This is a genomic window from Brevibacillus humidisoli (assembly GCF_020923435.1).
GTDB lineage: Bacteria > Bacillota > Bacilli > Brevibacillales > Brevibacillaceae > Brevibacillus_E > Brevibacillus_E humidisoli.
In genome coordinates this window covers 2241601-2472286 of record NZ_CP087263.1, presented here as the reverse complement: position 1 = coordinate 2472286, position 230686 = coordinate 2241601, and the positions used below count along the sequence as shown (strand labels likewise).

Sequence of the window (230686 nt, the reverse complement as noted above, 5' to 3'; positions counted from 1 at the left end):
GGGCTGATCCAGCCCAAGAAACAAGCGGTGGAAACACGACGCAGGATGGCGGCACTTCACAACCTGCCGAATCGGCCGCATCGACACAAGACACGCTGATTGTCGGACGGGGTGGAGACTCTTCCGCACTCGATATGTCGATCGTTACAGATGGCGAGTCGAGCAAAATCGGACAGCAGATTTATGAGACCCTGCTTGATTACAAGGAAGGAACGACGGAGGTCGTCCCAGCTCTGGCAGAAACTTATGAAGTGTCCGACGATGGTTTGACCTATACGTTCAAACTGCGTCAAGGCGTGAAGTTCCACGATGGAACCGATTTTAATGCCGAAGCCGTCGTGTTTAACTTCATGCGCTGGCATGATCCCAACAGCGAGTACAAATTTGAAGGGGACTCCTTTGATTACTACAACAGCATGTTTGGACCGCCGGACAACCGCGTGATCAAGGAAGTAAAAGCGGTTGATGAGCATACGGTGCAGTTTGTGCTCAACAAGCCACAGGCGCCGTTCTTGCAAAATGTGGCGATGCCTTTCTTCGGAATTGCCAGCCCGACCGCGATCAAGGAAAAGAAGGAGAAATTTAAAGAAGAGCCGGTGGGTACCGGACCGTTCATGTTCCAAGAGTGGAAACGGAACGATTCGATCACGCTGGTGAAAAACCCGAACTACTGGCAGGAAGGACTGCCTAAGCTGGAAAAAATCATCGTTCGTTCCATCCCGGACAACTCGGCCCGACTGACTGCACTGCAGGCAGGCGAGATTGACCTGATGGAAGGTCTCAATCCGGACGATCTCACCATCGTCGAGAACAACCCGGATTTGCAGAAGTTCACCCGTCCTTCGTTTAACGTCGGGTACGTCGGATTTAATCTCAAGAAGAAGCCATTTGACAACAAGTTGGTACGTCAAGCGTTGAACCATGCGGTCAACAAGGAAGCGCTGATCCAGGCCTTCTACGCAGGTCAGGCGATCCCAGCCGTCAACCCGATGCCGCCGGTACTGCTGGGTTACAACGACGAAATCCAGGATTATCCGTACGACCTGGAAAAGGCAAAAGAGCTGCTGGCGCAGGCAGGATATCCAAACGGATTTGAAGAGGAATTTGTCTTCTATGCGATGCCGGTTCCCCGCCCCTACATGCCGAACGGCCAGAAAGTGGCGGAAGCGCTGCAGGCAGAGTTCGCCAAGATCGGCGTGAAGACGAGAATCGAATCTCCGGAATGGGCGGTCTACCTGGACGATACGCAAAAAGGAGAGAAAGACCACATCTTCATGCTCGGCTGGCAGGGTGACAACGGCGATCCGGACAACTTCCTGTACACGCTGCTGGACAAAGATACGATTGGCAGCAACAACTACTCGTTCTACGCCAATGACGAGCTGCACGAGATTCTCTCCGCCGCTCAGGCTGAAACCAATCAAGACAAGCGTGCCGAACTGTACAAACAGGCGCAAGTGATCATCAAGGAAGATGCTCCTTGGATTCCGCTGGTTCACTCCACGCCGCTGCTGGCTGGAAAGGCCAATCTGAAGGGATACGTGCCGTCTCCGACGGGATCTGAGTCGTATGCGAACGTTTACTTTGAGTAATAGGACTGACGAAAAGGGTAGTAGGTTTCTACCTACTCCCTTTTCTCATTCAATCGAAAGCAGGTGATCACAACATGGCAGCGTACGCGATCAGGAGACTGTTGATGCTTATTCCGGTGCTGCTGGGGATGAGTATCATCGTGTTTTCGATCATTCACGCCATCCCAGGCGATCCGGCAGAAGTGATCCTCGGCGAGAAGGCGAGCGAAGAATCCAAGCAGGCTCTGCGGCTTGAGCTGGGGCTGGACAAACCGTGGCTTGAGCAGTACGGCATTTACATGCAAAACTTGTTGTCGGGCGATTTGGGCAATTCGATCCGGACTAGGGCACCGATCGTAGAAGAAATGCTTCCTTATTTGGCAGCGACGCTGGAGTTGACCGTGGTCAGCATGCTGATTGCCGTTTTTGTCGGGGTGAATGCCGGGATTCTGAGCGCCTGGAGACAGAATTCGTGGTTTGACTATATGAGCATGCTGATCGCGCTGATTGGCGTCTCCATGCCAATCTTTTGGCTTGGTTTGATGGAGCAGTGGGTGTTTGCTCTGGAACTGAAGTGGCTCCCATCCAGTGGACGGATGAATGTACGGGACCCCGTTGAAGCAGTTACGCACTTGTACATCATCGATTCGATGCTGGCAGGTCGCTGGGATCAGCTGTGGACGGTGATCAAGCACTTGATCCTCCCCGGCATCGCACTGGGGACGATTCCGATGGCGATTATTGCACGGATGACTCGTTCCAGCATGCTGGAAGTGATGCGTTCCGATTACATTCGGACCGCGCGCGCGAAAGGGTTGGCCCAGTTTTTTGTGGTGTACAAGCATGCACTGAAAAATGCCTTGATTCCGGTTGTCACAGTGATTGGTCTACAGACCGGCCAACTGCTCGGCGGTGCAGTGCTGACGGAGACGATTTTCGCCTGGCCTGGCATTGGACGTTACATTTTCGATGCGATCAGTTTTCGCGATTATCCGGTGATTCAATCTGGAATTCTAGTGATTGCGTTTATTTTTGTCATCATCAATCTGCTGGTTGACCTGCTCTACGCCAAGCTGGATCCGCGCATCAAATATCGATAAGGGGTGATTGAATTGGCACAACTGACCGCTGACGTAAAGCCCAACCAGCAACAGAAGTTGCGTGAACCGATTTCCTCCCCTTGGCGGGATGCGTGGCGCAGCTTGAGAAAAAACAGGCTGGCCATGGTCGGATTGTTTCTGATTCTCTTTTTTATCCTGCTTGCTGTGTTTGCTCCGCTGCTGACCAGTTACGGCTACAATGACCAGGAGTTGATGAACCGGCTCCAACCCCCTTCGGCAGAACATTGGTTTGGAACCGACGATCTAGGCCGGGACTTGTTTACCCGGGTGATCTATGGTGCACAAATCTCCTTGTGGGTAGGGTTTTTCGCGGTAGTCGGCTCGATCATCGTTGGTTCTCTATTGGGGATTCTTGCCGGTTATTATGGAAAATGGGTGGACATGCTGATTTCTCGTTTGTTTGATATCATGCTGGCTTTCCCTGCGATCTTATTGGCGATCGCCATTGTCGCCATGCTTGGCCCTTCCTTGCAAAATGCTTTGATTGCGATCGCGGTGGTCAATATCCCGACGTATGGCCGGCTAGTGCGGGCCAAGGTTCTCAGCCTGAAAGAGGAAGAGTTTATCATGGCAGCCAAGGCATTGGGCATGAAAGACAGCAGACTCTTATTCCATCACATCCTGCCTAACAGCTTGGCGCCGATCATTGTGCAGGGAACACTGGGGATTGGCACCGCCATCATTGAAGCGGCAGCACTTGGTTTCTTGAACCTTGGAGCACAGCCGCCCGAGCCGGAATGGGGAAAAATGTTGTCGGATTCCCGGCAGTTTATCCAGATCGCTCCTTGGACTTTGATTTTCCCAGGTTTGTCGATCATGCTGACGGTTTTAGGATTTAACCTGGTTGGAGACGGATTGCGCGATGCGCTTGATCCTCGTATGAAGAACTAGTCCCCTCTAGCAAGCCTTCGCCATGCTGTTGGCGGGAGGCTTTTTTGCCTGTTGCACTCGGCTACTTCTCACCCTGCATGACTAACTGCTTGTCTGTGGCCAGAACGCGATCAGCGAACTGTCGGCAGAGGCGGTTGAAAACAGGAGCAGCTTTGGTCACCACTTGATGAGAGACGCGCGGGATCAATGTCAACTGGGAGCTTCGCAGCTGTTCTTGCAGAATCTTGGCGTATCGGTGCATCGGCTTATCTTCCCCTCCGTAGACGAGCAGGACGGGAGCTGCGATTTCTTTCAGCTGATCGGAGCAGTGGTAATCATGGCCTGCTTTGTACAGCTGATGAAGGGTGGGCGGGTCGGTTCTGCTCCCGTGTTGGGTCCATAACTGGCGTTCGGCGGGATCGTCGAGGTGAGATTGGGCCGTGGAGTGTACAATCAGCAGCAAGCCCCGGGCAGCTGACATCGCTTCCGCCAGGTAGTAACGGGAGTGCAGGTAGAAATCACTCACCTCGGAAAAGCCGCTTGCCAAGATGAGCCCGGCGATTCGTTCAGGGAAGCGCAGACAGCACTCCAGTGCGAGCGAGCCGCCTTGCGAATAGCCGCAGATGAGCGCTTTTTCCAGCCCAAGCTGACGAAGCAAAGCCTCCAGATCGTCCGCTATCTCCTCCAAGGCAAAGGGGCGCGGAACAGGAGAACTGTCGCCATGCCCGCGCAAGTCTGGTAAGATCAAGAGGTGATCTGCAGCGAGCGGCTGTTGTCGCAAAAAGTTGATATAACCAATAGCAGGGGCATGGATGAACAGAATCGGCGTTCCCTGACCGCTAATATGGCAGGCTAATGTTCTGCCATCAGGCAGATCTACATACTTTTGTTCCAAGGTGTTTCCCTCCTTTTTCCGGCTCTGCCTTATGATGCGCGAATCAGCTGAGACCTATTGATCTGTCCCCAATATTGAAAAAAGGTTAGGTGGTGTATCGATGGATTCTTCCCGTTTTCAAAGACTTCGTGCGTTCATGGAACAGCAGAATCTACAGGCGGTTCTGCTGACATCGCCCAAACACGTTTATTATTTCACCGGGTTTTACACCAATCCGCATGAGCGGTTTTTGGGGCTGCTGGTCCCACACCATGGCGAACCCGTGTTGATTGTACCGGCGCTCGATGAAGAAGCAGCCCGGCAAACATCATCGATCCAACAAATCGTCAGCCATACCGACACGCAAAATCCATATCTGTTGCTCCGGTCGGTGATGCCCGCTGCTGTAAACCGGCTTGGAGTAGAAAAAGATCACTTGTCCGTTACCCGTTTTGAAGAGATCATCGATCAGCGGATTGCCAGCGAATACGTCAATGTCGAGGAAGTGCTTCGCGCGATGCGGCTGATCAAGAGCCAGGATGAAGTAGCGCGAATCCGGAAGGCGATTGATCTCGTTGAGGACGTGCTGCGGGAAGGACTGCAAAAAGTGGCAGTCGGCGTAAGAGAGATTGAGCTGGCTGCCGAACTGGAATACTTGATGAAAAAGCGGGGAGCAGACGGCCCTTCTTTTGAGACGACTGTCCTGTTCGGAGAGAGGTCGGCCCTGCCACATGGCATCCCTGGAGAACGCAGGGTAGCGTCAGGCGAACTTCTGTTGATTGATATGGGTGTGGCAGTCGATGGCTATGTATCCGATATCACTCGTACTTTCGTCGTCGGGGAAGCAAGCGAGCAGCAGAAAGAGATCTATGAGGCGGTCCTGGCTGCCAACCAAGCGGCAATCTCAGCAGTGAGACCGGGTGAAAGGTTAGCCAGCTTGGACCTGACCGCCCGCCGGCTGATTGCCGAACGCGGTTTCGGCGATTTCTTCATGCATCGGTTGGGACATGGTATGGGGATGGACGTACACGAGTATCCGTCCATTCACGCAGAGAGCGAGGGGACTCTGCAGCCGGGCATGGTGTTTACGATCGAACCGGGCATCTACCTGCCTCACTTAGGCGGCGTGCGGATTGAGGATGATGTGCTGGTTACGGATGACGGCGTTGAGGTTCTGACCCGTTTTCCAAAAGAATTGACAGTGCTCGGCTGATGCTAAGCTAGTAGAACTGTTGGAAGGCTTAGAGCGGTTTGACCGTTTTAAGCTTTTTTCGTATGTTCAGGAGAATGAGTCTGTCTTGTAATTTGGTTGTAACGGATGGAGGGTGTGCCGCATCTAAAGAATGAGCGTCAAGAGGGCAGGATGGCAGGAGGTGTGGGAACTGGCAACGGAACAACCGGAACAACAGCACCGGCTTCGCCGTATATCGGAAGCAGCGTTCGACCAGCTGATGCGTGAATACGGTACACGAGTGCTGCGACTGGTCTACTTATTCGTCAAAGATCGCAGTATAGCCGAAGATATCACACAGGATGTATTTGTTAAAGTATATCGACACCTGCCCGAATTTCGCCACGAAAGCTCGATTCACACCTGGATCTACCGCATCGCGGTCAACGAGTGCAAGGGGTATCTGCGCTCATGGGACTTTCGCAAGATCGTGCCAACCTCGAAAATCCAACAGGAAAGCGGTACGACCGTGGAGGCGGAGGCACTGGGCAATCTCGACCGAGCAGATGTGACGCGCGTGGTGATGTCTCTGCCATACCGGCATCGGCAGGTGATTGTCTTGTACTATTATAGCGAGTTGTCGATAGCAGAAGTGTCGGCCGTATTGGGGCTGTCGGAGGGAACGATTCGCACCAGGCTGCATCGCGCCCGCCAGAAGGTGAAAGAGTTGCTGATAGAGGAGGGGCTGGGATGGACGTAGATAGACGGCTCAAAGAATGGAAAGAATCAGCTGATTCTGGTGTTCTGCGTGACCTGTCGTTTACCCCGCAGATGGAGCAAAACGTGAAGCATAGGGTAGCCGACAGCCGGAAGAGTCCTTCACTGCGCAGGGCACAGAGATGGATGGTGGGGCTGGCCATCGCGGCCTGTACCGTCTTTGCGTTCGTCAATCTGCCATCGTTGAGTGAGGATCGCCTCGGAGCGGGGAGGGAGACAGATGGCTGGAGTGGTCAGGAAGCGGCGGAGTGGCAGCCGTCTCCGATTGCGACCGGACATTACCAGGGAGAGGCGTTCTCCTATTGGGGAGAGAAACCGGTGCGCATGATCGCGGGTCATTTCTACGAAGATCAGGCACAAAAAACGGTCTGGCTGTTGAATCAGCCCCCTTCGTCCAGCGTGCAGATCCATGCTGTCAGTCAACAGGGGGAGCGGATTGACTTTGGGAGCTTTGATCTGAAAGGGCCACTTTACGATGCTGATAGCCACATCACACTGGACATCGCACTTCCTTCGCCGGACATCTGGAAGCTGGAGGCATCGTCGGGGGAGCAGCCGGTAGGCCACCTGTTTGTCGAGGTAAAGCCGGGCTTCTCAGATGCGACAATCTCGATTGTCGAGCCCTTGATTACGCAGTATCTGGAAGACGAGAATCATGCTGATTTCTCCTGGATTGGGCAGCCGCGGCACGCCAGCATCCGGCTGATCGGGATAGAAAGCAAAAAGACTGGATACAAAACCGTGTATGCTTGGGGACTCGTTGAGAGGTTGGTGCGTCATGACGACAAGTGGGAAAACGAGTCGGGCTTCAGTGCACCAATGACGTTTACCATCGAACCGGCCGGACATGGCTACCAGGTGACCGGTCACCAAATACCGAAAGACGGTACGTTGTATTGGCCGAGTATCGAGCAGATGTACCCGTCGAAGTATCGACAAAAGCTGAAAGAGCTCACAGCTACTCCAGAGGAGCACAACCAAATGATCGACGACCTGCACGCCCGCAATCAGGCCAAGGCAGAGCAGGTAGAGTAAGGAGGGGGAAAACACTATTTTGTGGGGGATAAAAAAGGGAAGTTTCTACTCAGTCCGACAGGCGAGGTCGGTCTAGGAAACGGGCAACTTAACCTTGAAAGGTAGCGCTGATGATTTCACACGGGTCTGTCAAGATTTTTGTGTAAACTTAATCAACCGATATATGAAAAGGTTTCATCCCATAATCGGAACATCTTTCTCGTAGCCAATGGGGGTCAAGGGCGTAAGGCGTAGCAAACCCTTGACCTGATTGGCGAAGAGAAAGACAATCTTTTTGGGGATGAAGCCTTTCATTTTAACGAATGTACGGTTGTACTCTCTCTTCAAAGAATACGGATAGTTGTAACAGGATCTGTCCCCAGTTTTGGACTCGTCCCGTCCATTTCCGTAAGACATCCATCGTCACGAGATAAAGCATTTTGAGAAGGGCTTCGTCCGTTGGAAATACAGCTTTTCCTTTCGTAACTTTCCGTAATTGTCGATGGTAACTCTCAATGACATTCGTCGTGTAAATGAGTTTTCGAATCTCTGGTGGGTATTTGAAGAAGGTGGCGATTTCGGCCCAATTGTTCCGCCAGGAACGTACCAACAAGGGATATTTGTTACCCCAGGACTGTTCAAAATGATCGAGTTCTTCTAAGGCTGCTTGCTCCGTTGGAGCCTTATAGATCGGCTTAAGCTCTGACGTAATCTTCTTCAAGTCCTTGTATGACACATACTTGATGGAATTCCGAATCTGATGGATGATGCACTTCTGAATTTCTGTCTTCGGGTAACATGCCGATATGGCTTCTGTAAAGCCTTTCAGGTTGTCAACGGAAGTGATTAAAATATCTTGGACACCACGGTTCTTCAACTCGTTAAGTACGTGGAGCCAAAACTTCGCGGATTCATTTTCCCCGATCCAGATGCCAAGGACATCTTTGTGGCCATCCAGATCGATGCCAATGACCATATACGCAGCCTTATTGACGATGGCTCCGTCCTGCTTTACCTTAAAATGAATCGCATCCATGAAAACGACAGCGTACACCGATTGCAGGGGACGATTCTGCCACTCTTTAATCAAGGGAATGATTTTGTTCGTTACGTTGGAAATGAGTGTTGGCGAGACCTCAATGCCATAGAGCTGCTGCAGGTGATCTTGAATGTCGCGAGTGGATACCCCTTTGGCGTACATGGCAAGAATCTGATCTTCGATCCCTGTAACGTTTGACTGGTGTTTCTTCACGATAACGGGATCAAACTCTCCCTCTCGATCCCGTGGTACCTGAATGTCGATATCACCATATTCGGAACGAACGGTCTTCTTGCTGTATCCATTGCGACTGTTCGTGGTTCGTTTGTTTTTGGAGTCATGCTTCGCGTAGCCAAGTTCAGTCTCCAATTCGGCTTCCAGCATCTCCTGGATGGTGTCAGCGAACAGCTCTTTTAAAGCTGATTGCACATCCTCCATCGACTTCATGTTCTTTTCCTTAATCCACTGCCTGAGTTGCTCTTTTGGTATGAGGCTCATAAAAAATCCCAACCTTTCTAAGTTAATTGTAAATGAGTAGGTTGAGAGTTTACACAAAATATTTTATAGACTCTTTCACACTTAGCTCCCGGGTGGAATTCTTTCATCTTTAGAGCGGAGAAGATGAAGCCTCCTTTGTTTTCAGTCTTATAGGCATCTCAGTTCCTAAAAACATGTAAAACCCTATACTTTAGCCAGAAATCATCCCGACGTAAGTAGGGATGATTTCTGGCTTTTACAGTATTCAAAAACTTATGGTAGGTCAATATAAACACCTGTGTCTGGCATATCAGCTTGTTTCAGCATCCCTGAAACGCTTAATTGACCAGTTATCAGGTTAATAACTAGCGATGCCACACTACCTTCAGCATGAGTATAGTGTCCATAAACATTCCCAGAATTCCGATCCCAATCATTCAGATAGGTCCTGTAGTACATGTACCCTTCATGATTTCTGACATCAAAGGAATTATCACTAGCAAGAAGATCAACTTCAAAAGCTAGACCCTCTGAGCTCATCTCATCTGCTGACCTGTCTGTTACAGATTTAGTGTCATAATATTCACCAGCAAAGTACCGATCGTAATAATACTTGAAATATTCGCTATCCTGTTCATAAGTAAAAAAGTCATGGTGAGTTATAGCGACAACGTCTGTTAATTCAAAATACGGTTCAGTCAACCACTCGAAATCATGCTTAAACTTATACTCACCCGTTGGTGCTTTAGAATCGTCTTTGTATTTCGTGATTCTTGTTTCCATGTACATCCACGAAGTTTCTGAATCATCGTCATAGGATGCTAATGCGTTAGTTTGACTTGCGTCTTGGGTTTTTTTCTTTATCTTTTCCTTATGCTCTTTAACTTCTTTTAGGGCTTGTTGTTTACTAATTTTTACTGGCTTTTTCCCTTTTTGGACACGATAGTACTCACCTACAGCTGACACAAGCTCTCCTTGATCATTTTTCTCTCGCTCGTACTCTTCTGGAGTCATTATCTGGATTTGTTCTTCTGTGTAGCCAAGTTGTATCAGTCGATCGATTTCCTTTTTGTTGTCAACTGCAAATGAAAATTCCCCATTATCTGCACTTGAATTTTCCCCATATTAGGCAATAGGTTTGTTTGAATAATGCCCCCCGAGGGGGGCTGGCGGCGGGAAAATTCCGTTCATTCGGTTTTATCTTCAATTGTCTCTGGTCGAAAGAAACCAGCTTTTTTCTTCTCCTTTATGCGATAACTTTCTCCTTTAATGTTGATGGTGTGGGAGTGATGCAATAATCGATCAAGGATGGCGGTGGCAAGTACCGTATCTCCAAATATCTCTCCCCACGAACCATAAGACTTGTTCGAGGTAAGAATAATCGAACCAGATTCATAACGCTCCGAAACGATTTGAAAGAAAAAATGAGCTGCCGTTTCATCCATCTTGCGATAGCCGATTTCATCAATGATCAGTACATTCGGCTTAATAAAAGCCCGCATTTTTTGTTTGATACTATTGTTTTGATGGGCAATCTGAAGTGTCTGAACCAAATCGTGAGCAGTTGTAAAGTAAACTGTCAAACCTTGCTTAATGGCTTCCAGAGCCAATGCAACAGACAAGTGGGTCTTTCCGACTCCTGGCGGACCCAGCAAAATGAGATTCTCCTGTTGGTGCACAAACCGGAGGGTTGCCAAATCACGAATCCGTCTTTCATCTACGGAAGGCTGGAAACTGAAATCGAATTGCTCTAATGTTTTATGGTAGGGTAAATGAGCCAATCGTGTCTTCATTCGAATAAATCGATCCCTCTTGGCCTTGATTTCCTCTTGCAAAAGCTTGTCCAAGAACTCCAAATACGATATATTCTGAGCAGCAGCTTCTTCTGCGTGGTGGTGAATAATTTCCGGGATTCGTACCCATCCCATTTGCGAAAAGGCTTCTTCTAAACGGGACTGGAGCATCATTGTACGATCACCTCCTCGTCAGCAAACTGCTCGTAGACTGATAAATCACGTTCCACCACTTCAGGGCTTGGATTTGAAACCAGACGCGGCATAGGTTGGGGAGCCTTCACGCGACTTTGGGTTTGAATCCCCTCGAAGTGTTTTTTATTGGTTACGACTTGTTTGGAACGAACTGCTTTTTGATGTTCAGCGATAATCGTGTTGCCCTGATAGATCCGGATATGACCATTCTGGAGATCTTGTACCTGTACCGTATGACCAATATAGGTATAGGGTACAGAATACCTGCTTCCTCCGTAAGAAACGAGCAAATCGTTGGATACTCTTCGAGTATGCCGTTCTACTTCTTCGAACGGAACCGGGTTAAGCGGCTTCAACTGTTCATGTTTCCATCGATCTACCGGCTTTTCATGTGTGGTGCCGTGAATCCGTACATTGGCTACCGTATCCAACCAATGGCGTACTTGTTGATTCAAGTCACTCAGGCTGGTAAACGACTGTACGCGAGGCCAAAAATTCTTTCGCACATAGCCAACACCATTTTCTACTTTCCCTTTTGTTCGTGCACGGTAGGGGGCACAACGCCGGAGGGTAAAGCCGTGATGACTTGCAAACTGAGAAAAACGTTCATTCCACAATACATGGCCTTGGTCGTCGTAACCTGCAATGACGGTTTTCATATTGTCGTACAAGCATGTATCCGGTCTGCCTCCAAAGTATTGCATGGCACGTAAGTGACAGCCGATGAGGGTATCCAGCCGTTCGTTCTCCGTAAATTCCACATACAACATTCTCGAGTATCCCAAAACCATGACAAAGGCGTATAGTCGTTTATATCCACCATTCCATTCCACTTTGAAATGTCCCCAGTCTACTTGCGCTTGCTTACCAGGTGTGGTTTCATAACGGATCGTTGCCTTGGAGGTAACGACGGGGCGCAATGGTTCCATGAAGGAACGAAGGAGTCTAATTTGTCCTGAGTATCCCTGGGCTCTAATTTCATCAAACAAGACAACAGCATTTAAGCAGCCTTCTTCCATTCTCGCTTTGATATAGGGTTTAAATGGATCGAGGATGCTTGCTTTTTTGACGGTTCGCTGGTATTTCGAAGGTTCATCTCTCTTCAGCCACTTACGGATTGTTTTTCGATCCCTCCCTAATTCGTTCGCAATTTGCGTGGTACTCATTCCTCTTTGTTTCATGTCTTTAATCAAGTAAAACTCCCCATTCTTTAGCATATTTCTCTCCTCCAGGGAGAGATTTTCTGCCGAAAGTGGGGAATTTTCAAGTGCCGTTATTGAGGATTTTAACAGTGCCGTTCACATTGTTTAGTTTTAGTTTGTTTATGGCATGATTTAAATGTACTAAATGGCAGCTAATTTATGCTCATATTAAAAAGAGCCACTTGCAACATCTATTAAAAAACATACACTCCCCGTTGGGCATAACGTTCATGGGAGGTATATAGGAGATGTTAGCAATGGCTGAAGTCAATTATATCAGACATGAAACAAACACAAAAGGTCGCTCCTACTCTTCTGTTGCAAGACAGATGAATATGGATCGCAGGACAATCAAGAAGTATTCGGAGATGGAGGATTTCAATCAGGAGGTGAAGTCTGTACAGACAAGGAAAGCCAATGTAATGGATCCGGTTAAACCAATCGTTGATCAATGGCTACTTGAAGATATGGGGAAGAAAAAGAAGTTCAGAAGAACCGCAAAGCGAATCTATACTCTTCTCGTTTCGGAACATGGATTCCAAGGCTCTGACCGTACGATTCGTGCCTATGTGGCGAAAAGGAAAGCCGCCTTATTGGACGAGAGCAATGACACTGCCTTACCGTTAGAGGCGAAGGCCGGCACAGCACAGGTAGATTTTGGGGAAGCTCCTTTTAAGCACAGGGGAAAAGAGGTCATCTTGCCCTTCCTCGTCCTCTCATTCCCTTACAGCAATTCATTCCTGTTTCAAGTGTTCCCTTCCCAAAACCGGGAGTGTTTTCTACAAGGACTGACGAACATGTTCGCCTTTCTAGAAGGCGTGCCGCATACGATCCGTTTCGATAACCTGTCACCTGCGGTGAAGAAAGTGCTGCCAAACGGGGAACGGCAAGTAACAGAGGAATTCGCTCGTTTTGTTGCCCATTATGGCTTCCAATATGAATTCTGCAATCCGGGAAGCGGAAACGAGAAAGGGCACGTGGAAGCAATGGTCAAATACATACGAAACAACTATCTGTTGCCGGAAATCCACTATGAAGACCTGTCGGTCTTGAATGAGAAGACCCTGAATTGGAGCCTGGGGGATCGGAAACGTTGCCACTATGAAAAGGATACCCTGATTGCCGAACTATATTTGGAAGACAAGGAGCGCTTCCTCCAACTGCCCGGTAAAGCGTACGAATGCGTTCGGTTCGAGCAGGTCAAAGCGGATAAATACGGAATCGTCCGTATTGACCAAAAGCAATATTCCACTTCGCCACGCTTTGCGGGACAAGCGGTATTGGCGAAGATCTCATTTGATACGATCTCGCTTCTGAACGAGGAAAATGAAGTGATCGTACGCCACCCCAGATTATATGGGGAGACAAAGAAGTCGATGGACTGGCAACCTTATCTGACCTTGATGGCAAAGAGGCCAACCGCTTTGAAATACAGCTCATTCTACGATCAATTGCCGGAGGAATGGAAAGCCTTTTTCGGTGAATGTACAGTCGAGGAGAAACGGAATGCTCTCCAACTTTTATCCGTCATATTAAAGGAACAGGATTTCGACATATCTCTACAAGCCCTACGGATTGCATCCGAACATGGACATCCTACCACGGAATCCATCAAGCACGTCTATTATCAGCTTGTGAATGGACGAGGCATTCGAGAAACACTGTCGCTTCCGCCTTCAGTGCCATCAACTAGAAATTCAAGCAGAGGCCTCTCTCATTATGATCGGTTGATGATTATGCCAGGAGGTGAGCAGCGGTGAGAAGCCTCATTGAAGAGCATGCCAAGCGTTTGAAATTAAGTTGGATACGGGAGAATTATCACGCGGTGGAAGCTGAAACACATGAAGAATTTCTGCTCTGCTTATTCGAAAGGGAAATACAGCAACGAGAGGAACGGAAGCTCAATCTCCTTCTCAGTCAATCCTGTTTGCCGGATATATCTGGCAAGCAGCTAGAATGGCACGGTATTCATATGAATGGAAACATTACAAAGGAAGAAATCTTGCAAGGCAGGTTCATAGAGAGAAAAGAGAATTTAATCCTATATGGAGGCGTCGGGGTCGGGAAAACGCTTATGGCAGCCTTGGCAGGCTGGAACTGCATCCAAAAAAGCCAAAAACGGGTGCGCTTCTATACAGTCGCTCAACTCGTGAACAGCCTGTTAGAGGTTAACGAGAAGGGAACTCTTGGTAGGCTGTTTAAACAAATAGAGAGCCTGGATCTATTAATTCTTGATGAATTAGGCTATGTACCCCTTCACAAGCAAGGAGCAGAGTTACTGTTTCAAGTGATCAATCTGTGTTATGAAAAGCGTAGTGTCATCATAACCAACTTACAGTTCGGCCAATGGAATCACGTTTTTGGCGATCCAATACTGACGGAAGCATTCATTGATCGTCTCATTCACTATTCGCATTTGATTGTTTTTAATCGTGATAGTTTTCGTCATAAGGATTCACTGATGAATCGATGATACCCTGGTTGGCAAGTGTGCATTTTTAATTGCCAAGCGGTACATTTTCTACTTGCCAAATACATTTAGTTGATTTTTTACTACTGTCTGACTAGACTCACCGTTGTCCTGTGTACTATTTGCCGCAAAACTAGGGTTACTAATCGCCAACGCCAAACCGAGACATAATGAAAGAGTTGAAAGCAAAGATTTTTTCATTTCCTTACACCTCCATTTATGGTAAAATGCATCTTGATTCTACTACAACACCAAAGTGTTGTAAAGGTTTCATTTCCAAATTATTAAAAATTTTCCTAATGTAGATAACAAAAAGCGTTGGAACATTCGTGCAAGGAGGTGAGTACCGTCTTGGCTGTCAGACCTATTTCTTGCACTAACTGTGAGGGGGTGATCATGTGGACAGTTTACTGGTGGTCTTTTTCTACACAGCCCCATTTGTATCCGTAGTGTTTTTCGTGCGACTGGTCTCGATGCTGAAAAAGTTAAGAAGCAGCGAAGAGATACCTTCAAGCGATACGTTTTGGTTAACTTTTATGTTTACCTGGCTGGTCGTTTCAGTAGTATGGACTGCTGGGCTTAAATAGCGAATCAGCCTCACATCTAAGGAATATCTCGGCCTGTAGACAGGGCTTCAAATGGAACCAGGTCAACAGGATTTTTTACTCTTTTCCTTGATTAGAGTCTTGGGTGGTGGGTTTTAAAATGTTTTCTCTTTTCGGGAAAGTGTGAAGCGCACAAAGACGACCACCTGGGGGATCTTTTGAGCAAGTACAACGAAAATTCCCACACAGAAAGAGTTTGGTACGCTGTTATTTCTGTAGCACGAACACTTTACTGCATCATGGCTTGTATGTGGTAGACATGGGACGGACATATGATGCGTACATAGGGAATGGAAAGCCGTATGGCGATCTTCCAAGAAGGGTGGAGCACAACCAAACGATCGACGACCTGCACGCCCGCAATCAGGCCAAGGCAGAGCAGGGGGACTAAAGAACTGGGGCTATCCCACACGTAGACAAAATCTACTTGGGGTAGCCCCTCTTCATATGCTTTGATGGCTGCAAGCTACCAACACCATACTATCGCCCGTCTGCTACCCCCTCTCTTAACAACAAGAGAATTTGGGATTTTTGTACTATTTTAGGATTATTTAGATAAAGAGGCAGGTAATTATCTATAAATGTAGAATATTCAAACAATAAGCAGGGGATCAGCAGGTTATAAGTGATTCGATCCCTCATTTGTAGCCCTGCTTGTGGCAGAGCAGACGAATCGCTGCTTTGCTGAAAAAACGGTGAAAGGAGGGAGTGCACATGAGACAAGTGAATGAATGGGTAGCTCTGTAAAAAGGTCTAGGGGTTTATCTTTTGTCGATGGGGGCTGGCTACCAGCCCTCATCGCAAAGAAACTGGTTAGAAGGAGTGAGGGTGTAATGAATTTCGATCGGATGAGCGCTTATTATCCGGTTCAGCCGTTGCTGTGGAACTTTCTCTATCCATTCTTCGGAGAGGGAAGTCATGAAAGAGCACAGGAGCGAGTAAAGGCTTATATCGTCGATTCACCCACCAAGATTCAACCAGGAAAAAATGCAATTTACCTGCATATCCCCTTTTGCGATACAATATGTTCTTTCTGTCCGTTCATCAAATCGACCAAATATGAACCGATAATCGGGCAATATGTCGATATGTTGATTCGTGAGATGGAAATGATAGCATCTTCACCGGTTGTCCAGTCCTTAACCTTTGATGTCGTATTTGTCGGGGGAGGCAGTCCATCCGTATTGACGCCAGATTTAATTGCAAAGCTTAGCGCAGCGATCAAGCGAAACTTTACTTTGGCTGAAGATTACGAGTGGACGTTCGAATGTGAGGCCAAGTCTGCCGACGAAGAACGAGTTGCCGCCATGGTAGAGGGCGGTGCGAACCGGGGCAGTTTTGGCGTACAAACCATGAATCAACACTATCGGAAGATGTTTAACCTGACAGCCAGCTATGATGAGATTTATCAGACGGTAGAGACGATGGGGCGTTATTTCCAAGCGTATAATCTGGACCTGCTTTATCACCTGCCTGGCCAATCGATGGAAGAACTAATGCTGGATCTGAAGCAAGTGATGGCTCTTGGGACGACCAGTATTGATACGTATCCCTTGGAGTATATCGTCTGTGCGAAAGGTTGGTTAGGCAAGATTAACCGGGGCATACTGTCACAGCCGCCTAGTCCGTATGAAAAGATCAAGTACAATCAAACTGTTTACGATTACTTGGAGCAAAGTGGTTGGACACAAAAATACGTGTATACCTTTATGGCGCCGGGTCACCAACAGAAACGATTCAAGTATGGAGAAGTGATCTACGGTGGCTATGAGGATCAGTGTATCGGGTTTGGAACGGGAGCGATTTCGTATATGCAAGGGATCTGCTGGGGAAATGAGGGCGATACGAAAACATACATGCAAAAGCTCGAAGCAGGCGAGCTTGCCGTCTCGCGTGCACGTTCATATCACGCTTATGAAAGAAAATTAGTGTTTTTCCCCAAAACGATGGAGATCAAAAAATCCTACCTAAAAGCTTTTCCCATCAAGGATGAGTTGCTCAACAAGTTAGACACAATGGTAGACCGAGGGATCGTTGTGGAAAACGAGGATACCTATATCCTTCACAGAGAGGCCAGGCCATGGTATCAGGCTTTGCTCGTTGATTTGATTCCCGAATCCGAGCGTCCCTACTATAATCGTGCGGTCAAAAGCATGCAAGAAGAACTGAACTGGTATGAACCAGTTCGTGTGGAGGTTTAACAGTGCAGTCGAAGACACAACCGAGGCTTGGACTGGCCAGGAACCGTAATTTCCTCCTCCTGCTTGCTGGACAAAATTTGTCAGCTTTTGGCGATTGGTTCCGGACCGTCACGACAATTGGACTTGTTTATGTCTGGACGGGGAGTGCAGCCAACCTCAGCTTGTTGTTTATCTCGTCTATCTTTCCTATGGTTGTGGTTTCCTCTTTCCTCGGGCCAGTGATTGACCGTTTTCCTCGTCGCACGTTAATGATCGTTGCCGATTTGGCACGCGTGCTGGTTGGATGCGGGTTTGTCCTCATGATTCCGCTGGAGTCGCCTTACCTGCTCTATCTGCTATTGGCGATCAATGGAGCGTTTTCTGGCTTGTATCTTCCGGCGAGGTCAGCGCTGATACCGGAAGTCATCAAGTCGGATCAACTGCCTCGTGCCAACAGTATCCTCGCCACCAGCTTCAGTGCTGCCATGCTCATTTCCACTGGTTTGGGCGGATTGCTTGCTGATCTGTGGTCAGCCCAGACGATCTATCTTATTGACGCAGCGACGTTTTTGGTTTCTGCTCTCTGTCTGGTTTTTATCAAACCGACCCAACCATCATCCACGGTTAGAGAACGCGTTTCGTATATAGAGCAAGTGCGCGAAGGAATGCAGGAGATCAAAAAATCCCGCAACATACAATGTGCGATCTGGATCTTGATGGCAAGGGAAGCAGCGCTTAGCGTTGTTTATGTCATCTTTAGCCTATACATTTTGCAGGTGGTAAATCAAGGGAATTTTGGCTTAGGCGTCGGTCATACTGCTACTGGAATCGGGCAAATTCTCGGTGGGCTTACGCTCGCGGCCTATTTTAAAAAGCAAAAGTTCACGCCGGAACAATATCGCAAATGGGCAACACTATCGCTGCTGTTGCTTGGTTTCTTCCACACACTGTCGTATCAACTAGGCGATTTTTGGATTTTTTTGCTGCTTGTCGTTGTCGCCAATCTTTGGTACAGCCCGATTGATGTGCTAAGTTCGACCAGCATTATGACCTATGCCAAGCCTGAAGTACAGGGGCGTATTTTTGCCTCCTCACTTGCTCTCTCGCGATCGTTTTACCTGGGCGGATTTATGCTGATGGCGATCATCGGAAACGAGCTTTCTGTTTCCACGATCGCCTGGTGCATGGGTGGATTCCTCCTGTTTGCCAGTCTGCTTCACCACCTGTTATCTGTGAAGATGGTGCAGGTCCGCTCTGATTTGTCTGTCTGAGGAACGTCTCCGCCCAAAAGAAAAGTCCGCCTCGTGTGAGAATGAGTCATAACGAAGGGAGGCAGATACGAAGAGACCCCCTCGCGGTTAGGCGGCGAGCTGACGCCTGCACTCGACTGGCGTCAGCTTATTTCTGATTTGTGGAGTCTGTACCAGTTGCACACTCACTCCTGTTGTTGCGCTGTCTGCCAGATTTGTTCAATTTGCTGCAAATGATGCTGCTCATGTAGAGCAAGAATCTCTGTCAACACCTGCACACTCATCTCTCCTTCCTCCAGATGAACCCCGACGCGTCTCCACACATCTCCTTGAAGCAAGGCCAGCGTCTTCTCCCGATGTTGGCGGTAGGCTTGCAATAGTTCCGTCATCTCCGACAGATTATACTGCTTGTATCCCCGCTGTCGTACATAGGATTCTGGATCATATCCAGGCAAATCAGGTTTCTCCTCATGGCAGACTTTTTCAATCCGTCCTCCCCATACCTCTTCCGTGTCATATAGATGACCTACGATTTCGGCGACGGTCCATTTGCCAGGAGCAATCGATAACTGCCACGCTGATTCGGGAAGTTGACGCAGCAGCTTCTCCAGGCGAGTCATCGTATCCTGCAGGGATAAAATGATTTGATCGGGACGGAGATTTTGCAGCTCCACAGTCCGTATCACCCTTTCGTATTTCTTTATGGATGAAGTTTCCGTTAGTCGTGCTCGTTCTTATATCATTTCGAGCAAATGGGGGATATTTCCTGCTTTTTCTCGGTCGTCAAGGATTTGGATGCGTTGACAAGTCAGATCCATCTCCAAGGCTTTATCTGTACACAAAAAGGACGGATTACTCCGTCCCTTGTCCTTGCTCGAACAGTATCCCGTTTGGATCCAGATAGGCAAATCCGTACTCGTCTGCCGATTCTACCCGCAAACTGGCGTTTCGCAGTGGAAACGAAGCCGCAGTAGAGATAGACTGCAAGGACATTCCTGAGATGCCGAAGATTTTTTCCAGAATGGCCACATCTGCAGTATAGCTAGTGGTACGAATGAAAGTAGCTTGCGGATAACCGACGGGAGTTAGGCGAGGCTTTTCATACTGGATAAACCATGGTAGGTGCGGGAAGGTGCCGATGAGACGGAAGCGGATGGTCTCACCAGACGGATCGGTTATCTCTTGCGTTGGCGGTTCCACTACTGGATACTCCTCCCGTTTGAGGATCCCCTTTACCCGATCCAATTCATCCGTCTCCAGCATCAAAGCGTTGAAGCCGTCCCCGCGTGTACGCAAGCGTTCGGCAAGGGCCTGACCGCCTTTTGATTGTGGTAGCAGCGACTCATCGGAAACATAGGCTATCTCCAGAACACCACCACCGGCCAACGGGTATGTACGTGTTGACACACCGGGATAGGATAAACCGCTTGCAGCCAGTGCAAATCCTCGGGATGTAAGCTGTTGATGCCGTTCTTCAGGATGATTGGTCACGTAGACCAAGCGATCTAACTGAAACATCTCATCTCTCCTTTTGCGTCTATCGCCATCCTTTGATCCTCATGCCTAGCCTATCACATCCGGCAGCGGGTGGCGAGTCTTCGCAAGCCTGTTGCCGGTATTCAGTCGGTTTGCTATAATATCCGTTAGTGCTTTTTTTGATTTAGGATCGTTGACAGTTTTCCACTTTACGTGGGAGGGACGAAAAAACATATGGATCGCCTGGAAAGACAGAAAAAAATTCGCAACTTCTCCATTATCGCACACATCGACCACGGCAAATCTACGCTTGCAGACCGCATTCTGGAATTGACCGGGGCCCTCACGGAACGCGAGATGGAAGCCCAGTTTTTGGACACGATGGACTTGGAACGGGAACGCGGCATCACGATCAAGCTAAACGCCGTCCGTTTGACATACAAGGCCAACGACGGGGAGGAGTATATTCTCCATTTAATCGATACACCCGGTCACGTCGACTTTACCTACGAGGTCTCCCGCAGTCTGGCTGCCTGTGAAGGAGCCCTGCTGGTCGTCGATGCTGCGCAGGGGATCGAGGCACAAACGCTGGCCAACGTATATCTGGCGCTTGACAACGATTTGGAAATCATACCGGTCATCAACAAAATTGACCTTCCAAGCGCAGAACCGGAACGGATCAAGCGGGAGATCGAGGATGTGATCGGCCTTGATGCCAGTGAAGCGTGTCTGGTCTCCGCCAAAGCGGGCATCGGCATTCAGGAAGTACTGGAAGAAGTGGTCAAGAAAGTACCGGCGCCTAGCGGCGATCCGGATGCTCCGCTTCAGGCCCTAATCTTTGACTCGTACTTTGACTCCTACCGTGGTGTCATTGCTTCCGTGCGTGTTGTCAACGGTACGCTGCGCAAAGGGATGAAAATCCGGATGATGGCTACCAACAAGACATACGAAGTAACGGAAGTAGGCACGTCAACGCCGCGTCAGACTCCAGTCGAGGAATTGACCGTAGGAGACGTAGGCTATGTGGCAGCTTCGATCAAGACGGTGGGCGATACCCGTGTCGGGGATACCATCACTGATGCAAGTCGCCCGGCGGCGCAGCCGCTCCCTGGATATCGCAGGATCAACCCGATGGTGTTCTGTGGTTTGTACCCGATTGACACCAGTGACTACAACGATCTGCGCGATGCGCTGGAAAAGCTGCAGCTCAACGACGCCTCGCTGCAGTACGAGCCGGAGACGTCACAGGCGTTGGGCTTTGGTTTCCGCTGTGGATTTCTCGGACTTTTGCACATGGAAATCATCCAGGAGCGGATTGAGCGTGAGTTCAAAATCGATCTGATCACGACCGCGCCGAGCGTGATCTACCGGATCACCCTAACCAACGGAACCGTCATCGAAATCGACAATCCTTCCAAGATGCCGGAGATACAGAAGATCGAACAGATTGAAGAACCGTATGTCAAAGCGACGATTATGGTGCCGAAGGATTACGTCGGCGATGTGATGCAGCTCTGTCAGGGCAAGCGTGGCGACTTCCTCGACATGCAGTACCTCGGGGAAAATCGCGTACAGCTTACCTATGATATGCCGCTTTCCGAAATCGTCTATGATTTCTTTGATTTGCTAAAGTCCGGTACCAGAGGGTACGCTTCCTTTGATTACGAGATGGCTGGCTACAAACCGTCCAAGCTGGTAAAAGTGGACATTCTGCTCAATGGCGAAGTAGTGGACGCCCTTTCTTTCATCGTCCACAGAGACACCGCTTATGCCCGCGGCAAAGTGATTTGCGAGAAGCTGAAAGAACTAATTCCTCGTCAGCATTTTGAGGTGCCGATTCAGGCGGCGATCGGACATAAGATCATCGCCCGCGAGACGATCAGCGCGATGCGCAAGAACGTCCTGGCCAAGTGTTACGGCGGTGACGTGTCACGGAAGCGGAAGCTGTTGGAGAAGCAGAAGGAAGGGAAAAAGCGGATGAAAGCGGTCGGATCGGTGGAAGTGCCGCAGGAAGCATTTATGGCCGTACTCCGCATGGATAACAAAAAATAGGATGAAATACGACCTGACGGCCGATCTGTCAGGTCGTCCGTGTTTCTGCTGCAAGGGAAAAGAAGGAGGGAGAGTCTGTGCCACCGCGTTCTGTTTATATCCACATTCCCTTTTGTACCAACAAGTGTTACTACTGTGATTTCAATTCGTTTGTGACCAACAATCCGCAGCTGATCTGGGATTATCTGTACGCGCTGGAGCGGGAGATGGAGCGAACCTTTTCCGCCTTAGCGCCGCAGCAGGTGGAAACCATCTTTGTAGGGGGTGGTACCCCTACCTTTCTCGACCGGGACCAGATGCACTTTTTCCTCGAAACGGTGCAGAAACACCTCGGCTCAAAACTGACCTCCTCGTACGAGTTTTCTATGGAAGCAAATCCCGGGACGACGGATCATGACAAGCTGACGGTCATGCGTGCCTTCGGAGTAAACCGACTCAGCTTCGGGGCTCAGTCCTTTGACGATCGCCTGTTGAAACGGCTGGGCCGCATCCACAGTGCCGATGAGGTGCGCCGAAGTGTGGAGACGGCGCTAATGGCCGGGTTTGACAACATCTCGATTGATCTGATGTTCGGCCTGCCGGAGCAGACCCTTGCTGATTTTGAACGTTCGATTGGACATGCACTTGCGCTTCCGCTCAGCCATCTTTCTGCATACAGTTTAAAAGTGGAGGAGAATACACTCTTCCATACACTCTATCAGAAAGAGCAACTGCCGCTGCCAAGCGAAGAGGACGAACTGGCGATGTATCTGATGCTGATCGACAGGATGGAACAAAACGGCTTGATGATGTACGAGATCAGCAACTTTGCCAAACCGGGGCGGGAGAGCCGGCATAATCAGACGTACTGGCTAAACGAGGAATACTATGGGATCGGCGCCGGCGCGCATGGCTACGTACAGGGCCGCCGCCATGTCAATGCAGGGCCGCTCGCCGTATACATGCAGATGGCGGCCGACGGCCTGCCAAGGGTGGAGGAGTATGCCGTGGAGGCAGAAGAGGCCATGGAAAACGAAATGATTCTCGGACTTCGCCTCAGACGTGGTGTCGACCTGGAACGGTTTGCGCATCGGTACGGACGGACGGTTCAACAGGAGTTCGGCGAGGTGGTCAGTCGGCAGAAAGAAAAAGGGATGCTTGAAGAGTCGGAGGGATACCTGCGATTAACCAGACAAGCGCTGCCGGTCGGCAACGAGGTGTTTATGCAGTTTTTGAGAGACTGACAGACAGAGACGCAAACCATGGAAATGTACTTTCCCGGAAGTTGACAAATATGCTGTCACTTGATACCTTAATAGTATGTTTTAGCACTCGTTAACTTTGAGTGCTAACAAAGGGGGCGTAGAACATGCTGTCAGACCGTCAGAGATTTATCTTGAATGCGATTGTGGACAACTACATTCGTTCCGCTGAACCAGTTGGTTCCCGGACGATTTCCAAGCGCGAAGGCCTTGGGATCAGTTCCGCTACGATCCGCAACGAGATGGCTGATCTGGAGGAACTGGGCTATCTGGAGCAGCCGCACACCTCTGCGGGACGCGTCCCTTCTACGAAAGGGTATCGGTTTTATGTCGACAACCTGGTAAAACCGCAGCATTTGAGCGAAGAAGAGCTGGTCAACCTGAAGCAGCTCTTTGCCGATCGCATTACGCACGTGGAACAGGTCATCGAGCATACAGCTTCCATCCTCTCCCAAGTGACGAACTACACTTCGATTGTGTTGGGGCCGGAGATTTTTGAACACCGGCTCAAGCATATCCAGATCGTTCCGCTTAACGATCAGCAGGCGGTGGCGATCATCGTTACCCATACCGGACGCGTAGAAAACACACTGCTCGATCTGCCGGCTGGCATACCCGCTGCCGAGATTGAAAAACTGGTCAACATCCTGAACAGCAAACTGCAGGATGTCCCGCTTTGGCAGCTGCGTCAGCGCCTGTACCGGGAGGTTGCATCCGAGATGCGCCGCCATGTCGAGCCGTACGAAGAGATGTTGGTTACGATTGAAAATGCGTTTAAAAGTGAAAGCGCGGACCGCATCTTCCTGCACGGACGGGCCAAGATCATCAACCAGCCCGAATTCCGGGACGTCGAAAAGGTGAGGGATTTATTCGAGCTGCTTGAGCAGAACGATCAACTGATGCAGTTGTTCAACACGCAAGAGACCGGACTGATGATCCGCATCGGTCAGGAGAACAGTATGGATGTCATGAAAAACTGCAGCATTGTGACCACTTCCTACTACCTCGACGGAAAGCCGGTTGGTACGGTTGGCATTCTTGGACCGACGCGTTTGGAGTACGCAAAAGTGATCGCGGTGCTCGACTACCTGGCAATCGGATTGTCGCGCATACTAACAGACAGGTTTGAAGGAAGATAGTTGTACAGCGGACGTTTCGGTCCGCTTACATAGAAGAGAGACCGCGGGATTTAGGAGGGTTATCATTGAGTGAAGAAAAGCCAGTTGTAGAGGAACGGGACGAGAATAAGGAAGCGGAAGCTGCTGCCGAGGAACAGTCTGCGGGCGAGCAGCGGGTTGCAGGTGAGCAGGCAGGCAGCGAGCGTGGAGAAGGGGCATCCGGGCAGGAGCCCGATCAGGCAACTGATTACAAAGCCCTTGCTGAAGAGTATGAGAGCCGCATGCTGCGGGCCCTTGCCGATATGGAGAACATGCGCCGCCGCTTCCGCAAGGAGCAGGAGGATCTGGCAAAGTACGCGTCACAAAAAGTGATTGAAGCGATGCTCCCGGCTCTTGACAACTTTGAACGTGCGCTGGAAGCAGATACGGAGACGCTGACTGTCGATTCGCTTCTGCAAGGCGTACAGATGGTGTACCGCCAGATCCAACAGGTCTTTGAACAGGAGGGGCTTGCACCGATCGAAGCGCAGGGCAAGCCATTTGACCCCAATGTACACCAGGCGGTGATGCAGGTAGAAGACAGCAGCCTCGAGTCTGGCGTTGTCGTCGAGGAACTGCAAAAAGGCTACCAGTTTAAAGACCGGGTACTGCGCCCGGCGATGGTCAAAGTGAACAGATAATCAAAGCGAAACCGAGAAGATTGAAGGAGGAATTGAAACATGGGTCGCGTAATCGGAATTGACCTAGGAACGACTAACTCTTGTGTGGCAGTGATGGAAGGTGGCGAACCGATCGTCATTGCCAACGCGGAAGGAAATCGGACCACTCCCTCAGTGGTGGCGTTTAAGAACGGCGAGCGAATCGTCGGGGAAGCGGCGAAGCGCCAGGCAATCACCAATCCGGACAATACGGTCATCTCCATCAAACGTTGGATGGGGGCTGATCATAAAGTAACGTTGGAAGGAAAAGAGTACACACCGCAGGAAGTTTCGGCGATGATTCTGCAAAAACTGAAAGCCGACGCTGAAGCCTATCTCGGTGAAACCGTGACGCAGGCGGTGATTACCGTACCTGCCTACTTTAACGATAGCCAGCGCCAGGCTACCAAAGATGCCGGTAAGATTGCCGGATTGGAAGTGCTGCGGATTGTCAACGAGCCGACCGCTGCCGCTCTGGCTTACGGGATCGAAAAGAACGAGGATCAGACCGTCCTGGTGTACGACCTAGGTGGTGGTACCTTTGACGTGTCGATTCTGGAGCTGTCCGAAGGCTTCTTTGAAGTAAAAGCGACGTCAGGCGACAACAAGCTGGGCGGAGATGACTTCGACCAGGTCATTATCGACTATCTGGTCAGCGAGTTTAAAAAGGAACACGGTATTGACCTGTCGCAGGACCGCATGGCGTTGCAGCGCTTGAAAGACGCAGCCGAAAAGGCGAAAAAAGACCTCTCCGGCGTGCTGACAACGACGATCTCCCTGCCGTTTATCACGGCGGATGCAACCGGACCCAAGCACTTGGAAGTGAATCTGACTCGTGCCAAGTTTGAAGAACTTTCCGCCCCCCTGGTTGAGCGGACGATGGGGCCGACCCGTCAGGCGCTTCAAGACGCCGGTCTGACGCCAAACGAAATCGACCGCGTGATCCTCGTAGGGGGTTCCACTCGGATTCCGGCCGTGCAAGAAGCGATTAAGAAATATACTGGTAAAGAACCGCACAAAGGTGTGAATCCGGACGAAGTGGTTGCCCTTGGTGCAGCTGTGCAGGCCGGCGTATTGACCGGTGATGTGAAAGATGTCGTGCTGCTCGATGTTACGCCGCTTTCGCTGGGGATTGAGACACTCGGCGGTGTATTTACCAAGCTGATCGATCGCAACACGACAATCCCGACGAGCAAGTCTCAGGTATTCTCTACTGCTGCCGACAACCAGACCTCTGTTGAGATTCACGTCCTGCAGGGTGAGCGGCCAATGGCGGCAGACAACAAGACATTGGGCCGCTTCCAGTTGACGGATATCCCACCCGCACCGCGCGGCGTGCCGCAGATCGAAGTCAGCTTTGACATCGACGCCAACGGGATTGTCAATGTCCGGGCCAAAGATCTGGGTACGGGCAAGGAACAGCGGATCACGATCACTTCCAACTCCGGCTTGTCTGACGAGGAAATCGACCGCATGGTGAAGGAAGCCGAATTAAATGCGGAAGAGGACAAAAAACGGAAGGAAGAAGTGGAAACTCGCAACGAAGCCGACCAGCTTGTCTTCACTGCGGAGAAGACCCTGAAAGACCTGGAAGGGAAAGTGGAGCAGGGCGAGATCGACAAAGCCAACGAGGCGAAAGAAAAACTGAAGAAAGCGCTCGAAGGAAACAACCTCGAAGAGATCAAGAGCGCCAAAGAAGAATTGTCTCAGATCGTCCAGCAGCTTTCCGTGAAGCTGTATGAGCAAGCAGCGCAGGCAGCTCAGGCCGCGCAAGGCGCACAGGCTGGGGAAGCGGGGCAAGGCGAGAAGAAAGAAAACGTAGTAGACGCTGACTACGAAGTTGTTGACGACAAGAAGTAAGCAAACGCGGTGTGAGAAGTCAAAGTCAGGTTTTGTGACTTTGACTTTTTTTACGAGAAATGGTCGGCGAAAGAACCGACCAACATGAAGGGGAATCTTGCAGATTCCAGACCGTTGTTTTGTGTCGGCGCTGCCGGCGAGACAAGGTCTCGTTGAAGCTTTGGCGACAGCGTGCTATAGTTAACTTTGACTGTTTGGGATACGGGAGTGATTGTAGGAATGAAGCGGGACTACTATGAGGTGCTTGGCGTTGGCCAGGACGCCAACACAGAGGATATTAAAAAGGCGTACCGCAAGTTGGCTCGCCAGTACCACCCCGATGTAAACAAGGAGCCAGACGCTGCCGAGAAGTTTAAAGAAGTAAAGGAAGCGTACGACGTTCTCTCCGATCCGCAGAAAAAGGCGCAGTACGACCGCTATGGCCATCAGGACCCCAATCAGGGCTTTGGCGGGTTTGACGCGTCCGGCATGGGCGGTTTTGGCGATATCTTTGACATGTTTTTTGGCGGTGGACGTCGTAGCAATCCCAATGCGCCACGCAAAGGGGCTGATCTGCAGTACAGCATGCGGATCGAGTTTACCGATGCGGTGTTTGGCAAGGAGACCGACATTGAAATCCCGAAAGAAGTGGAGTGCGGCACCTGCCATGGTTCGGGTGCCAAACCGGGGACAAAAGTGGAAACCTGCCGTACCTGTGGCGGAAGCGGTCAGGAAGAAGTGGTCGCCAATACACCGTTTGGGCGGATCGTCAATCGGCGTGTTTGTCACACCTGCGGCGGTAAAGGCAAGATGGTGAAGGAAAAGTGTCCGGAATGCCGCGGTCACGGTCGTGTGAAAGTACGCCGCAAGATCCATCTGAACATTCCCGCCGGTGTGGACGACGGTGCCCAACTGCGCGTCTCCGGTGAAGGCGAGTCAGGTGTCAACGGAGGGCCTCCAGGCGATTTGTACGTTGTCTTGCACGTAAAACCGCACGAGTTTTTCGAGCGGGAAGGAAATGACATCTACTGTCAGGTGCCGATTCATTTTGCGCAGGCTGTGCTGGGAGACGAGATCGAGGTGCCAACCGTGGACGGACGGGTTAAGTTAAAGATTCCGGCGGGTACGCAAACAGAGACGTATTTCCGCCTGCGGGGCAAAGGAGTGCCGTTTTTGCGCGGAAATGGCAGAGGGGACCAGCATGTCAGGGTCCGGGTGATCACACCGAAGAAACTGACGGAACGACAAAAAGAACTGCTGCGTGAGTTTGCCGGGATGGACGGGGAAACACCTCAAGAAGTTCCCACGTCGGATGAAGGCTTTTTCGACAAGATGAAGCGGGCGTTTCGGGGCGAATAACAGGAATTTTAAACAAGCCTGAGGAAGATGGGAGTGGGCGGATCATGATCTGGTCAGAAATCACGGTTCATACGACGGCTGAGGCCGTGGAGGCGGTATCCAATATTTTGCATGAAGCAGGAGCCAACGGGGTGGTTATCGAGGATCCGGAGGTGCTCCACCGCGAATGGGATACGCCGTTTGGCGAGATCTATCAGCTGTCCCCCGACGATTTTCCCACCGAAGGCGTCTACGTCAAGGCTTATCTGCCCGTCACGAGCTATCTCGGTGAGACGGTTGAGGAGATCAAGACGCAGTTGAATCAACTGCTCTTGCATGGACTTGATCTTGGCAAAGGGACAATCACACTGACGGAAGTACGCGAAGATGAGTGGGCTTCCGCTTGGAAAAAGTACTACAAACCGGTGTCAGTCTCGGAACGAATCACGATCACGCCAGTCTGGGAGGACTACCAACCGAAGCGTGCTGACGAGATCGTCATCGAGATGGATCCGGGCATGGCTTTTGGGACCGGGACTCATCCGACGACGGTGCTCTGCATCCGGGCTCTAGAGAAATACATTCAGTCTGGCGATCGGGTCTATGACGTGGGAACCGGTACCGGTATTCTCAGTATAGCGGCGGCTAAACTGGGGGCATCCGAGATTTTGGCTCTTGACCTGGATGAGGTGGCTGTCCGCTCCGCCCAAACCAACATCAAGGTGAACAAGGAAAGCGGAAAGATAACGGTTAAGCAGAACAATTTGCTGGACAACATGGAAGGACCAGTCGAACTGGTTGTGGCCAACATCTTGGCTGAGGTGATTATCCGTTTTACCGACGATATTGCCCGCGTGCTGGTGGAGGGCGGCCTGTTGATCGCCTCAGGGATCATTATGGCCCGGGAAGCTGACGTCAAACAGGCCCTGGTCAGATCAAACCTGGAAGTCGTAGAAACATCTTACATCGACGATTGGGTAGCAATCATAGCGAAAAAACGATAAAATAATGAGGTTGCCCACTATGCAGCGATATTTTGTAAAACCTCACCAACTGCTCGATAACAGGATTACGATTACCGGTGATGATGTCCATCACATCGTCAAGGTGATGCGCGGAAAGCCCGGAGACCAATTGATCGTTTGCGACAGCGAGGGGCGCTGTGCACGTGCCCGGCTCGTCGATCTGGGCACCCAGGAGGTCCAAGCGGAGATCGTGGAGATGCTGGACGAGCAGCGTGAGTTGCCGATACATGTAACCATAGCGCAGGGACTGCCGAAAAGCGACAAGCTGGAGTGGATCGTACAAAAAGGGACGGAGTTGGGAATGACAACCCTTGTGCCGTTTTCCTCGGAGCGGACGATCGTCAAACTGGACCCGAAAAAAGAAGCAAAAAAACGGGAACGGTGGCAGAAGATCGCCAAGGAAGCCGCCGAGCAGGCTCATCGCACACGGGTCCCGGAAGTAATGCCTGCGGTTGGTTTTGCTGAACTGCTGGAGCAGGCAAACCGGTATACATCCTGTGTGATCGCCTATGAACAGGAGAACACGACTTCTCTTCAGACGGTCCTCGCCAGTTTGAGACAGGGTGATTCCCTCTGTGTGCTGATCGGACCGGAAGGCGGTTTTACGACAGAGGAGGTTGCCCAGGCTGAACAGGCCGGCATTGTGCCTGTCTCGTTGGGTCCGAGAATCCTACGTACCGAAACGGCCAGTCAGTATGTGCTGGCGGCCGTTTCTTATCATTTTGAAAGTCCAAATCGATGAAAGGAGGGAGAGCAATGGCTACTGTTGCTTTCTACACTTTGGGCTGTAAAGTGAACAGTTATGAGACCGAAGCCATCTGGCAGTTGTTTAAGACCAATGGGTATCAGCGGGTCGACTTTGAAGCCGATTCTGCAGACGTTTATGTGATCAACACCTGTACGGTGACCAATACTGGAGACAAGAAAAGCCGCCAGGTGATCCGCCGCGCGATCCGCCGCAATCCTGAGGCGATTGTCGCCGTCACCGGTTGTTACGCCCAGACTTCTCCCGGCGAGATTGCCGCTATCCCTGGTGTCGACATCATCGTCGGGACACAGGGGCGGGAGAAGCTGCTTGAGTATGTAGAGCAGATTCGCGTCGAACGGCAGCCGATCAACGCTGTCGGCAACATTATGAAAGCGCGTCAGTTTGAAGAATTGGATGTTCCTTCGTTTACAGACCGGACGCGTGCATCGCTCAAGATCCAGGAGGGCTGCAACAACTTCTGCACCTTTTGCATTATTCCCTGGGCACGTGGTCTGATGCGCTCCCGCCAGCCGGAGAGCGTCATCGAACAGGCACGCAAACTGGTCGATGCCGGCTACCTGGAGATCGTACTCACCGGTATTCATACAGGAGGGTACGGCGAGGATCTGCAGGATTACAACCTGGCCAAACTGCTGGTTGACCTGCATCAGGTAGATGGCCTGAAGCGGATTCGCATCAGTTCGATCGAGGCTAGTCAGCTTACGGACGAAGTGCTCCAGGTGATCGATCAGTCAGACAAGGTGTGCCGTCACCTGCACGTACCGCTGCAGGCGGGCGATGATGAGGTGCTGAAGCGGATGCGCCGCAAGTACACGACGGCCCAGTTCCGTGAACGGATGGAGAAAGTACGCGAAGCGTTGCCGGGTGTGGCGATTACGACGGACGTGATTGTCGGCTTCCCCGGCGAAACAGAAGAGCAGTTTCAAAACGGCTACAGCTTTATTCAGGAGACTCAATTTGCCGAACTGCACGTCTTCCCTTACTCTATGCGAACCGGCACCCCTGCGGCCCGCATGCCTGATCAGGTAGAAGAAGAGGTTAAACGAGAACGTGTAGCCAAGCTGATCGAATTGAATCAGCAGCTCACCCTTTCTTATGCGCAACGCTTTGTCGGCCAGGTGCTGGAAGTGATTCCGGAACGCCCGTACAAGGAAGATCCGAACAGCGGCCTGATGATGGGTTATTCCGACAATTACCTGAACCTTGTATTCCCGGGCAGCGAAGAACTGATCGGCAAGGTGTGTCGCGTTCGCCTGGATCAGCCAGGATCCGAGTATTGCCAAGGCAGTCTGCTCGGAGTGGCCGAACAACCCGTTCGCCGGATGGTTGAGGGAACGGCCGTATGAAGCAGCTGTCGGCCGGCGGTGTCGTCTATACCAGGCGGGACGGTCAACTGCTGCTGTTGATGATTGAGGACCGCTTTGGCAAAATATCCTTGGCAAAAGGAAAGCAGGAACCAGGGGAAACCCTGGAGGAAACAGCACTGCGTGAAATCGAAGAGGAGACTAGTGTACGCGGCAAACTGGTCAGAAAACTGGAGATCGTCTCTTACACCTACAGAGACCCACAGACGGGTCAGCAGGTAGAAAAGGAAGTTCACTACTATCTGGTGGAAGCGTTGACCGATCGTTTGGCTGCGCAAATCGAAGAGATCACGGCAGTGAGCTGGTTTCAACCGCTCGAAGCCTGGGAACAACAGCAAAGCAGGGGATACGATAACAACAGCAGCGTGCTGCAGACGGCGCTGCGCCAACTCGGGGTGGAGGTGTAAGCATGGAGTTGAACAAGTATATCGATCATACGCTGCTCAAGCCGGATGCGACCGCTGAGATGATTGACCGGCTGTGCGAGGAAGCGAAGCAGTATCAGTTTGCTTCCGTTTGTGTCAATCCGACATGGGTAAGACGTGCTGCCGGCCATTTGGCTGGAACCGAGGTAAAGGTGTGCACGGTGATTGGTTTTCCGCTCGGCGCGACCACACCAGAGGCAAAAGCGGCAGAAACCCGTGACGCGGTATCAGGCGGAGCAGGCGAAGTCGACATGGTGCTAAACGTTGGTGCGCTGAAGTCGGGCGACCTGGAGTTGGTGAGACGCGACATCGCTGCCGTTGTAGAAGCGGCTGCCGGCGTACTGGTCAAGGTGATCCTGGAAACGGGACTTCTCACGGATGAGGAAAAAGTCACGGCCTGCAAGCTGTGTGTAGAGGCGGGAGCCCACTTTGTCAAGACCTCTACCGGGTTTGGTCCCGGTGGTGCAACGGTCGAAGATATCGCTTTGATGCGCAAGACCGTTGGCCCAGGCATCGGGGTGAAAGCATCAGGCGGTGTACGCGACAGAGCAGCCGCCCTGGCGATGATCGAAGCGGGTGCGACTCGCATTGGAGCCAGTGCGGGCATCGCTATCGTCACAGGAGAAGCGTCAGAGAGCAGCGGTTATTAATCCTTGATGGATTAATTGACAGGAGGCGAACTTCCAATACTGGGAAGTTCGCTTTTTACTTCCCGTGGGGACCGCTTCCGAGCAGCAGAAAGATTGTCCAACAAGACAGGTCTAGATTACAATGTCCAGAGACGAGATGATTCATATGGGAGGGAGAGAGATATGTGGGGGTGGCTGATCATCCTCGGTTTTTACGGAGTGGGCGCGCTGCTGAACAGGTGGGGGGAGATCCCGTTGCCGGGCAGTCTGATCGGGATGCTTCTGCTGGCCCTTTCACTGATAGCTGGCTGGATTCCCTTTCGCTTGGTGGAACAGGCAAGTGCTTTCTTGCTGAAGCATATGTTGCTCTTTTTTGTGCCTATCATCGTCGGGGTTGTTTCATATGCTGGAGTGATTATGCAGCAGCCGTGGCCGATCCTGACTGCACTCGCAGCCGGGCCACCGCTGGTGATGCTGACGGTTGGACTGATGATGCAGACCTGGAAGAAAAATCAGGCTCAGGAGCGAACGGCAGGTACGGCTGGCGATGGCCATAGGAGGGAACGGAATGCTTAGTTTCACCGCGATCATCGTGACCCTGCTGGCATATGCCGCTGCGCAAAAGATATCGCAAAAGGTTCTGTGGATACAACCGCTTTTACTTGCTGCTGCCGGGGTGTGGCTGCTGTGGTGGGTAATCAGCGATGATTGGGAAGCATACGCTGCCGGAGGAGAGTGGATCACCATTTGGCTGGGACCGGCGACCGTTGCCCTGGCAGTTCCTTTGGCCAGGCAATTCAGGGAATTGATCGCCCTGTGGAAAGGGATTCTGCCAGGGATTGCGGTAGGAGCAGGACTGTCCATCGCAGTCACCTGGATGACGTTCTGGTCGCTTGGCGGAGATGATGTGCTTCTTCGCAGCATGCTGAGCAAATCAGTTACCACACCGATTTCGATTGAACTGACCGCCGCGGTCGGGGGAGTTCCCTCTCTCGCTGGTTTGTTTACGGCTTTGACAGGCATTTTCGGGATCAGTATTGCCCGGCCATTGCTGAGACGGTTCGGCATCACCGATGATTGGGCGATCGGGATCGCTGTTGGGACTAGTTCCCACGCGATTGGCACGGCAAGTCTGCTGCGTGACTCACAGACGCAGGCCGCTGCATCAGGCCTGGCGATGATCCTGACCGGCATCATTACGTCTATCTACATGATCCCGTTTGTTCAGTGATCGATAATCGATTGGCTTTTCCGCCTTTTATCTTTTTTGATCTGGAATCAACCATTGGATAAAACGGGCGATCTGCGCGGCAAACGGCAGTCCGAGCAGGGAACAGATCAGATTGAAGATGGTCTGGGCATGGGCTATCTGCATCGCCGGATCGGACGTGAGAAACTGGGCGGCACTGGCCAGACTAGAGAGAAACGGCAGAAACAGCAGGGCGCCTGCTGCGTTGAACAGGGTGTGCAGCCAGGCTGCCTGTCGTGAGGCGGTGTTTGTGCCAATGCTGGCCAGCAGTGCCGTAAAGCAGGTTCCGATGTTGGCCCCAAGCACAACAGCCAACGCCGTCTCGATCGACATCACGTCATGGACCATAAGTCCCATCGTGATCGCAGTAGTAGCCGAGCTGCTGTGAATCAGTGCCGTAAAGATCGTGCCGGTCAACAGCCCGATCCAGATAGAATGGCTGCTGGTCAGAAACAGAGAGCGAAATGTATCTGACTCCTCCAGTGGCTTGGCCATCACTTGCATCGTGTCGATACCCAGAAAAATCAGCCCGAACCCGGCGACGATCAGACCGATGCAGCGGAGTGTCAGCCGGCGCTGCAGCCACATGAGTACACCGATCAACAGCATCGGTACGGCCAGCTCTTCCAGACGCAGGGCGATCAATTCCGTCGTCACGGTTGTGCCGACGTTGGTTCCCAGAATGATGCCGACGGTTTGCGGAAAGCGAATCACGCCCGACTGGGTCAGCCCGATCGTCAGGACCGTGACGGCGCTCGAGCTTTGCAGGACAAAGGTAGACAGGAGACCAGAGGAAAAGCTGTGTACGGGCGTACGCGTAAACCGGAGCAGGAACGCCTCCATGCGCTTCCCGGCCAAATGGTGGAACCCCGTACGCATCACGTACATACCCATCAAGAAATAACTTAGCCCCAGCGCAAACGGCAGCAAAATCTCGGCAGCGATCCGCACGCACACGCCCCCCTTTTCGTGGTCCAACCGATACTATACGCTATGCCTGTGCTGAGACAAGCATGACAAGGAGAGATGAATGACGTGGCAAGAGTGGTTCTAACCAGGAACAGAAAAAAACGGTTGGAGACAGGACATCCGTGGGTATTTCAATCGGAAATACAGGAAGTGCAGGGGGACTTTGAACCCGGCGATATTGTCGAAGTAAGCAATCATCAGGGACATGTCCTGGGCAAAGGCTATATCAACCCCCAGTCGCAAATCGCCGTTCGCCTGCTCACCTATGACCCTAAGGAACAAATCGACCTCCCTTTTTTGTCCGCCGGATCCGAGAGGCGGTCGGTTATCGAAAACGGTTTGTAGACAATCCTCTCTACTGCCGACTGGTATACGGTGAGGCTGACTTTCTGCCGGGGTTGATCGTCGACCGCTATGGAGATGTCTTGGTTGTACAAATCCTTTCCCTCGGGATGGAAAGGTTTCGCGAGTGGATCAAACAAGCCCTGCTGGAAGTGATCCAGCCCAAGGGAATCTATCTGCGCAACGATGTTCCTGTACGCGAACTGGAGGGATTGGAGCAGACCAAAGAAGTGATGTACGGCGAGTGTCCTCGTGAGGTTGAGATTGAGGAAAACGGTTTGACCTACGTGGTCGATATTGTCGAGGGACAGAAGACCGGATTTTTTTACGATCAACGGGAGAATCGGGCGGCAATCGCTCCGCTGATGACGGGGTGGGGAGAAAAACATGGGATCGCATTGCAGCCCATCGGCTCGGATGGGGAGCCGATGACAGATCGAGAGGGCAAGACGCGTGATGTAGAACCGCTTCTGGACGAGCAGGGGGAGATGGTTTACAAGCCGGTAGACCGACGCGGCAAAGTGGTGAAAAATCCGTTCTGGGACGGTGCGGAAGTATTGGAATGCTTTACCCACACCGGTTCGTTTACATTAAATGCCTGCAAGCACGGTGCGAAGAAGGTAACGGCATTGGATATCTCCGAGCATGCGATTGAAACGGCCCGGCGAAACGTCACGATGAACGGGTTTCTGCACCGCGTTCAGTTTGTCGTGGCCAATGCTTTTGACTACCTGCGGGAGAGTGTGGAGGCTGGCCGCTCGTGGGACGTCGTGATCCTGGACCCGCCTGCTTTTGCCAAATCCCGTCGTGCTGTAAAAGGTGCCTGCCGCGGCTACAAGGACATCAACCTGCACGGCATGAAGCTGGTCCGCTCTGGCGGCTATCTGGTGACGGCTTCTTGTTCCTATCACATGTCCGCCGACCTCTTTCTGCAGACGATTCAGGACGCTGCGGTGGATGCAAAGAAAATCCTGCGACTGGTGGACTGGCGCGGGGCAGCCAAAGATCACCCGCAGATCAGCGGAGTGGATGAGGGAGAATATCTGAAGTTTGCCATCTTTGAGGTGAGGGATCGATCATAATCACAAGCGGCATGACGCTCTGTTGCGACATGTCGCTTTTTCGTGCAGAGAAGTTGTACTCTTTTTGCGACAGATCAGTTTATGGCATTGACGAGATGGTTGCGGATAAGACGTGCCCAGTTTTGCCATTAGGACAGACCAGCAACCCCCTCGACACGACAGAGGCGAGAACGGACGGTTCGGCTGATGATAAGCATGGTACGAGAATTGCTAAATAATCAGGCGATATAGAAAACGCTCTCAAAAGAGGAGGAGGATGCAGTTGGCTAGAAGCAGATGGAGAGCCATCGTTTTCAGCACTTTACTGATGGTTCCTTTGGTAACCCCCGCCTTGTTGGGTTCAAGTGCATGGGCCGCTTATTCACCGGTTATCCCGGGGGCGCACAGTGTAACCGTGACCGTGTTTGACGGAGAAAACAACAACTGGCTCACGACAAAAAATCCGCTGCAGTACGAAGCGGCAACCGTGCACGGCAACATCGGATTAACTCCTTACCTATGGGGCAGCGAAGAGGAGGGAACCGGCTGGCATCAGTTGTATCAGCCGGACGAGGTGACCGGTACGCAGGTAAACGGCATGTTCGATGATGCCAAGTTTGTGATCCGTGTACCTGATGAGTGGAATGGAAAGTTAGTGGTAAGCGGGATCCCGGCTACTCGTACTGAGACGTCGACTGACCTGCTGTTCAGCGATTACGTTTTGGGCAGAGGGTATGCCTTCGCCGCGATTGACAAAGGAACACAGGGGGAAATCGATCCAACCGATTCGCTGGCAAAGGTGAAAAATGCCCTGGTTGCGCAAGAAGACTCTCTGGCTGAGTGGAATCTGCGCTTTCGCCAGATCACCAAAGCGGCACAAGCCTACCTCAGCAAAAACTACTCTGATCAGCTGATTGATCCAACCGACACAAACAACCCGGCGAGCGACCTCGTCTCCGAAGATCATCCTATCCCCACCTACGCCATCGGCATTTCCAATGGCGGCTACGTGGTTCGTTATGCCTTGGAGCATGATGATCCCAAGCGTACCAAAGAACCTGCTCTGTACGACGGTGGAGTAGACTGGGAGGGAGTGCTGTGGAGAGGGGACGAGCCCAACCTGATCACGTCGCTTACCGAGGTGGTTCGACACGCTGAGCAAGCACTTTATGGGACTGGAGAAGCACAAGCAGAGGCCAGGCAGGCGCTTTATCAGGCCGGTCTGCCCAAAGGATCGGAAAAACTGTGGGCCTATCACGATCTGGTTTACTGGTTCCTTTCTCTCAACATTTATCGCGATGAGTTTGACCCGGACGCTCCCAACCGGATCGACTGGCGCGACTACCTGACCTTTACTCCTGAGGGCAACCGTGACCGTTCCAACGATTGGATTTACCAGTCGTATGACTACAATGAGCGACCGGGCAAGGTAAAGCAAAACGTGGCTCAAATAGAGAATACGGGAGAGATTCAAGTGCCGCTCATCAGCGTATTCGGGACCTGGGATTCACTTATCTTTCCCGATGTACACGGTGTTGCTTATCAAAAACTGGTGGAAAAAGCGGGGCGTGCTGATCTGCACCGGCTCTATCTGATCGAAAAGGGCAATCATGTCGATAGTCTCGTCTGGAGCAACTCTGATCCAGACAAAGAACTGCAGCCGCTGCTTCCCTACGTCCATCAAAGTTTCGACCTGCTGGTGGAATGGGTGGAGGAGGGAGAGGCAGCTCCGGACAGCCGGACGATCCCAACGCCGGACGTTCCGACACATGTCATCGAGATCAAGACCGGGAATGAAATCGAACCGTATTAAACCGTATGAAACCGTGTGAAACAGAGAAAACGGGCCACAAGCAGGCCCGTTTCCTGTTCAAGCAAGTTGTTTGTCTGTCAGTACTTGTTCAATGATCTCCAGTGCCTTCTTGATCCCCAACTCATTGCCCAGCAGCACTTGTCCTTCGGCCGGAGTTGCCGCTTTTCTTCTCTTCAATCCTTCCAACTCACAATCAAGCAGGTGTTTAATCATGTATACCTGTACCCGCCCTATATGCCGTTCGCTTAACCGGTCGCGCTCTTCAAACAGACGCCGCTCCTTGCTCTCTTGGACGTACTTGTCAATGTCGTCCTCCAAAAACCGCTTGGTGCTGCAGATGATCCCCATGTACTCTTCCGTTTTGGAGGGAATCATCTTTAACGCGTGACCGAGGTGGGCAAGCAAAAATTTGTTCAAGACGATACTGTCCCGCGTATAGTCGTTGTAAAGTAGCGAATACTCCCCGAGAAACGCTCCCGATTCCTTGTTATAGCTGTGCAAGAGCGTGTATACCGAACAGTACGTACAGTAGAGGAGATAATCTCTCATCGCCAATCCCTCCATGCTACACGATATGAGTAGGGGAGTGAAACGGTGAGTGGGGAAGGGTTGTGTTCACTCTGTTCATCCATTATGCTGAAAGGGTATCTTCATAAGGCATAAGGCAAGGTTCGAAAGGGAGTTGCTCTGCATAACATACAGGGACAGAGCCATGTTTTGCTGACATAGAAGGGAGTTTTACGGATGGGGAGAAAAATACGGCTGGGGATCGTATACGGAGGAAAATCATCGGAGCATGAGGTTTCGCTGCGAACGGCACTGTCTGTGATTCAAGCGGTCGATCCGGACAAATACGAGATTCTGCCAATCTATATCCGCTTGGACGGAAACTGGGTAAAGGGAGAAGCTGCTGCCGGCTTGCCGCAGAGCGTGGAAGCATTGCGGCTGGAGGGGAAGCAGTCCAGTGCTGCAGATGGCCAGGCAGGGCAGATGGTCCAGTCAGGCAAGCGGGATGCGGCACCCGTTCTGTCTTTAGGTGAAGAAATCGACGTCATTTTTCCGGTTGTCCACGGCCCGAACGGTGAAGATGGTACCGTACAGGGGTTGTTGGAGTTAGCCAATCTACCTTACGTCGGCTCAGGTGTAATGGCCTCCGCAGTCGGGATGGATAAATGGATGATGAAAAATATCTTTGCGCAAGCCGGACTGCCGCAGGGAAAGTACTTGGGCATCCTCCGCTCGCGGCTGGAATCAGCACCTGATGAGGTTGTGCGGGAGATTGAAGAGGAGTTGGGCTACCCCTGCTTTGTCAAACCGGCCAACATGGGCTCCAGCGTCGGCATCAGCAAGGCGAAAGACCGTGAGCAATTACTGGAAGCCCTCAAACTGGCGGCTTCATTTGACCGACGCCTGATCGTCGAAGCGTTTGTCGAAGGGCGCGAGTTGGAGATTGGCGTATTGGGCAATGAACAGGTCGTCACCTCTGTCGTTGGCGAAGTGATCGCCACGAAAGAATTTTATGATTACGAAGCCAAGTACAAAGGAGCAGGGACGGAACTGCAGATCCCGGCCAACGTCCCGCAGCATGTCGCGGACAGGATCGCGGAATTGGCGGTACAGGCTTTTCACACCATCGATGCCTCGGGTTTGTCCCGCGTCGACTTTTTCTGGAATGAAGCAGTTGACCGCTTGTACATCAACGAGGTGAACACGATGCCTGGCTTTACCCCTTATTCAATGTACCCGATGCTGTTTGCTGAAGCTGGGATTCCATATAGTGAGCTGATCGACCGGCTGGTGCAGTTGGCACAGGAGCGTCATGCAGACAAACAGCGGAATCAGATCTCGGCTGAGGCATTCGAGTAAGCGAGAAATAGATCAGATGACAGCAAAAACAACCGGAGCTTACCCCCGGTTGTTTTTTTGCTACTGAATCCACAAGCGGAATAACCCCTCGGTCACACCAAGGTTGTACATGTAATAGACACCAAATACCACACTGACCACGCCGGTCAATCTGGTCAGCACTGTGTTTAACCGTACCCTGTTTACACTCAGCACGAAAGGAATGCCGAGAACAGTGGTGAACAGCAGCATGCCGAGCACCGTACCGGCGCCAAAGCAGAGGATATACATCGCTCCCATCCAGACAGTGGGGACCAGCTCCATCGTCAGCAGGACAAGTGCTGCACTGCCCGCAAGACCGTGGATCAGGCCAATGCCAGCCGACTTCATGTATGGCAGCTCGTCATCGGGAGGGAGTGCTGTGTTCAACAGCAGTCCATGTGGCGAGATCACGCCCGTATAAGAGGTATGTTTTTGTCTGCGATGCAGGTAAAGCGCATTGGACAGACCGAGCCAGACCAGCATGATACCGACGGTAAATTCCAGCGACATCGCCCATACCTCGGGAATCCTGCTTTTCATCAGGATGAAGATCAGACCTACAACAAAAAGGGTAGCGGTGTGGCCAATCCCCCAATATACGCCTGCCAAAGAGGACCGCCATAGATTGCGGCTGCGGCTGGCAATCGTCGATACCGCGATGACGTGGTCGGGCTCAATCGCGTGCTTGATCCCCAACCAAAAACCAAGGCTCAAAATCGAAAGAAAATGAAACTCCATAGGTTTGCTCCCTCTGTCTCCGGGTCTACTTCCGGTTTTTTTGTTGCATGTGTTCGGCTAGTGTTTCCAGTCTGATACCGCGCGAAGCCTTAAACAGAACCGCATGTTCGGCATCGTTGATCGCATCCAGCGCATCGGTGGCCGCTTCTTTGCTTGGGACATGCAGCTTTCGGCCGTGATAAGCGTTGTGCAACGGGCGGGTCGCTTCTCCGATGGTGATCAGCAGTTCCAAACTCTCGCTGTACCGATCGGCATATGCGCCTACTTCGGCATGCAGGTCTGGCGACTCGGCGCCCAGTTCCAACATCTCTCCCAGAACCAGCACTTTCTTGCGCTGCGGGAAGATCTCGGCGAACGTCTCGATTGCTGCTTTCATCGAAGTCGGGTTGGCGTTGTAGGCATCATTGATCACCAGCGTGCCGCTTGCGGTGGGTGTTACCTGGAAGCGCATCGCTGATATGAACACAGTAGACAATGCCTTGGCAATAGCTGCTGTGTCCATGCCCAATTCCCTTGCCACGGCGATTGCGGGCAGCGCGTTTGACACATTATGCTTTCCGAATAACGGAATCGATACGGGAAATGACTCTCCAGACGCAAAACAGACGACAAATGATGTTCCCTGCTCGTCGGTCTCAATCTTTTCCGCCCACAGATCCGCCGGTCCTTGGATCGAATAAAAAAGAGTTCTTCCATCGTATAGATGAGTCAACTCGCTTAGGTAGGGGGAATCGCCGTTTAGCAGCACCAATCCATCGGTTGCTGTGTGCGGGAGCAGTTCTGCTTTGGCCAAGGCGATTTTTCGCCGCGAACCGAAGTACTCGATATGGGCATCGCCGATGTTGGTGATGATACTGATTTTCGGCTGGACGAGTGAGGCAAGCCGATCGATTTCGCCGGCGTGGTTCATCCCCAGCTCCAATACGGCCACTTGATGCCCCTCTTCAATCTGCAGCAGCGAATAAGGGACACCGAGGTGATTGTTAAAACTTTTGTACGTCTTGTAAACGGACATCCAATCAGCTAATAGATGGGCCGTAATATCTTTTGTAGTCGTTTTTCCGTTGCTGCCGGTGACTGCGATAAAGGGAAGGGAGTACTGCTTGCGATACTTGCCTGCCCACTTTTCAAAAGCGCGTACGGTGTCGTTCACCAGAATCAGTCCGAAGTCCTCGGGCAACTCCTTTGGAATCTTCGCTTCATCAGAGATGAATGCGGCAGCAGCCCCCTTTTCGACGGCATGATGGAAAAAATCGTGTCCATCCCGTTCACCGACGACGGGTATGAATAAGCCGCCCTTCTCCAACTGGCGGCTGTCAAAGTGGACGGATGTGATCAACTGATGGGGGTTACCGCTGATCAGCAGGCCTTCTGCCATGCTGGCAACCTGCTGTAGAGGAATCGGTTTCATAGTCGGCCTCTCCTTTTTTCACGACAATCGGCTACGGTCATGCTATCACGGGGAGCATAGAGTGACAAGAGGGTACTGCATGTACTGTCGTTTCTTGCCAAGCGGCGGATCGATTCGTTATAGTGTAATTGAGTGCTAGTGACATACATATTTTACGGACAACATTCCTATGTCTTTTGGAGGTGCCCTATGGAAAAAAGCGTTTTTACCCGGATCATGGAACAAGAGATCCCCGCGCGCTTCGAATACGAGGACGATCAGGTAATCGTGATCCATGATATTGCGCCGAAAGCGCCGATCCACCTGCTGATTATCCCGCGCAAACCGATTCCAACATTGATGGATGTGAGCGAGGAGGATCTGCCGCTGATCGGCCATATTCATCAAGTCGCCCAAATGTTGGCCAAAAAGCTGGAAGTAAAGGGTTTTCGCATCGTAAACAACTGCGGCAAAGAGGGCGGACAAGAAGTTTTTCACTTGCACTATCATTTTTTAGCTGGATTTCAACAAGAGTAAACCACGGGGAATGGTTGACCGGAGACGGCCATCTGCCCTATAATGAAAGTTGACAGTCTGTGCTTGAACAGTTGTCTCACGGTTTCAAGCGGAGGGAGGGAAGACAGATGGCTGAGATTCGTGTACGTAAAAACGAGTCATTGGAGAGCGCACTGCGCCGCTTCAAGCGTGAAAGCGCGAAAGCGGGTGTGATGGCTGAGATTCGCAAACGCCGCCATTTCGAAAAGCCAAGCGTTGCGCGCAAGAAAAAATCGGAAGCAGCACGCAAACGTAAGTACTAACGTTCAGGGAGGCCAATCATGAGTCTAATGGAGCGTCTCAATCAGGATATGAAGCAGGCGATGAGGGACAAAAACACACTAAAACTCTCTGTTATTCGCATGGTGAAAGCCGCCGTTAAGAACGAAGAGATTCAAAAGGGTGATCAGTTGTCCGATGACGATGTGCTCACCATCTTGACCCGTGAGTTAAAGCAACGCCGTGACTCCCTCCAAGAGTTCGAGAAGGCCGGGCGCGAAGACCTGGCGAGCAAAATACGCGAGGAAATCGATGTACTTACCTCCTATCTGCCGGAACAGTTGAGCGAGACGGAGATTCGTCAACTGGTACGTGAGACGATTGCCGCTGTTGGTGCGACGTCCAAAAAGGAGATGGGGAAAGTAATGGGAGCCATCATGCCAAAGCTAAAAGGCAGAGCTGACGGTACCCTCGTCCAAAAAGTCGTTGCCGACGAATTGACTACCTGATAAAGCAAATAACCCGGTCTGCAACAACAGGCCGGGTTTTTGATTTTTTTTGAAACATGTTGATACTCGATCCGTATTACCTTATTAGATTTTGTGGGGAACCAAATAATAAGGAGGGAGGGAATCGAGTGGAAGCTATCCAACGTAATAACAGGTTTCGTTTCTTTCTTGTGATGGCATGGCTGATCAGTGTCAGTTTCGTCTCGCTGATGGGAGTGCACTCCGCACAGGCGGAAACAGGTGCGGCTGCATCGGAGTCTGGCTCATCTGCAACTGTATTTGAGGACGGCGTTGTCATTCCTGTGGAACAGGGGATCGAACGCGGTTTGGAAGCTTTTTTGCAGCGTGCCTTTGATGAAGCGAAGCAGCGGGGAGCTGATTTGGCCATCCTGGACATCGACACGCCTGGAGGCGAGATCAATGCAGCTACCCATATTGGAGCATTGATCCGTCAGGCACCGATGCACGTCGTTGCCTATATTGACGACCAAGCCTTCTCAGCTGGGACTTACATCGCCTTGAATGCCGATGAGATTGTGATGACCCCCGGCAGCGCGATCGGTGCGGCCACACCGATTGACATGGCGGGCAATGCAGCAGATGTGAAGGTGATTTCGGCTTGGTCGGAAAAGATGCAATCGGCCGCTCGGCTGAACCGGCGTGATGAGCAAATCGCTCGAGCGATGGTAGAGATCGACATGGAGATTCCCGGACTAAAAGAGAAGGGAACGGTCCTGTCGCTTGACGCGGAGAAAGCAGCAGAAGTCGGGTATGCCGACAAAATTGTTGCCGATAAAGCAGAGTTGTACCGCTATCTCGGTATCGAAGCGGATCGTATGTCCAACATTGAGCCGACATTAAGCGAACGGGTAGCCCGCTTTGTGACCAGTCCGTATGTGATGAGTCTGCTGCTGCTGATCGGACTGCTTGGGCTGATTGTCGAACTGTTCGTCCCTGGTTTCGGAGTTGCCGGTACGGTGGGCTTGCTCTCTTTTGGGCTGTATTTCTTCGGCCACTACGTAGCAGGCTTTGCCGACTGGCTGCACATTGGTCTGTTCGTGCTCGGGGTCGTCCTGATGCTTGCAGAGATTGTGCTGCCGGGTGGTATCGTCGGCATCATCGGTTTTGTCAGTCTCTCCTCCAGTCTCGTACTGGCAGCCTACGATACGGAGCAGGGACTCGTCTCTCTGGCTTTCGCCGCGTTGGTCACAGTGATCGCAGCCATATGGCTGGTGAAGCGGTACGGCTTCAAAGGGCTGATCAGCAAGTTTGTTTTAAGTGATGAACTTCGCAGCGAAGCAGGGTATATCGCCCCTCGCGACCAGCGGGAGCTGATCGGGCAAGTTGGCATTGCGCTTACGCCGCTTCGGCCGTCAGGCATTGTCAGGATTGACGGCAAGCGGGTTGATGCCGTTAGCGCCGGTGGCTTTATTGCCTCAGGTACCGAGGTGGTCGTGATTCAGGTAGAAGGAACCCGCGTCGTTGTGGAAGAACGGGAAAACGAAAAAAAGGAGTAGATGGATATGCCGTTTGATGGAGGAATCCTCCCCTTTATCTTCATGGTTGCCGTGGTGATTGTCGTATTGTCTGTATTTCTCTCATTTGTACCGATCATGCTCTGGATATCCGCGCTGGCTTCCGGCGTTCGCGTCGGCATGGTTACGTTGATTGCCATGCGTTTGCGCCGCGTGGTTCCGGCAAAGATTGTCAATCCGCTGATCAAAGCACGTAAAGCGGGTCTGGATCTAGCCACTAACCAGTTGGAAAGCCATTATCTGGCTGGCGGTAATGTCGACCGCGTGGTAGATGCCTTGATCGCCGCACAACGGGCGGACATCCCGCTTGGTTTTGAACGTGCCGCGGCCATCGATCTCGCAGGCCGCGATGTGCTGCAGGCTGTACAGATGAGTGTCAATCCGAAAGTGATCGAAACCCCGATCGTCGCAGCGATGGCGATGAACGGGATCGAAGTGAGAGCCAAAGCAAAGGTTACTGTCCGCGCCAACATCGACCGGCTTGTCGGTGGTGCGGGAGAGGAAACGATTATTGCCCGTGTCGGTGAGGGAATCGTCACCACCATCGGTTCGGCGGAGCGTCATAAAGACGTATTGGAAAACCCGGATCGTATCTCTCAAACCGTACTGAGCAAGGGACTGGATGCTGGTACAGCGTTTGAAATCCTCTCCATCGACATCGCCGATGTTGACGTAGGCAAAAACATCGGGGCACAACTGCAGACCGATCAGGCAGAAGCAGACAAACAGATCGCACAGGCAAAAGCAGAGGAACGCCGGGCGATGGCTGTTGCCCTGGAGCAGGAAATGCTGGCTCGCGTACAAGAGATGAAGGCGAAGGTAGTGGAAGCGGAAGCACAGGTACCGCTGGCGATGGCCGAGGCGCTGCGCGAAGGCAAGCTGGGGGTAATGGACTACTACAACCTGCAAAATATCGTTGCCGACACGGCCATGCGCAAATCATTCGGTGAGTCGGCCGACCCTGGTACGGATGCACACGGCGGTAAGTAGGGGGCTGTATAGATGCTAGAATTGATCGGTGTACTCTTGGACTTAGTTGGCTCTTTTTGGCCGTTGATTCTCGCCTTACTTGGTTATCTGCTGTTTGGCAAAGCGGCTCGAAAAGGGAATCAGCAGGCCGCCAAGTGGGGCAAATGGATTGGAGACGTGACCGATATCCCATTTGGCAGCGATGCGGAGGAGCCAAAACCAAAACGGATGATGGTAAAGAGCAAACCTGCTGCCGAAACCGATGTTTCGTACAAGATGTACAATACGGAGCGGCTGTCCGTTGACCGAACGGGTGGAAACACGGATGCAGATTGGGTTGAGAGAGCGACAGAACCTACTGCTGAAACGACTGCTGAAACACTGTCCCCGCTTGACATGGTGGCCCAACCGATCCGTGACGGGAAACGTCCAGATGCCCGCTCGATGAAGGGAAAGGATCATCCCATCCTGGGGAAATCGCCAATTTCCGAAGGCGGTTCCATCACAGGTGCGCACCAGAAAACAGCTTTACGCAGGCAGGAGCGGTCGCGTGAGGCAATCGACCCACGTGAAGGACTAAAGTGGGCGCTTGTCTTTTCGCCGCCACGAGCGAAAGCGGCCTACCGTCCACCTTATCGCTCTGACAGGACGCTATAGCCATTTCGTTGTCTTACAGGATTCACATCCAGTGCATGGATGTGAATCCTTTTTTATTTTACGGGATGAATCGATAGCTGAGATCATGCCTTGCTTTTTGTTCGCATGATTGACGACCTGCTGCATAGGGTTATAGAAGAAATACCCTCCGGCACCACTCTACCCGATCCTGCCAGGAGAGCATATCGAGGCGCACAGCGCCGGCTATAAAAAGGGGGCTATTCCATGAAGCGATGGAGTCGCCGACTGCGTCAACTGGCGGCGGGCGTCTTGGATTTGCCGCAAGATGTGGTATTGGAAGTCCCGCGAGTCACCATGATCGGTCACCTGCAAATGTACATAGAGAACCATCGCGGAGTTCTTCATTTTAGCGACAAAGAGCTCCGTTTGTTGTTAACCAACGGACAGTTGATCGTCTCCGGGGAGCAGTTGGTGATCCGGGCGATTTTGCCGGAAGAGGTACTGCTGGAAGGACGAATCGCCGGTGTGAAGTTTGTTGAAAAGTAAAAGTTCAACCGTCGCTCTGGATTAAGTAGGGAATGGCTGAGGAGGGAAGGGAAGATGCGGAACAGATTGAAGGAGTGGGCACAAGGACATGTCACCATCTCCGTTCGCGGCAAACGATTCGAGCGCTTGATCAATATGGCGGTGCGGGAAGGGTTCCAGGTCTGGAATGTCAGGCGTCGTTCGCCGGAGGAAGGGCAATGCGACATTCTGATCAGCGATTACTTGCGGCTGCGTTCACTGTTGCGTGAGACAGGCTGTCGAAGCAAGGTGGTTCGCCGTGAAGGATTGCCTTTCTGGCTGGTTCGGATGAAAATGCGCGCCGGGTTTACGACAGGCATTTTTCTTTTTTTTGCCGGATTGTACATGCTCTCCTCTCTGATATGGAGTGTGGAAGTGGTCGGCACGAAACATATTTCCACGCAAGAGGTGCGACAGGCGGCCACAAAAATCGGGATTAAACCATGGGCTTGGAAGGTCAAACTAAAAGAACCACAGGTTCTGCAAGACCAACTGCTCGAGATGCTGCCGGAAGCCTCCTATGTCGGAGTCGAACTGCGTGGCACCAAAGCGATCATCCAGGTGGTGGAGAAAGAGCAGCCTGATCCTGCCAAAGTGTACAACCCCCGTCATCTGATCGCGCGGAAAAAGGCGGTAATCCACCGTATTCAGGCAGAAGCAGGGAAAACCGTTGTCCAGGTTAATCAGTTTGTCAACAAGGGACAAGTACTGATTTCCGGGATCATCGGAAACGATCAGCGCCAGGGGGTGGTGGCCGCTCGCGGAAAAGTAGAGGGGGAAGTCTGGTATGTGGCCAATGTATCGGTGCCGCTCAGCCAGACACGTCATCATTACACGGGTGAGCAGCAGTCCAGTTACTACCTGCTCGCCGGAGCATACGCTGTGCGTCTTTGGCCGTTTGAGCAGGTCTCGTTTCAACGCTTTGAACAAAGCGAACAGCGCCATTACCTGGGTTATGGCGATTTCCAACTGCCGATCGGATGGAAGGCACAGACGCAATACGAGGTGGAGTCCGAGCAGCAAAAGCTGAGCCGGGAAGAAGCGATTTCGCTGGCGAAACGATTTGCCCGCATGGACGTTTTGAAAAAAGCGGGTGAGGATGCGAGAATAAAGGGTGAAAAAGTTTTGCACGTAAAAGAGGAGAATGGTAAAGTTTACTTGAGTGTACATTACTCTGTAATCGAGGATATTACGGAAGAACAGCCTATTGTTTCGCTGCCGCCGGCTCAACAGCCAGGTGCAGACAAACCCAACCAATGAAGACGGTAAGGAGTGGGAAGCCTTTTGCAAGTCAAAGAAGAGGTGAAGATTCCATTTACGGACGCATCTGAAGCGCTCATGCTGTTCGGCCCGCACGATACGTATCTCAACCAGATAGAAGAGCGGACAACGGCCAAAATCGTCACACGCAATGGAGAGGTGATGATCACCGGTGAACCGGAAGAGGTTGAAAGGATGGCAGCCTTGTTTGACATTCTGCTGCAGCTCATCCGGCGGGGAATCACGTTGTCTGAGCGAGACGTTTCATACGCGCTAGCGCTAGCCGAAACAGGCGAGGTGGAACAACTGCTCCACCTGTACGATGAAGAGGTGGCCCGCACCCAGCGGGGCAAGCTGATTCGCGCCAAGACATTGGGACAGCGTCACTACCTGTCCTCAATCAAGCGCTTCGATATCGTCTTTGGGATCGGACCGGCGGGTACCGGCAAAACCTATCTGGCGGTCGTAATGGCCGTCAATGCACTGAAAAACGGCAGGGTAAAACGAATTGTCCTCACCCGGCCCGCCGTAGAGGCAGGAGAGAACCTCGGTTTCTTGCCCGGCGATCTGCAGGAAAAAGTGGACCCGTACCTGCGGCCACTGTACGATGCCTTGTATGACATGCTGGGAAGTGAACAAGTAACCAAAATGATGGAGCGAGGTTTGATTGAGGTAGCACCGCTCGCCTATATGCGCGGTCGCACACTGGAGGATTCCTTTGTCATTTTGGACGAGGCCCAAAATACCACTCCTGAACAAATGAAGATGTTCCTGACCCGCCTTGGCTTTGGCTCCAAGATGGTCATCACCGGAGATGTCACACAGATTGACCTGCCCAAGGGCAAGTTGTCGGGCCTGCGTGAGGCGGAACGGATCCTCGGTGGGGTATCGGAAATCTCCTTCATCCGTTTCCACGAGTCGGATGTCGTACGACACAGTCTGGTGCAAAAGGTGATCGACGCATACGCCCGCTCGGAGGCCAACTACCAATAAGACAGGAACAATCCGGATACAAAAGAGGGACGAAACGTGTTGACAATAGAGATTATTGACGAACAGAATCAATCGCTTACGGACCAGCAGCTGCAGCTTGTCAGAACATGCCTGGAGGCGGCGGCAGCAGCGGAGGAGGTAACGGGCGAGGTAGTCGTGACGCTGGTGGACGATGAGCGCATTCACGAATTGAACCGTCAGTACCGCGGTATTGATCGTCCTACAGATGTGCTCTCGTTTGCGATGAATGAGACAGGCGAAGGCGAAATGGATATTCTGATGGACGATGAGGATTGGAGCGATATGCCCAACATGCTTGGCGATATCGTGATCTCCGTTCCGAAGGCAGTTTCACAGGCTGAAGAGTACGGCCATTCGCTGGAGCGGGAATTAGGTTTTTTGGCGGTACACGGCTTTTTGCACCTGCTGGGTTATGATCACGGGACAGAATCAGAAGAGGCAGAAATGTTTTCCCGACAGGAGCAAATCCTGCAAAAAATCGGTTTGACAAGGTAAGGTGTGGCGATTGAGACGAGCACGGCGGTTTTGGCGCAGTTTCGGGTATGCCTGTGCCGGCTTGCTTCATACCGTAAAGACGCAGCGGAACATGCAAATCCACGTTGCCGCTGCGCTGCTTACCCTTTTGGGGGCCTGGTGGCTGGATATCTCCCGGACAGATCTGCTGCTGGTCTTCTTTGCGATCGGCTTGGTCATGGCGCTGGAGTTGGTCAACACCTCCATCGAAGCGGCTGTCGACCTGGTCACAGAGGAATGGCACGCAAAGGCCAAGATAGCAAAGGATGCTGCAGCTGGTGCTGTTCTGCTTGCTGCCCTCACAGCTGCGGTGATTGGCCTCTGGGTATACGGGCCACCGCTTGTCGCCAGGCTCTCCAGCTTGTTCTAAAAGTGTGACCTTTTTATCAACCCCCCGATCCTGAATGAATGAGGGACAATGTGATGAATCAGCGAGAACTGATCGAAAACGCGATCGAAGCAAGAAAACGGGCCTATGTGCCATACTCCCGCTTTGCCGTTGGAGCCTCCTTGTTGAGCCAAGCGGGAACGGTCTATTTGGGCTGCAATATTGAAAACGCCGCTTACCCGCTTTGCAATTGTGCAGAGCGTACAGCGCTGTTTAAAGCGATCTCAGAAGGGGAACGCGACTTCCAGGCGCTTGCCGTCGTGGCTGATTGTCCCAAACCGGTGCCTCCGTGTGGTGCCTGCAGACAGGTCCTGGCAGAACTTTGCCCGCCTGACATGAAAGTGTTCCTGGCCAATCTGCAGGGAGAGATTACCGAGACGACAGTTGCCCAGCTGTTGCCGGGAGCGTTTACGAAGGAGGACTTAACGAGTGAATCACAACAGGACTGACACATCATACAAATCTGGTTTCGCGGCGATTATTGGCCGCCCCAATGTGGGGAAATCGACGCTGCTCAACCAGATTGTCGGGCAAAAAGTGGCCATCATGTCCAACAAACCACAGACGACACGCAACAAGATCCGTGCCGTACATACAACAGAACGAGGTCAGATTATCTTTCTGGATACGCCAGGCATTCACAAGCCAAAATCAAAACTGGGCGATTACATGGTCACGGTAGCCGAAAACTCGCTGAATGAAGTGGATCTGGTCCTCTATGTGATTGATGCAACGGAAAAATACGGGCCTGGTGAGGAGTATATCATCGAACGACTGCAGCAGGTGAAAACGCCGGTCTTTCTGGTGATCAACAAGATTGATCAGGTACATCCGGAGGCTCTGCTTCCCTTGATCGACGAGTATCGCACCCGCTACGAATTCCAGCAGATTGTTCCCGTCTCCGCATTGGAGGGCAATAATACGCAAGCCCTGTTGGATGCTATCTTTGAGCAGCTGCCGGAAGGTCCTATGTATTATCCGGAAGATCTGGTGACCGACCACCCCGAACGGTTTGTCGCCGCTGAACTGATCCGGGAAAAGGTGCTCCATCTGACCCGTGAAGAGGTCCCCCATTCGATTGCGGTGACCGTGGAAGAGATGAAACGGCGGGAAGACGGGCAGACCGTCTACATCTATGCGGCGATCTACGTCGAGCGAACGTCGCAGCGTGGGATCCTGATCGGCAAAAATGGCGAAATGCTGCGGGAGATCGGCAGACGGGCTCGCGTCGACATTGAGCGACTGCTTGGCAACAAGGTATACTTGGAACTGTGGGTAAAGGTAAAGAAAGACTGGCGAAATCAGGAGCGAATGCTGCGCAACTTCGGCTTTTATGACGAGGACTGACAGCAGGGTGCAGGAATACCACTAGCAGTTCCCTTATACGTGTCAATATTTCCATCGGATAGAAACGGTCAGATGGGTGGATTCTAACAATAGAAGTGGATACAGCGGCAAACAGGAAAGGATGATGCAGATGCTTCGCGACTTTTCTTGGAGTTATTTCGCTTCAACCGGTGACATCCACGCTTATCTTCTTTATCGGGAACATCAGCAGATTGGACCACACGCAGATGAAGAAGCGGATTCCACCCGGACGGAACTGGGTGAATCAACGGTATGCTTGTAAAATGGGAAGGAATTGTGATTCGAACGACCGATTACGGTGAATCAAACAAGGTAGTTACGCTATACACCAGAGAACACGGCAAAATAGGGGTAATGGCTCGCGGTGCGAAAAAACCCAAGAGTCGCCTGGCTGCCGTGTCTCAGTTGTTTACGCATGGTTTTTTTTTATGTAAGACCGGACCCGGTACAGGAATGGCGGATTTGTCCCAGGGAGATATTCTCGAATCATACCGTGAACTGCGGCAGGACCTTACCCGCACAGCTTACGCCGCATATATGGCCGAATTGACGGACCGGCTGAGTGTAGAACGGGAAGCCAACCCTTTTGTCTTTCACCTGCTGGCCTTGACGCTTCGTTTTTTGGATGAAGGCAAGGATCCAGAGATCCTCTGCCGCATTTTTGAAAGCAAGATGCTGATGGTTGCCGGTATTCGTCCTCATCTGCACAATTGTACACGCTGCAGCCGGGAACAGGAGCCTTATGCTTTCAGCGTCACACAGGGTGGCCTGCTCTGCCCATCCTGTCTGACTAGTGATCCGTATGCGATAACGGTTGCCCCGGCAGCCTGGAAGCTGCTGCGATTGTTCCAGCTATTCGACTTGGAACGATTAGGCGAGATTGAGGTGAAGCCAGCCACACGCAGTCAGTTGAAACATGTGCTGCACCGGTTTATGGATGAGCATCTCGACTTGCGTCTGAAAAGCCGCTCTTTTCTTGATCAACTGGAGAAACTTGCTCCTTCCTAACTGCTCACGATTGATGCACATTGACATCTCATTCGAGATTGGTTATTATATTTCAATAAAATATATGATGCGAAGATGAAAAAGAGTAGTGGACCTCTGGCTGATAGAGCGAATCAGGGATGGTGAGAGCCTGATAGTTACGTCTATGAACGGCATTTCGGAGCATCGACTGAGTGAAAGCGGGCAGCACGCCATCAGCGTCTGCCAAGTAGGGTGGAACCGCGGGAAACCTCTCGTCCCTACACTGTTCGATCAGTGTAGCGGCGGGAGTTTTTTACGTTATAGGAGGTGGCAGAGAGCATGAAGATGACCTTTCAAGAGATCATATTAACCTTGCAGAACTTTTGGGCGAAGCAAAACTGTTTGATCGTCCAGCCGTACGATGTAGAAAAAGGGGCGGGGACGATGAATCCGATGACGTTTTTGCGGGCGATCGGACCTGAGCCGTGGAACGTCGCTTACGTCGAACCGTCCCGCCGACCGGTCGATGGCCGCTATGGGGAAAACCCCAATCGGTTGTACCAGCACCATCAGTTTCAGGTCATCATGAAACCGTCGCCTGACAACATCCAGGAGATCTACCTCGACAGCTTGCGTCAACTGGGCATTGAGCCGCTCGATCACGACATTCGCTTTGTCGAAGACAACTGGGAAGCGCCTACTCTTGGAGCGTGGGGCTTGGGCTGGGAAGTATGGCTGGACGGGATGGAAATTACGCAGTTTACCTACTTCCAGCAGGTTGGCGGTCTGGAATGCAGCCCGGTGGCTGTGGAGATCACTTACGGCTTGGAGCGGCTGGCATCCTATATCCAGGAAAAAGAAAACGTATTTGATCTGGAATGGGTGGGCGGTTTTACGTATGGTGACGTATTCCACCAGGCGGAGTATGAGCATTCCAAATATACCTTTGAGGTGGCAGACGCCCCGATGCTGTTCTCCCTCTTCACCACTTATGAGACGGAGGCGAAGCGGGCGATGGAAGCACGGCTCGTCTTTCCGGCGTACGACTACGTACTGAAGTGCTCGCACACCTTTAACCTGCTGGACGCGCGGGGCGCGATCAGTGTAACGGAGCGAACCGGCTACATTGCTCGGGTCCGCAATCTGGCTCGTGAAGTGGCACAGACGTATTATGCGGAGCGGGAGCGGCTGGGCTTTCCGATGTTGGGCAAAGGGGGAGTGACGAAATGAGCAAACACGATCTATTGTTGGAAATCGGTCTGGAAGAGATCCCTGCCCGCTTTATTGCCACTGCTGTGCAGCAGTTGGCAGAGAAAGTGGAGAAGTGGTTTGGCTCGGAGCGCATTGCATTTGAACGGATAGAGACGTATGAATCACCCCGTAGACTTGCATTGCTGGTAACCGGGGTGGCCGAGAGACAAGCAGACGTCAATGCGGAAGCCCGCGGTCCGGCACTGAAGATCGCCCGTGATGAAGCAGGCAACTGGACCAAAGCGGCACTCGGTTTTGCCAGAAGCAACGGCGTTGATCCAGAGCAGTTGGAGATCAAGGAACACAATGGAGTCGAGTATATATATGCTCGCAAAAGCGAAACCGGCCAACAGACGTCGAGCCGCCTTCCCTTGCTCGCTGATGTCATTCTCAGCCTTCATTTTCCCAAGAACATGCGGTGGGGAGCGTCTGACATCAAGTTTGTTCGACCGATTCGCTGGCTGGTCGCCTTGTTTGGCGATCAAGTGGTGGAGATGGAGATTGCAGGGGTAAAAACAGGGCGGACAAGCCACGGCCATCGATCCCTTGGCAGCGACGTGGAGATCGGCAATCCAGCCGAGTATGTAAGCAAACTAAAAGAGCAATACGTGCTGGTCGATCCTGTGGAGCGGCGGGAGAGAATTGTCCGTCAACTGCAGCAGTTGGAGAAGGAACAAGGTTGGCGTATTCCGATCGACAAAGGGCTGCTTGACGAGGTGGTTCACTTGGTTGAGTATCCAACTGCCTTGTACGGTACCTTTGATTCCGACTTTTTAGCGATCCCGCGTGATGTATTGGTCACCTCCATGCGTGAGCACCAGCGCTACTTCCCGGTGGAGAACGAAACTGGCGAACTCCTGCCCCATTTTGTAACGGTCCGGAACGGTGATGCTCGCTCGCTGGAGAACGTAGCGAGAGGCAATGAAAAGGTGTTGCGTGCCCGCCTCTCTGATGCTCGCTTTTTTTACGAAGAAGACCAGAAACGGCCGATCGCCGATTGTCTCAAGCGGTTGGAGAGCATTGTTTTCCACGAAGAATTGGGAACAATCGGGGACAAGGTTCGCCGGATTGGCAAGCTGACCGAGCAGATGGCAAGCCGTCTGACACTGGATACGGCGGAAGCAAAGACTGCCACACGAGTTGCTGAGATTGCCAAGTTCGATTTGGTGACGCAGATGGTGTATGAATTCCCGGAACTTCAGGGGATCATGGGGGAAGACTACGCCCGCAAAGCAGGCGAGCCGGAAGCAGTCGCACGCGGCGTATTTGAGCACTATCTGCCCCGATTTTCTGGTGACGAGCTGCCTTCATCCCAGGCAGCAGCGGTGGTTAGTGTCGCTGACAAGCTGGATACGATTGTCGGCTGCTTCTTGATCGGGATTATTCCGACCGGTTCGCAGGACCCGTACGCGCTGCGCCGTCAGGCTGCCGGGATTGTGCAAATTCTGCTTGATCGCGGCTGGACGCTGCCTCTAGACGAGCTGTTTGAAATGGCCTTGGCCATCTATCACGAGCAGGGAGTAGACAAGCGACCGGGGGCAGAGGTGAAGCGCGATTTGTTCGACTTCTTTGCGCTTCGTTTGAAAAATGTGCTGCAGGAAGCAGAGATTCGCTACGACGTGATCGATGCCGTGTTGGCTGCCGACGTGTCGCTGGTAGGCCAAACAGTGGCAAAAGCAAAGGCGTTGATGGCTGCTGTTCAAACGGACGCATTCAAATTGGCGGTTGAGCAGTTTAACCGTGTGTTCAATCTGGCGCAGAAGGCAGAGTCGCAAGCGATTGATGCTGAGCTGTTCCAGGAGACAGCAGAACGGCAGCTTGCAGAAGCACACCAGGCCGTGTCGGCGGAAGTTGAATCGCTCTATCAACACGGCGACATGGAGCGTGTGCTTGAGACATTGACAAGCTTGAGCGAGCCAATCCAGCAGTTCTTCGAACAGGTGATGGTCATGGCCGACGATCCGCAGATCCGCAGCAACCGTCTGGCCCTGCTGCAGCAGTTGTCCAGTCAGATCCAGCGCTATGCCGATTTCACCAAACTGGTTTTTGCGTAAACCTGATCAGCCTCCGTCGATGGATTGACGGAGGTTTCTCTTGGTACAAGCGTCGCCCAGACAAAAAGTGTAACAAGCCGAATAATGGATACGTTTTTCTGATCGGTTATGCAGGAAAATGATCACCAATAGAGTAATACTAGAGGATAGAAAAGCCAAAGAACCGGTGGTGATCCACTATCGAACTAAGCAAACGCCAAGAGTTGATCTTGCAAATCGTCAAGGAGGAGGGGCCGATTACCGGGGAGCAGATCGCCGAAAGGCTCAACCTGACGCGTGCTACGCTGAGGCCTGATCTATCCGTACTGACGATGTGTGGGTACCTCGATGCGAGACCACGTGTCGGCTATTTTTATGCAGGTCGACCTGACGGCAACGTGATCAGTGAGAGATTGCATAAACTGAAGGTTCAAGATTACAAAGCACTGCCGATCGCTGTCCAGGAATCTGCTTCTGTGTACGACGCGATCGTCACGCTTTTTTTGGAAGATGTCGGTACGCTCTACGTGGTGAATCAGAAGGGATTTTTGGCCGGAGTGGTGTCGCGCAAAGATTTGCTGCGTGCTTCCCTTGGCAATAAGGCACTGGAAGACATCCCGGTCAGCATCATCATGAGCAGGATGCCCAATATTGTAACCGTTACACCAGAAGAGAGCTTGTTCGAGGCAGCCAAAAAGCTGATTGACTTTCAGATAGATTCACTTCCCGTGGTTCGACCGACGGAAGAAGACAGCCGAAGTTTTGAACTGCTTGGTCGGGTGACAAAAACGACGATCGTCAAGGTGTTTGTGGAATTGGGCCATGAGCCGAGTGTTTAGGAGGAGATCAGATGCAAGAGAATCAACCTGGCCAAATCATCTACGTTGTCTCTGATTCGATCGGTGAAACCGCTGAGTTCGTAGTACGTGCCGCAGCCAGCCAGTTTGACAATCATCTCATTCATACGGAAAAGTATCCCTATATAGAAGACAAAGCGTCGATCGATGAGATTGTCGATTCCGCCAAAGAATCAAACGCCCTGATCGTGTTTACGCTGGTTGTCCCCGAACTGAAAGACTACATTGTAGAGCGGGCGGCAGCCGCTGGCGTACCGGTCATCGATGTGATGGGGCCATTGATGGGGGCGCTCCAGCAGATCCTGCAGTCTTCGCCTACGGGGAAACCCGGGTTGGTCAGACGGCTCGATGAAGAGTACTTCCGAAAAGTAGACGCGATCGAGTTTGCCGTCAAATACGATGACGGACGGGATCCGCGCGGTCTGCTTCGCGCTGATGTCGTGCTGATCGGGGTATCACGGACATCGAAGACACCGCTATCGATGTACCTGGCCAACAAGCGGTTAAAAGTAGCCAACGTCCCCCTCGTTCCGGAAGTGGAACCGCCTGAGGAGCTGTTCCAGCTGCCCGAGGGACGAATTATTGGGTTGAAGATCAGTTCCGAACAGTTGACAGGGATTCGCGCCGAACGACTCAAGTCACTCGGACTCGCTTCACAAGCCAACTACGCAACGATGGAGCGGATCAACGTCGAACTGGAATATTCGCAGCAGATTATGGAAAGGCTAGGCTGTCCGGTGATTGACGTGTCCAACAAGGCGGTAGAGGAAACGGCCAATATCATCCTGGAAATGATACGCGGAAACCGGATTCGCAAAGAAAAGCACTAGAAAAAAGGAATTTTTCCGTCTTGTGTCGAAACGCTCTGTAGTAGCGGGACTGAAGCCTGCTGGCGCTGATTGCAGCTGGCCAGCGGTTTACAGGGACAAAAAGCTGTAGAAAATGAGAAAAGAAGTTGTTAGGAAGAAGGATTTTGCCGAATCTTGACGAAGATACTATCTTCACTGTCTCATGAAGGGTGGAGATTATGTCACGATCCACTTCTGAAGAATTGACACAGCAGATCCGTTCGGCGATCGATATTGTCGACCTGATCAGCGAACATGTCCAGTTAAAAAAGAGTGGGCGGTCGATGATCGGGCTGTGCCCGTTTCATTCTGAAAAAACTCCTTCATTCCATGTCAGTGCTGAGCGGCAGTTCTTTCACTGCTTTGGCTGCAAGGCCGGAGGAGATGTTTTTTCCTTCATCATGCAGATGGAGCAGCTCACGTTCCCGGAAGCGCAGCGCAAACTGGCAGAGCGGGCTGGGATTCAGCTTCCCGCCACTCACTCAGCCGACGGCGAAAAAGAGAACACGGCGAAGCTGGCGATGTATGAAGCGCATAAACTGGTGGCGAAACTATACCATCACGTGCTGACGTCAATGCCCTACGGTCAAAAAGCGATGGAATATCTGCGCAAGCGTGGAATGTCAGATCAGACGATAGCCGAGTTTCAAATCGGCTTTGCACCAGACTCTTGGGACTTTCTCACCAACTGGCTGCAAAAGCGCGGATTTTCTTTGCCGGTGATGGTAGAGGCAGGCCTGTTGGCTCGCAGCGAAAGCGGGCAGCGGATCTATGACCGCTTTCGTGGACGGATCATGTTCCCCATCCATGACACCCAGGGGGAAGTGATTGGCTTTGGCGGTCGCTCCCTAGATGGATCGCCGCCCAAGTACCTCAACAGCCCCGAGTCGCCCTTGTTTTCCAAGAGCAGTGTGATCTTTAATCTGCATCGCTCTCGAACGTCGATCCGCAAACGAAAGCAGGCGATCTTGTTCGAAGGATACGTCGATGTGATTTCCGCCTGGCAGGCCGGTATACAGCAGGGCATTGCCACGCTTGGAACGGCGTTTACTGAACAGCAGGCACGGATGATCCGGCGCAATGCTGAGCAAGTGATCATCTGCTACGACGGGGATGCGGCAGGACAGGAGGCGACAGAAAAGGCAGTTGACCTGCTGCAGCAGGCCGGATGCGCAGTAAGGGTGGCGCCGCTGCCGCAAGGGGTTGACCCAGACGAGTACATCCGGCGGAACGGTGCAGAGGCTTTTTCGCAAAACGTGCTTCTGCAAGCGTTACCCGTGACGGCATTTCGTCTGCAAAAGCTGCGGACCAGGCAGGTGATTCGGGATGAGAGTGATCAGGCGCGTTACGTGCAGGAAGCACTGAGCATTATCACGCAGCTTCCGAGCGCGGTTGAGCGCGACATGTACGAACGGCAGTTGGCAGAGGAGTTCTCTTTATCCTTGGATGCGATCAAGGTGGAAGCCCGAAAAGCGTATAAGCGCCAAAAATTACATCAACAAAGGGATAAAGTAACGCCAGCATGGAATAATAGTATAAATAATGGCAAATTTACGCTCACCAAAACGTTGCCACCAGCCCATCAAACAGCAGAACGAATGCTGCTGTACTACATGATGCGCAGCAGAGAGGTGGCTGATCGCGTGCAGCAGGAGTGCGGTGCCCGCTTTTATACGGATGAACACAGCGCCTTGGCTGCGTATTTGTACGCCTACTATGCAGAGGGGCACCCGGAAGACCCTGGACGTTTTATCCACTACGTGCAAGATGAAAAGTGCAAGCAATTAGCCTCGGGATTGGCCATGATGGAGTGTAAGGAGCACGTATCTGAACTTGAGATCAGCGACTACATCAGACAAGTAAACAACTACCCGATGCGCGCCGAACTTGACGAGCTTCGCGCTGAGCAGCAGAAATTGACGCTGCAGGCGGCAAACGAAGAGGATGAAGACGCGCGCAGGCAGACCGTGATTCAAGCAGCCATGCTAGGGATGAGGATTCATGAGTTGGAAAATGCTTTAAAAGAGAAGGGTAGCGACCATTAACATTCCCGAGGAAGGAGGGAAAGTAGATGAACAAGCAAAACATCACTCCAGATATGGAAGCTTCGTCCATTGAACAGGTAAAGGAACAACTGGTCGAGTTGGGCAAAAAGCGCGGCATGCTTACCTACAAGGAAATCACGGAGAGGTTGTCCGGCTTTGATCAGGATTCCGATCAGATCGACGAGTTCTTTGAGTTTCTCGGCGATCAAGGGGTCGAAGTAACGAACGATAGTGAAGAAGACGTCGATGAGATGATGATGAAGGACGACGATGATGATGTAGAAGAGTTCGACTTCGAAGACCTCTCCATTCCTCCGGGTATTAAGATCAACGACCCGGTACGAATGTATCTGAAAGAGATCGGTCGAGTTCCTCTGCTTTCCGCAGAAGAAGAGATCAAACTGGCCCACCGTATCGAACAGGGGGACGAGGAAGCAAAACGTCGTTTGGCGGAAGCCAACTTGCGACTCGTCGTCAGCATTGCTAAACGGTATGTAGGCCGCGGCATGTTGTTCCTCGATTTGATTCAGGAAGGCAATATGGGTTTGATCAAGGCGGTAGAGAAATTCGATTACCGGAAGGGATTCAAGTTTAGTACCTATGCCACTTGGTGGATACGCCAAGCGATTACACGGGCAATAGCCGATCAGGCTCGGACGATCCGGATTCCGGTTCACATGGTGGAGACGATCAACAAGCTGATTCGCGTTTCCCGTCAGCTGCTGCAGGAGCTAGGACGTGAACCCACCCCTGAAGAAGTGGCAGAAAAAATGGATTTGACGCCGGAGAAGGTACGGGAGATTATGAAGATCGCACAAGAACCAGTCTCCCTGGAAACGCCAATCGGTGAAGAAGACGACTCTCACCTAGGCGACTTTATTGAAGATCAAGATGCGCTGGCTCCTTCTGATGCGGCTGCCTACGAACTGCTCAAGGAACAGTTGGAAGATGTTCTTGACACCCTGACAGACCGTGAAGAAAACGTGCTTCGTTTACGCTTTGGACTGGATGACGGACGTACTCGCACACTGGAAGAGGTAGGAAAAGTATTTGGTGTAACACGCGAGCGTATTCGTCAGATCGAAGCGAAAGCACTTCGAAAACTGCGCCATCCAAGCAGAAGCAAGCGCTTAAAAGACTTCCTAGAATAACCGATAAGAAACTTAGAGACCGCCTACGTACTTCAATAACTACTGTTGCGTAGGCGTTTCTTTTTCTTTGCGATCACCTGAAAAAGAGAGCAGCACTATGCCTTGTTCTATTATACAATATATGTAAATCAAGTTGTAGCGTTTTTCCTCGAGGAGGTCGGCTTGTTTGGATGCGCAACGCAGAAAAACGATTGTAGATGAGATCAACCACTGGCGAAAAAATCAACTGCTGCCTGAACATTATTGCATCTTCTTATTAAACCTGTATACGGAGGGAGAACTTCCACCTCGTCCAGAAATTACCGTTTCGGCGAAAAGAAGTGCCTCCGGATCCGATCGAGACGGTTCCACAGCTTACAGAACCGGCACATCTGGGAACACACGGAGCCAGAAGGGTGGTTACGAGACAGAAACTGCTCCCTATGGTTCGAAAGAAGGCTTCCGCTATCCGGCAGAGCAGGCAGGCACAGTCTCCTGGAAGATGCTGTTTGCCTGGTTAGGCACGGCCACTGTAATCGCTGTCATGATCTTACTTGCTTTTCATTTTAACGGTTTTACCACGCCAATGCAAATCACCATCCTGACTGCAGGCATCCTTTTTTTCTATGTCCTGTCGTTTATTGTCAGACGACGTGCTCCTGTGTTTACCCATGCAACATTGGGTGCCTCATTTTTGCTATTGATTATAGCAGGCTTTTTTTCCTGCGGAAGTGGGAACTTCCCAACTCGTCCATGCTGGCATTTTTGGCCGTAGTCTGCTTGCTCTGGCTGCTCAACGGGCTGATGTTTCGCTTTAGCTACCTGATCTACTGCGGGATCATTGGGCTGGGTATCGTTTATGGTGTCGTGACCACATTACTGGTTGATGCGGACTACAGCTGGTGGATTGTGCAGTTGTATTGGGTTCCGCTGTCCATGATGATGATTGGTGTCGGATTTCTTTTGAGCGAACGGCAACCACAGTTGGCCGGGGCGTTGGCTGTATGCGGTCTGCTGTTTTTCTTCGGTGCGGAGATCAGCTCTTTGTATATCGTTCAGGCACAACACGATGTGATTCAATTGCTGCTTTTCGTTAAAGTGCTGCTAAGTTCAGCCTTCTTTTTTGCTACTCGTCGCTTTTGGTTTCAATGGTTGGGTCTGTAAAAAAGCGCTACTCTTTCAACCAGTTTGCCATGGCAAACCGGTTTTTCTTTTCTGGCGAGGAATTGCTGCTGATTGATCAACATTGTATTCAGCGGGAGACGCTCGATACTTGTCGATCAAATAAATATTTGCGGTATATCTCTTTTTATTGTATATTAAATAAAGATTTATTGAACGAAGAATCTAAGCGAGGCAATACTAGGACGCAACGTTCAGCATTTATCCCTCAAAGGCGAGCTGGTATTGTCTAGGTTCCATCTCCTCAAGGTTTCATATCATCAAGCTTTAAAACAATACGACAGATCGTCGTCCTCCTTCATAACTGACGAAATATTTTTCCTATTTTGATTGAAATCCCTTTACTTCCCGTTGATCGCCTCTCACTCAGCACGATTTATAAGCAAATCTAGACCTGTAATGGTGTTGTCCAAGGAGAAGGTTTGTCACACATAAGCAAAAAAGTTGAAAATTTCCGACAAATAGCGACACGAACGCCAGAAATGCTTTTATAATAAATATTGACATAAAAAGAAATATTTGGATAATCTTAAATTAGCATCTGAACGACAAAAAATCAGTTTTTGGATACGGGTGTATGACGTTGATTGACCAACGCCATCGCAAAGCGGTATCTGTAAGGGATTGTTAGGAGGCCATGGATAACGAATAGGAGAGCCTGTTTAAAAGGGGAGGGGGTAAATAATGACTTACCAGGGATCGCTTGCTCGTTTCAAAGGTCAGTTGAACAGTTTAAGTGACCGTGGAGCGATGGGACTGCCTGAATACTACACTTCGGGCAGATTAGAGGGTATTCAACCGAGCTTTGATGTTTTAAGAAAAAGCAGCAGGGACGAGTTGGTTAGCATCGCGGAAAGCAACGACGCCCCATTCGCAGAGCGTTATACGGCTGGAGCTATTCTCTCTCTATTGGGGGATCCCAGAATAAACATTTTTAACCCTGAGATGATAGTGATACCCGGTTGCATAACCAGACTGGGTCTAGAGCCGGAGAAGGTAGATCAGATTGTCAGATTGTTTGAGGAGACGGGGATTATCCCTGAATGGATTGAAAAGGAAACACCGGCCTTTGAGGTGGAAATCCGCACATTCAAAATAGCCAAGTATCCAGTGACAAATCTGGAGTGCCTGGCATTCTTAAAAGAGAATACGGCAGCCGAAATACCTAGTTCATGGAGATTTGGCCGCTATCCCTTCGAGTTGGCCAATCACCCCGTACATACTGTTTCGGCAGAAAGTGCCGATGCCTACGCAGCATGGCTTTCTGAGAAGACGGGCCGATCATTCCGCTTGCCGTCTGAATACGAATGGGAGTATGCAGCAGCCGGAGCGGAGCGATTGGAGTTCCCATGGGGCGATCAGTTTTTGGACGATCATGCCAATACGATTGAGAGTGGAATTCTCGGCACTACACCTGTTGGTATCTTCCCAAAAGGCTATTCAAGATTTGGGGTGGCTGATATGGCTGGAAACGTAGAGGAATATGTAGCCGATCTCTATCGCCCATACCCTAGCGGCAAAAGGATTGAAGATGATTTGTCCCATTCACTAGGTACGTACCGTGTAGCGAGAGGGGGAAGCTTCACACGCTTTCGAGACCTTGCCCGCTGTAAGCGAAGGCACGGCAGATTTCCGCGAGACATCTATGTTATGGGATTCCGCCTGGCAGAAGACGTATGAGGAGGTGACAAAAGATTAAACACATCTTGTTGGTGGGGAGTTTTCTGAATGCTCAAAAGAGATACTCTTCTCACTATCGGATTACGCTTATTAGCTGTGCAGAGGAATTGCGCTTCGGAGTGGAAAGCCTCAAGCTGGCGGATCAAGTATTGATTCACGATTTTACAAACCTCGATGGGTTGGTCAAGAAGGCACACGCTTTGCATCAAGTTGATCCGTTTGATGGTGTGCTTGCCTTTTCGGAGGAGGGGCTTCTGCCTGCAGCAGCAATAGCCGCTCACCTCAATATTCCCGGCTTGGAGCAAGGGCCTGTGCATAAAACGTGCAACAAGTACCTTATGCGAAAAGCGTTGGAATCAATTCCCCATCTTAACGTCCCCTATTCTCTTTGCACAGGGGAGGAGGACGTAAGGGATTTTTTTGACAGCGTCGGTTTCCCCTTCGTGTTGAAGCCCTTGACCGGATTCGGCAGCAAAGGTGTCGTATTTGTAAACTCGCCGGACGAGATGGAACAGGCTTATTTGTACAGCAGCAGCAACGGTCAAGAATCCGTTCTAGCTGAGGCATATTCTGTGGGAACAGAATTTAGTGTAGAGTCCTTTACGTATAAAGGTGAACACGAGATCCTTGCCATTACGGACAAGGCCAATACCGGTCCGCCGCATTTTGTAGGCACATTTCACTCTTTGCCAAGTTTGGCCCCGCCGGAACTGCAAAAAATGATTATGCGTTCAGTCAAAGAGTTGCTGGACTGCATCAACCTCACGTTTGGACCGGCCCATACGGAAGTAATCGTAACAGATCAGGGGGTCAAAATCATAGAATCGCAGATCAGACCAGGCGGTCGGATCTATCACATGATCGAAGGCGCATTAGGGGTCGATATTTTCCATTTGACAGCGAGGAAATTGTTTGATCAGGAGTACGTTCCGAAAAAGGGCATGGGAGGAGCCGCAATCTTTTTTATTGATGCCGCTCCAGGAATTGTTGAAAAAGTTGTTGGGCTGGAGCGGGTGCGGGAAGACCCTTCCGTATACGATCTATCCATCCGATGCAAGGCAGGCGACACGGTTAGCGTATGGAAGAGCTCCTCCGATCGATTGGGGCACCTCATTTGTGTCGGCAGTACAGCGGAGCAGGCGATTGCTTCGGCAAAGAAAATGGGACAAGAGCTCAAGATTGTCACAAAGAAATCCTAAGCGAGGGAAAATCTTTGGCACACATAATGTTCATTGAGAGCAACCCTATCGGTTTTGAGGGGATCAGGAGAGCAAAAGAACGCGGTCACCGCATTACCTTTGCTACAACAGACTTGGATTATTACCACAGACGGAACCAGCTGCAGCCAGTTCTTCAAAGTATCGATAAAATAATCGAATTGCCTTCGTACGATGACATGGATCAGGCAGAAGCAGAGATACGGAAGTGGTTGGGGGGTGATCAACTTGACTCCATCATGACCTTTAATGAACTGCATGTTGCCGTTGCTGCACAAATGGCTGCTCGTTTTGGATTGCAAGGCTTGCCTCCCCAAGTGGCGAGAAACGCAAGGGATAAGTGGAAATCCAGAATGCTTTTGCAGGAACAGGGCATTGCTGTTCCTAGATATCAGTATGTATCCGACTTGGAAGAGTCTCTGCGTATAGGCCACGCCATTGGTTACCCTGTCGTGGTAAAGCCAAGGGACGGGACAGGAAGTCTTTACGTCCGTTGTATCCACAATGATCACGAAATGAAACAGTACTTTGATGAGCTGAAATCCGTAACTGAGTATGGACGTTCCGTAAGACGGGAGAGGGGATTTCTTGTTGAAGAGTTTGTTTATGGAACGCTTATCAGTGTCGAAACCATGACGCACAGCGGCCATACAGACGTGATTGGCATCACCGAGAGGGATGTTACCGGCTATCCTTACTTCGTAGAAATCGGCTCCTTGTTTCCCTCTGATCATCCACAATCCGAATTGATTAGAGCCACAGCCATCCAAGCCATTGAGGCCCTCGATATTCACTTTGGGATTTGTCATATTGAAATGATCGCCACAAGTAGTGGTCCTGTTGTGATTGAGGTCAACCCACGTCTGGCAGGTGGATTGATTCCCAAGCTGATCGAATTGGCGACAGGGATTGACATGATTGAGGCGACCCTCGATCTTCACCTGGGAAAACCTGTCCGTTTGATTCCGCATAAAGGCCGCTATGCTTATTCATTCCATTTTACACCACCGTGTGTAGGGAAACTGACGGCAACCAAAGGGTGGGAACAGGTGATTTCATCACCATCCGTGGCAGATGCGGCTTGGTGGAAAGAGGATGGAGCACTTTTACCCCCATTGCGTTCAAATTTTGATCGACTCGGGTACGTTGTGGTCGAGTGTGATAGCGGAGCTCAGATTCGGGAGAAGACGCGGGAGATTATTCAACAGATGAGATTGCTCATTGAATACAATCTGTAAGACATGGAGGCGTGTAATATGAACGTAATGGAAGAGAAAATCAACGATACGTTTAACAGACACAGAGGTCCGGTAACATGTGTAGCGCAGATTGGACAAACCGATGATGTGGTAACCTCAGCTTACGATGGCGCAGTCGCAATCTTTAACGTGAAAAGCGGTGACGTGCAATTGCTAGGTTATCATGATCATCTGGCAAACCGCATTATCGTCAATCAGGAGGGGACAAAAGCTGCTTCCTGCTCCTCTGATTACACGATTAAAATCTGGAATCTGGCAACCCGCAGGCTGGAGAGAGTACTGCACGGGCACAGTGATGATGTGGAAGATTTCATTTTCGTAAACGAGAAAATGGGAGTATCCGCCTCACGGGACCAACGAATACTGGTTTGGGATTTGACGACGGGAGCGATTCTTCGTGTCGTTGAAGGTCATGAGAAGGACGTGCTTTCCCTAGCATACCATGAGGGAAAAATTTATTCCTCCGGTGATGATAAAACCCTGCGGGTCTGGGATCTGAACACAGGACAATTACTCAATATGTGGGGGCCATTTCAAGTAGAGACAGATACTTGTGCGATAGATGTGCGTCACAACCGCGTTATCCTCGGTTGTGATGATGGATATGTGCGGGTTTTTGACATTGCCACGGGTGCATTGATGCGTGAAATCCACGCACACAGCTCCGGAATCAAGAAAGTTGCCGTTTCTCCGGCTACGGGGGACATATTGTCTGCGGCTTACGATCAACAGTTGCTGATTTGGGATGCCAACCACTTCACATGCAAACTGCGCTTAGAGAATCATCCGGTCAAGTGGGAACGTTCTTTGACGTGGTCTACTGAGGGAGACGTCATCCTGGCTGGCACGTTTGACGGAACGGTGTTGGTGTGGGACGCCGTAACAGGCAAGTTTTTACGGGAGATTGGCGACATTGGTGACGTAAAAGGCAACCCATGCTTCAATGACGTGGCCGCTACGGCTGATGGAGACCTCGCGTTGGTAAGCGACGACGGTTATATCAGGCTGAAAACGATGAATCAAGAATCTGGGCCCTCCGAGCTGGTTGAACCGGTCTCTGGCAGGTTTCTGATGAATGGCGTGGCCATGAACAAAAAGTACAGTCTGGTTGTAGGGGGAGCTCATAATCAGCGGGTTCATCTATTCCATATGGCAAATAACAAGCTGCAAGACGAAAAGGAAGTACTGTTGGGAGAAGGGCCAATCAATACGATTCGCATTTCTGAACATCCCGGCCACGAAGGGGAATCTTTTGTTGGATGTTACAGTGGCGCGATCGTCAGAGTAAGTTCAACAGGATCTATACTTGGACACATCCGCGTACATGAAGGGGCGGTCAAGGCATTGCGCCTGCACCCGACGAAACCGCAAGGAGTAAGTTGCTCTGCGGCAGGAGAATTAACTTCATGGACATTTGATGGGCAGGTTATCCACCAATATCTCGGACATACGGCGATTATCAATGATGTAGATCTTGATCCTTCCGGGACGTTGTTGTCCAGCGTATCAAGGGATTTTACCGTAAAGGTGTACGAATTTTTTACCGGAAAACTGGTCCACTCCTATAGCCTTGGCAGGCGTTCTCTAAAATCAGTTTGTTTTTACGATGAACAGACGGTTATCGTCGGGGATTACTGGGGACATCTGATGCGGGTAGATTTGTCCACAGGGGATGTATTGCGGTACAGAGTGGCACGCAACGGGATTAGCAGCATTACTCGGATGAATGATCAGATAGTGGCCGTATCTTACGATGGAGGGATCTATTTTGTCGTTCCACATGATCTGACAATCGTGAGAGCGGATAAAGAGATGCAGCAACGAGTTCAGGTATTGGGGTAACCAAAGCTATGTTGACCAAAAGCAGTCTGTATAACGTGCTGTTGTCCCGTTGGCAGGTGATAAAGGATGGCGATGGAGAGATTGTCTACCTGTTCGGTCCCAATCAGATGCCGATCAAAATCGATGACCAAACGCATGTGTTTCAATGGTTTACATGGCTTAAAGCCGAAAACTTGCCCGAGAATATCGAGGAGTTTTTGGACGCATTGCCTGAGCAAGACTTGTCGCGCCTGCAATACAGTTCTTTGCTGACGTACGGTGATTTTTCCGGTGCAGAGGAAGCAAAAATCCGACTGCACAGTATTTGCCATACAGGCGATATTTTTGGCAGTCAGCGTTGCGACTGTGGAAGTCAATTCCGGGAGGCGCTTAAAAGGATTGTTGCATTTGGAGCGGGAGGCCTGTTTTATCTCGCTGATCATGAAGGAAGAGGCATCGGCTTGTTTAGCAAAGCATTAACCTATGCCCTACAGGAAGAGGGGCTAGACACAGCGGAGGCAAACAAAGCGCTGGGATTGGCGATAGACCAACGAAGCTACCATGAAGCGGTGCTGGTGCTGAAGTGGTTGCGCAACAAGCCGATCATTCTGCTAAGCAATAATCCAGACAAAGTCCAGTTTTTGTCTGATGGTGGAGTATTCGTCTCAGGAGTGGAGCCGTTGATGGGGGAAGTAAGTGAATACAATCATTTTTACCTGGCAACGAAAGCGGATGTTTTTTTGCGCGATATAAAATTGCCCGAAAAAATAGTGAACAAAAAGGGGTGGGCACTATGACGTTCCTCCCAAAAGTAGAGGAAAGGCGGTTAGGGGATTTTGCCGGCAAACTGGGCAACACCCCCATTATGGAGGTTCCATCGACGCCTGGAGCCGGAAAAATATTGGCAAAATGTGAGTGGCATAATCCAACCGGTTCAGTCAAAGATCGAACGGCATACGCCATGATGGCAGAGGTTCTAAAAGGGGTGGCTGAGGAGGAGCAGGAGCGTTTACATATTCTCGAGTACAGTGGAGGTAACCTTGGCCTATCTCTTGCTACCATCTGCCACTTGCTGCAGATCAAGCTGACGCTGGTGCTAAGTAACGGGGCAAATAAAAGTCTGCTTGCGAGTCTGCAATCACTTGGAGCAAACGTGAAGCTTGTCGACAAACAGAAGGGGTTCTGGGGCGTGATGGAAACCACATTCCAATTAAGCGATTCAGATCCTTCCTATACGTTTCTCTACCAGCATCGCAATGAAGCCAACTTTCACATCCACAAGAACGAAACAGGCAAGGAAATCTTAGAGCAGGTAGATGGAAAAATCGATGCCTGGGTAGCTTCGATCGGAACTGGAGGAACCCTGATGGGTGTCTATGAGACGTTGTCCTCCAAGTTTCCAGACATGGAGCTTCACGCTGTCACGCCTGCGGAACTTCCTTATGGCAGCGAACAACCTCCAAACGGTTTGCGCAAATATGCGGGTTCCGGAGGGCTGGGGTGTGGGAGAAAACAGCTTTTTGTCGAACGGAAAGAGCAAAAAGTAACCCGGCATTGGACGTACAGCTTTCAGGACACGCTTGTGGAGATGAGGAGATTTTACGAAGAGACTGGGGTAAAGATTGGCACATCAGCTGCAGCAAATCTACTGGCAGCTCGCCGTGTCGCGGAACTGTTAGGATCAAACGCTGTCGTCGTAACCGTCTTTCCGGATGCCGGTTCTCCGGAAGAGTGGGAGGCAGCTTATGGATGATCACGATTCGTACAAACAGATTCTCCTCGACAGTTTTACAAACAGTTATCAAACCGGGAAAGACTTATGGTCATTGGATCAGGGACTAACGGATATCGCGCAACTGTTGTTAAGCCGCCTCAGTCCGGACTCCCCCCAACATGTCCTGGATATAGGGACGGGAAATGGCAGGCATGCTGAGCTCTTTCTCGCACAGGGAATCCGTTTTACGGGCATTGATTTGTATCGGCACAGGGATTGGGAAAAGTATGAGCGTCTGTATTCCGATTCTGCCACCTTTGTTCACTCGCCTTTTCTTGACTGGAACAACCCAGCAGCTTTCACGGCTATTCTCGACAATGGCTGCTTCCATCACCAGCATCCTGCGGAGTATGGACCGTATCTCAAAAAGATCTATCAACTGCTGACCGATGGTGGTTATCTGACGCTTGGTCTTTATGCAGCGAATGATCATGAAACAATCGGACGCTTTGAGGTTATGCCGAGCGGGAAGTACAGGCGCTACTTTACACCGGTAGAGATTCAATCCCTGCTGCAAGAAAACGGGTTTGTCTGCCTTCAAGTCAATAAAGTCCTTGTCAAAGAACGAAATCGATATTACCTTGCTGCGCTGGCTCAAAAACCAGGGAAGCGGGGGGGCGGGTCAGTATGATGCTTCTTTTTGCACAATAATTTGGGGTAAAGGAGAATCCAACTTGACTACCTGTACCATTGTAATGGGAGAGATCCCGCCAGATTATCAGAAAGATGGTGTGCTGGTCGCAATCGTCGAGAGAGATCAGGTAACTGCGGAGCTTATTGACATGTGCGATGAGATCTATATGTTTACCGATAAACGTCACGTGAAAGACATGCTGTCCAATCTGAAAAAATACTATACCGTCGCTCGCATTGTTGGATCTGATGATGAGGCAACAGACTCGGAACAAAAGTGTGAAACATCAATCCTTGACGATAGGTGAATCCAGTGAAACAAAAAAAATTATTAATGGTGACGCCATGGCTGCGTTTTGTTCGCAAAGCAAAAGAAGAAGGGTTTTATTTCATAGCTTTGTGGGATAAACGCACAAAAGGGAATATTTTCCTCCCTGAGATTGCCAAATTGGCAGATGAACTTTACGTCTTTGACGTCAATAACTTCGACAGGCTTGAGTCAATGATTGAAAGCATTCATACCAGGGAACCGCTAGACTATATTTATCATCTCGGTCTGGAAGAAAACATGCTGCAGACGTACGCGATTGCCGAGAAGTACGGTTGTGCGATTAATTCCTCGCAGGCAATCAGCGTTCTAAATGACAAATACAGGATGCGTACACTGCTGCAGGCACATGGTATCTCCACAGTCAGATTCCAGCTTGTAGAGAAACTGCAAGCTGTTCCGCAAATGGGCGAGGAATTCGGTTTTCCACTGGTTCTGAAGCCTACTCAGTTGTCCGGCAGCAGGGGAGTGTGCCTCTGTCATCATCAGGAAGACGTCCGGCGGTGGATGGAATTGATGGAGACATATCAACATGAAGGTCCTTTTCTAATGGAAGAGTACCTCCACGGACCAGAGGTTAGTGTAGAGACAGTTACTGTTGAAGGGCAGCACCATGTCATCGGGATCACTGACAAAATAAAGACGCCCCCTCCCTTATTTGTGGAAGTAGGGCATATACACCCATCACAACTGCCGATGGAGCAGCAAGCCCAAATCCGTGAGATGGTTGTCCGGTTCCTTACAGCTGCTGATTACCGGTTTGGTCCTGCTCATACCGAATTGATCCTGACCCCTGAAGGGCCGAAAATCGTAGAGTCCCAGGCCAGGTTAGGTGGTGACAGAATTCCCAAATTAGTTCATTTGTCAACCGGTATAGAGTTGGAATCAGCCATTTTCAAGGGTATAAAAGGCATCCATCCGCCTGCATCCACAATGAACGGGGTGGCCATGATCAAGTACTTTCAATGGAAGCCTGGAACCATTCAAAACATCGAAGGGATAGATGCAGTGCAGGAGTTGCCGTATGTGGTGCATATAGAATGTACACTGCGTCCCGGAGACGTGGTTCCAGAGATCAGGGATTCGGCCAGCCGATACGGGTACATGATTGTGCTTGCAAAGTCATACGAAGAAGCCATAGAGCAGATCGACACGGCCATGTCGATGATTCGGGTCACCTTTGAGGAGCAGGCATAAGGTACCAACAAAGAAAGACGGGATGGACAACAGCCAGCAAAACCTTTATCGAGCATGATGTTGGCTGGGTTATCCCTACCAATTGGCGAACAGAAAAGTACCTCCTCTACTGAATGAAGTAATGTGGGGGGGTACTTCGTCGATGAGCGGAGGATAGGCTGATGCGATTTAAGGACTTGCATCCGAACGTTAAAACAAGGTTGATTGTGAGCTTTTTTCAAAGGTTAAGCCAATCGATGGTTTTTCCTTTCATGGTGATTTACTTCGCTGAGCACTTTGGACCAAGTATCGCCGGGTTTTTGATGTTGATAACAGTGATCGCTGGGTTGCTATCCAGTTTTTTTGGCGGATATTACGCAGACGTAAAAGGAAGAAAAAAAGTACTGGCTGTTTCCGAACGGTATCGCTTTGGATCGCTGCTTCTTTTGGCACTGGTTAATTCGCCCTGGTTTGAACTTCCGCTCCTCTCGTTCTTTCTTTTTTTGATCAATATCGTTCTGATCAGTATATCCACTCCGGCAAATGAGGCGTTAATAATTGACGCAAGCACGCAGGAGACGAGGAAATACATCTATACGATATCTTACTGGGTGACAAACTTTTCGCTCGGTATTGGTACGCTGATCGGCTCGTTTTTTTACAACACACACTTTTTTGAACTGCTGTTGGTTATCTCGCTCTCATCCTTGCTCTCATACGCCATCATCCAAAAGTATGTTACCGATGTGATTCCACCCTCTGTTGATGCCGAGCGAGTCTCCTTGGTCAAGATATTTCACAGCTATTCGAGCGTCTTTAAGGATCGTCTCTTTATCAAATATTTTTTTGGCGGAGCATTCTTGCTCGGCATTGAAATGCAGTTGGGAAATTACATAGGAGTGCGGTTAGCCCACCAGTTTGAAATGCAACCTCTCCCGCTTATCGGCGAGATTGACGGGGTTGAGATGTTTGGAATGGTAAGGGTAGAGAACACTATCCTAGTGGTTGTACTTGCGTCCGTTTTCACCAAGATTGGCAAAGCCTTATCTGACCGGATCAGCTTCTATCTGGGATCGTTGCTGTTCGTTGGAGGTTATACCGTTCTGGTCGTCAGCAACGATGTATGGATACTGATGGGCGCTACATTGGTTTTCACTTTGGGAGAATTGCTCTATGTCCCTGTTTTTCAGGCTATGTTTGCCGACATCGTTCCCGATGACGGAAGAAGCAAATACGCTGCAGTCAATAAGTTGAATATACGCGCCGCGATGATCATGGGCTCACTTGGCCTTACAATCGGGGCATTTTTACCACCGTGGTGTATGGCGGTGCTCTATGTGTTCATGGGGCTGGCGAGCGTGTATCTGTATCGACGTCTGCTTCATCATTTCCAAAGTCGGCCAAAGAACGTGGATAGTCCCGTTTCTTAAACAACAGGACCATGCAAGGGATCACAGGAAGACAATATCACCTACAGGCAGCGTTTTGATGCTGGTGTCAAAATGCCCTTCCATGCATAGCTTCCCATTGTTCCCATGGAACCACGCCTAAATCGGGTCGCGGCTCGTCTGGCAGCATGGAAATAAACTCAAGTGAGTGTCCATCGGGATCGGAAAAATAGATGGAGACGGCCGGCATCCAGGCAAACACAAAGGGACGCTCTGTCCCGTCGTCCAAAAAATTCCAAACTGGCAGCCCTCTTGTCTTTAAGAAGTGAACGGCTTTTTTCATGTCATCCGTGGATGATTGAAACGCAAAATGCTGTTTGACGATTGCCGATGGCTCTTTCTCCCAAAGCCCTAACATCGCTTGTCCACGGGGACCAATCCAGTAAAATCGGACTCGTCGTGCTTCGTCAACATATCCCTCTTGCAGACCTAGAACATGCTCATAGAAATAGGAAGATCTCTGTAAATCACGTACATGGATGTGCGTTTCAAAAAGTCCGTGTATCATGTTTTCCCTCCAATCATCCGGTATCTGATTCTTATTATACGCGTGAAACGAGTTTGCAAAAATACCCAAATAGGGTGGATAGAAAGCTCCATGGCGAGGATCGCTCACCCCAGAGGGTTGCACTGGTTATCCGGGCTATAGAAAAAAGGGTGCCAGGGGGCAGCGTATACGAAAAAACATGTTCAAGACAAGTCGGCATGATGTATAATGGTAGTACCATAATCTGAACAAACGCTCAATCAGTTGTGGAACGTTTGTTTTTTAAAAAATCATATAGGAAGCGCTTTCATACACATAAGGAAAGTAGGGTGAGGAAGAGTGAATCTTGATTTTACACAAGAGCAGCAGATGATCAAGAAGATGATACGTGAGTTTGCTGATGAAGTGGTTGCGCCGGGAGCAGATGAACGGGACAAAACAAAGAAGTTTCCTGTCGAATTATTTGATCAGATGGCTGAATTAAACCTGTTGGGTCTGCCCTTTCCGGAAGAATACGGCGGAGCAGGAGCGGATACGATCAGCTTTGCCATCGTTGTCGAGGAGTTGAGCCGTGCCTGTGCGTCAACAGGTATCACCTATTCGGCGCACATCTCACTCGGTGGCGCCCCGCTTCATCTGTTTGGGAGCGAAGCGCAGAAGCAGAAATACTTGACCCGTATCTGCTCTGGTGAGAGTCTCGGTGCATTCGGTCTGACCGAACCCAATGCCGGATCTGACGCAGGCGGCACGCAAACGACAGCGGTGAAGGACGGCGACTCATGGGTGCTGAACGGTTCTAAATGTTTTATCACCAATGCCAGTTACGCTAAATTTTTGGCGCTGACTGCCGTGACGGACAAGGAAAAAGGTTCGCACGGTATCACCGCCTTTATCGTCCCGACTGATGCTCCCGGGTTTGCGGTGATCGACAATTACGAGAAGCTGGGGTTAAACAGTTCCAATACCACAGAATTGGTCATTGACAACGTCCGGGTGGCTGATGATGATCTGTTGGGGAAGCGGGGAGAAGGGTTTAAACAGTTCCTGATAACATTGGATGGCGGTCGGATCGGCATCGGAGCGATGGCAGTGGGCATTGCACAGGCGGCTTTCGATCGGGCGCTACAGTACGCCAATCAGCGCAAAGCGTTTGGCCAGTCGATCTCCAAGTTCCAGGCGATTCAGTTTAAGCTGGCTGACATGGCGATGCAGATTGAAATGGCTCGCAACATGGTGTACAAGGCAGCTTGGCTGAAGGACCAGGGACGTCCCTTTTCCAAAGAGGCGGCAATGGCCAAGCTATACGCCTCGGAAATCGCCATGGCCGCTACCCACCAGGCGATCCAGATCCACGGAGGATACGGGTATATGCGTGAGTATCAGGTAGAGCGTCTGTTCCGTGACGCCCGTCTCCTGGAAATCGGTGAAGGTACCTCAGAAGTCCTGCGGATGGTGATTGCCCGCCAGATCGGCTGCTGACACATTTTTTTGCAAACCCCTATCTTTCTACAAAGGTAGGGGGTTTTTTGCGATTTTTTACGGTTGGGCTTTTGTAGACAAATAGGGTAGAATAAACACACGGAAGGTGAATCGGAGATGACACTAGCAATCTCAGAACGACTTGGTGCAATTGCCGCATACTGTCCAACGGGTGCAAGGGTGGCTGACATCGGCTCTGACCATGCCCTGTTGGCGGCGTACCTCTTGGAGAGCGGAGCTGCATCGTTCGTAGTGGCCGGAGAAGTGAATGAAGGCCCGTTTCGTGCTGCCTGCAGGCAGCTCTCGCCCATGGTGGATAAAGGACGTGCTTCGGTCCGCAAAGGAGACGGTCTCGCCGTATTAAACCCCGGCGAAGTGGACGTGGTCTGCATTGCGGGTATGGGCGGACAGTTGATCGTTTCGATTCTTGAGCGGGGACATGCGATCTTAGCCGATGTCCAACGCTTGATCTTGCAGCCCAACGTAGGGGAGGAACTGGTCAGACGCTGGCTTCTGCAAAATGGTTGGCAGCTCCGCTCAGAGACTATTTTAAAAGAGGATCAGGTGCTGTACGAAATCCTGGTCGCAGAGCCAGGGGATCCTTACAAGCCATATGAAGAGCAGGAGCGGTCCGTTGAAGAGCTGCTACGCCTGGGACCGATCCTCTGGCGCCAGAAGCCGACGCTGTTGATCGAAAAGTGGCGCCGCGAGCAGGAGAAGAGCCGCAAAATACTGAGGCAGGTAGCTTGCTCCCAGCGTCCAGAGACGGTGGAGCGGGCACGAGAAATCAAACAAGAACTGAACTGGATTGACGAGGTGATACGATGTTTGCAAACGGGCAAACCGTGATTCAATACGTGGAGCAATTGGCCCCCAAACGGATTGCTGTCGAGGGCGACAAGATCGGCTTGCACGTAGGTACGCTGCAAAAACCGATTCGCAAGGTGATGGTGGCACTAGATGTATTGGAAGAAGTGGTAGACGAGGCAATCGCTGAGGAAGTGGATCTGATCGTTGCCCACCACGCTGTGATTTTCCGACCGCTCAAGCACTTGCGGACCGACCTGCCTGCCGGCCGGGTCTATGAGAAGCTGCTGAAACATAATATTGCGGTATACACGGCTCACACCAACCTGGATGCTGCAGAGGGCGGGTTAAATGATTGGCTGGCGGAAGCGATTGGCCTGGTCGATGTAGAGGTGTTGGATCCAGCGAGTGAAGATCCGTACCAAAAGCTGGTCGTCTTTGTTCCATTGACCCATCAGGAAGCGGTCTTGCAAGCAATAGCCCGAGCGGGAGCAGGGTGGATCGGCAACTACAGCCACTGCTCCTTTCAGACAGTTGGCACAGGTACCTTTATGCCCCGCTCCGGAACCAATCCGTACATAGGAACAGAGGGAAAGCTGGAACGAGTAGAAGAGGTGAGGTTAGAGACCATCATCCCTGCATCCAGACAATCTGCCGTCGTTAGGGCGATGAAAGAAGCTCATCCATATGAGGAAGTTGCCTATGATATTTACCCGCTGGAGCTTGCGGGCAAGCGACTAGGGATTGGCAGGATTGGCAGGCTGTCCGAACCGATGACACTGCGCCAGTTGTCGGAGTTGGTCAAGCGGAGCTTTTCCTTGGAGGGATTGCGTGTTGTAGGCAAACTGGATGATCCGGTTGCCAAAGTGGCGGTGGTTGGCGGCGATGGCAATTCTTTCGTGTCCAAGGCTGCATTCCGCGGGGCCGATGTGCTGATTACCGGGGACATCTATTACCATACGGCGCATGATGCGCTTGCCGATGGCCTTCGCCTGATCGATCCCGGTCACAACATAGAAAAAATCATGAAGCAGAAACTAGCTGAGTATCTTGTGGAGCGACTGGCTGCCGGCGGATATCAGACGAGCGTCATCGCTTCCCAAATCCATACCGATCCGTTTCAATTCTTATGACGGTAAAAGTGAGGGATCGCCTTATGTATCCTGCCAAACAGCTTTGGCAGTGGCATCTCGTCAAAGAAAAATTGTCAGAGGCCGAGCAGTCGGCAGCACTATTTCTGGAAAAAGAGGCCAGCCTGCGGGATGCAATATCCCGATTGGAAGAGAAAATCAACAGCTTGCCAGATTCCGACGATCCCGATCAGCAGATTGCCAAGCTCCTCCTCGAACAAGAACACTACCTTGCCAAGAAAGCATGGGAGGAGTTTTTGCTGCAGCGGGATGAAAAAGAAGCGGTTCTACACCAAGAGATCCAGCAGTACGGTTGGGAGAAAGAACAATTAGAGCTGGAACTGGATGACAAGATGATCGCGGAGTACCAGCGGCTGTCCGAAACCAAGCGTACACCCATCGCCGAGGTGAGGAACAAGGCCTGCATGGGCTGTCATCTTGCCCTGTCTGCAAGCAAGCTGGCCGAGTGGAGGAGGGCCAAGGGGCTGGTCTATTGCGATGAATGTGGGCGTATACTCGTCTAGGGGGAATATTGTGGAAGCAATACGAATGTTCGTATGTTTACTTCTTGCTTGTCTATTGATGGCACCTACTGCTGTTTGGGCGGTACCGGAGCATGAGTCGGTTGTTCCGTTTCGCGACATAGAGGATCATTGGGCGAAAGAGGCTATTGAATATGCCTATCAAATGGGGCTGCTCACAGGAGTGAATGGGGCAGAGGAATTTGAACCGGATCGGTTTATGACCCGGGCAGAGTTCGCCGTGATGGTGGATCGGCTTTTTCTCACTACCGAGTATCAGTTGTTTCCACTCACTCTGCTTACGGAAAATGATGAGTACGGTTGGGGAGAAGGGTTTGATCAACCCTATTTGCCCTACCGCGATGTAGATCGCCTGACTTGGATCTACCCTTCCATCCTGCGCCTATCCCTCATCATGGAGCGGTTATACGGCCCCGGTTCTTTGCAAGAAATTTTCCCTGGCGACAAGATGCAGCCGGATCAGCCGATTACACGGGAGGAAGCGGAATCACTGCTTCGGATATTTGCAGTCCGAGAGGAGCAACTCCAGGATGAACGGCTCTCGCCCCAATCCTCTTCTACTGCTAGTGAAGCATACGTCAAGCGAGCTGAGGCGGCTGTCGCGGCAAAGCAGATGAGTGAGTATTTGGCTACTGGTCCAATCCTGCCTTTGCTGGACTATAGTGGTCAGAAGTTTCCGCTGGTTCCGGAAATATCAGAATTGTTCCCGGCGTTTGATTCGTTTCTTGAAGACGATATGCCCAATGACCAACATGTGTATCGGCAAGCGATTCAATCGATCATAGAGGGAGAGGGAAGCGAGAAGGCTTTTAAGCAGCTGCGCAAGCTGGCTGCCTCCCGTTTTTCCAACCAAGTCGGGGTAGAGTATTACCTGAGTTGGGAAAGCGATACGCCGCTTACGGAAAATATGCAGCATGCCCTGCGGGCTGTTGATGAATATTTCAAAGCAGAACGTAAGTCCCCAGAAGCGCTGAAACTGCTTGCAGCCAACGTCTACGATTTGGCTCTGCAATTGGAGACTGATCAGCCGACGATCATGGAAGATACTTTGCAGCAGCTCCTCCCCTATACGAAGAAAATGAAGGCTGGCACGACGGAATGGCTCAACTATTCACTGTATCTCGCTGCCTTGGAAGTGAGAAGCGGGGATAAGCAGCAAGCCCTCAAACGCTATCTTCAGCTTGTGTCAACAGAAGAGGGGCTAACCAATGCTCTGTACTATCTGATCACAAGTGAGCGTATGCAGGAAGCGAACGAACTCCTGAATCAAGCAGCCGACTCCGATCAGCTGGACCGGGAGTATGTCGATATGCTGCAGCAAGACCTCTCCCTGATAAGCCAGCAGCCTGATGTTGTCAGGCAATTGAACGAATCGCTGCGGCGCATGGAGAAATCGACAGGCATCGAGATTGAGGGTGAGTCGATGCTAAGTGGCTACCTTTATCACTATACGCTGCAGGTAGACCAGCAGAATCGGACCAGTCACACCAAGGGGATCTATCAGGCCCCTGACAAACTGGTTCTGCAAAAAATGGAAATGTTCACAGATGAAGAAAAAAATCGTCTTTATTTGTACGATCATGACTCTTCCCGTTGGGAGCAAAGTGAGCCAGGTCCAACCCAGTACCTACACGAATGGGTCGATCTCCTGCCGCTTGAGGAACGTTTGCATAAGCTCCATGCCCGTTATCTGCTGCAGAAAGGGAGCAGATACGATGTGATCACGGAATGGATTCCGGGGGAAGCATTGAAGGAGCAGGCGGCCGCTTTGTCGTTGGATAGCGGTAAGCTGATGGACGCCCCTGCTTTTGTCACCAAGTATTACATCGAGCGGGAGAGTGGGGCGCTGGTGAAGCGAGTGTGGCGCTATGAAGAATTGTACGACTCAGGCGAGTACATCGCTTATCTGGGGAACGAGACGTATCGGCAAACCAATAACCTGGAAATCAATCTGCCGTCAGACGTAACGAAAGGAGGGCGCTAAGTGAGGAAGCTTTTCAACAGGTTGGCTGCTGCTCTCTTGTTCAGCGTCCTGCTGGCAGCTCCTGGACACGCTCAAACCGTGCCATCACAACCTCCACAGTCCCTTCTGGAGATTGCTGACGCGTATCGCTATTTGTTGGAAAATCACATCAGTCGACCAGAGACCGTTCAGCTTGTACAGGGGGCATTGACGAACATCTCCGAACAAGCGAAGGAGAAAAAAGGATTGGATTTATCGGTCGATACACGGGACGACACCTTTGAGGAATTGCAGCAGCAACTGGAGGAGTGGCGGAAGCAGCATTCGTTGACGTGGAAGCAGCTGCATCAATGGGCAATCACGGGAATGGTTGACACTCTGGGGGATCCCCACACCATGTTTTTTACCGCAGATGAACTGCGTCAGTTCCGTGATGACCTGGAAAACGAGACAGTGGGATTCGGCTTTCGATTTCAGGTTGAAGACCAGTACCTGTTGATCAAACAAGTCATTCCCGATTCGCCAGCCGAGGCGGCGGGTATTGAAGCTGGAGATTATTTGCTGGCCGTGGATGGCGCCAAAACAGCTGGTTCCAATCTGGAAGAGGCTATCAACCATTTGCGCGGTGAGGAAGGAAGTCTTGCCGTTTTAACCGTGTACAGACCAAAAGAAAAACGTTCACTTGAACTGACAGTTGCCAGAGCTTATCTGATTATGCCTGAGGTATGGGGAGCCCGTTTTGCGGGGGATATTGGTTATATCAATATTGCGACGTTTGGTTCGGATGCCGGCTATCAGTTTCGCGATGAATTGGCTCGGATTTCGGCAGCTGCTTCGCTAAAGGGTCTGATCATTGATCTGCGTGACAATGGCGGCGGGTTCCTCTCTTCCGCGCGTGATGTGGCCAGCTTGTTAATGGAAGAAGGTCTGCTTATGCACACGGTTAATCGGAACGGAGTAGAGATAGAGACGTGGGTACGAAATGGCCGGCCTATCTCCTATCCAGTGCGTATCCTAGTGAACCAAGGCACTGCCTCTGCATCTGAACTTCTTGCGGGCGCCCTGCGTGATCATCAGATTGCCAAACTGGTGGGAACGGTTACTTTCGGGAAAGGAAGTGCACAGCAGATTATTCCGTTGAACGATGGGGATGCGTTGAAAATTACACTGGAAGAATATTATACGCCTAATCGGACCGTGATCAACCATGTGGGTCTGCAGCCGGACATTACGGTAGAGGACGATGTCGCCCAAGTCCTGAAAGGAATGTTGTCGCTGGGTGTGAAGCGATTGGAACTGCTGGAAACAGAAGGAGGACAGTTTACTGTAAACGACGTGTCTCTTCCTCTATATAGGCCCGTTTTCAAATCGTCCGTTGATTCTTCGGGTGAACGAATCGTTATGCGAAGCGCTGTACTCGCCAGTCTGACTGGTGATACTTCGTTGGCCGAGGCTGACTATGTCCCTGTTCAATCCAGGCTGTATCCAACCGGAACGATTGAGGTAACCAGAGAAGAAAAGCAGATTAAGCTAATTTTTGTGGCAAAGGAATAAAGATGTAAAAAACTCTCACCTGGCAAGGGGAGAGTTTTCTTTTTTGCTGGATGGCTGGGGTGCCTGGATTCGAACCAGGGCATCACGGAGTCAAAGTCCGTTGCCTTACCGCTTGGCTACACCCCACCGTACTCATTAGTATAGCCGGACGAGGTCTGCATATTCACTCTCGGTTGGATTACACTAACGGGGATAGAGCAAAAAGGAGGGAAGGTCATGAAAAAGGTGCTTCTTTTCCTCATTGATTCCATGATGACGGACGTGCTCCTAAACTGCATACAAAAGGGAAAGACGCCAGCCTTGCAATTTTTTCATCGAAACGGTCAGTTGATCCCGGACTGTGTGACCGTCTTTCCGACAATGACCGCATCAATTGACTGTTCCCTCATCACAGGAGAGTATCCAGACCGACACAAAGTGCCAGGACTTGTATGGTACGATCCGTCAGAGCAAAAGATCGTCAATTATATAAACGGGGCAGAGCCGGTGCTCACGATCGGGCTTGCCCAATGTGCTCGCAATGTCGTGTTTGACATGAATGATCGTCACTTGAGCAGTGAGGTGCAGACGGTGCATGAAGAGTTGGAGGAAAAAGGGTTTACGTCTGGGTCGATTAATGTGATTGCGCACCGCGGTCGGAAGCGATACAACGTACATCCTCCATTCTTGCTGGATGCAGCTGCAGGCTTTTCCCTGGAGGGGACGACCAGCGGACCAACGATTTTTTCGATGGGGACACTGGTGAAACCAGCCATCTTTCGAGAGGTTCCCTGGAGCATGTCACAATCGCCGGCAGGTTCTCTCGGGATCAATGACGTATATGCAATTGATGTGCTGATCGAAGTGGTGCGAAGCGGCATGCAGCCTGATTTTACCCTGATCTATCTGCCTGACAACGATCACAAAGTTCACAAGTCTCCAAGACTTGCGGAGGATCATTTGGCGCAAGTGGACAAACAATTGGTTCGTTTTCTCGACACGTTTGACACGTGGGAGCAGGCTTTGGAGCGAAATGTGTTCATCTTGGTAAGTGACCATGGTCAAACAGTGGTTGGCTCTACAGAAGAGCACAACGTGAATCTGGATCAGCTTCTTGAGGGTTACGCAACTCACCAACTCCAATCGACCAATATACAAGGCGATGAGTTGGTGATTTGCAACAATGAACGGATGGCTTATCTGTATCCGCTCCGTGACGATTTGCTCTTTCAGGTGATTGAGACGCTCTCCGGGGAGGGCCGGATTGACCTGATTGCCTGGAAGGAAGGGGAATGGGCCAAAGTGATGAATCGCGGGGAACTGCTCTCCTTTCGTCGTGGTGGAACGCTTCGCGACCAGTATGGAACTGCTTGGACGGTAGAGGGAGAATGGAAAGTGCTTGACCTATATCAGGATGAAAGTGGGGTGATTGGCTTCGACTCGTATCCCGATGCGCTGTCCAGATTGTACGGTGCGCTGTTTTCACAAGATGTCCCGGTGATTATCATCACGGCCGCCCCAGGGTATGAATTCTTGTCGAAGCATATGCCAACACACCTGGGGGGAGGAAGTCACGGGTCTTTGCACAAGCAGGATTCACTCATCCCTCTGCTAATCGCAGGTACCAACCGACCTTTTGTCCAACCGGCCAGATTGGTTGACATCAAATCATACGTGATTCAGGAAGTAACTACTCAGGCAGCGTTAGTGTGACAAGCAGCGGATAGTGATCGGACATTTTCTGCTGGATCACCTCGTATCGATCCACCTGCCAATCCGATGAAGCAAACACGTAATCAACTCTTCTCGAAAAGGTAACAAGGGTTGGTGTTGAGGCACCTTCCCCTGCTCCACAATCCTGCAGTGGGGGGCAAAGGGGAGGGGATGCGGTGTTAAAGTCGCCGGCGATCAGTAGAGGGCGCGAACCAAGCTGACCAATTTCCCGGCGAATGTCGCTCAGTTGACGACGCCTGCTCTCACGGTCCAGACTGCAGTGAGTCACCCAAACATCAATCTCATGTTTGCCGTACTGCAGCGTATTTTTCAGCAAGGAACGCGGTTCTCTCTTGGCTGCTAAAGGTATGTTGACAGAGCGAATCATCGGAAACTTGGACAACAGTGCATTGCCATAAGCTCCGTCGTATAGCTGCAAGGCGGGTGCATAGGTGAGAGAGAGCTGCAGGCGATCGGCCAGCATCTCTGCTTGATAGCCATGGCGACTGTTTTGATGTACTTCTTGCAAGGCGATCACATCAGCCTCCAGTGTCTGAAGCAACTCCGCCATCTGGTCAAGGTACCTTCTTCCCCAACGATCTTTTCCGCCGTGAATGTTATAACAAACCAAACGCAGCATGTCGTTCATGCCTGACCGCACTCCTTTCATCACTGGATTCTTTTCCCTATTGCTTCATTTGCTGATCAGTGGTATTATAAGTAGTCCACGCCGCAGTTCTTTCTTTTGCGGCAGTGTGCAGCAATTGATTGCAGCTAGTTCCCTTTATTTTTCTCACTAATTTCCTGTTGCAATCAACTATGTGCTGTGCTATATTAATAAGCGTCGCCTCTGAGCGATGATGGTTGATTTTGGTTTTTCCTTTCCTTTCGTTCCTTGAAAACCGGATAGAATCCAAGCCCGCGTGAATCAAGTTATTGAGTAGGTTAAACTTTAATGGAGAGTTTGATCCTGGCTCAGGACGAACGCTGGCGGCGTGCCTAATACATGCAAGTCGAGCGGGGCGATCAGGAGCTTGCTCTTGAGAGCCTAGCGGCGGACGGGTGAGTAACACGTAGGCAACCTGCCCGTAAGATCGGGATAACATAGGGAAACTTATGCTAATACCGGATAGAGTTGTCTCCCGCATGGGAGAGAACGGAAAGGTGGCGCAAGCTACCCCTTACGGATGGGCCTGCGGCGCATTAGCTAGTTGGTGGGGTAACGGCCTACCAAGGCGACGATGCGTAGCCGACCTGAGAGGGTGACCGGCCACACTGGGACTGAGACACGGCCCAGACTCCTACGGGAGGCAGCAGTAGGGAATTTTCCACAATGGGCGAAAGCCTGATGGAGCAACGCCGCGTGAACGAAGAAGGCCTTCGGGTTGTAAAGTTCTGTTGTCAGAGACGAAACCGTACCGTTTGAACAAGGCGGTACCTTGACGGTACCTGACGAGGAAGCCACGGCTAACTACGTGCCAGCAGCCGCGGTAATACGTAGGTGGCAAGCGTTGTCCGGAATTATTGGGCGTAAAGCGCGCGCAGGCGGCCAGGTAAGTCTGGTGTGAAAGGCCGGGGCTCAACCCCGGTGTGCATTGGAAACTGTCTGGCTTGAGTGCAGGAGAGGAAAGCGGTATTCCACGTGTAGCGGTGAAATGCGTAGAGATGTGGAGGAACACCAGTGGCGAAGGCGGCTTTCTGGCCTGTAACTGACGCTGAGGCGCGAAAGCGTGGGGAGCAAACAGGATTAGATACCCTGGTAGTCCACGCCGTAAACGATGAGTGCTAGGTGTTGGGGGTTTCGATACCCTCAGTGCCGCAGCTAACGCAATAAGCACTCCGCCTGGGGAGTACGGTCGCAAGACTGAAACTCAAAGGAATTGACGGGGGCCCGCACAAGCGGTGGAGCATGTGGTTTAATTCGAAGCAACGCGAAGAACCTTACCAGGTCTTGACATCCCGCTGATCCCTCCAGAGATGGAGGTTCCCTTCGGGGCAGCGGTGACAGGTGGTGCATGGTTGTCGTCAGCTCGTGTCGTGAGATGTTGGGTTAAGTCCCGCAACGAGCGCAACCCTTATCTTTAGTTGCCAGCATTCAGTTGGGCACTCTAGAGAGACTGCCGTCGACAAGACGGAGGAAGGCGGGGATGACGTCAAATCATCATGCCCCTTATGACCTGGGCCACACACGTGCTACAATGGCTGGTACAACGGGACGCGAACCCGCGAGGGCAAGCCAATCTCTGAAAACCAGTCTCAGTTCGGATTGCAGGCTGCAACTCGCCTGCATGAAGTCGGAATCGCTAGTAATCGCGGATCAGCATGCCGCGGTGAATACGTTCCCGGGCCTTGTACACACCGCCCGTCACACCACGAGAGTTTGCAACACCCGAAGTCGGTGAGGTAACCGCAAGGGGCCAGCCGCCGAAGGTGGGGCAGATGATTGGGGTGAAGTCGTAACAAGGTATCCGTACCGGAAGGTGCGGATGGATCACCTCCTTTCTATGGAGCTTTCGGCTACAAACGTTTTCGCTGTTCAGTTTTGAGGGAGCATTTCCTTCAACTTCCACTTGCCTCTCTGAGGCAGACGTGGTAAAGTAAATATCCTGTCTCGAAAGACACAGGAAGGCCTGCTAAAGGCGCCACATCCTGTGGCAATGCAGGCACTAGCACATCCTGTGCGTCGTCTGGTGGCGATGGCGGAGGGGACACACCCGTTCCCATGCCGAACACGGCCGTTAAGCCCTCCAGCGCCGATGGTACTTGCCCCGAAGGGGGCCGGGAGAGTAGGACGCTGCCAGGCGGTTTGACCTCTTGTGAGGTTGGACTCTTAGATATTGTCGTACCTTGAAAACTGGATAACGAGTATAGGCAAGGCAAATGCAAGACGTGGCATGTCCCACGACATGACACGAAAAACGTGTGGTTTCGTCTGCTAAAAGCGCCAACGTCCTGTTGGGTCGGCTAGAGACGTCCCGTCCATGGGACTACGCCGACACTAGCACGTCCTGTGCGTCGCAACGCAGACATAATCACATCCGTGTGGTTAAGTTACTAAGGGCACACGGTGGATGCCTTGGCGCTAGGAGCCGAAGAAGGACGCAGCGAACTGCGATAAGCCTCGGGGAGCGGTAAGCACGCTTTGATCCGGGGATCTCCGAATGGGGCAACCCACCATCCGTAATGGGATGGTATCCGTCACTGAATCCATAGGTGGCGAGAAGGCAGACCCGGTGAACTGAAACATCTAAGTAGCCGGAGGAGAAGAAAACAAGAGTGATTCCCCTAGTAGTGGCGAGCGAACGGGGAAGAGCCTAAACCGCAAGGTTATCCTTGCGGGGTTGTGGGGCGTCTCACGTGGAGTTACAAAAGACGCGCGTAGGTGAACCATCTGGAAAGGTGGACCAGAGAGCGTGACAGTCGCGTAACCCAAACGCGCGTCTCTCCGAGACGGACCCCGAGTAGCGCGGGACACGGGAAATCCCGCGTGAATCTGGCAGGACCATCTGCTAAGGCTAAATACTCCCTAGCGACCGATAGTGAACCAGTACCGTGAGGGAAAGGTGAAAAGCACCCCGGGAGGGGAGTGAAACAGAACCTGAAACCGTGTGCTTACAAATAGTCGGAGCACGATCAATGTGTGACGGCGTGCCTTTTGTAGAATGAACCGGCGAGTTACGGTAGCGTGCAAGGTTAAGTCGAAGAGACGGAGCCGCAGCGAAAGCGAGTCTGAACAGGGCGCAAGTACGTTGCCGTAGACCCGAAACCGTGTGATCTAGCCATGTCCAGGGTGAAGGTAGGGTAACACCTACTGGAGGCCCGAACCCACGCACGTTGAAAAGTGCGGGGATGAGGTGTGGCTAGCGGTGAAATTCCAATCGAACTCGGAGATAGCTGGTTCTCCCCGAAATAGCTTTAGGGCTAGCCTCGGATGGGACCCCGCCGAACACGAGCGTAAGCTTGGGTTCGGTGGGTCCAGTGAGAGTCTTGGAGGTAGAGCACTGATTGGGCTAGGGGCCCTCATCGGGTTACCGAACTCAGTCAAACTCCGAATGCCAATGACTTATGTCCGGGAGTCAGACGATGAGTGCTAAGATCCATCGTCAAGAGGGAAACAGCCCAGACCATCAGCTAAGGTCCCCAAGTGTACGTTAAGTGGGAAACGATGTGGAGTTGCCCAGACAACCAGGATGTTGGCTTAGAAGCAGCCACCATTTAAAGAGTGCGTAATAGCTCACTGGTCGAGTGACTCTGCGCGGAAAATGTAACGGGGCTAAACGTACCACCGAAGCTATGGCAGTCCGTACGGACTGGGTAGGGGAGCGTTCCAAGCAGCGGTGAAGCCGTACCGGAAGGAGCGGTGGAGCGCTTGGAAGTGAGAATGCCGGTGTAAGTAGCGAAAAGACAAGTGAGAATCTTGTCCACCGAAAGCCTAAGGGTTCCTGGGGAAGGCTCGTCCTCCCAGGGTTAGTCGGGACCTAAGCTGAGGCCGAAAGGCGTAGGCGATGGACAACAGGTTGATATTCCTGTACCACCTTTGTTCCGTTTGAGCGAGGGCGTGACGCAGGAGGATAGGGTGAGCGGCCTACTGGATGGCCGTCCAAGCAGCAAGTGTGGTATGCAGGCAAATCCGCATACCATCCAGCACAAGCTGTGATGGCGAGGGAAATACAAGTACCGAAGTCCCTGATTTCACACTGCCAAGAAAAGCGTCTAGTGAGGAACAAGGTGCCCGTACCGCAAACCGACACAGGTAGGCGAGGAGAGAATCCTAAGGTGCGCGGGATAACTCTTGCTAAGGAACTCGGCAAAATGGCCCCGTAACTTCGGGAGAAGGGGCGCCCCGGTAGGGTGAGGGTCCCCGCCTGACACGAGCGTAAGCTTGTGTCAGGTGGGCTGAGCCCGAGGGGGCCGCAGTGAAAAGGCCCAAGCGACTGTTTAGCAAAAACACAGGTCTCTGCGAAGCCGCAAGGCGAAGTATAGGGGCTGACGCCTGCCCGGTGCTGGAAGGTTAAGGGGATGAGTTAGCTTCTGGGCCCCGCCGAACGCGAGCGTAAGCTTGTGTTCGGTGGGTAGAAGCGAAGCTTTGAACCGAAGCCCCAGTAAACGGCGGCCGTAACTATAACGGTCCTAAGGTAGCGAAATTCCTTGTCGGGTAAGTTCCGACCCGCACGAAAGGCGTAACGACTTGGGCGCTGTCTCGGCAAGAGACCCGGTGAAATCATAATACCTGTGAAGATGCAGGTTACCCGCGACAAGACGGAAAGACCCCATGGAGCTTTACTGTAGCCTGGTATTGGAACTTTGTGCATCATGTACAGCATAGGTGGGAGCCTGAGAATCCGGTGCGCCAGCATCGGGGGAGGCGCCGTTGGGATACCACCCTTGATGTACGGAGTTTCTAACTCGGCACCCTGATCGGGTGCGAGGACCATGCCAGGTGGGCAGTTTGACTGGGGCGGTCGCCTCCCAAAAGGTAACGGAGGCGCCCAAAGGTTCCCTCAGAATGGTTGGAAATCATTCGTAGAGTGTAAAGGCACAAGGGAGCTTGACTGCGAGACCTACAAGTCGAGCAGGGACGAAAGTCGGGCTTAGTGATCCGGTGGTTCCGCATGGAAGGGCCATCGCTCAACGGATAAAAGCTACCCTGGGGATAACAGGCTTATCTCCCCCAAGAGTCCACATCGACGGGGAGGTTTGGCACCTCGATGTCGGCTCATCGCATCCTGGGGCTGTAGTAGGTCCCAAGGGTTGGGCTGTTCGCCCATTAAAGCGGTACGCGAGCTGGGTTCAGAACGTCGTGAGACAGTTCGGTCCCTATCTGTCGCGGGCGCAGGAAGTTTGAGGAGAGCTGTCCTTAGTACGAGAGGACCGGGATGGACGCACCGCTGGTGCACCAGTTGTCACGCCAGTGGCACAGCTGGGTAGCTATGTGCGGACGGGATAAGCGCTGAAAGCATCTAAGCGTGAAGCCCCCTCCAAGATGAGACTTCCCACAGCGCAAGCTGGTAAGACCCCTCAGAGACGATGAGGTTGATAGGTTCGATGTGGAAGCGCGGCAACGCGTGGAGCTGACGAATACTAATCGGTCGAGGACTTATCCACACTCTCTTTCCTTGTTCTATACTTCTGTTATCCGGTTTTGAAGGTGTGACCATCGCGGAGAGTTACCCAAGAGGCCGAAGGGGACGGTTTGCTAAACCGTTAGTACGCGTAAGCGTAGCGAGGGTTCGAATCCCTCACTCTCCGCCATTTAACAAAATAAACTGTTCAGGATTTATGGCGGTGTAGCTCAGCTGGCTAGAGCGTTCGGTTCATACCCGAAAGGTCGGGGGTTCAAGCCCCTCCGCCGCTACCACAGGGGCATAGTTTAATGGTAGAACAAAGGTCTCCAAAACCTTCAGTGTGGGTTCGATTCCTACTGCCCCTGCCATTCTTGAACAGGATATATGGCGGTCGTGGCGAAGGGGTTAACGCACCGGATTGTGGCTCCGGCACTCGTGGGTTCGAATCCCATCGATCGCCCCATTGATGTGGGAGTATAGCCAAGTGGTAAGGCACGGGTCTGCAAAACCCTCATCCCCGGTTCGAATCCGGGTACTCCCTCCAGATGATCTGTCCCAGTAGCTCAGTCGGATAGAGCAACCGCCTTCTAAGCGGTCGGTCGGGAGTTCGAATCTCTCCTGGGACGCCACTTGCTACGAGCCTATAGCTCAGAGGATAGAGCACTGGTCTCCGGAACCAGGTGCCCAGGTTCGAGTCCTGGTAGGCTCGCCATATTTATGCGGTCGTGGTGGAATTGGCAGACACACCATCTTGAGGGGGTGGCGGGGCGACCCGTGCGAGTTCGAGTCTCGCCGACCGCACCATTCCTTACCTGTTTCACTCCCTTTACCTATTCCAGCATTTGCGGGTGTAGTTCAATGGTAGAACTTCGGCTTCCCAAGCCGACAGCGCGGGTTCGATTCCCGTCACCCGCTCCATCGCAAATCCCTTGAGAAATCAAGGTTTTTTTATTTGTAGGGAAAGATGTGAGAGGGGCAATAAGCTTAGTTGAGGATGAATTGGGGACGAATCGGTGGAGCGGTTTCCCCAATAGATGGCCGAGGCCCCATCACAATCAATTGTACAGGATACCCTGCTTTTATCACCCCTTATTCCCCTTCCATTCCACGTACTCTGCCGTCATCTACCGGCTTCTCTGGAATACTCTAGTGAGAGGATGACTTTCAGTTCATCGTACGGATCAAGTGCAACACCCAGCCTTCCAAAAAAGTTGCCACCATCTACATACTGCGCTTTTACACATCTCCAATGTAAAGAAATAACGATTTGCCACAACCTGCGATTGTATAAACGGAAGGCTTGAAAGCATGGGGAAGAAGCAGACTCTCATACAAGCAATCGAGGGCAGCAGTGCTCCTTCACATACACTTATGCTTGCCTAGGTGAGTATCCTATTGTTGATACTACATTACCATATGGAGGAGTCACGATGGGTTACTTTGTGATGGTCGAACCTGGTGTACGATTATATGTAGAAGATCTGAACCCGGGGGGCAACAAGACGATTCTGTTTATACATGGTTGGCCATTAAACCATAAGCAGTTTGAATACCAGTTTACTATTCTTCCTGCAATGGGTTATCGATGCATTGGTATCGACTGGAGGGGATTCGGTCAGTCTGACAAACCTGTGAGTGGCTATCATTACAACCGATTGGCAGATGATATCCGCGCTGTAATTGACACTCTTCAATTAGACAACATTACTATCGTGGGTCACTCAACGGGTGGAGCGATCGCGATTCGTTATATGGCCAGGCACAATGGTTGCGGAGTATCCAATCTTGTCCTTGTAGACGCTGCAGCTCCCGTAGGTTTTACAACGGAAACGGCCAATCAATTGCTTACCGAAACGTTAAATGACAGACCTAAGATGATGCAGGGAGTAACAGACACTTTTTTCTTTCAGTATATTACCGGTCCTTTCTCAGAGTGGTTTCTCCAATTAGGGTTACAAGCGGCAGGTTGGTCAACCGCGGCAATCATCATTTTACTAAGAGATGAGAATCTTGCTGCTGATCTGCAAGAAATATTTGTTCCTACTTTAATCATTCACGGCATACACGACAAAGTAATTCCATTTGCACAAGCTCAGGAACTACATCAAAACATACGGAATTCACAGCTTGTTCCGTTTCATTACAGCGGTCATGGAGCTTTCTGGGAAGAACGTGACAGGTTTAATCAGCTATTGCAGCAATTTATCAACATGTAGATCTCTTCCATTAAAAGGGGACGCTCGTTCGTTTGAATGGAATGAACAGTATATACCCAGACCTCATCATTTTTGGTGAGGTTTTTTGTTGTTCTTATGTCCATATTCGTCTCCCACTTTTTTCCTAGTCTGCCTTCCACACTATAGTAGAACCAATAACTCGGGCGCTGGTTCAAAAAAAGTGAAACATTTCCATCGGCTAAAACGTCAATATATATTGAGGAAGATACAGGTGACTTTTCATTTGCTGCTCTGTGGCAGCGGTCATTTGAAAAAAGCAACCCGCAAAATCCGTCAAAACAACGAGATTGGATATGACAGAGCGCAAGACTTCACAACAGTGTCGTATAAAATAAGAAAATATTCCCTTTTCACGACTTTTGGATGATTGCGGGGAAATCATGCTTGATGTAAACTCGCACTTAGGGCTTAGAGAGATAACAAAATGTGGTTATTCTGAAATCTGTGGGTAGGCTAAGGAGATAAAGAGATGACAATTTGGAAGGATCTTATTGAGGGAGTTTTCATTGGGGTAAACGTCGCAATTGGATTGATCAGTACGTATCAGATACTGGTCTCCTGCAACGGGGTTTTCAGAAAAAAAAGAGGCGATGGTGCACAAACCAGAAAAATCATTTGCCGTCCTGATTGCCGCACATAACGAGAGCGCGGTTATTTCTCCGTTGATCGAGAACTTGAAGCAGTTGGACTATCCGAAAGAGCTTTACGATATTTTTGTCATCTGCGACAACTGTACCGATGATACGGCTGAGATTGCCCGCAGCCACGGTGTATATGCATTTGAACGTTTTGACAGCAGCAAGCGGGGCAAGGGGTTTGCCATCGAGTGGATGCTGGAAAATCTGTGGGCGATGCCCAGACAGTACGATGGCGTAGTCATGTTTGACGCAGACAACTTGGCAGAGAAAAACTTCTTGCAGGTAATGAATGAACGCTTGTGTAAAGGGGATCGCGTGATTCAGGCGTACCTGGATTCGAAGAACCCGTACGATTCCTGGGTAACCTTGTCATATGCCATGTCTTACTGGTTTATGAATCGGATGTGGCAGTTGGCTCGTTACAACCTCGGACTGCCCAACACCTTGGGCGGAACCGGATTTTGCATCGAGAGCAAATTGTTAAAAGAAATGGGCTGGGGTGCTACCAGTCTGACCGAAGATCTGGAGTTCTCCACTCGCTGCATCGATCGCGGTGTCTATCCTACATGGACCCACGATACCAAAGTCTACGATGAAAAACCAATCGGTCTGGCTGCTTCGATGAGGCAGCGACTGCGCTGGGCCCAGGGGCATTATGACGTGGCCAGTCGTTACTTGGCCAAGTTGATCGGCAACGGACTGTTCTCGCGACGTCTGGGCATGCTGGATGCTGCGTTTTACCTGTTTCAGCCGATGTATGTGCTGATTATCTTTTGTTTGTCGTTTTTGACTATAGGCAATCTGTTTGACTGGAATGAACTGATCGGCATGCAAAACATCTTCCCCACCTGGTACGTCTACGGTTTGGCTACTGTTTCCTACGCGCTGCCACTGATTGCCTTGTACCAGGAAAGATTGCCGTTGAAGGCTTATCTGGGTTACCTTGTTTTGCCGATTTTTATTGTGACCTGGATACCGGTATTTCTGTACGCACTTTTCACCAAGAAAAACAAAGTGTGGGTTCATACGACTCATACCCGGGCGATTCGGATCGAGGAGTTGCAGCAATAAAAGAGAATCACTATCCCTCAAACCAACGTCGAACGTGCAAAAGAACCACAGGAGACCATCCCGTGGTTCTTTTCTTGCGTCCGCTGGTGAGTAGGAAACATCTCACAGGATGGCTGTTGTCTCAAGAGAAGCAAAATCTGCTATGCTAGTAAGACAGGTCTGTCGATCGTTTCCGCGCAGCTTGATGAACCGGAACAAGGAAGGGCGGAGCGGAGAGCGGCAAGAGGTGGGAAAGGAGACAAACATGAAACAGGTTAGCGAGCAAAAGCTTGTCGACGTACACACCTGGGGCGACAAGCGTTATCATACATGGAACCATCACCTTCGACAGCAGTTTCACGCAAAAGTGTTTAAAGTGCCGCTCGATGGCGGATTTACCTGCCCTAATCGGGACGGCAAGGCGGCAGTTGGCGGTTGTACGTTTTGCAGTGCCCGTGGTTCAGGCGATTTCGCCGGTGATCGGAGAATGGATTTGGAAAAACAGTTCCACGATGTGAAGGCGCGCCTGCATGAGAAGTGGCCCAGTGCCAAGTATATCGGCTATTTCCAAGCCTTCAGCAACACGTACGCACCGCTGGAGGAACTGCGTGACATGTACGAATTGATCCTGCGGCAGGAGGGAGTAGTCGGGTTGTCCATTGCGACACGCCCAGACTGCCTTCCCGACGATGTGGTGGAGTATCTTGCCGAGTTGAATGAGCGTACCTATCTATGGGTTGAGCTTGGGCTGCAGACGATCCATGAGCGGACACAACGGTTGATCAACCGGGGACACGACTACCAGTGCTACCTGGACGGAGTAGAAAAATTGCGGAAGCGCAACATCCGGGTGTGCTCCCACATTATCTACGGGCTGCCGGGTGAAACATACGGGGACATGATGGAGACGGCACAGGCTGTAGCGCATCTGGACGTACAGGGGATCAAGATCCACCTGCTGCACTTGCTGCGCCATACGCCAATGGTGAAGCAGTATGAGCAGGGCCTAGTGAAGTTCCTTTCTCAGGAGGAGTATATCAGGTTGGTCGTCGATACATTGGAAATCCTTCCTCCAGAAATGATCGTGCATCGGGTTACAGGAGATGGGCCAGCGGATTTGCTGATTGGTCCGATGTGGAGCCGTAAAAAATGGGAGGTGTTGAACGGGATCGACGCTGAACTCAGAAGGCGCGACAGTTGGCAGGGGAAATACTGGTCTCCACTCTAAGATGGATAGCGTCTCCTAAGAGGATAAGGTTGATTCAAATGGATAGGGTTGATGCATTGATGCAGTCAGATGTGTCCTACTCAGGGGAGAGAGCACTCACAGCCTGCGAAGAATGGCGGGGTGGGACATCTCCCTCCCACCCCGAAGGATTGCAGAAAAATCGATAGAAATACCGGCATGCGAAGCTTGGCATGCCGGTATTTCTATGCATCCGCCTGTACGTCGTGGTTTAACCAGAGTCGAGTTTCGGGTGGAGAACCTTTCGTGCCCGCCGTGGATAGTTGGTGATGATCCCATCGATCCCCAGCTTTCGCATCCGCAATATCGTTTGTGAGCTGTTGATCGTCCAGCCGATCACCTCTAACCTGTGGCGATGTGCCTGTCGGATGAGGGAAGGCGTGATTTCTTCTTTGGGGACGTGAAGCTGCTCTGTCTGGTACTGCCGTGCAATATCCCACGGTTCATGCAGATGACCGATATATAGAAGTCCGGTGCGGACAGCAGGGGCCAGTTCTTTGATGTGCAAGAGACTGTTAAAGTTAAACGATGAAATGATCGCGCGCTGCTCCATTTCATAGATGCGGAGCAGCTCGACCACCCGCTTTTCCAATTCCGGCTGAGGGACGAAAAAATTTTTTAACTCGAGAATCACCTGCATCCGCGTTGGCATCACCAACGCCAATACCTCACGCAGACTAGGAATCTTTGATTTGGAAAAGCGGGGATCGAACCAACTGCCGGCGCTTAGGCGGCGAAGCTCGGCAAACGTGCGGTTCTGCACCAGGCCAGTCCCGTCAGTCGTCCGATCCAGCCAGGGGTCGTGGATGACCACTACTTCCCCGTCACTCGTCAACTGCACATCCAGTTCGATCCCGTCCGCACCCAGCCTGATCGCGGCACGAAACGCTTCCAGGGTATTTTCCGGATGGCGGGCGGAAGCGCCGCGGTGCGCAAAGATCCACGGTCTCACAGAGGTTCCTCCTTCCTCACGCCGTTGTTACATGCATATGCTGGCCGCGACCCAGGCTGAACGAACGGAATCACCCATTTTTTTACAAGCTAGGTAAGGGTGGGTGTAAAGAGGACGTTCGCTTACGCGATGACCATCATTTGCCATCAGGACTCTGTTGCCGACAGTGATGGGATTCAGAACGATTGCAACAGAATTACCAACAGGATGAACAGGATCAGCACGATCATGGTGCTGTTATTGGTCTCCAAGATTGCCATTACGGGTACCTCCTTGCCTAGAATCTAATAGTAGCTTATGTTGAAGAATCCGCATTGGCCTATGGAACCCTGAAAAATTTTTGTACAGAGTGTAGGATGAGATGCTGCTTCCCTATCGATTAGAATGGAAGCAGTTGTAGGTATCGTTGCTTCACAGGAGGAGGGTTTTTCATGTCGACACCTGACCAAGCACGACAGATGGATGGCCAGCAATGGATTGTTGACGAACCGAACCAGCGTATTCGCGTCCTGCGCTATGATCGCGCTCGATTGAGGGAGCTGCATGATTACCTGGGGGAACTGGCAGAAGAGAAGTGTTTGACCAAACTGATCGTCTATGCCAAGAAGGCTGACCTACCCGTATGGGAAGAGCTAGGCTACCGTAGAGAAGGTGTGATTGACGGTTTTTTTCAGGGAGAAAATGCCCAAATGATGTCCCGGTTCTTAACAGATGAACGAGCGTCATCTTCCGCAGTGGAACTGGCAGATGAGATCATCCATATCAGTTTGCAAAAGGCAGAGGCCCCTGCAAATCAAACCATGCCTGTCGGTTACCGGCTGCGGGATGGTGTGGAAGCAGACGCTGAGGCACTGGCGCAGTTGTATCGAATGGTGTTTCCGGTTTATCCCACGCCGATGGATGACCCCGCGTATATCCGGAAAACGATGCGTGAGCATACTCACTACTGCGTCGTAGAGGCGGACGGCAAGATCGTCAGTGCTGCTTCGGCAGAAGTGACGCCCGCTTTTGGCTCGGCAGAGATGACCGATTGCGCCACCCATCCCGACTACGCCGGACGAGGCTTGCTGCAGCCGCTGTTTTTCGCTCTGGAGGAGAAGCTGCAGGCGATGGGGATTTATTATCTCTATACCTTGACGCGTGCTCAATCTCATGGGATGAACATAACGGCTGCCAAGATGGGATATACCTACCGAGGTCGGCTCATTAACAACTGCGTCATTTTTTCTGGCTTTGAAGATATGAACATCTGGGTCAAGTCGTTCCGCCCGACCTGGGAATAATCAACCGGTGCCAGGCGTTCCGGATTTGTCCGCAGCTGGATAGAGCAAGCCGTGCAGTCGGTAAGCCATCAGAGCCAGCTGCAGCTGCCAGCGTTGACCGGCATGCTGCAGATCAATCCCTGTTTTGCTTTCGATCTGCTGGATCCGGTATTTCAGGGTATGCCGATGGATGTAAAGCGCTTGCGATGTCTGCAGACCGTTCCCGTTGTGCATCAGGTAGACCCGCAGCGTCTCCAATAGCTGTTGGTTGTATCTCCGGTCGTATTCCAATAATGGCTGGAGCAGAGGCTGCCACAACTGCTGCAGCGTTTCCGGTTTTCGATGAAAAGGAAACAACACTTGATAGCCTTCCATCTGTTCATACAGCAGCGGTTGTGGCGGTTGAGCCAACAATGGATAAGCATGCAGCACAAATACAGCCTCGTCTGCCGCCTCTGCCAGGTCGGGCAGGTTCTGTCTCCCTCTGCTTACCCCAATGTAGAGAGGAGTCGCAGGAGAGAGGGCCGTCCACCGTCTAGCCAAGCGTTCCAACAGAGCAAGACTGGCCGCTTGATCCGGCATGATCAACAACAGATGACTGGGGCGTTCCCGCAGCAGGTAGGGAGTTCGGTGCCGGATAGCCAGCCGATTTAATAACGTGGTCAGCTGATGGTGATGCTGGCCCGTTTTCTCTGTAGCGCCCGATTGCGGCCGCAGTGCAGCCACGATATGACTACCGGTTAGCGGGTAGCCGAGCAGACGGCTGCGCGCATCTTCTTCTGCGCTCCAAGTAACAGTACCCGATAAAATCTCTTCCGCAAAATCTCCCTGCATCCGCCACTCCGTCTCGCGAATCGCCCGTTCTTTGACGAACTCCAGCGCACAGAGCGTCGCTGCATGCTGTAAGGCAATATGATCCAGCTCCTGCCACTCTGCGTGCGGTTTGGTCAGGGAAAAAAAGCCGTAGGTCTCCGTTGCTGTCTGGATCGGTACCGAATGCGTCACCGCTTCCTGTCCATCCTCTCCTGCTGATATAGCTTGTCCGGTTTTGAGTTCAGCTGCGGCAAGCGGCACTTCCGCATCTATCTCTTGATCACGCGTGATCGAGCCTGGATCTCGTTCTGTGGTCTGTGTCGGTTCCTTTATCCCGTGAGCAGTATCCGCTCTCTGCTGAGAAGCGACTAGTTGATAGCCAAACGTGTCAACAATCACAGCTCGGCCATCCGTCAATCGAGCCAGTTCATTGGCGATGGCAGGCAGACCTTTTCCAGCTAGGGCGACGCGGATGATCTGCTCGTGGATCGCCTGGGAATAGGCCAGTGTCTCAAACTGACGGTTGATGATCGGCTGCAGGATGGCCTTGGTAATGGTGGAAAAATTGACTTCAACCGGTATTTCAATCAGCGGCAGTCCATACGCATCGGCAGCCGTGATCAACGAATCAGGGATCTCCCCTAGGTAAAAGCCGGTGTGAATGGCTACACCGCTAAGCCCTCTCCTCGCCAGGGAAGGAATAAAGCCCGACAATCGTTTGGCGTCGTCCATCAGCCCAAAACCGGTGGTGATCAGGAACTCCCCTTCCTGCAGCCGGTTGGTATCCTCCAGTACTTCGACAATCGTCACCCAGCGGATCTGATTGTCCACTCCGGCGGCACCAGCAACCAGCTTGCTCTGTACCATATCCGGCAGCATCAGTGCTTCACGTATGGTAATCGTCATTCCGTCTCACCCTTGCTCCTGTTAGTCTTTATACAAAATGTACAAAAGATTTTGTCTGTTTGCACGCTTTTTTTGACAACACGGCGAATGGAAGTTTCCAACTGTTGCGCTACGATGAAGGTATCGTAACGACATGAGGTGGTCCGCGTGAAAGGCAAAAGTTATGTGATCAAACCTGAGCTTGGCAAAACCTATCCGTTTGTCTCGCACGGCAAGGGCATCTATCTATATGACCAGACCGGCAAAGCCTACCTGGATGGCTGCTCCGGAGCGGTGACGGCAAGTATCGGACATGCTGTCCCTGAGATAGCGGAAGCGATGTATGATCAGGCGCGGAAAGTCTCTTTCGCCTACCGTTCTCACTTTAGCAGTGATGCAGTAGAGGAGCTGGCCGCCAAGCTGGCGGAGTGGGCCCCCGGCAACCTGATGTACAGCTTTTTTGTCAGCAGTGGTTCCGAAGCGACTGAGACAGCGCAAAAGATCGCAATTCAATACTGGCAGGAGAAGGGCTACCAGCGGAAAAACCAGATTCTCTCCCGCTGGATGAGCTATCATGGGATTACCATCGGAGCGCTCTCGATGTCCGGGCATGTGCTGCGCCGCAAGCGATACGTGCCGCTGTTGGCCGATTATCCCAATGTGTCGGCACCTTATTGCTACCGCTGTCCGCTTGGACTTTCACCGGACGCTTGCGGCAGCAAGTGTATCGACGACTTGGAGATTGCGATTCAGCGGATCGGTGCGGAGAATATTGCCGCGTTTATTGCCGAACCGGTGATCGGAGCATCCGGCGGAGCAGTCGTCCCGCCAGCAGGATATTATCAGCGGGTACGTGAGATTTGCGACCGCCATCAGATCCTGTTCATTGCAGATGAGGTGATGACCGGGATTGGTCGTACCGGCAAGCGATTTGGCATCGATCACTGGGGCGTCGTGCCTGACATGATGGCGCTTGGCAAAGGGATGAGTGCGGGATATACGCCGATGGCGGCTGCCATTGTGTCAGAGGAAATCATTGAGACGATTGCCCTCGGTTCCGGTTCGATCATGGCCGGACATACGTACAGTGCCAATCCGCAGTCGGCTGCTACGGCACTGGCTGTCATGCAATACATGGAGAAACATAATCTGGTAGGAAATGCCGCTGTCCAGGGAGAATACCTTTTGCAGCAGCTGAAGCAGTTGACAGTAGACTTTCCGCTGGTGGGCGATGCTCGCGGGTTAGGGCTGCTGTGTGGTCTGGAGTTCGTCAAGGATCAGAGCAGCAAAGCACCGTTTGCGCTGTCCGACGGGATCGCCCAACGAGTGATCGACCGAGCGTTTGACAAAGGCCTGATGATCTACCCGGCGGTCGGCGGGATCGAAGGGCAGGCAGGCGATTCCATCATCATCGCTCCACCGCTCGTAATTGCCAGGGATGAAGTAGATCAGCTGATCCACCTGCTGCGGGGAGCAATCGCTGACGTGCAGGAGGAACTAAAACATGAAGGTTTGGTTGCAGCAGAGAAGGGATGATGGCATGTGAAACAAAAAGGCATGAACAAAGTAGTGGAGCTGGAAGAAGCGCTCAACCATTTTCAGGATGGGATGAGCCTGATGGTAGGCGGGTTTGGCGGGGTCGGCAATCCGCCTACCCTGATCCGCGGCATTCTGAGCAAAGGCGTACGGGACATCACGATGATTTCCAATGACACTGCGTTTCCGCATATCGGACTGGGGCAACTGGTTACCCAACGCCGGGTGAAAAAGCTGATCACCTCGCACATCGGTTCCAATCCAAACGCTGGTGCGCAAATGACAGCAGGAGAGCTGGAAGTGGAGTTCTGTCCGCAGGGCATCCTTGCCGAGCGGATTCGGGCAGGTGGTGTCGGACTTGGAGGGATCCTCTCCGACATTGGCATCGGGACCATCGCTGAGCAGGGGAAGCAAAAAGTGAGCGTAGCCGGCAAAGAGTATCTGCTGGAAACGCCGCTTATCGCTGATGTAGCAATTGTCCACGCCAAACGAGCCGACCACTATGGCAATCTGGTGTACGAGAGCAGTGCCCGCAACTTTAATCCGTTGGTAGCCATGGCTGGCACCGTCACGATTGTAGAAGCGGATGAGATTGTGGAGATCGGCGAACTGGACCCGGAGGAGATTATTACGCCAGGTGTGTTTGTCGACCTGGTCGTAAAAAGTGAGGGGGTTGACTGGCAATGGGCGTGGGAGAAGTGAGAGAAGCGGAGAGCTACCGCGAGCGAATCGCTCGACGCGCCGCCCTTGAGATCGAGGACGGCATGATCATCAACCTGGGGATCGGAATTCCAACACTGGTCGCCGACTTCATCCCTGAAGACAAGTTTGTGCTGTTCCATGCAGAGAACGGCATTCTCGGTACCGGGCCAAGTCCTGCACCAGGGGAAGAGAATCCCATGCTGTGCAATGCCGGCGGTTTCCCGGTTACGCTGGTCAAGGGAGCCTCTTATTTTGACAGCGCGACTGCTTTTGCCATCATCCGGCGTGGTCTGTTGGACATGACGATCCTGGGGGTGCTGGAAGTGAGCCAGGCTGGCGATATCGCCAACTGGATCGTGCCAGGCAAACGAGTCCCCGGCATGGGCGGCGCGATGGAGTTGGCGCAGAAAGCGAAACGGGTGATGGTCCTCACCACTCATCTCGATAAACAAGGGCGTTCCAAGATTGTCCGGCAGTGCAAGCTGCCGCTTACCGCACCGCGGGCGGCCAATCTGATCATTACCGATATGGCAGTGATGGAGGTCACGGCAGAGGGCTTGTACCTGCGCGAAGTGATGCATCCCTATACGGTTGCTGATGTGATAGCCGCTACCGAGGCTGAACTGCATATCGCTGATGAAGTGGGCGTATTCCGGTAAGGGGGCTTTCACTCCGGCTGACTGTCGTATAGGTTGATCTTTTGACTCGACAGTGGCCTGTCTGTCCCAAAAAATGCTGGCTGCTGGATGAATGGGAGAATGCAGATAGCACAAGGGAGCCGTTCGTTGCCGTCAGAGTGACCCGGCTGAGTTGCGCGGCTTCTTGTCTGGACCGGATAGAAAGCAAAAAGGGGGAGGAAGTGTGGCAGAACAACTGGAACGTTGGCGCGACAAAATCCGCAAACAGCTCTCACAGGAGCGGCAAGCGGCGATTGCACTGCTGCAGGAATGGGTGCAGGAGCCCAGTGTACAGGGAGACGAGCGATCGATTCAGGAAAAGGTCGCCAAACAGTTGGCGGCAATGGGTCTGAAGGTTGACCTCTGGGTGATGGAAGGAGCGGAGTTGATCAACCATCCCTACTTTGTCTCACCGCGGACCACCTTTGCCAACAGTCCCAATGTTGTTGGCGTATGGTCTGGAACCGGAGGAGGGCGGTCCCTCATCCTCAACGGACATGTTGACGTGGTACCGGCCGGCGATGAACAGCAGTGGCAGCATCATCCATTTAGCGGCAGCGTAATCGATGGAAAGTTGTACGGGCGGGGTGCCACCGACATGAAAGGGGGGAACCTGGCCTCGCTGCTGGCGATACAGACCTTGCAGGCGCTGGGTGTACGGCTAAAGGGGGACGTGATCTACGAAAGCGTGGTCGAAGAAGAGAGCGGGGGTGCTGGTACGCTGGCCACTATCCTGAGAGGCTACCGTGCTGATGCGGCGTTGGTCCCAGAGCCAACCAACTTGAAGATCTTTCCCAAACAGCAGGGCTCGATGTGGTTCCGTCTGTCGATCAAGGGACGTTCAGCGCATGGAGGAACCCGCTACCAAGGGGTGAGCGCGATTGAGAAAAGCATGCAGGTGCTGCAGGCGATCAACAGGCTGGAGAAGCAGCGCAATGAGCGCATCAGCGATCCGCTTTACGCCACGCTGCCCATACCGATTCCGATCAATGTAGGTGTGATTGAAGGAGGCAAATGGCCGTCTTCTGTCGCTGATCTGGTCAAGATGGAGGGGCGGATGGGCGTGGCTCCGGGAGAGGAGATGGAGCACGCCAAGGCAGAGATGGAGCAGGCATTGAAGCAGTTGGCGGAACAAGACGACTGGTTCCGCGATCACCCCGTAGAGCTGGAGTGGTTCGGAGCCCGCTGGGTACCGGGAGCCGTCGAAGAGGATCACCCCTTGATGCAGATGCTGCAGGAGAGCTACCAACAGGTCATGGGGAATGCTCCGGTGATTGAGGCATCCCCGTGGGGAACGGACGGCGGTCTGTTGACCAGACTGGCCAACACCCCGGCAATCGTATTTGGACCTGGCGTGACGCAAGTAGCCCATTATCCCAACGAGTACATCGAATTGGACGCGGTGTTTCAATGTGCCGAGATTTTTGCCCTCACCATGATGAAGTGGTGCGGCGTAGCAGAGGAAGGAGCGATAGAGCAATGAATCCGATCGCAACCAAGTATATCAAACTAAACACGGCGATTCCCGGACCTCGTGCCCAGGAACTGCTGACACGAAAAGAGGCAAGCGTGCCGCGTGGGCCGTTTACGACTGCCCCCACATTTGTAGTCAAGGCGGACGGGGCGCTGCTAACCGATATCGACGGCAATACGTTTATCGACTTCGCCGGCGCGATCGGCACGATGAACGCCGGACACTGTCCGCCGCAGGTGGTGGAAGCGCTAAAACAACAGGTGGACCAGTACATTCATACCTGCTTTCATGTGATGATGTATGAACCGTACGTCCAGTTGGCAGAAAAGTTGAACGAGATCACCCCGGGGAACCATGCCAAAAAGACATTTTTCCTCAACAGCGGTGCAGAAGCGGTGGAAAATGCAATTAAGATCGCACGGAAGTACACAGGACGCAAAGCCGTCATCTCGTTTGAGAGAGGGTATCACGGCAGGACGCTTTTGGCGATGAGCCTGACCAGCAAAATCAAACCCTACAAGTACCAGTTCGGGCCGTTTGCTCCGGAAGTGTACAAGATGAGCTATCCATATTACTACCGCACACCGGAGGGAATGGGGCCTGAGCAGATGGACGAGTACATCCTGCAGCGGTTTCAGGACTTTTTCCTGGGCGATGTTGCGCCAGATGATGTGGCGGCGGTGATTCTAGAACCGGTACAGGGCGAGGGCGGGTTTGTCGTTCCCTCCAAGCGGTTCGTACAAGGCGTGAAACAGATCTGCGAACAGCACGGCATTCTGCTGATTGCCGACGAGGTGCAAACCGGTTTTGGCCGGACCGGGAAAATGTTTGCAATGGAGCACTTTGACGTCGTACCTGATCTGGTCGTCATGTCCAAGTCGATCGCCGCTGGATTGCCGATCAGTGCTGTGACGGGGCGTGCCGAGATAATGGACTCCCCCAATCCGGGTGAAATCGGCGGCACCTACGGCGGCAGCCCGCTCGGCTGTGTGGCGGCACTGGAAGTGATCAAGATGATGGAAGAGCAAAATCTGCCGGCGCGCGGTCAGCAGATCGGCGAACGGACGATGCAGGCGTTTGCCCGCTTCCAACACCGTTTCCCGCAAGTAGGCGACATCCGAGGCCTGGGCGCGATGTGCGCGCTGGAGATCGTCAAGGACAAGGAGAGCAAGGAGCCAGACAAAGAGCTGACCGCCCAGATCGTTCATGCCTGCAATCGGCGAGGATTGGTGATTCTCTCCGCCGGTTTGTACAGCAATGTGATTCGTATTCTCGCTCCGCTGGTGATTACAGATGAGCAGTTGGAGGAAGGTTTAGCCGTGTTGGAGGGTGTTCTGGAAGAACTGTGTCTGTAAAGCGGGCTAGCTGTGCCAAGTCCGAGTTTGACGAGTACCACGAGTTCGACGAGTACGAAACGAAAGGAGAGGGGACAATGAAGCGAAAGCTGTTTATTGGCGGTGAGTGGGTTGAGGGAAGGGAGTACAGTCAACTGTCCGCCCCCCACAGCGGTGAAGTGATTGCCGAAATCCCCCAGGCAGATCAGGCTGACATCGATCGGGCGATTTCCGCTGCCCAAGAGGCGCACACCACGATGCGCAACACGCCGGCGCATCAGCGGGCCACCTTGCTTGCCTCCATCTCCAACCTGATCGCGGAACGGAGTGAAGAAGCAGCCAGATTGATCGCGCTGGAGGCAGGCAAGCCGATCCGCACCGCTCGCGGCGAAGTGGCCCGGACGGTTCAGACGTATCGATTTGCCGCCGAGGAGGCCAAACGGATACAGGGGGAGACGCTGCCGCTGGATGCCGCTCCAGGAGGGGAAGGACGTGTTGCTTATACAGTTCGGGAGCCGTTAGGTGTCGTCGCAGCCATCACCCCGTTCAACTTCCCGATGAACCTGGTCGCCCACAAGGTTGGCCCGGCCCTGGCAGCGGGGAATACAGTGGTGTTAAAACCGGCTTCACAGACGCCTCTGTCCGCTTATTTGCTGGCTGAAATCGCACAGGAAGCCGGTCTGCCGGCCGGTGCGCTCAACGTGGTGACCGGCAGCGGCAGAGTGATTGGCGATGCGCTGGTGACCGATCCGCGGATCAAGGCGATTACCTTTACGGGAAGCCCGCAGGTAGGGATCGGGATTCGCAATCGTGCCGGATTGAAGCGGGTCACACTGGAACTGGGCTCCAACTCGGCGGTCATCGTCGATCGGGATGTCGACCTAGGCGAAGTGGTGCCCCGCTGTGTGTTTGGCGCTTTCTCCTACTCGGGACAGGTATGCATCTCGGTACAACGCATCTATGTCGCAGCAGCGATGTTTGAATCGTTTGTCGACGCTTTTCTCACGGAGACCCGCAAGCTGCGTGGTGGAGATCCGCTGGCGGAAGAAACCGATTACGCGGCGATGATCCATCCTGGCGAGACCGAACGGACAGTAGAGTGGATTAGAGAAGCGGAGCAGAAGGGTGCCCGGATCTTGTGCGGTGGTTCTGTGGAAGGCAGAGTGCTTCCGCCTACCGTGTTGACCAACGTACCTGCTGACGCCCGTATTTCTTGCCAGGAAGTGTTTGGACCCGTGGTGATGATCAACAAGGTGGAATCAGTGGAAGAAGGGATCCGACATGTCAACAACTCCAATTACGGCCTGCAGGCGGGAGTTTACACCAACGACGTTAGAACGGCGCTCGACGCTGCCGAGCAGCTGCATGTTGGCGGCGTGATGATCAACGATATCCCTACGTTCCGTGTCGATCATATGCCATACGGAGGCGTGAAGGAGAGCGGTTTCGGACGTGAAGGCATCAAGTACGCCATCGAAGAACTGACCGAACTGAAGCTGGTCGTCTTCAAGCGATAGCCTAGTCGTGCGACGATAATGAGTACTAGACCGATCGCGTTGATCTGATGCAGTTTCTGCAAAAGAAAGTCTGCTGCTTTCGCGAACGTAGTTTATCGACGAATAGATCCTTCCATAGAAAAAACCAGTCAAAACACGAGAATGAAGTGTTAGACTGGTTTTATTTTTTTAAACGATTGATATCCGTTGGCATAATAAAATACCTAAAAGAAATAGCACATCAGTATTTTCATTGTTCCAGCTAACTGACCATTAGTTGAATAAAAAATGTAGAATTCCAAAAAGTGCTCTTGCAAAGGTGAGTAAACTTGTGCTATAGTAATCATTGTTGACGCGATAAGGCGCTTGTACAATCTGGAGGGATACCGAAGTGGTCATAACGGGGCGGTCTTGAAAACCGTTAGGGTGCAAGCCCACGGGGGTTCGAATCCCTCTCCCTCCGCCACATATTGACTCTCTTTCGAGTAGAAATAGTACATAGCAGACAACAAAGCAGGTGGCATCGTGTCCCTGTTTTTTTTGTTTCTATCAGAACCCTTTCCCAGAACAAAGCCCTCGCCTGCGAACAGATCCTGCGGCGAGGGCTTTACACTTTGTACAGGGTTATCTCAATTCCTCCATTGCCACAAAGTCCATATCATCGAATGAATCATTCTCACCGGCCATCGCCCAGATAAAACTGTAGTGGCTCGTACCCACACCAGAGTGGATTGACCAACTGGGGGAGATCACCGCTTGTTCATTGCCCACCACCAAGTGGCGTGTTTCCTCTGGCCGACCCATGAAGTGAAATACACGCGCATCCTGTGGCAGCTGCATGTACAAGTACACTTCAGAGCGGCGATCGTGGCAGTGCGTCGGCATCGTGTTCCACATGTTGTTGGGTGCGAGTTGCGTGATCCCCAACATCAGCTGACAGCTTTGCAAGCCGTCTGCATGAATCAGCTTGCGGATCGTTCTCACGTTGGAGGAGCCAGCAGCTCCCAATTGTTGAGCCTCGGCATTCTCCAGTTTGATCTGCTGGATGGGATGAGAGTGATGAGCTGGCGTGGAGACGAAGTAAAATTTGGCCGGTTGCTCAGCCGAATCACTGCGAAACACGACGTCTCGCTTTCCCCTGCCGATGTAGAGGCAGGAGAAGAGCTCCAGCGGAAACGGTTCGTTTTCCACAAGAACAGATCCCTTCCCGCCGATATTGACGATACCGATCTCCCTTCGCTCCAGATAAAAGTCCACTCGCAGAGTATCACCTGCATCCAGCGAAATCTCTTCCCGTAGAGGAGTGGCTCCTCCGATAATCATTCGGTCATGGTGAGAGTAGACCTGGCGCAGTTCTCCTGCGACGAACAGGGACTCGATCAGATACTCCTTGCGCAGCCGTTCTGTGGTGTAGTGTTTCATCTCATGGGGGTGAGTGGCTTGGCGAACCTCCATATGCAAAAAAACCTCCCTGTCAATTATTTTTGCTTGGCCTGTTCGATCAGCGTAATCAGCTCTGAACCGTACTGCTCCTTGTATGAGTTCCAGATCGGCTTTGCTCGCTCGATGAACGGTGACAAATCGTCAATCTCGGTAAACGTCACGCCATGGGATTCAAGCTCCTTCACGGTATTGCCGATATACGCATCCCACAGTTCCCGCTGTTTGGCTTCCGCTTCTGCAGCTGCTTCCTTGATCGCTTGCTGCTGTTCGGGAGACAGTTTCTGAAACACGTTGTCGCTGATCAGGACCATATCCGGCACCATGAAATGCTGGGTCCAGGAGAAAGCCTTGGACACTTCATACAACTTCAAGGTCAACAGGGTGACGGGATTGTTTTCCCATCCGTCCAACACGCCCTGTTCAATCGCGGTATATACTTCGCCTTGCTCCATCGGTGTAGCGATGGCGCCCATGCTGTTCAACGCATCAACCATCAACTGGCTGTTCATCACCCGAATCTTCAGACCCTTTAGATCCTCAGGCGTGTATACCGGTTTGTCTTTGGTAATGATGTTGCGCGATCCCCCGTCGGCCCACATCAGAAAGGTAAAGCCTGCTTTGTTGATATCCTCTTTTAGCTTCTGGCCCGCTTCCCCGTTGAGGGCTTTAAACATATGTTCCTTGCTCTCAATAGACTCAATACATTTAACGTGGGAACAAACTGGGCAGCAGGCCCGGCAGAGACCATCGCCATCTCCATCGAACCGACTTGCATGCCTTCCATTGCTTCGCGTTGTCCCCCAAGCTGACTGTTGTTAAACAGTTTGATTTCCACCGTACCGTTGGTTTTCTCCTTTACTCGGTCAGCGAAGAACTGCAGCGCTTGCGTCGTCGGATTGTCATCAGGAAGCACATTTGACAGCTTTAGCTCTACGGTTTTCGGTGGATTTCCTCCTTGGGTTGCTGATGAAGCGGAGTTGGAACTGGTTTCTGTACCGCCGCCGTAGCCAGCGAGGAAGAAGAGCAGACATGTGATGCAAAGCCAAGTTGACGCATTTCGTTTCATCGGAAATACCCCCTTTGGAAAAGGTGAAATCTTAATCTAGGCAGCATCATTGCGGATCATGACAACCATTCAGGCAGAAACATAACCAAACCAGGGAGAAACGTCACTAGCAGCAACAGGACCACCATCGAGAATAGGAATACGGAATACGTGCCAAGGATCTGACCGAGCGGCGCTTTGGAAATGCCCATCGAGACGAACAAAGCGATGCCGACCGGTGGTGTGCACTGTCCGATTGCCATATTGACGATGGTCATGATCCCAAAGTGGAGAGGATCGACACCCAACTGCATAGCGATCGGAAAAAGGATAGGTACGACAATGATCAGGATGGGAGACACATCGAGAAAAGTGCCGAACAAAAGAAGGATCAGATTGATCAGCAGGAGAATGAAAACCGGATCATCCGTGATGGTTAGGATGGATTCGGCAATGGCGCTTGGGATCTGTTCGGCAGCCAGAATCCAGCCAAAACTGGAAGCGGTTGCAATGCAAAGCACAACAACACCGGTGATACTCGCTGTCTGGACAATGATCCGGGGAAGGTCTCGCAAGCGCAGCTCCTTGTACACGAAAAAACCGAGGAGGAAGGAATAGACGACGGCAACGACAGAGGCTTCCGTTGCGGTAAAGATCCCCGACAGAATGCCGCCCAGGAGGATGACAACTGTCATCAGCGCCAAGATGGAGTCAACACCCATCGCTATCCACTAGAACAGCTGCAGCAAGGGTTTGATGAACTGACCCAGGGCGGACACGTGATGAAGGCAGTGGTGACGATAGAAAATGGATGAGGAGGAGAGAGAAGTGACCATTCTGGATCGGTTTCGGCTGGATGGAAAAGTAGCGCTTGTGACCGGCTGCAAGCGGGGGATTGGCAGGGCGATCGCGATTGCCTTGGCTGAGGCGGGAGCGGACATCGTGGGGGTCAGCGCTAGTCTGGAATCCTCGGGAAGCGAGGTGGAACGGGAAGTCTCCGCGCGAGGACGTTCCTTTTACGGCTATACGCACGACTTTTCTGACCGCACCTCGCTGTATCGTTTTATCGAACAGGTAAAGCAAGATGTGTCGGAGATTCACATCCTGGTGAACAACGCAGGGACGATCAAGCGGGAGCCTGCTGTCACGCATCCGGATGAATACTGGGATACCGTCATGGAAGTGAATCTGAATGCACAATTTGTATTGAGTCGAGAGATCGGCAAAGAGATGATGCAGCGAAAAGCGGGGAAAATCATCTTTATCGCTTCTCTGTTAAGTTTCCAAGGCGGCCTATATGTGCCGGGCTATGCCGCGAGCAAAGGAGGCATCGCTCAACTAACGATGGCGCTGTCCAATGAGTGGGCCCAGCATGGTGTGCAAATCAATGCGATCGCCCCGGGCTATATCGATACGGACAATACGGAGCAGCTCCGCCGCAATCCAGAGCGGAACGCAGGCATTATCGAGAGAATTCCGGCAGGAAGGTGGGGTAAGCCGGAAGATTTGCAAGGCGCCGCTGTGTTTTTAGCCTCATCTGCATCCGATTATCTAAGCGGCTCCATCATTACCGTGGACGGAGGATGGATGGGGCGCTAACCTGCGGGAAAGGCGTCTTCTCTTGGTGAGGCGCCTATTCCTTCGTTTATTCTTTGACTAGCAGCTTTTTTTCGAATATTGTTGACGTTTGAAACAGAAGCTGGTTATAATAACAAAAACAACTGATATATCAGATTTCAAATACCAAAAGTGAACAGTTGATAAACTGTGGTGAGAACGTGGAGCGGAACGTGATCAGAAGCCATAGAGAGGAGTGAAGCATTTGAGGGCACAGGAAATAGCGATCTCTCCCGACAGTGGAGAAAGAAAGAGTAGAACCATTGACGTGGTTACATTCGGCGAAACGATGGTGCTGTTTTCACCGTTATCAACCGGTCCGCTGCGCTATGCGACCCATTTTGAAAAAACGATCGGAGGAGCGGAATCAAATGTCGCGATCGCTCTTGTCAGGCTGGGACATACAGTCAGATGGATCAGCAGGCTGGGTGACGATGAGTTTGGTACCTTCACCCGCAACTTCATCCGCGGTGAAGGAGTCGACACATCGGCCGTTACCTTTGACCACCGACACCCTACGGCCGTGTATTTCAAGGAACGGCGGGAAGGCCGGGAACCAAACGTTTATTACTACCGCTCAGGATCCGCCGCCAGCCAGATGAAACCGGAGCACATCAGGGAGGAACAGATACGAGATGCTCACATTCTCCATCTGACCGGGATCACTCCTGCCTTGAGCGATGGCTGCAAAGAGACAGTGCATCACAGCATCTCCCTCGCGCAAAAACACAACCTGACGATCGTGTTTGATCCCAACATTAGACTCAAGCTGTGGACCAAAGCAGAAGCAAGGGAGACGCTGATGGAGATTGCTGCCAAATGTGACGTGGTGATGCCTGGTTTGGAGGAAGGGACCATTCTCACCAGGGAGACGGAGCCGGAGAAGATCGGTCGCGTCCTGCTGAAAAATGGCGCCAAAGTGGTGGTGATCAAACTGGGTGCCAAAGGAGCGTACTATCAGACGGCAGATGATGCGGGCTATGTAGCCGGATTTCCCGTCGATCAGATCGTGGATTCGATTGGTGCCGGTGATGGATTTGCAGCAGGGTTTTTGTCAGGATACTTGCGTGGTTGGCCGCTCGGGGAGGCAGTCCGTCTGGGAAACCGAATCGGAGCTTACGCCCTGACTGTCGCTGGAGATGTAGAGGGATATCCATTCTGGTCGCAAATGAACCTGGACGGTGATCGACCGGACGTCAGCCGCTAGGTAGAGGAGGTGCAGGCGGGATGTTCGCAAGAGCAGAGGTGCTGCAAAAGATAACGGAAAGCGGCGTGATTGCCGTGCTTCGCCGTCCCCCGGCAGATGTGATCGACCGCATCGCGGAGAGTCTGGTCGCTGGAGGGATTACGGCACTTGAAGTAACCGTCGATACCCCGGGCGTATGGGAGGCGATCTCCCGCATCGCGCAAAAACTGGGACACCGTGCCGCTGTCGGTGCCGGTACTGTACTGGACAGCGAAACAGCGAAGCGGGCGATTGACAGCGGGGCCCAGTTCCTCTTTAGCCCTAGTCTGCATCGGGACGTGATCGAGACGGCCAACCGCTATGGCAAGGTTGTGATGCCGGGCGTCATGACTCCCACGGAGATCATTCAAGCGATGCAGTGGGGAGCAGATCTGGTCAAACTCTTTCCGGCCGCCGCGTTGGGACCACAGTACATACGGGATGTCAGGGCGCCGTTTCCACAGGTGCCGATCGTTCCGACTGGCGGGGTGAACCTGTCCAATGTCGCGGCGTTTTTCGCGGCTGGTGCAGCAGCAGTCGGCATTGGCGGCAATCTGGTCAATCCGCAAGCAGCAGGAGAAGATGATTTCATTCGCATGCAGGAGTTGGCCAGCCGATATGTTGCAGCGATCGACCAGGCGCGAACCGCCTTGGCCAGCAAAGCCATATAGCCGATCACAATGAACATGTCAAAAAGGATGGAAAGGATGGAAATGAAACAACAACCAATTCCAAAAACGTACCACAACTATATCAATGGTCAATGGACGGCATCGGCAACTGGGAAGACGGAGGCTAGCCTGAATCCAGCTGACAAACACGAAATCGTGGGATATGTGCAGGTCTTTGAACAGGCAGATCTGGATGCAGCCGTTGCCGCAGCGCAGAAAGCTCAGCAGCAGTGGCGGAATCTTTCCGGGGCCCAGCGAGGCGACTATCTGTATCGAACAGCAGCGGTGCTGGAACGTCATTTGGAAGATATCGCAGAAACCATGACCCGCGAGATGGGAAAAACACTGGCGGAAGCAAGGGGGGAGACGGCCCGCGGGATTGCCATCCTCCGCTATTACGCCGGTGAAGGGATGCGGAAAATAGGCGATGTGATCCCCTCAACAGACAGCAGTGCTCTGATGTATACGACACGCGTCCCACTGGGCGTAGTAGGGGTGATTACGCCCTGGAACTTTCCGGTTGCCATCCCGCTGTGGAAAATAGCGCCAGCACTGGTCTATGGAAATGCGGTGGTTTTCAAACCGGCCGAAGAGACTTCCGTAACAGCGGCAAAGGTAGTCGAATGTTTCGAGGAAGCAGGTGTGCCGGCGGGTGTGGTCAATCTGGTGATGGGACAGGGTGCAGTGATTGGTCAAGCGATAGTAGCACATCAGGGCATAAACGGCATCACCTTTACCGGTTCCAATCAGGTGGGAAAACAGGTTGGACAGGGGGCACTGGTCCGAGGAGCCAAATACCAGTTGGAGATGGGCGGCAAGAATCCGGTGATCGTAGTCAGCGATGCCGATCTGGACTTGGCGGTAGCAGGAACGATCAGCGGGGGACTGCGCTCGACAGGACAAAAGTGTACCGCTACCAGCCGCGTCATCATCCTGGCTGATGTTTACGCGCTTTTCTTGAAAAGCTGTTGGCCAAAGTAAAAGAAATAAAAGTAGGCAATGGTCTGGCTGAAGAGACCTGGATGGGGCCTTGTGTCAGTGAAAAACAGATGCAGACGGTTCTTTCCTATATTGAGTCAGGCAGACAAGAAGGGGCAACCCTCCTCTATGGAGGCCAACGATTGTCGGAGGGCTGGACGGCCAATGGCTTCTTTATCCAGCCTGCCATCTTCGAGCATGTGACGCGTGAGATGAAACTTGCGCAGGAGGAGATCTTTGGGCCGGTACTGGCCTGTATCAAGGTGGATACGTTAGAAGAGGCATTGGATGTAGCCAATGATGTGCAGTACGGATTAAGCGCTTCTGTTTATACGACCAATATCAAGAGCGCGCTCACCTTTATTTCCCAGATGGATGCGGGGTTGGTCCGCATCAATGCCGAGACAGCCGGTGTTGAACTGCAGGCTCCGTTTGGAGGCATGAAGCAGTCCAGTTCACACTCCCGCGAGCAGGGGCAGGCTGCGATAGAATTTTTCACATCGGTGAAAACGGTATTTGTCACGCCATAGGAAGACATGGGAGAGGACGTAACCAGAGATAGGAGGGTATAAGATCATGTATTCTTTCCAACCAGGTTGTATGGGTGACCGGAAGCAGCACAGGAATCGGTCGGGCGGCGGCTCTGGCCTTTGCAGAGCACGGGGCTGATGTTGTCGTTCACTACCATTCAAGTGCGACGGAAGCGGAGTCCGTCTACCAGGAGATTGTCCAAAAAGGCAGAAAGGTGTTGCTGGTACAGGGAGATGTTTCGGATAAGCAGCAGGTAGACAGCATGGTGGCTCAGATAAAAGAAGCGTTTGGTCGAGTCGATGTGCTGATGAACAATGCAGGTTCGATGGTGAAACGTGCACGCCTAGAGGAACTGGATGAAGAGACGTGGGACAGAGTGATGGCAGTCAACCTGAAATCGGTCTTCCTCGTTACACAGGCCGTGCTTCCGCTGATGAAGGCTCAAGGAAGGGGCAGGGTGATCAACCTCGCCTCGGTAGCGGGACATAACGGAGGGGGAAGGGGTGCCCTAGCCTACGCCACCTCCAAAGGGGCGATTCACACGTTGACCAAAGCGATGGCGAAAGATCTGCTTGACTACAATATTCTAGTCAATGCGATCGCGCCCGGAGTAATATCCACCCCATTTCACGATCGTTTCTCCACCCCGGAATTCCGCCGTCAAATGGTCTCTCAGATTCCGATGGGACGAGAAGGAACCGCCGAAGAAGCAGTAGGTCCGGTACTGTTCCTGGCTTCTTCCTATGCCGACTATATTACGGGAGAAACGATCGAGGTGAACGGGGGTCAGCTGATGCGCTAGCTGCTGCTTGGCCGCAGCAGGGAAAAGCAGGGGTGAGCTTCATGGAAAAAGCAGTCGCTTCCTGTTACACTAATGTGATCTGTGATAGATCAAAAATCAGATTCAGGAGAGCAAACGTGAAAAGACAGAGGGAAGATACCAAAATGCAGCTAAACGTGGTTTCAGAGAATTTCAAATCACTGCGGGACATTGCGCTGGAAACGATACGCAATGCGATTATCAGCGGGCATTTTCAACCAGGCGAACATCTAAAAGAGCGTGAACTGGCCAAGGAAATGGGTATCAGCACAACACCGATCAAAGAAGCGTTCCGCATCCTGTCCCATGAAGGACTGGTCGAGACCCTGCCCCGCAAAGGAACGTATGTCTCGGAAATGGTCAATTCATCCATTGAAGAAACGCTGATGCTAAAAGCGTATCTGGAGGGATTGACGGCACGACTGGCTGCTGTCAAGATCACCGACCAGGAACTGGAGCAGTTGAAGCACCAGATTGATGTGATGGAACAGTTAAAGAACGAGCAGGAGATCGAACGGTACTCGGAGGAAAATACCAACTTTCATATGATGATCCGACGGATTGCCAAAAGTCCGATTCTCTCCAAAACGTTGCTTACCGTAGAGAATGTAGACAAGGCATTTCGAAAACGAGCCCTGCAGTTGAGTACAGAGATCCAGCAAGGGTTTATCGAGCATCAGCAGATCTTTGAAGCGATCAAACTGCGTGATGCAGATCTGGCGGAAACCAGAATGAAACAACATATCCTGCGCACCGCCCAACATGTCTTGCAGCAGTCCAAAGACTAAAGGGGAGAGAAGCCATTGAACTATGCAGAGATAAGCGGGAAACTGGAGACGATCTCCGCGATCAATATTACCCCTTTTGATGAAGAGACGAGGGAAGTAAACTGGGACAAACTGGAGGAAAACATCCGCTTCCTGCTTGACCACGGTATCCAATCGATTGTCCCGTGCGGCAATACAGGCGAGTTCTACTCCTTGACGATTGAGGAGGCCAAGGAGGAAATCAAGCGGGTGGTGGAAATCGTAAACGGCAGAGCACTGGTGATTGCCGGCATCGGCTATGCTCTGCCCATCGCGATCGAACTGGGGCAGTATGCTCAACAGGCGGGTGCGGATGCCGTGATGATTCATCAACCGATCCATCCATATGTGACGGATCGCGGCGCCGGCTCCTATTTTAAAAAGATCATTGAAACACTGGACATCCCATCGATTCTTTACTTTAAAGATCACAATCTGAGCGACAATGTACTCAAAGAATTGGCCCCACTGGAGAAGCTGATTGCTGTCAAATATGCAATCAACGATCTGCCCCGCTTTGCCAAAACCGTACGGGAGATACCGGATGAGCACCAGATTACCTGGATTTGCGGAACAGCGGAAAAATGGGCTCCCTTCTTTTACCACGCAGGAGCGAGAGGGTTTACATCTGGATTGGTCAATGTGTATCCCGAAAAGTCGCTTCGGATGCTGGAAGCGCTGCATAACGGGGACCAGGAGCAGGTGTGGAAGATCTGGGAAGACATTTTAGCCTTTGAAAATTTGCGGGCAAAATATAACAATGGCAACAACGTTGTCGTCATCAAAGAAGCGATGGCCCAGATCGGAATGAACCCTGGAATCACCCGGGAACCTGTCGATCCGCTGCAAGCGGAGGATCGTGCAGAAGTACAAGCGATTTTACAGTCATGGGGATTGCTGCCCAAACAGGAGATTACCTGATCTTCAGCATGCAGCGGGGTGGGGTTGCCCTTCCCCTGCTGCATAAAAGGGCACGGAATTCTAGTACGGCCAAAAATGAAAGCGGTTTAAATAATAACACTGTTTATTTTTGATGGAAAATTCCCATTATTGAAAATAACTTCAGGGAGGGTATGGCATAACGAAATGGTGGAAGAGAATGGCGGCAGTTGGCGCGCTGCTCGGTCTGCTCGGGCTTGCTGCTTGTGGAAGTGGGGCTAATTCCGGTGGGGCGACAGGGGAGGCTGCAGCAGGCGGTTCAGACTTTCCGCAGCGCGATCTGACGATTATTGTGCCCTTTTCGGCAGGGGGAGGAACGGACGCCACGGCGCGAGCGTTGGCCAAAGCAGCGGAACAACACCTCGGCCAATCGATTGCTGTTGTCAATAAAACAGGGGGGAGCGGAGCGGTAGGATTCACCGAAGGAGCAAACGCAAAACCGGATGGATATACCTTGACGATGCTTACCATGGAAATCACGACCCTCAAACATCTGAAACTCTCTGAATTGACCCATGAGGATTTTAAGCCGATCGCACAGGTGAACTTTGATCCGCCTGCAATCACGGTGAGAGCAGATGCACCGTACAACACTGTTCAGGAGTTCTTTGATTATGTCAAGGAAAACCCCGGAAAGGTCAAAGTAGGCAACTCCGGGCCGGGGGCTCTATGGCACATGGCAGCGATCATTATGGAAAAAAATGTGGGCGTCCAGTTTACCCATGTGCCGTTTGAGGGAGCAAACCCGGCCGTAACCGCTTTGCTTGGCGGGCACATCGATATGGTTCCCGTCAGTCCGGCAGAGGTAAAAGCGCATGTAGAAGCAGGGAAGCTAAAGACGCTGGCGGTAGTCGATGAGAAACAGTCTGACGTTCTGCCAGGGGTGAAAACGTTGGAGGAGCAAATGGGCATCAAGATGCCGCCGATCGGATCGTGGCGTGGGTTAGCTGTTCCCAAAGAGACCCCCGAGGAAGTGGTCAGCATCCTTGCAGACGCATTTATGAAGGCTGCGGAGAGCGAAGAATTTAAGACGTACATGAAAAATAACGGTCTTGGTCTTTCCATTAAAGATGCATCATCCTTTCAAAAGATGATCGTGGAAAGCCACGATTACTTTGGTGAGCTTATACCGGAGCTGGGTATCCCCAAATAAGTTTATAAGATGAAAACGGCAAATCTAATCAGCGCTCTCATCGTCATGGCGTTCGCGGCAGTCGTCTATTTAGTCTCAGCTCAGATTCCAGAGATACAAGTGTCCGAGATCGGTCCAGCCTTCTTTCCAAAGATGCTCAGTATCCTGCTGTTCCTGCTTGGAATCCTGCTCTTGCTGTCATCACGCCGCGAGAAAGCAATGAAACCTGAACATCCAGCCAAGCATGCTGCCACCGCGATGGGCTGGATGGTAGGTTATGTGGTTCTGTTTCAATGGGTGGGGTTCCTCTTTTCCACTCCGCTTATCCTAGGGGTATTCCTGTACGCACTAAAAGTGAGAAAGTGGTTGCCTCTGCTCCTCACACCCGTTGGGATTACCTTGTTTATCTATTTCATCTTTGAACAGCTGCTCCATGTGCCGCTGCCGTCGGGCGTGCTGACAGGATAAAGAAAGGAGAGAGAACCCTTGCTGCTTGAGGCGATCGGAAACGTAATGCAGGTTGACGTGATCTTGATCTGTGTCGCCGGCGCGATAGCGGGCATTGCCATCGGCTCGCTGCCCGGTTTGACCGCTACGATGGGGGTCGCGCTCCTGCTGCCGCTTACCTTTGGCATGGCCCCTATCTCCGGGCTGCTTCTTTTGATCGGGATCTTTTTTGGCGCGATATACGGCGGTTCGATCAGCGCCATCCTGCTGCGAACACCTGGCACACCAGCTGCTGCTGCCACCAGTATGGATGGCTACGCTCTGGCCCGCAGAGGAGAGGCTAAAAAAAGCGCTGATGACCTCCACGATTAGTTCTGGCATCGGGGGACTGATCAGTGTGTTCATTCTGATTGGTCTGGCACCGGTGATGGCGGAATGGGCCTTGGAATTCAGCGCACCGGAATCATTTGCTTTAGCCTTTTTTGGCCTCTCGATAATCACCAGCATCGCCGGAAAATCACTGGTAAAAGGTTTGATCACGGGAGTTGCGGGACTAATCATCGCCACCGTGGGGCTTGATCCGGTCAGTGGGTATCCGCGATTTACCTTTGACCAGGTTAACCTGATGAACGGGTTAAACTTCATTCCGGTCATGATTGGACTGTTTGCAGCATCAGAAGCCTTTAAAACGATGGAGACGATCCATGCAAAAGAGTCATGTCGGTGCAGATCAGCAAGATCGGACTGAAATGGAGCGAATTCAAGCAATTGATCGGCACGATTCTGCGATCATCAGGAATCGGTACCTTTATCGGCATGATACCGGGGGCCGGAGGTGATATATCGGCATTTGTCGCTTATAATGAAGCGAAGCGCTTTTCGCGGAATCCCGAGGTGTTCGGAGAAGGAGCGCTCCAAGGAGTGGCAGCTCCAGAAGCGAGCAACAACGCAACCACGGGCGGTGCGATGATTCCCCTGCTGACGCTGGGGATTCCCGGAGATGCGGTAACCGCAGTGCTGCTTGGCGCTTTTATGATCCAAGGGCTGCAGCCGGGGCCGCTGTTGTTTCAAAACAATGCAGACGTTGTCTATTCCCTTTTCATTGGGATGATTCTGGCCAATCTGCTGATTATCGTGTTTGGACTGATCGGCATTCGCTTCTTTGTAAAAGTGTTGTCGGTACCCAAGGAATACCTCACACCGATCATTCTCGTTCTCTGTTTGATCGGCGCTTATGCGTTGAACAACAATGTTTTTGATGTATGGGTGATGCTTGGTTCCGGGATGATCGGATACGTGATGCAGCGCTATGGATTTCCTGTCTCGCCGATTATTCTCGCCTTGATTCTGGGGCCGATGGCGGAGAGCAACTTGCGTCGGGCCTTGGTCATGTCAGAAGGAAGCTACGCGATTTTTTTCGCCCGTCCGATTTCGTTAGCCTTATTGATCCTTGCGATCATCACTCTGTTTACACCGCTGATTCGAACATGGTGGCAGAGCAGGCGCAAAAACAGGTCAGAATCGAACGCCTTGTAATACCCTCTTCATACACCCCTTTTGTTGTGTCCCAAACAGCCTGCGCATTATCGGCTGCTCAACGAGGGGTGTTTTAACGGGATGAACAAGTGAACAAGAGCTGATCCAAATAGCGACTATTTCCTATAAAATAGAAGCAGCGCGGCTGCGAGCAGGAGAATCCCCAGCATCCGCTGCCAGTCAAGGGGGATCTGACGGCCGCCAACCAGGCCGAAGTGGTCGATCACGGTGCTGGCGATGATTTGACCGGCGATCACGGCAAGCAATGTAGTGGCAACCCCGATTTTGGGCACCGACAAGACCATAGCAAAAACGTAAATCGCCCCCAATAAACCGCCTAACAGCATCCACTTTGGCTGAGTGAGGGTTGTCAACAGATTGCCTTTTCCGAAAAAAATGACAAGCAGCAATAAACAGAGGGTTCCAATCGCAAAGGAGATGAAGGAGGCTTCAATCGTTCCTATCTTTTTGCCCAATGCCCCATTGATCCCCGCTTGAGCAGCGACGCCGATCCCGGCGACGAGGGAGAGCAGCATCATCAATCCGTTCATGGTATGTATCGTCCTTTCTTGGCAGCTTCAGGAAGCTGAAACAACGCTGCTTATCTTCTTTCTATCACGGCTAAGTTACACCAAACAGATGCAAGTTGCAACCCGTCGATACTCCTGTAGGGGAATCCAAGAAAGGTGGAGGCTAAGGAAATAAAAAAACAGGCAGTTTGCTTTGCTGCCTGCTCCCAATCATCGCTACACTAGTCGACGAGATTGTAGGGTGCCGTACTGTAGCCAACTTCGTTGACCAGTCTGCGCAATTCACTGTCTGATACGGGTTTCCCTTGCTGCTGGCGCCGACGGATCTCGGCAATCTGCGAAAAGTGCAGGGGATTGGTGGTGATCATGATCACCTTGTAATCGGTCTCAGCCAGCCTGGGGCGAATGGTTTGGATGATGGAACTGTTGTAGCCGTCACTAATGGAACTGTTTTTCGTGTATCGGTTGCGGTCAATCGGAGAGGATTGCTGGTAGATCCGTTTTGACGTCTGCCCTTGGATTAGTGCGCCGATGACTACGGTATTTCCGACCGTCACCAGTTTGGCGTCAACAATCCCCGGTATCCGTTTCACATCCTGCTCGATGGGGGAGACGGAGCGCAGCGGCCGGATTCTGGTCAGCATGTTTTTCTCGTTGCCCAGGGTATACAAGTCCGTATTGCGTATATTTTGGTGAAGACCGCTTTGGGAAGACTCGTTGGTTGTGGCACAGCTAGCTAGCTGCAGCGAACAACCAACTACCGCCGTGAGGCAGAGCCAACTCACCATTTTTCTCACTGGAATGCCTCCTCCTTTCTCGTATAGTATTTGTGATCAGCAGATTTTTAATCTGATCGATGGCCGGGATGTCTTACCGGAAGGGAGCAGGAGGAGGATTTTGCTGACGAGACATGGAATAAGGTAGAGAAAAAGCAAGGCAAACAAGCGGTTTGACGTTAGGGACGGCTGCGAGTGAATATTGCGAAGGGAGAAGTTGAAGATGGAGACACCCCCAATCCTGCTGACCAAACTGACCCCTCCACGGCTGAAGCCGCATCTGCTGCGGCGGCCTGCGCTTGTTCGGAAGCTCCGCTACATGTTGATCAATCCGTTGTCGCTTCTGCATGGCGGATCCGGCAGTGGAAAAAGCACCTCGCTAGCCTCGTTCCTACATGACGAGAAGATCCCAACCTGTTGGTACAACATCGATCGCGCGGACGACCGCCTGTCGGTCTTTCTCCGATATATCGTGGAAAGTGTCAGGCTGCACCATCCCGTGTTTGGTCGGGAATTGCTGCAGATGGTCGAAGCGTGTGAAGACCCTCCGGAGTACTTGCCTGAACAAGTGGAAGCGCTTGCATTCCAATTTTTGAATGACCTGACTCGTCTGCCCGATGAACTGGTACTGGTTCTGGACGATTTTCACCATGTACAGGCTTCCCCCTGTATTGACCGCTGGATGGAACAAGTAACACATCACTTGCCGCACAACAGCCGATTAGTCTTGATTACGCGCGATCTGCCGGTTTGGCCTGCGCTCTCCTCGATGCGGATTCGCGGTGATTGTTGGGAATTGGGACCAGAAGACCTTGCTTTTACGCTGGAAGAGACGGAAGCGTTTATGTACGACGAGTTGGAATTAGAGCTGTCAGCTCAAGATGTGAAACGGCTTCATCAGATGGGGGAAGGCTGGATCATGATGCTGCGACTGCTTGGCGAACGGCTGGCCATGGGCGAACCGTTGTCAACAGTACTCGATCCATCCGCTGGCCCGCTGCGAGAGTTGCGCCAGTATTTGCTGCAAGCGGTATACGATCAGGAATCTCCGCAGCTGAAACAATTTTTGAGCAAGACCGCCGTGTTGGATGAGCTGACTCCGGAAGCCGTCAGTCGCCTTGCTGGAGCAGATGCGGAGAGCATGCTGGCCGAAGCGATCCGCCGCAATCTGTATTTGTATCGGCAGAAGGATGGCAGTTATCGGTATCTGAGGTTGTTTCGCGAGGTGCTGCTGGAACAATTGCGGCTGCAACCCGCTGTGTTTCAGGAAAACTGTTGCGCCGCCGCAGCGTATTACCAGGGACGCGGCGATATCGTTACCGCTCTCCACTATCTCCATCAGGTGCAGGAGTGGGAACAGATCGGACAACTGTTGACGAGGTATGGCGGCAAGTGGCTGGAAGAGGGGAGATTGGATCTGCTCTATGAATGGGTTACCTTGCTCCCTGATGAGGTCAAGGATCGTCACTATACGCTTTGGTATTTTCAGGCAGAAGTGGAGCGATACCGTTGTTTGTATCCACAAGCCCTCTCCTCCTACGACCGGTACATCACCAGTAGTGCGGAACAAAACGATACGGTTGGCCGATGTCTCGGCTTGGAAGGGAAAGCACGGGTTCACTTGGATAGTGTGCAGGGCTTGAAAGCGGAGGAACTGCTCAAACAAGCGATCAAGCTGCTGGACAACCAGGATCATGAATTGGCACCGCGCCTCTACCGACTGCTGGCGGAAATCTACACCAATCGTGGCAATGCCGCAGAAGCGGAGCACTGGTATCGGCGCAGTCAGGATCTAGAGCGACAAACCGAGGTAGATATTGAATCGCGCTTGTTTTTCCGAACAGGGCGGCTGCAGTCGGCCCTTCGTCTCCTGGAGAAAAAGTGGCAGGAAGAAAAAGTGCAGGGCATGTCTCACCTCACTCGTTCCTACAAGGAGACATCCTTATTATTAGCCTTTGTGTGCGGGTTAAACGGGGAGAGGGAAAAGGGGATCTCCTACGCTGAGACGGCGATTCAGTTAGGCAAGGCGGCTCTCTCGCCATTCGTCGAGGCATGCGGGTACGTGCGCAAAGCCCACTGTATGATGCTGGATCAAACCTATGACGCACACGAGGTGCGCCACCTGTATCTGAAGGGGCTGCACATGATGGATGAATTGCAGTCCACACGCGGCAAGGCGGAGTCACTGTTGGGATTGACGCTGTTTTACGGCAGGGAGAAGACGCTTGATTTGGCCCTGGCATATGGTCAGCGCGGGCTGGATGAGACCCAGTCGATCAAGGACGATTGGCTGAATGGTTTTATCCGGCTCGGCATCGGGATGGCCTACGCGTACAGCGGAAAGTTTCGCATGGCGGAGCCGGTCTTTCGTCAGTGTGTCGATCGCTTCGCTGACTGCGGTGACGGCTTTGGCATGGCGATTTCCCACCTCTGGTTGGGCTATCTGGCTTACCGTGAAGCCAACTGGCAGCCATTTGTCTCGGCTATGAGACTAGGCTTGAGCGCGATCCGCAGCGGGGAGTATGATTTCCTGCTGCAGCGGCCGACCATGTTTACCCCCTCTGATGTGCAAAGCCTGATGCCGTTATTGGTGGAAGCACAAAAACGGCAGGTGGACCCGGAGTATGTCACCCACTTGTTGCAGAACCGCGGTCTGCACAATATCTCGTTTCATCCCGGATACACGCTGCGGATCCAAACGCTTGGCCAATTCCGGGTCTGGCTAGGTGATCAGGAGTTGAGCGAAAAGGCTTGGCAGCGGGGGAAAGCGAAACAATTGTTCAAACTTCTCCTGACCAAGCGTCATCAGTTGCTGGCCCGTGAAGAAATTTTCCGCCACATCTGGGCGGAGTCCGACGAAGAGACGGCATCACGCGATTTCAAGGTAGCGCTTAATGCGCTGGTGAAAGCGTTGGAGCCCAACCGGGAAGCACGTTCCCATTCGTTTTTTATCCAGCGGCAGGGATCTGCTTACGGTTTTCACCTGGCCTCAGGATGTCAGATCGACGCCGAGGAGTTTGAGCGGCTGGTCTCAGCCGGCCTGACTGACCCCAATGCGGAAAAAGCAGCCGCTTTGCTGGAGAAAGGTTTGGCCTACTACAATGGTGAGTACTTGCCAACATGCCGTTATGACGACTGGTGTATCGAGGAGCGGGAGCGGCTGCACGTATTATACCTGCGTAGTGCGGAAAAACTGGCACAGTCGTACGTGGCTCTCAAGCGATATGACGATAGCATCCGTTGGTGCGAATCCATTCTCAGAGAGGACGATTGCTGGGAAGAAGCATATCGACTGTTGATGTACTGCTATTACCGGAAAAACAATCGTGCTCAATCGCTCAAGTGGTACAAAAAATGCGTTCAGAAATTACGTGAGCAGTTGGGCGTCGAACCGCTGCCTTCGACCAGAGACACGTATCAGCTGATCATGGAGAGTGGGAGGACTTGAGCAGTCCCATCACATGGTGACAATCTCCTTTCCACCATTTGGTACGGATGGAGGACGCCCACCTGCCATGAGATCACACGGGTTCACAGAAACGGATCGGAAAAGAGCACTTGTAACAAGCTGGAGCATTTCTTACAATGAAAAGAAACAAAACTACTTTCCCAGTCGAGGAGGTACCCATGTCCGGAAGGCACGTGAAGCAGTTATGCGAAGATACGTATACGCGTCTGAAAAAGGTAAGCATGGAGTTGGAGCGTTTTCTCAACCAGGTAACCTTATCCGGTCTTGTTGCCCAATCTGGTGACCCGGAAGAGTACGAGGCCTACTACCGCAGCTACCTGTCCGACTTGCGTCATCTGCTGGTCTACTGCGAAAATGCGTACGAGAAGCTGGGTGTCTGCCTGCGCCGTGCCCGCTTCAACGAGGACTTCGCAGAAGAGATTTTGTATCAGGTATACCATAACTGTGTAAACAACTTCTACTATCCGAGGGGAGAAGTATACGACGAGGACGGCCGTTATGCCTATACGGGTCAAGAGGCGATTGTGTTTCGCAAACAGGTAACACCGGAATTGCAAAACTTGACATTGTCGGCGTCCAAGGTATTTGAACATCTTCGTGACGAACTGCAGTACTATGAGACAGATTACCTCACGAAAAGACGAATGCAATCAATGGGATCATAAAACATCATCCAAACAGGCGAAAACTGACCGGATCGGTCAGTTTTCTCGTTTAGACGGTCAGTGGCAGACGCAGGCTGGACATCGTATCGTCTACTTCCTGCAGCATGCGGCTCCGTTCGGCAGCGGTTACGTATGGAACAGCAGCGAAATTTTTATGGATAACGGGATCGAATCCAGCAAAGGAAAGGACCCCTTGGGCGATTTGCCGGGTAATCAGCTGATCATAGCCTGCTGTTTTCATCTCCTGTACGGATTCACGCGTGGTCGTAAACAGAACGGCTTGTTTGCCTCGAAGCAAGCCGACAGGACCTTTTTCCTTGTAGTGAAAAGCGAAGCCGTTCGTAAAGACCCGATCGATCCATCCCTTGAGGATTGCCGGCGGAGCCCACCACCATACCGGGAAGATCATCACCAACAGATCAGATTCGGTGACCAGAATTTGTTCTTCCTCTACATCAGGAGAGACTTGCTTCGCCTCAATCCGCCTCATGTCCTCACTACTGTATACTGGTTGGAAGTTGATCTGATACAGATTTCGCAGCCTCCAGTCCATTGCCTGCCGCTCGCAGGCCGCCGTTACACGTCTCAGGATCCCGTGGTTGAAGCTGTCATCACCCGGATGGGCAAAGACGATAAGCGCTTTCACTGAACTTCCCTCCTATTGTTGATTGAAACCGATGCGCAGCCTGGAGAAGAGCTTTTCGATCAGATTGCCGACGAACGTATCGTTCCGCTCCCGCGTCACTTGCGGTTCACCGATGCGCCGCAGCGCTTCTCCGCTGTTGATCATGCCGTATCCGTACCAGTTGTCACGTCCCGGTGATCCCAGGTCAACAGAACTGTCGCGGATCAGTTTCATCACGTCAGCGCTTTTCATCGCAGGCTGAACGGAGCGTACCAAAGCAGCCAGTGCTGCTGCGTGAGGACAAGCCATTGACGTACCGGATAGGGCAGCATAATCGTTGTAGATGTACGTACTGGCGATGTCCACGCCGGGCGCCACTACGTCTACATAGTCACCATAGTTGGAAAACCTGGCCAACTGTGTGCGGTGATCAATGGCGGAAACGCCGAGAACTTCCGGATACGCGGCGGGGTAGCCAGGTTGGCTGGTAGCGTCATTGCCAGTCGCTGCTACCAGTACAACGTTGTGTTCGTAGGCGTAACGGCAGGCATCTCGGAGCGCCGCAGAAGGCGTATAGTTGCCAACACTGAGGTTGATCACATCAGCGCCGTGATCAGTGGCCCACTGAATTCCTTGGGCAATATCAAAAGCAGTACCCGATCCGTTTGCTCCGATCGCTTTCACCGGCATGATCTTGCTGTTCCAGGACATTCCGGCAATGCCGTTGCCGTTGTTGGTGCGAGCAGAAATGATGCCTGCGACATGGGTGCCATGACCGTTGTCATCTTGCGGCTGATTATTGTCAGCGATCACATTGTACCCGTCGACAAGTTTGCCGCGAAACTCCGGATGGCGAAGATCAACACCGGTATCGATAACAGCGACCACCACTTGACTGCTGCCTTGGCTGATCTCCCAACCTTCTTCCATGCCAATGATCGGCAAGTTCCACTGGTAACGTCGATAGAGAGTATCGTTGGGCACCCGATTGGGAAGCAGGATATAGTTGGGCTCAGCATAGATCGAGTCAGGGTGCTCGGCTAGCACTTTCATCATCTGTTTCGAGGTCATCTTGCGGGAGGCAATGATCATCGAGTCTCCATTTTTCCGTTTGACCCGCCCGTTCACCTGCTTCAAGAGCTTCTGCAGTTCCGCATCTTTCAGCGGCGGTGAGAAGCGAACGACAATCTCGTGTTCGATAAAGTGACTGCGGTCGCGTTGATTGTGACGGATCGTCATCACCTGTGGATGTTTTTCCATCGTCCGGCGCAGGTCGCGGGTTTGCTCAATGTAGTTGATGCGAGGGATCTCGGAGTCGAGCGACGTCACTGACGGGTGCGGTTCTTCCATCTCCTGCACATTGTTCCGCTGCACCGGAATCAGCACCAGACCGACTAAAACGACTGCCAATAAGACTGCAGCAACGGTTTTCACCACACTCACTCCCAACTCTCTGAATAGCTATAGCGTGTGCTTCTGGCGACGGTTTATGAAGGAAATAAACGCTAATGCCGATGGGTGAATCAAGAGTGCGACGACTCCCGTGTAAGAATACCTTAAACAGGGGAAGTTCAAAGATACTTCACAATCTTTTGTTTGGTCTTCCTTTGTACGCCATCTCTACCAACAGGTCAATTGTACGTCTCATGCTGTCTTTCCCATGCGAAAAGCCAAAAACAGGCTGCCGATCGTTGGCAGCCTGCTTGCACTGTTTTGGTTTTGATCGTGGCTTAAAATACAGCTTGCTCTGTAGCAGGATCAAAGATGTGGCACTTGGACAAATCCATCCCGAGCTTCACTCGCATTTTTGGTTTCAATCCTTCGCGGGCATCGACCCGGGCCACCATCTCGGTATTGCTGATATTGTTGAAATAGACGTACAGCTCGGAGCCCATATTTTCTACTACATCGACTTCCGCCTCAAATGTACTCTGAAATGGGTTGGCTTCTATAAACTGGTTGTCGCTGTAGATGTCCTCGGGACGAATACCGAAGATCACTTCTTTTCCGATGTAGCCTTTTTCCCGCAGTGTTTCCGTTTTGTCCGTTGGGAACTGGATCTGTATACCGGATGTTTCAAAACGAGCTTCCCCCGACTCTTCGCGTATCTGCCCCTTCAGAAAGTTCATGCTGGCAGAGCCGATGAAGCCGGCAACGAACAGGTTGGCGGGATGATTGTAGATCTCAGTAGGCGTTGCCACCTGCTGAATCACACCATCTTTCATGACCACAATTCGGTCGCCCATCGTCATCGCCTCAGTCTGGTCGTGGGTGACGTAGATAAATGTTGTTTCCAGACGCTGATGCAGTTTGGAAATCTCCGTGCGCATCTGTACCCGCAGTTTTGCATCCAGATTGGACAGCGGTTCGTCCATCAGGAACACTTGGGGCTCGCGGACAATCGCACGGCCGAGCGCTACCCGCTGCCGTTGACCGCCAGAGAGTGCTTTTGGTTTGCGGTCCAGCAGGTGGGAAATTTCCAGTATACGAGCTGCTTCCTGGATACGCTTGTCGATTTCGGCTTTGGGAAACTTGCGCAGTTTCAAACCAAACGCCATGTTCTCATACACGTTCATATGCGGATAGAGTGCGTAGCTTTGAAAAACCATGGCGATATCCCGATCTTTAGGTGCGACGTCATTCACACGCCGTTCGCCAATGTATAGGTCTCCTTCCGAAATCTCTTCCAATCCTGCGATCATCCGCAGCGTAGTCGATTTTCCACAGCCGGATGGTCCAACCAGGACAATAAACTCTTTATCCTCGATATCCAGGTGGAAATCATCTACTGCCGTTACGTTTCCATATCGTTTGTATACATGGTTCAGACTTACCTTTGCCATAATCCAGCCTCCCCCTGTTTTGATTGCGCTTCCATTGTAGCCCACGACAGCAAAGAGGCTCTATGGTGAAATTGTACAAAACGGGTTAGTCATTTTGCCGGAACATGGCCGCAAGCAGCAGTAGAAGAGCGTCAGGAAAGTGGCGCAAATCGAGCTTGGTCACCTCTGCCAGCTTGTCGAGGCGGTACAGCAGTGTATTCCGGTGCAGAAACAAAGCACGTGCTGCTTCACTCGTGTTCAGGTTGTGACGGCAAAACGTCTCGATCATCTCCCACTGATCTTCTGAGAGCTGATGGCTGTACACCAAGGATTGAAGGGAGGAAGCGAGGGCTTCCGTCAGGGATGGGTCAAGGGAGGCAGCCCACTGTTCCAGTGAATGCTGCCACGTAGCTGCCACTGTGATCCGCGGCAAGAAACGGTTGATCGCATGCCGCAGACGGGAGAATCGCTGCATCGTCTCAGGCAGCAGCTGGGGACGAACGGCCGGTACAGTGACGAGTACGCGAACGGTCTCACCTGCCTCACTGGACAGCAATTCATGCAGTCCGGCAGCCCAATCAAGCCAGAGCTGGCTATCCGATTGGCCGTTTTTCTCCACCTCGGGAAAGAGTGAGATTGGGACGAGCAGCAATAAGTCCCGATGGTCAAGGGGGAACAACGTAACCTTTTGCTCAGAGGAAGAAACGAAGTCATTCAACAATTGCAGCCAGTAAGAGAGGTCAGCGGGAGCCTCTGCACGTTGGCGCTCCAGCAAGAAACAGGCACGTGCTTCGTACCACTGCCAGGGAGGTTCGATGGCAGTGGTACGGTCCACCGTGCCTGTTTGGAAACAGGAACGTAACCAATCCCGATACGCATCTGTTTGGTCTGAAGATGCGCCAGGTTGTTCCGGCGATAGCAGCAGGGAAAGCAGGGCACGGGCAGACGGCGGCCACTCTTTGCGAGGAATGCCGACATACCAGATTTGCCCACTTTCTCTGCGGTAGCATACGATTTCTTTGTCCGCCTGTTCATACCGTCGTTTTTGCTCGGGCCATTCCGCTTCGCAGCACGAAAAAAGCCCAATTGTGAGCTTAGTCGTACTGCGGATGCGTGCCACTTCTCTCTGCCATATCTCCACCCGTCTCCCTCCGTTGCTTCGTATTTCGTCTATTTGATGTGACAGCGGCTTTTACCGCTGTCACAGGCTTGGCTATCGTTGGCTTTTCTTTATTATAGCGGATGTGGCGGTGAGACGGCAGTATTGGTTATACGAGACGGGACAGAGCGGGCAGGTGTGGAGTAATGTAGGCCGCCGAGTTAGTCTGCGGCCAATGCGGGAACCGACTCCCACTGACCCACAGCTGCTTCTCCCACAGGCTGTGCGGCCGATTTATGCTGGATGGCAAGGGTGTGCAGGGTAACTTCCGGACGGGATCGAAGCCGGACATTGACTCCCGTCTGACCCAACCCTTCACTGATGTAGAAGGGGCGATTATGGTGATAGTGCAGACCTTTTACCATATTCATCTTCGGAAGCTTGCCCATTTTTATCAGATGATAAGGTTTTGGCCAGTGAATCTGACCACCGTGGAAGTGACCCGACAAGAGATAATCGTACTCGTAGGCTTTCATCGCCAGGACGACGTTGGGATCGTGGGTCAGCACCAGTTTGATGCCGTCATCGTCAACATTGGCAAACGATTTCGCGAGATCGCTTCGTCGTGTGGCGTAGTCGTCAACACCGATCAGCTGCAGCTTCGTTCCATTCCAGTGATGCGTTTCCGTTTCATTTTGCAGTACGCGACATCCGAGGCTCTCTAGTCCTCTCTTGAGGCGTTCCAACTGTTTCGGTGGGAGGACGTAGTCGTGATTGCCAAACACAGCATAGATGCCGATTTGCGGTTGTAGCGATTGCAGGGTCTTAACGAAAGCAAGTGCCTTCGGAATACTGCGGGTACGGTCGAGAAAGTCGCCGGTAATGGCGATCAGATCAATCGGTTCGCTGCGCCAGTCTTCCACAATTCGCTCCGCAGAAATCGAGATATTTTCCATGTGGAGATCAGACAGATGCAGGATTCGCAAAGGTTCCGTAACAGGTAGGCTTGCCAGTTCGGCTCGTTTTATCGTAATCGAAACACGATTCAGATTGGGGTGAAACGTATTTCGGTATGCACGGGCAAGTAAGAGAAGAAAAGCAGACAGAAAGACAATCCATGCCATTCTATCACCCTTTCTACGATTCATATAGTCATACACTCTATTATACAGAGGGTGGCGAACAAAATGGGGGCACAGTTTATGGAAACAAGGCAGCCTCTCTGCAACTGAAGAGCGTAGACAACAGCGCTAAAACAACGCTAAAAACCATATCCACTCTTTTTGTCATACATCGGATGGAAGTTTCGTAGCATCGATATATACTTCCTTTTTTAGGGAAATGATGCGCGAATGGTTGATTGAACAGCGCAAAAGTTCTGATTTTATCAAACAAAGAATCAGATTATCGTGTATAATGATACCTGTAGGAAAAGAGAAATAGAGGATCTTACGAAGGAGAGTGAACGTATGAAGGCACAATTGATACCACCGACACCAGGCACATACAACTTGGAAGATTACGACAAGACGTATGCTACCTTTGATTGGAAAGAAGTGGAGAAAGAGTTCACCTGGTACGAGACGGGCAAGGTGAACATGGCTTATGAAGCAATCGACCGCCATCTGCTGACCCATCGCAAGGACAAAGTGGCGCTTTTGTACAGTGGTCCCAATCGGGAAGAACAATATACGTTTGCGCAACTAAGCGAACTGTCCAATAAATTCGGTAATGTGCTGCGCAGCTTGGGTATAGCGAAAGGAGATCGCGTATTTGTCTTCATGCCTCGTTCTCCTGAACTTTATGTAAGCGTTCTCGGAACGCTAAAAATCGGGGCGATTATCGGTCCGCTGTTTGAAGCTTTCATGGAAGCAGCGGTACGTGACCGATTGGAAGACAGTGAAGCGGTTGCGATCGTGACCACGCCTGAATTGCTGCCGCGTGTGCCGGTCAAAGAACTGCCGGCCCTCAAACATGTGATCCTAGTTGGCGCAGAAGGCGAGTTGGAAGCAGGACAGGTGAATTTTCACGAGGCGATGGAAAATGCTTCTTCGGAACTGGATATTGAGTGGGTGGACCGGGAGACCGGCATGATTCTGCACTACACCTCCGGCTCTACCGGCAAGCCTAAGGGCGTCCTGCATGTGCACAATGCGATGATTCAGCACTATCAGACCGGCAAATGGGTGCTTGATCTAAAAGATGACGATGTCTATTGGTGTGCGTCTGACCCTGGCTGGGTGACGGGAACCTCTTACGGTATCTTTGCACCATGGCTCAACGGCGCAACCAATGTGATCATCGGCGGCCGATTTAATCCGGAAAACTGGTATGGGGCCATCGAAAAATTTAAGGTGACCGTCTGGTATAGTGCGCCGACGACGTTTCGCATGCTGATGGGCGCTGGAGACGAAGTCGTGAAAAAGTTCGACTTGTCTTCCCTGCGTCACATCCTGAGTGTCGGCGAACCGCTTAACCCGGAAGTGGTACACTGGGGCTTGAAAGTGTACGGTCAGCGCATCCACGACAACTGGTGGATGACAGAAACCGGTGGACAGATAATCTCCAACTACAAGTGCATGGCGATCAAACCGGGATCGATGGGCAAGCCGTTGCCAGGGATCAAAGCGGCGATCCTGGACGACGAAGGCAATGAACTGCCGCCCAATCGCATGGGCAACTTGGCGGTACGCACTGGCTGGCCTTCGATGATGCGCAAGATCTGGAAGAACGAAGCTAAGTATGCCGAGTACTTCCGTTTCCCCGGTTGGTATGTCTCGGGCGACTCGGCTTATATGGACGAAGATGGCTATTTCTGGTTCGAGGGTCGGATTGACGATGTGATCAATACCTCGGGTGAGCGAGTAGGACCGTTTGAAGTGGAAAGCAAGCTGGTAGAGCATCCTGCCGTACGCGAGGCGGGCGTAATCGGCAAGCCTGATCCGGTTCGCGGTCAAATCATCAAGGCGTTTATCGCACTGCGTGACGGGTATGAGCCAAGTGATGAACTGATGGAGGAGATCAGGCAGTTTGTCAAAAAAGGCTTGGCCGCCCACGCTGCGCCGCGCGAGATTGAATTCCGCGACAACCTGCCGAAGACACGCTCCGGCAAGATTATGCGCCGTGTATTGAAGGCATGGGAGTTGGGACTGCCCACCGGCGACCTGTCTACCATGGAAGATTAAAGACATTGCATAGATAGGACACACACCAACCCGCAGGGAATCATCCTGCGGGTTGCGTCGTATAGTAAAGATATTTACGTATCCACCCATTGCCATTATAATATGAGAAGATTAAGTAAATCGGAATTTTTCCGATTCGTTGCTCGTACATATGTACACAGGGACTGCCAAGACAACCTTGTTTTGTTGGCCGACATAGCTGCTGCAAGGCCATTCGGCACTTGCCTCTCACCATTCGGCAAAAGGAGTAGGAACATGATCGCTGGATTGCAAAAAGTGCTATGGGAAATCGTCGGTGCACTGCTGTTGGGGGCAGCCATCTACTGGTTGGTTGCAGGTCGGCCGCTCTTTCTGTCGGGCGTTGCTGTAGACTGGTCTCCACGCTGGCTTGACGTCAAAACCATTTTTCTGAGTATTCTTCTGGAAGCCATTCCGTTCGTTCTGATGGGTGTCTTCTTTTCTGCCCTGATTCAGACCTTTGTCAAGGAAGAGACTGTGAGCAGATGGACCCCGAAACATCCGCTGCTGGCGATTCCGTTTGCCACGTTTCTCGGTTTTTTGTTTCCAGTCTGCGAGTGCGCGATCGTGCCTGTCATCCGACGGCTGATCCGCAAAGGGATGCCAGTATACGTCGGTATCGTCTTTCTATTATCGGGTCCCGTCGTCAATCCGATCGTTCTCACGTCTACCTATGTTGCGTTTCAACGGCAGCCCGAGATGGCGATCTACCGGGGAGTGCTGGCTGCCGTCATCGCTGCGCTGGTCGGTCTGTTGGTCTGGCTGTTTCTCCGCAGCCGTCAGCAGCATGTGCTGCAAGGTGATCACAGCCATCGTCATGCTGCGGCAGATCACGATCATGCCCATCATCACCACGAATCAAAGGACGATAAACTGTTAGCGACGTTTTACCATGCGGTGGACGAGTTTTTCGATATGGGCAAATACCTGTTGTTTGGCGCATTGGTAAGTGCCGTCCTCCAAGTGTTTATCGCACGCGAAGCGCTGGCATCGATTGGTCAAAGCCCGTTTAGCGCCAATCTGGTGATGATGGGGTTGGCGTACGTGTTTTCGCTCTGTTCGGAGGCGGACGCGTTTATTGCGGCCAGCTTTGGCACCACCTTTCCCGCGCAGGCACTGCTCGCTTTTCTGGTATTTGGACCAATGATTGACTTCAAAAATACGCTGCTGCTGTTGACTACATTCCGTCTAGGCTTCGTTGTCGGTTTGATTGCAGTGGTGAGTCTGTTGGTCATGGTCTTCACCTTGCTTACGCCATTGTGATCGGAGGGAAAGAATGAAACAGACAAGGATTACGGCACAGAAGAAGGAAAAACGTCATTACTTCCTACGAAGTTTGCTGTTGGCCGGCTTCACCCTGCTTTTGGCCAAGTTGATCTGGACAGACGATATCAATCTCTATCTGGCGCCGCGGATGCGAGGATTGGCCTACGTCACACTAGGTGTATTGGCCATCTTGACATGTGCAAGTTTTCGTCAGGCTACCATGGCTAAGGTGGAGAGCTGTTCATGCAGTGGTGACCACAGCCTGCCGGGCAGTTGGTGGAAGTCGGTCATTGTCTATGGATTGTTTTTGCTGCCGCTGCTGATGGGATTTGCCATGCCGGAAAAAATTCTCGGCAGTGAGGTGGCGGAAAAGCGGGGGTTGAATCTGCTGTCGGGGGAAGCAAAAACCACCCAGGCGGCAGTGCAGTCTAGGTCTGATGAGACAAGCGGAGCGGGGGAGGATCCTGCCCTGTCTTCGACAGAAGGGATGACAGAGAAGCAGCCTGAGATAGATGCCAAGAGCAGCGAACAAGGGTCTGACCCACAACCACAATCTGAGACAGATGGTAGCGCGGCAGCCGATTCGATGGCGGGAGAGACAGCACCTGCTGCGGACTCGGAGATTCGCGAGCGATTTTCAGCAGGAGGATTTGGTGATTTTTACACCGATATTGCTGTCCACCTCTACCAACAAGAAACCATCCACTTGGACGAGAAGCTATTTTTGGACGGCTTGACCACGCTTGATCTTTTTCCGAAAGAGTTTGACGGCCACAAGCTGCGGACGATGGGGTTTGTCTACCGGCAGCCCGGTTTCAAGCCGAACCAGTTCGTCGTCGCTCGTTTTTCTGTATCTTGCTGTACAGCTGACGCCAGTGTCTACGGCATCTTAGTAGAATCCCCTAATGGAAGCAAGTATGAGACAGACAGTTGGGTAGAAGTGAGCGGGACGCTCCGACTGCGCAGCATGGAGGGCTTTGACATGCTGGTCTTGGAGGGTGACAGCGTCAAAGCGGTGGAGGCTCCGGACGATCCGTATGTCTATTTCAACTTTGGTACGGTAGACAGTCTGGGAAATGAGTAGGCCATGTTACATGTGATCCAGCGACAGCCACAGAAACAGCACGGCGGCAAATGATGCGATAAAGCAGAAAGAGGAGAGGAAAAAGGCAAGCCACTTTTTGGTCAAGATGCCGATCACCAGGCAGATCAGCGCACAGAGAAACATAAGACCGATGAGGGTAGTAAAGCTCATGACGGGATCATTCCTATCTCTTTTTGCCGTTTATCCTAACAGATGTTTGATCAGGCGTAAAGCCTCGGTTCAAAACAGCGGCCCGTTTGGCAACAACCAAACGGGCCGCTATCTGGTTTTACAGGTTGGTTTGCTGATCCCATCTCATCGTTCTGCGATGCCAAGCCCTAACCACCAAACCGTAGCGGGGGGAGAACAGAAACGCGAGCAGAAACAGCAGGCCGGTCACCGTGGTGATCGCACCGGCGATGGAACTGTCCAGCCAGGTGGCCAGCGCGTACCCGAGCACCGAGCTGATGATGCCGATGATCACACTGTAGATTAGCATCACGTGAAGTTTGTCGGTCAACAGGTAGGCGGTCGCGGCGGGCACGACCAGCATCGCAACCACGAGGATCGCCCCTACACTTTCAAACGATGCTACCGTCGTCAGGGAGACAAGTCCCATCAGCAGATAGTGAAACAGAACAACCGGAATGCCCACTGCCGCCGCCATAGCCGGATCGAATGCGCATACTTTGAACTGCTTGTAAAACAAGCTGATCAACAGCAGGCTGAGCAGGAATACCCCGCCCAATCCCCACACCGCGCGAGGACCCATGTCCATACCCGCCCATTCCCAGGTGTCCCAAGGAACATAGGCGATTTCCCCGTACAGCACACAATCCAGATCGAGATCCACCTGCTGCGTGTACTGCGATACCAGAATGACACCAATGGAAAACAGAGCGGTGAAGGTGACGCCAATCGCCGCATCGCTCTTCACGCCGTTTTGATGGAGCAGTTGCACCAGAAAGACAGTCAATAGGCCGAGCGCACCTGCTCCGAGCAACATGGGCAGCGTTTCACGGCTGCCGCTCCACAAAAAGGCAATCACGATTCCCGGTAGAACGGCATGGCTGATCGCATCCCCCAGCATTGCCATGCGGCGCAAGATCAGAAAGCAACCCAACAGCCCGCAGGAGGAGGCTACCAGCGCCCCGGTTAGGATCACCCAAAAGCTGTTCATGATATCCCTCCTTGCTTGCTGGTCTGCAGTTGACCGGCATACATGTTGTTTTCCGTCAGTTTGGGCGTCAGATTGTACGATTCGAGATGATGCAGCATCTCCTCCAAATCGCTGGGAGAAAGCTGTGTGGTCAACGCTTCCTGGTTCAGATCAATGGACAACGACTGATAATGATGTTCATTCATCAGATACACATCCCAAAGCCGTCGGTTCAGTACCAATTCGTATGCTGCCTTTAACCCGGCAGAGGTAAACGTCCAACTGTCTGCTGTCGGGCTGCTAGCGGCTGGTTCCACCAATCCCAGACGGTGAAGGGCGGAGAGTGCCTGCTGTACGCTGGCAGCCCGTTTTCCTGATTTGGCAGCGAGGCTCTCAACTGTGTAGCCGCGACGCAGTTGGTACGGCATTTGCGCATGATCAGACTCCATTCGCTCGTAGAGAGCCTGCAGCACATCGTCCTGCAGTACTTTTTGCCGCAGTTTCAGGAAGCTGATGAACCGGAACAGGATTCCCCGACTTGGCGAGAATACGAGCGAAAAGAGAAAAAAGCAGGTGGCTGCCAGCACAATGACGGGACCAGTCGGCAGGTTTTCTGCCTGGGTCGAAAACAGCGTTCCCAGAACGCCGCTCAATGCGCCGAAGCAGCCGGAGAGCACCACCATGATTCCCAGTTTTTCCGTCCAGTAGCGAGCCGTAACAGCCGGGGCAATCAACATCGCCGCTACCAGCACGACGCCAACCGCCTGCAGTCCAATCACCACGGACACCAGCAGCAGCAGCATTAACAGACCATCCAGCAGCTCCATCGGATATCCGAGGCCGCGGCCAAAACCACTGTCGAAGACGAGCAGCTTAAATTCCTTAAACAAGAGTGTCGTCAAGAGGAGCAGGGTAGCGGAGACGACAATCATCGCAACCACATCGTCTCCTACCAAGGAAGCCGCCTGCCCAAATAGGAATTTATCCAGGCCGCTTTGGTTCCCTTGGTTGCTGTGCTGAATATAGGTTAATAAGACGATGCCAAACCCGAAAAAAACAGAGAGGACGATGGCCAGCGCCGAGTCTTCCTTGATGCGAGAGTGTTTGGTAATCATAGCGATGCAATAGCTGGCGATCAGTCCGGCGATCGCAGCTCCGATCAGAAACAGACCGATCGACTTGGAGCCGCTCACGATGTAGGCCAGGCACACGCCGGGAAGTGCAGCGTGTGCCAAGGCATCCCCCATCAGCGAACGGCCCCGCAGAAATGCAAAGCAGCCAAGCACGCCGCTGCTGACCCCCAGCAGGATGCAGCCGGCCAATACCCACTGGGTGTTGGGGTCCTGCAGCAGTTGCCATACGTTCATAAGGCTTCCCTCCCGCTGTGACCGGCTGCTTCTGGTGCCAGCCGATCGGCGAGAATGTGCAAACGTCCTCCGTATGTTTTCTGCAGCAGCTCAGCGGTAAACACTTGCTCGGTTGGCCCTGCGGCGACAATCCGACGGTTAAGCAGCACGACCCAGTCGAAGTATTCAGGCACGGTTTGCAGATCGTGATGGACGACGAGCACCGTTTTTCCTTGCTCCTTCAACTCGTCGAGGAGCAGGATGATCGCCTTTTCGGTCGCCGCATCCACGCCGGCGAACGGTTCATCCATAAAGTAGAGGTCGGCTTTTTGCGCCAACGCGCGAGCGAGGAACACCCGCTGCTGCTGACCGCCGGAGAGCTGACTGATTTGTCGGTTTGCGTAGTCAGCCATCCCCACCTTTTTCAGACATTCCAGCGCCCATTCCCGCTCCGCCTTGCCGGGGCGACGGAACCAGCCCAGGTGGCCGTAAGTGCCCATCAGGACGACATCCAGGGCGTCGGTCGGGAAATCCCAGTCTACCGACTCCCGCTGAGGCACGTAACCCACCCGACGGCGCTGCTCTTTATAAGGTTTGCCATAGATGGAAACCTGGCCGGAAGCGGCCGGGATCAAGTTTTGCACTGCTTTGATAAACGTCGATTTGCCCGCTCCGTTGGGACCGACGATGCCGATCAGGTTCCCTTCGGGGATGTCGAGGGTAACCCCGCGCAGGACCGGTTTCTTTTGATAGGCGACAGTCAGGTCGCGAACAGAGAGGGGCAATCCAGTTGTCATCGTTATTCTACCTCCTCTGTGTTATTGCAGCGATGTAACAATGGTATCCACATTGTGCTTCACCATGCCGATGTAGGTGCCTTCTTCCGTACCAGGCTCACCCATGGCGTCCGAAAACAGTTCGCCACCGATCTCGACGGTATGGTCTTTGGCCCTGGCCCCTTCGACGACAGCTTCGATCGAGTTTTTTGGCACGGAGGACTCGATGAACACCGCTTTGATGCCGCGGCTGACAAGGGTATCGACCAGACCTTGCACGTCTTTCAGCCCGTATTCGGAAGCGGTGCTGATGCCCTGCAGTCCCATTACTTCAATCTCATAGGCTCGGCCAAAGTAGCTGAACGCATCGTGGGCGGTAACGAGAACCCGCTGGTCTTTCGGGATCGTAGCGATTTGTTCCTTGGCGTACTGATCGAGTTCTTCCAGCTTCTTCCGATAAGCGTCTGCATTGGCGTGGTATTCCGCTTTATTCGCCGGGTCCAGCTTGCTCAGCTCATCGCGGACGACATCGATTGTCTTGATCCACATACTGACGTCAAACCAGACGTGTGGATCGTACTGATCCGGCGCGGCAGGATCGGCCATCAGGTCAGATTCCGGAATCGCCGAGGTGACCGGAATAACCGGCTTTTGCTTGCTCATCTTTTCGAAAATTTCGCCCATTTTGCCTTCCAGATGAAGGCCAGAGTAAAAGATGATCTCCGCTTCATCAATACGGGCGATATCTCCTTGAGATGCTTTGAACAAGTGCGGGTCAACGCCGGGTCCCATCAGTTGAGTGACAGCTACATGATTCCCGCCAATGTTAGTTACCAGATCGCCAACCATTCCGGTGGTGACGGTAACCTTCCATTGCTTCGATTCTTCTCCTGAGCTGTCAGCTACTGCCGCTGGACTAGCCCCCCCGCCGGCGGTGCCGGTCTGTGGCTGTGCGGTACCACCGCCGCAGCCTGCCAATATGCCCGCTCCTACCATCAGAGTGGCGAACAGCGTGTTCATGAGACGCTTTGATTTGAAAAACATCGTTTGTCCCTCCCCAATTCTTTTCTCTATGGTTATAAAAGTTTCCCTGAGGAAACATTATCACAAAAAAATGAATTGTTACAACATTTTTTTTCAAAACTAAAAATGTTGGTCTTGGACAAAACTAATCAGCTCGTATGTCTTGTACGTTGCAATCGATCGCTTTTTCGTGTATCGGCGGTGTGAGAGGAAACCTGTTGATCTGCGGGAAACATCTTGGGATCCGACTGGCACGATGGTATACTTTAAATGAAAAGAGATGCGGAAACAAAACCGGATCATTAGATAGCGTAAACGGGAGTGGAAATGATGGAGACGAAAAGAGCAGTAGCCCTGACTGTGGCAGGATCGGACAGTGGGGGAGGAGCTGGGATTCAGGCAGATTTAAAAACCTTTCATCAATTCGACGTATACGGAATGAGCGCGATCACCGCTGTTACTGCACAAAATACACGCGGGGTAGCAGGCGTGTACCCGCTGACGGCAGAAGCGGTAGTAGACCAAATGCAGCAGGTACTGCAGGATATTGGCACAGATGCGATGAAAACGGGGATGCTGTTTGACGCAGAGATTATCCGGGCCGTTGCCGGACTTATTCGCGAGTACCAGATCGCACAGGTGATTGTGGACCCGGTGATGGTTGCCAAAGGGGGTGCCAAACTGCTGCAGGACGACGCGGTGGAGGCGATGAAGCAGGAACTGCTGCCATTGGCATCAGTGGTTACCCCAAACCTGCCGGAAGCGGAATGTTTGACCGGGATGTCGATTGAAACAAGGGCCGAGATGGAGGAGGCGGCCAGACGGATTCACGCGCTTGGGGCCCGTCATGTGATCGTCAAAGGTGGGCATCTCGACTCGGACGAGCTTGTCGATCTATTGTTTGACGGGACTCACTTTCACGCACTGCCTCATCAGCGAATCAACACCCGTCATACACATGGCACCGGGTGCACCTTCTCGGCGGCGTTGACGGCAGAACTGGCAAAAGGTACGCCAATCGATACGGCAACGGAGAAGGCGAAACGATTTATTGTAGAAGCAATTGCTACGGCTCCCCGAATCGGAGGCGGACATGGCCCGACGAATCACTGGGCGAGGATCAGCCAAATCTGACACGAATCTCCGCTCATGCGCTTACATTATGAAAAAGGCATATGAGGGGCGGGAATGTAATGTGGACGAGATGGGTCACCATTCATACATCTTATGGACTGCCGAGGGCAGCTCAGCAATGTCGCGACTATTTGGCCAACCGGGGGATACGTGTCAGGTTGTACGGCACCAAAAAAGGGAACTTGCACACTTATCATTTGCAGGTGCCATCAACGCAAAAAGAACGAGCGCTTGCCTTGTTGGGAACTTACAAAAAAAGGATTTTATAGAGGCCGCACTGTGAGATCATGGCGCCACTGCATTCTGACTTTGTGGGGATACTACTCACCGAGGGGGGAGAAAAGTGGCGACTACGCTGCAGGAAAAAGCGGATCGAACAGGGAAGATATCCAATCTATTTGTACCCGACCGGGTTTTTTTGAACCGGGTGCGCTGCAATACCCGCTGGGGGAGGAACTGTACAGACGATATACGGCGGAGCGCATCCCGATCGAGATGACCACCAGCCATAACCAGGTGCGAGGAATCCCTGGCGAAACCGACGTGGAAAAATACCGGAATGCCAAACGAACGCTGGTAGTAGGGGTACGGCGGACGTTGAGGTTTGAGCAGTCCAAACCGTCGGCAGAGTATGCCCTGCCGCTGGCTACCGGCTGTGCTGCTCACTGTCACTACTGTTATTTGAATACGAACATCGGCAGCAGACCTTATGTTCGTGTCTATGTCAATACGGATGAAATCTTCCAGCGAGCCGAGGAGTACATCGAGGAGCGGAAGCCGGAGATTACCCGTTTTGAGGCCGCTTGCACCTCTGACCCGCTGGCGATAGAGCACATCACCGGGAGCCTGAAGCGGGCGGTTCAGTTTTTTTCCCAGCAGCCCTACGGCCGACTCCGTTTTGTGACCAAGTTTCACCATGTGGAGCCGCTGCTTGACGTGGATCATAACAGACACACACGATTTCGTTTCAGCATCAACGCAGACTATGTGATCAAGCATTTTGAACCTGGGACATCCAGTTTTAGACAGCGGCTGCAGGCGGCCGGACAGGTGGCCAGAGCGGGGTATCCATTGGGCTTCATCATAGCCCCTCTATACCGGTTTGATGGTTGGGAACAGGGATACACGCAGTTGCTGGAGAACCTGCATGACCAACTGCCGCCAGAAGCAATGGCGGATCTGACCTTCGAGTTGATCCAGCACCGGTTTACCAAGGTAGCCAAGAACCTCATCGTAAAACGCTATCCGAAGACCAAGCTGAAGATGGACGAGTCGGAGCGGAAGTACAAGTGGGGTAAATACGGCAAGGGAAAGTACGTCTACCCGGATCAGCAGGCCAACGAGTTGCGTACCCATTTGGAACAGCAGATTGCACGGCTGTTTCCACGAGCGCGGATTGAATATTTTACCTAAAAAGGGCGCCTGATCAGGCGCCCTTATCCAAACAAGTCACGCATCGACAAATACCGCTCGCCGCTGTCGGCACAGATGGCGAGTACTTTTTTGCCAGGCCCAAGTCTCCTGGCTGTCTGCAGCGCAGCAAACACAGCCGCCCCGGATGAAGGGCCGACGAGAATGCCTTCCAGCCTGGCCATTTCCCGTGTCGTCACCAGCGCTTCCTCATCGCTGATTTGGATGATCTCGTCGTAGATCTGCTGATTCAGAGTTTGCGGGATAAATCCCGGACTGGTTCCGACGATTTTGTGCGAACCAGGCTGACCCCCTGACAAGACAGGAGATCCCTTGGGTTCTACCACGGTGATCAGCAGGTGGGGCAGTGCTTCACGCAGCACTTCACCGGTTCCGGATATCGTTCCGCCTGTGCCTGCTGTAGCGACAAACCCGTCTAGTTGCCCCTCCATCTGGGTCAGGATCTCCCGAGCCGTGGTCACCCGGTGGATGGCAGGATTGGCCGGATTCTCGAACTGCATCGGCATAAAACTATTGGGGATTTGACTCATCAGTTCTTTTGCCTTGCGGATGGCACCCGGCATTTTTTCTTCTCCCGGCGTGAGCACGACTTCCGCTCCATAAGCCTGCAACAGGAGGATACGCTCCCGCGTCATGGTATCCGGCATGACAATGATGGACGGGTATCCTTTGACTGCGGCGGCCATGGCCAGCCCGATCCCAGTGTTGCCGCTGGTCGGCTCGATGATCGTCGCACCAGGCCTCAATTGACCGGACGCTTCTGCTTCCACCAGCATATTGTAGGCGGCGCGATCCTTGACACTGCCGCTGGGATTAAACTTTTCCAGTTTTACATAAAGGTCGGCCATTTCGCTGTTGACGAGACGTCTAAGTCGAACAACAGGTGTGGCTCCGATCAGTTCCCCCATGTGATTGACGATACGCATGTTGCAACGCTCCTTGTTCCATCATTAATTCCATGATAACATATCGGATTTTAGGTGTAAGCTCTTTTTGGGCTCTCCTCCAAATCTTTCGACAAACGATCGTCGGACATGGTAAAATGAATTGCGCTTTCAACATGTGTGGGAGGATCTAATGTCATTATGAGTTCTGTTTTCATCACTGTAGAGGGGCCGATTGGTGTCGGCAAGACCTCGCTGGCACAGGCCATTGCCCGTGAGTACGGGCTGAACCTGCTGCAGGAAATCGTTTATGAGAATCCGTTTCTCGGCAAGTTTTACGAGAATATCGAAGAGTGGGGCTTTCAACTGGAGATGTTCTTCTTGTGCAATCGGTACAAGCAGCTGCAGGATATCTCCCGCCACCATCTGTCGCAGGGCAGATCGGTCGTCTCCGATTATAACATCTTTAAGAATACCATCTTTGCCCAACGGACGCTCGACGACGAGAACTTGCCAAAATACTTACAAATCTACGATATTTTGACGAGTGATCTGCCACAGGCAGACCTGGTCATTTATCTCCATGCTTCCGTCGATACGCTGATGAAGCGTATCGCCATGCGCGGAAGAGATGTGGAAGGATTGATCGACCGCCGTTATATGGAGAATCTGGCAGCTGATTACGCCCGCTTTATGGACGAGTTCCGACAGCGTCATCCGCAGGTACCGGTTCTCTCGTTTGCCTGTGACCAGCTTGATTACGTCCATCGGCCCGATGACCTGCGTTATGTGCTGCGTCAGATCGAACCGTTTCTGAAGCAAGCGACCAGCGGGTGAGTGATCCGCTTACGTTTATTCTCAGCAAAGGAGTTATTGAGCGAATGTCAGGTTTTACGACAAGCAGTTTACGAGAACAGTACGGCATTCCCAGCAATGCGATTATCACAGTTGGCGGGACGGTCGGTGTGGGCAAATCGACCTTTACCCATGCCTTGGCTGATCTGCTCGGGTTTCGTGTCTCCGTGGAAAAGGTGGACAACAACCCGTATCTCAACCGATTTTATCAGGATCTGTCGCGGTGGGGATTTCATCTGCAAATCTTTTTTCTCGCCGAACGGTTTAAGGAGCAGAAGCGGATCTTTGAATACGGGGGCGGATTTGTGCAGGACCGTTCCATTTATGAGGATACCGGTATTTTTGCGAAGATGCTGTATGAGCAGGGACATATGACCGATGAGGATTACCGTACGTATACCGGATTGTTTGAGGCAATGGTGATGACCCCATACTTTCCGCATCCGGATGTCTTGATCTATCTGGAGGCCAGCTTTGAAGACATTCTAGAGCGGGTAAAGGAGCGCGGTCGTCCGATGGAACAGCAGACCCCTGTCAGCTATTGGCAGGATTTGTATCGACGCTATGAGGAGTGGATCAATCACTTCACCAGCTGTCCGGTGCTGCGCATCAACATCAACGAGTACGATGTGCTGAAGGATCAGCGCTCTGTAGAAGTGGTACTGTCGCGGTTGGCGGAAAAAATTGAACTGGTGCGCAAAGCACGCCGCTGAATCGGTTCCCCTGGTCGTGATCCGTGGTATAGTATAAAGGGCGGACTCAACAGAAAAGGGAGATATGCAATATGACTGACGATTGGTTTGAACGCAGTTTTCGCGAGGATTACCTGCTGGTGTACCGACACCGGGACGAAGCCTCCGCCGACCGGGAAATCGCCAATCTGCTGGACCACCTGCCGGTCAGGAGGGCAGGTCGGGTATTGGATCTGTGCTGTGGCAGCGGCCGTCATTCTCGCGCTCTGGCCAGACGCGGCTACGAGGTGGTAGGTGTCGATTTGTCACCTGTCCTGCTGGCGGTTGCCCAAGAGAAAAATACATACGACAATCTTCGCTTTTACCAGTACGATATGCGGGAAATCCCGTTTGACAGCGAGTTTGATATCGTGGTCAACTTGTTTACCAGCTTCGGTTACTTCTCCTCGGACGAAGAGAATGCTCGTGTCGTGCACAACATGGCGAGGGCGTTAAAGCCAGGCGGCGAGGTCGTGATCGATTACCTCAACCCTGATTACGTCAAGGTTCACTTGATACCCGAATCGGAGCGGGAAGCAAACGGGCTGTTCATCAAAGAGCAGCGCTGGATCGAAGATGGCTTTGTCAAAAAACGGATTCTCCTGTACGACGCGGAGCAGGCTGAGCCGCGTCAGTACATGGAGCAAGTACGCCTGTACCATGCAGATGAAATGCAAGAAATGCTGCAAAATGCCGGATTTCAAAGCATCCAGTTGTTTGGCGACTACGACTTTTCCCCTTATCGCAAGCAGGATTCGCCGCGGATGATTTTCTATGCAGTCCGAGAATAGGCTGCAAAGGAGAGGGGATTTGCAGTGACTAACCCCTGTGAACCGTGAATAGAATGTCGTAAGGAGATCTTATTCACGATTGTAGGGGGAATGGCGATGGCCAAACTGACGATCGACCAGATCGCGTGCAACTTGTACAAGGTCCCAGGCTGGAAGCTTGACGGCGACCGTATGGCGCTTTGCCGCACATTTACCTGTAGTGACTTTCCATCTGCCATCCGGCTGGTCAATCAGGTCGCGGAATACGCCAGCGCTGACCACTGTCCGGAGATTCGCATCATGGGACAGGTTGTCATGTTTACGCTCTATACAAAGTCGGCAAACGGTTTGACTGGAAAAGATTTTGCATTGGCCCAGGCGATCAACAAGCTGCTCTGATCGATGTGAGACAAGTCTATATGGAATCATGGCCGCCCGTTTGCGAGGCGGCTTTTTTCCTCCATGGCGGGAGTGAAGCGCCCAATGCGCGCTGACGGATGCACGCATAAGAATATGCTCGCTAATCGGCAGAGAAGCAGGTATCAGTTTGTCAAACGCCTTGTTTCATTTTATAGTAAGGGGAGAGGTGATTGTACGGCTGTTTCCGGTCTGTGTTCAAAAGGAGGAAAAAGCGAATGGACGATTACGTTGTTCGTAACAAGGAGACGTTTAACCGATTGGGCAGCGCGGCGACGGAAGTGGCAGAGTTGATGCGGATCGCTACCCGGGTGCTGCCTGCTTTTCAGATGCTGCTGGCGGGCGGGCGGGTGCTGGATCTTGGCTGTGGCGTCGGGCATGATTCCCTGCGCCTCAAGCGACACAGACTGGACGTAGAAGGACTCGATATCAGCGAAGTGATGCTCGCGGAGGCAAAGAAGCAGGTGCAGGGAGTTGCCTTCCGACAGGGCGATTTTCGTACGCTGCCATTTGCCGATATCAGCTTTGACGGGATTTGGGCCAACGGTTCGCTGTTTTACGTGACACCAGATGATCTACGGGAAGCGTTGGCCGAAGTGCACCGCACACTGAAACCAGGCGGGGTGTTTTTCGCTTCGTACCTGCAGGGAGAAGGGGAGTGTGTCTCCGACTCCCTCTACCACCGGCGTTACCAGCAAGCAGAATTGCAGCACTTCTACCAGGTCGCCGGATTCAAGACGTTCGATCCGTCGATTGATACCGGATCGGAGTCGTTTTTATCGATTCTGGCCGTAAAGTAAAGGAGAGAGTGTATGGAACTGCATCGTCATGAACAATTGATGGCCTGTTTGCGGGAGACATACTTGCAACAGTCGCTTCAGGTCACGTTTACCCAGTGGGATGGGGATGAAGAGGATGAGCAGGTGAGTCAATTCCAAGCTTCGCTTGTCGATATCGTGCTCGATGACAACGAGTTTGGCACCAAAGATCTGCTGCTCACCTTCGAACTGGATGAGGAAGAAGTGGTGGAGATCTTGATGGAGCTGTCTCGTGAAGAGGCCGATCTGGCCAATCTGGATGGGGGGACCCTGCGGCTGTTCGGTACGGAGGCGGAGCTGGTTCTTACTCGGCACAGCTAGTCGATGGCTGGGGACGGAAAAATAAGGATTGGGCGGCATATCTACGACTGCTCTCGTTGATTATGGACAAAACTGATGATAACTTGATCGACTGCAGCTTTCTGTCAGCAATAAAAGGAGGTCTACCAATGGAAGCGAAACCGTCCAGTGCTTCTAGAACCGTACAAGCATCTTTGGTGCTGCCATCTGACACGAATAATCACGGAACGATTTTCGGAGGCACGATGATGTCTTATATTGACGAGGTGGCAGCGATTGCAGCCATGAGACATTCCCGACATACTGTCGTAACGGCCTCCATTGATTCCATTGATTTTTTATCTCCTGTCAAAATGGGTCATTCGCTGTGTATTGAAGCGTTTGTCACATCGACTGGGAAAACATCAATGGAGATTTTTGTAAAAATTATCTCGGAAGATCTGAAAACCGGGGAGCGCATGCTGACGGCGACATCTTTCCTCACATTTGTCGCCATCGATGAAAACGGTCTGCCAACTCCCGTTCCTCCCGTTTATCCGGAAACGGATGAAGAAAAAGATTTGTTTCATTCCGCTCCGGAGAGAAAGAGGATGCGGGAAGAACGCCGGAAAAACTCTAAGCAGGTCATCGATAATATCGATCTAACGAAAAGAATATAGAGCAAAAAAGAGGCTAGATCGTTAGCCTCTTTTTTTATGTGAGTCACACACCCCATCTTCAAAACAGCAACGACTTAGCCCTGATCAACTGCTCTGCCTGTACCATGTCGGCGTGCATCTCGCGATCATGTTCAAGGCGAGGAATATTCGTGCGCAGCAGTTGGTACGCTTTCTCTGTCCCTGCTCCCAGTTTGCCCTCACCAAAATCAATCGCCTGTGCGGCTGCCAGGTATTCAATTGCCAGCACCTTTCGGGTGTTGTCGACCACGGTACGCAGCTTGCGTGCCGCAGTTGTGCCCATACTGACATGATCCTCTTGGTTGGCAGAAGAAGGTATGGAGTCCACTGATGCCGGATGGCACAGCACTTTGTTTTCCGATACGATCGAAGCTGCGACATACTGGGCAATCATATAGCCCGAATGGAGGCCCCCATAAGGTGTGAGAAAGGCGGGCAGGTTGCTTAATTGTGGGTTGACCAGGCGCTCGGTGCGCCGCTCCGAGATGTTGGCCAGCTCGGCCACCGCAATCGCCAGAAAATCGGCGACCAATGCCATCGGCTGTCCGTGGAAATTGCCGCCGGAAATCACTTCGCCCGTCTCTGCAAACAGCACCGGATTATCCGTAACACTGTTGCATTCCCGTTGCACTGTTTGCCATACGTACTCCAGTGTGTCCCGCGTCGCCCCGTGTACCTGCGGAATGCAGCGGAGGCTGTATGCATCCTGTACGCGAAGCTCCCCCTGTTCACTGGTACGATCGCTGCCCTGCAGGTGCAACAACAGACGACGGGCCGATTCCTGCTGTCCCGGGTGCGGTCGTACAGCGTGCAGCTTGGGATCGTATGCTTTGGGGATTCCGCGCAACGCTTCTACACTCATCGCCGCGATCACTTCAGCGCTTTCCAACACGGTCCGCGCGTCTGCCAGAGCCAGACAGAGAAGAGCAGTCATCGCCTGTGTCCCGTTGATCAAGGCCAAACCTTCTTTGGCTTCCAGGCGGATCGGTTTCAGACCGGCGGCTTGCAGCGCTTCTGTTCCTGGAAGTCGTCGGCCGCCGTACTCTGCTTCCCCTTTTCCCAGCATGACGAGAACCAGATGGGCGAGTGGCGCCAGGTCGCCGCTAGCACCAAGCGACCCCTGTTGGGGAATGACCGGATGAACTCCGCGGTTTACCATCTCGATCATCAATGTCAGCGTTTCCAGTCGGATACCGGAATAGCCTTTCGCCAGTGCATTGATTCTGAGTGCCATGATCGCACGTACTACTTCCACAGGATACGGCTCACCAACACCGCAAGCGTGGCTCATGATCAGATTCTCCTGCAGTTGGCTGGTATCTTCTGCTGAGATGACAACATCGGAAAACTTGCCAAATCCGGTGGTCACCCCGTAGGCTACTTGACGCTGTTCCACCATTTGTTCCACCATGTGCCGCGATTCGCGTATGCGCCGGATCGCTTCCTCCGAGAGAGCAACCGGTTCAAAGCGACGGGCGATGGCTTCCACTTGTTCGATGGTCAATTGAAACCCATCCAGAGATACGATTGTGGTTGATTCTGTCTTCATCTGATATTTTCCTCCTTTAGCAGGGTAGAGAGCGAAAAGAAACGGGGTTAGGAACTGGTTCCTAACCCCGTTGAATGGAATGCGTTATGCAGTTGCAGAGGATGCTTCCACCTCTCGCGCATATCTCTATCCCCGTTTCACTCAGTATTCATACTTATCTATCCTTCATTATTGCCATACGCGGAGGCCATTCGTCAAGGCGCAAAAGTGGAACATAGAAAAAAACGGGCATCGTCATTTTGCTCAGAATAGGCACCTGACGTTGCTTACGACGGGTTCCTGTCATACCATGTAGTGTCACTTAACCAGAAAGGAAGTGTGGAATGTGGAAAAAGAAAGGCCGAAGTCTAGCTCAACTATGCCCATCATGCCGCCTAATATCCACCACGCGCCTCCCAAAAAGGAAAGACCGATCCCCAAGCACAAGCCGAGGCACAAACCAAACAGAGGGATCCTTGAGAACCTCATCTACAAATATTATCGTCACCGGGACAAGATGAAATACTACAAGAAAAAGTGTCAGAAACATCGCCACCATCGTCGCAAGTTCGGCTATTACTACGATTACTACAAGCACCACAAAGACCGGATGCACCATTACTACAGTCAATGTTATCCAGATAGCTATGGTGCCGGCAACTCGTACGATACGAGTAGCTCGTATGATTCTTCGGGCGGCAGCAGCGGCTGCCAGTGCGGCTGCCAATGCGGCTGCGGCGGTGATTCCTCATCCCGTCTTTAGCATATGCTGGTTTAACAGGCAGGTGCCGTGCCCCATCGATGGCATCTGTCTTTTCTTTCCGTTCCAAAGGGATAGACAAGCCTGCCTGCATGTGTGTAGTCCACTCGTTTCTACTAGCTTGAGACGGATATCGGCGCCTCCACCTCCATCCCCGCTTCTTTTAATTCCTCACGCAGTCGAAGCAGAGCGAGATCTTTCTGTTTGCACTCCAACATGATATCGACGTTGCCATGTGAGATCTTTTCCACAAATCGCAGAAAATCATCGACGTTGATGTTGTCGGCATGGCTCCGAAAGTCGCTCTCCGACCTGGGCGAGGAGAAGTGTATTTTGGGCGTTCGTTCCCCCCAAGTCTGAAAGATGCGCGGCAGATACTCCTCCAATCGCTCGCCATTGTTGACACAGTCGTGATGATGAACATCAAGGATCATCGGAACACCGAGACGTTCACACAACTCCAATACTTCGCGCATGCCAAATGAAGTGTCGTCATTTTCCACCACCAGTCGCTTTTTTACATGATCCGGCAGTCGCTGAAAATGATCGGCGAAGCGATCCAATGAGGCTTGTTTGTCTCCATACACACCGCCGACATGAGTGACCATCACGGAGTCGATGTCAAGTCCCATCCGATCCAGCACCCGGGCATGATAATCAAAATCGTTGATCGTTGAGCGCAGCACCTCCTCGTGAGGGGTGTTGAGAATGCTGTAATGGCCCGGATGAGAGGTAACGCGCATACCGTGTTTGCGGATGTATTCGCCTGCTTTGTCAAAGTCCCAGCTGAATTCTTTCTCCCAATCCCAGCCATCGGCTACCGGATGAGTTGCAAACGGAACGAATTCCGAGGGCAGACGGTACAAGTAGATGGCGTGCTCACGATTGTAAGCAAGAATCTCCATCAGGTTAAAGAAGTTTGTCTGCAGGATTTTTCGCAGTTTTTTCATTTGTCCGGCCCGATCCAGTTTTTGCAGTTGAGCCAGTGTTGTTTTTTTGTTGGGATTGTTTTTGGTGGCCATACTGATGCAGGCGTAGCCCAGACGGATCACCCCATCAACTCCCATCTGCCGTTTTGGGTAGTATCCCCCGGATTGATCAGTTTGCGTCGCATGAACTGGCCGGTTCGGAGGGAAGATAGAGGAGAGATTGCCGATAAAAGGAGGGAAGCACATTGACTGAACATTATCTTGCGGAGCAATACCGTGAAGGTCTGCACTCGCTGGGAGAACTGATGCCCGAGGTAGTAGATGCTTACAACCGGTTTACCAATGTCTGTTTTCAGCCGGGAGAGGTAAGCACCAAATACAAGCATCTGATGGCGTTGGGGATCTCCCTGTTCACAGGAAACGAACACTGTATTGTCTACCATTTGGAAAACGCGCTGGATGAAGGGGCGACGGAAAAAGAGATCGCCGAGACGATTTCGGTAGCAGGCGCTTATGGAGGAGGGGCTACCATGTCACACGGGGTGATTCTGATCAATGAAGTGATGGAAGAGAAAAGACAAAACCTGCAGTAATGGCCATGGCCAGATCAAGCTTGTGCGCTCACACCAAACGCACAAGCTTTTCGTTTTGTATGACGATTTTCAAAATGGTTTGGATCAGATACAGTCTTTTTCCAAAGAATGTTGTATAATAAGTAGAGGAATCGGTTGAAAGAGACGGATATTCACACAGTAAAGGTGTGTTTGCCCCAGACAATCGGAATCGAAGGAGAGGAGAGGATGCGAATTTGACGAATGTGACCTACCAAGTTGCTCCCAATGTTTGGGCTATTTTGACATACGAAGAGTCCTGGAAGAGCTACATCAACAATTATGTCGTACAAAAAGGCAAGTCCTATCTCCTCATCGACACGAACCTGCGCAAACACCGGTCGTATTTGCAAAGCGCGCTGCAGCAGATCGGTGCCACACCGGATAAAATCGAGCAGGTATACTGTACGCATCGTCACCCTGATCATATCGGCAACGTGGAACTGTTTCCCTCCCGCAACAACTGGATTCATTTGGACGATTACTTTGAACTGGATGACTTTTCGCAAACCCTGTTCGGACACACCTTTACGGGGAGAGGCGGCGAACTCTCGCCTTTGTATTTTCGGCATCTTCCCTCTCACACCGCAGGCTCTGTCGCTTTCCTCGATCCAGAGAGCCGCGTCTGTTTTATCGGAGATCATCTCTGCTTTTTTGGCGACCCGTTAGGGGGAGGAGTGGGTTTCGAAGCGGAACGCAGGGAAAGTTTTTTGCGCTTCTTGAAAAAATGGAACAGTCAGGAGCCGGAACAAGTGCAGTCGTTTGCCTCCGGGCTCCGTGCGATTATTCACTGGCCAATTGAAGTGTTGGCTACGGGTCATGGTCCGATCCTCAAAGGAGAGATTATCCCTTTCTTTGAACGGATTCTACAAGAAACGGCGGCGTTGACAGAACCATCCAACTAAGAAAGCCTCATCCGACGTGGGATGAGGCTTTTGTCCATTCACTGATTCGCTTTTCGATTTGCTCATGATTCAAGTGCATCGTCATGAAGTAATGCTGTCCGATCAGACGGTGCAGGTAGTGAACCGCTCTGCCGTAATCGCCTTTTGCCGCCTCAATCTCCGCTAGGCAGAACAGGCGTAGTTCAACCCGGACACGCTTTTGCGGCAGCAGTTGATACATCTCCCATGCTCCTTGTACCTCCCCCATCCGGGCGTAGGCGCAGATGATCACCCCCAGCGCGTTAAACAGCCGGTTGTCACGCTCAAAGACGCGAAAGGCCACTTCTAATGCGTCTTTATACTTTCCCTGATAGAAGTAGATGGTTGAGAGATTGTAAAACAGGTAATGGATCATCGCTTGGTGAAACAGCGTCGGTGAATTCTTGCAGAGAGCAAGCCCCTCGGCGACGCATTGTTCCGCCTGCTCGTAATTGCCGGACATGATTTCGTGAGTCGACTTATCTAGCATGGCAACCGATCGGGATCGGTTTTTCCGATAAGAAGCTTCCAGCCAACGCATGAGTCGATCCGGTTTGCGTCGAAACATAGACCCTATATATTGAAAACGAAACGGCCAGTGCAGGCGAATAAAGGCAGTCATCAAAACAACGGCCAGACCGCAGAGGACCGATGTCGCGTTTAGATCGAGAAGTTCCATAGCGGCCACTTCCTTTCTTCATCGTGTTTCTGTCTATCTTTTCGTCCGGATGAAAAGGCAGAGAAGCGCACCTTCCCATCTTAGCACACAACAGGTTGGCATGCACAGTAGATTGATAGGCTCTGTTCCTTGTTCTACCAGTTAGACGGAACGAGGTGAGTATCTGTTTCATAGCCGGGGTTCTCGTACACCCCAGCCATGATGTGCTATAATGAATACGGTTTAGGAATAGACTCATTTCGTTGAAAAGGGGCGAAATAGATGGAGAAACTGAAACAGAGCATCTATGATTTGATTGTGGAAACGTCAACCAATCTGCCGCCTGACGTTCGTCGTACCATTAATGAAGCAAAGCGGCGGGAAGATGCGGGGACGAGATCGGCTTTGTCTCTCTCGACGATTGCACAGAACATCAACATGGCGGAGGAGAATCTGTCGCCGATCTGTCAGGATACAGGAATGCCGACCTTTGAGATCAAGACACCGGTTGGGGTCAACCAATTGGTGATGAAAAAAGCGATTCACGAAGCCATCGCAGAGGCGACAAAAGCGGGTAAGCTTCGCCCCAATTCAGTCGACTCGTTAACCGGCGACAACTCCGGAAACAACCTCGGTCCCGGGACACCAGTCATCCACTTTGAACAGTGGGAAGAAGATGAAGTTGAAATCCGTCTCATCCTAAAAGGGGGCGGCTGTGAGAACAAAAACATCCAGTATTCCCTCCCCTGTGAGTTGGAAGGCTTGGGCAGAGCGGGACGCGATCTGGATGGCATCCGCAAGTGCATCCTGCACGCTGTTTACCAGGCACAGGGCCAGGGATGCAGTGCCGGGTTCATCGGCGTCGGCATCGGCGGAGACCGCACTTCCGGATATGCTCTAGCGAAACATCAGTTGTTCCGCCGGGTCGATGACACCAATCCTCACCCAGAACTGGCTGAATTGGAAGCTTATATCATGGAATCGGCCAACAAGCTGGGCATTGGAACGATGGGATTTGGCGGCAATACCACGCTGCTGGGCTGTAAAATCGGTGTAGAAAACCGACTGCCGGCCAGTTTCTTCGTCTCCGTCGCGTACAACTGCTGGGCGTTTCGTCGGCAGGGAGTGCGTCTTGATGCGACAACCGGGGAGATTAAACAATACCTGTACAAAGACGAACCAGTCCCCATGGAAGTAGAGGAGAGCGGGCACTCAACCGAAGAGCGTCGCCAAGTAGTACTGGAAGCGCCGATCAGCGAAGAACAAATTCGCAGTCTAAAAGTGGGCGATGTTGTTGTCATCAATGGCTTGATGCACACGGGCCGTGACGCCCTGCACAAATACTTGATGGACCACGATTGTCCGGTTGATCTCAATGGCGGTGTAATCTATCACTGTGGCCCGGTCATGCTGAAAGACGAGGAAGGCTGTTGGCACGTGAAAGCTGCTGGACCAACCACCAGCATTCGCGAGGAGCCGTATCAAGGCGATATTATTAAGAAGTTTGGCATTCGCGCTGTGATCGGCAAGGGTGGCATGGGACCTAAGACACTGCAGGCACTGAAGGAACATGGCGCTGTCTACCTCAATGCCATCGGTGGTGCCGCACAGTACTATGCCGACTGTATCGAAGAAGTAGAAGGCGTCGATTTCATGGAATTTGGTATTCCGGAAGCGATGTGGCATCTGCGTGTCAAAGGATTTGCCGCAATTGTGACGATGGATGCACACGGCAACAGTCTGCATGCTGATGTAGACAAAAGCTCACTGGAAAAGCTGTCGCAGTTTGCCGAACCGGTATTCAAGTAAACGGGTAAGAGAACTGTGGGTCAACGTCCAAATGCTGGTGTCACTAGGTTGATGCTGATACCTTCCTTCCTGCCTATGCATACGGTATTAGCGAATACTGGCCAAGGGAGGAAGCGTTGTGAATTATGTGGTGAGACCTGGGGACACGCTGAATTCGATCGCTGCCCGTTTTGGAGTGACGGTTTCAGAATTGATCCGTGTCAATCGTTTGACCCCGCCTTTTCTCGTCTATCCGGGACAGACGCTTTATATCCCCACAAGACCTGACTCTAGACCCCCCAGACCTGACAACAACTTGCAGGGGCGGGTAGAGCGATTGGAGCGCCAGGTAGATCGCCTGCAAAGGCGTGTCGATCGCCTGGACCAACGGGTTGAAAATTTAAATCGTCGCGTAGCCCGCCTGGAACAACAGCGATAATCGATAACACAAGCAGAGAGAGGAGGTTTGCTCCTCTTTTTGTTTTGCTTGCATGCGATCTGTCTTGCAGCTACGATGATAACGGATAGACTTCAAGCTTTGGACAGGAACACGAACGACGAATGCTACAGAGAAGAGGGGGATGAAAGATGACAGACCGATGGAATGTTGCCATATTGCAGATGGATGTGGCATATGGACAACCTGAGCAGAATCGCGCCAAAATGCTGGAGATGGTCCAGTCACTGCAGGGTCGGGGGGAGCGTACCGATGTACTGCTCCTCCCGGAATTGTGGGATACGGCCTATGATCTGCATCGTCTTGACGAGATTGCGGACGAAGGCGGGGCTTCAGCCCAAGCACTGCTGGGAGATACAGCAAACTGCTTGGGAGGCTTTGTTGTCGGTGGTTCCATTGCTGAGCGCGTTAGGGAGAAGGTGTACAATACCACCTATGTGTTTGATCGACAGGGTGAGTTGATCGGGCGTTATGCCAAAGCCCACCTGTTTCGGCTGATGAATGAAGATAAGTACCTGGCAGCTGGTGATACGGAAGGGTTATATCAGTTGGACGGTCATCTCGCCGGTTCCGTGATCTGCTACGACATCCGTTTCCCCGAATGGGTTCGGACCTACGCGCTGAAAGGGGCAAAAGTGCTGTTCGTTTCGGCACAGTGGCCGCATCCGCGGCTGCATCACTGGCGACAGCTGTTGATCGCGCGGGCCATTGAAAATCAGATGTACGTCGTCGCCTGCAACCGCGTCGGTACCGGCGGAAAAACGCAGTTTTGCGGGCATTCGATGATCATCGACCCTTGGGGAGAGATTGTCGTGGAAGCGGGAGAAGAAGAAGAGGTGGTGCAAGCGCAAATCGATTTGTCCTTGGTGGACGAGGTGCGCGGGCGGATTCCGATCTTTTCCGATCGACGTCCGGCTTTGTATATCGGCGAGTAATGGCGGGCAGAAAAAAATGGGCGTTCTCACCAAGCTATTCATTTTCCCACTCCTTTCTCGTTGCGCATACGGTGTAACAAAAGAAGGTTGCACAGGAGGTGGGAGACAGAGTGCCTTTCTTAAACGGCAAGAAGCTGCTCTATCACGTTGATGGGATTCGCGGGAAAGTAAGTGAAGTGAGGGAATTAGTGGAAACGCTGGACCAAATGTTTGATTCCTTTCATAAGGTAAACCGGATCAGCAAGGACATGTTGGGAATGTACCGGTATCAACAAGGTAAGATCAAGAGACTGCGGTAAGCGTGCTTGCTCTCTGGGAGAGAAATCTTCCGCAGGCGGTATAGTACGGTACACGGATAAACTCATCGGCATGAAAAAAAGAACCGACAAAACTCGGTTCTTTCAGCCTGTAGACAAAGTTCCGTAAGGAACAGGGTCTGCAGGCTTTTTTGTTGAATATAGAACATGTTACGTTTTCAATAGTTATTTTTGGAGGTGGCATTATGCTTAATAAGCAACAGGCCGAAGGCCGTTATCAGATATCTGCATTCTCGTTAGATGAGTTGGTGCCAAAAGATCATCTCGTAAGAAAAATCGAAAATGCAATCGACTTTTCATTCATCTATGACTTAGTGGAAAGCCTCTACTGTCATGACAACGGCAGACCCAGTGTTGACCCTGTAGTCTTAGTCAAAATTGCTCTCATCCAATATCTTTTTGGTATTCGTTCCATGCGACAAACGATTAAAGAGATCGAAACCAATGTTGCCTATCGGTGGTTCATTGGCTATGACTTCAGTCAGCCCATTCCCCATTTCACGACCCTAGGCAAGAACTATGTTCGCCGTTTTCGGAATACTCAACTCTTCGAGTCGATCTTCCTTCGAATATTGGAAGAGGCGGTACATCATGGATTCGTGAAGCCTGACGTGCTTTTCATCGATGCTACGCATGTAAAAGCCAGTGCGAATAAGCATAAATACGTGAAAGAAATCGTTGAAGAACAAGCCAAGAAATATCAAGAGCTACTGGACGAAGAAATCAATCAGGATCGTATTGCACATGGAAAGAAGCCCCTTGAAAAAAAGACAGAAACTTCGAAGAAGGAGGTGAAGGTCAGCACAACTGACCCGGATTGCGGATTGTTTGTAAAGGGGGAAAAGGAACGTGTATTTGCCTATAGTTTTCATACGGCATGTGATCGAAATGGATTTGTGCTTGGCGCAAAGGTAACGCCAGGCAATGTGCATGACAGTCAGGTTTTTGAGGATGTTTTGAATCAAGTGCGACAGACGTTCGAACAACCTCAGGCTGTGGCGGTGGACTCCGGATACAAGACGCCTTACATCAGTAAAACACTGATTGATGACCAGATTCGCCCCGTTATGCCCTACACAAGACCACGCACCAAAGAAGGTTTTTTTAAAAAGTACGAATATGTGTATGATGAATATTTCGACTGCTACATCTGCCCGAACGAGCAAATCTTAACATATGAGACAACAAACAAGGATGGGTACCGTATCTATCGATCAAATTCTCAAGTTTGCCGAAGTTGTCCGTTTTTGAAACAATGCACGGAAAGTAAAGACTACACAAAGAGAGTGAGTCGCCACATCTGGGCTGATTACCTCGAAGAGGTAGACCACCTCCGGCATACCGAGGAAAACAAACAGATCTATAGCCAACGGAAAGAAACGATTGAACGTGTATTCGCTGATATGAAGGAAAAGCATGGCATGCGTTGGACGACCTTACGAGGACTGGAGAAGGTCACGATGCAGGCGATGCTTGTTTTCGCTGCCATGAACCTGAAAAAAATGGCGACCTGGCTATGGAAATCAGGTCGCCAAAAGGTGAAGGATCAAAACACCTTCGGTATTTTCATCAAATTATTAAACAAACTCCCTCTGCTGTTAGTTCAGCGAGGGAGTTTGTCAGCAATCTGAAGAGGGTGTCCCAAAAGTAAACTTAGGAACGACCTCATCAGAAAAAAAATTAGATAAGTCTCGGAAGAAACAAAAAACAAAGGAGCTAAGCGACCTGTTCTCGCTTAGCTCCTTGTCTTTGGGCGTCCACTGCAGCCTTCTTGAGCAAATTGTGGGCAAGGGAAAGCCACCCGACCTCCAGACTTACTTTCGGTAAGCCTCGAAGCAGGAACCTTTTGAACCCTCGATTGTTCTTCATAGCACCAAACACGGGCTCCGGCTCAATCATGCGCCTCACTGCCAGGGCATACCCTTCTTCGCTGCGGAGCTTCTGCTTTGCTTGGTTCTTTAGCCGCAAATACTTCATGCTGACTTTGACTTCGCGATTGCCTTGGGCTTTCGTACACTGAGACTTCAACGGACAGTCCTCGCAACCGGCGCTTCTGTAATGACGGTACACGATTTCGTATCCACTTTCCGTTTTCTCCTTGCTCTCTCTTCGGAAATGGAGGGTTTGCCCCGCTGCGCATGTCCACGTATCTTGCTCACTGTTATACGTCCAGTTGTCGATCTTGCTGATGTCCCTTTGCCATGCCTTGCTTTTTTCGCGGTGATACGTGCTGTATTTGACGATGGCTTCGACTTCGTTTTGTTCGAGATAGTCATAATTCTCTTCGCCGCCATAACCCGCATCTGCGATGACGCTTCTCGGTAGCTTTCCGATCTGCGCCTTTACTTTTTCAAGATGAGGGATAAAGCAGCGCGTATCGGTCGGCCGCTGATGCACACTGTAGCCGACAATGAATTGATTTTCGGTGCCAATCTGCACATTGTAGCCAGGTTTGAGCTGGCCGTTTCGCATGTGGTCTTCCTTCATTCGCATAAAGGTAGCGTCAGGGTCCGTTTTGCTGTAACTATTTCGAGTGCCTAGTATCTTCTCATGTGTTTCATACTTTTGGAGGCGAGGAAGCAGGTCTTTGCGGATGGTGCGAACCGCCTTCTTTAGTGGCTTGTCTTTTGGCTTCTCCTGCAGGCGTTCCTCCAATTGCTTGACGGCATGCTCCAGCTTTTCACTTGTGAGGGTAGAGGACTCGCCCAGCTCGCGAAGATCTTGGCCCCCGTGCGCTCCTTCTTCTTGCTTTTCGGCTTCCTCAATGGTGGCAAACAAGGTCTTCACTTTCTCCTGGAGCTTGGCTTTGTGCTTGACGACAGCCTTTCCCCAAACAAACGTATACCGATTCGCATTGGCTTCGATCTTGGTACCGTCCACAAAGTAATGCTCCAGCTGCACGTAATTCTCCTCGACCAAGAATTGAAGAATGGCGGTAAACACAGTCTCCAGTACGGGTTTCATTCGTTCCGAGCGAAAGCGGTTGATGGTGCGGAAGTCCGGACGTTGTCTGCCTGCGATCCACATGAACATTATGTTTTCACGGACGGCCTTGGCAATCTGGCGAGAAGAGTAGATGCGCTGGGTGTAGGCATAGATGATGATTTTGGTGAGCATCTTGGGGTGATAGCTGTCTCGTCCGCCTCCGGGGTAAGCCGCGTCAAAGATGGCGTCGTCGAGACGATTGACAGCGGCGTTGACCACACGAACGAGATGATTGGCGGGAATGTCCTCTTCTACATCCATTGGTAAACAAAGTTGATCCATGGTATATTGAATGTACAAAGAAACCACTCCTTTTGTATGTGTTGGGTCGTACTTACATTTTACCAAAGGATGGTTTCTTTTTGTTTTTCTAGATTGAAAAAAAGGGGGATCCCTCAGCCATTATTCATGGCTTTTGGGACACCCTCTTTTATTTTCTGGATCGAACTGTATTTAAGGTAGTGTCAAAAGACGGAATCCCCATGGATTTTGATGCATACATAAGAAATATACCAGTTCAAGAATACAAATATTCCCAACGGAAAATTAAATCCCTGTCACGAGAGGATAAAAGATGCTTATAGGACAGGACTTCTTTTAAAAGCTAACTAGACAGATGATTATTGCTTAAATGACATGAAAAATATCAAGAATGACCATGCGAAAATATTTCCTGATTTCGTGTTTTCCTTATTATCCAAAAAATCTCAAGTAAATGATTGCAAATCAGCACAATCGATGGTAATGTTTAGATAATAATGGGAAATCTGCCCAAGCAGGAAAACTGTATCCACCACCATGTTACTTAAATGAGGAAGGTATTCTTGAAAAGACAAATGGATCAATTCTCGAGTCTAGTTATTTGTGCGAAATGGTTTAGGTAGAAAAGATGAGCGAGATGTACCGAATCGCTAACTATCGTTTTTTCCAATAGATAAAGCAGCAAGTTGTCTAATTTTACTAACAATTCAGGAAGTATGGTTGTAAGCCAGGTACTCATCTTAATATACATAACGTTTTTATGCAACACTTACGTAGTATCCTTGAAAAGGGAGTGATGTAGAAAGGGGAGATTTGATTGGAAGTGTTACTGTTCCTTGGTGGTATTGTCGTGACAGTAGGAGTGTACATTTTGTATCTTGGGGTTTTTAATGTATTACCCAAATCAAAAAGGAAGGATGAAGATGATTAAATGAACCGTAAAATTTTCACATTTTTGCTTGCGATGTTGATGCTTTCTGTTTTTGCTATCCCTGTCGGTGCAACAAACAGTGACGGTCTGACAAAGGAGCAGCAAGCTGATTACGACGCCTATAAAAAGGCTGGCTATGAAGTCAGCATTTCTAGCAAAAATGGTGTTCTTACCATTAATGCATACAAAAAGCCATCGAGCGATGATATTTCGACTTTTGGGCCTCTAAGTTATCCTGTCCACACTTCTATTTATCTTGGGAACTACAAGGTAGGTACGATAGATGGTGAGATTAATGCATATGTTCTCGGTGATGGAAATCCAACAATCACCGGATATGACTTACCGGTTGAACCTTACCCATATGGGTTGGTACTATGCACCTTCACTGACCCCGAATATGATACTTCTAACGGTAGCGATTATACGAAATTAGTTCAGTCGTTTAAAGGCAAGGTAGTGCAACCAAAAGGCGGAGCATTATACGGATCAGTATTTCCTGTAAAGATGAATTACAAACTTTATTCTGATGGGGATCTATCAATTTCTCAAAGTTAGGTGTCCGGACGAAAGATTACTGGAAACCACTCATAGGTTGGATACCCAATCAACCCAAAAGTTGAGACAGATTTTGGTCGTTTGAAGGTAAAACTTTTTCCAACTGTCTGAATAGTAGTGTAATGTTCGGCATCCTTGTTTTGTCTAAGCACGGGAGGTAGTAAAACAGGACATAGGCCCTTCTCGTTTGAGAGGGCCTTTTCTTCATCATTGTCCTTCTCAGAAATGTAACACCTCCAGTACAGAAAGAAGCTCACGCAGCTAAAAGTGGGCGGTTACATCCATATATATTACTATAATCCGGAATTGTTAAGAGCAGAGTACGGCGAGCGTATTAGGGACTGGATTAAACAAACAAATTAAACTGAAAGGTTTACTTCGAGAAATAGCTGACATAGGCCGAATAAGTGTCATATAATGAGGAGGGTGGCACATTTTGGCTCATTGTTATCAGTATGGATGGCCACTGCTACCAAACATCTTATGTATTATGGCATTTTGACGCACAGGCAAGTCAGGGAAGGCGAAAACGACTGCCGGTTACAGCACCAGTGCCACCCATTTGTAGGATTCGAAAAATACAGGGATGAGAACGGATTTCGATTATTGAGGGCGAAATACTTATGATTACCTTTGTTACCTACGAGAAACACGAAGGACTCATCTATTTTTTTGATAAAGTTTTGGATAGGACTTTCTTGGGATTAGGTACAGCTGCTGGATTTAACTTCAAAATCATATCAATTAGCTCTCCTCTATTAATCAAGCGTACCTGATTTGATTTAGCAAGATTTTGTGCTGCTTCAGTGAAGTCCCGGTTCGTAATAACCCATGCGTCCGACGCCCCGTAATGTGCACGCGAGCCAACTACTTGTTGAACGGCGCTGACACCCACGTTTTTCCCGTATCGTTTCGCTTGTACAACGATTTTACTATTTCCTTTCTCCAAAATAAGATCCGCCCCATAATCACCTGCTGCACGAGTTACCTTAGCCTTATACCCTTGGGATTGAAATAATAAAGCAAGATAATGTTCAAATTGATGTCCGTCCATTTTGTCAATATCTGTGATTCCAGATTTCCTGAGCTTTTCTCGGGCAAATGAATCCAATAAAAAACGAAATGCAAGAGCTACTCCGAATAATGCAAAAAAGGTCATACCAGCTACCATAAAAGATTTTGACTGTACATAGACAAATCCAGAAAAAAAGAGAATCAATAATCAGCCTGTAGACAAAGTTCCGTAAGGAACAGGGTCTGCAGGCTTTTTTGTTGAATATAGAACATGTTACGTTTTCAATAGTTATTTTTGGAGGTGGCATTATGCTTAATAAGCAACAGGCCGAAGGCCGTTATCAGATATCTGCATTCTCGTTAGATGAGTTGGTGCCAAAAGATCATCTCGTACGAAAAATCGAAAATGCAATCGACTTTTCATTCATCTATGACTTAGTGGAAAGCCTCTACTGTCATGACAACGGCAGACCCAGTGTTGACCCTGTAGTCTTAGTCAAAATTGCTCTCATCCAATATCTTTTTGGTATTCGTTCCATGCGGCAAACGATTAAAGAGATCGAAACCAATGTTGCCTATCGGTGGTTCATTGGCTATGACTTCAGTCAGCCCATTCCCCATTTCACGACCCTAGGCAAGAACTATGTTCGCCGTTTTCGGAATACTCAACTCTTCGAGTCGATCTTCCTTCGAATATTGGAAGAGGCGGTACATCATGGATTCGTGAAGCCTGACGTGCTTTTCATCGATGCTACGCATGTAAAAGCCAGTGCGAATAAGCATAAATACGTGAAAGAAATCGTTGAAGAACAAGCCAAGAAATATCAAGAGCTACTGGACGAAGAAATCAATCAGGATCGTATTGCACATGGAAAGAAGCCCCTTGAAAAAAAGACAGAAACTTCGAAGAAGGAGGTGAAGGTCAGCACAACTGACCCGGATTGCGGATTGTTTGTAAAGGGGGAAAAGGAACGTGTATTTGCCTATAGTTTTCATACGGCATGTGATCGAAATGGATTTGTGCTTGGCGCAAAGGTAACGCCAGGCAATGTGCATGACAGTCAGGTTTTTGAGGATGTTTTGAATCAAGTGCGACAGACGTTCGAACAACCTCAGGCTGTGGCGGTGGACTCCGGATACAAGACGCCTTACATCAGTAAAACACTGATTGATGACCAGATTCGCCCCGTTATGCCCTACACAAGACCACGCACCAAAGAAGGTTTTTTTAAAAAGTACGAATATGTGTATGATGAATATTTCGACTGCTACATCTGCCCGAACGAGCAAATCTTAACATATGAGACAACAAACAAGGATGGGTACCGTATCTATCGATCAAATTCTCAAGTTTGCCGAAGTTGTCCGTTTTTGAAACAATGCACGGAAAGTAAAGACTACACAAAGAGAGTGAGTCGCCACATCTGGGCTGATTACCTCGAAGAGGTAGACCACCTCCGGCATACCGAGGAAAACAAACAGATCTATAGCCAACGGAAAGAAACGATTGAACGTGTATTCGCTGATATGAAGGAAAAGCATGGCATGCGTTGGACGACCTTACGAGGACTGGAGAAGGTCACGATGCAGGCGATGCTTGTTTTCGCTGCCATGAACTTAAAAAAAATGGCGACCTGGCTATGGAAATCAGGTCGCCAAAAGGTGAAGGATCAAAACACCTTCGGTATTTTCATCAAATTATTAAACAAACGCCCTCTGCTGTTCGTTCAGCGAGGGAGTTTGTCTGCAATCTGAAAGAACCGACAAAACTCGGTTCTTTTCTTTTGTTACGGATTGCGTTTCGCGGCCAGCTTTTCCTGTGCGGAACGAATCAGTTCCTTGACCATTTTGCCACCCAATTGACCGCCGATCCGTCCGCTGTCATGGGCTGTTAAATCGCCGTTGTATCCTTTTTTCAGGGGAATATGCAGGTTGGAAGCCACTTTATACTTTGCTTGTTCAGGGTCCAACACTTCCTGCAGGCGTCCTTTCAGACAGTCCAACTCGTGACGCGCTTCTGGGACAAGCGGTTTGCGGTTTCTGCTCACTTAGAACACCTCCGCTTTTAGTGTGCGCACATTTAGACGAGAGCATGCCGCTCTTTGAAGTTGGTGGTGGGGTAGTAGGTGTCAACCACCAGCAAGTTGGGTCCCGTGCAGGCTGCTGATGGGCAGTGGCAGTTGATCCGCTGGTTGAGCTGGTGCTGCTGCCAGCGGGCCAACATGTCGTCCAGGCGATCGGTTGCGATGTTGCCCAGTGGCTTCACATCACCGAAGTCAGTGACGATTACTTCGCCGCTAAACACGTTTACATTGAGGCGGTTGCGTCCGTCAGGGTCGTTGCGGACGGATACATTTTTCGTCTCTCTCAGGCGTCGGATCAGCCGCAGGTCCGCTTCCACCGGACTGCAGGCGTAAAACGGAAGCGTACCAAACAGCATCCAGATCGTCTCATCACGGTTGTCCAGCAATTGATGAACGGCCTCACGCAGCTGATCGAGCGACAGTACCTGCAGATCGCGGGCAAAATCGCTCGGGTACATCGGGTGGATTTCGTGTCGGGCGCAGCCCATCTCTCGGACTATTTGGTGAATGGTAGAGAGATGCTGCCAGGTACGGCTGTTGATCATTGTTTCCGCCGACACGAACACGCCTGCTGCAGCCAGTCGCCTGGCATTATCCATCATCGTGCGATAGAGGGCGGTTGCCTGCTTGAGTGAAACACGCTGCATGCTCTTGGCGTAAGCGATCTGATGGAACTCCTCTGCACTAGTGTAGTTCCAGGAAATGTGCATCACATCTATGTAAGGAAGAATCGTTTCATAGCGGCTGTAGGGCAGAGTCAGATTCGAGTTGATCTGCGTGCGCAGGCCCCGATTGACCGCGTAGCGAAGCAGTGGCAGGATCGTCTGCTGCACCGTTCGTTCACTGTACATTGGCTCTCCGCCTGTTATACTAAGAGTGAGCAGATCCTCTACCTCGTCGAGACGCCGGATGATGGTCTCGATTGGCAGAATCTCATCATCGCGGATCTGTAGTGTGTCGCCAACAGCACAGTGCTCACATCGCAGATTACACATATTGGTGACGGTGAATTCCACACTGGTTAGCTTGTAGCACGGCGGAGTGGCGCTATTGAGCGGCTCCCAAGGGTCGGTCTGCGGTGTCAGGGGACTAGTTGGAACAAAACGGATCAAAATGAATACCTCCTTGCAATACAAACGTACACCCTATTATATAGGGAATAGACAGGAAGGAGAATACCGCATTATGATTACGGGAATCTCGTTTGGCCGCGGTGTCATCTTTCACGATTCCAGGGTGCTGGCGTGTGCAGAAGTGAGGGAAGGCGTGATCCATGTCTGGGCGGAGAAGATCACCTTGCGAACAATTGGCAAGCTGTGGCTGCGGATGGTGTTTACCCTGCCTTGGACGTACCAGTTGTTTCATCTGAGCCTGATCTTGTACCTGCTGTATCCTGTCTGGGGAGAGATTAGCCCGTGGTGGGCAATCGTCTATGCGTTCGGATTCCACTTTTTGTTTCCCCGCCGCTTGAAGATGTTTCACGGAGCGGAGCATAAAGTGTTTAGCTACGGAGGGGAGAAGAAACTGGAAGCACTGGCCGCAATCAGACAGGCTGATATTGTCAACAGCGGCTGCTCGACTAATTACGTCACCTATTTCTTTCTCTGTTTTTTGCCGGCACTTGGTTTTTTGCCGCTCGCCTGGAGTATCCTCATAGGAGGATTCGGGGTCATGGCTGGCTATCTGGGACAAAAACATCTGCGTCACGGCATGAAACCGTTGCTTGCCCTATCTGCTTTCCTGCAGCGGCACGTAACGACTAGAGAACCGGAGCGTCTGCATCTGGAGACAGCGATCCGTTCTTACCTGCTCTTTCAGCATTACCGGAAGCGACATACGGCTGCGATTCACACGAAAGAGGCGGCTGCTTCGTGAGTCATCGGTGAGTAAATGGAATCATCACACTAAGGAACATCCTATAAGCATGGAGAGGAGAACCATACAATGAGTTATCTGGTGGGGACGATTGCTGAGATCGTCCGTCATCCGGTCAAGTCTTTTTCCGGAGAGAGAATAAAGGAAACGGAGGTAACAGACTACGGCCTGTTAGGTGACCGCAGCCATTGTTTTCTCGATGAAACCAGACCGGGCCGGTATCTGACCGCGACACAATTGCCACAGATGATCGGGTTTCAGGCGTCATTTCTCGGTGAAAGGGAGGGGGATCAGTATCCGCCCGTGCGGGTTACTGCACCCAACGGACAAGTGTACGACTGGGATGATCCCGATTTGCTTGGGGAATTGGAGCGGTTGTCAGAACGACACTTGAGCAGGGTTGTATACCCACCGGAGCATGTGCCGAAGGGTGCGATTGAGGAGGAGCATATACAGTTGGTCAGCGATGCTTCCCTGAACGAACTGGAGCGAATCTGGGGCAGATCGGTGGACCACCGTCGTTTCCGTGCCAATCTGGTGATCTCCTTGACCGATCCGCAGCCGTTTGCTGAAGAGAGTTGGTTTGGTAAACGATTGAAGATCGGAGAGGTTGAACTGGAAGTGGTCCGCCCCTGTGAGCGGTGTATGATCGTGACGATCGATCCCGAGGATACAGAGCGCGATCCAACTCTGCTAAAAACGATTTTTCAAGAGCGCAGCAATTGCTTTGGTGTCTATGCCAGCGTTGTGCGGACAGGGCGGATACGCGAGGGTGCCCCCATTTATCTGCTCGAGGAAGACAAGTAGGACTTCTGAATGTGCATCTGGATACGTGCGGGGGGAAGGCGACTGTCTGACAAAATGTCACACCAGGGGTGGTAGGACCAGTGTCAGGCAGTCTCGCACTCTTTTCACCTCGCTAGCGGTTGACTGGACGCTTTTCCAGTTCACGGTACAGCTTGCCCTTGTCCACATACGATTGGCGGATGCGGCGAAAGTCCGCCAGGTCCTGTTCGGTTAGCTCCCGCTTGATCTTGGCCGGAGAACCGACTGCCAGCCTGCGCGGCGGCACCTTCATCCCCGGCGGGATCAGAGCACCGGCAGCAACCATTGCTTCTTCTCCTACTTCGGCGCCATCCAGCACGATGGCGCCCATCCCGATCAAAGCGCCTTGCCGGATCACGCAGCTATGGAGAACAGCGTTATGTCCGATGGTTACTTCGTCTTCGATGATCAGCGGCAATCCAGGGCTTTGATGCAGCGTACTGTTATCCTGTACGCTCACCCTCCGTCCAATGGTCGTCGGTGCTATATCGCCGCGAATCACGGTATTGTACCAAATCGAGGTATCGGCACCGATCGTCACGTCGCCGGAGATCACGACTCCATGTGCGAGAAAGACGGACTCGTCGATCTCAGGAACTTTATCCTCAAACGGCATGATCAGCATATGAACTCCTCCTTCATCGACAGCTGCTGTCGAGCAGCCATCTGCTTATGTTTCGGTGATCCATGCAATCAGGCCCTGCTCCTTTTGGTAAGCAGGCAGGCGGTCGTAACGCTCTTTCGTAATCGCGTATGTAATATGGTCTTCCCAGATGCCGTTAATCTGGATATAGTGCTGGCTATAGCCTTCGCGTACGAATCCGGCTTTTTCCACTACGCGCTGAGAGGGTAGGTTGCGCGGCATAATCGCTGCTTGAATCCGGTGCAGGGCCAGTCCGGAGTAGGCAAACGAGATCAACATCTTCACTGCCTCCGTCACGTAGCCGCGGCTGCTGAACGCCTCGTCAATGTCATAGCTTAGGTTGGCACTGTGAAAAGAGCCGCGGATGATCCCGGACAGCTTCACTTTTCCCACCAGACGCTCCGATTCGTTGTCAATCACCGCAAACGCATACTCCTGATCCGATCCCACTCGCTGACGCTGATCGGTTAGGCGACGTACATTTTCCAGCGTAAAGGAATCGGATGGCCGGTGCGGCATATACGGATCGTGGTAGTGTTTGTTGCGCAGCAGATAGTCCAAAAACGCAGGAGCATCCTCCGCCGTCAACAGACGCAAACAGACGTGGCGGCCAATCATGCGGAGATCAAACAAATCCATTCGAATTCCTCCGATTCCCACTAGGGAAAGTAGCTGTTGCGGATATATTATTATATATGGGAAGATGATCGTTGACAAGGAAGAAGCTGTCATTTGCTCCAGTGAGATACCATTGACCGTCGATGGCTGATGTGTTACATTAATCATTGTCGCTAAAACTTGATAGCAAGGAATGTGGGTAGCCGCTGTCGCAGCCGGGTCGGCTGGCGGCAGAGGAAAGTCCAGGCTCGCCCAAGCTGAGATGCTTGGAGTGTTCGTACCTAGTGCAAACTAGGGCAGTGAGGCTGTTTGGCTTCGCTGACGGCGTGGAAAGGGTTCTCCCTGAGACCTGAGTACGCTGAAAGTGCCACAGAAACGCAGCTTTCCTGGCGACAGGGAAGATGGAACGCGGTAAACCCTGCGAGCGAGAAACCCAAATTTGGTAGGGGAACTGTCCCAAAGGAATCAAACGGAGGGACAGATGGCAGACGATTCTGCCATAGATAGATGGCTACCGCTCCTGGTGCGAGGGAAGCACCCGCTTGCAGCACGGGAGAGACAGAACCTGGCTTATAGCATTCCTTGCTGCCCTACATAAGAAGAATCTGCGCTCTAGATGGGCGCAGATTTTTTTGTGAAGAAGGAGATCAATCACTACAGGGTGTCGTGGAACTGCCCCGTCTCCCATGACGATTTTTCTCATTGACATGTTTGCGCAAAAAGTGTAATTTTACACTAAATAAGCATATTGTAAAGCATGTGATAGTAGAAGATGCTTTCCTTGGGGGGGGTTCAAAATCCAGCAAACAGCATCTGCAACTCGTCTCACACAAGTAGAGTTTGACAAAATGGTCTCCGAAAAGCTCAAGTTGATTCGCATTGAAGCTGATCTAACCCAGGACAAGATGGCAGAGATCATCGGCGTTTCCAAAAAAACGCTGGTCCAGGTGGAAAAAGGCAGGAAAACACTCGGCTTCACTGCAGCTGCGCTGGTTGCTGTTCTATTTCGACGGGGCGAGATCATGCACTCGCTGTTTGGCGACGCTACGCTGGATGTGCTTGATCTGGTAGCGACTCGGTCCAACTCCCAAGCCTGGTACAGGACGATGGGAGGAAAAGTGTGGTGGACAGAAGAGCGGCGTGAGGGATCGTACAGCTTGCAAAAACACGTATTTACCGGTCACTACCGGATCATCGACGAGGAACGCTATCTCCACTACTACAGCTTGGATCCAGCGGAGGCGGAGAAGAGATTGGCCGAATTGACCGGAGGTTTACGAAGCGAAAGGGAGCGGGAGGGGAGTGTCGATGAGTAAACATAGCATCATGCTGCAAAAAGCAGAGGGGGAGTGTCGATGAGCAAACGGAAGGTGATTCTGCAGGAAGCAGAGCAGTGGAAACGGGAAGGAATTATTAGCGATGAGCAGTACGAGCAAATCGCCGTGCGCTACCCTGCCCGAGACCGGGCGGGTACGCTGTCGATTATGGGGGGTATTCTGCTAGGGCTGGGCGTGTTGACGTTTATTGCGTCCAATTGGGATGGGATGACTCATCTAACTCGATTGCTGCTCATCCTGCTTTCTTTGGTTGCCGTCTACCTCTTGGGTGATTTCTTGCATCGGAGAGGCAGTGAGAGGCTGGGGACGGCCTTTATCGTGATCGGAGTCGGCATCTACGGTGCGGGATTTTTTCTGATTGGTCAAATGTACCATCTCTCGGGCCATCCGCTCACTCCGTTTTATCTCTGGTTTATCGGGGCGATTACCTTGGCTTGGCACTACCGCTCGCAAACCCTATCCTTGATTTCGCTGTTGATCCTGACGGCAGCTTCGTTCTACGGACTGACGACAGACAGCAGGGAAGGGATCTCTGGGCTCATCTTATACGTGTTGTACGGGGGTGGACTGTTCCCGCTGCTGTGGAAGCTGCGCTCGGTCTGGCTGAGCTCGGCAACTTCCGTCATCTTGTTGGGTACGGCAGTGCTCGACGTGGCCGAATATGGAAATGGATTGCTGGTGCAATTGCCGATCCTTGTCTATCTGTTTGCAGCCGTCCTGATTCCAGAGCGGATGGCGCCTTTTCCATCGTTGTTTCGAGTTGTTGGGTATATCGGGATGACACTGTTTGCGGTCATAGTCATCTTCGGAAGCGGATCTTTACTGCAGATCAACCTGGCAGACACAGTGGGAAGTACAGTCATCCTGTTGGCTGTCCTCGGTTATCTCTTCCTATCGATGAGGCAGCGGACGCTTGATCGAGCGGCCGATATGCTGCCCCACCTGCCGCTGCCAATCTACTATCTCTTGTTTGGCTCTTCTGCAGGATCGACCGATCCGGAGCCAATGCTGGGACTGGATGTGGCGATGATCCTCGCCTTGTATGGCTTGTCCATCGCGATGGTCCTCGGCGGTGAAAAAAGACATGACGTACAGCGAATCAACGCGGGAGCAGTGATGTTTGGCGTGACCAGCTTTGTGGCATACGTGAACTTCGCGTGGGACTTTATGGACAAATCGCTCTTCTTTCTCATCGGCGGCGCGTTTTTGTTGGCCCTTAGCTTCGCTCTGGAACGTCAGCGCAGGAGATGGGTGAAGCAGGCGAGGAGGGATCCGCGATGAGCAAACGGTTCGTATTGTTGGTGCTGCTGCAGGTGCTGATGCTGCTCAGCGTTGTCGGCAAATACTATTGGATCTCGACGAGTGGCCACCCAGTCACGCTCAAGACTGCCCCGGTCGATCCGCGTGATTTGTTCTACGGTGATTACGTCCGGCTCGGATTCGAGATCAGCCGGATCGACTTGCAGTCGGTACAGCATGATCTAGAAGAGCCCCTGTATGACACAGATGTTTACGTCGTACTGGAGCAAAAGGGGAATGTGTGGCATGAAGCGGTAGGCGTATACCGGCATAAACCGCAGCTGGCGCCTGGTCAGATCATGCTGTCCGGCCGAGTTCCTTACTACGATGGTTATATGGGGGAGGAACTGCGGATCGTATATGGGTTTGAACGGTATTACGTACCGGAGAATACCGGCAGAGAGATCGAACAAAGCGTGGAGCAAGGCTGGTATGTCGACCTGCGTGTGTCCGGGAGCGGCGAAGCGGTCATCACCCGACTCCACCGCTAAAAAAAAACATATTGCCTTTTTAGCACGGATAGGATACGGTAATGATATCCAAAAAATCATATACTGCTACTGGGGGAGCCCACCTGAGCTTGGGCTGAGATGTCGGACGCGATGAAGTCCGCGGACCCTTTGGACCTGATCTGGGTAATACCAGCGTAGGAAAGTAGATTTGCCTTGCATCGTAGACAGTGTTGCTCCGTCTTCTTTTGTGAGCTGCCGGTCGGGTCCTGTGACAAAAGGGCCCGGCTTTTTTGTGTACAGCGAGGAAAAAGCGTCCGGTCGGTAGCAAAAAGGAGGCTCATGTATGACAAACAAAGCAGAATCGCAGCAACCACAGGTATCAGGGCTTGCACCTCTTCCTGGCAGCCGCAAGGTGTATGTAACCGGATCAAGGGAAGATATCCGCGTCCCCTTTCGGGAGATCGCTCAGGAGGCAACCATCGATCGCTTTGGCGCCAGCGAGAATCTGCCTGTTCGTGTCTATGACACCAGTGGTCCCTATACCGATCCAATGCAGGCTACAGATATTCAACAAGGGCTGCCTTCCCTGCGGCATCGTTGGATTCTGGAACGTGGGGATGTGGAGAACTACCCTGGACGGCAGAGAAAACCAGAGGATAACGGATATGCTGTAAGCGATGCATCGGTCGCGTCCTTGCCGGTTTCCGAAAGCAGGCAGCCGCTGCGAGCGAGATCGGGCCGTATCGTCACCCAGCTTCATTACGCACGGCAGGGGATCATCACACCTGAGATGGAGTTCGTTGCAATCCGTGAAAACGTGTCGCCGGAGTTCGTCAGAGAGGAAGTGGCCATGGGACGTGCGATCATCCCATGCAACATCAATCACCCGGAGAGCGAACCGATGATCATCGGACGCCATTTCCTAGTCAAGGTGAACGCCAACATCGGCAATTCCGCTGTTACTTCCTCGATTGAGGAGGAAGTGGAGAAGCTGACCTGGGCGATTCGCTGGGGAGCTGATACAGTGATGGACCTGTCCACCGGCAAAAACATCCACACAACCCGAGAGTGGATCCTCCGCAATTCACCCGTGCCGATCGGTACGGTACCGATCTATCAGGCCCTGGAGAAGGTGAATGGAAAAGCGGAGGAGCTAACCTGGGAGGTGTACCGCGACACCCTGATTGAGCAGGCAGAACAGGGGGTCGATTACGTCACCATTCACGCTGGTGTACTGCTTCGCTACATCCCGCTTACGGTGGAGCGGGTGACCGGCATCGTCTCTAGAGGTGGATCGATCATGGCCGCCTGGTGTCTGGCGCATCATCGAGAAAACTTTTTGTATACCCACTTTGAAGAGATTTGTGAAATCTTGAGCGCGTACGATGTCTCCATCTCGCTCGGTGACGGACTGCGTCCCGGCTCGATCGCCGATGCCAATGATGCAGCCCAGTTTGCAGAGTTGGAGACGCTCGGGGAGTTGACGAAGATCGCCTGGAAGCACGATGTCCAGGTAATGATTGAAGGCCCGGGGCATGTGCCGATGCACAAACTGCAAGAAAACATGGATCGCCAGATGGAGATTTGTCAGGAAGCGCCGTTTTATACGCTAGGTCCATTGACGACCGATATCGCACCTGGCTACGATCACATCACGTCTGCGATCGGTGCGGCAATCATCGGCTGGATGGGGACTGCCATGCTTTGCTACGTCACTCCGAAAGAGCACCTCGGCCTGCCTGACAAAGAGGATGTTCGCGAAGGAGTGATTGCCTACAAAATAGCCGCCCATGCCGCAGACTTGGCCAAAGGACACCCTGGAGCGCAGCAGCGTGACGATGCTCTCTCCAAAGCACGGTTTGAATTCCGCTGGCGCGATCAGTTTCATCTCTCCCTCGATCCGGACCGGGCTATGCAGTATCACGACCAAACGCTGCCCGCAGAAGGGGCCAAAACGGCTCATTTCTGCTCGATGTGCGGGCCTAAGTTCTGCAGCATGCGGATCACCCATGACATACGCGAGCGTGCGGCATTACAAGATCCGGCTGCCGAGGCAGCGGAAGTGGAAGCGGGCATGGCCGAGAAGGCAGAAGAGTTCCGCCGCTTGGGCAGCCGACTGTATCGATAAGACAGGTAGCGGGATTGTTATAAGGGCAGTACTCGTTTCTAGCATTGGAAAGGTGGAAAAAAGCGTGGAGCATGGCAAAGAATGATGATCCACGCTTTTTTTCCACAGTACAAATCATTGACTTTCAAGTAAGTACCAACCGATTGGCTCTAGAGGAGACAGTTTTCTTTTATTTGCAAACACTTTGTTTATCCGATAGACAAACTAAGTAGGTGGTGATATGATGGATGTAGTATATCGAGCGGAGCATACATACAGCCAAATCGGGAGGACAACACCACACGCACCTTTTCAGCGTGTTTATGAAAGCGCTTACGGTAGTGAGCGTTGGGACGTGCAATATGTAGACAGCAAGCAGAAAATCGCCTGCTGACAATCGGACATACGAACAATCGGGATGGAACGCAGCGATGATTCCATCCTTTCTTTATCTGATAACGCAGCAAAACCTCCCTGCGAGAAAGGATGAACGGAACGTGAGGGCTGGATTATGGCAATTCAATACGTTGCGCAATCAGATCTTGGTTGTTTTCTTGTTTGCGATGGGGATTGTGTTGTTTCTGGTGGGGATCATGACTTACAACCTCGTGTCCACCCTGTTGAAAAATAACGCTGAAAAGCAAATGCAGCAGACCGCCGTACAGGCGAATGGCAGATTGGAAACGCTTTATCAACAGATTGACACATTGTCCAATCAAGTGGCAACGAATTCCTCTGTACAGCAGGTATTGCTAGAGGAGGCAAACGGTCGTCCATCTGATTTTTACAAACGGCAATCGCTCATGCAGATCGTCCATACATTTCAAGCGTATTCAGATGGCATCCACTCCTTTGAACTCTACCTGCCAGATTACCAGAGATTGCTCCCGTTGGGTGAAGCCCATCTGTCCAAACGAGTGGAGCACAAATGGGTGAAGCAGGCGGACCTGGCAAAAGGGAGAATGGTCTGGGTTGGGACGGATCCCATAAATCCGGGATACTTTCTGGCTATCCGGAGAGTTAGCTTGATGGACCGTTGGTTTTCAAACGGCGGGTATTTACTCATTCGCATCAATCCTGATTATTTCGACTTTGCGGAAACGTCACAAGCAACCGAAGAAAATGAGTATATGGTGCTCGTAGACGATCATTTCATCCCCATTGCTTCCAACTATGATGGGGATATCCGACAAATCTTAACCGACAATCAGCAGGTAGCAACCATAAATGGCAAGCAATTCATTGTAGTGAAACAGAAATCAGCTGTTACTGGCTGGACTTTGGCCATATTGACCCCGATTCGCGCCCTTACGGAAGGTATTACCATCCTGCAAACGGCCATCACTCTCTCAGGTGTAGCAGGTTTCTTCATCTTCCTCGCATTCTCGTATCTGCTCTCGACGATGATTACGCGGCCAATTCTCCATTTGACCAGGACGATGCGGCAGGCAAGACAGGGTGAGCTAAAACCCCAACTAGGCATCTTTTCCACCGTTGAGATCAACGAATTGAACCATACCTACAACCAACTTGTAAAGAACACCAACCACTTGATCCAGGTCGTTTATCAAAAAGAACTGCTTCGCAGCCGCAGTGAGTTAAAAGCCTTGCAAGCACAAATCAATCCCCATTTCCTTTTTAACACACTAGATGCGCTCTACTGGTCGCTGGAGGAAAAGAAAGAGACAGAGCTTGCTGAACATGTGATTGCGATGTCGGAGCTGTTCCGTTACACGATCAGCGATCCGAAGCAGGATGAATGGGTGATGGTAAAAGAAGAACTGGAACACATTGAGCGGTATTTGCAGATTATGAAGATGCGATTTGGGGACCGTCTGAGGTGGCATATATCGGCTTCGTCCGAATGTGAGGAGGTCAGCATTCCAAAACTGCTGATTCAGCCTCTTGTTGAGAATGCGCTGGTACACGGTGTAGGAAATAAGATAGGCCAAGGGTCCGTATCAGTCACTGTTGACCGATCAACCGACTGCTCCAATCTGGTGATTACCGTGAAGGACGATGGGGCAGGGATGGATCAGGATACGCTTGCTGCCATTTACCGGTTATTAGAAAGCGGCGGACTCTCTTCCCTGAAAGGAAGGGGAATGGCGATCGCCAACGTAAACAAAAGGTTGCAGCTCTACTATCAGGAATATCCGTTTGGTGGTCTTTCCATTCGCAGTGAGATAGGAGAAGGGACCAGTGTAACCTTTGAGATTCCGTGCGAGGGAGGAGTGGCATGATGTATTCCAAGACCATTTTAATCGTGGATGATGAACCACGAACAAGGCTGGGATTGCAAACGACACTGGAGGTTTGGGCAGCAGGCAGGTATGACATTTTGAGTACAGCAGGTGGGGATGAGGCACTGGAAGTCCTAAACCAACGGAAGGTTCATCTGCTGCTAACAGACATTCGCATGCCAGAGATGACGGGACTGAAACTGATCGAAGTTTTGCAGCAGAAAGCAGAGAAGCCGGTGATTATCATCATTTCCGCGTATTCCGAGTTTGAATATGCACAACAAGCGATTCGATTAGGTGTCGTCAACTATCTGCTAAAACCCCTCAACAAAGGGAAACTGATTGAAGCGGTGGAGCAAGGCCTGGAGGTAGAGGCAAACCGGGAGAGGGCAGGGATTATCGAAAAAGTGGTCGATGATAGACTGATCGCAATCAAAAAAGAGGATCGTAATTCCCGCTCACCCATCAGAGAAGCGATGCGTTATGTCGACGAGAACCTAAAGAGCCCGTTAAGTTTGCGGGAAGTGGCCGATCATGTGCATCTCAATGCAAGTTATTTTAGTGTGCTGTTCAAAGAACAGACAAATCTGACGTTTGGCGAATACGTGACACGGAGCAGATTGCAGCTCGCAAAAAGCCTGCTGCTAACGACCAAGCTGCCGATTGCAGCGATTGCCGAAGAAGTTGGCTATCAAACGGCAAAATACTTCATCAAACTGTTTAAAGAGTACGAAGGCATCACACCCAATCAGTTTCGAAAGCGTGCAGAAGAGGTAAGAAAGTCGATCTAAAAAAAGTGGAATTTTCTCTAATTATAGTATCCTTACCCCACATTATCCCAGATGCTACACTGAATACAAATCGAGCATCCATCTAAAACGAAATGGGGGGTTTATTTGTTTACCTTTAGGAAAGCGCTTACATCGCTGTTGATTCTTGTGATCATCTCTGTGCTTGCGGTGGCAGGCTGTGCAAGCCCGACTGGTGAGAGCACCAGCAGTCAAAGCAATGGAAATGAGCAAGCATCCAATGCAGTTGAAGACGTAACTGTTACCTTTATGCATTTATGGCCTGAAGGAAGTTCGAAACAGCAAAATTTGATTGTGAATCAAATCATTGAAGAATACCAGGCCGCAAACCCGCATGTCACGATCAAGCTGGAAGTTCTGGAAAATGAACAATACAAAAATAAGCTAAAGGTATTGTCCGCTTCCAATGCGCTTCCAGATGTAGGAATGACCTGGGCGGCAGGATTTTTGGAGCCCTATGTGAAAGGGAACCTGTTCGCTCCTTTGGATGACCTTTTAGAAGGTGGCTTAAAAGATTCTTTTGTACCAGGTACGACGGAAGCATATGCGATCGACAATAAAACGTACGCGCTTCCCCTTGAATTGAATATTGTCCCCGTCTACTACAATAAAAAGATTTTCTCCCAATACAACCTAAAGGCGCCGGAAACCTACGAGGAGTTTACACATGTTGTCCAAACCCTTTCTACAAACGGCATGGCTCCCATCGCGCTTGGCAACAAGGATCGTTGGACAGGATCGTTATGGTATATGTATCTGGCGGATCGGATAGGTGGAGCAGAAATTCTGAAGAAAGCGATTGACCGCAGCGGCTCTTTCGAAGATCCAAGTTTGATCAAGGCTGCTGAGGAGGTTCAAAAATTGGTCGCTATGAACGCATTTATAAAAGGCTTCAACGGATTGTCCAACGACGAAGGGAAATCCGAGTTTTTCAATGAAAAAGCGGCGATGTACCTGATGGGAACCTGGGAACTGCCGAACTTTACCACCAATGAGTCCATACCGAAAGAATTCAGAGATCAGGTTGGTTTCTTCAAGTTTCCTACCGTAGATGGAGGAAAGGGGAATCATGACAGTTGGGTTGGCGGCCCTGGTGTGGGAATGTTTGTCGCTGAGAATTCCACAGTGAAGGAAGAGGCCAAAAAATTTGTGAAATTCTTTGTTGAAAGATGGGGAGAGCAGTCCGTCGTGGAAGCAGGTGTGATCCCCGCAACCAAGGTAGATACCTCAAAAGTGCAGCTGCCACCACTATACATGGATGTGTTAAGTGAGCTGAACAAGGCAAGCAATATCACGCTGTTTGCCGATGTACAGATGAGTCCTGGAGTCGCGCAGACACACTTGAATATGATCCAATCGTTGTTCGGAAACGAGATTACACCAGGAGACTTTGCCAAGAAACATGAAGAAGCACTAGCCCAGGAAGAGCAATAAGCACGGAATAGAAAAGGACATATCCAATCATTCTCGATATGTCCTTTTTTCTATAGAAGGGGTTGAACGGCAATGGATAAAGTCATGTCCAACAAAAAAGTGATTGCGCTGTATGTACTCCCTTCCCTGATGCTCCTCTTGATCCTGATCTATATCCCGATCGTGTTGACGGGTTACTATGGCTTGATGAAGTGGGATGGGATTGGAACCATGGAGTTTATCGGTTTGGACAATTACTCCAAACTCGTAAAAGATCCGATGTTTTGGAAAAGTGCGTACCACTCGTTTTTGCTGGCGATCTTCTCCACCATCAGTTTACTTGGATATCTCTTGATCGCACTGATTCTCGCTGAAAAAATCAAGGGTGCCAATCTGCTGCGCAAAATCTATTTGATCCCTATGCTGCTCTCTTCAGTAGCCATTGGACAACTGTGGCTAAAGATCTACCATCCTTCCAACGGTGTGTTGCATCATTTGCTCTCGTTTATCGGCGTCGAGAACACACCGGCATGGTTAGCCGATACCTCAACTGTCTTAGGTGCCATATTTGTTCCGATTATCTGGCAGTATGCGGGATTTTACATTTTGATTTATTATGCAGCCTTAAAGGGGATTCCTGAATCGCTGATCGAAGCGGCGCGCATGGATGGGGCCACTCCATGGCAGATTGCTTGTAAAATCAAAATTCCGTTAATTGCAGGAGTCTTCAAAGTGACACTAGTATTGGCCATTGTGGGATCATTGAAATATTTCGACTTGATATATGTGATGACCGATGGGGGACCCAACGGCGCCAGCGAGGTGATGGCATCTTATATGTACCACCAGGCGTTCCGTGGTTTTGATTTCGGATACGGCAGTGCGATCGGCTTCTTTTTGCTGCTGATCTGCCTGGTTGTTACCTGGCTGATCCGCAAGTTGACGGCTGCTGAGGAAGAGATTCAATATTCCTAAAGGAGGGGGCTTGTTGAAAACGGTGATTCCGACACAAAGGTCATCTGCACGCAATCAGTCCAATCAAAGTTCACCAAAACAACGTCCAGCAACACAAACGACTTCTCGTCTTGCGTTACATCCGATATGGCGGCGTTTCGGCGTCGGCAGCTTATATGTATTCTTAGGAGTCGTAGCGATTATTCAACTACTCCCGCTTGTTTGGCTGCTTTTCTTTTCATTAAAAAACAATCAGGAGATTTTCCAACTGCCTCCCCTATCCTTGCCAGCCAATCCGAAATGGGAGAATTACGTCAAAGTTTGGACAGAGGGAAACATCAGTCTCTACTTCTTTAACAGTGTTTGGATTACATTGGTTTCGGTTGTCCTTACCGTTTTGCTGGCTAGTCTGGTTACGTTTGCGATTACGCGGATGAAGTGGAGGCTGAAAAAGTTCGTGCTCGGCCTGTTTATGGTCGGGTTGATGATTCCGGTGCACTCGACGCTGATTCCGCTGTTTCATCTGTTTTTACAAGCAAACCTAACCGATAATCCGGTTGCCGTAATCTTGTCCTTTACCGCGTTTAACCTGCCGCTGACCATCATGATTCTGCTCGGTTTTTATTACTCGCTGCCTCGGGAAGTGGAAGAAGCGGCTATTATGGACGGTTGCTCAGTACATCGTCTGTTCTTCCGAATCATTCTGCCGATGACCTCGCCAGCCATCGCGACCGCTTCCATTATTAACATGATCTACAACTGGAACGAGTTTGTTTTTGTCAATACATTTATCAGTTCGGATGAATATAAAACGTTGACCGTCGGCATTCAAAATTTTATCGGTCAATATACCACTGATTGGGGAGCCATCGGGGCCACACTGATGATCAGTATCCTGCCGATTTTGCTGGCGTTTTTCTTCTTGAGCAATCGCATTGTGGAAGGCATCACGTCTGGATCGGTAAAAGGGTAACATCTCATGTTTTGAAAAAGATAAGGAGGGAAATCCATGCCGAAAAATATGTTTTTCAACGCTCATCATTCGCCCATCGGTGCCTTTTCCAGCTTTACACTGGGCTTTCCGAAAAGCGGCGGAGGCCTTGATCTGGAGCTTGGCCGCTCTCCCCGGAAAAATGTCTACATCGGTGTAGAATCATCGGAACAGGCAGGAATCTATCAGGCGCTCCCCTTTTTTGCCTCAGCTGAAGACGAGAGCAAACGGTACGATATTGAAAATCCCGATCCGGAACCGAACAAGCCGCGTATCATCCTTCCCTTTGCCAAGGAAGAGGTAAAACGTGATTTCCAATTAGGTACGGATACCTGGAGCGCGGGAGATCTCACGTTTACGATTTATACCCAGGCGCATCCGGTGCCTGACCCCACTTCCGCTTCAGACGAGGAAATGAAGCTGACCTTAGTCCCCGCGGTGCTGGCAGAGTTGACCATTGACAACACGCATGGTCACAAAAGTCGGCGTGCATTCTTCGGTTATGAAGGGAGTGATCCGTACAGTTCGATGCGCCGTCTGGATGATACGTGTGACCGCATATCAGGTGTCGGACAAGGACGTTTGACAGCGATCGCATCCTCTGATCCGGATGTCAGGTCTGCACTCCACTTCAGTCTGGAGAACATACTGACAACACCGTTTGAAGAGAACTGGACCTTTGGCTTAGGACCGCTCGGGGCACTGATCATAGATGTTCCTGCTAAAACCCGCCGCACCTACAGATTTGCCATCTGTTTTCACCGGTCTGGCATCGTCACGGCTGGCATGGATGCGTCTTACTACTATACTCGGTATTTTCCTACTATTGAGGCTGTTGCTATGTACGCGCTGGCAAACTTCGAAGAGATCACCAAGCGATCAGTAGAGGCAAACCGTATGCTGAATCAAACCAATCTGTCCGATGATCAAACGTTCATGATAGCTCATGCGATTCGCAGTTATTATGGGGCGACTCAACTGCTTGATCTGCAAGGGGAGCCGTTCTGGGTGGTGAACGAAGGGGAATACCGGATGATGAACACGTTTGATTTGACAGTGGACCAGCTCTTTTTTGAATGCAAGATGAATCCTTGGACTGTGAAAAATGAGCTGGACATGTTCGTCAAGCGCTTCAGCTACGAGGACCGCGTTCGCTTTCCTGGCGATGAGACGGAATACTCAGGCGGGATCAGCTTTACCCATGACATGGGCGTCGCCAATACGATATCCCGCCCGCATTACTCCGCTTACGAACTGTATGGGCTGGAGGGCTGCTTTTCCCACATGACCCATGAGCAGCTTGTCAACTGGGTGTTATGTGCTGCTGTGTATGTGGCGCAGACGGGCGACCAGCAGTGGTTGGATGACAACATGGATCTATTGGTTCGCTGCCTTACGAGCATGCTCAATCGGGATCATCCCGACCCTGAGCAGCGGAATGGGATGATGGGTCTTGACTCCACACGCGTGATGGGAGGCGCGGAGATCACGACGTATGACAGTCTGGACGTGTCGCTGGGCCAGGCGAGAAACAACATCTACCTGGGGGGAAAAGTTGGGCCTCTTATATCGCACTTGAGAACCTGTTTGCTGCAAACGGAAAATCCGAATTGGCCAGGATCGCTGGTGAACAAGCGGAAAAATGCGCAGAAACGATTGCCAGTCATCTGACACCGGACGGCTATATTCCCGCTGTCCTAGGAGAAGAAAACGATGCGAGAATCATCCCGGCCATTGAAGGGCTAGTGTTTCCTTATTTTACTAACTGTCGTGATGCGCTTGAGCCAGAGGGACGTTTCCGCTCCTACATCCAAGCGTTGAAGCGGCATCTGGAAACGGTATTGACGGAAGGTGTCTGCCTGTTTGAAGATGGCGGCTGGAAACTTTCATCGACCAGCAACAACTCATGGCTGAGCAAGATTTATTTGTGCCAGTTTATTGCCCGTCAGATATTGGGGTGGGGATGGGATGAAAAAGGGGCAAAAGCAGATGCCGCTCATGCTGCTTGGCTTACTCATCCAACGTTATCTGTTTGGAGCTGGAGCGACCAGATCATCTCAGGAGAGATTTCCGGCAGCAAGTATTATCCACGTGGAGTCACTAGTATACTGTGGCTGGAGGAAAGGGGAGCACTGGATCGTTGATTCGTTAAAAACGAAAGGCTGTCTGCAGGAATGACAGGCAGCCTTAATCTTTCATGCTTATTCCTCTCTCAAGCTGTATAAGGGCACCTCTTGCTCGTTTTCCGGCTGGTCGAGGGGATAAATCCTGGCGGTTTCGTTCTGCTCATCGACATGCTGAATATAGATGGGGAGACCGTTGTAGGTTACGTTGGCCATGACGGGTGAAGCTGCAATCTCTTGTGCCCTGCGTGGGTTCATGACGATACCTCCTTGAGAATATGTACGTCCATATTGTTCCGTTCAAACCTGATGCTTATGTATGGCAAACTGGCAAGATGGTCAAACAAGGCGTAGGTGCATCCTATGGACTGAACACAGAGCGATCCGAAAAGATGTGGGGCTCTATACGATTCATTTGCTTGAGGAGGGAGTTCGGTTGTCAATAAAAATGCTCCCCTCTTGGGAGCCGTTTTTTATTGGCTTGGTCAGCCTGAGGGAGAGCATATCAGCCGCGTTGGGGAGAGTTTTTTTTCGTATTCCTGGATCGTCTAGCGGATCGAGACGCCATACTCCCTCATCCAGTAGTCGATCGAAGCCAGATAGGCAAACAGCTGCGGTTTGCTCATCAATTGGCCAAACCATGGTGTGCCGGAAGCGGCGGCGTCAGACGCGGTAAGCTCCCGAATCGTCCGGACATCGATCAGCGGCAGCAGCGGAGAAGTGGGGTCGTTGAGTACATCCAGCAGCCAGCTGCGGGTTGCCTCTGCGTAAGCAGGGTTGTGTGTCTTGGGATACGGACTTTTTTTGCGAAACAGCACCTCTTCCGGCAGGATCCCCTGCAATGCGTGGCGCAGCAGCCCCTTTTCCCGTTCTCCCCGACTTTTCATCTCCCACGGCACATTCCACACGTATTCCACGATCCGGTGATCGCAAAACGGGACGCGTGCCTCCAGACTGGCGGCCATACTCATCCGGTCTTTGCGGTCCAACAGCACGCTCATGAACCAGGTGAGATTTAGATACGACATTTCCCGGCGGCGTGCTTCCAACGGGCTCTCGTCGGGCAAGGGGGGGACCTCCGCCAATGTCTCCTGATACCGACGTGCGACATACTCTTCCGGTCCGACCCACTCCCGCAGTTCGGGTGACAGCCAGCTCGCCCGTTCTCTGGTCATCAATGCCCAGGGAAACGTATTGGCTTGCAGTGTCTCCTCACGATGAAACCAGGGATAACCGCCAAAGATCTCATCGGCACATTCTCCGGAGAGAACGACGGTGGTCTCTCGTTTGATTTCCCGGCAGAACAGATACAGCGAGGCGTCTATGTCTGTCATCCCGGGCAAATCCCGGGCGATCACCGCTCTTTTCAAGGCGTCGATCAGTTCGGGTGTGTCAAACTGGATCGTATGATGAATCGTGCCGCAGTAGTCCGACATCCGCTTTACCCAGGGGGCGTCGGCATTGGGTTGAAACGCGCTTGCCTGGAAGTGGCGGTCATTGCCGACATAATCGATCGAATAGGTGTGCAGCGGACCACTGCCTTGTCTGCGAAACACCTCGGCGGCAACGGCCGTGATCGCACTGGAGTCCAGCCCCCCGGAGAGCAGGGTAGCCACCGGCACATCGGCCACCAACTGCCGCTCGATTGCGTCCAGCACCAGAGAACGGACAGTGGAGACAGTGGTTTCCCAGTCGTCGGTGTGGGGACGGCTCTCCAGCGACCAGTATGGCTGCTTGTGGATGCCGTCGGGGGTAACCTCCAGGAAATGCCCCGGACGTAGTTCAGATATGTCGCGGAATACGCCATGACCGGGTGTTCGCGCCGGACCGAGTGCGAAGATTTCCGCCAATCCTTCACGGTCAATCACTGCCTCTACCTGGGGATGGGCAAGCAGGGACTTCAACTCCGAACCGAACAGAAAAGAATCACCGCGCACTGTGTAAAACAGCGGCTTTACGCCCAGTCGATCACGAGCCAGATAGAGCCGTTGATGTTTCTCTTCCCACACGGCGAACGCAAAGATCCCGTTGATCCTCTCTACACAACGGCTGCCCCATTCCAGGTAGGAGGCGAGCAGTACCTCTGTGTCAGAGTGAGAGTGAAAGCTGTGGCCCCGTCCCAGAAGCTCCTGGCGAAGTTCATCCGTATTGTACAATTCCCCATTGTATACGAGTGTGTACGTACAATCGCCGCGCTGCCTGGTCATCGGCTGTGTCCCGCCAACCGGGTCGACAACCACCAGACGGCAGTGGCCCAGTGCAGCGTGGCTACAACACCATACCCCATCGGCGTCTGGCCCCCGGCAGACGAGTCGGCCGGTCATCGCTTCTACAACCGGCAGTTCTTGTGACACGTCTCTATGAAAGTTGATCCAACCTGTGATCCCACACATCTCTATTCATCCTCTCCTCCCCATGAATCGATCCACATGAAATAAGCCCAAAGTACTGCCTATAGGCTCATCGTATGCACGTGGCGGAGCAAGGTGCCAGTCTGGGCCGGGATCTGGCTGTCCAAATCAAAGATCCGTATTCGATTTGCAGCAAGCGGCAAAAAACGGTTGACAGGAGCAGTCTTTATGCACAATAATAATTCCTATAATTCCAACCAGTTAACTTGGATAAAGAGCAGGAGGGGGAGAGCCAGATGCAGGTGGTGCTTAGAGACATTCATAAACAGTTTCAAAAAGATGACGGCCAATCGCTACAGGTTCTGAACGAAATCAACTTGACTGTCCGCGCTGGCGAGTTTTTGTCGCTGATCGGCCCATCCGGCTGCGGCAAGTCGACGATCCTCAACATCATTGCCGGATTGGAGAAGCCAAGCCAAGGAAGCGTGCTGGTGAACGGAAAACCCATTAACGGACCCGGGATTGATCGGATTGTCGTTTTCCAAGAATCAGGTTTGTTTCCCTGGTTGAGTGTATTGGATAATGTCACGTATGGCCTGCTGCTCAAAAAAATGCCCCGCAGAGAAGCAGAAGAAAAAGCGATGGAGGTCCTGCGAACGGTCCATCTCGGTCGCTTTGCCAAAGCCTATCCGCACGAATTGTCTGGTGGCATGAAACAGCGGGTGGCGATTGCCCGTGCTCTGGTGATGGACCCCGATATTCTTCTGATGGATGAACCGTTTGCGGCACTTGACGAGCAGACTCGCATGGTTTTGCATCAGGAACTGCAAGAGATTTGGCAGCAGACAAAAAAACGGTGATTTTTATTACCCACAACATCCGCGAAGCCGTCACTCTCTCCGAGCGAATCGTACTGATGGGGACGCGGCCCGGCATCGTAAAGCAAGAATTTGTCGTGGAGGCCGCCCGCCCGCGAGATCCCTCCGACAGCGTACTGGTCCATTTAGAAAAGCGCATCATGAGGGGATTGGAGCAAGAGATGGAAAAGGTGTTGAAGGAGGAGATGGGCGATGACTATCGTCTTCAGACGGGTCCTGTTTATCGTGACCCTGTTTATCATCTGGGAAGCGATATCTAAGTCCGGCCTGTTTCCGCCGTTTCTCTGGCCGCCGCTGATTCTGTCAAGCAACGGGGAGGCAACGGTCTTTGGAACGCTAGTCAGCGGATTGATCAGTGGACAGGTTCTAGAGGCAACTGCGGTCACCCTGTTCAGGCTGCTGCTCGGTTTTGTGATCGCCATCACGGTCGGACTGACACTTGGTTATCTGATCGCCCGCTTCCAATGGGTGGACCATACACTAGGATTTGTCGTGACCGCGTTGCAATCGGTGCCGAGTATCGTCTGGTTTCCGTTGGCGATCGTCTGGTTTGGTCTGGGGGAGACGGCGATCCTGTTCATCGTCACGATCGGTGCCACCTGGACAATGACCGTCACCTCCAGCACCGGGTTCAAAAATGTTCCTCCTCTGTACCTGCGGGTGGCCAGAACGATGGGTTCAAGCGGTTTTCACCTGCTGCGCACGGTGATCCTGCCGGCATCCGTGCCTCATCTCATCTCCGGTCTGCGGGTAGCCTGGGCTTTTGCCTGGAGAGCGTTGATGGCCGGTGAATTGTTGGGCGGCAGTGGTGGTTTGGGCCATTTGCTGGAGATGGGGCGGGCGCTGCAGTCGATGGATTTGGTGCTGTCTGTGATGGTGATTATCGGCGTGGTCGGAACGCTGATGGATACGCAAGTCTTTATGCGAATGGAGCGTTCGGTGATGCGTAGATGGGGCATGGCTCCCCAGGCTTGATGAAAGGAACATGTACGTTTATCGGCTGTCGTACTTAACAGCCTGGGAGAGAAGCGTGCTGATAACAAGCAGAGCAGATAAAAAAAGAGAAGGGGAGTGGAGTCATGAAGCGGAAGAACGGAACGAGGAGAGGGATCGCGCTGGCATTTTGCCTGCTGGTTGCTGTGCTGGCAGCAGGATGCGGCGGCAGTCAGGGAGCGTCGACGCAGCCGGCCAATACCGTCCGCCTCGGTTATTTTCCCAATCTGACCCATATGGCAGCGATTGTCGCTTTGGAGAAAGGTTATTTTCAGGAAGAACTGGGGACGGAGATTACGCTGGAGACGAAAACCTTTCCTAACGGTGGGCTGTTCATGGAGGCGATGTCGACAGGTGAACTGGACGTAGGGTATGTTGGCCCTGGTCCGGCGATGAACAACTATTTGAAAAATCCTGCCCACCAGGTTATTGCCGGAGCCGTAAATGGTGGCGCGGTGCTGGAAGTGCGCGGCGATGCCGGCATCAGCAGTGTCGAAGATCTCGATGGCAAGCGGGTAGCGATCCCGGTGATCGGCTCGACACAGGATATCATGCTGCGCAAGACGTTGAAAGAGGTTGGTCTCAATATAAAAACAAATGGCGGAACCGTTGAGATGATCGCCCAGGCTCCAGCCGACACAGCCACTCTTTTCCTGCAAAAAGATGTGGACGCAGCGGCTACGCAGGAACCGTGGGGGATCAATCTGGAGCAGAAAGCGGGTGCCAAGCTGCTGCTCAATTGGGATCAGTTCGCGTGGGGCAAGGAATCGACCAATACCGTCGTAGTAGCGACGAAATCGTTTTTGAGCGCCAACCCCGATCTGTCCAAAAAGCTGCTGCAGGCGCATGTGCGGGCCGTTCAGTTTGTCCGTGACAACCCGGACGAAGCGGTTCAACTGTTGATTCAGCACATCAAAAAGCTGACCGGCAAAGAGCTGCAGGCTGCGGACATCAGACAGGCGATGGACCGCAGTGAAGTAACCTGGAACGTCAACGAAGAGGTACTCCGAGAAATGGCTGCCATCAGCAAAGAGGCAGGCTACACTCGTTCTGACAACCTCGACGGGTTTGTCAATCTCACGTATTTGCAGGAAGTAGTAAAGGAATAAGGAAGCATAGACAGGCAGAGCGTTCGTTCCCGGCAGGGCGGACGCTCTTTTTGCGTTGTTTGCAGGGAGAAATGAGCAAGAATAGCCGAAAAAAGGGGGTGTCTGTTATCTTTACCAAATGTTATCATGCAGTTAACATGTCCCAAGTAAGATGGAAGTGAGACGGATAAGCATGGAAAACGGGAGGGAAGATGATGAACGGATGGTGTTATCGGCAAAGAGCAGCCCTGTTGCTGTCAGCAGTGATGATGGTCGTGTGCTTGTTTGGCGGCATGGCGGGAATGGGTGTTGCTGTTCAGGCCGCAGGAGAAGTACTGACGGTGGATGAAGCGATTGCCAACAACAGCGGCGATGCTGCAGTTGAAGGCTACGTGGTGGCTCATACGACAGGGACCAACGCTTATGATTTTGAGTCCCCGTTCGCCAATGACTACAATCTGGCGCTGGCAGATTCTGCATCCCAGACAGATCCGGCACACATCCTGCCTGTACAGGTGCCATCCGCATTTCGAGCCGAGTTTGGACTGCAGTCCAATCCAGATCTGCTCGGCAAAAAAGTACGGGTGAGCGGCAGTTTGGAACCGTATTTTGCCGTTCCCGGTCTGAAAAGCGCTACATCGTTTCAACTTGTGGGCACAGAACCAGATCCCGATCCAGATCCGCCTCCTGAGCTGATCTCCATCTCAGAAGCAAAGGAGCGGACAGGAGAGATGGTTACCGTGGAAGGCGTTGTCACCGCAGACAATGCGGCCATCGGCGGCGGCAGATTGTCCACTTATCTGCAGGACGATACCGCCGGGATCAATCTGTTTTCGTTTGAATTGTCCAGCTATCCTGACCTTCGAGAAGGGGACAAGGTACGTGCTACTGGCGTCATAGAGGAATACAAAGGCTTGACGGAACTGGTCCTGGAGGCAGAGGGATTAACCGTACAGTCCACTGGTCACCCGCTGCCGCAGCCAGTAGAACTCTCGCTGGCCGACCTGCAATCCGAGGAAACAGCAGAACCGCTGGAAGGTTCGTTGGTCCGTATCAGGGGATATGTCACCTCCGTTCCGGCCAATCCCGCAGGCGGCGGCTATAATGTCTCCATCATTGACCAAGAGTTTCACGGGACGACGCTGCGAGTGATGGAGGAGACGGGACTGATCGAACAGATCGAAGCAGGCAAATGGTATGACTTTACAGGCGTGCTCAGTCAGTACGACAGCTATCAACTACTGCCGCGTAAAGCAGAGGATGTGGAGCTGCTTGCCGAGCAGCCGGAGCCGCCTCGACCCGATGATTCCTATCAATCTACGGTTGCCTCCGTAGTTGACGGCGATACGGTGCACCTGACGACACCGGTCTTGGGTACGACAAAAGTGAGGATGCTGTCGATCGATACACCGGAAACCAATTACAACGGCAAGTCGCAGGGATACCATGCCGAAGCAGCCAAGCAGAAACTGATGGAACTGCTCCCGCCGGGCACCCCCGTTACACTGGAGGTGGGGAGCGACCCGTTGGACGATTATGGCAGGCTGTTGGCACACGTTCACAAGGGAGAGCTTGATGTGAATCAAGAGATGGTAAAGCAAGGGATGGCTGTTCCCTACTTTATCTGGCCCAATCTTGATCACTTCGAAGCGTACAGCGCCGCTGCCCGGGAAGCGATTGACAACGGACGGGGCATGTGGGATCCGGACAACCCGATCGAGGAGCTGCCATACGAGTTTCGCTTCAACCAGCGCGGCGGTCCCGACAAGTATGTCGGTGACTACTATACCAAGCAATATGTGACCCCGGAAAAATGGGAACAGATCGAGGTAGAAAATCGTGTCTTTTTCTTCACGCAACAAGAGGCGGAAGAAGCGGGATATCAACCTGCGGACAGCGGAGAACCGCCGACTGATGTGGTAGAGGTACAACTGCTGGGCGTCAATGACCTGCACGGCAAAATCGACGTGACAGGCACGCTGCCTGATCAGCCGGAAGTAAGCGTGGGGAGGACTGATTATTTGGCTGCCTATCTGCGGGAGCGGGAGGCAGCGCAGCCCCATACGCTGATCATCCACTCTGGAGACATGGTAGGTGCTAGTTCGCCCGTCTCCGCCCTGCTGCAGGATGAGCCGACCGTCCACGTGATGGAAGCAATCGGATTTGATGTGGGCACCCTTGGCAATCACGAGTTCGATGAAGGTACAGACGAACTCCTGCGACTCATCAACGGCGGCGACCATCCGCAGGGAACGGAAGGGTATGACGGGATCGACTTCCCGGTTGTCGCTGCCAATGTGGAGCAGAAGGAGAGCGGTGACCTGCTGCTGGACCCTTATGAGATCGTAGAGATCGGCGGCGTGAAGCTGGGCTTCATCGGTGTGGTGACGACCGATACGCCGCAGATGGTGATGCCGACGGGTATTGTCAACATCCGCTTCACAGATGAAGCAGACGCCATCAACCGTTATGTGCCTGAGCTGCAGCAGCAAGGCGTAGAAGCGATCATCGTCCTCGCGCATGTACCGGGCGAACAAGACGGAGCGGGGGCGAGAGGTGAGATTGAGCAGTTGGCCAATCAAGTCGACGATGCGGTAGACGTGATCTTTGCTGCGCATAACCACGTCAAGCTAGATGCGATGGTCGATGACAAACTGGTGGTGCAGGCCTGGGAGTATGGGAAGGCGTTTGTGGATATCGATCTGAAAGTAGACAAGGAAAGCGGAGAGATCGTTGCTAAGCAAGCGGAGATTGTCGATGTCGTACAGTCGCAGATCGCCCCTGATCCTCAGGTTGCCGCGATTCTAAAGCAGTATGCTGAACGCGTCGCACCCAAGATCAATGAAGTGGTTGGAGAAGCGGCTGTTGCCCTGGAAAAAGGGTACCCGACTCGCGACGTGTTCGGGGACAACGGACTTGGCAACCTGATCGCCGATGGGATGAAAGCGGCGATGGACAGTGACTTTGCCCTGATGAACGGGGGCGGCATCCGCGACCGCCTGGATGCTGGGCCGATCACTTGGGGAGAGCTGTTCAACATTCAACCTTTTGGCAACACGTTGGTCAAACTGGACGTGACAGGCTCAGAGCTGGAACAGATTCTAAACGCGATGATTCACCCCTCCTATGGGCCTGATTCGTTTATCGCCGGTGCCCGCTACACCTGGGACCCGGACACCAATCAGGTGGTGCGGATCATGCTCCCCGACGGCACGCCGCTGGACAAAGAGCGGACGTATACGCTTACGGTCAACAACTACATGTACAACCAGACATCCGACAAGTACAAGCTGCTTGCCCAACTGGGTGAAAATGTCGTTCAGGGACCGGAGGACATCACAGCGACGGTGGACTTCGTCAAACAGTTTGACGGACGGATCCACTACCAGGCGGAAGCGCGGATCAGTACGGATTTGACCCCACCCACGATCAAGGAGCCAGAGAGACTCACCCTGCACCATGGCGAGACAGTTACGCTCTCGTTTGCAGCCGAAGATGAAGGAACCGGTGTCCGTCAGGTGAACGCGTTTTTGGATGGAGCGCCGATCGAGAATCCGTACACGCTAGATGGATTGTCTCTCTCTGTCGGATCACACCTGCTGCAAGTGACAGCGGTCGATTATGCCGGCAATCAGTCGGAGCAGACCTATACGCTGCAGGTGGTGATCGATCTGGAGCATCTGGATGAGGTGATCCTGGCTGGTCAGGCGACAGGACAGATCACAGACGATGGTATTGTCAACAGCCTCTTGGCCAAGGTACAGGCGGCCCAACAAGCCAAGCAAAAAAAGGCGAAGCAGAATATCCTGAATGCTCTGAGTCATCAGGTAGAAGCGCAGTCCGGCAAAAAGATCACGTCTGTGTTTGCGGCATTGTTGTTGGAGGATATCGCTCAGGTGATGGAGCGGTTGGAATAGGAATAGGGAAGAAGGAGATGAGGAAACAGGCCCGAGGTTTATCGGGCCTGTTTGATTTGTTTGTTAGTTATTTTTTAGATAATACCCTTCTAAACTGCAAAGTCCAAATGGAAGCACTTGTAAGCAGTTTATAAAATATTGTAAAGTGTAATAAAGATTTCCTTATTGATCAAAGGGGTGTGATCGATGATGGGTACACGGACCTTAACCACCATACGATCCGAAATCGAAAAGAGCATGAGAGCAAAAGGTTATACACTCACCAAGTTAAGTGAACGAACTGGCATTCATTCCGGCCATTTAAGTGAGATTTTTAACGGAAAACCTCGGCGCGCGATCACCATTAAACATCTGGACGCAATGGCTAAAGCACTTGGTCATGAACCTGGCTGGCTGTACGAGTTGTACCCGGAAGAATGTATAACAGAAGAAAGCGTGTCTCGCCCTCGAGTAGTACCTTACCTCGTTCGTTGTGCAGAACTTGGTCGCAAAGACTGTATCCTTGCGATCGTACCTCTGCTATTGGAAAATCCAAAGAATGTATCGATTCTCTTCTCCGTGGCTGAACAGCTATTCCAGAGAGGGAAGCAACAAGAATCCGCGCTTTTTTATCAGTTAGTAACAGAAAACGAAAAAGATAGCTATGTCGATCATTTTGTGATAAGCCACTACCGCCTATTTCGAATCTCTCAGGGAACCGATCTGGAGGAAACATGGAAAGCGGTGATCCGGTTTGAACCTTTTTGCAATCGTTTGCCAGAGAATGATCAGTTGGATGCGTTGCTGCAATTGGCTAATGCATATTATATGTTTCAAAAATGGGGCGAGCTTGCAACATACGCTGACAAATTACGGGAACTAGCAACCATAGTTTATAAAGATCAACTGCTGAAAGGCAAAAGAAATAAAGTAGATGACTCTTTTCAAACCGAGCGTCACTTAGTCGTGTACTATGGACAGGGATTCCTTATGAAAGGGCTCGCTTTACAAATGCAAGGATTGTATGAAGAAGCAAAAAAATACGTCCAACAATATGCCGACTTGGGATGGTTTGAGCTTTTGGATGATACGGGCAAAAAAGAGGTTGAAAAGTTTAAAGTTTGGGCAAAAGCGAATTCGTACACTCTTGATCTATTGATGGGGAATATCGAGGTTTTACCCGAGTATATCAATCTTCTACGTAATCATCCTGCTGAAGTTCCAGCGGGACTACTGACACTAGTGGAGTCAGCTAGCAAACACGATTATTCGATCGATGATCTGTTACGCTGTTTTGCAACAGAGATTGAGAGATTAAGAGAGGGTCAAAATCCCATAGAAATAGGCAGGCACTACCAATTTCGATATTATAAAGCCAGATATGAGCTTAAAAGGGGGCGTCTCATAAATGCAATAGAAGACGCCTTGCACTGCATAGACTTGTCAGTAAAATTAAAACATCACAAAGAGTTGCTCGATTTGATTATGGGGTCTGTAGCAAAAGATGCAAACATGGATAAGGCATAGTTACCGATTCAAGCCAATAAACAAAGCACCTCACAACTGAGGTGCTTTCAGATTGCTGACAAACCCCCTCTCTGCCAGAGCAGAAGTGGGGGTTTGTCGTGAAACATGCAAAAAACTAAGGTGCCCGTAAGGGCAAATCGCCCTCCATTCCCTTTATTCCAGAGCCAATTGGCCAGCTTTTTTAGATTCATAGCAGCAAAAGCGAGCATCGCCTGCATTGTCACTTTTTTCAATCCACGCAAAGTGGTCCAACGCAAACCATGCTTTTCCTTTAAATCAGCAAATACACGCTCAATGGTTTCCTTTCGGCGTGTATACAGCCGTTTATTCACTTCTGTATGTCTCAGATGTTCCACTTCTTCCAGATAGTCTGCCCATATATGGCGACTGATACGTTTTACAGCCTCACGGCTTTCCGTACATTGGAAGCGAAGGGGACAATGGCTACATATCTCAGAATCAGAACGGTACATGCGGTACCCTTCTCGGGTAGTCGTTTCGTAGGACAAAACCTGTCCGGCAGGACAGATAGAACAATCGAAATATTCATCATACACATAGTCGTGTTTGCGGAAAAAACCTTTCTTCGTGTGAGAGCGGGTATAGGGCATAACAGGACGAACGCCTTCGTCCAAGAGATATTTGCTTATGTATGGGGTTTTATATCCGGCATCTACCGCTACGGCATTCGGCTTCCCCACGTTTTCAATCGCTTGTTCAAACACATTGGTAAACACTTGGCTGTCATGGATGTTGGCGGCTGTAACGACCGCGCTCACGACAAAGCCATGTTCGTCACTTGCGGCATGGAACGAGTAAGCAAATGTCTGCTCTTTCTCGTTTTTGACAAACCATCCGCTGTCGGGGTCAGTCGTGCTCTGCTTCACCTCCTTCCACTTTGTATCCGACTTTTTTGGCAACGGCTTTTTTCCATGTTCGATGCGGTCTTGATTCAGTTCATCGTGCAGCTGCTGCTGGTACTTCTTTTGCTCTTCCTGAACCCGCTGCTTGCTGTACTTTCTTTTGTTGGCATGGGCCTTGACGTGGGTGGAATCGATGTAGAGGGCAGAAGGATCAACAAAGCCATGACGACATGCTTCTTCGAGAATGCGAGTAAAAATTTGTTCAAACAAGTCCGTACCTTGAAAACGGCGGACATAGTTTTTTCCGAATGTGGTGAAGTGAGGGATTGGTTGGGTAAAATCGTATCCCAAAAACCAACGATAAGCGACATTGGTTTCGATTTCTTTAATCGTTTGGCGCATGGAGCGAATGCCGAACAGATACTGAATAAATACCATTTTGATGAGTACAACGGGGTCGATACTGGGTCTGCCGTTGTCCGGAGAATACCGATCTTTCACCAAATCGTAGATGAAGGAAAAATCAATGGCATTTTCGATTTTCCGAACTAAATGATCACGAGGAACCAATTCATCCAGTGAAACAACCGATACTTGATAACGGCCTTCGCCCTGTTGTTTCGAAAGCATACATGACACCTCTTGGCAATTATTTTCCACATACATTATTCTACAAAAAAACGTGTAGACCTTGTACCTTGCGGTACTTTGTCTACACGCTGAAAGCACCTCAAAACGAGGTGCTTTTTGCATTCATTTAACCTCCAATATATCTCAATAAATCTGTAAAGGGAGGTCAGTGTATAGTTGTAATTGTCTAAACTTGTCAAAAATAGGAGGTGGGTTGGTATGACAAAGAAACGAAAGAGAAAGGGCGCTTTTCTGCTCTGCCAGGCCGTTGGAGCGCCCTTGATCGGAGGAGGGCATACTCCCGGCATCACCAAGGAAAACAGGCACAACAGCGAAAGCAGCCGAACGGAAGAACACCTGCTGAAACACGCGGAAAGCTTGCGCCAGCAGTTGGTGCAGCTCAAGGTGGACAAGGGAAGTTTTCTACATCGGGAAGTAGTAGAACTGAGCCAGCGGCTGGATCAATACATTGTTGCCCTGCAAAACAGAAAGGCTGGTCTTTAAGGGGGGGGATTTGCATGTTTACACAACTAGAGGAATGCGTTTCGCGCCTGATTCGGGAAGGACATCAACTGTTGTACAGCCGCACTGTCATCTCGGAGGACGGCGAGATGTCCCTGCGCACGGTGTTCGTCAGAGATAAAAACAACGGCATCGAGATTTGGCAAAGCTTCCTGGTCGATGAGAAGGAAACCGTAAGCCGTGTTTATCTCAGCAAGCAGGAAATCCAGGCGCTGAAACTATTGTTGCATTGAGTGATCAAAGCACCATAATGGCCGACCAATATACGCGGCTCATCTTGTTTGTACATCTGTTGATTTATGTAAACCACCTAGTGGTCATACATAACTGATCTCATCCCGCAGTGAAAGCACTCTTCCCCATGAAATGATGTTTTACAAGAAGGGTACGCTAAAGACTGAGATGATGCATGGGAAGGTCTTTCCAGGGAGGTGCAGGCAGAATGCAAATCGGCTGTCACGTCAGTATCCGGCATGGGTACCTGGGAGCGGCTCAGGCCGCACTCGCTGTCAGTGCCGGAGCGTTTCAATACTTCCCCAAGAACCCCCGGAGTCTGGCTGTCAAACGGTTTAACCGGCAGGATGCGGCAGCCTGTCGCCAATACTGCGAGGAGCATGGGATAATATCCGTGGCTCATACGCCGTATCCGACCAATCTGTCGGTCGACGATCGTCAATTGTACGAACAGACCGTGGCCTCGGTGCGAAACGATCTGGAGATTGCCGATGCCTGCGGTTCTCTCGGAGTAGTGGTCCACTTCGGCAAATACAAGGGAACGGCAACTGATCCGTTGTTTGGCTACCGGGCGATGATTGAGATGCTTGACGAGATTCTTGCCGATTGGGAGGGGAAGGCTCTGCTGCTGCTGGAGAACAACGCCGGCCAAGGTGGGAAGATGGGGACTACTTTTGAAGAACTGACGCAGGTTCGCAGTTTGATCCGGCTGCCGCAGAAAGTGGGGTTTTGCCTCGACACCTGCCATTTGTTTGCCAGCGGTGTATGGAATGGAGAGAATCAGGACGAGATGCTCAGCCGGGCGGGGGAACTGGGCTACGTAGATCATCTCAAAGTGATCCATTTAAACGACTCGCAGTACCCAAGCGGATCACACCGAGATCGTCATGCCTCCATCGGTCGTGGACAGATAGGTGAAAACGCCATCCGCGCTTTGCTTACCGCTCCTCCATTGGCGGATTTGCCGGTGATCCTGGAAACTCCTGTTCCGGACGGAGGTTCCCACCGTGACGAGATCCAATACGTGAAAGAACTAATTGCGAGGGGGAATGATGCAGGTTAATTGATTGCTATGATCGTCCTATGCTAAAATTAACATGCTTAACAACATCGTTAACGTTGGTCTGACACGTTTTTGGAGGCGATCACTTGGAGTCTGTACTTCATCAACTGGAACGAAAACTGAGTGACGAATGGGAGCGATCTGGTGAACTTGGCGGGAACAGCGCCTTACACGCCCGCTTGCTCGCCTTGTTGTTTTTTTCGGCCCGCCCACTGAGCCTGCAGGAAATGGCGGAGCACCTAGGCGTGACGAAGGCGGCTGTCAGCGTCAGAATTCGCGCTCTCGAGGAACAAGGCTTCTGTCACAAGAGTTCCAACATCAGCGATCGCCGGGATTATTACTATTTGGTAGAGGACCTCGGGATGGCGATGCTCACTTGCAACCTGGAAAACATGTACAGGTTTTCTGCGTTTCTCAAGCGGCTGCTCGAGGAGTGGCCAGCCGACTACCCGACCGAGGAGCAAGAGGCGTACGCGAAGGCGAAGCGCCGTTTGATCGAGATGAACGCATTTTATGACCTGTTGTTTGAGCGGTTGGACGGCCTGGAGGAAGAGTGGAAGAGACGAAAACAGGAACTGTCACAGCAGCATGGCTAGGTAGTAGACGTTTTTGCGGGAGTTTTCCTGCAGTTCCGTCATCTGTCCCATTCGTATCGAAAGAGCCGAGTGGCCCCTAAGAGGTTACCAATGCGCTTGCACATAAAACAAGTGCTTCGATCAACCATCATCCGCATGGATAAACAAACCTTTTCATAGTGATGCAGATGTAGGAGGATAACGATGAAAGCAACCGGGATAGTACGCAGAGTCGATGAATTGGGAAGAGTAGTGCTTCCCAAAGAATTGCGAGATGTTTTTAACATAGAGATTCGGGACTCTCTGGAGATTTACGTCCAGGACGACAAGATTATTTTGAAGAAGTACGAGCCTGCTTGTGTTTTTTGTGGTGATGCCGGGGATATTGTTCATTTCAAAGGAAAGTTGATTTGCTCGAATTGTATTTCGGAGATTGGTGCAAGCGTAACCGCTTAACTGGCAAATCGCAAGAATCGGTGCAATCGATGTCGTGAAAATGGATAGTAAAAAAGGTGGCCGCGGCCACCTTTTTTTATGACTAAAATTTGGGAGCAAATTACATCTCTTCCGGCGCAGCCAGACCGAGCAGGCGAAGCCCTTCTCGCAGAACAGTGACGACGGCGGACACCAGGTGAAGCCGTGAATGCTTGATCTGCTCATCCTCAGCCAGAATGCGTACATTGGCGTAGTACTTGTTGAAAGCTTGCGCCAGGTCAACCACGTACTTGCCCACTTGAGACGGATCGAACTGCTCGCGGGCACGATCGACCACATCAGGGAAGGCGTTGAGCAGGGTGACCACAGTCCAGGCTTCCGAACTGTCCAGTGCTCCTTCTGCGATGTCCGGCGTATCTGCCCGATAGCCGCCTTTGCGCAGCAAGGAGCAGGCGCGGGCGTGGGTATACTGGACGTACGGGCCTGTCTCGCCTTCAAAGGTGAGCATCTCTTCCCAGGAGAAGTTGACGTCGTTGAGACGGAAGTTCTTCAGATCGTGGAAGATGACCGCGCCAACACCTACTTGACGAGCCACTTCTTCCTTGTTCGCCAGCTGCGGATTTTTCTCATCGATCACCTTGCCGACGTCCTCGATGGCCTGTGCCAGCACTTCCTCCAGCAGGACGACCTGCCCTTTGCGCGTCGACATCTTCTTGCCATCCTTGAGCATCATGCCAAACGGTACGTGATACATCTCTTTGGCCCACTCGTAGCCCATCTTTTCCAGCACGCGGAACAGTTGTTGGAAGTGCAGACGCTGCTCATTGCCGACCACGTAGACCGCTTTGGCAAAGTCGTACGTCTCATGGCGGTACAGAGCGGCGGCCAGATCCCGAGTAGCGTAGAGGGTGGCGCCGTCCGACTTCTTGATCAGACAGGGAGGCATCTCGTATTCATCCAGGTTGACCACCAGCGCACCATTAGACTCCACCAACAGATCTTTTTCCTCAAGCAGCCGTACGACCCGATCCATCTTGTCGTTGTAAAAAGCTTCTCCGTGCGTAGAGTCAAACGATACACCGAGCAGTTTATAAATCTTCATGAATTCCTTTAGCGATTCGTCACGGAACCACTGCCACAATTGCCTTGCTTCTTCATCGCCGTCTTCCAGGCGCTTGAACCATTCCCGCCCTTGTTCTTCCAGCGATTCATCTTTTTCCGCTTCTTCGTGGAACTTGATGTAGAGCGACAGCAGTTCCTTGATCGGCTTCGCTCTTACTTTCTCTTCGTCTCCCCACCGTTTGTAGGCGACGATCAGCTTGCCAAACTGGGTACCCCAGTCACCGAGATGGTTGATGCGAACAGGACGGTAGCCGTGTTTTTCCAAAATGTTGGCAATCGCATTGCCGATCACGGTAGAGCGGAGGTGGCCCATGGAGAACGGCTTGGCGATGTTGGGGGAAGACAAGTCGATCGGTACGTTGCGCCCTTGGCCGATGCTGCGATTGCCGTAGGATGAACCTTCTTTCGCTATCGTCCCGATCACCTCGGCCGTTACCAACGAACGGTTGAGGAAGACGTTCATGTATGGTCCGACTGCTTCTACTTTGTCAAGGTAGTCGCTTTTGACCAATCCGGCCAGTTCTGCGGCTATCTGTGGAGGTGCTTTGCGCAGCACTTTTGCCAATTGGAAACACGGAAAGGCGATATCGCCCATCTGCGGATTGGGCGGTGTTTCCAGCATCTCCTCCAGCTTTTCCAGGGAAAAGTCGGCAATCTCCAACTTCTGCAGCGCAGCATGAAGGCTTGTTGCCACTTGCTGTTTGTAACTCACTACTTTCTACCATCCTTTCTTGGCTACGAGAAAAACCTCCCGCCTCCGCAAAACGAAGAGACGAGAGGTGGATTGGTTTGCTCTCGTGATGTCAGCTATGTAGCATGAGACAAATGCGGTTGATCTGCTTTATTATAGCGAACAAGCAAGGGAGTTGCAACTCTCCCTCGCTTGTGGCTTACTCGGATGAATCACTTTCGTTGGAATGCCGCTTCTCGATCTCTGCCAATTGGGAGAACAGCTTTTTGGTCAATGCTTCCTTGTCATCTGCCTGCTTCCACTCCCGTTTGTAGCGAAGCAAGGCATCCAGCATCTCCCGTTCTGCCTCCTGTTCCCTTTCTCGGTCGAAGTTTTCGCTGGGATCAAACGGGAGGATACGATCATCCGTACCTGTCCGATAATAGAGACGCTTCCAGTGCTCGGGATACTCATACGGCTGTTCTCCCAGCACGATTGCCAGTACGTCATCGGATGCGAGTGGCAGGAAGTATCGGTAATCGTCGCGACGCCCGCCTTCGGACAGGTTGATGTGGTAGAAGGAATACATCAGATAATGACGCTCCGTACCTCGTTCCTTGACCACTTGATAGGTCTCGAAGTCGGTTTGTTTCAACGACTGTACGACTTCCAGGCTGTCCAGGAATGTTTGTCTGTCCATTGTGTCGGGGAGGGACATCTTCTCTACTCCTTTTTGGCTGATGGTTCTGCTTTTACCATCAGCATAACCGTCACGAGGGGCATGGTCAACCTGAGACGGGAAAGAGCCTGAGTCTGCGTCAGGCTCTTTCCGCAACATTAGCAGTCTTTTGATTCCCCTACGATGACGAGCAGGATGAACAGAACCAGCACCAGGGCAAAACAGTTGTTAAAGATCCCGCCGCTGCAGTATGACGTACTCATTTTGTTTCTTCATCCTCCTTTCCGGTATGCTTCAGTTTATACATGAACACCTATCTTGTTGTGGGCGTTTGACCATAACCACGAAAAAAGGCTGCAATCTGCAATCCTAGGGAGATTTTGCTATTGACGGCTCTCGCATTTAGATGGTAACATACGGAAAAAGAAAAGATTATGGATGTATTCTCTTATCCAGAGAGGTGGAGGGACTGGCCCTATGAAACCTCGGCAACCGAACATCAGGTGCCAATTCCAGCAAAGCGGACGCTTTGAAAGATAAGAGAGGATTGATCATAGATGACATTCTGTCGAAGAATCCTCTTCTTATTTGCGTAAGAAGAGGATTTTTTTATTCGTCTACGAGCCAAGTCTCATGAAAAGGAGTAGAGATGGTGAAACCGACACGATTTACGGAACAACTACAGCGAAAGATCCTGGTCCTTGATGGAGCGATGGGGACCATGCTTCAGCAGGCCAATCTCAGCGCGGCCGACTTCGGTGGAGAGGAATACGAGGGGTGCAATGAGTTGTTAAACCTGACTCGTCCTGACGTGATCCGGTACATCCACGAGAAGTATCTGGAAGCGGGTGCCGATATCATCGAGACCAACACATTTGGCGCCACCAATGTGGTTCTCGCAGAATACGACGTGCAGGAGAAAGATATGGAGATCAATATCGCGGCTGCCAGGATTGCCCAGGAAGCGGCAGCAGCCTACTCAACGCCAGACTGGCCGCGCTTCGTCGCCGGTTCGATGGGACCGACGACCAAGACCCTCTCGCTGACTGGTGGTGTCACTTTTGAAGAGTTGGTCGAAGCGTATTGCCGACAGGCGAAGGGCTTGATCCTTGGAGGTGTTGACGTCCTCCTGTTGGAGACGGCGCAGGACACCTTAAACGTAAAGGCAGCAGGCATCGGGATTCGGCAGGCATTTGCCGAGTTGGAGCGGGAAGTGCCGGTGATGATCTCCGGTACAATCGAGCCGATGGGTACGACGCTGGCTGGTCAGAATATTGAGTCATTCTATATCTCCATCGAACACTTAAATCCGGTCACGATCGGGTTGAACTGCGCGACAGGGCCCGAGTTCATGCGTGATCATTTGCGTACGTTGTCACAGTTGGCGCAGTGTGGCGTCAGTTGTTACCCCAATGCCGGACTGCCCGATGAGGACGGACACTATCATGAATCGCCGCAGGGATTGGCCGCCAAAATGGCTGCCTTCGCTGAACGCGGCTGGTTGAATGTCGCTGGCGGCTGCTGTGGAACGACTCCCGAACATATCCGCGCGCTGTCAGAGGCATTAAAGGGATACAAACCGCGTGGTCAGGCTGCCCCGCATCTCAGCGCTGTCTCCGGTATCGATGTGGTGTATGTGGAGGAAGACAATCGGCCGCTGTTGGTTGGAGAGCGTACCAATGTTATCGGCTCGCGAAAGTTCCGCCAGCTGATAGCGGACGGCAAGTACGAAGAAGCGTCTGATATTGCGCGTGCCCAAGTGAAGCGCGGGGCCCAGATCATCGACATCTGTCTGGCCGACCCCGACCGGGACGAATACGCCGATATGGAGCAGTTCCTGCAATACGCGGTAAAAAAAGTAAAAGCTCCGCTGATGCTGGACTCGACTGACGCCAAGGTATTGGAGCTAGGGCTGAAGCATTCACAAGGGAAAGCGATTATCAACTCGATCAACCTGGAGGATGGAGAGGAGCGCTTTGCCCAGGTGGTCCCGCTGATCCACACATACGGTGCGGCAGTCGTAGTGGGGACGATCGACGAACAGGGGATGGCGGTTACCCGGGAGCGAAAACTGGAGGTCGCCAAACGCTCCTACGACCTGTTGGTCAATCGCTACGGGGTTCATCCACAGGATATCATCTTTGATCCGCTGGTCTTTCCGGTGGGTACAGGGGATGAGCAGTACATCGGTTCTGCACTGGAGACAGTTGAGGGGATCCGCTTGATCAAACAGGCGATGCCGGAGTGCAAGACAATCCTCGGCGTCAGCAACGTGTCATTTGGGCTGCCGCCGGCCGGTCGGGAGGTGCTGAATGCCGTCTACCTCTACCATACGACGCGAGCTGGATTGGATTACGCGATTGTCAACACGGAAAAGCTGGAACGATACGCATCGATTCCAGAGGACGAGCGTAGGCTGGCGGAAGCCCTGCTGTTTGAGACCAATGATCAGACATTGGCCTCCTTTACCGAGTTTTACCGACAGAAAAAGCAGACGGTGAAAGTGGAGACCTCTACGCTGAGCCTAGAAGAGCGGTTGGCCCGCTATGTGGTAGAAGGCTCAAAAGACGGGTTGATTCCTGATTTGGAAGAAGCGCTCAAGAAGTATGCGCCACTAGAGATCATCAATGGTCCGCTGATGGCCGGGATGGAAGAAGTGGGGCGTTTGTTTAACGACAATCAACTGATTGTTGCCGAAGTGCTGCAGAGTGCGGAAGTGATGAAGGCGTCTGTTGCCTTTCTGGAACCGTTTATGGAAAAGACGGAGAGTTCGTCAAAAGGCAAAATCCTCTTGGCCACCGTAAAAGGGGATGTGCACGATATCGGGAAAAACCTGGTGGAAATCATCCTCGGAAACAACGGTTACGAAGTCGTCAACCTGGGGATCAAGGTACCGCCGGAACAGTTGATTGCCGCCTGTCGCAGAGAACAGCCCGACTTGATTGGTTTGTCCGGACTGCTGGTGAAGTCGGCCCAGCAGATGGTGATCACCGCTCAAGATCTGCGAACGGCAGGGGTCGATGTCCCGCTGATGGTGGGTGGAGCGGCACTGACTCGCAAGTTTACGCAGACGCGGATCGCCCCGGAGTACAGTGGTGTGGTCGTCTACGCCAAAGATGCGATGGACGGACTGGAGCTGGCCAACAAGCTGCAGGACCCGCAGGCTCGGTCCCAATTGCAGCAGGCGATCCAGGAGGAGCAGGAAAAAGCGGCTGCGCAGGCAAGTGGAGGGGCAGCTCCGGGGAAAACGACTGCATCGATCAAGCGTTCTCCGATCAACCGGACCGGTCCTGTATTCACGCCGCCGGATCATGACCGACATGTCCTGCGCGACTATCCCATCAGCTATCTGCAGCCGTATCTCAACCTGCGGATGTTGCTGGGCAAACACCTGGGCGTGCGCGGCAACGTAGAGAAACTGCTCGCTGATGGTGACAAAAAGGTTACTGAGATCTACGCCGTGGTGGAAGATCTGCTCGCTTCGGCAAGAGAGTCAGGATTGATCCGGGCTCATGGCATGTACCAATTCTTTCCGGCACAGGCTGACGGTGACGATATCCTGATTTACGACCCTGCCAATACGTCTCGTGTCCTGGAGCGATTTAGTTTCCCGCGCCAGCCGTCGGAGCCTTATCTCTGCCTGTCCGACTTCTTGCGTCCGGTAGAGAGCGGCGAGATGGACTGCGTCGGGTTTCTGGCAGTAACGGCCGGACAGGGGATCCGCCATCAGGCGGAAGGGTGGAAAAATCAGGGGGAGTATCTACGCTCACACATCTTGCAGGCGCTGGCTCTCGAGCTGGCCGAGGCGTTTGCCGAGCGGATCCACCATGTGATGCGGGACGTCTGGGGCTTCCCCGATTCAGCAGACATGACCATGGCAGAGCGGTTCGGTGCCCGCTATCAAGGCATACGTGTCTCATTTGGCTATCCCGCCTGTCCCAACCTGGACGATCAAGAGAAGCTGTTCCGCTTGCTGAAGCCGGAGGATATCGGCATCCAGTTGACAGACGGATTTATGATGGATCCGGAAGCGTCTGTTTCGGCGATGGTGTTCGCCCATCCGGAAGCTCGTTATTTTAACGCTGTGCCTGTTGCAGTGGAAGCAAACGAGTAAGGGACAGACAGAAAAGGATTGTGGGGGGAAGGGAAACCATGGGGAAGAAACCACCGCTACTCGATTACCTGAAAGACAACCTGCTGATCGGCGACGGGGCGATTGCCACTCAACTGTATCAATTGGGAGTCCCGGTCGGTGTCAGTTTTGAGGAGATGTGTCTATCTAATCCCAAGCTGGTGTACGAGGTGCACGCGTCGTATTACAGAGCGGGCTCCAGACTTTTGGAAACCAATACGTTTGGGGCCAACCGGGAGAGTTTGGGCCGCTACAATCTGGAGAACAGAGTGACGCGGATCAACCGGGCTGCTGTGGCGATTGCGAAGGAAGCGGCAGAAGATGATGCCTACGTAGTCGGCAGCATCGGTTCGATCGTAGCCGGTCGGGTACTCAGCCAGCAGTTGGACGGATACCGGGATCTGTTTGAAGAACAAGCGACAGCGTTGCTGCATGCTGGTGTGGACGGTTTGATTCTAGAGACCTTTCTCGATCTTGAGGAGTTGCTGCTTGCGGTCTCTGTCGTGCGTTCGCTGACGGATGTGCCGATCATCGCTCAGTTGGCCACACTGGAAGTAGGGCGGACGCGGGACGGCTATACGTTGACAGAAGCGTTTCAGCAAGTCAGTCAGGCAGGCAGTGACATCGTCGGCTTGAATTGTCGATTGGGACCGGCTGAGGTGCTGCGTTCCTTTGAGACAACGGTGGTGCCGACAGATATACAGATATCTGCTTTCCCTAACGCCGGCAGGTTAGGTTTGTCCGATGGGGAATATGCTTACAAATCATCGCCCGAATACTTTGGCGAGAGTGCGCTGAGGCTTCGCGAGCAAGGTGTGCGCTTGATCGGCGGCTGCTGCGGCACGACACCGGCCCACGTGCAGGCGATCGCGCAAGCTATGCAGGGACTTCAGCCGCTGCCCCGCATCAATCCGCAGTTCTCACCACAGGATCGGGAGTCACTGTCGATCCGCAGTGTCAAGCAGCGGCAAAAGCCTAGTATTGTCGACCTGGTCAAACAGCGACATACGGTGATTGTTGAGTTGGACCCGCCAAAAGATTTGGACATCGATCACTACCTGCAGGGATGTTGTGAGCTGCACAAGGCAGGGGCGGATGCGATTACCCTGGCTGACAACTCGTTGGCTAATGTACGGATGAGCAACATGGCATTGGGAGCGATTATGAAGAGTCAGTTTGGAGTCGATCCGCTGGTGCATATCGCCTGCCGAGACCGCAATCTGATCGGGCAACAGTCTCATCTGATGGGTCTGCATGCGTTGGGGATCGATCAGGTGCTCGTTGTTACCGGTGATCCGTCGCGTTTTGGCGATCTGCCGGGAGCAAGCTCGGTCTTTGATGTCACATCGTTTGATCTGATCCGCATGGTCAAGCAGTTAAACGAAGGCTACTCTTTCTCTGGCCGACCATTGAAGCAACAAGCCCAGTTTATTGTTGGCGCAGCCTTTAACCCGCATGTTCGCCGCATTGAGGCAGCAGTGCAGCGGCTGGAGCGCAAGGTAGAGGCAGGGGCCGATTTTATCATGACCCAGCCAGTCTACGACAGCGAGACGATCGAACTGATTTATCAGGCGACTAAGCATATTCCGATCCCGATCTTTCTCGGGATCATGCCGCTGACAGGTTGGCGCAACGCGGAATTCCTGCATAACGAAGTCCCCGGCATCAAGCTGTCAGCGGAAGCGCTCAACCGAATGAGGCTGGTGGAAAAGGGAGAGGCAGCCCGACGCGAGGGAATCGCCATGGCCAAGGAACTTCTCGATGTAGCGATGAAGCATTTCAACGGGATCTATCTGATTACACCGTTCAACTACTATCAAATGACCGTCGAGTTGACGGAATACGTCCTAGAGAAGTCGCTGCATGAGGAGGTTACGGCGGGGAAAGTGGTTGGTTCGTGATGTTTTGCCTGTTGTGAGAGCATCACGGAGCGGCAACACCTATGCCGTTGTATAGGACGGCACCGCCAGGAGCCTGGCCGATCTGATTTTTCACTGTGCCGACGCATGCTGTTATAGTAGTAATGCAAGGACCGTCAGGGCGTTTCCTGACGGCCTTTTTATTCGCTACCCATTGCACTATCTGCCAGCAAGCCTTTGTGACGCAGTACCTCGTACAGCTCGCCAAACATGGCCAACCGCTCTTCCCGTGTGTAGTTGGCGTTGGCACCACTGGTAGAGGGGATTACGAACAGATGACAGCCCGGCCACTCCCGGGTGCCAAAAAAGAGGTCATCCTGCAGGCCCAGTGCGATCGGACCTTTCTGTTTACCGGTCGCATGGCGAAAGGCAGTCACACCGTTAAAGCAGACGAGGCGTGGTTGGTACGTTTGCACCATCCGTACGAAATCGGCAGCTCCCTGCGCGAAGTCATCCTGTGTTAGATCACCTGAGGAACGGGTGGGTCGGGCGACCAGATCGGTGATGCCATATCCGTAATCAAGCAGTTGGGCCGTCTCTTCCGGCTGCAGTTGATACGGTGTCAACCCTCCTTCATACAGACCTCTCCAGAACAGGTTGGCCGGATTGGCATAGTGGTACCCTTTTGTTGCGGAAACCCTGCCGGGATTAATCCCGCAAAACAGCACGTTCAGACCACGTTTGATGTAGGTAGGAAGCCATTTTTCCGAGAAATCCTGCAATCCAAGCACCCTCCTTTCCGCTTTTAGTATACAGGACAGGGTGGAGGCAGCGGAATGGAACCAATTGTTGACGATTCAAGAATGAATTGGATAAGATGAAAGATAAGTTTGAAAGTTCAGTAAACCTCAGCGCGTGTTAGAACGGAAAATCCTTGAGGCAAAGGAGGTCGCAGGGAATGGCCCAGCTTGGTGATTGGATGGAGACGATCCCTTTTCCCGTCCTCGTAACCGATCCGAGTGGTATGATTGAGTGCTCTAATGCACAGTTTGCCAAACGGTTTCCAAGCTTGACTGACAAGCGGAATTTCAGGGATTTGTTTAACAAGTGGGAGGAAATAGGGAACCATCTGCTCACGGTTGACTTCCAGGGAGACCTGTATCTGTTGCTTTCTCATCCCATCACAAGCCAAGGGAAAGAAATGATCTTGTACCTGGTGAGCGATGGTTCCCTCGTTTCGCATTTGCAGCAAAAGATTGCTGAGTTGGATAAGCTGAATCGGGAACTGGACGCGATCATTGAGAACTCGTACGATGCCATCTACATCACCGATCACAACGGAACGACCTTAAAAACAAACTCCGCCATTGAACGGATCACCGGCATCCCGAAAGAGTACTATTACGGCAAAAATACCAATATCTGATGCACAGGGGCATTTTAAGGGATTCTGTTACCTTCAAGGTGCTGGAGCAGAGACGTCCGGTTACGGTTGTGCAGCACAATTATGCGGGCAAGGAGACCCTAATGACCGGGACGCCGGTATTCAACGAAGTGGGAGAGATCGAGAAAGTAGTCACCAATATCCGTGATCTCACGGAACTGAACGAACTGCATGATCAACTGAACAAGGCGCTGCAGTTGAACGATCAATACCGAAAGGAACTGGAGAAGCTCAAGAAAAAGGCTCGTCGTGATCCGGATGTCATTTTGCAAAGCAAGCAAATGCTGGAGATTTACGAGATGGCTGATCGGATCGCCGATGTTGACGCCACTATTTTGATCCTTGGTGAGACGGGTGTCGGCAAGGACGTTTTGGTTCGCCACATTTACCGCGCAAGCAGCCGATTTGAGACAGGGGAATTGATCAAGGTGAACTGTGGAGCTATCCCGCACGATTTACTGGAATCGGAGTTGTTTGGATTTGAACCGGGGGCCTTTACCGGTGCCAGCCGATCCGGGAAGCCGGGGTTGTTTGAGTTGGCGCACAAAGGGGCGCTCTTTTTGGACGAGGTGGGCGAGCTGCCGCTGTCGCTTCAGGTAAAACTGCTGCGGGTCTTGCAGGAAAAACAGATCCAAAGAGTAGGTGGGATCAAACCGAAGCAGGTAGATGTACGGCTCATTGCCGCCACCAATCGCAATCTGAAGGAGATGGTGGAAAAAGGGACGTTTCGGGAAGATTTGTATTATCGTTTACATGTGATCCCGATCTCTATTCCGCCTCTGCGTGAACGAAGAGAGGATATCTTGCCACTGGTTCAGTATTTTTTCAAGCATTTTCAGGAGAAGTATCGAATCACAAAAGAGTGTCACCGAGAAGTGAAAGATTTTTTCTACCATTACCAGTGGCTCGGCAACGTGCGGGAATTATCCAATCTGGTGGAACGGTTAATCTTAACCGTTCCTGCCAAAACGATTACCCTAAAAGACCTGCCCTGCGAATATCGGGAGACGGAGAATCGAAAAAGGGAAGTGAAGTCGCTACAGGATGCGATTGCACGGGCTGAATACGAAATGCTAGCCAATGCGGTGAAACGATTTAACAGCACCTATAAAATCGCGGAAGAATTAGGGACCAGTCAGGCCACCATTGTCCGCAAACTGAAAAAATACCGCCTGCAGACGTCTGCACGGCAGTGAAAGAAGGCACTTGTTATGAATGTGCCTTCTTTTTTTTGGTCTGTTATTGTGCACCGCTGCCATACCGGTATAGAACGAAGGAGTCGTTCAAGGAGGCGAGGAAAGAAAGATCATTTTTGATACACGAATGAATGAGTTAATACATAAATGACTTAATACGTACCTGTTTCCCCGTTATTCATTTTCCTGAGCGGCCTTTGTTGATACCTGAGTTCACGGTGTACGTATTTGCAGTTTGGCCTCTTGGCATCATCCTTGCAAATGGATCCTGAACAGGTGAGAGCAGATCACGGCATGGAGCGGGATAGCGAGTGAGATGACGTTCTGGAATGGAGGGAGAGCGAGTGGTATCGGAAGTCGTCATTGTATCAGCGGTACGGACCGCGATCGGAAAGTATGGAGGCAGTCTGAAAGATATCCCCTCGGGCACGCTCGGAGCAACGGTCATTGCGGAAGCAGTACGCCGAGCCGGGATATCCCCGGATCTGGTGAACGAAGTGATCATGGGAGAGGTCCGACAGACATCGGAATCATCCAATATGGCAAGAGTAGCTGCTCTAAGGGCTGGTATACCTGAAACCGCAACCGCTTTCACCGTGAATCGGCTGTGTGCATCCGGGATGCAGGCAATCGTCTCCGCCGCCCAGCAAATCGCCTTTCGTCAAGCGGAAATCGTCGTGGCCGGCGGTGCGGAAAATATGAGTCGCGCCCCTATCTATTTGCGTAATGCCCGGTTTGGCGAGGGGAATCCGGTACTTGTCGATTCCAATCTGGAGAATGGACAACAGCCAAATGAGAGATATGGCTCCCGGCTCGGGATGGGCATGACGGCGGAGCATGTAGCGGTTAAGTACGGCATTGGCAGAGAGGAACAAGATGCCTTTGCCCTGAAGAGTCAGGAAAAGGCGGCAGCGGCCATGCGAGGCGGCATTCTTCGAGAAGAGATTGTGTCGGTCGAGGTCAAGCAAAAGAAACAAACCGTTTTCTTTGACACAGACGAGTTCCCACGAACAACCTCGATGGTACAATTGGCGGCCCTGAAGCCAGCGTTTAAGCCGGATGGGACGGTTACCGCGGGAAATGCGTGCGGGCGAAATGATGGTGCAGCCGCCCTGGTTTTGATGGCTCGCGAAAAGGCGGAGCGACTGGGTGTGAAGCCGATGGCGAGAATCATCGACTGGGCATGTGCCGGAGTATCACCCAAGATCATGGGCATCGGACCTGTTCCGGCTGTGCACAAGCTACTGAAGCGCACGCAAATGACATTGTCTGATTTCGGTCTGGTTGAACTAAATGAGGCGTTTGCCGCCCAAGCTCTTGCGGTGATCCGAGAATTAGGACTGGATCAGGACCGTGTAAATGTGAACGGGGGAGCAATCGCATTGGGCCATCCGCTAGGCGCTACCGGAGCCAGAATTGTCACCACGCTGCTGCATGAAATGATGCGGCGGGGAGAATCGTTAGGATTGGCTGCATTGTGCGTCGGCGGGGGACAAGGAATGGCCGTTGCGATGGAGTTGCTCTAGAACCTACTGGAGACATACGCGAAAGCAGGAGGGTGGGAAGTAAATCAAGCAGGGGGTTTCAGGAGTACAGCAACCTGTAGAAAGGAGCTATAACTGGCATGATGAATTTTCAACTGCCGGATGAGATTGCACTAGTCAAGCAAAATGTGCGCCAGTTTGTGGAACAGGAAGTGGAGCCGGTTGCCATGGGGGTTGAGGAGAACGATGAAATTCCAGAACGGATTCTGCAGATGTCAAAAGAACTGGGGTTGTTCGGCCTCAGCATACCGGAAGAATACGGCGGACTTGGGATCGGCATGATCGACAGATGTGCGATCTATGAGGAATTGGGCCGTACACATAATGGCTTCACATCTGTGATCGGGGCGCATACCGGCATCGGATCGGTTGGAATCGTACAATTTGGCAATGAACAGCAGAAACAAAAATACCTGCCTCGGATGGCCTCAGGAGAATGGATCGGGGCGTTTGCCTTAACCGAGCCCAGTGCGGGGTCCAATGCGACCAATCTGAAAACCACGGCGATAAAAAAAGGAGACAAGTACCTGCTGAACGGCTGCAAACATTATATCACCAATGCACCCATCGCTGATCTCTTCACAGTTATGGCGGTGACCGATCCATCCAAAGGGGCCAAAGGAATCACCTCCTTTCTCGTAGAGAAGAATCTACCTGGCTTTCATGTAGGCAAAAAGGAAAAGAAGATGGGACTGAGAGGCTCCCATTCAGCCGAGATCTTTTTTGAAGATTGCGAGGTGCCGGCAGAGAACGTACTCGGGGCAGAAGGAGGCGGTTACGTCAACGCGCTGAAAATTTTGGCGAATGGCAGGGCAGGTCTGGCTGCACGCAATCTAGGGTCCAGTGAGAAGTTGCTTGAAATGTCGATTGCATTTGCCAACGAAAGAGTCCAGTTCGGCAAGCCCATTCTCGAGCAGCAGATCATTCAGCATTACTTGGCTGAGATGGCCCTGGACATTGAGTCGCTGAGGTGGTTGACCTACCGGGTCGCCTGGATGGTTGACCAGGGAATGAACGTGATCAAAGAGGCCGCGATGGTAAAGCTGCTCGGCTCAGAGGTGTACAACAAGGTGGCTGACAAGGCGGTGCAGATCCACGGAGGGATCGGGTACATAGCCGAATACCCGATCGAGCGTTTCTACCGCGATGCCCGTATTTCCAAAATTTACGAAGGGACATCCGAGATTCAGAAAAATATTATCGCGGCTCAACTGAAGAAGCAGTATCTCTAAAGTGGTACCAGCATAAAGGGAGTAACAGTGCTGTACATCCCCTAATTCGTCAAGCAACCCTTTGATGGAGAGAACAGGATTGTCAGTCGGCACGGCTCACCTTTTTTATGGCAAAGAATTTAGGTTCTTGTCAGATTGACTCGAAAAATACCTACTGGCTGCATAAAGTTCGGGGGGATTATAATATGATTAAATAGTTCCAATTTTCCAAATAATACTGACCGGTAGGTATGTAGTGCTGCTCATGTCGATTGATCTGAGGAGAGGTCAATCGACATGAGCAGCAAATGGAAAACTCTCATGGTATAGGAGAGATACGATGAATTTCGAGTACTCTGAAAAGGTGCACAAAGTAAGAGAGCAGCTGATTCAATTTATGAATGAAGTTGTGTATCCAAATGAAAACGTTTACTACCAACAGCTGCGTTCGGCTGGTCGTTGGACTGTTCCTCCGATCATGGAAGAGATGAAGGAGAAAGCGAAGTCTGCCGGATTGTGGAACCTGTTTTTGCCCGAAACCGAATACGGTGCAGGTCTTACGAATCTGGAATATGCGCCATTGTGTGAGATCATGGGGCGTTCCACGATTGCACCCGAAGTCTTTAACTGCAGTGCACCAGATACAGGGAACATGGAGGTGTTGGTTCGCTACGGGACTAAGGAACAACAAGAACAGTGGCTAGTTCCCCTGCTTGCAGGCCGCATTCGCTCTTGTTTTTCCATGACGGAACCGGACGTCGCTTCATCAGACGCTGCCAACATTGAAGCGAATATCGTGAGAGATGGTGATCAATACATCATAAACGGCCGTAAATGGTGGTCATCCGGTGCCGGCGATCCCAGATGCAAGATCGCGATCGTCATGGGCAAAAGCGATACATCCGCTCCCAAGCATGAACAGCAATCTATGATCTTGGTTCCATTGGATACGCCCGGGGTTACCATTAAACGGCTGCTTCCGGTTTTTGGGTATGATCATGCCCCACACGGACACGCGGAAATAATATTTGATAATGTGTGCGTTCCCGCTGCCAACATGTTGTGGGGTGAGGGCAAAGGATTTGCGATTGCGCAAGGCCGTTTGGGGCCTGGACGCATTCACCACTGCATGCGTCAGATCGGAGTTGCCGAACGCGCACTTGAACTGATGGTCAAACGGGTGAAACAACGGGTCGCCTTTGGCAAGCCGCTTGCGGAACAAGGGGTGATTCAGGAGTGGATTGCGGACTCCCGTGCCGAAATAGAGCAGGCTCGTTTGTTGACCTTAAAGGCGGCCTATATGATGGATACGGCAGGGAATAAGGCGGCGATGAAAGAGATTGCCATGATCAAGGTAGTGGCGCCCAATGTCGCGCTCCGTGTACTCGACAGAGCGATCCAAGCACACGGGGGCGCGGGTGTAAGCGATGATTTTCCACTGGCTTCCATGTGGGCGCAATCACGTACGCTGCGACTGGCAGATGGGCCGGATGAAGTGCATCGCCGCACGATCGCCAAATGGGAACTGGCCGGGCATGAGTGAAACAATATCGCCTATGGCAAGACGGTTGGGAAGAAGGGATGTGAGGGGTGTGAGACAAGGAGGATCAAGAGAGACGATTCCGGTTCGGCCGGGGGAAGAATTGAATCTCCAACATGTGGAGCGCTTCCTGCGCGAACATATTGCAGATGTACCGGACGCACCGCTTGAGGTAGAGCAATTTCCTGCAGGCCACTCCAATCTAACTTATTTGCTTCGCAGTGGCGACTGGGAAGTAGTTTTGCGCCGTCCGCCGCTTGGACCAATCGCGCCTAAAGCCCATGATATGAAGCGAGAGAGTTGGATTTTGTCGCTGGTTCACCAAGTGTATCCACTGGCTCCTAAGCCGTATCTATTCTGTGAGGATGAAACTATCTTGGGAGCTCCCTTTTATGTGATGGAACGAAGGAAGGGGATGGTACTGGATCGCGAATGGCCGGATGGTGTGGCATACTCTCCCGAGCTGGGACAGCGAATCTCTGAATCGGTTGTTGAGACCCTTGTTGCCCTGCACGAGATCGATTGGCAGGCTGCTGGCCTTGGTTCGCTCGGGCGGCCGGAAGGCTTTATGGAACGGCAGGTTCATGGATGGATTGGACGATATGAACGATCCAAGACCGATGAGATCCCTGTGGTTGAAGAGACGGCAAAATGGATGTTGGAGCATCTGCCCGAATCTCCTCCAGCCACAATCGTTCATAACGATTACAAGCTGAATAATCTGATTTTGTCCACAGTTGATGCGGCACAAGTGGTGGCCGTGGTGGACTGGGAAATGACTACGATCGGCGATCCACTCTCCGATGTGGCGATCACGGTCAGCTACTGGGATGAGGTAGAGGATGCCGAGCAGTTGCGAAGCGGACTTACCTCTGTAACATCCCTGCCTGGCTTCTTTTCTCGTCGCGAGTTGCTGGAGAGGTACGCATCGAAAAGCGGACGCGACTTGACAGAAATTGATTTCTACCTAACCTATGCGTACTACAAGGTAGCGGTCATCTGTCAACAGATCTACTATCGCTGGAAGATGGGGCAAACGATGGACCCCCGATTTGAGCGTCTCGGAAAGGTCGCAGAGAATGTCATGCATCAAGCGCACCAGATTGCCATGCATGGATTCTAGCGGCTGTTATGGAAAAAATCATCTGATGCTTCGGCAACAGCTAAGAGAATCGGTGCTGTTGGCGATTTATCGGATTGGGTTGAACAGGAGGAGTGCTGCATGCGTATCCAAGAACTTTTTGATCTTCATGAAAAAGTGGCAATCGTCACCGGAGGCGGACGCGGTCTCGGTGAACAGATCGCGATGGGTCTGGCAGAGGCCGGCGCTGCTGTTGTGGTCTGCTCCCGGAAAAAGGGAGCGTGTGACGAAGTAGCCGAAAAAATCAAAGGATTAGGCCGACAAAGCCTGTCGCTTCCATGTGACGTCACGAATCCGGACGATGTGGAGCGCGTTGTGGAGGAAACAAAACGGGCATTTGGCAAGATTGACATACTGATTAATAATTCCGGGACTACGTGGGGGGCTCCAGTTGAGCAATACCCGTTGGAAAAATTTAATCAAGTGCTGCAAGTAAACGTAACGGGGTTGTTTTTAATGTCGCAGGCGGTGGGGCGGGAAATGGTGTCGCGACAATACGGCCGAATTGTAAACATCGCCTCCGTTGCCGGTCTGGTTGGCGGTGATCCTCGCTTTATGAATGCGATCGCCTACAATGCAAGCAAAGGAGCCGTGATCTCGTTTACCCGCGATTTAGCGATGAAATGGGCGCGACAGGGCGTTACGGTCAATGCAATCGCTCCCGGTTTCTTTCCAACAAAAATGTCATCGGGCCTGCTTCAGCAATTCGGGGAGCAGATCCTGGAACGGACGCCCATGGGACGCTATGGAGGGGAAACCGATTTGAAAGGAGCCGCTTTGTACTTCGCATCTGACGCATCTGCTTATGTAACAGGGCAAGTGCTTGCAGTTGACGGAGGGGTGACGGCGATGTAATGAATCGCCATCTGTAGATTTCTCCGTCGCTCGCCGCTGATCAGCGAGATCGTCTTGCATGCTGGTGCAATCCAAGAATGGGGGGATGAGGATGAGTTTGGACTTGTTTCAACCTTTTATCGGTGTCGAATCGGTACCGGTGAAAAATGAGGTGGAGAAAGGAGCAATCAAGAAGTTTGCCGATGCGATCGGAGACGCCAACCCGCTGTACCGTGATGAAGAGTACGCAAAGGCAAGCCGGTACGGCAGAATCATCGCACCGCCAACCTTTAGCCGTACGTTTGACTACGGTGAAATACCAGGCCTTCGCTTCAACAGGGAAGGGCTGATCCACGGGGAACAACATTTTGAATATCGGCAGCCAATCGGCGCAGGCGATGTACTCTATTGCTCGACCAAACTGGCGGACGCCTACCTCAAGGAAGGGAAACTGGGGCAGATGACCTTTCTGGTGTATGAGCAAAAAGGAGTGAACGAGTCGGGTGAGACGGTGTTCATAGCAAGATCGACTGTGATTTATCGAGGGAAAGGGGGAAGGTCATGAGCAGCAAAAGAATGCAGGTGGGAGACGAGATTGGACCGCTCGTCAAGCCGGCCGTCTCGAATACGCAACTCGTCATGTATTCGGGCGCGTCAGGCGATTACAACCCTATTCACACCGTGGAGGAGTTCGCCCAGCAAGCCGGTCTTGGCGGAGTGATCGTCCATGGAATGTTGACGATGGCGTTTGTAGGGCAACTGCTGACTGATACGATCGGAAACGATGGGGATCTGCTGACATTTGGTGCCCGGTTCACTGGCATGGTAAGACCGGGAGATGTCATCACGTGTGCAGGCCGGGTTATAGAGGCTGGAGTAGACGGGGAGAAGCAGGTTGTAACTTGTGAAGTGTGGGCGTCCACTCAAAAAGGAGATCAGGTAGTGATCGGCCAAGCGAAGTATACCATGCCTGTTGCCTAGCAAAAGGATCTTCCGCTTAATTCCCATACGTACGGTAAGACAGCGACATGACAGTGAGAGGCAAAACGTACAACAAAACCACGACTTGAGAGGAGAATGCACATGAGAGTAAAAGATCGGGTAGCGATTATTACCGGCTCCGGACGCGGCATAGGGGCGGCCACAGCCATCAGGCTGGCCGAGGAGGGCGCAAAGGTGACAGTCACAGATGTTGAACAGTCCACATGCGAGGAGACGGCGGCGGAGATCCGCAAAGCAGGCGGGGAAGCGATCGCGATCCCATGTGACATCACCAAACGTCAATCTGTAGAAGAGATGGTCCAAACGACGGTCGATACGTTCGGGCGACTTGACATCCTGGTGAACAATGCCGGCATCACCCGCGATAATCTGGTTCATAAAATGACGGATGACGATTGGGACGCTGTGATGAACGTTCACCTAAAAGGCTCATTCTACGCGGTGCAAGCCGCCCAGCGTCACATGGTCGAACAGCGATACGGAAAAATCGTCAACTTCAGTTCCACGTCTGCCTTAGGAAATCGGGGACAGCTCAATTACGCCACAGCAAAAGCGGGATTGCAGGGTTTTACCAAAACGTTGGCCATCGAACTGGGGAAATTCAATATAAATGTCAATGCTGTAGCTCCTGGATTCATCGAGACCGAGATGACAAAGGCAACCGCAGATAGAATGGGTATCGATTTTGAAGAGTTAAAGAAGGCTGCCGCCCAACGTTCCCCTTTGGGCAGGACGGGAAAACCGCTGGACATAGCCAATGCCGTTTTATTTTTAGTATCCGAAGAGTCAAGTTTTATTACCGGTCAAGTGCTTTATGTCCGCGGCGGCGTTTGATCAGAGGTCTCCAGTTTTCGCACTCTTGATACAGAGGGGAAGGGTGTTTGCCTCATGTCGAAGGTAACGGTCATGAACGGTTTGAGTCATGCCAAGGGGAAATCGTTTGCGGGCGAGCTGATGTCACTGCCGGAAATGCTTGATCGAACAGCAGCAGAGATGGGAGAGCAAACCGCGATCACATTCTATCACCTGCGATTGAGTTACAAACAACTGCAAGGGTTGACTCGACAGGTGGCCCATGCGTTGCATCAAATCGGTGTTCGAAAAGGCGACAGGGTGGGAATCATGCTGCCAAACTGCCCGCAGTATGTAGCAGCCTTCTACGGTGCTCTTCGGCGGGGAGCTATCGTCGTGCAAGTAAATCCGTTGTATGCGGAGCGGGAAATCGAGCATGTCCTGCAGGACTCGGGAGCAGAGGTCTTGTTTGTTTTCGCTGATCTGTATCCCAAGGTCCGCCGCATGGCCGCAGCCGGAAATCTAAAAAAAGCGATCCTCATATCGCTCGTTCCCTCCAAACAGGAGCTGTCGGGCGATTCCATCTCGTGGGATGATTTCCTGCGACTGGGCAGCCCTGTAGCGGATGAGACAGTTGATCCAGAGGAAGATGTGGCCGTTCTTCAATATACGGGAGGAACGACGGGACAGGCCAAGGGTGCCATGCTGACGCATCGAAATCTGGTGGTCAATGCCCAGCAGGGGATCGCACACGCAAGTGAACAACCGTTAACGCAGGGAGATAAAATCCTGTTGGTGATTCCGCTGTTTCACGTCTATGGGATGTCTTGCGCGATGAATATAGGCATCCTGACCGGCACGAACGTGATTCTCCTTCCGCGGTTCGATGTGCCTGAGGTGCTGGAGACGATAAAAGAGCATCAACCTACTTATTTTCCTGGAGTGCCCACGATGTACGTCGCCCTCAACTCGCATCCGGACGCCGACCGGTACGGGATTGACGCGATACGCGTTTGCAACAGCGGATCGGCACCGCTGCCGGTAGATCTGATCGGTTCGTTTGAAAGAAAGACAGGCGCCAACATGTATGAAGGGTACGGACTCTCGGAAGCTTCCCCAAGCACGCATGCAAATCCTCGCGACGGTACGAAAAAACTGGGGAGCATCGGTATCCCGCTGCCCGGAACAGAAGCCCGGATTGTCCATCTTTCGGACGGTACGCAAACCCTTCCAATCGGTGAAGCAGGGGAGCTGGTGATTCGCGGACCGCAAGTGATGAAGGGGTATTGGAACATGCCGCAAGAAACGGCCAGCGCCATTCGTGATGGCTGGCTCTATACCGGAGACATTGCCAAAATGGATGAAGATGGCTTCTTTTATATCTTGGATCGCAAAAAAGACATGATTATCGCCAGCGGATATAATGTGTACCCCCGTGAAGTTGAAGAAGTTCTCTACTCGCACCCCGGTGTTCTGGAAGCAGTCGTGGTAGGTGTCCCAGATGCGTACAGGGGAGAAACGGTCAAAGCATTCCTTGTTCTCAAGCCGGGACAAAGCGCGACACCGGAAGAAATAGAAGGATTTTGCCGACAGCATCTCGCTGCTTTTAAAGTGCCGCGGATGATTGAATTTCGTGATTCGCTCCCGAAAACGGCGGTCGGGAAAATCCTGCGGCGGGTCTTGGTGGAGGAAGCAAAGAACAAGCTGTAGCCGCATTTCACTGAATATTCCAATATAAAAGAGGGGGCGGGGGGGTGAGTAGATGGAGCTGTTTTTTCAACAGATGGTAAATGGATTGGTGGTCGGAAGCATTTACAGTCTCGTCGCTCTCGGAATCACGTTGATATACGGGATTATGCAGTTGCCTAATTTTGCACATGGGCACCTGTATATGCTAGGGGCCTACTTAACCCTGTCTATGATGAGCTTGTACGGATCTGCTTATTGGCCGGCTATTCTCGTCTCTGTGGCAGTCATGGTGGTCTTCGGCATGCTGCTGGAGCGACTGGTTTTTCGACCGCTGCATAACGCCCCCCACATCAACGCGATGATCGCTGCGGTCGGAGTGATGTTGTTTCTAGAATCGGCCGCCCGCAAAATCTGGGGAGCGGATTACCGCCGCCTTGAATCTCCTTATGAAGATGTCATGAACCTGTTTGGGCTTACGATCACACAACAACGGGCAATCATTATCCTCGCCGCAATCGTACTGATGGTCGGTCTAAACCTGTTCCTGAAAAGAACGGTGATCGGAGCAACCATCGAAGCGATGGCGCAAAACAGGGAAGGGGCATTTCTTGTTGGCATTAATGCAAACAAAGTATCTCTACTGACGTTTGGGATTGCGTCTGGTCTTGCCGCTGCGGCAGCCTCATTGGCAGCACCGATCAACCTTGTCTATCCCTCGATGGGGGCGATGGTGAATCTTAAAGCGTTCGTGATCATTGTCCTGGGAGGGATGGGCAGTATTCCGGGCGCTGTTTTAGGAGGATATATTCTGGGACTGGCGGAAAGCATGTCAGGCACTTATCTCAACAGTGAGTATAAAGACTTAATCGCGTTTGTGATCCTCGTATTGATATTAACATTGAAACCAACCGGATTGTTTGCAAAGGAGGCCCAATAGGATGAGAAAGAATCGCATTTCGCAACGGGCTTCCAAACTGGTTCTCCCAGCGCTGCTGCTGATTGCTGCAGCGATTCCTGTGCTCATTTCCAATACTTACTATCTCGATGTTTTGGCTAGGGTGTTTATTTGGACAATCGCTGTCAGCGGTATGAACGTCATCGTCGGATACACTGGACAGTTGTCACTGGCACATGCCGGATTTTTCGGGATCGGAGCTTATACATTTGGACTCCTGATGGTAAAAGCGGAAATGCCCTTTCTACCTTCACTCGTTGTCGCCATGGTTGCAACAGGACTGATCGGCGCCCTGGTAGGTTTCATCTCTCTCCGTTTAAAGGGGCACTATTTTGCGATTTTTTCCCTCTGTGTCGGAGTGATTCTTCTGCTTTTGATTGAAAAATGGGAGTCGTTAACAGAGGGGGTTCGCGGACTGCTCGGGATTCCCGTTCCGCAAATCGGATCTTTGGTATTTTCCAGCTTGACATCTCAGTATTACCTGATTCTGTTTTTCCTCGTCCTAACGGCGCTGATCAACAAGCGGATTGTCCAATCGCTGGTGGGCAGAACGTTTATGTCGATCCGGAACAGCGAAGAACTGGCGGTGGCCTTGGGAATCAACGTCATGCGCAACAAAATCCTGGCGTTTGTCCATTCAACCGTATTGGCCGGTTTGGCAGGAGCGTTGTACGCAGGGTATATCCGATTCCTTGGACCCGATATCGCGCATGTGGAACACACCTTTGACATGCTGCTCTATCTGTTGGTAGGTGGAATCGGTACACTGTGGGGCCCTTTGGTGGGAACCACTCTTGTGACGATTTTGATGCAAATGCTGCAGTCCTGGCAAGAGTATCGGATGATGATTTTCGGCCCCGTTCTCGTGCTGCTTGTGATGTTTCTCCCATATGGCATCATCGGGACATGCGTCCGACTGAAACAGAGACGGCAAACGGAGTTGGAAAGGAGAGCAGAGCATACAACAGCGGTATCGAGCGTCCATGAGCAAAGGCTTTCGGGAGGGAAAGCGGATGCTTAAAGCGGAACAAGTAACGAAACGTTTTGGGGGCAATACCGCTGTTTACGCCGTCGATTTTCACATGAATCAAGGGGAAATCACAGCCATTATCGGTCCTAACGGAGCAGGAAAAACGACGTTCTTCAACGTAATCAGCGGCCTCTATCAACCAACTTCCGGTCGCCTGTTGCTTGAAGGAGAGGATGTAACAAAAAAGCCGTCTCATCAAATGGCGAAGTTGGGAGTCGCCCGCACGTTTCAGACCACGAAACTGTTTACGGAGGCAACCGTGATCGACAACCTCATGATCGGTCATCGTCTACGGACCAAAAGCGGGCTTTGGGATGCCGTTATACGGACCAAACGGTATCGCAGAGAGGAAGAGGCATGCAGAGAGAAAGCATGGGAAGTGCTTCAGTTTGTCGGTGCTGCCGATTTGGCGAACCGGCCGGTAGCAAGCATCTCACAAGAAGCACAAAAAAGAGTGGCAATCGCTTTGGCATTGTCCACAGAGCCAAAACTTGTGCTTTTGGATGAACCGGCAGCCGGCATAAACGCGGATGAAACAAGCGGACTTGCCGATCTGATCAAAAAAATGAAACATGCCGGTCTAACCGTTTGCATGATTGAGCACAAGATGCAGATGATTATGAACCTTGCCGACCGCATTATGGTCTTGAACCAGGGGACGAAGATTGCAGAAGGCACACCTGCGGAAATCAGTCAGAATGAAAAGGTGATTGAGGCATACCTGGGAGGGGCTCAGCATGCTCAAACTGACTAATGTTTCAGTGAAGTATGGCAGCTTCAAAGCGCTTCATTCCATAAACCTGGAGATCACAGAGGGAGAACTGGTCGTTTTGCTTGGGGCGAACGGTGCAGGTAAAAGCACGATCTTTCGCACCATCAGCGGTCTTTTGAAGCCAGCGACGGGTGACGTTCATTTTAGGGGAAAATCGATCGGCGGCTGGTCTCCCGACCGGATTGTAAGAGCGGGGATCGCCCAATGCCCTGAAGGCAGAAAACTGTTTCTGGAGATGTCTGTATTAAAGAATCTGGTCTTGGGCGGTTATGTATACCGAAAAGATAGATTGGGTCATTCTCGTTCTCTGCAGCACGTCTTTCAATTGTTTCCGGTTTTATACGACAAAAGGGAACAAGCGGTCGGTTCATTGAGCGGCGGTCAGCAGCAAATGGTTGCGATTGCCCGCGCTTTAATGGCAAAACCGAAACTACTGCTGTTGGATGAGCCGTCTGTAGGGCTTGCTCCACTGGTGGTTGAACAAATGTTTCAAACGATAGCCGAAATCAATCGCAGTGGCACAAGTGTATTGTTGGCGGAGCAGAATGCCTATGCGGCACTGCAGATCGCACACCGCGGTTATATCATCGAGAATGGTGAGATCGTTCTGGAAGATTCCAGCGACGGATTACGCAACCATGAGGAGGTGAAGCGAGCGTACATTGGTGCCTAAAGGAGTGAATCCATCGATATAAGGGAGAGGGTCAAATGAAACGAAAGTGGTGTTATCTTCTTGTCTTGTCTACCTTGCTATTGCTGACAGCGTGCGGCAACCAAACCACTTCTGGCAGCGACGACGGCAGCAGCCAAACCAGAGAAGTCAGCATCGGTTGGTCCGGGCCACAGAGCGGTGGTGCCGCACTCTACGGAAAAAACACCTTGGATGGTCTGCAAATGGCCATTGACGATATCAATACGGCGGGTGGCATCAAAGTGGGAACCGATACGGTGAAGCTGAAACTGGAGGCGCTGGATGACAAGTATCTGCCAAACGAAACCGCCACCAATGCACACCGGCTACGATCTGAGCACAAAGCAGCCATTATTTTTGTGCCGCATTCGGGCGGCGTATTTGCCTTGCAAACCTTTAACGTGCAAGAGAAATTTCTGATCGCCGCTTATACAAGCGAACCAAAAGTTACTGATGTAAATAATCCGTTAACCATCCGCATCCCTCCCCGATACGATATGTATCCAAAGACATTCACGGAGGAAATGATGAAACGCTTCGGCAACAAGGTGGCGCTGGTTCCCGGGACCCATCAATATGCAAAAGATTGGAGTGAACTGTTTAAGAAGACATGGACAGATCTTGGCGGGGAAATCGTGGCGGAAAACCCAGTAGACTACAATAAAGAGAGTGACTTTGCCCCTGCCGTTACGAAAGCGCTTGCCAGCCAACCTGATGTCCTATTTGTCGGAGGGGCTTCCCAACCGACGGCACTTGTGATCAAGGCGGCTCGGGATCAGGGCTTTGCCGGTGGAATTATCGCTATGGATCAGGCAAAAGTGGAAGAAATAGAACCGATATTGCAGGATCCGAAAATGTTGGAAGGCTTTATTGGAATAAACCCCTCATCCATGTACCCGACAGAAGGAACCAAAAAATTTGTGGAACGTTACAAAAAGAAGTTGGGTGATGACAAAGTACCTACCTCAGAAGTAGCTTACCATTACATGGCTATGCATGTATTTGCCAAAGCGATGGAACTGGCAGGAACAACGGATGACGCTGCCGCCATTCGCGCAAAAATTGATGAAGCTTGCAAGCAACTGTCGGACGACAGCGTTCCAGTGCTGGCAAAAGGTTTATCCCAAGACGGGGGACTCATCGTTCGGCCAAGAGCGATAACGATGAAAGATGGCAAATACGTGCAAATAGAACTACCCGTCGATGAATGACAGTACCTACTGACCGGTTGGTATGAACGTTGGTATGAAATGAGAAGACGAGGAGGACATATGCGATTTGCAAATAGAGTAGTCATTGTCACCGGTGCTGGAAGCGGTATCGGCCGTGCAACGGCGGTAGAGTTCGCCAGAGAGGGTGCCAAGGTGATTGCCGCAGATGTAGATGTAGAATCGGGCAAACAGACGGTCATGTCGATCAAAAACGAAGGTGGAGAATCCAGTTTTGTCCACGTCGACATGTCTTTTTTTGAAAGCGTTCAGCAACTTGTAACCAAAACCAAAGAGAGATACGGAAAGCTGGACGTTATGTTTAACAATGCCGGCGTTTCCGTGAAACAGCGCTGCAATGTGCTGGAACTTCCGCACGAAGAGTATCATCGTATCGTCAACATCAATCAGCATGGCATTTTTTTCGGCATCCAGGCAGCCGGCAATGCGATGAAAGAATCGGGTGGGGTGATTATCAATACGGCTTCCATTTACGCATTTATGGCTGACCGCGGTGCTTTCCCTTATCACGCAAGCAAAGCAGCTGTCGTTGGCATGACGAGATCTGCCGCACTCGATCTGGCACGGTATAACATCCGAGTGGCTGGCATTGCGCCAGGGTTGGTGGACACAGGAATTGTTGCGGAATGGAAAGACAACCCGGACATATGGCGAAAAATTGAGCGCGCTCACATGCGAGGAAAAGCAGGCCAACCGGGGGAAGTGGCAAAGGTTGTCACGTTTCTCGCCAGTGACGACGCCTCTTTTATGAACGGACATGTTTTTTGCGTCGACGACGGAGCGGCTGCTTTTAAGCGTTAAGTTCCCGCTCGTCGCAATATACCCGCAAGGAGGAAACATGCCATGCGTACATGGTTGGTCAAAGAATTATCCGATCCGCTCAAGGCGCTGCATCTGGAAGATAGGCCCACCCCAACTCCACAGCTGGGAGAAGTGTTAATTCGGGAGGATTTGCCGAATGGGTCTGCGTACCAGAGGATCACGTCTATCCGATTCCCGATTCTCTCTCCTGGAGCGAGGCAGCATCCATGTTTATCACGTACCAGACCGCCTACTATGCACTCCATCGACGGGCAACGGTCCAATCGGGTGACGTGCTGCTGGTTCATGCCGGATCTGGAGGTGTGGGCTCCGCGGCCATTCAACTGGGGCGCGCAGCGGGAGCCCGTGTCATCGCAACCGCGGGGGGACCGGAAAAAGTGCGAATATGCAAGGACCTGGGAGCCGATGTTGCGATTGATTATCTGGCTGAAAACTTTGTAGATATCGTAAATGATGTGACAAAGGGGCGAGGTGCGGATATCATATTTGACCCGGTTGGCGGTGACACGTTTGATCGCTCCCGAAAATGCATCGCCTTTGAAGGACGGCTCCTGGTGATCGGTTTCGCTGGCGGGAGGATCGCGGATGCCCCTGCGAACCATGCATTGGTAAAGAACTATTCCGTTGTCGGCGTACACTGGGGGTTGTTCCGACGTCTGATGCCTGAGCGGATCATCGAAGCACATCGTCGCCTGATGGAACTAAATAAACAAGGAGCGATTCGTCCCATCGTATGTAAGGAATTCCCGTTTGAAGCGTTGCCGCAGGCCATGGAACTGTTGGCCACAAGGAAAACCTGGGGAAAACTGGTGATCAAACCGTAGTAAGTGAACAGGCGGCAAGCACATCTGTTCTGTAAAATAATCAAACGAAAAGGGAGAGGATACCATGCATTTCCGATTGCAAGAAGAACAAAAAATGATCCAGAAGACGGTCAGAAAATTTGTCGAAAAAGAATTGATGCCCCTGGAAGCGGAGGTGCTTCGCAATGAGCGAGAAGGTAGACCGGGCATCACGGTCGAGCAGAAAAAAGAACTGCAGCTCAAAGCAAAGAAACTGGGCTTTTGGGGAATCAACACTCCCGAGGAATATGGCGGGGCCAACCTTGGCCAAATGATGCAAGCGCTCGTCGTCATGGAACTGTCACGCACTTTTGTTCCTTTTCACTTTGGCGGATTTGCCGACAACATCCTCTATTACTGCAACGAAGAGCAAAAAAAGAAGTATCTGATTCCTACCATCAATGGAGAGAGAATTTCTTGTTTTGCTTTCACGGAGCCGGGGGCTGGTTCTGATACCAGGCGGATCAGCATGCGTGCAGAGAAAGTTGGCAATGAGTGGGTCTTAAATGGGGAGAAGATCTTTATCACGAACGGGAATGAAGCCGATTTTGCGATGGTATTTGCTGTCACAGACAAAGAGAAACAGGCAGCAGGCGGCGGCGTAACTTGTTTTTTGGTCGACCGTGACAGTGGTTGGCGGTCCGAGTACGTTCACACGATGGGAGAGTGGGGGCCTGCGTCCCTGATCTTTGAGAACGTGAGGGTGCCGGAAGAAAACATTTTGGGAGAATTGCACGGTGGGTACAACCTTGGATTGGAGTGGATCGGTTTTGCCCGTTGGATTGTCGGAGCGAGAGCGGTCGGTGCAGCGGAACGGCTGATTCAAATGGCGATTGAGTACGCCAAGCAGCGGGTCACATTTGGGCAGCCCATCGCCGAACGACAAGCCATTCAGTGGATGATAGCAGATTCGGCCGTAGAAATCGAGGCGGCCAAGTGGCTCGTGTTCCATGCGGCCTGGATGCTGGATCAGGGTATGGATAATCGTCACTACGCTTCCATCGCAAAATTATATGGGGCGAACATGGGAAACCGGGTTGTCGACCGCGTTCTGCAGATTCACGGTGGAATGGGGTATACCAAGGAACTTCCGATCGAACGATGGTACCGGGAAGCACGACTATGGCGAATCTATGACGGAACCGATGAAATCCAACGGCTAATCATCGCAAGAAACTTGTTAAAAGGGCATGTCAGACTGGGAGAGTCCGTATAGGGGTTTGGGTTATGGGGGAAGACATCGGGTTTTTCCAAAGAAGAACAACTTTCGAACAGCCTCTTGGCCGCTTCATTGCCGGAAACATGCGATGTCATCCCTTGCTGCAATTGATCAACTGATGACAGGGACAAAAATCTTTTCGTATTGATACTCTCCATCCGTCTCTTGTACAGCAATGACAGCAGCATGTTCCACAGGCTGAAAATTCTCCATTTTTTCAACAGGCCAATTCTGTAAAAAACCGAGCAGCATCTGAATAAAGGCAGCATGCGTAATCACGATCACATGGTCAAATTGCTGCCGCACAAGTCGTTGGACAACGCTTTGCATAAACAGGGCGGAGCGAAGATATACGTCGGCCAGCGATTCCCCGTTCAAATACCGAAAGTAAAATTTTCCTGCCGCTTTATATTCTCTTTTGGCCTCGGGGGAACGGTTCTGAAAATCGTATAGATTTCCCAGCTCCCACTCTCTTAGCAGAGGATTTTCATGGAAGGGTGTGTTCTCGGGGAGCAAGGCGTTTATGTATCTGGCTGTCTCTACAGTTCTTCGATAAGGGGATGTGAAGAGGGTGGCGCTGCCTTTCACATGCTCGCTCATAAATTGCGCAGTGGTCTGCGCTTGTTTTCTGCCCCGCTCGGTAAGGCTGTGTTTGGAATCATGGATAGTGGCCATTCGAGAGCGGTCTAGATTGTGCTCCGATTCTCCATGACGAATGAAAAAGATCTTCATTTTTTCACCCCACCATCATATCGTTTAAAAAAGCAAAAACATACCAACTGGTTAGTTTGTTATTTGTTTGCAGCATACCATTTTTGCGGACTATGTGCAGCAGAAATTTGCGCAGTTGAGCAGTTTGCATGAGCGACGAAAGGGGTTGGGAGTATGAGGCGTGATGCTGTGATTGTTACAGCGGTGCGAACGGCAGTCGCTAGAAACGGCGGGGCTCTGGCCAAGATGCCCCCACATGAATACGGCGCTATCGTGATCAAGGAAGCGATGAAACGGGCTCATTTGAAACCGGAGATGATTGATGATGTGATTTTGGGAAACGTTTTGAGTGGAGGCGGAAATATTGCCCGTTTATGTGGGTTGAAGACAGGCCTGTCGTTGGACATTCCCGGATTAACGGTTGATCGGCAGTGCGGGTCGGGACTTAACGCACTCGTTTTGGCTGCACAAGCGATTACGGCAGGAGACGGAGACATTTATATTGCGGGAGGGGTCGAAAGTTATAGTCAGGCCCCTTATTTGATGGAGAAACCTGCAAAACTGTACAGTATGAAGCCGCCTGCATTTATCAGACCTCCATTATCACCGAGTGAAATTGGAAATCCGCCCATGGGGATTACGGCAGAAACACTTGCCAAAACGTACGCTATTAGCCGTGAAGAACAAGATACGTTCGCGTTGAAAAGTCAACAGAAAATGGCCCGCGCCATGGAGGAACAACGGTTTGCAGATCAGATTGTCCCTATCCCGATCCCAAACGGAAAAGAAGAGAGCTATCTGTTCGATACGGATGAGCATCCCCGGCCACAGACGACCTTAGAAGGCTTAGCACGGCTTGCTCCTGCTTTCCAGGAAGGAGGGACTGTGACTGCCGGCAATAGTTCTGGTTTAAATGATGCCGCTTCCGTACTCGTCATCATGGCTCGGGAAAGGGCGGAACAACTGGGACAGCAGGTTTTGGCTGTCGTACGAGAACGGGCGATCGCAGGAGTAGATCCCAATATAATGGGGATCGGGCCGGTGCCGGCAACGCGCAAGGTATTGGAAAAGTCGGGTCTCAGCCTGGATGATCTAGATCTAATCGAAATCAATGAAGCTTTTGCGGCTCAAGTGATCGCTTGCGACCGGGAACTTCAGATGGATCCAGACAAGGTAAACGTAAACGGTGGCGCTATCGCTCACGGTCATCCACTGGGGGCTACCGGAGCGATTTTAACGACAAAAGCCGTGCACGAACTAAACCGCATACAGGGTCGCTACGCCTTGCTGACAGCATGCATAGGAGGCGGTCAAGGCATCGCCGCCATTTTGGAGCGTGAAGACTGATCGGACTGAAACGATATAGAGCAAAAGTAGGATAGAGTGGAGAATGATTGATGACTCAACTCACTAGGGAGATGAAGCGCATGAAAGCGATCCAGTTTCGTGAATATGGAGATCCGGATGTTTTACAAGTAGTAGAGGTTCCCACTCCAGTAGTAAAAGCGGGTGAAGTGTTGATTCAAGTGAAAGCAGCAGGGGTAAACTTTGCGGACACGATGCGCCGCCGCAATCAATATTTGACTAAAACGCCTCTCCCGTACATTCCCGGTTCAGAGATAGCTGGCGTGGTGGTAGAGGTTTCTTCTGGAGTTACCCGTTACAAGGTGGGGGACCGGGTGACGGCCTTAATCAATGAGGGAGGCTATGCAGAGTATGTCTCCCTATCTGAACACAAGGTTCTTCCCCTACCGGAGAATGTACAGGATGACCAGGCGGCTGCCTTGCTGCTTCAAGGGCTTACTGCCTACCATCTCCTCCGGACGTCAGGACGGATGTCTCAAGGCGAATCCGTGCTGGTTCACGCCGCAGCCGGAGGGGTCGGAACGCTGGCGGTTCAGCTAGCAAAACAGATGGGAGCAGGCCAAGTGATTGCTGCGGCAAGCAGTTCGGAAAAACTGGAACTTGCTTGTGCACTGGGAGCAGATGCCGGGGTTAATTATTCTCATGCCGATTGGAACGATAAGGTGATGGAGCTGACAGAGGGGAGCGGTGTGGATATCGTTCTAGAAATGGTCGGGGGAGATCATGTCAACAAAAGCTTGTCATGCTTGGCAACGTTTGGGCGGCTGGTCATTTACGGTCGAGCGGGCGGGGAAAAAACGCAGTTAGATCCTTCTGTCCTCATGCATCGCAACACAAGCGTGATCGGATTCTGGCTGCCGCACATGAATCAGGATCCTGTCTTGTACAGGGAGAGTGTGAAGGAATTGCTGCAATATGTCGGTGAGGGGACAGTAAAGCTAATCATTGGAGAGAGGATGCCGTTGGCCGAGGCAAAAAGAGCCCATGAACTGCTGGAAGGGCGTCAGACAACAGGCAAGATTGTGCTCATTCCCTGAATCGTTTTCGTGGTTAGACAAGCAAAGGGAACATCTCATCTGTGGCTGCGGTTCTCAATTGTTGTTGGTGGTGTACCCTTGTATTATAATGATGACAATATTAACGAGGTCCAGAAGCAAATCGTTTCCGTTTTCGTTGAAAGGGGCACAACCGTGAAGAATAAAATTGTGGAACAGAGCATTCACTTGTTTCAGTCGAAAGGATTTAGTGAAACCTCGATTCAAGATATCGTCGATGCACTTGGTGTAACGAAAGGAACCTTTTACTATTACTTTGATTCGAAAGAACAGTTGCTAATGGATATTCACTCCAAATATATTGATGAACTCTTGATGAAACAGCAGGAAATATTGGTTGACACAAATAAAACCTGCAAAACGAAGCTGTTCGAAAATGTGGAATTGTTGTTAAAACAGATCAAAACCCATGGTCATCAGGCTCGCGTTTTCTTTCGCGAAATGCGTAATCTTCACGAAGAGAATCTATCGATCATCAAAAAAAGAGAGAAGACTTTCGATTACAACTGCAAAAAATTATCGAAATAGGGATCGAAAACGGTGAATTTCGGCAGGATCTGCGGGCCGATATGGTCACATTTGCGATTCTTGGAATGTGCAACTGGAGCTACAATTGGTTTAATCCTAACGGTCCCGTCTCCGACCACGAACTGACAGAGACGTATATAGAGATCGTGCTGAACGGAATTTGTTGATAAACAGCGGGCCGGAATCCATTTATCCGGCCCGCTTCCTATTATTGTCTTCAACGAATTGCCTGTTTCAAGTGATGCAAGTAACGCCCGCGAATCAGCAGGAAGTAGAAAAACTGCACCAGTAGAAAACTGCAAAGCACAATTGCCGTTGGTTGAACGATCGAGGTGACAAACATCATCTTGAGCAAGTTTTGCAGGGAAACGAAGGCAACCGCACTGTGAATGATCGCGATTACAATGGGCACGAAGAACAACAAGGCGACCTGGATTGTAACGATCCGCGACAATTCCCTTTCCGTCAATCCGATCCTCGTAATCGCTCGGTACTGCTGTTTGTCGGAATCGAGATCAGTATACAACCGGAAGTAGAGGAAGCTGCCTGAAGCGACAAAGAAGAGAATCCCCACAAACAGCCCCACAAACAGCATCGTGTTAGCCATTTGCCGCATTTGCTGGTAAGGGATGACACGTGCTGAGAAATGGGCATCTCCTGTGTCGGCAGATGAGATGGACTCCATCATTTCTTCGGCGATGGACATCGTTTCCTCCCAGTTTTCCACCACGTATCCCGTACTGATCAGCTCGCTGGATGGTTTCGATTGTTCATACACTTCGTCGGCAACGATATAGAGGGTGCCGGACCCATTGGATACAATGTTCAGGGCTTGACGGTCTACCTGCAGCGTCTCATCGTTTACCGTGATGGTGCTGCTCCGATCGGACGGCATCCCGGTATTGTTCAATTCAATGGCTTCTCCTGACTGCAGCGTGAAGGGCTCGTTGTCAGTCGCCTGTGCAAACGCGTTGTAATCGGAAAGTTTGATCAATGCGGTATCTGCGCGATTCTCCCCGCCGTCCAGGATTCGGACGATGAGGGAGTGCTTGGTGTATGGCGAGCCATTTTTCTCCAGCGACTGTTCCATCATCTTCAGGTGCTCCGCGACATAGGGATTATCCGTGGTCGAGGTATACGAAAAGGCAAACGGCTCAGATGCCATCGCTGTTTCCCGTATCGATCCGGCATAAGCTGCCAGCGTCCCGACCGCACAGAAAGCAACCGTAGAGACAATGCAGACCAGAAAAAACATCCGTGCATTGTCCTTCATCCGAAAGGCAAGATCGGACAAGGTAATGATGTTGGTTTTGTTCCAGTATAGTCGGCGATTGCGCTTCAACCGGCGAATTGTGTAGACACTCAATTGGGAAAACAGAAAATAGGTGCCGACGATCACAACCAGACTGACGGGGAAAAGGAGAATAGGAACAGCTGCCCCTTCTGCCAGAATGGCTGCTGTATATCCCAGCCCAATCAGTATGGCTGACAAAAGCGACAGCCACAGTGACGCCTTTGGCTCGCTTTTCGGCTTTTTACTTCCTTTGAGCAATTCGATCAGTTGTTGTTTGCCGAGAAAGAGAATCGTCAGAATGGTGATGACCAGAAACAGTGCAAAAAAAGCAGCTGAGGTCAGGACGATTGCCTTCCACGGCAGATAAAACGGCAGCGGTTCCGTATGGAGCAGAAAGGCAGCGAACAGGAAAAAGAGCTTGGCGAATACCATCCCCAAGGCAATCCCAAAGAGAATGGAAAGAATGCCAATCAACAAGTTTTCCAGCACAATCAGTTTATTCCGCTGCCTCCGCGACATGCCATGAATAAACAGGATGCCGAATTCTTTCTGTCGTTTCTTCAGAAAGGCGCTTACCGAGTAGAACAGGAAGAAGAAAGCGAACAGATAAATAATGTATTCAGCTGCCTCCATGCCCTTGGCAGCGGAAGAGTGAATTTCTCCATGCTCAATGCCCGGATGGTAGATAAACATGGCGTACATGAAAAAGATCATCACCGAGAACACGCTGCTGAAGAAGAAGGCCGCATAGGTTCGCTTGCTGCGGGTAACGTTGTTATACGCGAACTGACGAAAGGTCATGAACGTCCCCCCCCATCATCGAAAGCGCGTCGATGATCTTCTGGAAGAAGGCCTGACGGCTTTCGCCGCGATACAACTCGTTGTATAGCTGGCCGTCTTTAATGAATATCAAGCGATGACAGTAGCTGGCGGCCAACGGATCGTGTGTCACCATCAGCATCGTGGTACCGTCTGTCTCATTGATCTTTTGCAGCGTCTCCATCACATTGCGTGACGACTTGGAGTCGAGGTTGCCGGTCGGTTCGTCAGCCAGCAGCAGTGACGGGGTGTGAATGATCGCCCGGGCGATCGCCGCCCGTTGCTGCTGACCGCCGGATACTTCGTACGTCCGTTTGTTGAGAATCTCGCCAATGCCCAGCTTTTCAGCCACGGTGCGCAGTTTCTCCTCCATTTCTGCGACGCTTGTTTTGTCCAGGGTAAGTGGCAGAACGATGTTCTCACCGATCGTCAACGTGTCAAGCAGGTTAAAATCCTGAAAGACAAAACCTAGTTCACGGCGTCGAAACAAGGCTAGCTTGCCACGTTTTAACTGATGGGGGTTGGTCCCGTTCAGCAGCACCTCACCTGAGGTGGGGGTGTCAATCGTCGAAATCAAATTGAGCAGAGTGGTTTTTCCACTTCCTGAAGGTCCCATGATCCCGACGAACTCTCCCTTGCGGATGGTGAAGTCAATGTCGGTGAGAGCGCGATAAGTGATCTTGCCGCCGTAGATTTTGCTGAGACGCTTTACTTGTAGCATGTCCATAGCGGTTCTCCTTTCAATCTCAA

General features: G+C 51.6%; 205 protein-coding genes, 11 tRNA genes, 3 rRNA genes, 1 other RNA gene, 7 pseudogenes and 2 riboswitches (1 of these 229 cut by a window edge). Of the genes and pseudogenes, 175 read left to right on the top strand and 52 right to left on the bottom strand.

Translation table 11 applies throughout. The features are described 5' to 3' along the window. The 3 genes from LOK74_RS12295 to nikC all read left to right on the top strand — a co-directional run. Nucleotides 1–1592: the 3' portion of an ABC transporter substrate-binding protein gene (locus tag LOK74_RS12295; RefSeq protein ID WP_230042338.1), read on the top strand. 73 nt of this gene lie to the left of the window's left edge; only the last 1592 of its 1665 coding nucleotides appear in the window; the start codon falls outside the window, past its left edge; it ends in the stop codon at nucleotides 1590–1592. A 74-nt stretch (nucleotides 1593–1666) separates the two neighbouring features. Beyond that, a complete protein-coding gene (locus LOK74_RS12290; RefSeq protein WP_230042337.1) occupies nucleotides 1667–2671 on the top strand; it encodes an ABC transporter permease in 1005 nt (334 codons plus the stop codon). A gap of 21 nt (nucleotides 2672–2692) precedes the next feature. Next, complete coding sequence (nikC, locus tag LOK74_RS12285) at nucleotides 2693–3583, top strand: nickel transporter permease (RefSeq protein ID WP_420908785.1); 891 nt, start codon at nucleotides 2693–2695, stop codon at nucleotides 3581–3583. A gap of 61 nt (nucleotides 3584–3644) precedes the next feature. Here nikC and LOK74_RS12280 read toward each other — a convergent pair whose 3' ends face one another. Continuing rightward, entirely contained in the window at nucleotides 3645–4457 is an 813-nt protein-coding gene (locus LOK74_RS12280) for an alpha/beta fold hydrolase (RefSeq protein WP_230042335.1), read from the bottom strand. Between the two features lie 100 nt (nucleotides 4458–4557). Here LOK74_RS12280 and LOK74_RS12275 point away from each other — a divergent pair, with 100 nt between their 5' ends. From LOK74_RS12275 to LOK74_RS12265, 3 genes are all read left to right on the top strand, one after another. Then, nucleotides 4558–5649, top strand: a complete 1092-nt coding sequence (locus LOK74_RS12275) for a M24 family metallopeptidase (protein ID WP_230042334.1) — start codon at nucleotides 4558–4560, stop codon at nucleotides 5647–5649. A gap of 238 nt (nucleotides 5650–5887) precedes the next feature. Then, nucleotides 5888–6367 (top strand): sigma-70 family RNA polymerase sigma factor, encoded by a 480-nt coding sequence (locus tag LOK74_RS12270; protein ID WP_230046991.1) that lies wholly within the window; start codon nucleotides 5888–5890, stop codon nucleotides 6365–6367. Beyond that, nucleotides 6358–7419: a hypothetical protein gene (locus tag LOK74_RS12265; protein WP_230042333.1), complete on the top strand. Its 1062-nt coding sequence runs from the start codon at nucleotides 6358–6360 to the stop codon at nucleotides 7417–7419. The genes LOK74_RS12270 and LOK74_RS12265 overlap by 10 nt, the downstream gene beginning before the upstream one ends. 295 nt (nucleotides 7420–7714) lie before the next feature. Here LOK74_RS12265 and LOK74_RS12260 read toward each other — a convergent pair whose 3' ends face one another. From LOK74_RS12260 to istA (LOK74_RS12245), 4 genes are all read right to left on the bottom strand, one after another. Then, on the bottom strand, nucleotides 7715–8935 hold the full coding sequence (locus tag LOK74_RS12260) for an IS256 family transposase (RefSeq protein WP_230042332.1): 1221 nt from the start codon (nucleotides 8933–8935) through the stop codon (nucleotides 7715–7717). Nucleotides 8936–9187: 252 nt separating this feature from the next. Next, nucleotides 9188–9880 carry a hypothetical protein gene (locus tag LOK74_RS12255; RefSeq protein WP_230042331.1) on the bottom strand — a complete coding sequence of 231 codons (693 nt, stop codon included), beginning with the start codon at nucleotides 9878–9880 and terminating at the stop codon, nucleotides 9188–9190. Between the two features lie 221 nt (nucleotides 9881–10101). Beyond that, nucleotides 10102–10881 carry an IS21-like element helper ATPase IstB gene (gene istB, locus LOK74_RS12250; RefSeq protein WP_230042330.1) on the bottom strand — a complete coding sequence of 260 codons (780 nt, stop codon included), beginning with the start codon at nucleotides 10879–10881 and terminating at the stop codon, nucleotides 10102–10104. Continuing rightward, nucleotides 10878–12119, bottom strand: coding sequence for an IS21 family transposase (gene istA, locus LOK74_RS12245; protein WP_230042329.1), 1242 nt, complete (start codon nucleotides 12117–12119; stop codon nucleotides 10878–10880). Before istA (LOK74_RS12245) ends, istB begins: the two co-directional genes overlap by 4 nt. 233 nt (nucleotides 12120–12352) lie before the next feature. On the opposite strand from istA (LOK74_RS12245), the gene istA (LOK74_RS12240) reads away from it, so the two are divergent. Both istA (LOK74_RS12240) and LOK74_RS12235 read left to right on the top strand, forming a co-directional pair. Then, nucleotides 12353–13864 (top strand): IS21 family transposase, encoded by a 1512-nt coding sequence (istA, locus tag LOK74_RS12240; protein WP_007780157.1) that lies wholly within the window; start codon nucleotides 12353–12355, stop codon nucleotides 13862–13864. Next, nucleotides 13861–14577 carry an ATP-binding protein gene (locus LOK74_RS12235; protein WP_230042328.1) on the top strand — a complete coding sequence of 239 codons (717 nt, stop codon included), beginning with the start codon at nucleotides 13861–13863 and terminating at the stop codon, nucleotides 14575–14577. Before istA (LOK74_RS12240) ends, LOK74_RS12235 begins: the two co-directional genes overlap by 4 nt. 48 nt (nucleotides 14578–14625) lie before the next feature. On the opposite strand, the gene LOK74_RS12230 is transcribed toward LOK74_RS12235, so the two are convergent. Continuing rightward, nucleotides 14626–14775 (bottom strand): hypothetical protein, encoded by a 150-nt coding sequence (locus LOK74_RS12230; RefSeq protein WP_230042327.1) that lies wholly within the window; start codon nucleotides 14773–14775, stop codon nucleotides 14626–14628. A gap of 663 nt (nucleotides 14776–15438) precedes the next feature. Here LOK74_RS12230 and LOK74_RS24070 point away from each other — a divergent pair. The 3 genes from LOK74_RS24070 to LOK74_RS12220 all read left to right on the top strand — a co-directional run bounded on the left by LOK74_RS24070 (nucleotide 15439) and on the right by LOK74_RS12220 (nucleotide 18630). Continuing rightward, nucleotides 15439–15570, top strand: a complete 132-nt coding sequence (locus LOK74_RS24070) for a hypothetical protein (RefSeq protein ID WP_255679450.1) — start codon at nucleotides 15439–15441, stop codon at nucleotides 15568–15570. Between the two features lie 442 nt (nucleotides 15571–16012). Then, a complete protein-coding gene (locus tag LOK74_RS12225) occupies nucleotides 16013–17380 on the top strand; it encodes a coproporphyrinogen-III oxidase family protein (RefSeq protein WP_230042326.1) in 1368 nt (455 codons plus the stop codon). 2 nt (nucleotides 17381–17382) lie between these two features. Then, nucleotides 17383–18630 carry an MFS transporter gene (locus tag LOK74_RS12220; RefSeq protein WP_230046871.1) on the top strand — a complete coding sequence of 416 codons (1248 nt, stop codon included), beginning with the start codon at nucleotides 17383–17385 and terminating at the stop codon, nucleotides 18628–18630. 164 nt (nucleotides 18631–18794) lie between these two features. Here LOK74_RS12220 and LOK74_RS12215 read toward each other — a convergent pair whose 3' ends face one another. Both LOK74_RS12215 and LOK74_RS12210 read right to left on the bottom strand, forming a co-directional pair. Beyond that, nucleotides 18795–19283 carry a DinB family protein gene (locus LOK74_RS12215; RefSeq protein WP_230046870.1) on the bottom strand — a complete coding sequence of 163 codons (489 nt, stop codon included), beginning with the start codon at nucleotides 19281–19283 and terminating at the stop codon, nucleotides 18795–18797. Nucleotides 19284–19461: 178 nt separating this feature from the next. Continuing rightward, the gene (locus LOK74_RS12210) at nucleotides 19462–20127 is read right to left on the bottom strand and encodes a VOC family protein (protein ID WP_230046869.1); all 666 of its coding nucleotides are present in this window, start codon (nucleotides 20125–20127) and stop codon (nucleotides 19462–19464) included. 192 nt (nucleotides 20128–20319) lie between these two features. Between LOK74_RS12210 and lepA the strand changes: the two genes are divergently transcribed. From lepA to LOK74_RS12145, 13 genes are all read left to right on the top strand, one after another. Further along, on the top strand, nucleotides 20320–22137 hold the full coding sequence (gene lepA, locus LOK74_RS12205) for a translation elongation factor 4 (protein ID WP_230046868.1): 1818 nt from the start codon (nucleotides 20320–20322) through the stop codon (nucleotides 22135–22137). A gap of 77 nt (nucleotides 22138–22214) precedes the next feature. After that, nucleotides 22215–23360 carry a radical SAM family heme chaperone HemW gene (gene hemW / locus LOK74_RS12200; RefSeq protein WP_230046867.1) on the top strand — a complete coding sequence of 382 codons (1146 nt, stop codon included), beginning with the start codon at nucleotides 22215–22217 and terminating at the stop codon, nucleotides 23358–23360. A 125-nt stretch (nucleotides 23361–23485) separates the two neighbouring features. Further along, on the top strand, nucleotides 23486–24517 hold the full coding sequence (gene hrcA / locus LOK74_RS12195) for a heat-inducible transcriptional repressor HrcA (protein WP_230046866.1): 1032 nt from the start codon (nucleotides 23486–23488) through the stop codon (nucleotides 24515–24517). Nucleotides 24518–24582: 65 nt separating this feature from the next. Next, entirely contained in the window at nucleotides 24583–25176 is a 594-nt protein-coding gene (gene grpE, locus LOK74_RS12190) for a nucleotide exchange factor GrpE (protein WP_230046865.1), read from the top strand. Nucleotides 25177–25215: 39 nt separating this feature from the next. After that, nucleotides 25216–27054 (top strand): molecular chaperone DnaK, encoded by a 1839-nt coding sequence (dnaK, locus tag LOK74_RS12185; protein ID WP_230046864.1) that lies wholly within the window; start codon nucleotides 25216–25218, stop codon nucleotides 27052–27054. A gap of 219 nt (nucleotides 27055–27273) precedes the next feature. Further along, nucleotides 27274–28392, top strand: a complete 1119-nt coding sequence (dnaJ, locus tag LOK74_RS12180; RefSeq protein WP_230046863.1) for a molecular chaperone DnaJ — start codon at nucleotides 27274–27276, stop codon at nucleotides 28390–28392. Nucleotides 28393–28436: 44 nt separating this feature from the next. After that, nucleotides 28437–29375, top strand: a complete 939-nt coding sequence (gene prmA / locus LOK74_RS12175; RefSeq protein WP_230046862.1) for a 50S ribosomal protein L11 methyltransferase — start codon at nucleotides 28437–28439, stop codon at nucleotides 29373–29375. A gap of 19 nt (nucleotides 29376–29394) precedes the next feature. Further along, entirely contained in the window at nucleotides 29395–30138 is a 744-nt protein-coding gene (locus tag LOK74_RS12170; RefSeq protein ID WP_230046861.1) for a 16S rRNA (uracil(1498)-N(3))-methyltransferase, read from the top strand. A gap of 14 nt (nucleotides 30139–30152) precedes the next feature. Further along, a complete protein-coding gene (mtaB, locus tag LOK74_RS12165) occupies nucleotides 30153–31511 on the top strand; it encodes a tRNA (N(6)-L-threonylcarbamoyladenosine(37)-C(2))-methylthiotransferase MtaB (RefSeq protein ID WP_230046860.1) in 1359 nt (452 codons plus the stop codon). Continuing rightward, a complete protein-coding gene (locus LOK74_RS12160; RefSeq protein ID WP_230046859.1) occupies nucleotides 31508–31936 on the top strand; it encodes an NUDIX hydrolase in 429 nt (142 codons plus the stop codon). Before mtaB ends, LOK74_RS12160 begins: the two co-directional genes overlap by 4 nt. 2 nt (nucleotides 31937–31938) lie before the next feature. Beyond that, nucleotides 31939–32604 (top strand): deoxyribose-phosphate aldolase, encoded by a 666-nt coding sequence (gene deoC / locus LOK74_RS12155; protein ID WP_230046858.1) that lies wholly within the window; start codon nucleotides 31939–31941, stop codon nucleotides 32602–32604. Between the two features lie 162 nt (nucleotides 32605–32766). After that, nucleotides 32767–33159, top strand: coding sequence for a CidA/LrgA family protein (locus tag LOK74_RS12150; protein WP_230046857.1), 393 nt, complete (start codon nucleotides 32767–32769; stop codon nucleotides 33157–33159). Then, nucleotides 33152–33814, top strand: a complete 663-nt coding sequence (locus LOK74_RS12145; RefSeq protein WP_230046856.1) for an LrgB family protein — start codon at nucleotides 33152–33154, stop codon at nucleotides 33812–33814. Before LOK74_RS12150 ends, LOK74_RS12145 begins: the two co-directional genes overlap by 8 nt. A gap of 27 nt (nucleotides 33815–33841) precedes the next feature. Here LOK74_RS12145 and LOK74_RS12140 read toward each other — a convergent pair whose 3' ends face one another. After that, on the bottom strand, nucleotides 33842–34726 hold the full coding sequence (locus LOK74_RS12140) for a Na/Pi cotransporter family protein (protein WP_420908784.1): 885 nt from the start codon (nucleotides 34724–34726) through the stop codon (nucleotides 33842–33844). Nucleotides 34727–34867: 141 nt separating this feature from the next. Between LOK74_RS12140 and LOK74_RS12130 the strand changes: the two are divergent. Next, nucleotides 34868–36225 (top strand): annotated as a pseudogene (locus LOK74_RS12130) (class I SAM-dependent rRNA methyltransferase). Nucleotides 36226–36487: 262 nt separating this feature from the next. Beyond that, on the top strand, nucleotides 36488–38017 hold the full coding sequence (locus LOK74_RS12125) for an alpha/beta hydrolase (RefSeq protein ID WP_420908767.1): 1530 nt from the start codon (nucleotides 36488–36490) through the stop codon (nucleotides 38015–38017). 57 nt (nucleotides 38018–38074) lie between these two features. On the opposite strand, the gene LOK74_RS12120 is transcribed toward LOK74_RS12125, so the two are convergent. Beyond that, a complete protein-coding gene (locus LOK74_RS12120; protein ID WP_230046853.1) occupies nucleotides 38075–38566 on the bottom strand; it encodes a hypothetical protein in 492 nt (163 codons plus the stop codon). A gap of 195 nt (nucleotides 38567–38761) precedes the next feature. Here LOK74_RS12120 and LOK74_RS12115 point away from each other — a divergent pair, with 195 nt between their 5' ends. Beyond that, nucleotides 38762–39883, top strand: a complete 1122-nt coding sequence (locus tag LOK74_RS12115; RefSeq protein ID WP_230046852.1) for a D-alanine--D-alanine ligase — start codon at nucleotides 38762–38764, stop codon at nucleotides 39881–39883. A 60-nt stretch (nucleotides 39884–39943) separates the two neighbouring features. Here LOK74_RS12115 and LOK74_RS12110 read toward each other — a convergent pair whose 3' ends face one another. Together LOK74_RS12110 and LOK74_RS12105 are read right to left on the bottom strand one after the other, a co-directional pair. Next, entirely contained in the window at nucleotides 39944–40642 is a 699-nt protein-coding gene (locus tag LOK74_RS12110; protein ID WP_230046851.1) for a sulfite exporter TauE/SafE family protein, read from the bottom strand. A 25-nt stretch (nucleotides 40643–40667) separates the two neighbouring features. After that, nucleotides 40668–42053: a UDP-N-acetylmuramoyl-tripeptide--D-alanyl-D-alanine ligase gene (locus LOK74_RS12105; protein ID WP_230046850.1), complete on the bottom strand. Its 1386-nt coding sequence runs from the start codon at nucleotides 42051–42053 to the stop codon at nucleotides 40668–40670. Nucleotides 42054–42242: 189 nt separating this feature from the next. Between LOK74_RS12105 and LOK74_RS12100 the strand changes: the two genes are divergently transcribed. The 33 genes from LOK74_RS12100 to LOK74_RS11940 all read left to right on the top strand — a co-directional run bounded on the left by LOK74_RS12100 (nucleotide 42243) and on the right by LOK74_RS11940 (nucleotide 73177). Beyond that, entirely contained in the window at nucleotides 42243–42569 is a 327-nt protein-coding gene (locus LOK74_RS12100; RefSeq protein WP_230046849.1) for a histidine triad nucleotide-binding protein, read from the top strand. A gap of 107 nt (nucleotides 42570–42676) precedes the next feature. Continuing rightward, nucleotides 42677–42850, top strand: coding sequence for a 30S ribosomal protein S21 (gene rpsU, locus LOK74_RS12095; RefSeq protein ID WP_230046848.1), 174 nt, complete (start codon nucleotides 42677–42679; stop codon nucleotides 42848–42850). Nucleotides 42851–42868: 18 nt separating this feature from the next. Then, a complete protein-coding gene (locus LOK74_RS12090; RefSeq protein WP_230046847.1) occupies nucleotides 42869–43315 on the top strand; it encodes a GatB/YqeY domain-containing protein in 447 nt (148 codons plus the stop codon). Nucleotides 43316–43443: 128 nt separating this feature from the next. Then, nucleotides 43444–44832 (top strand): NfeD family protein, encoded by a 1389-nt coding sequence (locus LOK74_RS12085; RefSeq protein WP_230046846.1) that lies wholly within the window; start codon nucleotides 43444–43446, stop codon nucleotides 44830–44832. A gap of 6 nt (nucleotides 44833–44838) precedes the next feature. Next, nucleotides 44839–45840: a flotillin-like protein FloA gene (gene floA / locus LOK74_RS12080; protein WP_230046845.1), complete on the top strand. Its 1002-nt coding sequence runs from the start codon at nucleotides 44839–44841 to the stop codon at nucleotides 45838–45840. 12 nt (nucleotides 45841–45852) lie between these two features. Beyond that, nucleotides 45853–46476, top strand: coding sequence for a hypothetical protein (locus LOK74_RS12075; RefSeq protein ID WP_230046844.1), 624 nt, complete (start codon nucleotides 45853–45855; stop codon nucleotides 46474–46476). 225 nt (nucleotides 46477–46701) lie between these two features. Beyond that, nucleotides 46702–46983 carry a sporulation protein YqfC gene (gene yqfC / locus LOK74_RS12070; protein ID WP_230046843.1) on the top strand — a complete coding sequence of 94 codons (282 nt, stop codon included), beginning with the start codon at nucleotides 46702–46704 and terminating at the stop codon, nucleotides 46981–46983. A gap of 54 nt (nucleotides 46984–47037) precedes the next feature. Next, nucleotides 47038–48261: a sporulation protein YqfD gene (yqfD, locus tag LOK74_RS12065; RefSeq protein ID WP_230046842.1), complete on the top strand. Its 1224-nt coding sequence runs from the start codon at nucleotides 47038–47040 to the stop codon at nucleotides 48259–48261. A gap of 24 nt (nucleotides 48262–48285) precedes the next feature. Beyond that, complete coding sequence (locus tag LOK74_RS12060) at nucleotides 48286–49254, top strand: PhoH family protein (RefSeq protein ID WP_230046841.1); 969 nt, start codon at nucleotides 48286–48288, stop codon at nucleotides 49252–49254. Nucleotides 49255–49290: 36 nt separating this feature from the next. Beyond that, a complete protein-coding gene (ybeY, locus tag LOK74_RS12055) occupies nucleotides 49291–49770 on the top strand; it encodes an rRNA maturation RNase YbeY (RefSeq protein WP_230046840.1) in 480 nt (159 codons plus the stop codon). Between the two features lie 10 nt (nucleotides 49771–49780). After that, nucleotides 49781–50158: a diacylglycerol kinase gene (locus LOK74_RS12050; RefSeq protein WP_230046839.1), complete on the top strand. Its 378-nt coding sequence runs from the start codon at nucleotides 49781–49783 to the stop codon at nucleotides 50156–50158. Nucleotides 50159–50211: 53 nt separating this feature from the next. Continuing rightward, nucleotides 50212–50625 (top strand): cytidine deaminase, encoded by a 414-nt coding sequence (locus LOK74_RS12045; RefSeq protein WP_230046838.1) that lies wholly within the window; start codon nucleotides 50212–50214, stop codon nucleotides 50623–50625. Further along, nucleotides 50606–51523, top strand: coding sequence for a GTPase Era (era, locus tag LOK74_RS12040; RefSeq protein ID WP_230046837.1), 918 nt, complete (start codon nucleotides 50606–50608; stop codon nucleotides 51521–51523). The genes LOK74_RS12045 and era overlap by 20 nt, the downstream gene beginning before the upstream one ends. 130 nt (nucleotides 51524–51653) lie before the next feature. Continuing rightward, nucleotides 51654–51806, top strand: coding sequence for a YqzL family protein (locus LOK74_RS12035; RefSeq protein WP_230046836.1), 153 nt, complete (start codon nucleotides 51654–51656; stop codon nucleotides 51804–51806). After that, on the top strand, nucleotides 51797–52552 hold the full coding sequence (recO, locus tag LOK74_RS12030) for a DNA repair protein RecO (protein ID WP_230046835.1): 756 nt from the start codon (nucleotides 51797–51799) through the stop codon (nucleotides 52550–52552). The genes LOK74_RS12035 and recO overlap by 10 nt, the downstream gene beginning before the upstream one ends. A gap of 306 nt (nucleotides 52553–52858) precedes the next feature. Then, nucleotides 52859–53743 (top strand): glycine--tRNA ligase subunit alpha, encoded by an 885-nt coding sequence (glyQ, locus tag LOK74_RS12025; protein ID WP_230046988.1) that lies wholly within the window; start codon nucleotides 52859–52861, stop codon nucleotides 53741–53743. Further along, a complete protein-coding gene (gene glyS, locus LOK74_RS12020; RefSeq protein ID WP_230046834.1) occupies nucleotides 53740–55818 on the top strand; it encodes a glycine--tRNA ligase subunit beta in 2079 nt (692 codons plus the stop codon). Before glyQ ends, glyS begins: the two co-directional genes overlap by 4 nt. Before the next feature lie 209 nt (nucleotides 55819–56027). Then, nucleotides 56028–56636 carry a transcriptional regulator CcpN gene (gene ccpN, locus LOK74_RS12015; protein ID WP_420908766.1) on the top strand — a complete coding sequence of 203 codons (609 nt, stop codon included), beginning with the start codon at nucleotides 56028–56030 and terminating at the stop codon, nucleotides 56634–56636. An 11-nt stretch (nucleotides 56637–56647) separates the two neighbouring features. Then, nucleotides 56648–57484, top strand: a complete 837-nt coding sequence (locus tag LOK74_RS12010; RefSeq protein ID WP_230046833.1) for a pyruvate, water dikinase regulatory protein — start codon at nucleotides 56648–56650, stop codon at nucleotides 57482–57484. A gap of 197 nt (nucleotides 57485–57681) precedes the next feature. Further along, a complete protein-coding gene (dnaG, locus tag LOK74_RS12005) occupies nucleotides 57682–59547 on the top strand; it encodes a DNA primase (RefSeq protein WP_230046832.1) in 1866 nt (621 codons plus the stop codon). A gap of 26 nt (nucleotides 59548–59573) precedes the next feature. Then, nucleotides 59574–60698, top strand: coding sequence for an RNA polymerase sigma factor RpoD (gene rpoD / locus LOK74_RS12000; protein ID WP_230046831.1), 1125 nt, complete (start codon nucleotides 59574–59576; stop codon nucleotides 60696–60698). Between the two features lie 166 nt (nucleotides 60699–60864). After that, the gene (locus tag LOK74_RS11995) at nucleotides 60865–61452 is read left to right on the top strand and encodes a hypothetical protein (protein WP_230046830.1); all 588 of its coding nucleotides are present in this window, start codon (nucleotides 60865–60867) and stop codon (nucleotides 61450–61452) included. Next, nucleotides 61431–61841 (top strand): hypothetical protein, encoded by a 411-nt coding sequence (locus LOK74_RS11990; RefSeq protein ID WP_230046829.1) that lies wholly within the window; start codon nucleotides 61431–61433, stop codon nucleotides 61839–61841. Before LOK74_RS11995 ends, LOK74_RS11990 begins: the two co-directional genes overlap by 22 nt. Before the next feature lie 702 nt (nucleotides 61842–62543). After that, complete coding sequence (locus tag LOK74_RS11985; RefSeq protein WP_230046828.1) at nucleotides 62544–63539, top strand: formylglycine-generating enzyme family protein; 996 nt, start codon at nucleotides 62544–62546, stop codon at nucleotides 63537–63539. A 119-nt stretch (nucleotides 63540–63658) separates the two neighbouring features. Continuing rightward, nucleotides 63659–64738: an ATP-grasp domain-containing protein gene (locus tag LOK74_RS11980; RefSeq protein ID WP_230046827.1), complete on the top strand. Its 1080-nt coding sequence runs from the start codon at nucleotides 63659–63661 to the stop codon at nucleotides 64736–64738. Further along, the gene (locus LOK74_RS11975) at nucleotides 64654–65994 is read left to right on the top strand and encodes an ATP-grasp domain-containing protein (RefSeq protein ID WP_230046826.1); all 1341 of its coding nucleotides are present in this window, start codon (nucleotides 64654–64656) and stop codon (nucleotides 65992–65994) included. The genes LOK74_RS11980 and LOK74_RS11975 overlap by 85 nt, the downstream gene beginning before the upstream one ends. Before the next feature lie 18 nt (nucleotides 65995–66012). Next, nucleotides 66013–67857, top strand: a complete 1845-nt coding sequence (locus LOK74_RS11970; RefSeq protein ID WP_230046825.1) for a WD40 repeat domain-containing protein — start codon at nucleotides 66013–66015, stop codon at nucleotides 67855–67857. A gap of 8 nt (nucleotides 67858–67865) precedes the next feature. Further along, nucleotides 67866–68633 carry a GTP cyclohydrolase II gene (locus LOK74_RS11965; protein ID WP_230046824.1) on the top strand — a complete coding sequence of 256 codons (768 nt, stop codon included), beginning with the start codon at nucleotides 67866–67868 and terminating at the stop codon, nucleotides 68631–68633. Next, nucleotides 68630–69589, top strand: coding sequence for a pyridoxal-phosphate dependent enzyme (locus tag LOK74_RS11960; protein ID WP_230046823.1), 960 nt, complete (start codon nucleotides 68630–68632; stop codon nucleotides 69587–69589). Before LOK74_RS11965 ends, LOK74_RS11960 begins: the two co-directional genes overlap by 4 nt. Next, on the top strand, nucleotides 69582–70241 hold the full coding sequence (locus LOK74_RS11955) for an SAM-dependent methyltransferase (protein WP_230046822.1): 660 nt from the start codon (nucleotides 69582–69584) through the stop codon (nucleotides 70239–70241). Before LOK74_RS11960 ends, LOK74_RS11955 begins: the two co-directional genes overlap by 8 nt. Before the next feature lie 43 nt (nucleotides 70242–70284). After that, nucleotides 70285–70551: a hypothetical protein gene (locus LOK74_RS11950; RefSeq protein ID WP_230046821.1), complete on the top strand. Its 267-nt coding sequence runs from the start codon at nucleotides 70285–70287 to the stop codon at nucleotides 70549–70551. A gap of 5 nt (nucleotides 70552–70556) precedes the next feature. Then, nucleotides 70557–71768, top strand: a complete 1212-nt coding sequence (locus LOK74_RS11945) for an ATP-grasp domain-containing protein (RefSeq protein WP_230046820.1) — start codon at nucleotides 70557–70559, stop codon at nucleotides 71766–71768. Nucleotides 71769–72004: 236 nt separating this feature from the next. Continuing rightward, entirely contained in the window at nucleotides 72005–73177 is a 1173-nt protein-coding gene (locus LOK74_RS11940) for an MFS transporter (RefSeq protein ID WP_230046819.1), read from the top strand. 67 nt (nucleotides 73178–73244) lie between these two features. On the opposite strand, the gene LOK74_RS11935 is transcribed toward LOK74_RS11940, so the two are convergent. Continuing rightward, nucleotides 73245–73703, bottom strand: coding sequence for a VOC family protein (locus LOK74_RS11935; RefSeq protein ID WP_230046818.1), 459 nt, complete (start codon nucleotides 73701–73703; stop codon nucleotides 73245–73247). Between the two features lie 318 nt (nucleotides 73704–74021). On the opposite strand from LOK74_RS11935, the gene LOK74_RS11930 reads away from it, so the two are divergent. The 6 genes from LOK74_RS11930 (at nucleotide 74022) to LOK74_RS11905 (ending at nucleotide 81157) form a co-directional block, all read left to right on the top strand. Then, nucleotides 74022–75161 (top strand): acyl-CoA dehydrogenase, encoded by a 1140-nt coding sequence (locus LOK74_RS11930; protein ID WP_230046817.1) that lies wholly within the window; start codon nucleotides 74022–74024, stop codon nucleotides 75159–75161. 117 nt (nucleotides 75162–75278) lie between these two features. Next, complete coding sequence (locus LOK74_RS11925) at nucleotides 75279–76010, top strand: tRNA (adenine(22)-N(1))-methyltransferase (protein ID WP_230046816.1); 732 nt, start codon at nucleotides 75279–75281, stop codon at nucleotides 76008–76010. Further along, nucleotides 75986–77101 (top strand): Nif3-like dinuclear metal center hexameric protein, encoded by a 1116-nt coding sequence (locus LOK74_RS11920; RefSeq protein ID WP_230046815.1) that lies wholly within the window; start codon nucleotides 75986–75988, stop codon nucleotides 77099–77101. Before LOK74_RS11925 ends, LOK74_RS11920 begins: the two co-directional genes overlap by 25 nt. Before the next feature lie 23 nt (nucleotides 77102–77124). Then, a complete protein-coding gene (locus LOK74_RS11915; RefSeq protein WP_230046814.1) occupies nucleotides 77125–77622 on the top strand; it encodes a C4-type zinc ribbon domain-containing protein in 498 nt (165 codons plus the stop codon). Between the two features lie 10 nt (nucleotides 77623–77632). Then, nucleotides 77633–79624, top strand: a complete 1992-nt coding sequence (locus LOK74_RS11910) for an S-layer homology domain-containing protein (RefSeq protein WP_230046813.1) — start codon at nucleotides 77633–77635, stop codon at nucleotides 79622–79624. Further along, nucleotides 79625–81157 carry a S41 family peptidase gene (locus LOK74_RS11905; protein ID WP_230046812.1) on the top strand — a complete coding sequence of 511 codons (1533 nt, stop codon included), beginning with the start codon at nucleotides 79625–79627 and terminating at the stop codon, nucleotides 81155–81157. Between the two features lie 51 nt (nucleotides 81158–81208). On the opposite strand, the gene LOK74_RS11900 is transcribed toward LOK74_RS11905, so the two are convergent. After that, nucleotides 81209–81283, bottom strand: a tRNA-Gln gene (locus LOK74_RS11900). 90 nt (nucleotides 81284–81373) lie between these two features. On the opposite strand from LOK74_RS11900, the gene LOK74_RS11895 reads away from it, so the two are divergent. Next, nucleotides 81374–82849, top strand: a complete 1476-nt coding sequence (locus LOK74_RS11895; protein WP_230046811.1) for an alkaline phosphatase family protein — start codon at nucleotides 81374–81376, stop codon at nucleotides 82847–82849. Here LOK74_RS11895 and LOK74_RS11890 read toward each other — a convergent pair. Then, complete coding sequence (locus LOK74_RS11890; protein WP_230046810.1) at nucleotides 82827–83498, bottom strand: endonuclease/exonuclease/phosphatase family protein; 672 nt, start codon at nucleotides 83496–83498, stop codon at nucleotides 82827–82829. The genes LOK74_RS11895 and LOK74_RS11890 overlap by 23 nt on opposite strands. 303 nt (nucleotides 83499–83801) lie before the next feature. On the opposite strand from LOK74_RS11890, the gene LOK74_RS11885 reads away from it, so the two are divergent. The 15 genes and pseudogenes from LOK74_RS11885 to mnmL all read left to right on the top strand — a co-directional run bounded on the left by LOK74_RS11885 (nucleotide 83802) and on the right by mnmL (nucleotide 94067). Further along, nucleotides 83802–85351, top strand: a 16S ribosomal RNA gene (locus LOK74_RS11885). A gap of 184 nt (nucleotides 85352–85535) precedes the next feature. Then, nucleotides 85536–85652, top strand: a 5S ribosomal RNA gene (gene rrf / locus LOK74_RS11880). Nucleotides 85653–85893: 241 nt separating this feature from the next. Continuing rightward, nucleotides 85894–88954: ribosomal RNA gene (locus LOK74_RS11875) — 23S ribosomal RNA — on the top strand. The 16S, 23S and 5S rRNA genes sit together here with 9 tRNA genes alongside, the layout of an rRNA operon. Nucleotides 88955–89010: 56 nt before the next feature. Then, a tRNA-Ser gene (locus LOK74_RS11870) sits at nucleotides 89011–89101 on the top strand. 29 nt (nucleotides 89102–89130) lie between these two features. Continuing rightward, nucleotides 89131–89207 (top strand) — tRNA-Met (locus tag LOK74_RS11865). A 1-nt stretch (nucleotide 89208) separates the two neighbouring features. Next, nucleotides 89209–89282, top strand: a tRNA-Trp gene (locus LOK74_RS11860). A 19-nt stretch (nucleotides 89283–89301) separates the two neighbouring features. Then, nucleotides 89302–89377, top strand: a tRNA-His gene (locus tag LOK74_RS11855). Nucleotides 89378–89384: 7 nt separating this feature from the next. Beyond that, nucleotides 89385–89458, top strand: a tRNA-Cys gene (locus LOK74_RS11850). A gap of 8 nt (nucleotides 89459–89466) precedes the next feature. Further along, nucleotides 89467–89543: transfer RNA gene (locus LOK74_RS11845), tRNA-Arg, on the top strand. 8 nt (nucleotides 89544–89551) lie between these two features. Then, nucleotides 89552–89626 (top strand) — tRNA-Arg (locus LOK74_RS11840). Between the two features lie 7 nt (nucleotides 89627–89633). Next, nucleotides 89634–89718 (top strand) — tRNA-Leu (locus LOK74_RS11835). A 40-nt stretch (nucleotides 89719–89758) separates the two neighbouring features. Beyond that, a tRNA-Gly gene (locus LOK74_RS11830) sits at nucleotides 89759–89832 on the top strand. Between the two features lie 512 nt (nucleotides 89833–90344). Then, nucleotides 90345–91130, top strand: coding sequence for an alpha/beta fold hydrolase (locus tag LOK74_RS11825; RefSeq protein WP_230046809.1), 786 nt, complete (start codon nucleotides 90345–90347; stop codon nucleotides 91128–91130). A gap of 490 nt (nucleotides 91131–91620) precedes the next feature. After that, nucleotides 91621–92860: pseudogene (locus LOK74_RS11820) on the top strand (glycosyltransferase family 2 protein). Nucleotides 92861–93104: 244 nt separating this feature from the next. Beyond that, nucleotides 93105–94067, top strand: coding sequence for a tRNA modification radical SAM protein MnmL/YtqA (gene mnmL / locus LOK74_RS11815; protein WP_230046986.1), 963 nt, complete (start codon nucleotides 93105–93107; stop codon nucleotides 94065–94067). A gap of 229 nt (nucleotides 94068–94296) precedes the next feature. Here the strand turns inward: mnmL and LOK74_RS11810 are convergent, their stop codons facing one another. Next, nucleotides 94297–95037, bottom strand: coding sequence for a glycerophosphodiester phosphodiesterase (locus tag LOK74_RS11810; protein ID WP_230046808.1), 741 nt, complete (start codon nucleotides 95035–95037; stop codon nucleotides 94297–94299). Between the two features lie 129 nt (nucleotides 95038–95166). On the opposite strand from LOK74_RS11810, the gene LOK74_RS11805 reads away from it, so the two are divergent. Together LOK74_RS11805 and ablB are read left to right on the top strand one after the other, a co-directional pair. Then, nucleotides 95167–95325: a hypothetical protein gene (locus LOK74_RS11805; RefSeq protein WP_230046807.1), complete on the top strand. Its 159-nt coding sequence runs from the start codon at nucleotides 95167–95169 to the stop codon at nucleotides 95323–95325. A 143-nt stretch (nucleotides 95326–95468) separates the two neighbouring features. After that, nucleotides 95469–96320, top strand: coding sequence for a putative beta-lysine N-acetyltransferase (gene ablB, locus LOK74_RS11800; RefSeq protein ID WP_230046806.1), 852 nt, complete (start codon nucleotides 95469–95471; stop codon nucleotides 96318–96320). Here ablB and LOK74_RS11795 read toward each other — a convergent pair whose 3' ends face one another. Beyond that, a complete protein-coding gene (locus tag LOK74_RS11795) occupies nucleotides 96321–98018 on the bottom strand; it encodes a PucR family transcriptional regulator (RefSeq protein ID WP_230046805.1) in 1698 nt (565 codons plus the stop codon). 147 nt (nucleotides 98019–98165) lie between these two features. On the opposite strand from LOK74_RS11795, the gene LOK74_RS11790 reads away from it, so the two are divergent. From LOK74_RS11790 to LOK74_RS11760, 7 genes are all read left to right on the top strand, one after another. Further along, nucleotides 98166–99533, top strand: a complete 1368-nt coding sequence (locus LOK74_RS11790; RefSeq protein WP_338148656.1) for an aspartate aminotransferase family protein — start codon at nucleotides 98166–98168, stop codon at nucleotides 99531–99533. Nucleotides 99534–99554: 21 nt separating this feature from the next. Beyond that, nucleotides 99555–100235 (top strand): CoA transferase subunit A, encoded by a 681-nt coding sequence (locus tag LOK74_RS11785; RefSeq protein WP_230046985.1) that lies wholly within the window; start codon nucleotides 99555–99557, stop codon nucleotides 100233–100235. Next, entirely contained in the window at nucleotides 100217–100894 is a 678-nt protein-coding gene (locus tag LOK74_RS11780) for a 3-oxoacid CoA-transferase subunit B (RefSeq protein WP_230046803.1), read from the top strand. The genes LOK74_RS11785 and LOK74_RS11780 overlap by 19 nt, the downstream gene beginning before the upstream one ends. Before the next feature lie 202 nt (nucleotides 100895–101096). After that, nucleotides 101097–102395, top strand: coding sequence for a peptidase (locus LOK74_RS11775; protein ID WP_420908764.1), 1299 nt, complete (start codon nucleotides 101097–101099; stop codon nucleotides 102393–102395). Beyond that, nucleotides 102392–103741, top strand: coding sequence for a 4-aminobutyrate--2-oxoglutarate transaminase (gabT, locus tag LOK74_RS11770; RefSeq protein WP_230046802.1), 1350 nt, complete (start codon nucleotides 102392–102394; stop codon nucleotides 103739–103741). Before LOK74_RS11775 ends, gabT begins: the two co-directional genes overlap by 4 nt. 77 nt (nucleotides 103742–103818) lie before the next feature. Further along, nucleotides 103819–105237, top strand: a complete 1419-nt coding sequence (locus LOK74_RS11765) for an aldehyde dehydrogenase family protein (protein WP_230046801.1) — start codon at nucleotides 103819–103821, stop codon at nucleotides 105235–105237. 356 nt (nucleotides 105238–105593) lie between these two features. Then, nucleotides 105594–105682: transfer RNA gene (locus LOK74_RS11760), tRNA-Ser, on the top strand. Nucleotides 105683–105840: 158 nt separating this feature from the next. On the opposite strand, the gene kduI is transcribed toward LOK74_RS11760, so the two are convergent. The 3 genes and pseudogenes from kduI to LOK74_RS11745 form a co-directional block, all read right to left on the bottom strand. Further along, the gene (gene kduI, locus LOK74_RS11755; protein ID WP_230046800.1) at nucleotides 105841–106671 is read right to left on the bottom strand and encodes a 5-dehydro-4-deoxy-D-glucuronate isomerase; all 831 of its coding nucleotides are present in this window, start codon (nucleotides 106669–106671) and stop codon (nucleotides 105841–105843) included. A gap of 23 nt (nucleotides 106672–106694) precedes the next feature. Further along, nucleotides 106695–107725, bottom strand: a pseudogene (locus tag LOK74_RS11750) (TRAP transporter substrate-binding protein). 56 nt (nucleotides 107726–107781) lie between these two features. After that, entirely contained in the window at nucleotides 107782–108426 is a 645-nt protein-coding gene (locus LOK74_RS11745) for a TRAP transporter large permease subunit (protein ID WP_230046799.1), read from the bottom strand. A gap of 106 nt (nucleotides 108427–108532) precedes the next feature. On the opposite strand from LOK74_RS11745, the gene LOK74_RS11740 reads away from it, so the two are divergent. From LOK74_RS11740 to LOK74_RS11690, 12 genes and pseudogenes are all read left to right on the top strand, one after another. Continuing rightward, entirely contained in the window at nucleotides 108533–109303 is a 771-nt protein-coding gene (locus LOK74_RS11740) for an SDR family NAD(P)-dependent oxidoreductase (RefSeq protein WP_420908763.1), read from the top strand. Between the two features lie 223 nt (nucleotides 109304–109526). Next, nucleotides 109527–110528 carry a sugar kinase gene (locus LOK74_RS11735; RefSeq protein ID WP_255679589.1) on the top strand — a complete coding sequence of 334 codons (1002 nt, stop codon included), beginning with the start codon at nucleotides 109527–109529 and terminating at the stop codon, nucleotides 110526–110528. 20 nt (nucleotides 110529–110548) lie between these two features. Then, nucleotides 110549–111217, top strand: coding sequence for a bifunctional 4-hydroxy-2-oxoglutarate aldolase/2-dehydro-3-deoxy-phosphogluconate aldolase (locus LOK74_RS11730; RefSeq protein ID WP_230046798.1), 669 nt, complete (start codon nucleotides 110549–110551; stop codon nucleotides 111215–111217). Nucleotides 111218–111226: 9 nt separating this feature from the next. Next, nucleotides 111227–112725: pseudogene (gene gucD, locus LOK74_RS11725) on the top strand (alpha-ketoglutaric semialdehyde dehydrogenase GucD). Nucleotides 112726–112799: 74 nt separating this feature from the next. After that, entirely contained in the window at nucleotides 112800–113528 is a 729-nt protein-coding gene (locus LOK74_RS11720; protein ID WP_230046797.1) for an SDR family NAD(P)-dependent oxidoreductase, read from the top strand. 116 nt (nucleotides 113529–113644) lie between these two features. Further along, nucleotides 113645–114334 (top strand): GntR family transcriptional regulator, encoded by a 690-nt coding sequence (locus tag LOK74_RS11715; RefSeq protein WP_230046796.1) that lies wholly within the window; start codon nucleotides 113645–113647, stop codon nucleotides 114332–114334. Between the two features lie 15 nt (nucleotides 114335–114349). Further along, entirely contained in the window at nucleotides 114350–115273 is a 924-nt protein-coding gene (locus LOK74_RS11710; protein WP_230046795.1) for a dihydrodipicolinate synthase family protein, read from the top strand. A 178-nt stretch (nucleotides 115274–115451) separates the two neighbouring features. Then, on the top strand, nucleotides 115452–116444 hold the full coding sequence (locus LOK74_RS11705) for a tripartite tricarboxylate transporter substrate binding protein (protein ID WP_230046794.1): 993 nt from the start codon (nucleotides 115452–115454) through the stop codon (nucleotides 116442–116444). A 9-nt stretch (nucleotides 116445–116453) separates the two neighbouring features. Next, nucleotides 116454–116891, top strand: coding sequence for a tripartite tricarboxylate transporter TctB family protein (locus LOK74_RS11700; RefSeq protein WP_230046793.1), 438 nt, complete (start codon nucleotides 116454–116456; stop codon nucleotides 116889–116891). Nucleotides 116892–116909: 18 nt separating this feature from the next. Next, a complete protein-coding gene (locus tag LOK74_RS11695; RefSeq protein ID WP_230046792.1) occupies nucleotides 116910–117242 on the top strand; it encodes a tripartite tricarboxylate transporter permease in 333 nt (110 codons plus the stop codon). Between the two features lie 25 nt (nucleotides 117243–117267). Continuing rightward, nucleotides 117268–117618, top strand: a complete 351-nt coding sequence (locus LOK74_RS24065) for a tripartite tricarboxylate transporter permease (protein WP_255679588.1) — start codon at nucleotides 117268–117270, stop codon at nucleotides 117616–117618. Beyond that, nucleotides 117594–118406 carry a tripartite tricarboxylate transporter permease gene (locus tag LOK74_RS11690; protein ID WP_255679587.1) on the top strand — a complete coding sequence of 271 codons (813 nt, stop codon included), beginning with the start codon at nucleotides 117594–117596 and terminating at the stop codon, nucleotides 118404–118406. The genes LOK74_RS24065 and LOK74_RS11690 overlap by 25 nt, the downstream gene beginning before the upstream one ends. 116 nt (nucleotides 118407–118522) lie before the next feature. Here the strand turns inward: LOK74_RS11690 and LOK74_RS11685 are convergent, their stop codons facing one another. Both LOK74_RS11685 and LOK74_RS11680 read right to left on the bottom strand, forming a co-directional pair. Further along, on the bottom strand, nucleotides 118523–118957 hold the full coding sequence (locus LOK74_RS11685) for a DMT family transporter (RefSeq protein ID WP_230046791.1): 435 nt from the start codon (nucleotides 118955–118957) through the stop codon (nucleotides 118523–118525). 200 nt (nucleotides 118958–119157) lie between these two features. Next, nucleotides 119158–119724, bottom strand: a complete 567-nt coding sequence (locus LOK74_RS11680) for a YhcN/YlaJ family sporulation lipoprotein (protein WP_230046981.1) — start codon at nucleotides 119722–119724, stop codon at nucleotides 119158–119160. Nucleotides 119725–119935: 211 nt separating this feature from the next. On the opposite strand from LOK74_RS11680, the gene LOK74_RS11675 reads away from it, so the two are divergent. Both LOK74_RS11675 and LOK74_RS11670 read left to right on the top strand, forming a co-directional pair. Beyond that, nucleotides 119936–123160, top strand: coding sequence for an AfsR/SARP family transcriptional regulator (locus LOK74_RS11675; RefSeq protein ID WP_230046790.1), 3225 nt, complete (start codon nucleotides 119936–119938; stop codon nucleotides 123158–123160). Between the two features lie 179 nt (nucleotides 123161–123339). Continuing rightward, nucleotides 123340–123846, top strand: coding sequence for a DUF3907 family protein (locus LOK74_RS11670; protein WP_230046789.1), 507 nt, complete (start codon nucleotides 123340–123342; stop codon nucleotides 123844–123846). Nucleotides 123847–123895: 49 nt separating this feature from the next. Here LOK74_RS11670 and LOK74_RS11665 read toward each other — a convergent pair whose 3' ends face one another. The 5 genes from LOK74_RS11665 to LOK74_RS11645 all read right to left on the bottom strand — a co-directional run bounded on the left by LOK74_RS11665 (nucleotide 123896) and on the right by LOK74_RS11645 (nucleotide 129516). Next, entirely contained in the window at nucleotides 123896–124492 is a 597-nt protein-coding gene (locus tag LOK74_RS11665) for an NAD(P)H-dependent oxidoreductase (protein WP_230046788.1), read from the bottom strand. Nucleotides 124493–124504: 12 nt separating this feature from the next. Further along, nucleotides 124505–125905, bottom strand: coding sequence for a S8 family peptidase (locus LOK74_RS11660; RefSeq protein ID WP_230046787.1), 1401 nt, complete (start codon nucleotides 125903–125905; stop codon nucleotides 124505–124507). Nucleotides 125906–126201: 296 nt separating this feature from the next. Next, the gene (locus LOK74_RS11655; protein WP_230046786.1) at nucleotides 126202–127314 is read right to left on the bottom strand and encodes an ABC transporter ATP-binding protein; all 1113 of its coding nucleotides are present in this window, start codon (nucleotides 127312–127314) and stop codon (nucleotides 126202–126204) included. A gap of 85 nt (nucleotides 127315–127399) precedes the next feature. Beyond that, entirely contained in the window at nucleotides 127400–128434 is a 1035-nt protein-coding gene (locus tag LOK74_RS11650) for a PucR family transcriptional regulator (RefSeq protein WP_230046785.1), read from the bottom strand. A gap of 179 nt (nucleotides 128435–128613) precedes the next feature. After that, nucleotides 128614–129516, bottom strand: coding sequence for a metallophosphoesterase (locus LOK74_RS11645; RefSeq protein WP_230046784.1), 903 nt, complete (start codon nucleotides 129514–129516; stop codon nucleotides 128614–128616). A 345-nt stretch (nucleotides 129517–129861) separates the two neighbouring features. Here LOK74_RS11645 and acsA point away from each other — a divergent pair, with 345 nt between their 5' ends. The 3 genes from acsA to LOK74_RS11630 all read left to right on the top strand — a co-directional run bounded on the left by acsA (nucleotide 129862) and on the right by LOK74_RS11630 (nucleotide 133945). Further along, nucleotides 129862–131577, top strand: coding sequence for an acetate--CoA ligase (gene acsA / locus LOK74_RS11640; RefSeq protein ID WP_230046783.1), 1716 nt, complete (start codon nucleotides 129862–129864; stop codon nucleotides 131575–131577). Nucleotides 131578–131832: 255 nt separating this feature from the next. Next, nucleotides 131833–132858 (top strand): permease, encoded by a 1026-nt coding sequence (locus LOK74_RS11635; protein WP_230046782.1) that lies wholly within the window; start codon nucleotides 131833–131835, stop codon nucleotides 132856–132858. Nucleotides 132859–132871: 13 nt separating this feature from the next. After that, nucleotides 132872–133945 (top strand): TIGR03943 family putative permease subunit, encoded by a 1074-nt coding sequence (locus LOK74_RS11630; RefSeq protein WP_230046781.1) that lies wholly within the window; start codon nucleotides 132872–132874, stop codon nucleotides 133943–133945. A 6-nt stretch (nucleotides 133946–133951) separates the two neighbouring features. Here the strand turns inward: LOK74_RS11630 and LOK74_RS11625 are convergent, their stop codons facing one another. From LOK74_RS11625 to LOK74_RS11605, 5 genes are all read right to left on the bottom strand, one after another. Then, complete coding sequence (locus LOK74_RS11625) at nucleotides 133952–134116, bottom strand: hypothetical protein (RefSeq protein ID WP_230046780.1); 165 nt, start codon at nucleotides 134114–134116, stop codon at nucleotides 133952–133954. Nucleotides 134117–134234: 118 nt separating this feature from the next. Then, complete coding sequence (locus tag LOK74_RS11620; RefSeq protein ID WP_230046779.1) at nucleotides 134235–135125, bottom strand: metal ABC transporter permease; 891 nt, start codon at nucleotides 135123–135125, stop codon at nucleotides 134235–134237. Beyond that, nucleotides 135122–136471 (bottom strand): metal ABC transporter permease, encoded by a 1350-nt coding sequence (locus tag LOK74_RS11615; RefSeq protein WP_230046778.1) that lies wholly within the window; start codon nucleotides 136469–136471, stop codon nucleotides 135122–135124. The genes LOK74_RS11620 and LOK74_RS11615 overlap by 4 nt, the downstream gene beginning before the upstream one ends. After that, on the bottom strand, nucleotides 136468–137247 hold the full coding sequence (locus LOK74_RS11610) for a metal ABC transporter ATP-binding protein (RefSeq protein ID WP_230046777.1): 780 nt from the start codon (nucleotides 137245–137247) through the stop codon (nucleotides 136468–136470). The genes LOK74_RS11615 and LOK74_RS11610 overlap by 4 nt, the downstream gene beginning before the upstream one ends. Before the next feature lie 21 nt (nucleotides 137248–137268). Next, a complete protein-coding gene (locus tag LOK74_RS11605) occupies nucleotides 137269–138270 on the bottom strand; it encodes a metal ABC transporter solute-binding protein, Zn/Mn family (RefSeq protein ID WP_230046776.1) in 1002 nt (333 codons plus the stop codon). Between the two features lie 309 nt (nucleotides 138271–138579). On the opposite strand from LOK74_RS11605, the gene thiD reads away from it, so the two are divergent. Genes thiD through splB form a run of 3 tightly spaced genes read left to right on the top strand, consistent with a single transcriptional unit; the run spans nucleotide 138580 to nucleotide 140796 of the window. Beyond that, complete coding sequence (gene thiD / locus LOK74_RS11600) at nucleotides 138580–139383, top strand: bifunctional hydroxymethylpyrimidine kinase/phosphomethylpyrimidine kinase (RefSeq protein ID WP_230046775.1); 804 nt, start codon at nucleotides 138580–138582, stop codon at nucleotides 139381–139383. Between the two features lie 59 nt (nucleotides 139384–139442). Next, entirely contained in the window at nucleotides 139443–139652 is a 210-nt protein-coding gene (locus LOK74_RS11595; protein WP_230046774.1) for a hypothetical protein, read from the top strand. A 10-nt stretch (nucleotides 139653–139662) separates the two neighbouring features. Further along, nucleotides 139663–140796: a spore photoproduct lyase gene (gene splB / locus LOK74_RS11590; protein WP_230046773.1), complete on the top strand. Its 1134-nt coding sequence runs from the start codon at nucleotides 139663–139665 to the stop codon at nucleotides 140794–140796. Between the two features lie 23 nt (nucleotides 140797–140819). Here the strand turns inward: splB and cysK are convergent, their stop codons facing one another. Beyond that, nucleotides 140820–141740, bottom strand: a complete 921-nt coding sequence (gene cysK / locus LOK74_RS11585) for a cysteine synthase A (protein WP_230046772.1) — start codon at nucleotides 141738–141740, stop codon at nucleotides 140820–140822. A gap of 159 nt (nucleotides 141741–141899) precedes the next feature. On the opposite strand from cysK, the gene LOK74_RS11580 reads away from it, so the two are divergent. The 7 genes from LOK74_RS11580 (at nucleotide 141900) to LOK74_RS11550 (ending at nucleotide 146248) form a co-directional block, all read left to right on the top strand. Then, on the top strand, nucleotides 141900–142535 hold the full coding sequence (locus LOK74_RS11580; RefSeq protein ID WP_230046771.1) for a deoxynucleoside kinase: 636 nt from the start codon (nucleotides 141900–141902) through the stop codon (nucleotides 142533–142535). Between the two features lie 44 nt (nucleotides 142536–142579). Then, nucleotides 142580–143266 carry a deoxynucleoside kinase gene (locus LOK74_RS11575; RefSeq protein ID WP_230046770.1) on the top strand — a complete coding sequence of 229 codons (687 nt, stop codon included), beginning with the start codon at nucleotides 142580–142582 and terminating at the stop codon, nucleotides 143264–143266. Between the two features lie 71 nt (nucleotides 143267–143337). Next, nucleotides 143338–144075, top strand: coding sequence for a class I SAM-dependent methyltransferase (locus LOK74_RS11570; RefSeq protein WP_230046769.1), 738 nt, complete (start codon nucleotides 143338–143340; stop codon nucleotides 144073–144075). A 96-nt stretch (nucleotides 144076–144171) separates the two neighbouring features. Further along, a complete protein-coding gene (locus LOK74_RS11565) occupies nucleotides 144172–144453 on the top strand; it encodes a 4a-hydroxytetrahydrobiopterin dehydratase (protein WP_230046768.1) in 282 nt (93 codons plus the stop codon). A 236-nt stretch (nucleotides 144454–144689) separates the two neighbouring features. Next, nucleotides 144690–145271, top strand: coding sequence for a class I SAM-dependent methyltransferase (locus LOK74_RS11560; protein WP_230046767.1), 582 nt, complete (start codon nucleotides 144690–144692; stop codon nucleotides 145269–145271). Between the two features lie 12 nt (nucleotides 145272–145283). Then, a complete protein-coding gene (locus tag LOK74_RS11555) occupies nucleotides 145284–145610 on the top strand; it encodes a hypothetical protein (RefSeq protein ID WP_230046766.1) in 327 nt (108 codons plus the stop codon). 128 nt (nucleotides 145611–145738) lie between these two features. Next, entirely contained in the window at nucleotides 145739–146248 is a 510-nt protein-coding gene (locus tag LOK74_RS11550) for an acyl-CoA thioesterase (protein ID WP_230046765.1), read from the top strand. Nucleotides 146249–146306: 58 nt separating this feature from the next. Here LOK74_RS11550 and hutH read toward each other — a convergent pair whose 3' ends face one another. Then, complete coding sequence (gene hutH / locus LOK74_RS11545) at nucleotides 146307–147815, bottom strand: histidine ammonia-lyase (protein WP_230046764.1); 1509 nt, start codon at nucleotides 147813–147815, stop codon at nucleotides 146307–146309. Nucleotides 147816–148311: 496 nt separating this feature from the next. On the opposite strand from hutH, the gene LOK74_RS11540 reads away from it, so the two are divergent. Further along, the gene (locus LOK74_RS11540) at nucleotides 148312–148557 is read left to right on the top strand and encodes a hypothetical protein (protein ID WP_230046763.1); all 246 of its coding nucleotides are present in this window, start codon (nucleotides 148312–148314) and stop codon (nucleotides 148555–148557) included. Nucleotides 148558–148670: 113 nt separating this feature from the next. On the opposite strand, the gene uvsE is transcribed toward LOK74_RS11540, so the two are convergent. Further along, a complete protein-coding gene (uvsE, locus tag LOK74_RS11535; RefSeq protein ID WP_230046762.1) occupies nucleotides 148671–149606 on the bottom strand; it encodes a UV DNA damage repair endonuclease UvsE in 936 nt (311 codons plus the stop codon). A 122-nt stretch (nucleotides 149607–149728) separates the two neighbouring features. Here uvsE and LOK74_RS11530 point away from each other — a divergent pair, with 122 nt between their 5' ends. Together LOK74_RS11530 and LOK74_RS11525 are read left to right on the top strand one after the other, a co-directional pair. Then, a complete protein-coding gene (locus LOK74_RS11530) occupies nucleotides 149729–150076 on the top strand; it encodes a carboxymuconolactone decarboxylase family protein (RefSeq protein WP_230046761.1) in 348 nt (115 codons plus the stop codon). A gap of 215 nt (nucleotides 150077–150291) precedes the next feature. Continuing rightward, on the top strand, nucleotides 150292–150999 hold the full coding sequence (locus tag LOK74_RS11525; RefSeq protein WP_230046760.1) for an MBL fold metallo-hydrolase: 708 nt from the start codon (nucleotides 150292–150294) through the stop codon (nucleotides 150997–150999). 7 nt (nucleotides 151000–151006) lie between these two features. On the opposite strand, the gene LOK74_RS11520 is transcribed toward LOK74_RS11525, so the two are convergent. Beyond that, on the bottom strand, nucleotides 151007–151696 hold the full coding sequence (locus LOK74_RS11520) for a tetratricopeptide repeat protein (RefSeq protein WP_230046759.1): 690 nt from the start codon (nucleotides 151694–151696) through the stop codon (nucleotides 151007–151009). A gap of 261 nt (nucleotides 151697–151957) precedes the next feature. Between LOK74_RS11520 and LOK74_RS11515 the strand changes: the two genes are divergently transcribed. From LOK74_RS11515 to LOK74_RS11495, 5 genes are all read left to right on the top strand, one after another. Next, complete coding sequence (locus LOK74_RS11515) at nucleotides 151958–153484, top strand: fumarate hydratase (RefSeq protein WP_230046758.1); 1527 nt, start codon at nucleotides 151958–151960, stop codon at nucleotides 153482–153484. A 118-nt stretch (nucleotides 153485–153602) separates the two neighbouring features. Further along, on the top strand, nucleotides 153603–153902 hold the full coding sequence (locus LOK74_RS11510; protein ID WP_230046757.1) for a LysM peptidoglycan-binding domain-containing protein: 300 nt from the start codon (nucleotides 153603–153605) through the stop codon (nucleotides 153900–153902). Between the two features lie 149 nt (nucleotides 153903–154051). Then, nucleotides 154052–154855 (top strand): carbon-nitrogen family hydrolase, encoded by an 804-nt coding sequence (locus tag LOK74_RS11505; protein WP_230046756.1) that lies wholly within the window; start codon nucleotides 154052–154054, stop codon nucleotides 154853–154855. A 110-nt stretch (nucleotides 154856–154965) separates the two neighbouring features. Further along, complete coding sequence (locus LOK74_RS11500; protein ID WP_230046755.1) at nucleotides 154966–155154, top strand: hypothetical protein; 189 nt, start codon at nucleotides 154966–154968, stop codon at nucleotides 155152–155154. A 203-nt stretch (nucleotides 155155–155357) separates the two neighbouring features. Further along, on the top strand, nucleotides 155358–156803 hold the full coding sequence (locus LOK74_RS11495) for an IS1182 family transposase (protein WP_230046754.1): 1446 nt from the start codon (nucleotides 155358–155360) through the stop codon (nucleotides 156801–156803). An 85-nt stretch (nucleotides 156804–156888) separates the two neighbouring features. On the opposite strand, the gene LOK74_RS11490 is transcribed toward LOK74_RS11495, so the two are convergent. Next, the gene (locus LOK74_RS11490; protein WP_230042947.1) at nucleotides 156889–158457 is read right to left on the bottom strand and encodes an IS1182 family transposase; all 1569 of its coding nucleotides are present in this window, start codon (nucleotides 158455–158457) and stop codon (nucleotides 156889–156891) included. 892 nt (nucleotides 158458–159349) lie between these two features. Here LOK74_RS11490 and LOK74_RS11485 point away from each other — a divergent pair. Further along, nucleotides 159350–159907: a hypothetical protein gene (locus LOK74_RS11485; RefSeq protein WP_230046753.1), complete on the top strand. Its 558-nt coding sequence runs from the start codon at nucleotides 159350–159352 to the stop codon at nucleotides 159905–159907. 664 nt (nucleotides 159908–160571) lie between these two features. On the opposite strand, the gene LOK74_RS11480 is transcribed toward LOK74_RS11485, so the two are convergent. Beyond that, complete coding sequence (locus LOK74_RS11480) at nucleotides 160572–161066, bottom strand: restriction endonuclease (protein ID WP_230046752.1); 495 nt, start codon at nucleotides 161064–161066, stop codon at nucleotides 160572–160574. Nucleotides 161067–161230: 164 nt separating this feature from the next. On the opposite strand from LOK74_RS11480, the gene LOK74_RS11475 reads away from it, so the two are divergent. Next, nucleotides 161231–162676, top strand: a complete 1446-nt coding sequence (locus tag LOK74_RS11475; protein ID WP_230046894.1) for an IS1182 family transposase — start codon at nucleotides 161231–161233, stop codon at nucleotides 162674–162676. Between the two features lie 32 nt (nucleotides 162677–162708). Here the strand turns inward: LOK74_RS11475 and LOK74_RS11470 are convergent, their stop codons facing one another. Together LOK74_RS11470 and yfkAB are read right to left on the bottom strand one after the other, a co-directional pair. Then, entirely contained in the window at nucleotides 162709–162969 is a 261-nt protein-coding gene (locus LOK74_RS11470; protein WP_230046751.1) for an alpha/beta-type small acid-soluble spore protein, read from the bottom strand. 32 nt (nucleotides 162970–163001) lie between these two features. Then, nucleotides 163002–164117 (bottom strand): radical SAM/CxCxxxxC motif protein YfkAB, encoded by a 1116-nt coding sequence (gene yfkAB, locus LOK74_RS11465; protein ID WP_230046750.1) that lies wholly within the window; start codon nucleotides 164115–164117, stop codon nucleotides 163002–163004. Between the two features lie 73 nt (nucleotides 164118–164190). Here yfkAB and LOK74_RS11460 point away from each other — a divergent pair, with 73 nt between their 5' ends. Next, on the top strand, nucleotides 164191–164880 hold the full coding sequence (locus tag LOK74_RS11460) for a DUF1385 domain-containing protein (protein WP_230046749.1): 690 nt from the start codon (nucleotides 164191–164193) through the stop codon (nucleotides 164878–164880). A 69-nt stretch (nucleotides 164881–164949) separates the two neighbouring features. Then, nucleotides 164950–165687, top strand: a complete 738-nt coding sequence (locus tag LOK74_RS11455) for an MOSC domain-containing protein (protein ID WP_230046748.1) — start codon at nucleotides 164950–164952, stop codon at nucleotides 165685–165687. 112 nt (nucleotides 165688–165799) lie between these two features. On the opposite strand, the gene LOK74_RS11450 is transcribed toward LOK74_RS11455, so the two are convergent. Then, nucleotides 165800–166330: a gamma carbonic anhydrase gene (locus LOK74_RS11450; protein ID WP_230046747.1), complete on the bottom strand. Its 531-nt coding sequence runs from the start codon at nucleotides 166328–166330 to the stop codon at nucleotides 165800–165802. 45 nt (nucleotides 166331–166375) lie between these two features. Continuing rightward, a complete protein-coding gene (locus LOK74_RS11445) occupies nucleotides 166376–166987 on the bottom strand; it encodes a GNAT family N-acetyltransferase (protein WP_230046746.1) in 612 nt (203 codons plus the stop codon). Between the two features lie 170 nt (nucleotides 166988–167157). On the opposite strand from LOK74_RS11445, the gene rnpB reads away from it, so the two are divergent. The 11 genes and pseudogenes from rnpB to LOK74_RS11390 all read left to right on the top strand — a co-directional run bounded on the left by rnpB (nucleotide 167158) and on the right by LOK74_RS11390 (nucleotide 180715). Further along, nucleotides 167158–167544: RNase P RNA component class B (gene rnpB / locus LOK74_RS11440), an RNA gene on the top strand. A 270-nt stretch (nucleotides 167545–167814) separates the two neighbouring features. After that, nucleotides 167815–168282, top strand: a complete 468-nt coding sequence (locus LOK74_RS11435; RefSeq protein ID WP_230046745.1) for a helix-turn-helix transcriptional regulator — start codon at nucleotides 167815–167817, stop codon at nucleotides 168280–168282. A 39-nt stretch (nucleotides 168283–168321) separates the two neighbouring features. Further along, nucleotides 168322–169584: a DUF2157 domain-containing protein gene (locus LOK74_RS11430; protein ID WP_230046744.1), complete on the top strand. Its 1263-nt coding sequence runs from the start codon at nucleotides 168322–168324 to the stop codon at nucleotides 169582–169584. After that, nucleotides 169581–170093 (top strand): GDYXXLXY domain-containing protein, encoded by a 513-nt coding sequence (locus LOK74_RS11425; RefSeq protein ID WP_230046743.1) that lies wholly within the window; start codon nucleotides 169581–169583, stop codon nucleotides 170091–170093. The genes LOK74_RS11430 and LOK74_RS11425 overlap by 4 nt, the downstream gene beginning before the upstream one ends. Before the next feature lie 61 nt (nucleotides 170094–170154). After that, nucleotides 170155–170272, top strand: a riboswitch (TPP riboswitch). Nucleotides 170273–170397: 125 nt separating this feature from the next. Continuing rightward, nucleotides 170398–172182 (top strand): phosphomethylpyrimidine synthase ThiC, encoded by a 1785-nt coding sequence (thiC, locus tag LOK74_RS11420; RefSeq protein ID WP_230046742.1) that lies wholly within the window; start codon nucleotides 170398–170400, stop codon nucleotides 172180–172182. A 476-nt stretch (nucleotides 172183–172658) separates the two neighbouring features. After that, nucleotides 172659–174404 (top strand): sensor histidine kinase, encoded by a 1746-nt coding sequence (locus tag LOK74_RS11415; RefSeq protein WP_230046741.1) that lies wholly within the window; start codon nucleotides 172659–172661, stop codon nucleotides 174402–174404. After that, nucleotides 174404–175195 carry a response regulator transcription factor gene (locus LOK74_RS11410; protein ID WP_230046980.1) on the top strand — a complete coding sequence of 264 codons (792 nt, stop codon included), beginning with the start codon at nucleotides 174404–174406 and terminating at the stop codon, nucleotides 175193–175195. Before LOK74_RS11415 ends, LOK74_RS11410 begins: the two co-directional genes overlap by 1 nt. Nucleotides 175196–175300: 105 nt before the next feature. Continuing rightward, nucleotides 175301–176647 carry an extracellular solute-binding protein gene (locus LOK74_RS11405; protein ID WP_230046740.1) on the top strand — a complete coding sequence of 449 codons (1347 nt, stop codon included), beginning with the start codon at nucleotides 175301–175303 and terminating at the stop codon, nucleotides 176645–176647. A gap of 72 nt (nucleotides 176648–176719) precedes the next feature. Next, complete coding sequence (locus LOK74_RS11400) at nucleotides 176720–177601, top strand: carbohydrate ABC transporter permease (RefSeq protein ID WP_230046739.1); 882 nt, start codon at nucleotides 176720–176722, stop codon at nucleotides 177599–177601. Between the two features lie 124 nt (nucleotides 177602–177725). Continuing rightward, nucleotides 177726–178553, top strand: a complete 828-nt coding sequence (locus LOK74_RS11395) for a carbohydrate ABC transporter permease (protein ID WP_230046979.1) — start codon at nucleotides 177726–177728, stop codon at nucleotides 178551–178553. Nucleotides 178554–178589: 36 nt separating this feature from the next. Next, nucleotides 178590–180715: pseudogene (locus tag LOK74_RS11390) on the top strand (glycoside hydrolase family 52 protein). A gap of 57 nt (nucleotides 180716–180772) precedes the next feature. Here LOK74_RS11390 and LOK74_RS11385 read toward each other — a convergent pair. Both LOK74_RS11385 and asnB read right to left on the bottom strand, forming a co-directional pair. Further along, nucleotides 180773–180952: a small acid-soluble spore protein H gene (locus tag LOK74_RS11385; RefSeq protein WP_230046738.1), complete on the bottom strand. Its 180-nt coding sequence runs from the start codon at nucleotides 180950–180952 to the stop codon at nucleotides 180773–180775. A gap of 290 nt (nucleotides 180953–181242) precedes the next feature. Next, entirely contained in the window at nucleotides 181243–183087 is a 1845-nt protein-coding gene (gene asnB, locus LOK74_RS11380; RefSeq protein WP_230046737.1) for an asparagine synthase (glutamine-hydrolyzing), read from the bottom strand. A 254-nt stretch (nucleotides 183088–183341) separates the two neighbouring features. Between asnB and LOK74_RS11375 the strand changes: the two are divergent. The 5 genes and pseudogenes from LOK74_RS11375 (at nucleotide 183342) to LOK74_RS11355 (ending at nucleotide 191427) form a co-directional block, all read left to right on the top strand. Then, a pseudogene (locus LOK74_RS11375) lies at nucleotides 183342–184183 on the top strand (ABC transporter ATP-binding protein). After that, nucleotides 184116–184898: an ABC transporter permease gene (locus LOK74_RS11370; RefSeq protein WP_230046736.1), complete on the top strand. Its 783-nt coding sequence runs from the start codon at nucleotides 184116–184118 to the stop codon at nucleotides 184896–184898. The pseudogene LOK74_RS11375 and the gene LOK74_RS11370 overlap by 68 nt, the downstream one beginning before the upstream one ends. 104 nt (nucleotides 184899–185002) lie before the next feature. Beyond that, entirely contained in the window at nucleotides 185003–186025 is a 1023-nt protein-coding gene (locus tag LOK74_RS11365) for an aliphatic sulfonate ABC transporter substrate-binding protein (RefSeq protein ID WP_230046735.1), read from the top strand. Nucleotides 186026–186219: 194 nt separating this feature from the next. Next, entirely contained in the window at nucleotides 186220–189921 is a 3702-nt protein-coding gene (locus LOK74_RS11360; protein ID WP_230046734.1) for a 5'-nucleotidase C-terminal domain-containing protein, read from the top strand. A 186-nt stretch (nucleotides 189922–190107) separates the two neighbouring features. Next, entirely contained in the window at nucleotides 190108–191427 is a 1320-nt protein-coding gene (locus tag LOK74_RS11355) for a helix-turn-helix domain-containing protein (RefSeq protein WP_230046733.1), read from the top strand. A 47-nt stretch (nucleotides 191428–191474) separates the two neighbouring features. On the opposite strand, the gene LOK74_RS11350 is transcribed toward LOK74_RS11355, so the two are convergent. Further along, a complete protein-coding gene (locus tag LOK74_RS11350; protein ID WP_230046732.1) occupies nucleotides 191475–192920 on the bottom strand; it encodes an IS1182 family transposase in 1446 nt (481 codons plus the stop codon). A gap of 219 nt (nucleotides 192921–193139) precedes the next feature. Between LOK74_RS11350 and LOK74_RS11345 the strand changes: the two genes are divergently transcribed. The 5 genes from LOK74_RS11345 to LOK74_RS11325 all read left to right on the top strand — a co-directional run bounded on the left by LOK74_RS11345 (nucleotide 193140) and on the right by LOK74_RS11325 (nucleotide 195770). Then, nucleotides 193140–193424, top strand: a complete 285-nt coding sequence (locus LOK74_RS11345; protein ID WP_230046731.1) for an aspartyl-phosphate phosphatase Spo0E family protein — start codon at nucleotides 193140–193142, stop codon at nucleotides 193422–193424. A 14-nt stretch (nucleotides 193425–193438) separates the two neighbouring features. Further along, nucleotides 193439–193675 (top strand): hypothetical protein, encoded by a 237-nt coding sequence (locus LOK74_RS11340; RefSeq protein ID WP_230046730.1) that lies wholly within the window; start codon nucleotides 193439–193441, stop codon nucleotides 193673–193675. A gap of 209 nt (nucleotides 193676–193884) precedes the next feature. Continuing rightward, nucleotides 193885–194739, top strand: a complete 855-nt coding sequence (locus LOK74_RS11335; RefSeq protein WP_230046729.1) for a deoxyribonuclease IV — start codon at nucleotides 193885–193887, stop codon at nucleotides 194737–194739. Nucleotides 194740–194825: 86 nt separating this feature from the next. Next, nucleotides 194826–195335 (top strand): GbsR/MarR family transcriptional regulator, encoded by a 510-nt coding sequence (locus tag LOK74_RS11330; RefSeq protein ID WP_230046728.1) that lies wholly within the window; start codon nucleotides 194826–194828, stop codon nucleotides 195333–195335. Nucleotides 195336–195518: 183 nt separating this feature from the next. Continuing rightward, a complete protein-coding gene (locus LOK74_RS11325) occupies nucleotides 195519–195770 on the top strand; it encodes an AbrB/MazE/SpoVT family DNA-binding domain-containing protein (protein ID WP_230046727.1) in 252 nt (83 codons plus the stop codon). A gap of 100 nt (nucleotides 195771–195870) precedes the next feature. On the opposite strand, the gene argS is transcribed toward LOK74_RS11325, so the two are convergent. The 3 genes from argS to LOK74_RS11310 form a co-directional block, all read right to left on the bottom strand. After that, nucleotides 195871–197583 carry an arginine--tRNA ligase gene (argS, locus tag LOK74_RS11320; RefSeq protein ID WP_277613437.1) on the bottom strand — a complete coding sequence of 571 codons (1713 nt, stop codon included), beginning with the start codon at nucleotides 197581–197583 and terminating at the stop codon, nucleotides 195871–195873. Nucleotides 197584–197761: 178 nt separating this feature from the next. Then, nucleotides 197762–198259: a hypothetical protein gene (locus tag LOK74_RS11315; RefSeq protein WP_230046726.1), complete on the bottom strand. Its 498-nt coding sequence runs from the start codon at nucleotides 198257–198259 to the stop codon at nucleotides 197762–197764. A 119-nt stretch (nucleotides 198260–198378) separates the two neighbouring features. Beyond that, a complete protein-coding gene (locus LOK74_RS11310) occupies nucleotides 198379–198483 on the bottom strand; it encodes a YjcZ family sporulation protein (RefSeq protein ID WP_230046725.1) in 105 nt (34 codons plus the stop codon). Between the two features lie 182 nt (nucleotides 198484–198665). After that, nucleotides 198666–198763, top strand: a riboswitch (SAM riboswitch). A 106-nt stretch (nucleotides 198764–198869) separates the two neighbouring features. Between LOK74_RS11310 and metH the strand changes: the two genes are divergently transcribed. Together metH and LOK74_RS11300 are read left to right on the top strand one after the other, a co-directional pair. After that, nucleotides 198870–202334, top strand: coding sequence for a methionine synthase (metH, locus tag LOK74_RS11305; RefSeq protein WP_230046724.1), 3465 nt, complete (start codon nucleotides 198870–198872; stop codon nucleotides 202332–202334). A 38-nt stretch (nucleotides 202335–202372) separates the two neighbouring features. Beyond that, on the top strand, nucleotides 202373–204253 hold the full coding sequence (locus LOK74_RS11300; protein WP_230046723.1) for a bifunctional homocysteine S-methyltransferase/methylenetetrahydrofolate reductase: 1881 nt from the start codon (nucleotides 202373–202375) through the stop codon (nucleotides 204251–204253). Between the two features lie 158 nt (nucleotides 204254–204411). Here the strand turns inward: LOK74_RS11300 and LOK74_RS11295 are convergent, their stop codons facing one another. Continuing rightward, nucleotides 204412–205002 carry a mismatch-specific DNA-glycosylase gene (locus tag LOK74_RS11295; RefSeq protein ID WP_420908762.1) on the bottom strand — a complete coding sequence of 197 codons (591 nt, stop codon included), beginning with the start codon at nucleotides 205000–205002 and terminating at the stop codon, nucleotides 204412–204414. Nucleotides 205003–205169: 167 nt separating this feature from the next. Here LOK74_RS11295 and LOK74_RS11290 point away from each other — a divergent pair, with 167 nt between their 5' ends. From LOK74_RS11290 to LOK74_RS11200, 19 genes are all read left to right on the top strand, one after another. Further along, complete coding sequence (locus LOK74_RS11290) at nucleotides 205170–205637, top strand: PAS domain-containing protein (RefSeq protein WP_230046721.1); 468 nt, start codon at nucleotides 205170–205172, stop codon at nucleotides 205635–205637. A 101-nt stretch (nucleotides 205638–205738) separates the two neighbouring features. Continuing rightward, a complete protein-coding gene (locus tag LOK74_RS11285) occupies nucleotides 205739–206851 on the top strand; it encodes a sigma-54 interaction domain-containing protein (protein WP_230046720.1) in 1113 nt (370 codons plus the stop codon). Nucleotides 206852–207180: 329 nt separating this feature from the next. Continuing rightward, nucleotides 207181–208377, top strand: a complete 1197-nt coding sequence (locus LOK74_RS11280) for a thiolase family protein (protein ID WP_230046719.1) — start codon at nucleotides 207181–207183, stop codon at nucleotides 208375–208377. Between the two features lie 101 nt (nucleotides 208378–208478). After that, nucleotides 208479–209627 carry an acyl-CoA dehydrogenase family protein gene (locus tag LOK74_RS11275; protein WP_230046977.1) on the top strand — a complete coding sequence of 383 codons (1149 nt, stop codon included), beginning with the start codon at nucleotides 208479–208481 and terminating at the stop codon, nucleotides 209625–209627. A gap of 319 nt (nucleotides 209628–209946) precedes the next feature. Continuing rightward, a complete protein-coding gene (locus LOK74_RS11270; RefSeq protein WP_230046718.1) occupies nucleotides 209947–211149 on the top strand; it encodes an acyl-CoA dehydrogenase family protein in 1203 nt (400 codons plus the stop codon). Nucleotides 211150–211198: 49 nt separating this feature from the next. Then, nucleotides 211199–212269 carry a phosphotransferase family protein gene (locus LOK74_RS11265; RefSeq protein ID WP_230046717.1) on the top strand — a complete coding sequence of 357 codons (1071 nt, stop codon included), beginning with the start codon at nucleotides 211199–211201 and terminating at the stop codon, nucleotides 212267–212269. A 99-nt stretch (nucleotides 212270–212368) separates the two neighbouring features. Continuing rightward, entirely contained in the window at nucleotides 212369–213142 is a 774-nt protein-coding gene (locus LOK74_RS11260) for an SDR family oxidoreductase (protein WP_230046716.1), read from the top strand. A 91-nt stretch (nucleotides 213143–213233) separates the two neighbouring features. Beyond that, a complete protein-coding gene (locus tag LOK74_RS11255; protein WP_230046715.1) occupies nucleotides 213234–213686 on the top strand; it encodes a MaoC family dehydratase N-terminal domain-containing protein in 453 nt (150 codons plus the stop codon). Further along, on the top strand, nucleotides 213683–214102 hold the full coding sequence (locus tag LOK74_RS11250; RefSeq protein ID WP_230046714.1) for a MaoC/PaaZ C-terminal domain-containing protein: 420 nt from the start codon (nucleotides 213683–213685) through the stop codon (nucleotides 214100–214102). Before LOK74_RS11255 ends, LOK74_RS11250 begins: the two co-directional genes overlap by 4 nt. Nucleotides 214103–214198: 96 nt before the next feature. Continuing rightward, on the top strand, nucleotides 214199–214957 hold the full coding sequence (locus LOK74_RS11245; protein WP_420908761.1) for an SDR family NAD(P)-dependent oxidoreductase: 759 nt from the start codon (nucleotides 214199–214201) through the stop codon (nucleotides 214955–214957). Nucleotides 214958–215011: 54 nt separating this feature from the next. Beyond that, the gene (locus tag LOK74_RS11240; RefSeq protein WP_230046712.1) at nucleotides 215012–216625 is read left to right on the top strand and encodes a long-chain-fatty-acid--CoA ligase; all 1614 of its coding nucleotides are present in this window, start codon (nucleotides 215012–215014) and stop codon (nucleotides 216623–216625) included. Between the two features lie 52 nt (nucleotides 216626–216677). Beyond that, nucleotides 216678–217541 (top strand): branched-chain amino acid ABC transporter permease, encoded by an 864-nt coding sequence (locus LOK74_RS11235; protein ID WP_230046711.1) that lies wholly within the window; start codon nucleotides 216678–216680, stop codon nucleotides 217539–217541. Between the two features lies 1 nt (nucleotide 217542). Continuing rightward, a complete protein-coding gene (locus LOK74_RS11230) occupies nucleotides 217543–218580 on the top strand; it encodes a branched-chain amino acid ABC transporter permease (protein ID WP_230046710.1) in 1038 nt (345 codons plus the stop codon). After that, nucleotides 218573–219343 (top strand): ABC transporter ATP-binding protein, encoded by a 771-nt coding sequence (locus LOK74_RS11225; protein WP_230046709.1) that lies wholly within the window; start codon nucleotides 218573–218575, stop codon nucleotides 219341–219343. The genes LOK74_RS11230 and LOK74_RS11225 overlap by 8 nt, the downstream gene beginning before the upstream one ends. Further along, entirely contained in the window at nucleotides 219327–220034 is a 708-nt protein-coding gene (locus LOK74_RS11220) for an ABC transporter ATP-binding protein (protein WP_230046708.1), read from the top strand. The genes LOK74_RS11225 and LOK74_RS11220 overlap by 17 nt, the downstream gene beginning before the upstream one ends. 35 nt (nucleotides 220035–220069) lie before the next feature. Next, a complete protein-coding gene (locus tag LOK74_RS11215) occupies nucleotides 220070–221263 on the top strand; it encodes an ABC transporter substrate-binding protein (protein WP_230046707.1) in 1194 nt (397 codons plus the stop codon). Nucleotides 221264–221323: 60 nt separating this feature from the next. Continuing rightward, on the top strand, nucleotides 221324–222082 hold the full coding sequence (locus tag LOK74_RS11210) for an SDR family NAD(P)-dependent oxidoreductase (RefSeq protein ID WP_230046706.1): 759 nt from the start codon (nucleotides 221324–221326) through the stop codon (nucleotides 222080–222082). Between the two features lie 227 nt (nucleotides 222083–222309). Beyond that, entirely contained in the window at nucleotides 222310–222927 is a 618-nt protein-coding gene (locus tag LOK74_RS11205; protein WP_230046705.1) for an NADPH:quinone oxidoreductase family protein, read from the top strand. Nucleotides 222928–222991: 64 nt separating this feature from the next. Continuing rightward, complete coding sequence (locus LOK74_RS11200) at nucleotides 222992–224161, top strand: acyl-CoA dehydrogenase family protein (RefSeq protein WP_230046704.1); 1170 nt, start codon at nucleotides 222992–222994, stop codon at nucleotides 224159–224161. 114 nt (nucleotides 224162–224275) lie between these two features. Here LOK74_RS11200 and LOK74_RS11195 read toward each other — a convergent pair whose 3' ends face one another. Continuing rightward, on the bottom strand, nucleotides 224276–224896 hold the full coding sequence (locus tag LOK74_RS11195; protein ID WP_230046703.1) for a histidine phosphatase family protein: 621 nt from the start codon (nucleotides 224894–224896) through the stop codon (nucleotides 224276–224278). Nucleotides 224897–225049: 153 nt separating this feature from the next. Between LOK74_RS11195 and LOK74_RS11190 the strand changes: the two genes are divergently transcribed. From LOK74_RS11190 to LOK74_RS11180, 3 genes and pseudogenes are all read left to right on the top strand, one after another. Then, nucleotides 225050–226222, top strand: coding sequence for a thiolase family protein (locus LOK74_RS11190; protein WP_230046702.1), 1173 nt, complete (start codon nucleotides 225050–225052; stop codon nucleotides 226220–226222). Between the two features lie 80 nt (nucleotides 226223–226302). Then, entirely contained in the window at nucleotides 226303–227277 is a 975-nt protein-coding gene (locus LOK74_RS11185) for a quinone oxidoreductase family protein (protein WP_230046976.1), read from the top strand. A gap of 153 nt (nucleotides 227278–227430) precedes the next feature. Beyond that, nucleotides 227431–227990 (top strand): annotated as a pseudogene (locus LOK74_RS11180) (TetR/AcrR family transcriptional regulator). A gap of 50 nt (nucleotides 227991–228040) precedes the next feature. Here the strand turns inward: LOK74_RS11180 and LOK74_RS11175 are convergent. Then, nucleotides 228041–229918, bottom strand: a complete 1878-nt coding sequence (locus tag LOK74_RS11175; protein ID WP_230046701.1) for an FtsX-like permease family protein — start codon at nucleotides 229916–229918, stop codon at nucleotides 228041–228043. Beyond that, nucleotides 229893–230663, bottom strand: a complete 771-nt coding sequence (locus LOK74_RS11170) for an ABC transporter ATP-binding protein (protein ID WP_230046700.1) — start codon at nucleotides 230661–230663, stop codon at nucleotides 229893–229895. The genes LOK74_RS11175 and LOK74_RS11170 overlap by 26 nt, the downstream gene beginning before the upstream one ends. Nucleotides 230664–230686: the final 23 nt, after the last annotated feature.

Bases quoted from the DNA above. Each gene is read 5' to 3' on its own strand.
- LOK74_RS11400 (WP_230046739.1), top strand. From the start codon at position 176,720: ATGGATAAAGTCATGTCCAACAAAAAAGTGATTGCGCTGTATGTACTC.
- LOK74_RS12265 (WP_230042333.1), top strand. From the start codon at position 6,358: ATGGACGTAGATAGACGGCTCAAAGAATGGAAAGAATCAGCTGATTCT.
- LOK74_RS11340 (WP_230046730.1), top strand. From the start codon at position 193,439: ATGTTTACACAACTAGAGGAATGCGTTTCGCGCCTGATTCGGGAAGGA.
- dnaJ (WP_230046863.1), top strand. From the start codon at position 27,274: ATGAAGCGGGACTACTATGAGGTGCTTGGCGTTGGCCAGGACGCCAAC.
- hrcA (WP_230046866.1), top strand. From the start codon at position 23,486: ATGCTGTCAGACCGTCAGAGATTTATCTTGAATGCGATTGTGGACAAC.
- floA (WP_230046845.1), top strand. From the start codon at position 44,839: ATGCCGTTTGATGGAGGAATCCTCCCCTTTATCTTCATGGTTGCCGTG.
- LOK74_RS11745 (WP_230046799.1), bottom strand. From the start codon at position 108,426: ATGGGTGTTGACTCCATCTTGGCGCTGATGACAGTTGTCATCCTCCTG.
- LOK74_RS12260 (WP_230042332.1), bottom strand. From the start codon at position 8,935: ATGAGCCTCATACCAAAAGAGCAACTCAGGCAGTGGATTAAGGAAAAG.
- LOK74_RS11225 (WP_230046709.1), top strand. From the start codon at position 218,573: ATGCTTAAAGCGGAACAAGTAACGAAACGTTTTGGGGGCAATACCGCT.
- LOK74_RS11235 (WP_230046711.1), top strand. From the start codon at position 216,678: ATGGAGCTGTTTTTTCAACAGATGGTAAATGGATTGGTGGTCGGAAGC.
- LOK74_RS12275 (WP_230042334.1), top strand. From the start codon at position 4,558: ATGGATTCTTCCCGTTTTCAAAGACTTCGTGCGTTCATGGAACAGCAG.
- LOK74_RS24070 (WP_255679450.1), top strand. From the start codon at position 15,439: ATGGGACGGACATATGATGCGTACATAGGGAATGGAAAGCCGTATGGC.
- LOK74_RS11935 (WP_230046818.1), bottom strand. From the start codon at position 73,703: ATGATACACGGACTTTTTGAAACGCACATCCATGTACGTGATTTACAG.
- LOK74_RS11215 (WP_230046707.1), top strand. From the start codon at position 220,070: ATGAAACGAAAGTGGTGTTATCTTCTTGTCTTGTCTACCTTGCTATTG.
- LOK74_RS11370 (WP_230046736.1), top strand. From the start codon at position 184,116: ATGACTATCGTCTTCAGACGGGTCCTGTTTATCGTGACCCTGTTTATC.
- LOK74_RS11780 (WP_230046803.1), top strand. From the start codon at position 100,217: ATGGGCGTGGGAGAAGTGAGAGAAGCGGAGAGCTACCGCGAGCGAATC.
- LOK74_RS12100 (WP_230046849.1), top strand. From the start codon at position 42,243: ATGGAAAAAAGCGTTTTTACCCGGATCATGGAACAAGAGATCCCCGCG.
- LOK74_RS11595 (WP_230046774.1), top strand. From the start codon at position 139,443: ATGTGGACGAGATGGGTCACCATTCATACATCTTATGGACTGCCGAGG.
- LOK74_RS12045 (WP_230046838.1), top strand. From the start codon at position 50,212: ATGAATCAGCGAGAACTGATCGAAAACGCGATCGAAGCAAGAAAACGG.
- LOK74_RS11705 (WP_230046794.1), top strand. From the start codon at position 115,452: ATGGCGGCAGTTGGCGCGCTGCTCGGTCTGCTCGGGCTTGCTGCTTGT.
- istA (WP_007780157.1), top strand. From the start codon at position 12,353: ATGTTAGCAATGGCTGAAGTCAATTATATCAGACATGAAACAAACACA.
- deoC (WP_230046858.1), top strand. From the start codon at position 31,939: ATGGAGTTGAACAAGTATATCGATCATACGCTGCTCAAGCCGGATGCG.
- LOK74_RS11190 (WP_230046702.1), top strand. From the start codon at position 225,050: ATGAGGCGTGATGCTGTGATTGTTACAGCGGTGCGAACGGCAGTCGCT.
- LOK74_RS12210 (WP_230046869.1), bottom strand. From the start codon at position 20,127: ATGTTTCAGTTAGATCGCTTGGTCTACGTGACCAATCATCCTGAAGAA.
- LOK74_RS11940 (WP_230046819.1), top strand. From the start codon at position 72,005: ATGGTTTTTCCTTTCATGGTGATTTACTTCGCTGAGCACTTTGGACCA.
- thiD (WP_230046775.1), top strand. From the start codon at position 138,580: ATGGAGACGAAAAGAGCAGTAGCCCTGACTGTGGCAGGATCGGACAGT.
- LOK74_RS11955 (WP_230046822.1), top strand. From the start codon at position 69,582: ATGGATGATCACGATTCGTACAAACAGATTCTCCTCGACAGTTTTACA.
- dnaK (WP_230046864.1), top strand. From the start codon at position 25,216: ATGGGTCGCGTAATCGGAATTGACCTAGGAACGACTAACTCTTGTGTG.
- LOK74_RS11540 (WP_230046763.1), top strand. From the start codon at position 148,312: ATGAAATACTACAAGAAAAAGTGTCAGAAACATCGCCACCATCGTCGC.
- LOK74_RS12075 (WP_230046844.1), top strand. From the start codon at position 45,853: ATGCTAGAATTGATCGGTGTACTCTTGGACTTAGTTGGCTCTTTTTGG.
- gabT (WP_230046802.1), top strand. From the start codon at position 102,392: ATGAATCCGATCGCAACCAAGTATATCAAACTAAACACGGCGATTCCC.
- cysK (WP_230046772.1), bottom strand. From the start codon at position 141,740: ATGCGTATCGTCAATCACATGGGGGAACTGATCGGAGCCACACCTGTT.
- LOK74_RS11925 (WP_230046816.1), top strand. From the start codon at position 75,279: ATGACACTAGCAATCTCAGAACGACTTGGTGCAATTGCCGCATACTGT.
- LOK74_RS11635 (WP_230046782.1), top strand. From the start codon at position 131,833: ATGATCGCTGGATTGCAAAAAGTGCTATGGGAAATCGTCGGTGCACTG.
- LOK74_RS11785 (WP_230046985.1), top strand. From the start codon at position 99,555: ATGAACAAAGTAGTGGAGCTGGAAGAAGCGCTCAACCATTTTCAGGAT.
- LOK74_RS11175 (WP_230046701.1), bottom strand. From the start codon at position 229,918: ATGACCTTTCGTCAGTTCGCGTATAACAACGTTACCCGCAGCAAGCGA.
- acsA (WP_230046783.1), top strand. From the start codon at position 129,862: ATGAAGGCACAATTGATACCACCGACACCAGGCACATACAACTTGGAA.
- LOK74_RS11630 (WP_230046781.1), top strand. From the start codon at position 132,872: ATGAAACAGACAAGGATTACGGCACAGAAGAAGGAAAAACGTCATTAC.
- LOK74_RS11610 (WP_230046777.1), bottom strand. From the start codon at position 137,247: ATGACAACTGGATTGCCCCTCTCTGTTCGCGACCTGACTGTCGCCTAT.
- LOK74_RS11555 (WP_230046766.1), top strand. From the start codon at position 145,284: ATGGAACTGCATCGTCATGAACAATTGATGGCCTGTTTGCGGGAGACA.
- LOK74_RS12270 (WP_230046991.1), top strand. From the start codon at position 5,888: ATGCGTGAATACGGTACACGAGTGCTGCGACTGGTCTACTTATTCGTC.
- glyQ (WP_230046988.1), top strand. From the start codon at position 52,859: ATGACCTTTCAAGAGATCATATTAACCTTGCAGAACTTTTGGGCGAAG.
- LOK74_RS11805 (WP_230046807.1), top strand. From the start codon at position 95,167: ATGACCATCATTTGCCATCAGGACTCTGTTGCCGACAGTGATGGGATT.
- LOK74_RS11325 (WP_230046727.1), top strand. From the start codon at position 195,519: ATGAAAGCAACCGGGATAGTACGCAGAGTCGATGAATTGGGAAGAGTA.
- metH (WP_230046724.1), top strand. From the start codon at position 198,870: ATGGTGAAACCGACACGATTTACGGAACAACTACAGCGAAAGATCCTG.
- LOK74_RS12010 (WP_230046833.1), top strand. From the start codon at position 56,648: ATGCAAGAGAATCAACCTGGCCAAATCATCTACGTTGTCTCTGATTCG.
- recO (WP_230046835.1), top strand. From the start codon at position 51,797: ATGCTTGTAAAATGGGAAGGAATTGTGATTCGAACGACCGATTACGGT.
- istA (WP_230042329.1), bottom strand. From the start codon at position 12,119: ATGCTAAAGAATGGGGAGTTTTACTTGATTAAAGACATGAAACAAAGA.
- lepA (WP_230046868.1), top strand. From the start codon at position 20,320: ATGGATCGCCTGGAAAGACAGAAAAAAATTCGCAACTTCTCCATTATC.
- LOK74_RS11445 (WP_230046746.1), bottom strand. From the start codon at position 166,987: ATGGATTTGTTTGATCTCCGCATGATTGGCCGCCACGTCTGTTTGCGT.
- LOK74_RS12035 (WP_230046836.1), top strand. From the start codon at position 51,654: ATGCTTCGCGACTTTTCTTGGAGTTATTTCGCTTCAACCGGTGACATC.
- LOK74_RS11230 (WP_230046710.1), top strand. From the start codon at position 217,543: ATGAGAAAGAATCGCATTTCGCAACGGGCTTCCAAACTGGTTCTCCCA.
- ablB (WP_230046806.1), top strand. From the start codon at position 95,469: ATGTCGACACCTGACCAAGCACGACAGATGGATGGCCAGCAATGGATT.
- rpsU (WP_230046848.1), top strand. From the start codon at position 42,677: ATGGCTGAGATTCGTGTACGTAAAAACGAGTCATTGGAGAGCGCACTG.
- LOK74_RS11485 (WP_230046753.1), top strand. From the start codon at position 159,350: ATGAACCGTAAAATTTTCACATTTTTGCTTGCGATGTTGATGCTTTCT.
- LOK74_RS12230 (WP_230042327.1), bottom strand. From the start codon at position 14,775: ATGAAAAAATCTTTGCTTTCAACTCTTTCATTATGTCTCGGTTTGGCG.
- LOK74_RS11670 (WP_230046789.1), top strand. From the start codon at position 123,340: ATGTCCGGAAGGCACGTGAAGCAGTTATGCGAAGATACGTATACGCGT.
- mnmL (WP_230046986.1), top strand. From the start codon at position 93,105: ATGAAACAGGTTAGCGAGCAAAAGCTTGTCGACGTACACACCTGGGGC.
- LOK74_RS12290 (WP_230042337.1), top strand. From the start codon at position 1,667: ATGGCAGCGTACGCGATCAGGAGACTGTTGATGCTTATTCCGGTGCTG.
- LOK74_RS11615 (WP_230046778.1), bottom strand. From the start codon at position 136,471: ATGAACGTATGGCAACTGCTGCAGGACCCCAACACCCAGTGGGTATTG.
- LOK74_RS11310 (WP_230046725.1), bottom strand. From the start codon at position 198,483: ATGAGTACGTCATACTGCAGCGGCGGGATCTTTAACAACTGTTTTGCC.
- LOK74_RS11335 (WP_230046729.1), top strand. From the start codon at position 193,885: ATGCAAATCGGCTGTCACGTCAGTATCCGGCATGGGTACCTGGGAGCG.
- LOK74_RS11605 (WP_230046776.1), bottom strand. From the start codon at position 138,270: ATGTTTTTCAAATCAAAGCGTCTCATGAACACGCTGTTCGCCACTCTG.
- LOK74_RS11365 (WP_230046735.1), top strand. From the start codon at position 185,003: ATGAAGCGGAAGAACGGAACGAGGAGAGGGATCGCGCTGGCATTTTGC.
- LOK74_RS12105 (WP_230046850.1), bottom strand. From the start codon at position 42,053: ATGAAACCGATTCCTCTACAGCAGGTTGCCAGCATGGCAGAAGGCCTG.
- LOK74_RS11195 (WP_230046703.1), bottom strand. From the start codon at position 224,896: ATGAAGATCTTTTTCATTCGTCATGGAGAATCGGAGCACAATCTAGAC.
- mtaB (WP_230046860.1), top strand. From the start codon at position 30,153: ATGGCTACTGTTGCTTTCTACACTTTGGGCTGTAAAGTGAACAGTTAT.
- LOK74_RS12110 (WP_230046851.1), bottom strand. From the start codon at position 40,642: ATGGAGTTTCATTTTCTTTCGATTTTGAGCCTTGGTTTTTGGTTGGGG.
- LOK74_RS11290 (WP_230046721.1), top strand. From the start codon at position 205,170: ATGGCCCAGCTTGGTGATTGGATGGAGACGATCCCTTTTCCCGTCCTC.
- LOK74_RS11255 (WP_230046715.1), top strand. From the start codon at position 213,234: ATGAGTTTGGACTTGTTTCAACCTTTTATCGGTGTCGAATCGGTACCG.
- prmA (WP_230046862.1), top strand. From the start codon at position 28,437: ATGATCTGGTCAGAAATCACGGTTCATACGACGGCTGAGGCCGTGGAG.
- LOK74_RS11240 (WP_230046712.1), top strand. From the start codon at position 215,012: ATGTCGAAGGTAACGGTCATGAACGGTTTGAGTCATGCCAAGGGGAAA.
- LOK74_RS11275 (WP_230046977.1), top strand. From the start codon at position 208,479: ATGAATTTTCAACTGCCGGATGAGATTGCACTAGTCAAGCAAAATGTG.
- LOK74_RS11315 (WP_230046726.1), bottom strand. From the start codon at position 198,259: ATGTCCCTCCCCGACACAATGGACAGACAAACATTCCTGGACAGCCTG.
- LOK74_RS11200 (WP_230046704.1), top strand. From the start codon at position 222,992: ATGCATTTCCGATTGCAAGAAGAACAAAAAATGATCCAGAAGACGGTC.
- LOK74_RS11685 (WP_230046791.1), bottom strand. From the start codon at position 118,957: ATGAACGGATTGATGATGCTGCTCTCCCTCGTCGCCGGGATCGGCGTC.
- LOK74_RS11515 (WP_230046758.1), top strand. From the start codon at position 151,958: ATGGAGAAACTGAAACAGAGCATCTATGATTTGATTGTGGAAACGTCA.
- glyS (WP_230046834.1), top strand. From the start codon at position 53,740: ATGAGCAAACACGATCTATTGTTGGAAATCGGTCTGGAAGAGATCCCT.
- LOK74_RS11210 (WP_230046706.1), top strand. From the start codon at position 221,324: ATGCGATTTGCAAATAGAGTAGTCATTGTCACCGGTGCTGGAAGCGGT.
- LOK74_RS11245 (WP_420908761.1), top strand. From the start codon at position 214,199: ATGCACATGAGAGTAAAAGATCGGGTAGCGATTATTACCGGCTCCGGA.
- LOK74_RS11430 (WP_230046744.1), top strand. From the start codon at position 168,322: ATGAGCAAACGGAAGGTGATTCTGCAGGAAGCAGAGCAGTGGAAACGG.
- LOK74_RS11260 (WP_230046716.1), top strand. From the start codon at position 212,369: ATGCGTATCCAAGAACTTTTTGATCTTCATGAAAAAGTGGCAATCGTC.
- LOK74_RS12150 (WP_230046857.1), top strand. From the start codon at position 32,767: ATGTGGGGGTGGCTGATCATCCTCGGTTTTTACGGAGTGGGCGCGCTG.
- LOK74_RS12120 (WP_230046853.1), bottom strand. From the start codon at position 38,566: ATGAGAGATTATCTCCTCTACTGTACGTACTGTTCGGTATACACGCTC.
- LOK74_RS11220 (WP_230046708.1), top strand. From the start codon at position 219,327: ATGCTCAAACTGACTAATGTTTCAGTGAAGTATGGCAGCTTCAAAGCG.
- LOK74_RS11550 (WP_230046765.1), top strand. From the start codon at position 145,739: ATGGAAGCGAAACCGTCCAGTGCTTCTAGAACCGTACAAGCATCTTTG.
- LOK74_RS11655 (WP_230046786.1), bottom strand. From the start codon at position 127,314: ATGGCAAAGGTAAGTCTGAACCATGTATACAAACGATATGGAAACGTA.
- LOK74_RS12145 (WP_230046856.1), top strand. From the start codon at position 33,152: ATGCTTAGTTTCACCGCGATCATCGTGACCCTGCTGGCATATGCCGCT.
- LOK74_RS11350 (WP_230046732.1), bottom strand. From the start codon at position 192,920: ATGCTTTCGAAACAACAGGGCGAAGGCCGTTATCAAGTATCGGTTGTT.
- LOK74_RS11915 (WP_230046814.1), top strand. From the start codon at position 77,125: ATGTATCCTGCCAAACAGCTTTGGCAGTGGCATCTCGTCAAAGAAAAA.
- LOK74_RS11970 (WP_230046825.1), top strand. From the start codon at position 66,013: ATGAACGTAATGGAAGAGAAAATCAACGATACGTTTAACAGACACAGA.
- LOK74_RS11985 (WP_230046828.1), top strand. From the start codon at position 62,544: ATGACTTACCAGGGATCGCTTGCTCGTTTCAAAGGTCAGTTGAACAGT.
- LOK74_RS11680 (WP_230046981.1), bottom strand. From the start codon at position 119,724: ATGGTGAGTTGGCTCTGCCTCACGGCGGTAGTTGGTTGTTCGCTGCAG.
- LOK74_RS12225 (WP_230042326.1), top strand. From the start codon at position 16,013: ATGAATTTCGATCGGATGAGCGCTTATTATCCGGTTCAGCCGTTGCTG.
- thiC (WP_230046742.1), top strand. From the start codon at position 170,398: ATGACAAACAAAGCAGAATCGCAGCAACCACAGGTATCAGGGCTTGCA.
- LOK74_RS11185 (WP_230046976.1), top strand. From the start codon at position 226,303: ATGAAAGCGATCCAGTTTCGTGAATATGGAGATCCGGATGTTTTACAA.
- LOK74_RS11675 (WP_230046790.1), top strand. From the start codon at position 119,936: ATGGAGACACCCCCAATCCTGCTGACCAAACTGACCCCTCCACGGCTG.
- LOK74_RS11570 (WP_230046769.1), top strand. From the start codon at position 143,338: ATGACTGACGATTGGTTTGAACGCAGTTTTCGCGAGGATTACCTGCTG.
- LOK74_RS11890 (WP_230046810.1), bottom strand. From the start codon at position 83,498: ATGAACGACATGCTGCGTTTGGTTTGTTATAACATTCACGGCGGAAAA.
- LOK74_RS11580 (WP_230046771.1), top strand. From the start codon at position 141,900: ATGAGTTCTGTTTTCATCACTGTAGAGGGGCCGATTGGTGTCGGCAAG.
- LOK74_RS11620 (WP_230046779.1), bottom strand. From the start codon at position 135,125: ATGAACAGCTTTTGGGTGATCCTAACCGGGGCGCTGGTAGCCTCCTCC.
- LOK74_RS12170 (WP_230046861.1), top strand. From the start codon at position 29,395: ATGCAGCGATATTTTGTAAAACCTCACCAACTGCTCGATAACAGGATT.
- rpoD (WP_230046831.1), top strand. From the start codon at position 59,574: ATGAACAAGCAAAACATCACTCCAGATATGGAAGCTTCGTCCATTGAA.
- LOK74_RS11355 (WP_230046733.1), top strand. From the start codon at position 190,108: ATGATGGGTACACGGACCTTAACCACCATACGATCCGAAATCGAAAAG.
- LOK74_RS11965 (WP_230046824.1), top strand. From the start codon at position 67,866: ATGTTGACCAAAAGCAGTCTGTATAACGTGCTGTTGTCCCGTTGGCAG.
- LOK74_RS11990 (WP_230046829.1), top strand. From the start codon at position 61,431: ATGCTGGCATTTTTGGCCGTAGTCTGCTTGCTCTGGCTGCTCAACGGG.
- LOK74_RS11920 (WP_230046815.1), top strand. From the start codon at position 75,986: ATGTTTGCAAACGGGCAAACCGTGATTCAATACGTGGAGCAATTGGCC.
- LOK74_RS11205 (WP_230046705.1), top strand. From the start codon at position 222,310: ATGTTTATCACGTACCAGACCGCCTACTATGCACTCCATCGACGGGCA.
- yqfC (WP_230046843.1), top strand. From the start codon at position 46,702: ATGAAGCGATGGAGTCGCCGACTGCGTCAACTGGCGGCGGGCGTCTTG.
- LOK74_RS11425 (WP_230046743.1), top strand. From the start codon at position 169,581: ATGAGCAAACGGTTCGTATTGTTGGTGCTGCTGCAGGTGCTGATGCTG.
- LOK74_RS11730 (WP_230046798.1), top strand. From the start codon at position 110,549: ATGTTCGCAAGAGCAGAGGTGCTGCAAAAGATAACGGAAAGCGGCGTG.
- LOK74_RS11455 (WP_230046748.1), top strand. From the start codon at position 164,950: ATGAGTTATCTGGTGGGGACGATTGCTGAGATCGTCCGTCATCCGGTC.
- LOK74_RS11795 (WP_230046805.1), bottom strand. From the start codon at position 98,018: ATGACGATTACCATACGTGAAGCACTGATGCTGCCGGATATGGTACAG.
- yqfD (WP_230046842.1), top strand. From the start codon at position 47,038: ATGCGGAACAGATTGAAGGAGTGGGCACAAGGACATGTCACCATCTCC.
- LOK74_RS12160 (WP_230046859.1), top strand. From the start codon at position 31,508: ATGAAGCAGCTGTCGGCCGGCGGTGTCGTCTATACCAGGCGGGACGGT.
- LOK74_RS11645 (WP_230046784.1), bottom strand. From the start codon at position 129,516: ATGGCATGGATTGTCTTTCTGTCTGCTTTTCTTCTCTTACTTGCCCGT.
- kduI (WP_230046800.1), bottom strand. From the start codon at position 106,671: ATGGAGGTTCGCCAAGCCACTCACCCCCATGAGATGAAACACTACACC.
- LOK74_RS11250 (WP_230046714.1), top strand. From the start codon at position 213,683: ATGAGCAGCAAAAGAATGCAGGTGGGAGACGAGATTGGACCGCTCGTC.
- LOK74_RS11435 (WP_230046745.1), top strand. From the start codon at position 167,815: ATGGTCTCCGAAAAGCTCAAGTTGATTCGCATTGAAGCTGATCTAACC.
- LOK74_RS12090 (WP_230046847.1), top strand. From the start codon at position 42,869: ATGAGTCTAATGGAGCGTCTCAATCAGGATATGAAGCAGGCGATGAGG.
- LOK74_RS11765 (WP_230046801.1), top strand. From the start codon at position 103,819: ATGAAGCGAAAGCTGTTTATTGGCGGTGAGTGGGTTGAGGGAAGGGAG.
- LOK74_RS11575 (WP_230046770.1), top strand. From the start codon at position 142,580: ATGTCAGGTTTTACGACAAGCAGTTTACGAGAACAGTACGGCATTCCC.
- LOK74_RS12140 (WP_420908784.1), bottom strand. From the start codon at position 34,726: ATGGGTATGTACGTGATGCGTACGGGGTTCCACCATTTGGCCGGGAAG.
- LOK74_RS11410 (WP_230046980.1), top strand. From the start codon at position 174,404: ATGTATTCCAAGACCATTTTAATCGTGGATGATGAACCACGAACAAGG.
- LOK74_RS11895 (WP_230046811.1), top strand. From the start codon at position 81,374: ATGAAAAAGGTGCTTCTTTTCCTCATTGATTCCATGATGACGGACGTG.
- LOK74_RS11300 (WP_230046723.1), top strand. From the start codon at position 202,373: ATGGGGAAGAAACCACCGCTACTCGATTACCTGAAAGACAACCTGCTG.
- LOK74_RS11360 (WP_230046734.1), top strand. From the start codon at position 186,220: ATGAACGGATGGTGTTATCGGCAAAGAGCAGCCCTGTTGCTGTCAGCA.
- LOK74_RS11170 (WP_230046700.1), bottom strand. From the start codon at position 230,663: ATGGACATGCTACAAGTAAAGCGTCTCAGCAAAATCTACGGCGGCAAG.
- LOK74_RS11560 (WP_230046767.1), top strand. From the start codon at position 144,690: ATGGACGATTACGTTGTTCGTAACAAGGAGACGTTTAACCGATTGGGC.
- LOK74_RS11285 (WP_230046720.1), top strand. From the start codon at position 205,739: ATGACCGGGACGCCGGTATTCAACGAAGTGGGAGAGATCGAGAAAGTA.
- LOK74_RS11700 (WP_230046793.1), top strand. From the start codon at position 116,454: ATGAAAACGGCAAATCTAATCAGCGCTCTCATCGTCATGGCGTTCGCG.
- LOK74_RS11480 (WP_230046752.1), bottom strand. From the start codon at position 161,066: ATGACCTTTTTTGCATTATTCGGAGTAGCTCTTGCATTTCGTTTTTTA.
- LOK74_RS11825 (WP_230046809.1), top strand. From the start codon at position 90,345: ATGGGTTACTTTGTGATGGTCGAACCTGGTGTACGATTATATGTAGAA.
- LOK74_RS11565 (WP_230046768.1), top strand. From the start codon at position 144,172: ATGGCCAAACTGACGATCGACCAGATCGCGTGCAACTTGTACAAGGTC.
- LOK74_RS11270 (WP_230046718.1), top strand. From the start codon at position 209,947: ATGAATTTCGAGTACTCTGAAAAGGTGCACAAAGTAAGAGAGCAGCTG.
- LOK74_RS11385 (WP_230046738.1), bottom strand. From the start codon at position 180,952: ATGAACCCACGCAGGGCACAAGAGATTGCAGCTTCACCCGTCATGGCC.
- istB (WP_230042330.1), bottom strand. From the start codon at position 10,881: ATGATGCTCCAGTCCCGTTTAGAAGAAGCCTTTTCGCAAATGGGATGG.
- asnB (WP_230046737.1), bottom strand. From the start codon at position 183,087: ATGTGTGGGATCACAGGTTGGATCAACTTTCATAGAGACGTGTCACAA.
- LOK74_RS11495 (WP_230046754.1), top strand. From the start codon at position 155,358: ATGCTTAATAAGCAACAGGCCGAAGGCCGTTATCAGATATCTGCATTC.
- LOK74_RS11450 (WP_230046747.1), bottom strand. From the start codon at position 166,330: ATGCTGATCATGCCGTTTGAGGATAAAGTTCCTGAGATCGACGAGTCC.
- LOK74_RS11475 (WP_230046894.1), top strand. From the start codon at position 161,231: ATGCTTAATAAGCAACAGGCCGAAGGCCGTTATCAGATATCTGCATTC.
- LOK74_RS11280 (WP_230046719.1), top strand. From the start codon at position 207,181: ATGGAGGGAGAGCGAGTGGTATCGGAAGTCGTCATTGTATCAGCGGTA.
- LOK74_RS11345 (WP_230046731.1), top strand. From the start codon at position 193,140: ATGACAAAGAAACGAAAGAGAAAGGGCGCTTTTCTGCTCTGCCAGGCC.
- hutH (WP_230046764.1), bottom strand. From the start codon at position 147,815: ATGAAGACAGAATCAACCACAATCGTATCTCTGGATGGGTTTCAATTG.
- LOK74_RS11505 (WP_230046756.1), top strand. From the start codon at position 154,052: ATGACAGACCGATGGAATGTTGCCATATTGCAGATGGATGTGGCATAT.
- LOK74_RS11625 (WP_230046780.1), bottom strand. From the start codon at position 134,116: ATGAGCTTTACTACCCTCATCGGTCTTATGTTTCTCTGTGCGCTGATC.
- dnaG (WP_230046832.1), top strand. From the start codon at position 57,682: ATGTCACGATCCACTTCTGAAGAATTGACACAGCAGATCCGTTCGGCG.
- LOK74_RS12115 (WP_230046852.1), top strand. From the start codon at position 38,762: ATGGGGAGAAAAATACGGCTGGGGATCGTATACGGAGGAAAATCATCG.
- LOK74_RS11960 (WP_230046823.1), top strand. From the start codon at position 68,630: ATGACGTTCCTCCCAAAAGTAGAGGAAAGGCGGTTAGGGGATTTTGCC.
- LOK74_RS11460 (WP_230046749.1), top strand. From the start codon at position 164,191: ATGATTACGGGAATCTCGTTTGGCCGCGGTGTCATCTTTCACGATTCC.
- LOK74_RS11520 (WP_230046759.1), bottom strand. From the start codon at position 151,696: ATGGAACTTCTCGATCTAAACGCGACATCGGTCCTCTGCGGTCTGGCC.